At 49.9% G+C, this 185876-nt stretch carries 163 protein-coding genes, 2 tRNA genes, 5 pseudogenes and 1 riboswitch (1 of these 171 cut by a window edge); of the genes and pseudogenes, 104 read left to right on the top strand and 66 right to left on the bottom strand.

Going from position 1 to position 185876, the window contains the following annotated elements:
- Positions 1–32 precede the first annotated feature (32 nt).
- Both BZG23_RS05230 and BZG23_RS16580 read right to left on the bottom strand, forming a co-directional pair.
- Positions 33–1241 carry an IS256 family transposase gene (locus BZG23_RS05230; protein WP_069586691.1) on the bottom strand — a complete coding sequence of 403 codons (1209 nt, stop codon included), beginning with the start codon at positions 1239–1241 and terminating at the stop codon, positions 33–35.
- A 62-nt stretch (positions 1242–1303) separates the two neighbouring features.
- Positions 1304–1438: pseudogene (locus BZG23_RS16580) on the bottom strand (IS256 family transposase); the annotation flags it as partial.
- Between the two features lie 329 nt (positions 1439–1767).
- Here BZG23_RS16580 and BZG23_RS05225 point away from each other — a divergent pair.
- From BZG23_RS05225 to BZG23_RS16845, 4 genes are all read left to right on the top strand, one after another.
- On the top strand, positions 1768–2538 hold the full coding sequence (locus tag BZG23_RS05225) for an RHS repeat domain-containing protein (RefSeq protein WP_241837183.1): 771 nt from the start codon (positions 1768–1770) through the stop codon (positions 2536–2538).
- Positions 2539–2547: 9 nt separating this feature from the next.
- The gene (locus BZG23_RS05220) at positions 2548–2901 is read left to right on the top strand and encodes a hypothetical protein (RefSeq protein ID WP_077606350.1); all 354 of its coding nucleotides are present in this window, start codon (positions 2548–2550) and stop codon (positions 2899–2901) included.
- 319 nt (positions 2902–3220) lie between these two features.
- The gene (locus tag BZG23_RS16730; protein WP_241837182.1) at positions 3221–3388 is read left to right on the top strand and encodes a hypothetical protein; all 168 of its coding nucleotides are present in this window, start codon (positions 3221–3223) and stop codon (positions 3386–3388) included.
- Positions 3381–3500 carry a hypothetical protein gene (locus BZG23_RS16845; RefSeq protein ID WP_338013042.1) on the top strand — a complete coding sequence of 40 codons (120 nt, stop codon included), beginning with the start codon at positions 3381–3383 and terminating at the stop codon, positions 3498–3500. Before BZG23_RS16730 ends, BZG23_RS16845 begins: the two co-directional genes overlap by 8 nt.
- 72 nt (positions 3501–3572) lie before the next feature.
- Here BZG23_RS16845 and BZG23_RS05210 read toward each other — a convergent pair whose 3' ends face one another.
- Complete coding sequence (locus BZG23_RS05210; protein WP_077606349.1) at positions 3573–4496, bottom strand: hypothetical protein; 924 nt, start codon at positions 4494–4496, stop codon at positions 3573–3575.
- 519 nt (positions 4497–5015) lie between these two features.
- Between BZG23_RS05210 and BZG23_RS05205 the strand changes: the two genes are divergently transcribed.
- The 7 genes from BZG23_RS05205 (at position 5016) to BZG23_RS05175 (ending at position 12977) form a co-directional block, all read left to right on the top strand.
- A complete protein-coding gene (locus tag BZG23_RS05205) occupies positions 5016–6140 on the top strand; it encodes a hypothetical protein (RefSeq protein ID WP_077606348.1) in 1125 nt (374 codons plus the stop codon).
- A 12-nt stretch (positions 6141–6152) separates the two neighbouring features.
- Entirely contained in the window at positions 6153–7229 is a 1077-nt protein-coding gene (locus BZG23_RS05200; protein WP_077606347.1) for an HBL/NHE enterotoxin family protein, read from the top strand.
- Positions 7230–7279: 50 nt separating this feature from the next.
- Positions 7280–8098 carry a hypothetical protein gene (locus BZG23_RS05195; protein ID WP_077606346.1) on the top strand — a complete coding sequence of 273 codons (819 nt, stop codon included), beginning with the start codon at positions 7280–7282 and terminating at the stop codon, positions 8096–8098.
- A gap of 16 nt (positions 8099–8114) precedes the next feature.
- Complete coding sequence (locus BZG23_RS05190) at positions 8115–8342, top strand: hypothetical protein (protein WP_077606345.1); 228 nt, start codon at positions 8115–8117, stop codon at positions 8340–8342.
- 353 nt (positions 8343–8695) lie between these two features.
- Positions 8696–9673 carry a 23S rRNA pseudouridine(2605) synthase RluB gene (rluB, locus tag BZG23_RS05185; protein ID WP_077606344.1) on the top strand — a complete coding sequence of 326 codons (978 nt, stop codon included), beginning with the start codon at positions 8696–8698 and terminating at the stop codon, positions 9671–9673.
- A 200-nt stretch (positions 9674–9873) separates the two neighbouring features.
- A complete protein-coding gene (locus BZG23_RS05180) occupies positions 9874–10773 on the top strand; it encodes an AraC family transcriptional regulator (protein ID WP_077606343.1) in 900 nt (299 codons plus the stop codon).
- Between the two features lie 77 nt (positions 10774–10850).
- The gene (locus BZG23_RS05175; RefSeq protein ID WP_241837181.1) at positions 10851–12977 is read left to right on the top strand and encodes a TonB-dependent siderophore receptor; all 2127 of its coding nucleotides are present in this window, start codon (positions 10851–10853) and stop codon (positions 12975–12977) included.
- Between the two features lie 44 nt (positions 12978–13021).
- On the opposite strand, the gene BZG23_RS05170 is transcribed toward BZG23_RS05175, so the two are convergent.
- On the bottom strand, positions 13022–13765 hold the full coding sequence (locus BZG23_RS05170; protein WP_077606342.1) for a YciK family oxidoreductase: 744 nt from the start codon (positions 13763–13765) through the stop codon (positions 13022–13024).
- A 125-nt stretch (positions 13766–13890) separates the two neighbouring features.
- On the opposite strand from BZG23_RS05170, the gene sohB reads away from it, so the two are divergent.
- From sohB to BZG23_RS05155, 4 genes are all read left to right on the top strand, one after another.
- Entirely contained in the window at positions 13891–14943 is a 1053-nt protein-coding gene (gene sohB / locus BZG23_RS05165; protein WP_077606341.1) for a protease SohB, read from the top strand.
- Positions 14944–15042: 99 nt separating this feature from the next.
- The gene (locus BZG23_RS16840) at positions 15043–15168 is read left to right on the top strand and encodes a hypothetical protein (RefSeq protein WP_268794217.1); all 126 of its coding nucleotides are present in this window, start codon (positions 15043–15045) and stop codon (positions 15166–15168) included.
- 162 nt (positions 15169–15330) lie between these two features.
- Positions 15331–17961 (top strand): type I DNA topoisomerase, encoded by a 2631-nt coding sequence (topA, locus tag BZG23_RS05160; RefSeq protein ID WP_077606340.1) that lies wholly within the window; start codon positions 15331–15333, stop codon positions 17959–17961.
- Between the two features lie 142 nt (positions 17962–18103).
- Positions 18104–19027: a TIGR01212 family radical SAM protein gene (locus tag BZG23_RS05155; RefSeq protein WP_077606339.1), complete on the top strand. Its 924-nt coding sequence runs from the start codon at positions 18104–18106 to the stop codon at positions 19025–19027.
- Here the strand turns inward: BZG23_RS05155 and BZG23_RS05150 are convergent.
- Entirely contained in the window at positions 19014–22142 is a 3129-nt protein-coding gene (locus BZG23_RS05150) for an efflux RND transporter permease subunit (protein WP_077606338.1), read from the bottom strand. The genes BZG23_RS05155 and BZG23_RS05150 overlap by 14 nt on opposite strands.
- Positions 22135–23280: an efflux RND transporter periplasmic adaptor subunit gene (locus BZG23_RS05145; RefSeq protein WP_077606337.1), complete on the bottom strand. Its 1146-nt coding sequence runs from the start codon at positions 23278–23280 to the stop codon at positions 22135–22137. Before BZG23_RS05145 ends, BZG23_RS05150 begins: the two co-directional genes overlap by 8 nt.
- Before the next feature lie 803 nt (positions 23281–24083).
- Between BZG23_RS05145 and BZG23_RS05140 the strand changes: the two genes are divergently transcribed.
- Positions 24084–25097, top strand: coding sequence for a porin (locus BZG23_RS05140; RefSeq protein WP_046073421.1), 1014 nt, complete (start codon positions 24084–24086; stop codon positions 25095–25097).
- A gap of 76 nt (positions 25098–25173) precedes the next feature.
- A complete protein-coding gene (locus BZG23_RS05135) occupies positions 25174–25992 on the top strand; it encodes a DUF2057 family protein (RefSeq protein ID WP_077606336.1) in 819 nt (272 codons plus the stop codon).
- On the opposite strand, the gene BZG23_RS05130 is transcribed toward BZG23_RS05135, so the two are convergent.
- Positions 25989–27413 (bottom strand): aminotransferase-like domain-containing protein, encoded by a 1425-nt coding sequence (locus tag BZG23_RS05130; RefSeq protein WP_077606335.1) that lies wholly within the window; start codon positions 27411–27413, stop codon positions 25989–25991. The two genes, BZG23_RS05135 and BZG23_RS05130, sit on opposite strands and share 4 nt — an antisense overlap.
- A gap of 150 nt (positions 27414–27563) precedes the next feature.
- On the opposite strand from BZG23_RS05130, the gene BZG23_RS05125 reads away from it, so the two are divergent.
- The 12 genes from BZG23_RS05125 to BZG23_RS05070 all read left to right on the top strand — a co-directional run bounded on the left by BZG23_RS05125 (position 27564) and on the right by BZG23_RS05070 (position 41524).
- Complete coding sequence (locus BZG23_RS05125; RefSeq protein ID WP_077606334.1) at positions 27564–28928, top strand: cytochrome ubiquinol oxidase subunit I; 1365 nt, start codon at positions 27564–27566, stop codon at positions 28926–28928.
- Between the two features lie 9 nt (positions 28929–28937).
- Entirely contained in the window at positions 28938–29939 is a 1002-nt protein-coding gene (gene cydB, locus BZG23_RS05120; protein ID WP_077606333.1) for a cytochrome d ubiquinol oxidase subunit II, read from the top strand.
- Between the two features lie 8 nt (positions 29940–29947).
- The gene (locus BZG23_RS05115; protein WP_241837180.1) at positions 29948–30073 is read left to right on the top strand and encodes a DUF2474 domain-containing protein; all 126 of its coding nucleotides are present in this window, start codon (positions 29948–29950) and stop codon (positions 30071–30073) included.
- Positions 30074–30227: 154 nt separating this feature from the next.
- A complete protein-coding gene (locus BZG23_RS05110) occupies positions 30228–30581 on the top strand; it encodes a DUF805 domain-containing protein (RefSeq protein ID WP_046073416.1) in 354 nt (117 codons plus the stop codon).
- 122 nt (positions 30582–30703) lie between these two features.
- Positions 30704–31228 carry a GrpB family protein gene (locus BZG23_RS05105; protein WP_046073415.1) on the top strand — a complete coding sequence of 175 codons (525 nt, stop codon included), beginning with the start codon at positions 30704–30706 and terminating at the stop codon, positions 31226–31228.
- A gap of 172 nt (positions 31229–31400) precedes the next feature.
- Positions 31401–32606: an EAL domain-containing response regulator gene (locus tag BZG23_RS05100; RefSeq protein WP_241837179.1), complete on the top strand. Its 1206-nt coding sequence runs from the start codon at positions 31401–31403 to the stop codon at positions 32604–32606.
- Positions 32603–37387: a PAS domain S-box protein gene (locus tag BZG23_RS05095; RefSeq protein ID WP_077606331.1), complete on the top strand. Its 4785-nt coding sequence runs from the start codon at positions 32603–32605 to the stop codon at positions 37385–37387. Before BZG23_RS05100 ends, BZG23_RS05095 begins: the two co-directional genes overlap by 4 nt.
- A gap of 16 nt (positions 37388–37403) precedes the next feature.
- Positions 37404–38333 (top strand): sensor domain-containing diguanylate cyclase, encoded by a 930-nt coding sequence (locus BZG23_RS05090; RefSeq protein ID WP_077606330.1) that lies wholly within the window; start codon positions 37404–37406, stop codon positions 38331–38333.
- 153 nt (positions 38334–38486) lie between these two features.
- The gene (locus BZG23_RS05085; RefSeq protein WP_197075723.1) at positions 38487–39125 is read left to right on the top strand and encodes an HD domain-containing protein; all 639 of its coding nucleotides are present in this window, start codon (positions 38487–38489) and stop codon (positions 39123–39125) included.
- A gap of 160 nt (positions 39126–39285) precedes the next feature.
- Positions 39286–39372, top strand: a tRNA-Leu gene (locus BZG23_RS05080).
- A gap of 209 nt (positions 39373–39581) precedes the next feature.
- Positions 39582–40460 carry a LysR family transcriptional regulator gene (locus BZG23_RS05075; RefSeq protein ID WP_077606329.1) on the top strand — a complete coding sequence of 293 codons (879 nt, stop codon included), beginning with the start codon at positions 39582–39584 and terminating at the stop codon, positions 40458–40460.
- A gap of 137 nt (positions 40461–40597) precedes the next feature.
- Positions 40598–41524: a YeiH family protein gene (locus tag BZG23_RS05070; protein ID WP_077606328.1), complete on the top strand. Its 927-nt coding sequence runs from the start codon at positions 40598–40600 to the stop codon at positions 41522–41524.
- 20 nt (positions 41525–41544) lie between these two features.
- Here the strand turns inward: BZG23_RS05070 and BZG23_RS16575 are convergent, their stop codons facing one another.
- On the bottom strand, positions 41545–41691 hold the full coding sequence (locus tag BZG23_RS16575; protein ID WP_157891195.1) for a hypothetical protein: 147 nt from the start codon (positions 41689–41691) through the stop codon (positions 41545–41547).
- 269 nt (positions 41692–41960) lie between these two features.
- Here BZG23_RS16575 and BZG23_RS05065 point away from each other — a divergent pair.
- Positions 41961–42593, top strand: a pseudogene (locus tag BZG23_RS05065) (cation transporter); the annotation flags it as partial.
- Between the two features lie 324 nt (positions 42594–42917).
- Positions 42918–43364 carry a GNAT family N-acetyltransferase gene (locus tag BZG23_RS05060; protein WP_046073410.1) on the top strand — a complete coding sequence of 149 codons (447 nt, stop codon included), beginning with the start codon at positions 42918–42920 and terminating at the stop codon, positions 43362–43364.
- Positions 43365–43468: 104 nt separating this feature from the next.
- Here the strand turns inward: BZG23_RS05060 and BZG23_RS05055 are convergent, their stop codons facing one another.
- A complete protein-coding gene (locus tag BZG23_RS05055) occupies positions 43469–44107 on the bottom strand; it encodes an NAD(P)-dependent oxidoreductase (RefSeq protein ID WP_077606326.1) in 639 nt (212 codons plus the stop codon).
- Between the two features lie 107 nt (positions 44108–44214).
- Here BZG23_RS05055 and BZG23_RS05050 point away from each other — a divergent pair, with 107 nt between their 5' ends.
- On the top strand, positions 44215–45123 hold the full coding sequence (locus BZG23_RS05050) for a LysR family transcriptional regulator (RefSeq protein WP_077606325.1): 909 nt from the start codon (positions 44215–44217) through the stop codon (positions 45121–45123).
- A gap of 12 nt (positions 45124–45135) precedes the next feature.
- Here BZG23_RS05050 and ubiT read toward each other — a convergent pair whose 3' ends face one another.
- On the bottom strand, positions 45136–45642 hold the full coding sequence (gene ubiT, locus BZG23_RS05045; protein ID WP_158011359.1) for a ubiquinone anaerobic biosynthesis accessory factor UbiT: 507 nt from the start codon (positions 45640–45642) through the stop codon (positions 45136–45138).
- 219 nt (positions 45643–45861) lie between these two features.
- Here ubiT and ubiU point away from each other — a divergent pair, with 219 nt between their 5' ends.
- Genes ubiU through BZG23_RS05020 form a run of 5 tightly spaced genes read left to right on the top strand, consistent with a single transcriptional unit; the run spans position 45862 to position 50032 of the window.
- Positions 45862–46857 (top strand): ubiquinone anaerobic biosynthesis protein UbiU, encoded by a 996-nt coding sequence (ubiU, locus tag BZG23_RS05040; RefSeq protein ID WP_077606323.1) that lies wholly within the window; start codon positions 45862–45864, stop codon positions 46855–46857.
- Positions 46858–46866: 9 nt separating this feature from the next.
- A complete protein-coding gene (locus tag BZG23_RS05035; RefSeq protein WP_077606322.1) occupies positions 46867–47742 on the top strand; it encodes a U32 family peptidase in 876 nt (291 codons plus the stop codon).
- Between the two features lie 46 nt (positions 47743–47788).
- The gene (locus BZG23_RS05030) at positions 47789–49117 is read left to right on the top strand and encodes an anaerobic C4-dicarboxylate transporter (RefSeq protein ID WP_077606321.1); all 1329 of its coding nucleotides are present in this window, start codon (positions 47789–47791) and stop codon (positions 49115–49117) included.
- Between the two features lie 28 nt (positions 49118–49145).
- Positions 49146–49637 (top strand): GNAT family N-acetyltransferase, encoded by a 492-nt coding sequence (locus tag BZG23_RS05025; RefSeq protein ID WP_077606320.1) that lies wholly within the window; start codon positions 49146–49148, stop codon positions 49635–49637.
- A complete protein-coding gene (locus tag BZG23_RS05020; protein ID WP_077606319.1) occupies positions 49634–50032 on the top strand; it encodes a VOC family protein in 399 nt (132 codons plus the stop codon). Before BZG23_RS05025 ends, BZG23_RS05020 begins: the two co-directional genes overlap by 4 nt.
- An 83-nt stretch (positions 50033–50115) precedes the next feature.
- On the opposite strand, the gene BZG23_RS05015 is transcribed toward BZG23_RS05020, so the two are convergent.
- Complete coding sequence (locus BZG23_RS05015; RefSeq protein WP_077606318.1) at positions 50116–51033, bottom strand: hypothetical protein; 918 nt, start codon at positions 51031–51033, stop codon at positions 50116–50118.
- 487 nt (positions 51034–51520) lie between these two features.
- Between BZG23_RS05015 and katG the strand changes: the two genes are divergently transcribed.
- The 3 genes from katG to yqfB all read left to right on the top strand — a co-directional run bounded on the left by katG (position 51521) and on the right by yqfB (position 55655).
- Entirely contained in the window at positions 51521–53698 is a 2178-nt protein-coding gene (katG, locus tag BZG23_RS05010) for a catalase/peroxidase HPI (RefSeq protein ID WP_077606317.1), read from the top strand.
- A gap of 181 nt (positions 53699–53879) precedes the next feature.
- Complete coding sequence (gene dcuC / locus BZG23_RS05005; protein ID WP_077606316.1) at positions 53880–55247, top strand: anaerobic C4-dicarboxylate transporter DcuC; 1368 nt, start codon at positions 53880–53882, stop codon at positions 55245–55247.
- Positions 55248–55340: 93 nt separating this feature from the next.
- A complete protein-coding gene (gene yqfB, locus BZG23_RS05000; RefSeq protein WP_077606315.1) occupies positions 55341–55655 on the top strand; it encodes a N(4)-acetylcytidine aminohydrolase in 315 nt (104 codons plus the stop codon).
- A 107-nt stretch (positions 55656–55762) separates the two neighbouring features.
- Here yqfB and BZG23_RS04995 read toward each other — a convergent pair whose 3' ends face one another.
- Genes BZG23_RS04995 through budA form a run of 3 tightly spaced genes read right to left on the bottom strand, consistent with a single transcriptional unit; the run spans position 55763 to position 59049 of the window.
- Positions 55763–56521 (bottom strand): SDR family NAD(P)-dependent oxidoreductase, encoded by a 759-nt coding sequence (locus tag BZG23_RS04995; protein WP_077606314.1) that lies wholly within the window; start codon positions 56519–56521, stop codon positions 55763–55765.
- A 27-nt stretch (positions 56522–56548) separates the two neighbouring features.
- Positions 56549–58231, bottom strand: a complete 1683-nt coding sequence (alsS, locus tag BZG23_RS04990) for an acetolactate synthase AlsS (RefSeq protein ID WP_077606313.1) — start codon at positions 58229–58231, stop codon at positions 56549–56551.
- Between the two features lie 41 nt (positions 58232–58272).
- Complete coding sequence (gene budA / locus BZG23_RS04985) at positions 58273–59049, bottom strand: acetolactate decarboxylase (RefSeq protein ID WP_077606312.1); 777 nt, start codon at positions 59047–59049, stop codon at positions 58273–58275.
- Between the two features lie 194 nt (positions 59050–59243).
- Here budA and BZG23_RS04980 point away from each other — a divergent pair, with 194 nt between their 5' ends.
- On the top strand, positions 59244–60161 hold the full coding sequence (locus tag BZG23_RS04980; protein WP_077606311.1) for a LysR family transcriptional regulator: 918 nt from the start codon (positions 59244–59246) through the stop codon (positions 60159–60161).
- Here BZG23_RS04980 and BZG23_RS04975 read toward each other — a convergent pair.
- Together BZG23_RS04975 and BZG23_RS04970 are read right to left on the bottom strand one after the other, a co-directional pair.
- Positions 60158–61216, bottom strand: coding sequence for a hypothetical protein (locus tag BZG23_RS04975; RefSeq protein WP_077606310.1), 1059 nt, complete (start codon positions 61214–61216; stop codon positions 60158–60160). The two genes, BZG23_RS04980 and BZG23_RS04975, sit on opposite strands and share 4 nt — an antisense overlap.
- A 124-nt stretch (positions 61217–61340) precedes the next feature.
- Positions 61341–62390, bottom strand: a complete 1050-nt coding sequence (locus BZG23_RS04970) for a hypothetical protein (RefSeq protein ID WP_046073393.1) — start codon at positions 62388–62390, stop codon at positions 61341–61343.
- A gap of 331 nt (positions 62391–62721) precedes the next feature.
- Here BZG23_RS04970 and BZG23_RS04965 point away from each other — a divergent pair, with 331 nt between their 5' ends.
- The 3 genes from BZG23_RS04965 to BZG23_RS04955 all read left to right on the top strand — a co-directional run bounded on the left by BZG23_RS04965 (position 62722) and on the right by BZG23_RS04955 (position 66407).
- Entirely contained in the window at positions 62722–63501 is a 780-nt protein-coding gene (locus BZG23_RS04965; protein WP_077606309.1) for a transcriptional regulator, read from the top strand.
- 308 nt (positions 63502–63809) lie between these two features.
- Positions 63810–65297 carry an aerolysin family beta-barrel pore-forming toxin gene (locus tag BZG23_RS04960; protein WP_077606308.1) on the top strand — a complete coding sequence of 496 codons (1488 nt, stop codon included), beginning with the start codon at positions 63810–63812 and terminating at the stop codon, positions 65295–65297.
- Positions 65298–65435: 138 nt separating this feature from the next.
- Complete coding sequence (locus tag BZG23_RS04955) at positions 65436–66407, top strand: ABC transporter substrate-binding protein (protein WP_046073390.1); 972 nt, start codon at positions 65436–65438, stop codon at positions 66405–66407.
- A 10-nt stretch (positions 66408–66417) separates the two neighbouring features.
- On the opposite strand, the gene BZG23_RS04950 is transcribed toward BZG23_RS04955, so the two are convergent.
- From BZG23_RS04950 to BZG23_RS04935, 4 genes are all read right to left on the bottom strand, one after another.
- Positions 66418–66972, bottom strand: a complete 555-nt coding sequence (locus BZG23_RS04950) for a sugar O-acetyltransferase (RefSeq protein ID WP_077606307.1) — start codon at positions 66970–66972, stop codon at positions 66418–66420.
- Between the two features lie 203 nt (positions 66973–67175).
- Positions 67176–69611, bottom strand: coding sequence for a M9 family metallopeptidase (locus tag BZG23_RS04945; RefSeq protein ID WP_077606306.1), 2436 nt, complete (start codon positions 69609–69611; stop codon positions 67176–67178).
- Between the two features lie 121 nt (positions 69612–69732).
- A complete protein-coding gene (locus BZG23_RS04940) occupies positions 69733–71535 on the bottom strand; it encodes a Na/Pi cotransporter family protein (RefSeq protein ID WP_241837178.1) in 1803 nt (600 codons plus the stop codon).
- A gap of 192 nt (positions 71536–71727) precedes the next feature.
- Complete coding sequence (locus tag BZG23_RS04935; protein WP_077606305.1) at positions 71728–73734, bottom strand: M4 family metallopeptidase; 2007 nt, start codon at positions 73732–73734, stop codon at positions 71728–71730.
- A gap of 249 nt (positions 73735–73983) precedes the next feature.
- On the opposite strand from BZG23_RS04935, the gene BZG23_RS04930 reads away from it, so the two are divergent.
- The 5 genes from BZG23_RS04930 to udp all read left to right on the top strand — a co-directional run bounded on the left by BZG23_RS04930 (position 73984) and on the right by udp (position 80505).
- Entirely contained in the window at positions 73984–74778 is a 795-nt protein-coding gene (locus BZG23_RS04930; RefSeq protein WP_158011358.1) for a DUF2927 domain-containing protein, read from the top strand.
- Between the two features lie 138 nt (positions 74779–74916).
- On the top strand, positions 74917–75333 hold the full coding sequence (locus tag BZG23_RS04925) for a CBS domain-containing protein (RefSeq protein ID WP_046073384.1): 417 nt from the start codon (positions 74917–74919) through the stop codon (positions 75331–75333).
- A gap of 475 nt (positions 75334–75808) precedes the next feature.
- Entirely contained in the window at positions 75809–77035 is a 1227-nt protein-coding gene (gene gltS / locus BZG23_RS04920) for a sodium/glutamate symporter (protein WP_077606303.1), read from the top strand.
- 167 nt (positions 77036–77202) lie between these two features.
- Positions 77203–79518 carry a zinc/cadmium/mercury/lead-transporting ATPase gene (locus BZG23_RS04915; RefSeq protein ID WP_077606302.1) on the top strand — a complete coding sequence of 772 codons (2316 nt, stop codon included), beginning with the start codon at positions 77203–77205 and terminating at the stop codon, positions 79516–79518.
- 222 nt (positions 79519–79740) lie between these two features.
- The gene (udp, locus tag BZG23_RS04910; protein WP_046073381.1) at positions 79741–80505 is read left to right on the top strand and encodes a uridine phosphorylase; all 765 of its coding nucleotides are present in this window, start codon (positions 79741–79743) and stop codon (positions 80503–80505) included.
- Between the two features lie 100 nt (positions 80506–80605).
- Here udp and BZG23_RS04905 read toward each other — a convergent pair whose 3' ends face one another.
- Positions 80606–81775, bottom strand: a complete 1170-nt coding sequence (locus BZG23_RS04905) for a Card1-like endonuclease domain-containing protein (RefSeq protein WP_077606301.1) — start codon at positions 81773–81775, stop codon at positions 80606–80608.
- Positions 81776–82016: 241 nt separating this feature from the next.
- Positions 82017–84275 carry a YccS family putative transporter gene (gene yccS, locus BZG23_RS04900; RefSeq protein ID WP_077606300.1) on the bottom strand — a complete coding sequence of 753 codons (2259 nt, stop codon included), beginning with the start codon at positions 84273–84275 and terminating at the stop codon, positions 82017–82019.
- A gap of 244 nt (positions 84276–84519) precedes the next feature.
- Between yccS and helD the strand changes: the two genes are divergently transcribed.
- Positions 84520–86595, top strand: coding sequence for a DNA helicase IV (gene helD / locus BZG23_RS04895; protein ID WP_077606299.1), 2076 nt, complete (start codon positions 84520–84522; stop codon positions 86593–86595).
- Between the two features lie 51 nt (positions 86596–86646).
- On the opposite strand, the gene BZG23_RS04890 is transcribed toward helD, so the two are convergent.
- A complete protein-coding gene (locus BZG23_RS04890; protein ID WP_046073377.1) occupies positions 86647–87102 on the bottom strand; it encodes a methylglyoxal synthase in 456 nt (151 codons plus the stop codon).
- A gap of 317 nt (positions 87103–87419) precedes the next feature.
- Between BZG23_RS04890 and BZG23_RS04885 the strand changes: the two genes are divergently transcribed.
- Both BZG23_RS04885 and BZG23_RS04880 read left to right on the top strand, forming a co-directional pair.
- Positions 87420–87905 (top strand): hypothetical protein, encoded by a 486-nt coding sequence (locus tag BZG23_RS04885; protein ID WP_077606298.1) that lies wholly within the window; start codon positions 87420–87422, stop codon positions 87903–87905.
- Between the two features lie 29 nt (positions 87906–87934).
- Entirely contained in the window at positions 87935–89050 is a 1116-nt protein-coding gene (locus BZG23_RS04880; protein WP_077606297.1) for an endonuclease/exonuclease/phosphatase family protein, read from the top strand.
- On the opposite strand, the gene BZG23_RS04875 is transcribed toward BZG23_RS04880, so the two are convergent.
- Positions 89047–89919 (bottom strand): ferric iron reductase, encoded by an 873-nt coding sequence (locus tag BZG23_RS04875; protein WP_077606296.1) that lies wholly within the window; start codon positions 89917–89919, stop codon positions 89047–89049. The genes BZG23_RS04880 and BZG23_RS04875 overlap by 4 nt on opposite strands.
- A gap of 180 nt (positions 89920–90099) precedes the next feature.
- Positions 90100–90711: a YitT family protein gene (locus BZG23_RS04870; protein ID WP_046073373.1), complete on the bottom strand. Its 612-nt coding sequence runs from the start codon at positions 90709–90711 to the stop codon at positions 90100–90102.
- Positions 90712–90940: 229 nt separating this feature from the next.
- Between BZG23_RS04870 and BZG23_RS04865 the strand changes: the two genes are divergently transcribed.
- The 5 genes from BZG23_RS04865 to BZG23_RS04845 all read left to right on the top strand — a co-directional run bounded on the left by BZG23_RS04865 (position 90941) and on the right by BZG23_RS04845 (position 97274).
- Positions 90941–91654 carry a GntR family transcriptional regulator gene (locus BZG23_RS04865; protein WP_077606295.1) on the top strand — a complete coding sequence of 238 codons (714 nt, stop codon included), beginning with the start codon at positions 90941–90943 and terminating at the stop codon, positions 91652–91654.
- 37 nt (positions 91655–91691) lie between these two features.
- Positions 91692–92561, top strand: coding sequence for a methylisocitrate lyase (gene prpB / locus BZG23_RS04860; RefSeq protein WP_046073371.1), 870 nt, complete (start codon positions 91692–91694; stop codon positions 92559–92561).
- Between the two features lie 116 nt (positions 92562–92677).
- Positions 92678–93829: a bifunctional 2-methylcitrate synthase/citrate synthase gene (gene prpC, locus BZG23_RS04855; RefSeq protein ID WP_077606294.1), complete on the top strand. Its 1152-nt coding sequence runs from the start codon at positions 92678–92680 to the stop codon at positions 93827–93829.
- Between the two features lie 43 nt (positions 93830–93872).
- Positions 93873–95324 carry a bifunctional 2-methylcitrate dehydratase/aconitate hydratase gene (locus BZG23_RS04850; protein ID WP_077606293.1) on the top strand — a complete coding sequence of 484 codons (1452 nt, stop codon included), beginning with the start codon at positions 93873–93875 and terminating at the stop codon, positions 95322–95324.
- A 66-nt stretch (positions 95325–95390) separates the two neighbouring features.
- Positions 95391–97274, top strand: coding sequence for a propionyl-CoA synthetase (locus tag BZG23_RS04845; protein WP_077606292.1), 1884 nt, complete (start codon positions 95391–95393; stop codon positions 97272–97274).
- Between the two features lie 81 nt (positions 97275–97355).
- Here the strand turns inward: BZG23_RS04845 and BZG23_RS04840 are convergent, their stop codons facing one another.
- The 3 genes from BZG23_RS04840 to BZG23_RS04830 form a co-directional block, all read right to left on the bottom strand.
- Positions 97356–98336: a sensor domain-containing diguanylate cyclase gene (locus BZG23_RS04840; RefSeq protein WP_077606291.1), complete on the bottom strand. Its 981-nt coding sequence runs from the start codon at positions 98334–98336 to the stop codon at positions 97356–97358.
- 130 nt (positions 98337–98466) lie between these two features.
- On the bottom strand, positions 98467–99654 hold the full coding sequence (locus tag BZG23_RS04835; RefSeq protein ID WP_077606290.1) for a class I SAM-dependent methyltransferase: 1188 nt from the start codon (positions 99652–99654) through the stop codon (positions 98467–98469).
- A 127-nt stretch (positions 99655–99781) separates the two neighbouring features.
- Complete coding sequence (locus tag BZG23_RS04830; RefSeq protein WP_077606289.1) at positions 99782–101155, bottom strand: methyl-accepting chemotaxis protein; 1374 nt, start codon at positions 101153–101155, stop codon at positions 99782–99784.
- Positions 101156–101236: 81 nt separating this feature from the next.
- Between BZG23_RS04830 and yccX the strand changes: the two genes are divergently transcribed.
- Positions 101237–101509, top strand: a complete 273-nt coding sequence (gene yccX / locus BZG23_RS04825; protein ID WP_077606288.1) for an acylphosphatase — start codon at positions 101237–101239, stop codon at positions 101507–101509.
- Positions 101510–101604: 95 nt separating this feature from the next.
- Here the strand turns inward: yccX and BZG23_RS04820 are convergent, their stop codons facing one another.
- The 3 genes from BZG23_RS04820 to BZG23_RS04810 all read right to left on the bottom strand — a co-directional run bounded on the left by BZG23_RS04820 (position 101605) and on the right by BZG23_RS04810 (position 104314).
- Complete coding sequence (locus tag BZG23_RS04820; protein ID WP_025672953.1) at positions 101605–101934, bottom strand: TusE/DsrC/DsvC family sulfur relay protein; 330 nt, start codon at positions 101932–101934, stop codon at positions 101605–101607.
- A gap of 226 nt (positions 101935–102160) precedes the next feature.
- On the bottom strand, positions 102161–102829 hold the full coding sequence (locus BZG23_RS04815; RefSeq protein ID WP_046073363.1) for a Bax inhibitor-1/YccA family protein: 669 nt from the start codon (positions 102827–102829) through the stop codon (positions 102161–102163).
- 207 nt (positions 102830–103036) lie between these two features.
- Positions 103037–104314 (bottom strand): NRAMP family divalent metal transporter, encoded by a 1278-nt coding sequence (locus tag BZG23_RS04810; protein ID WP_077459433.1) that lies wholly within the window; start codon positions 104312–104314, stop codon positions 103037–103039.
- Positions 104315–104893: 579 nt separating this feature from the next.
- Between BZG23_RS04810 and BZG23_RS04805 the strand changes: the two genes are divergently transcribed.
- Together BZG23_RS04805 and BZG23_RS04800 are read left to right on the top strand one after the other, a co-directional pair.
- The gene (locus BZG23_RS04805) at positions 104894–106102 is read left to right on the top strand and encodes a NupC/NupG family nucleoside CNT transporter (RefSeq protein ID WP_077606287.1); all 1209 of its coding nucleotides are present in this window, start codon (positions 104894–104896) and stop codon (positions 106100–106102) included.
- Positions 106103–106283: 181 nt separating this feature from the next.
- Positions 106284–106374: transfer RNA gene (locus BZG23_RS04800), tRNA-Ser, on the top strand.
- A 238-nt stretch (positions 106375–106612) separates the two neighbouring features.
- Here BZG23_RS04800 and BZG23_RS04795 read toward each other — a convergent pair.
- Positions 106613–107191, bottom strand: a complete 579-nt coding sequence (locus tag BZG23_RS04795) for a transposase (protein WP_077606286.1) — start codon at positions 107189–107191, stop codon at positions 106613–106615.
- Positions 107192–107459: 268 nt separating this feature from the next.
- Between BZG23_RS04795 and BZG23_RS04790 the strand changes: the two genes are divergently transcribed.
- The 4 genes and pseudogenes from BZG23_RS04790 to BZG23_RS04775 all read left to right on the top strand — a co-directional run bounded on the left by BZG23_RS04790 (position 107460) and on the right by BZG23_RS04775 (position 110364).
- Positions 107460–108587, top strand: a complete 1128-nt coding sequence (locus BZG23_RS04790; RefSeq protein WP_077606285.1) for an ISAs1 family transposase — start codon at positions 107460–107462, stop codon at positions 108585–108587.
- A gap of 170 nt (positions 108588–108757) precedes the next feature.
- Positions 108758–108925: pseudogene (locus tag BZG23_RS04785) on the top strand (ISAs1 family transposase); the annotation flags it as partial.
- A gap of 29 nt (positions 108926–108954) precedes the next feature.
- A pseudogene (locus BZG23_RS04780) lies at positions 108955–109776 on the top strand (IS30 family transposase); the annotation flags it as partial.
- Between the two features lie 78 nt (positions 109777–109854).
- Positions 109855–110364: a GNAT family N-acetyltransferase gene (locus tag BZG23_RS04775; RefSeq protein ID WP_077606282.1), complete on the top strand. Its 510-nt coding sequence runs from the start codon at positions 109855–109857 to the stop codon at positions 110362–110364.
- Between the two features lie 13 nt (positions 110365–110377).
- Here the strand turns inward: BZG23_RS04775 and BZG23_RS04770 are convergent.
- Both BZG23_RS04770 and BZG23_RS04765 read right to left on the bottom strand, forming a co-directional pair.
- Positions 110378–111205: pseudogene (locus BZG23_RS04770) on the bottom strand (TauD/TfdA dioxygenase family protein).
- The gene (locus tag BZG23_RS04765; RefSeq protein WP_077606281.1) at positions 111202–111453 is read right to left on the bottom strand and encodes a hypothetical protein; all 252 of its coding nucleotides are present in this window, start codon (positions 111451–111453) and stop codon (positions 111202–111204) included. Before BZG23_RS04765 ends, BZG23_RS04770 begins: the two are co-directional and overlap by 4 nt.
- A gap of 122 nt (positions 111454–111575) precedes the next feature.
- Here BZG23_RS04765 and BZG23_RS16910 point away from each other — a divergent pair, with 122 nt between their 5' ends.
- Together BZG23_RS16910 and BZG23_RS04755 are read left to right on the top strand one after the other, a co-directional pair.
- Positions 111576–111854, top strand: coding sequence for a type II toxin-antitoxin system RelE/ParE family toxin (locus tag BZG23_RS16910; protein WP_077606280.1), 279 nt, complete (start codon positions 111576–111578; stop codon positions 111852–111854).
- A 10-nt stretch (positions 111855–111864) separates the two neighbouring features.
- Positions 111865–112185, top strand: coding sequence for a HigA family addiction module antitoxin (locus BZG23_RS04755; RefSeq protein WP_077606279.1), 321 nt, complete (start codon positions 111865–111867; stop codon positions 112183–112185).
- 58 nt (positions 112186–112243) lie between these two features.
- On the opposite strand, the gene BZG23_RS04750 is transcribed toward BZG23_RS04755, so the two are convergent.
- Positions 112244–112480 carry an RNA recognition motif domain-containing protein gene (locus BZG23_RS04750; RefSeq protein WP_077606278.1) on the bottom strand — a complete coding sequence of 79 codons (237 nt, stop codon included), beginning with the start codon at positions 112478–112480 and terminating at the stop codon, positions 112244–112246.
- 117 nt (positions 112481–112597) lie between these two features.
- The gene (locus BZG23_RS04745; protein ID WP_074212823.1) at positions 112598–113041 is read right to left on the bottom strand and encodes a MarR family winged helix-turn-helix transcriptional regulator; all 444 of its coding nucleotides are present in this window, start codon (positions 113039–113041) and stop codon (positions 112598–112600) included.
- Between the two features lie 181 nt (positions 113042–113222).
- Between BZG23_RS04745 and BZG23_RS04740 the strand changes: the two genes are divergently transcribed.
- Together BZG23_RS04740 and BZG23_RS04735 are read left to right on the top strand one after the other, a co-directional pair.
- Positions 113223–113651, top strand: a complete 429-nt coding sequence (locus BZG23_RS04740; protein ID WP_069361329.1) for an organic hydroperoxide resistance protein — start codon at positions 113223–113225, stop codon at positions 113649–113651.
- A 204-nt stretch (positions 113652–113855) separates the two neighbouring features.
- Positions 113856–114350, top strand: coding sequence for a GNAT family N-acetyltransferase (locus BZG23_RS04735; RefSeq protein WP_108743703.1), 495 nt, complete (start codon positions 113856–113858; stop codon positions 114348–114350).
- A gap of 28 nt (positions 114351–114378) precedes the next feature.
- Here BZG23_RS04735 and BZG23_RS04730 read toward each other — a convergent pair whose 3' ends face one another.
- Positions 114379–116523: a sensor histidine kinase gene (locus BZG23_RS04730; RefSeq protein ID WP_077606276.1), complete on the bottom strand. Its 2145-nt coding sequence runs from the start codon at positions 116521–116523 to the stop codon at positions 114379–114381.
- Positions 116524–116667: 144 nt separating this feature from the next.
- On the opposite strand from BZG23_RS04730, the gene BZG23_RS04725 reads away from it, so the two are divergent.
- From BZG23_RS04725 to lhgO, 4 genes are all read left to right on the top strand, one after another.
- Positions 116668–118017 (top strand): sigma-54-dependent transcriptional regulator, encoded by a 1350-nt coding sequence (locus BZG23_RS04725; protein WP_077606275.1) that lies wholly within the window; start codon positions 116668–116670, stop codon positions 118015–118017.
- A gap of 294 nt (positions 118018–118311) precedes the next feature.
- Positions 118312–119322 (top strand): TAXI family TRAP transporter solute-binding subunit, encoded by a 1011-nt coding sequence (locus tag BZG23_RS04720; protein WP_077606274.1) that lies wholly within the window; start codon positions 118312–118314, stop codon positions 119320–119322.
- Positions 119323–119405: 83 nt separating this feature from the next.
- Positions 119406–121559, top strand: coding sequence for a TRAP transporter permease (locus BZG23_RS04715; RefSeq protein WP_077606273.1), 2154 nt, complete (start codon positions 119406–119408; stop codon positions 121557–121559).
- Positions 121560–121566: 7 nt separating this feature from the next.
- On the top strand, positions 121567–122802 hold the full coding sequence (gene lhgO, locus BZG23_RS04710; protein WP_077606272.1) for an L-2-hydroxyglutarate oxidase: 1236 nt from the start codon (positions 121567–121569) through the stop codon (positions 122800–122802).
- Positions 122803–122861: 59 nt separating this feature from the next.
- Here lhgO and BZG23_RS04705 read toward each other — a convergent pair whose 3' ends face one another.
- Positions 122862–123506: an NAD(P)-dependent oxidoreductase gene (locus tag BZG23_RS04705; protein WP_077606358.1), complete on the bottom strand. Its 645-nt coding sequence runs from the start codon at positions 123504–123506 to the stop codon at positions 122862–122864.
- Between the two features lie 211 nt (positions 123507–123717).
- Here BZG23_RS04705 and BZG23_RS04700 point away from each other — a divergent pair, with 211 nt between their 5' ends.
- From BZG23_RS04700 to BZG23_RS04665, 8 genes are all read left to right on the top strand, one after another.
- On the top strand, positions 123718–124305 hold the full coding sequence (locus BZG23_RS04700; RefSeq protein ID WP_077606271.1) for a GNAT family N-acetyltransferase: 588 nt from the start codon (positions 123718–123720) through the stop codon (positions 124303–124305).
- A 19-nt stretch (positions 124306–124324) separates the two neighbouring features.
- Entirely contained in the window at positions 124325–124864 is a 540-nt protein-coding gene (locus BZG23_RS04695) for a GNAT family N-acetyltransferase (protein WP_077606270.1), read from the top strand.
- Positions 124861–125409, top strand: coding sequence for a hypothetical protein (locus tag BZG23_RS04690; RefSeq protein ID WP_077577978.1), 549 nt, complete (start codon positions 124861–124863; stop codon positions 125407–125409). Before BZG23_RS04695 ends, BZG23_RS04690 begins: the two co-directional genes overlap by 4 nt.
- A 140-nt stretch (positions 125410–125549) precedes the next feature.
- Positions 125550–126071 (top strand): GNAT family N-acetyltransferase, encoded by a 522-nt coding sequence (locus BZG23_RS04685; protein WP_077606269.1) that lies wholly within the window; start codon positions 125550–125552, stop codon positions 126069–126071.
- Positions 126064–126621 carry a GNAT family N-acetyltransferase gene (locus tag BZG23_RS04680; RefSeq protein ID WP_235606018.1) on the top strand — a complete coding sequence of 186 codons (558 nt, stop codon included), beginning with the start codon at positions 126064–126066 and terminating at the stop codon, positions 126619–126621. Before BZG23_RS04685 ends, BZG23_RS04680 begins: the two co-directional genes overlap by 8 nt.
- Positions 126622–126641: 20 nt before the next feature.
- Positions 126642–127250, top strand: a complete 609-nt coding sequence (locus tag BZG23_RS04675; RefSeq protein WP_077606268.1) for a GNAT family N-acetyltransferase — start codon at positions 126642–126644, stop codon at positions 127248–127250.
- Positions 127251–127326: 76 nt separating this feature from the next.
- On the top strand, positions 127327–127542 hold the full coding sequence (locus BZG23_RS04670; protein ID WP_046073336.1) for a VF530 family DNA-binding protein: 216 nt from the start codon (positions 127327–127329) through the stop codon (positions 127540–127542).
- 148 nt (positions 127543–127690) lie between these two features.
- On the top strand, positions 127691–128164 hold the full coding sequence (locus BZG23_RS04665; RefSeq protein ID WP_046073335.1) for a 2TM domain-containing protein: 474 nt from the start codon (positions 127691–127693) through the stop codon (positions 128162–128164).
- A gap of 67 nt (positions 128165–128231) precedes the next feature.
- Here the strand turns inward: BZG23_RS04665 and BZG23_RS04660 are convergent, their stop codons facing one another.
- The 4 genes from BZG23_RS04660 to BZG23_RS04645 all read right to left on the bottom strand — a co-directional run bounded on the left by BZG23_RS04660 (position 128232) and on the right by BZG23_RS04645 (position 133241).
- The gene (locus BZG23_RS04660) at positions 128232–128930 is read right to left on the bottom strand and encodes a gamma-glutamyl-gamma-aminobutyrate hydrolase family protein (RefSeq protein WP_077606356.1); all 699 of its coding nucleotides are present in this window, start codon (positions 128928–128930) and stop codon (positions 128232–128234) included.
- Complete coding sequence (locus tag BZG23_RS04655) at positions 128906–129913, bottom strand: amidoligase family protein (protein ID WP_077606267.1); 1008 nt, start codon at positions 129911–129913, stop codon at positions 128906–128908. Before BZG23_RS04655 ends, BZG23_RS04660 begins: the two co-directional genes overlap by 25 nt.
- A 129-nt stretch (positions 129914–130042) precedes the next feature.
- Entirely contained in the window at positions 130043–132022 is a 1980-nt protein-coding gene (locus BZG23_RS04650; protein WP_077606266.1) for a hypothetical protein, read from the bottom strand.
- Positions 132015–133241, bottom strand: coding sequence for an ATP-grasp domain-containing protein (locus BZG23_RS04645; protein WP_077606265.1), 1227 nt, complete (start codon positions 133239–133241; stop codon positions 132015–132017). The genes BZG23_RS04650 and BZG23_RS04645 overlap by 8 nt, the downstream gene beginning before the upstream one ends.
- A gap of 325 nt (positions 133242–133566) precedes the next feature.
- Here BZG23_RS04645 and BZG23_RS04640 point away from each other — a divergent pair, with 325 nt between their 5' ends.
- The gene (locus BZG23_RS04640) at positions 133567–134814 is read left to right on the top strand and encodes an NAD(P)/FAD-dependent oxidoreductase (RefSeq protein WP_077606264.1); all 1248 of its coding nucleotides are present in this window, start codon (positions 133567–133569) and stop codon (positions 134812–134814) included.
- A gap of 87 nt (positions 134815–134901) precedes the next feature.
- Here BZG23_RS04640 and BZG23_RS04635 read toward each other — a convergent pair whose 3' ends face one another.
- Entirely contained in the window at positions 134902–135831 is a 930-nt protein-coding gene (locus BZG23_RS04635) for a DMT family transporter (protein WP_077606263.1), read from the bottom strand.
- Positions 135832–135921: 90 nt separating this feature from the next.
- Here BZG23_RS04635 and BZG23_RS04630 point away from each other — a divergent pair, with 90 nt between their 5' ends.
- Positions 135922–136815, top strand: coding sequence for a LysR family transcriptional regulator (locus BZG23_RS04630; protein WP_077606262.1), 894 nt, complete (start codon positions 135922–135924; stop codon positions 136813–136815).
- 81 nt (positions 136816–136896) lie between these two features.
- Here the strand turns inward: BZG23_RS04630 and BZG23_RS04625 are convergent, their stop codons facing one another.
- Together BZG23_RS04625 and BZG23_RS04620 are read right to left on the bottom strand one after the other, a co-directional pair.
- Positions 136897–139989 carry an efflux RND transporter permease subunit gene (locus tag BZG23_RS04625; RefSeq protein ID WP_077606261.1) on the bottom strand — a complete coding sequence of 1031 codons (3093 nt, stop codon included), beginning with the start codon at positions 139987–139989 and terminating at the stop codon, positions 136897–136899.
- Between the two features lie 10 nt (positions 139990–139999).
- A complete protein-coding gene (locus BZG23_RS04620; RefSeq protein ID WP_077606260.1) occupies positions 140000–141121 on the bottom strand; it encodes an efflux RND transporter periplasmic adaptor subunit in 1122 nt (373 codons plus the stop codon).
- Positions 141122–141326: 205 nt separating this feature from the next.
- Here BZG23_RS04620 and BZG23_RS04615 point away from each other — a divergent pair, with 205 nt between their 5' ends.
- Complete coding sequence (locus BZG23_RS04615; RefSeq protein WP_077606259.1) at positions 141327–141902, top strand: nucleoside deaminase; 576 nt, start codon at positions 141327–141329, stop codon at positions 141900–141902.
- A 43-nt stretch (positions 141903–141945) separates the two neighbouring features.
- Here the strand turns inward: BZG23_RS04615 and BZG23_RS04610 are convergent, their stop codons facing one another.
- Positions 141946–143961: a BCCT family transporter gene (locus BZG23_RS04610; RefSeq protein WP_077606258.1), complete on the bottom strand. Its 2016-nt coding sequence runs from the start codon at positions 143959–143961 to the stop codon at positions 141946–141948.
- Between the two features lie 259 nt (positions 143962–144220).
- Here BZG23_RS04610 and BZG23_RS04605 point away from each other — a divergent pair, with 259 nt between their 5' ends.
- From BZG23_RS04605 to BZG23_RS04590, 4 genes are all read left to right on the top strand, one after another.
- The gene (locus tag BZG23_RS04605) at positions 144221–145123 is read left to right on the top strand and encodes a LysR substrate-binding domain-containing protein (protein WP_197075722.1); all 903 of its coding nucleotides are present in this window, start codon (positions 144221–144223) and stop codon (positions 145121–145123) included.
- 125 nt (positions 145124–145248) lie between these two features.
- Positions 145249–146034, top strand: coding sequence for a substrate-binding periplasmic protein (locus BZG23_RS04600; protein ID WP_077606257.1), 786 nt, complete (start codon positions 145249–145251; stop codon positions 146032–146034).
- Positions 146031–146543, top strand: coding sequence for a prolyl-tRNA synthetase associated domain-containing protein (locus BZG23_RS04595; protein ID WP_077606256.1), 513 nt, complete (start codon positions 146031–146033; stop codon positions 146541–146543). Before BZG23_RS04600 ends, BZG23_RS04595 begins: the two co-directional genes overlap by 4 nt.
- A 119-nt stretch (positions 146544–146662) precedes the next feature.
- Positions 146663–148297 (top strand): acyl-CoA synthetase, encoded by a 1635-nt coding sequence (locus BZG23_RS04590; protein WP_077606255.1) that lies wholly within the window; start codon positions 146663–146665, stop codon positions 148295–148297.
- A 42-nt stretch (positions 148298–148339) separates the two neighbouring features.
- On the opposite strand, the gene BZG23_RS04585 is transcribed toward BZG23_RS04590, so the two are convergent.
- Positions 148340–148813: a peroxiredoxin gene (locus tag BZG23_RS04585; protein ID WP_077606254.1), complete on the bottom strand. Its 474-nt coding sequence runs from the start codon at positions 148811–148813 to the stop codon at positions 148340–148342.
- 292 nt (positions 148814–149105) lie between these two features.
- Here BZG23_RS04585 and BZG23_RS04580 point away from each other — a divergent pair, with 292 nt between their 5' ends.
- The 4 genes from BZG23_RS04580 to BZG23_RS04565 all read left to right on the top strand — a co-directional run bounded on the left by BZG23_RS04580 (position 149106) and on the right by BZG23_RS04565 (position 153657).
- Positions 149106–150347: an outer membrane protein transport protein gene (locus BZG23_RS04580; protein ID WP_077606253.1), complete on the top strand. Its 1242-nt coding sequence runs from the start codon at positions 149106–149108 to the stop codon at positions 150345–150347.
- 15 nt (positions 150348–150362) lie between these two features.
- Positions 150363–152786, top strand: coding sequence for a VolA/Pla-1 family phospholipase (locus BZG23_RS04575; protein WP_077606252.1), 2424 nt, complete (start codon positions 150363–150365; stop codon positions 152784–152786).
- Between the two features lie 185 nt (positions 152787–152971).
- On the top strand, positions 152972–153334 hold the full coding sequence (locus BZG23_RS04570) for a DOPA 4,5-dioxygenase family protein (protein WP_077606251.1): 363 nt from the start codon (positions 152972–152974) through the stop codon (positions 153332–153334).
- Positions 153331–153657: a DUF4144 family protein gene (locus tag BZG23_RS04565; protein WP_077606250.1), complete on the top strand. Its 327-nt coding sequence runs from the start codon at positions 153331–153333 to the stop codon at positions 153655–153657. The genes BZG23_RS04570 and BZG23_RS04565 overlap by 4 nt, the downstream gene beginning before the upstream one ends.
- On the opposite strand, the gene BZG23_RS04560 is transcribed toward BZG23_RS04565, so the two are convergent.
- A complete protein-coding gene (locus BZG23_RS04560) occupies positions 153654–154433 on the bottom strand; it encodes a TerC family protein (RefSeq protein ID WP_077606249.1) in 780 nt (259 codons plus the stop codon). The two genes, BZG23_RS04565 and BZG23_RS04560, sit on opposite strands and share 4 nt — an antisense overlap.
- Positions 154434–154675: 242 nt before the next feature.
- Between BZG23_RS04560 and BZG23_RS04555 the strand changes: the two genes are divergently transcribed.
- The 5 genes from BZG23_RS04555 to BZG23_RS04535 all read left to right on the top strand — a co-directional run bounded on the left by BZG23_RS04555 (position 154676) and on the right by BZG23_RS04535 (position 158480).
- On the top strand, positions 154676–155209 hold the full coding sequence (locus BZG23_RS04555; RefSeq protein WP_443216273.1) for a lipocalin family protein: 534 nt from the start codon (positions 154676–154678) through the stop codon (positions 155207–155209).
- Between the two features lie 12 nt (positions 155210–155221).
- On the top strand, positions 155222–155515 hold the full coding sequence (locus BZG23_RS04550; RefSeq protein ID WP_077606248.1) for a hypothetical protein: 294 nt from the start codon (positions 155222–155224) through the stop codon (positions 155513–155515).
- A 72-nt stretch (positions 155516–155587) separates the two neighbouring features.
- Positions 155588–156298 (top strand): DUF4336 domain-containing protein, encoded by a 711-nt coding sequence (locus tag BZG23_RS04545; protein WP_077606247.1) that lies wholly within the window; start codon positions 155588–155590, stop codon positions 156296–156298.
- Positions 156299–156314: 16 nt separating this feature from the next.
- Positions 156315–156743 (top strand): VOC family protein, encoded by a 429-nt coding sequence (locus BZG23_RS04540; protein ID WP_046073317.1) that lies wholly within the window; start codon positions 156315–156317, stop codon positions 156741–156743.
- Between the two features lie 75 nt (positions 156744–156818).
- Positions 156819–158480 carry an acyl-CoA dehydrogenase family protein gene (locus tag BZG23_RS04535; protein ID WP_077606246.1) on the top strand — a complete coding sequence of 554 codons (1662 nt, stop codon included), beginning with the start codon at positions 156819–156821 and terminating at the stop codon, positions 158478–158480.
- Between the two features lie 60 nt (positions 158481–158540).
- On the opposite strand, the gene punC is transcribed toward BZG23_RS04535, so the two are convergent.
- The gene (gene punC / locus BZG23_RS04530; RefSeq protein WP_046073315.1) at positions 158541–159746 is read right to left on the bottom strand and encodes a purine nucleoside transporter PunC; all 1206 of its coding nucleotides are present in this window, start codon (positions 159744–159746) and stop codon (positions 158541–158543) included.
- Between the two features lie 106 nt (positions 159747–159852).
- On the opposite strand from punC, the gene punR reads away from it, so the two are divergent.
- Positions 159853–160752, top strand: coding sequence for a DNA-binding transcriptional activator PunR (punR, locus tag BZG23_RS04525; RefSeq protein WP_046073314.1), 900 nt, complete (start codon positions 159853–159855; stop codon positions 160750–160752).
- Between the two features lies 1 nt (position 160753).
- On the opposite strand, the gene BZG23_RS04520 is transcribed toward punR, so the two are convergent.
- The 10 genes from BZG23_RS04520 to BZG23_RS04475 form a co-directional block, all read right to left on the bottom strand.
- A complete protein-coding gene (locus BZG23_RS04520; protein ID WP_077606245.1) occupies positions 160754–161170 on the bottom strand; it encodes a CDP-alcohol phosphatidyltransferase family protein in 417 nt (138 codons plus the stop codon).
- On the bottom strand, positions 161163–161834 hold the full coding sequence (locus tag BZG23_RS04515; protein ID WP_046073312.1) for an ATP-binding cassette domain-containing protein: 672 nt from the start codon (positions 161832–161834) through the stop codon (positions 161163–161165). Before BZG23_RS04515 ends, BZG23_RS04520 begins: the two co-directional genes overlap by 8 nt.
- Complete coding sequence (locus BZG23_RS04510) at positions 161794–163503, bottom strand: ABC transporter permease (protein WP_077606244.1); 1710 nt, start codon at positions 163501–163503, stop codon at positions 161794–161796. The genes BZG23_RS04515 and BZG23_RS04510 overlap by 41 nt, the downstream gene beginning before the upstream one ends.
- Positions 163504–163515: 12 nt before the next feature.
- Positions 163516–164670: an ABC transporter substrate-binding protein gene (locus BZG23_RS04505; RefSeq protein ID WP_077606243.1), complete on the bottom strand. Its 1155-nt coding sequence runs from the start codon at positions 164668–164670 to the stop codon at positions 163516–163518.
- 12 nt (positions 164671–164682) lie between these two features.
- Positions 164683–166818 carry a dihydrolipoyl dehydrogenase gene (gene lpdA / locus BZG23_RS04500; protein ID WP_077577853.1) on the bottom strand — a complete coding sequence of 712 codons (2136 nt, stop codon included), beginning with the start codon at positions 166816–166818 and terminating at the stop codon, positions 164683–164685.
- A 282-nt stretch (positions 166819–167100) separates the two neighbouring features.
- The gene (locus BZG23_RS04495) at positions 167101–167694 is read right to left on the bottom strand and encodes a TfoX/Sxy family DNA transformation protein (protein WP_077577852.1); all 594 of its coding nucleotides are present in this window, start codon (positions 167692–167694) and stop codon (positions 167101–167103) included.
- 146 nt (positions 167695–167840) lie between these two features.
- A riboswitch (cyclic di-GMP riboswitch) is annotated at positions 167841–167943 on the bottom strand.
- Positions 167944–168120: 177 nt separating this feature from the next.
- On the bottom strand, positions 168121–169125 hold the full coding sequence (locus BZG23_RS04490) for a substrate-binding domain-containing protein (protein WP_077577851.1): 1005 nt from the start codon (positions 169123–169125) through the stop codon (positions 168121–168123).
- Between the two features lie 293 nt (positions 169126–169418).
- The gene (locus BZG23_RS04485) at positions 169419–170195 is read right to left on the bottom strand and encodes a heme ABC transporter ATP-binding protein (RefSeq protein ID WP_077606242.1); all 777 of its coding nucleotides are present in this window, start codon (positions 170193–170195) and stop codon (positions 169419–169421) included.
- On the bottom strand, positions 170195–171229 hold the full coding sequence (locus BZG23_RS04480) for a FecCD family ABC transporter permease (protein WP_077606241.1): 1035 nt from the start codon (positions 171227–171229) through the stop codon (positions 170195–170197). The genes BZG23_RS04485 and BZG23_RS04480 overlap by 1 nt, the downstream gene beginning before the upstream one ends.
- Complete coding sequence (locus tag BZG23_RS04475; RefSeq protein ID WP_046073304.1) at positions 171229–172071, bottom strand: heme/hemin ABC transporter substrate-binding protein; 843 nt, start codon at positions 172069–172071, stop codon at positions 171229–171231. The genes BZG23_RS04480 and BZG23_RS04475 overlap by 1 nt, the downstream gene beginning before the upstream one ends.
- A gap of 200 nt (positions 172072–172271) precedes the next feature.
- Between BZG23_RS04475 and BZG23_RS04470 the strand changes: the two genes are divergently transcribed.
- The 5 genes from BZG23_RS04470 (at position 172272) to BZG23_RS04450 (ending at position 176708) form a co-directional block, all read left to right on the top strand.
- Positions 172272–174329, top strand: a complete 2058-nt coding sequence (locus tag BZG23_RS04470; protein WP_077606240.1) for a TonB-dependent hemoglobin/transferrin/lactoferrin family receptor — start codon at positions 172272–172274, stop codon at positions 174327–174329.
- A 76-nt stretch (positions 174330–174405) separates the two neighbouring features.
- The gene (hutX, locus tag BZG23_RS04465; protein WP_046073303.1) at positions 174406–174939 is read left to right on the top strand and encodes a heme utilization cystosolic carrier protein HutX; all 534 of its coding nucleotides are present in this window, start codon (positions 174406–174408) and stop codon (positions 174937–174939) included.
- Between the two features lie 2 nt (positions 174940–174941).
- Positions 174942–175511, top strand: coding sequence for a heme utilization protein HutZ (gene hutZ, locus BZG23_RS04460; RefSeq protein WP_046073302.1), 570 nt, complete (start codon positions 174942–174944; stop codon positions 175509–175511).
- 137 nt (positions 175512–175648) lie between these two features.
- A complete protein-coding gene (locus tag BZG23_RS04455; protein ID WP_046073301.1) occupies positions 175649–176119 on the top strand; it encodes a DUF2947 domain-containing protein in 471 nt (156 codons plus the stop codon).
- A 145-nt stretch (positions 176120–176264) separates the two neighbouring features.
- The gene (locus tag BZG23_RS04450) at positions 176265–176708 is read left to right on the top strand and encodes a hypothetical protein (protein WP_046073300.1); all 444 of its coding nucleotides are present in this window, start codon (positions 176265–176267) and stop codon (positions 176706–176708) included.
- Positions 176709–176799: 91 nt separating this feature from the next.
- On the opposite strand, the gene panP is transcribed toward BZG23_RS04450, so the two are convergent.
- The 7 genes from panP to ugpB form a co-directional block, all read right to left on the bottom strand.
- The gene (gene panP / locus BZG23_RS04445) at positions 176800–178446 is read right to left on the bottom strand and encodes a pyridoxal-dependent aspartate 1-decarboxylase PanP (protein WP_077606239.1); all 1647 of its coding nucleotides are present in this window, start codon (positions 178444–178446) and stop codon (positions 176800–176802) included.
- Positions 178447–178662: 216 nt separating this feature from the next.
- On the bottom strand, positions 178663–179184 hold the full coding sequence (locus tag BZG23_RS04440; RefSeq protein WP_046073298.1) for a hypothetical protein: 522 nt from the start codon (positions 179182–179184) through the stop codon (positions 178663–178665).
- A 212-nt stretch (positions 179185–179396) separates the two neighbouring features.
- Positions 179397–180200, bottom strand: a complete 804-nt coding sequence (locus BZG23_RS04435) for an HAD family hydrolase (protein WP_077606238.1) — start codon at positions 180198–180200, stop codon at positions 179397–179399.
- A 21-nt stretch (positions 180201–180221) separates the two neighbouring features.
- Positions 180222–181325, bottom strand: a complete 1104-nt coding sequence (locus BZG23_RS04430; RefSeq protein WP_077606237.1) for a sn-glycerol-3-phosphate import ATP-binding protein UgpC — start codon at positions 181323–181325, stop codon at positions 180222–180224.
- Positions 181326–182174, bottom strand: a complete 849-nt coding sequence (gene ugpE, locus BZG23_RS04425) for a sn-glycerol-3-phosphate ABC transporter permease UgpE (RefSeq protein ID WP_046073296.1) — start codon at positions 182172–182174, stop codon at positions 181326–181328. It abuts the gene before it with no gap.
- Positions 182174–183055 (bottom strand): sn-glycerol-3-phosphate ABC transporter permease UgpA, encoded by an 882-nt coding sequence (gene ugpA, locus BZG23_RS04420; protein WP_046073295.1) that lies wholly within the window; start codon positions 183053–183055, stop codon positions 182174–182176. The genes ugpE and ugpA overlap by 1 nt, the downstream gene beginning before the upstream one ends.
- Positions 183056–183134: 79 nt before the next feature.
- Positions 183135–184439 carry a sn-glycerol-3-phosphate ABC transporter substrate-binding protein UgpB gene (gene ugpB, locus BZG23_RS04415; RefSeq protein ID WP_077606236.1) on the bottom strand — a complete coding sequence of 435 codons (1305 nt, stop codon included), beginning with the start codon at positions 184437–184439 and terminating at the stop codon, positions 183135–183137.
- Between the two features lie 279 nt (positions 184440–184718).
- Here ugpB and BZG23_RS04410 point away from each other — a divergent pair, with 279 nt between their 5' ends.
- Both BZG23_RS04410 and BZG23_RS04405 read left to right on the top strand, forming a co-directional pair.
- On the top strand, positions 184719–185453 hold the full coding sequence (locus BZG23_RS04410; RefSeq protein ID WP_077606235.1) for a glycerophosphodiester phosphodiesterase family protein: 735 nt from the start codon (positions 184719–184721) through the stop codon (positions 185451–185453).
- Positions 185454–185513: 60 nt separating this feature from the next.
- Positions 185514–185876, top strand: partial view of a DeoR/GlpR family DNA-binding transcription regulator gene (locus BZG23_RS04405; RefSeq protein WP_077606234.1) — the start only. Its footprint extends 441 nt past the window's final position; only the first 363 of its 804 coding nucleotides appear in the window; it begins with the start codon at positions 185514–185516; its stop codon lies off the right edge, out of view.

The following is a 185876-nucleotide window of genomic DNA, read 5'->3' as shown; positions in this document are numbered from 1 at the left end:
GAGGGTGTTCATAGTTCTGTGTCACCCAACGTTTAAAGATCTACGTAGTCGTCGAGCCGCCCTTCGAAGTGGATGCTCAGTTGGGACAATGTCAGGTTCCAATTCTGCACCGGATGCGTCCACTTCTCTGACGCCTTCAACATACCTGCATACAGCAACTTGAGCAATGCGTTCTCGTTGGCAAAGCCACCCTTGGTCTTCGTCAGTTTGCGGAATTGGCGATGAACAGCCTCAACGGCATTGGTCGTGTAAATCGCTTTGCGGACCTGTTCTGGGTACTTGAAGTACACCGATAGATTTTCCCATTTGCTGCGCCACGACTTTATAACCAGTGGATATTGAGTACCCCATTTACTTTCCAGTTCATCTAACGCTTGCTCTGCGGCGTTTTGGGTCGTCGCGCGGTAAACACACTTCAGATCGGACATAAAGGCTTTCTGATTTTTGCTGGCCACGTACTTCACGCTGTTGCGGATCTGATGGATGATGCAAAGTTGAACCTCCGTCTTGGGATAGACGGTTTCGATGGCTTCAGGGAAGCCCTTTAATCCATCGACCGAGGCAATAAGGATGTCTTTAACGCCACGGTTTTGTAGGTCTGTCAGTACATTTAACCAGTAACGGGCACCTTCACTTTCTGAGAGATAAAGGCCAAGTAGTTCCTTTTTGCCCTCGATATTCAGCCCTAAGATTGTGTATAGGGCTTTAGAGACAAAGCGGCCATTTTCTTTGATTTTGTAATGGATAGCATCTAACCAGACGAAGGGGTAAACCGCCTCCAATTCGCGTTCTTGCCAGGCGCGTAGCTCAGGCACCAAACGGTCTGTAATGGCGTTTATCGTGCCATTGGACACTTCAGTCCCATACATCTCAAGAAGGTACTCACGAATGCTTTTGTAGCTATTCCCAAGTGCAAATAATGAGATGATATTACGCTCCATCTCATCGGTTAACCGAGTCTGATACTTCTTAACGGTCTGCGGCTCGAAAGAGCCGTTGCGATCACGGGGCGTGTCTAGTTCAAACGAGCCTGAAGCGGTTTTGATGGTTTTCTGAGAGACACCGTTTTTGCGGTTAGGCTGACCCTCTTTGGTCAGGTGCTCATCCATCTCAGCAGCCAAAGCAGCTTCGGTGATCTGTTTAATCAACGGCGTTAGCAGTCCATCTTTCCCGTTGAGGTCTTGTCCAGATTGCAGTGCCTTAGCAAAAGCTTGAATATCAATTTCGTATTTGTCGGACATTGATGTATCACTCCCTGTTGAGGGTTAACTATAGGAGTGACACAGACTTTTGAACACTACCTCATCTCAGCAGCCAAAGCAGCTTCGGTGATCTGTTTAATCAACGGCGTTAGCAGTCCATCTTTCCCGTTGAGGTCTTGTCCAGATTGCAGTGCCTTAGCAAAAGCTTGAATATCAATTTCGTATTTGTCGGACATTGATGTATCACTCCCTGTTGAGGGTTAACTATAGGAGTGACACAGACTTTTGAACACTACCCTTCGAAGTGAATGGTCAGCTGCGATTTCATCACGTTATAGTTCTATACCTGAGGTATCCACTTTTCCGGCACCTTTCACACGAGCGCTTACCGCGCCAAAGCGCTGCTATGACCGCGCAGGGCGTGTACTAGAAACCCTTAACCCACATTGAACTGCCCAACGGCACGCGGTATCGCTACCGCTACGACCCCTTTGGGTGACGCATCGCCAAAGAATGTGCGCAAAGCCAAACACAGACTTACTACCTGTGGGACGGCGCGCATAGTGTGCAGCAACAACAGGCCACGGCTGACGGGCAGGTGCTGCAACAAACCGAATACCTCTACGAGCCCGGCAGCTTCCGCCCGATGGCGCAAGTGACTCACCATAATCAAGGTAGCGAACTGTATTACATCGTGACCGACCACGCGGGCACACCCCAAGAGCTGTGTAATGAGCAAGGTGATATTGTCTGGCGGGGCGAGCAAGCGCTATGGGGCCATTACCATGGGCAATCACAACGCCACTGGCAACGACGCGAAGAAGCGGCTAACGACAGTATACAGTGTGATCTTCGCTACCAAGGACAACTCGAAGACCCAGAATCGGGCCTTTACTATAACGTAAACCGTTATTACGATGCAGACAGTGGCCAGTATCTTAGCCCCGACCCAATAGGATTTGCAGGTGGATTAAGGCCACAGGCGTATGTTGCCAACCCACTGGAGTGGGTGGATCCGTTGGGTCTGGCGGGGTGTAGCAGTAGTGGTAAGGCATTAGACGATCCACTCCCAAACCCTGCTCAACAGAAAAATATAAAACGTTTCAAGAAAAAGATTCCAGCGAATGCGAAAGAAAACATTCAATTTCATCAACTTCCAGATGATGGTATTGCGGTACAAGCTACATCTCCAGGAAGAGTACCCGGTTCTAAAGCTGTGTACGAAAAACAGATAAATTCTGCTGGTGATACAATTCAATATTCCAAGACAACATATGACCCTAAAGGAAATATTGTTCATATGAAAGATAAGTTGAATGCTGGTGTGTTTCCATAAGGATGAGTAATGAATAAGCGTTTAGAAACTGTAAAACATCTGGTGTCGCTCTCAAAGCCTCTAGATGAGTTATCCGAATATCTCTCTGAATTTTCATGGGACTATGAAGGAAAGCCTTTGATAGTAAAATCAATTGATATTATAAATGTATTGAATAGATATATATGTGGAGATATTAATGCTGACTCAGTTGAACAATGGGCTAATATGCTTGAGTGTAGGGAAGATATTGAGTTTGAAGAAGAAAAGATTGAGTGCGTTGTTTATAGCCTAGCTAACCCAGAGCTGGAAGGCCCAAATAGTATCGACTATTCTAAGACTCTTATAAATAAGCTTTCTCGGAACGATTTGACGGATAGCTAAGAAGAGGGGAGTTTGAAAAAGAAGGTGTTCATAATTTTGTCTCACCCATCACCCACCGAAGCCTCACCCCGCTCTTCGAGGTTGCTGACTAGCTGCGATAGCGTCACGTTCCAGTATTGCATTGGAGGTGTCCACTTTCTGATGCCTCCAACATACTAGTGCGCAGCGCCAAAAACGCCGCCATGACCGCGCAGAGCGTGTACTAGAGACTGGTCGTTTTCGTTTTCGTTACCGCTACGACCCGTTTGGGCGACGTATCGCCAAAGAATGTGCGCACAGCGACACACAGACTCACTACCTGTGGGACGGCGGGCACATTGTGCAGCAACAACAGGCCACGGCTGATGGGCAAGTCCTACAGCAAACCGAATACCTCTACGAGCCCGGTAGCTTCCGCCCGATGGCGCAAGTGACCCACCATGAGCAAGGCAGCGAGCTGCATTACATCGTGAACCGACCACGCGGGCACACCGCAAGAGCTGTGTAATGAACAAGGTGATATCGTCTGGCGGGGCGAGCAAGCGCTATGGGGCCATTACCACGGGCAATCACAACGGCACTGGCTCAGTCCTGTCAGATGTACTGCTGTGGAATATTGACTTCAGCGAGGCCAAATAAGGCCTCGCTGGTTAATATACTTCCGGAAAAGTGAAGATAAACCGATAATTGCATTATTGAGTTTTCTGACACATTGGCTGCCCACTGGAGTGATAAGTTTCGCACTGCCAGCTCTGCTTTCCATCAGAAATGGTCGTTCCGTTCACTTTCACTGTTTTCGCCGAAATACCCTTAAATGAGTAAGGTTCAATACCGGCAAACCAGACATAATGACCATCCGAAACAAAATTACCTTCAAGCACTTTAAGCGCTTTCATGTCAACGTCAGCAGGAAATTCCAGACTCCGCTTCCCTGCAATCAGAAACCCTTTTTTATCTGCGGCAGCATTAAAACTCAGGCATTTAAAACTAGATGCATCCACATCATTGCGTAGCTCGCCGGAGTAATAGCTTTTCCCATCAATCGTAGCCCAACCTCGACAGTCTTCAGAAATTTTCACCTGATGTTGATAGGGTATTTTGACCGTTTTTTCCGCTACATAGAAATAATTTTTTGCATCATATCCGTGCCCGTAGGCACTCTTAAATGTTTTACCGTCTGCGCCTTTCAGTACCTTGCCGCTAATCAGTAAAATTGTATTTCCATTTCGGTAAAACGGATGACTCAGAGCCTGAAAATGCTCCAGGTCGATATCTACAGTTTGCTTACACAAAGCGAATGATCCTACATTTGTTACAAGGAAACTGCCTATGATACGTGCAGAGTCCGTATCCAGCCCGGTAGGTAACTGCTCTGCATTACAATAATAATTTCCGGAGGAGTAGCCGACAGCAATGTCCTGCCCTTTATACAACAACTGAAAATCTGCGGCTTTGGCATTTGCTAACGGTTGTGCCGGACGATTACTGAATCGTTGATAGATGACATTTTTTTCAGCTGTTTTATACGGATAAATCGACTCTGCGTGAGCACTGAATCCACTGGTTGCTACTAACACAGCGACAACAGGCAATGACTTGAAAGTACGGTAATACATTGAAACCTTCAGATTGTTTATGGGGTCTAAGTCATTCAATCATTACATATAACAGCGCAATTGGTTTCTCATTTTTTACTGTTTTTGGGGCTTCTCCTAAAAACTGACAGGTACAAGGAGAAATTTTTGCTGAACAGACCATCACAAAATCCTCAATTCAAAACATAAGTGCATTACTGATAGATATCTTTGGTGCACTTGCGCGTATTACTCACCATATCCTTTGTTTTTTTCTTTGAGCCTCTATGCGTTTACTCTCTGCCGAACCATGATTTGTTGAGCTCGCTAAATAGAATTGTGAAACAAGTCGCTTAGCTACACGCTTAAAGTGCCGTGGTTGACACATTATCAGAATAAATGCCCAGTAAAGTGGGCAATCCGCTCTATGCTTCCATCTTAACTCTCCTGTGTTCTCGCGGTAGAACCATACAGTAGGAGAGTAGGGTGTGTTAGTGCTGTTTAAGCCAGAGTGCCTATGTGATTAACAGACTGTTTTTATTCCAGTTAGAGGGAAAAATAATGACGGGTGTGAATACTATCGATACGGGAGATGCCGGTTTGTTAGCAGCCTACTTGAGCGCTGCAAACCGTGGGTTGATAACACAAAAAAATGCTAACTTGCTTCTTAGCCAACAAAACTTGGCAAGCTTTGAGCTTAGCTCAGATTTGGCCGTGAAATCGAGCGCATTTCAAGAGGAGCTGAGGCAGCAAGCCAATCAATATCTACAGCTCGTGCTACCTGCTGTTATCACTACTTTTTCTAATGGATCGAATTTCTCTGCGTTAGTTGCGGCTGCACAGCGTGCTCTTCCCAGCAGCAACAGCGCATTACTTGCTCAAGCTGATCAGATTGTTCATACCTTAAGTGCTTTAACCACTCAGGCGCGTCTGTACGCTACTCATGCCGCAGGCTTATATGCTCAGGCCGGAGTGATGAATCAAGAGCTCTCCTATTCCAACAAGCAATATGACTTGGTTATCGCTCAGATAGAGCAGTCCGTCTCAGCTGACATTAAGCAGCAAACAGAAGCAATTGAAACGCTGAATCAAAAGATTGCGCAAAACATTCAAGGGATCGTCGACGGTGGCACCAAAGCGGGTGAGGGTGTAAATAAAATTGGTCAAACAATACTGGCCAGTATCGATGTGACAGATAAGAAGCAAGATCAAGACAAGGAAAAAGATAAAAAAAACGAAGATGAAAATAAATCGAAAGTCGACATGCAATATCTGATTGCAGGCTTGAATGGCATCTCTCAGGGAGCCAGTGAGTCTAGTCAATCAGTGAGAGGGCTTCGTACCAACAACGAAAAACTGGGTGTTTTGTACACACAGCTCGCCAAAAGCAACAGTTTGCTGTCTGTTGTTAAGTCAATTCAAGCTCAAAATAACCTGTTTGTGAAGGCATTTTCCCGCACTTATCAGGCATTGAGCGGGCTAGAAGAAAACTGGCAGAACGTTGAAAAGCAGTTTTCTAATAGCGCTGAAGTTGTTGCAACGGCTACCAACGAACAACAGGTTCAAGTGATTCGCGAGGCTTTGGAGGTAGGTGTAGCGCAGTGGAGCCTGCTTTCGGATCAAATGGACAGTATCAAAGCAATTTATGCCGGTATCCCCATGGTACATGGCATCACTCACGCGTAAGAGGACGAAAACATGACAGATACAGCAACTGGCGTTAATCAAGGAATGGCGCATCAAAGTTCACAAGCACTCCAAATTCAAAACTTTTGTAACAGTGTGCTGCAGCAGGTACCCGTTGATTTTTCTCAGTTCCCAAATTTGAAAGACAATGAAACGCAAATTAATCATGGACTAGATACGGCAAAAAAACATGCTAATTCTTATCTATCAGATATCCAGCCGCAAATAATTACCAATATTTCAAATATCTCCAATTACTATCAGCTTCATAATGCGATTCCAGCGGTACTTCCTAAGGGATCAACAAAACAAGAGTGGCTTAAGCAGTTGCAGGCACTTCGAGATCAAGCGCTGGCCTATCAAGAAACGTCCAAAGGGACAAAGTTAATCATTGTTGATCTAAATAATAATCTGATTACTGACTCGAAGAACTTTCAAGCCATTGTCGTTGATCTCAATTCAAAGGTGGAAGGGGATAATGGTGTTCTTAGTCAGTTGGACGGTGAAATCGACAAAATCAATGCCGCTATTGATGGCGCGATTGCGGGGATTGTTGCTGGTGGTTTATTGGTGATTGGCGGTGCGTTTGTCACTGCTATTGGGGCTGTGACTGACTTTGTCACCGCAGGTACATCTACTCCAGTTGTCATCGGCGGTGTTGCCATGATGGTTGCCGGGGCTGCAGGCATTACAGCTGGCTCGATTGTGTTGCATAACTCTCTTAATGCCCGTCAGGATTTGTACCAAAAGAAATCCAACCTGAAAGCTGAGGTTAACTTGGCTAGCCAAATTGGTAGTGGTTATCGAGGCTTGCAAGTTCAGGCACAAAATTCGGTAAACGCAGCCACTCAAATGGCTAACGCTTGGGATGCGCTAACTTCAGACTTAGGCACAATGATCGCTGATCTAGACAAAGGTATCACCAGCACAGATTCACTGCGCGAACTATGGCTGACGGCTGCCGATGGCACGGTTAAAACGGTGCTGACCGATGTGAACACGATCAAAGCACAAATGGCGGGTGTCAGCGAGCTTTCTGTCCCTAAAAATACCACCATTGCAGACTTCGTCGGTAATCTGGCTGCGTAAATCATGGCAAAGTCGGGAAACCGGCTTTTACCATCGAAAAGGAGACTCTCATGACAACGTCAACCAATGGCATTTTGTCTCAGGCGATTGCCAATATGCAGGCATCGGAGAAAATCATTCGTCAGTTTAGCGGGCTACCCAGTAATGCCATCGCCATTCAACAGAGTGTCGAGAACACCGTTACTGATATCCTGCCTCAAATTCAACAAATGCAGACGCAAGTCCTTTCGTTTGCTGAGTCACTTTCAGACGAGCTGAAAAAACAAATTGAATTAGTGGATACGGAATCGGCGGCGGCACTTCAAGCCTTTGTCAATGACATTCAGCAACAGGCTAAACCGACGCAACAGCTGGTTCAGGAGAGCTTGCAACAAACTCGCAATGCCAACGCCAGTATCACACAAAACATTCAGGCGCTGGAAAAAATCAGTGTGCAATTAAAGGCGAACATTGCTGGCTTGCAGTCTAATTTGCAGGGTGAGCAACAGGAGCTAGATGCGTTAAATAAGAAAAAATACTATCTTCTTGGGTTGGGTGTTTTTGGTGCGCCTGGACTGATTGCGTTGGGCGTATTGATATCTAAAGCGCAAGATAAGGTGCATGGGCTCGAATCGCAGATAAAAAACTGCCAGACACAGATCAATCAACAGCAATCGTTTTTGATGCAGACCCAGCATTTTAACCAAGACTTCAGCGACCTTACAGATAAGGTGAGTAAGGTGGGCAATGCGTTGAGTTTTGTCATTGGCGACGTAAACAATATTGCTGGAGACATCGAACACGACGGCATCACTGATCGTAGTCAAATTAAGCTGTATTTCACTGCGGCTTCTCAGGAGCTAAAAAGCCTCGTTAACGACGCTTCTTAATAGGGAGGAGACAAGCATGGCAAATTATATGGTACAAAGTATGAGTTCTGATAAAACCATACCCATTACTTACTACCGTAAGCAGAGTCAACCGCACGTTACCCACCAGGAGTCCGAAGCCTTTACTCGCGACGCAATTGATAACTATGCGGAGTTTAATCATTTAGAATTAAATCAGGTGGTTGCAGGGCATTATCGTAGCTCTCAAGGTGTGCCGACCAGTGGCAAGGTTTACGAAATATAGAGGATTTGCGCTTCTCAACGCATTTTCAGGCCGGTCAGGTTGGTCACGATGCCAAATGACCGGCTCTATCAGGATGAGTGATGCTTTAGGTCAGTGTTTGATGGCGCATCAGGTTTCTTACGAGGTGTATTTTAGTTACCAGCGAGAGCATATCTTTTCTTCTCCTCCTCGTGACTCTGCTTTATAATCCTTGCTGATTACAAAAGTGGCTACATTTATGGCTACAAAACGGGATATAGACCTACTAGAGTACGTTATTCTGACAAAGTGGGGTTTGTAGCTGCTTGCTTTTATTAGGTTGTGAGCTGCTAAATTTGATTGACGCCTGTGAAGGCGACAGTAAGGTAAAAAACATGAGCGAAAAATTACAGAAGGTGCTAGCGCGTGCTGGCGTAGGTTCACGCCGCGAAATGGAAGGATACATTCAAGCCGGCCGGGTGAGTGTTAATGGTGCCGTCGCCAAACTGGGTGACCGCCTTGATGATCCCAGTGCATTGGTGCGTGTTGATGGTCATGCGGTGCAGCTTAATGCGCCTTCTGAGTCTGTGTGTCGCGTTCTTGCATACAACAAGCCAGAGGGTGAACTGTGTACGCGAAGCGACCCAGAGGGGCGTCGTACGGTATTCGATCGCTTGCCCAAATTGAAAGATGCGCGCTGGGTAGCGGTTGGCCGTTTGGATGCCAATACCTCAGGCTTAATGCTGTTCACTACCGACGGTGAACTAGCGAATCGTTTGATGCACCCAAGCCGCCAAGTGCAACGTGAGTACATGGTGCGTGTGTTTGGTGACGTGAACGAAGATATGGTGAAAAACCTTGTTCACGGCGTAGAACTAGACGATGGCGTGGCGCGCTTTGAAGATGTCGTTTATGCGGGCGGCGAGGGGATGAATCACACTTTCTATGTGGTGATTACCGAAGGGCGCAACCGTGAAGTGCGTCGTTTGTGGGAAACCCAAGGTGTGACCGTAAGCCGTTTGAAGCGTGTACGTTACGGCGATATCTATCTTGAAAAAGATCTGCCGCGTGGTGGTTGGCGTGAGATGGATCTGAAAGAAGTGAATTATCTGCGCGAAATGGTAGAGATGAAGCCAGAGTCGCAAACGGTTATCACGCCAGATGATCAAAAGCGTAAAAAGTCGCGCCAGAAGATCCGTCGTGCAGTACGCCGTTACGAAGAGCGCATCGATAGCAATGATAAGCCGAAGAAAACACGTCAGGCTCGTCGGGGTAACGCACCTGCGGCAGGGCCGAAAGGCGGAAGCCCGAAAAAGGGCAATCAGCGCTCGGGCGCGCCGCGTAGTAAAGGCAAACCAAGAACGCGTAAGTAAGTCTGCGTGATGTTCGCTAAAGCCCGGCCATGTGCCGGGCTTTCTATTTCTGTGTGACGCTCTAACTCGTCGCGCTCACTATAACAGTTGCAGCCTTATTATCCGTCGTATCGGTTGGCCTCTTTCATTTCAGTTATGATAATGATTATTGTTTGTGTTATCTTGGAGTTTATTTACAATTTTGTCGATAAAAGGATGTGATGACAACGGCATTAGCACCAGAGCAAACCGCACGCTTTGATCGTATCGAGCGGGTTCTAGACTTTATCCACGCAAACCTTGACCAACCGCTTTCTGTCAGTGAATTGGCCGCTCACAGCTGCTGGTCTCGCTGGCAATTGCAGCGCGTGTTCTCGGAACAAACGGGCGTGAGTGTGGCGCATTATGTGCGTGAACTCAGACTTAGCTATGCCGCCAAACAGTTGCTCTCTCGGTCCGATAGAGTGATTGATATCGCGCTGTCGTTTGGGTTTACCTCAGAGRCGAATTTTTCCCGCGCATTTCGTCAGCAGTTCGGGGTGAGTCCTCGTACGTATCGCCAGCGGGGGGTGATGGATGGTATTCGAACACCACTGCATATTACGACACTGGCGACTCCCAATCCGTCTTGGCTGTCGGTGCACATTCAAACGCGATCATCGATCACGCTGGTAGGGCAGACGTCGCCTATATTAGGCTTGTTTGCACCTGAGCCCGATTTTACTGACGTGGTGCCTAAGCTGTGGCGTGATGCGCACGAGGCTGGGTTGATTGATGTTGGTCAGCCAAGCATTGGTGCGATTGATGTGGCCAGCGCTGATACACTTCAAACCCCGTTACCCTACCTCGCCGGTCAGCAGCAAGACGCGCTGCCAATCCCATCTTTAGCCACGTGGACGGTGCCAGAGGCGACCTATGCGGTGATTACGCATTTGGGACCCGTGAGTGAACTGCCTAAGACCTTGCATACCTTTATCTATCATTGGTTGCCTGCCTCAGGGTACCGATGCACGGATGGTATCGAGCTTGAAGTCTATCCGCCTGGATATCAACCAGAAGCCGATGACGCGGTAATGACGTACTGGATCCCGCTGGATTGTCATCATCATGCACCAAAATGAACAGTATTCACCATGCACACCTTTAAAATGCGAATGATTCCGTTTTACGTTTAATTTGCATTAAGAGGAAAATCATCATGGATATGGGTTGTGCACGCGTGCAGCAGGTTGCCAGATGGCGACTGTCCCCGTTAGCGATGGCGGTCATGGGGAGCTTGATGCTGCCATCAGCTTATGCCGACTCGCAACACGCCGAGATGGAAACTATACAAGTCTTAGGCGACACCTACCGCAATACGGCCACTAAAACAGTACTGGCACCAGAAGAAACGCCTCAAGCGGTCACTGTCATCGACCGAGAGGCCATCGAACAGCGTCAAGCCAGTTCACTAAGCGAAGTGGTGCGTTACACACCGGGTGTAAATACTGAACTGCGGGGTGGGGCCGTCACGCGACTCGATCTCTTTAATATTCGTGGTTTTATCAACTATCAGAACTTTTTTGATGGTCTCGCGGTACCTTACAACACCTGGAATTTACAGCCACAAATCGATCCGATTGCGATTGAACAAGTGGAGGTGTTTAAAGGGCCGACGTCGGTGTTATACGGGAATATTCCACCGGGTGGGATGGTGAATATGATCGCCAAGACGCCTAAACAAGAGGCGGCGCACCGTGTGACGATGAGCACCGACTCTGATGCACTGCGTGAAGTGTCTGTTGACAGTACTGGTGCGATTTCTGACACTCCATTGGCGTACCGGATGGTGGCGCTGGCACGACAAAAAGATGGCCAAGCGGGCGATTCAGAAGAAGAGCGTTATGTCGTCGCCCCATCGCTAGATTGGCGGGTGTCGCCAGATACGTTGGTGAACGTTAATCTTTATTACCAAGCGGATCCAGCGGCGGGCATTTATACCTCATTGCCGGCCAACGGCTCGGTATTGCATAGTGACCAAGGCAGCCTTTCTAGCGATAGCTTTTCCGGTGACAACAACTGGAATACTTATGATCGTGAGTTTCTGATGCTGGGTTACAAGGTGCAGCACCAGCTCTCATCAAACTGGTCGTTACTGCACTCGGCACGCTACACAGATGCTGATTTGCTACAAAAAAACATGTATCACCAAAAAAGCGATGACGGCCGCCACTATCCGCGAAACGCTTACTTAACCGATGAAACAATGGCGGCTTGGGTGGTCGATACACAGCTTTCTGGTGATTTGAACTGGGGGTCGGCACAGCACTACACCTTGTTCGGTATTGATTATCAAGATATGTCTTCCGACGTTGACTATGACGATACGTTGGCGAATGTGGTGCCGGATATTGATATTTTCGATCCCGATAATAACCAGGTTAACCCCGACTCACTCAGTTTTGCTTACCAAGAAGACCATGATATTGAAGTGACACAGACTGGCCTCTATGCCCAAGATCAGATCTTGTGGAACCAATGGGTGTTGCTCGCTGGGGCACGTTACGACGAGTACGAGTTAAAAGATGACAAGCAAACCTTAAGTAGTGCCTCAGAGAAAAACATTCGTCACTATAATCTGGCATTCCGTGCCGGTGCGATGTACCAGTTTGACAACGGCATTTCCCCTTATCTGAGTTACTCAGAAAGCTTTGAACCAACCGATATGGATAATCGGGGTAATGTGTTTGACCCTTCCACGGGTAAACAATGGGAAACCGGCCTCAAGTACTTGTCGCTAGACGGTAGTACGGGCGTCAACGTGGCGTTGTTCGAGCTTAAAAAGCAAGATGCGCTGGTGAACGATCCCAATGACTCGTATGCAAAAATCCAAACCGGTGAAATTCGCTCTCGTGGCATAGAGGTCGAATTTAATCATGCACTTAGTGTAGAGACGGATGTGGCCTTAACTTATGGCTATATTGACATGGAGATCACGGATGACCCTAACCTAGAGGGCAAGACCCCAGTTTGGGTGCCAGAGCAAACCGCCAGTGCCTGGTTGAATCATCAAGTCAGTGCGGGGACACGCGTGAGTGTGGGCGCACGTTATGTGGGTGAGTCACAGGGTAACGCAACCAATACCTTTACAGTGCCCGACTATACCGTGTTTGATACAGCGGTGAGTTACGATCTCTCGCAAGCATCATCGTCGCTATCAGGTGCAAAAGTGTCCCTATCTGCGACAAACTTATTCGATAAAACCACTTACAGCTGTTTTGATGAGTTGAACTGTTGGTATGGTGATGAGCGAAATGTCAAGGCAACACTCAGCGTTGACTTTTAACCCACCATCTAGCAAAGCGCCCCCAGTGCTGGGGGCGCTTTTGCTTAACGTTTTGGCTGCGCATCAATGCACTGACCATGCTCCTTAATGCCCTCTGGCGCCATGAGGTACAGATAGAGCGGCATAATATCCAATGGTGTTTTCAGTGTTTCTGGATCTTCCCCTGGGAAAGCGCTCGCACGCATACTGGTGCGGGTACCACCTGGGTTGATCGCGTTGACACGTACTTTGGTATCAGACATTTCATCTGCCAGCACTTGCATCATGCCCTCGGTCGCGAATTTAGAAATCGCATAGCTGCCCCAGTAAGCACGCCCTTGGTGGCCGACGGTGGAGGTGGTAAACACCACGCGGGCATCATCAGACTTTTTCAACAATGGCAACAGGGCTTGCGTCATCAGCATGGTGGCTTTGACATTCACTTGCATCACATCGTCATGTGACTTTTCGTCAATTTGATCGAAAGGGCTGAGCACACCGAGAAGACCGGCGTTGTGCAGCACGCCGTCCAAGCGTCCAAATTGCTGCTCAATCGTATCTGCCATATCCAAATAATGCTGACGCGTGGCACCCAGCATATCTAATGGGATAATCGCAGGTTGCGGTGCGTCCATTGCTTCAATTTCATCGTATACTGCTTCAAGTTTTTTCACGGTGCGGCCGAGAAGGATGACGGTGGCGCCTTTCTCTGCATAGCTAAGTGCGGCTTGGCGGCCAATGCCAGCGCCCGCACCGGTCACCAAAATCACACGCCCGTCAAGCGCGTTTGAGCTTACTTGGTAGTCCACGATATAAATCCTTATTTATTGTTAAACGTAGATTATTGTAAGGTTGCGGGTAAGGTGTGACAACCAAGTGCGTGATGTACGGTTAACGRCATTGCCAACATAGCGACAAAAAAGAGGATACAACATTGGATTTCATTGCGGATTATGGGCTTTTTCTGGCAAAAGTCGTCACTTTCTTATTAGCGGCATTTGTATTGGTCGCTTTAGTGCGCGCCGCGAGCGACAAAGGGGGGCAAAAAGGTAGCCTAAAGCTCACTGACTTAACTGAGCGGTTTAAGCATTATCGTCAATCGCTAGAGCAGCACTTGTACAATGAATCGTCGTTAAAAGCGCGAGAGAAAGACGAGAAAAAAGCCAAGAAGAAAGAAGAAAAGGCGCAAAAAGCCGCAGCCAAAAAGCAAAACGAGCGATCGGCTCAACGGGATCCACAATTGTTTGTGATCCACTTTAAAGGCAGCATCGATGCCCGCGAAGTGGAGGCGTTGCGAGAAGAAGTCACAGCGATTTTGTCGGTAGCAACCGAACAGGACGAAGTCTTGGTCAACGTCGAGAGTGGCGGCGGTATGGTGCATGGCTACGGCCTCGCGGCGTCTCAGCTGGCACGCTTCCGTCAAGCAGGCGTGCCCTTAACCGTGGCGGTCGATAAAGTGGCGGCAAGCGGCGGGTATATGATGGCATGCGTCGCGGATAAGTTGATTGCAGCGCCGTTTGCGATCATTGGCTCGATTGGGGTGATTGCCCAGCTACCCAACTTTAACAAGTTGCTTAAGAAGAACGATATTGAATTTGAGCAGCTGACCGCCGGTGAATTTAAGCGCACGCTAACCATGTTTGGTGAAAACACTGACAAAGCGCGCGAGAAGTTCAAAACGGAACTGGAAGAAACCCATGGCCTGTTCAAGGCGTTTATCAGCGAATACCGCCCGTCTCTTAATGTCGATAAGGTTGCCACCGGTGAACACTGGTTTGGTAACCAAGCATTGGATCTGGGATTGATTGATGAGGTCTGTACCAGCGACGAGTATTTGTTCCAGGCGGCGAATAACGAGCGAAAAGTGCTGTCGGTGTCTTACCATCAGCGTAAAAACATTGCTGAAAAGCTTGCTGGCGCATCCGCGGAGGTGGCAGATCGTGTGCTGCTAAAATGGATTAGTCGTGGTCAGCGTCCGTTGGTTTAACTCACTCCCCGAGTGCTGCCTGTTAGCGTTGGGCGATAAACAACGGAAGGAAAATAGGGGTAACAGGCGCACGATAATGAGCGAAATAGCCATAATAATGTGAGCCAAGCCAAAGATTACCGCATCCATTTAGCTATTTTGCGTGCGGCAATGGTAATGATTAGCGCGTTTTTGCCGGAAACCGGCATGAAGAACAATCGGGATATTACCATCACAATTGCTTAACAATTGTGGAAGGGACGAGCAATCAGCGTGTTTTGCTGCGAATTTAGTTGATATTCGGCTAGACTCGCTCAATATTGTAAACAGATAGCGGCACTCCGGCATGGAAGTGCAACGCAACGAATTTTCGACAGTTTTAGCGCAAAGGGCGTCAATTAGGTCATTATGGGCAAATCTCTCGTCATCGTGGAGTCCCCAGCAAAGGCGAAAACGATCAATAAATATCTCGGCAAAGACTTCGTGGTGAAGTCGAGTGTCGGACATGTTCGTGACTTGCCAACTGGAGCGWCGCAAGGCGGTAAAAAGGCCGCACCTGTGTCCACGAAAGGGCTCAGCGCCGAAGAAAAAGCGCGCATTAAAAAAGAAAAAGAACAGAAGGCRCTCATCAACAAGATGGGCGTTGATCCTTACAATGGCTGGCAAGCAAAATACCAAGTGTTGCCCGGTAAGGAAAAAGTCGTCGCCGAGCTTAAGTCACTGGCTGAGAAAGCCGACAACGTTTATCTCGCAACGGATTTGGACCGCGAAGGGGAGGCCATTGCTTGGCACCTGCGCGAACTCATCGGTGGTGATAACGACCGCTTCAAACGCGTGGTCTTTAATGAGATCACCAAAAATGCGATCACACAGGCGTTTGACGCACCGGGTGACGTCAATATCGACGGTGTCAACGCACAGCAAGCGCGGCGTTTCCTCGACCGTGTGGTGGGCTTTATGGTCTCGCCGTTGCTATGGAAAAAAGTGGCGCGAGGCTTGTCGGCCGGTCGTGTGCAGTCGGTCGCGGTAAAGCTGCTTGTTGAACGTGAGCATCAGATAAAAGCTTTTATTCCCGAAGAATTTTGGGATGTGCACGCCGACACGCTCACACCGAAAGAGCAGGCGTTGCGACTGCTCGTGGCGCAACAAAATGGCAAAGCCTTTAAGCCGAAAAATAAAGATGAGGCAATGGCGGCGGTGTCGGCGCTTGAGCACGCCAGCTTTGTGGTGCGTGATCGCGAAGATCGCCCCTCAACGAGTAAGCCCTCGGCGCCTTATATCACCTCAACATTGCAGCAGGCGGCAAGCACGCGTCTCGGCTTTGGGGTGAAGAAAACCATGATGTTGGCGCAACGCTTGTATGAAGCCGGCTATATCACTTACATGCGTACCGACTCGACCAACCTCAGCAAAGAAGCGGTCGAAGCGGCTCGTGGCCATATTGCCAGCGAATACGGTGAGAAGTACTTACCAGCGTCGGCGAACGTGTATGGTGCCAAAGCCAATGCCCAAGAAGCGCACGAGGCCATCCGGCCTTCTGATGTGGGTGTCAATGCCAGTGATTTAAAGGGGATGGACCCTGATGCGCATCGTCTGTACGACTTGATTTGGCGCCAGTTTGTGGCCTGTCAAATGGTACCGGCAAAATATGACTCGACGACCTTGACGGTCGATGCGAGCGATTACACCTTGAAAGCAAAAGGACGCACACTGCGCTTTGACGGTTGGACTCGGGTACAGCGTCCTTCTGGTAAAAACGAAGATCAAACCTTGCCAGCGGTTGAGGTGGGTGAATCACTGACACTCGACAAGCTTGATCCGAAACAACACTTTACTAAGCCACCCGCCCGTTATACCGAAGCGGCCTTGGTCAAAGAGTTAGAAAAAGCGGGCATTGGTCGTCCATCGACGTACGCGTCTATTATTTCCACGATACAAGACCGCGGTTATGTGCGAGTTGAAAACCGTCGCTTCTATGCTGAGAAAATGGGCGAGATTGTCACTGATCGTCTCAACCAAAGCTTTGCCGATTTGATGGACTATGACTTTACCGCTCGTATGGAAGCGTCGCTCGATAAAATCGCTGAAGGTCAAGCTGACTGGAAAGCGGTGCTTGACGATTTCTTTGCTGACTTTACCGCTGAGCTAGAGCAAGCGGAGCAGGATGAAGACGAAGGCGGAATGAAGCCCAACTACATGGTAATGACAGATATCGACTGTCCAACCTGTGGACGTAAAATGGGGATTCGTACCGCATCGACTGGGGTGTTCCTCGGGTGTTCGGGCTACGCATTACCACCGAAAGAGCGATGCAAAACCACCATCAATTTGATGGATGAAGATGGCATCGTCAATGTCCTCGAAGAGGACGTTGAAACCGCTGATCTACGGGCGATGAAGCGTTGCCCGATTTGTGAAACGGCAATGGACTCTTACCTCATTGATCAGCATCGCAAGCTGCATGTGTGTGGTAATAACCCGAGCTGTGAAGGTTATGTAGTTGAAAAAGGTGAGTTTAAGCCGAAAGGCTATGATGGGCCTGTGGTGGAGTGCGACAAATGTGGTAACGATATGGTGCTGAAAAATGGCCGGTTCGGGAAATACATGGGTTGCACTAACGAGGAATGTAAAAACACGCGTAAGATCCTCAAAAATGGTGACGTAGCGCCACCGAAAGAGGATCCGGTGCACTTCCCAGAGCTGCCATGTGAAAACTCGGACGCCTACTTTGTGCTGCGAGATGGTGCTTCTGGCCTGTTCATGGCCGCGAGTAATTTCCCGAAATCTCGCGAAACGCGTGCACCGCTGGTGGAAGAGCTTCACCGCTTTAAAGACCGCATTTCGGACAAGTTTAAATACCTTGCCGATGCCCCGCAGGAAGATCCCGATGGACGTCCTACAGTGGTTCGTTTTGCACGTAAAACAAAAGAGAATTACGTGCGCAGCGAGGAAGACGGTAAACCAACAGGCTGGTCAGCCTTCTTTGTTGACGGTCAGTGGGAAGTCACTGATAAGCGCAAGAAGAAAGCCAAAGCCTAATCGGTATACCCGCCAACGACTAAACCCGCCACCAAGGCGGGTTTGTTGTTTTAGGACAAGCTCGCTCTTGCTTGATCCGCACCAATATCTCCTCAACAACAGTTGTTAGAATCTCGCCTTTGTCTTTTATCGCTGAGGCGTCATGGAGCTGCACCAACTCGTCAATACACTTGGCCAAGATTTAAAACACCGCTATGGCGAACGCGTCCATAAACTCACTTTGCATGGTGGCTTTAACTGTCCAAACCGCGATGGCACGCTCGGGCGAGGAGGCTGTACCTTTTGCAATGTCGCGTCGTTTTCCGATGAAACCGCGCAGCACCAATCCGTTAGTGATCAATTGCGCCTACGCGCCAAAGAAGTAGACCGAGCACGTCGTTATCTGGCGTATTTTCAAGCCTACACCAGTACATATGATGAAGTAGAGCGATTAAAGGCCCTGTACGAGCAAGCATTAGCGCGTGAAAACATGGTCGGACTGTGTGTCGGTACACGGCCAGATTGTGTGCCTGACCAGGTGTTAACGCTGCTGGCGGACTATCGTCAACAAGGGTTTGAAGTCTGGCTGGAGCTTGGTTTGCAAACGGGGCATGATAAGACGTTGAAGCGCATTAATCGCGGCCATGATGTGGCGGTGTACGAGCGAATCACCCGACAAGCACGTGCGCTCGGCATCAAAGTATGCACGCATTTGATTGTTGGCTTGCCTGGTGAGGATATCACCGACCATCAAACAACGATTGACCGTGTCGTGAGCACAGGCACCGATGGCATCAAATTGCACCCTTTGCATATTGTAGAGGGCAGTACCATGGCGAAAGCGTGGCGGGCGGGACGTCAAAGCGACATCACGTTAGACGCCTACGTTGACAGTGCCACGATGATGATCCAGAGAACGCCCCCTGACGTGGTGTATCATCGCGTGTCTGCGAGCGCGCGCCCACCTACGTTACTGGCCCCTTCATGGTGCGAAAACCGCTGGCTAGCGATGACGGCCATTGCTCACCAGCTGGACAAACATGGCGCACAAGGCGCTGCGCTCGGAACTGCTTTTATTGCGCGTTAGGCTCTGACGGTGATGAGGAAAGGCCGGGAGTAAGTCGGCGCAGCAGTTGTCCAATATCTTGCAACATCAGATATAAACAGGGCACCAGAAACAGCGTCAGCAAGGTGGCAAACATCACCGCAAAGCCAAGTGCAACGGCCATTGGGATCACAAACCGCGCTTGCAGGCTGGTTTCAAACATGATGGGTAGTACCCCAGCAAAGGTGGTGATAGACGTCAGTGTGATCGCCCGAAAGCGGGCACAGCCTGCGTCGATCACTGCTTTTTTGATCGCAACTCCCGCATTGCGCGCTCGATTAATATAATCCGTCATCACCAGTGCATCGTTGACCACCACCCCCGCGGCGGCAATCAAACCAAAGGTCGACATCATACTTAAATCGATATCAAACCAATAATGTCCCCAAATGGCCCCCGTCAAGCTAAAAGGGATCACCGACATAATAATCAGCGGTTGCGTGTAGCTTTTTAAAGGCACGGCTAATAACGCATAGACCACAATCATGCCGGCGACAAAGAACAGCATTTGTTCATCTTGCTGTGCCTGCTGCTCTTCAATTGAGCCACTGAGTTCACTGGTAACAGCCGGATAATCGGCTAAAACTTCAGGGATCACCGATTGTTGAATCGTCTCAACCACTTGATTGGGTTCGACTAACTCTTCATCAATTGCCCCATAGACATAAACCGTTCTAAATCCTGCTTCGCGGCGCAGGCTACTCACACCGGGTTGTTGCTCCAGTTTCACCACATCGCCCAACATGACTTGTTGACCGGCTGGGGTGGTGATCACGGCATATCGCAGTGATGAAAATGCTTCCCGCGTTAATTTGGGGTAACGCACCATGACTTTTATTTCTTCACCGTCACGGATTAGGCGTTGGGCTTCCCCGCCATAGAAACTCCCTCCTACCTGTTGAGCAATGGTGGTGAGATCCAGCCCCAGATCATGAGCCACGGGCGTGAGGGAAATGAGCACTTCCTGACTGCCTGAATCGATGGATGAGGACACATCGAAAAGACCCGCTTGCTGGTTAAGGCGCGACATTAAAGCACGTCCGGCCGCATTGAGTGTGTCGATGTTGGGCCCAAAGAGGAGAAAGCCAAACTCATCACCTTGCTCTCCACCATTCACGTCATCTTGAATGGTGAGTTTTTTAACTCCTGGGATCTCCGGCATCGCCTCACGCCAGCGCCGCGACAGTTCGAAGGTGGTAAAGGGGCGCAATGTATCATCGACTAAAGGGATCACCAGTTGTCCCGAGGTTCGCCCTTCATTAAATACGAGCGTGTCTTGCACCATGGCTTGGCCCGTCTCGGCTTCTGTGGCGTTATCGACGCGGTAGACCATGCCTTCAATGGCTTTGAGTGCGGCAATGGTTTGCTCACTCGAGGCGTTATTGTTCATCTCAAGGCGAATATTGGGAAAATCATGCGGGACTTTGGGCGTCGGCACCATACGCACGTGGCTGGCAACCACCAACGAAATACTGATAGCTAATAAGGCAACAAACAATGCGAAAGCCGACCAGCGCCAATGTACCGCGAAGGTGACGGCGCGGCGGTATGGTCCATTGACAAAGCGATGGAATTGCCGATTAAAACGCGAGCGGAAGCTATTTGATTTTGGCGTGGAAAAGTGGGTGTGCGCCAAGTGAGCGGGCAAAATAAGCTTCGACTCTACCAAGCTAAAGATGAGACACAAGATGACGATTGACGCGATGCCAAAGAAAAAGGCGCGTTCAGGGCCGCTCGACATGATAAAAGGTGCAAAAACGGCAATGGTGGTGAGCACGCCAAACGTGGCAGGGGTGGCAACACGCTGCGCCCCGGCGACAACGTTTTGAATCCCACCGCCTTTGTGTTCCACTTCGGTATAGACACTTTCACCGATGACGATCGCGTCATCGACGACGATCCCCAGCACCATAATAAACGCAAACAGCGAGACGATGTTGATGCTGACGCCAATCACTGGCATTAACATGACCGCACCAAGAAAACACACAGGCAAACCGATAAGCACCCAGAGAGCAAGTTTAAAGCGCAAGAATAATGTGAGTAGCAAAGCGACCAGTACAGCACCTTGTAATAAGTTTTTCAGCATCATATCAAGGCGTGCATTGAGGTAGTGTGTCATGTCGACCACCGATTTGAGCGCGAGCCCGGCGGGCAATGCTGCGTTTTTATCTTGTATGTAACCTTTGACTGCATCAGCGACAGTGACCATGTTTTCGCTCGCTGTGGCGTTCACCGAGAGAAAAATTGCGTTCTGTCCCGAGTACTTAAAATAGCGTTCGCCCTCTGTAAAGCCATCTTTAATCGTGGCAATATCCTGCAGCAATAACTGACTGCCATTCGGGCCGATTTTGATTGGGATCTGGCGAAATTCGTCACCGCGATAACGCTGGTTCTCGACGCGAATTGCAATCATGCCGCTGTCGGTGCGCACTTCACCGGCAGAGAAATTGGCAGAATAGCGGGCAATGGCATCACTCACCTGATTGAGCGTGAGGTTATACTTGCGCAGAATACGTGGCGCGACTTCGATGGCAATTTCGTAGGTGGGGGCACTAAGCTCTACCAAGGTGACGTCTTTAAGCTGGAGGAGTTCGTCCTCAATATCCTGTGCCGCGCGCTTAAGTTCAGTCAGTGGCTTATTGCCCACCACTGCCATACGAATGACTGTTTGGCGAAACTCCACTTGCGCAACGTTAAGTGGCTCCATCGACGCAGGAAGATTAGACAGAGCGTCGACTTCTTGTTTGACCCTATCAAGTACTTGGTTAAGATCTTCGCCAACATCCACTTCGATTTCTACTTGGCCAAAGCCACGCCGCGCGGTTGAAACCACTGATTCAATGCCAGTGACATCTTTAATGGCCTCTTCGACTTTAACCAGAATACTTTCTTCGACCTCTTGTGGAGATGCCCCCGGATAGTCCGCTGTAATATGGATATAGTTGATCTCGATGTTAGGGAACATCTGGCGTTGAATGAAAAAATAACTGGCCACCCCCATAACCAGAACAAACACCATGATCAGGTTCGCAGCGACAGGGTTGTGGGCGAAGTAGGCAATGATCCCGCGCGAGTGTGCGTCAGTGTTACTCATCGTCGCCCTCCGTTGATATCTCGGATGCCAGCCGTACTGTCATGCCTGGCTCTGGGAACTCTGGCGGTGTCGTAACGACTTGGTCATTCGGTGTCAGTCCCTGATCGGCGTAGATATATTGACCTTCGGTTCTTACGACACGCAGAGTGCGAGGGGAGAGTTCTCCGGCTTGATCAACCACCCACACTTGACGGTTATTGATTATAGACTGGGGCAGTTTGAATACGCGCTCTAACGTCTTTCCTTTGAAGGTTGCTTCGACATAGCTGCCAAAAGGAAGAGCTGGCTGAGCCGATTGAATGCCATATGGGTCGTCAAGGCGCACTACCACTCGCATCATTCGCGTACTTTGCTCGACGATGCCTAGATCGCGCACAAGCTTTGCCTGGCGTTGAATCGGTTCGCTGCCGTTGCGAACTAAGTACACATCAGTACCTGGCAATGGCTTGGGGAGAAAAAGGCTATCGAAGCCAGCAATTGGCAGATGGATCTCCGCAGCTTCAACGCTGTTAAGCGTGCCTACATGCGTCCCGGCGCTGATGTATTGGCCGGTACCGATGTCGCGTGACACCACGAGAGCATCGTAGGGGGCCGTCACTTGGCAGTTGTCTAAATCGCGTTGTGCACGCCTTAATGCTGCTTGTGCGGATTTTACCCGGGCTTTTGCACTGAGTACTTGTGGCTTGCGTAAGTAGAGATCGGTGACTTGTGAGGGAGGAAGGCTTTTTGCCTGACGTTTTGCCACTGCCGCTTGGGCTTGTTCTTCAATTAGCGCTGCTTTGGCGCTGGCCAGATCGGCCTCGGCAGTTAACACTGCGGCTTGATAGTTATCTGACTCAATGGAAAGCAGCACCTCGCCACGCTTAACAATGCCACCGGCAACGAAGTTTGGATGCCAAGTAACCACTTCACCCGACACTTGGGCAGAAAGCTGCGTGGTTTCTAACGGGGTAACTTCGCCGTGGGCCCGCAAGAGCACTTGGTGTTGTGTGGGCTGCACAACGCGTGTTTCAACAATCGGCGGTGGCGGTGCCGCGTCACCTTGTTGGGGGGCGGACTCTGTGGCCGCGATGGCGGTATAGCCGAGATAGCCAAGACCGAGAATTATAAGGGGTAAAAACCAACGTAGTCCTTTCATTAATGCCGGGATCCTTTTTCGCCATGGCGTGGTGATATGTTGCGCTATAGGGTGAGCTTAACGCTTCATTGACTAATTTATCATGCGAATTTGCGGATTGAGTGACAGGTCAACCTAACTTTTGATGCGCATCAGTTTTTCTATAACGGCGAGTACGGCTCAATATGCAACAGCGATCGTTGTGCGGTGATGCAAAAAGCCCTCAATCGCGAGACAAGGCTTTGTCGCGGGGGAATACCGATGACGAAAACATAGTTTAAGTCGTAGTTATTTTTCATAACAAAATTACATAACTCCTAAATTTCATGCGTTTTTTTGCCGTTTTTGACGATAAAAAAACCTTTTTTATGTAAAAAAAGACCTTTCCTTATCCATTTCCTTCTCGTTAATTTCGTAATAAAAATAAGTTGTATGGTTTTTGTCGTTTTTGACGTGATTTTCTATCCATATTTTATGATATTCATTTCATATTATTTGCATGAAAGTACTTGCCTGTGGGTGCTGTGACTTTGGGGTTTTTATTTAACGTATTGTTTTTAAAGGTTTTTGTTTTTTTGGCGGATAAGATCTATGTCATAAAACGGTCAAAAACATGCTCTAGTTCATATTATTCGCATTAAAAATTAAGTCGTGATTGATATTTTTCTTTGCGTAATTAGTCTGAAGGTGTGGTTACACGAAATGTGTAAGCAGCGGGGGAAAGCTGAAATACGTTTCTCAGCTTTCAAATCGGTTTTGCACTCGATAAAACTTAATAAATCAACGAGGCAAAGCCCGTATCTTGCAGATAGCAGGAGTCTTTCATGAATAAGATTTTTAAGCGTTCGCTTATTAGTGCAGTGGTTGCATTAGGATCAACTGGCGCAATGGCCGCCGACCACGAAGGTGTGGTTGGTGTTTTAACTGACTACAATGTTGACCTTTATGGTGTTGCGGCTATTTCAGCCTTCAACCAAGAAGATGGTAACGGTTACGACTATGAAAATGAGTCTCGCGTCGGGGTTCGAGCCGGTAAGGCGTTTAATGACGACGTTTATATCTTCATGCAAATTGAGTCAGGGTATGTCGGTGAAGATGGAACAGGCGCGACATTGGGTAATCGTGATACTTTCATTGGTATGAAAGGAGACTGGGGCCAAGTGCGTTTTGGTCGTATGTTGACACCAATGTATGAAGTGGTCGATTGGCCCTATTCTAACCCAGGGTTAGGCCGCGTTTTTGACTGGGGGGCGGACACGAAGTCGCATTATGATCGTAAAGGCGATATTGCGCGTTATGACTCACCAGATTTCAGTGGCTTTAGTTTTGACGTGTCAGTGGGACGTGGCGATAAAGATGTCAAAGGCTCAAATCACTTTGGGGCCGCGGCACACTATACGTTAGCGGATGCATTTACCCTCCATGGTGGGTACGAATATAACTCTAATTATGAGGGTGACATTGATACCAAGGCGTATTTAGCTGGGGTTGAAATTCCACTTCCAGGTGGCTTTAAGGTGTCTGCCGCTTACAAATATAATGATGGCGTGTACAACACCGCGGGAGCTAACAAGGGGACTGAGGCAGAGCAAGATCAAATCTCAGTGGTTGGTGAGTACTGGAATGGTCCGTGGGGTTACCGCTTAGGTTATGCTGCAAATGGCGATTCTGATTTAGACAACAATGCCGATGTCGATGATAGTGATTCAGTGATTGCCGGCCAGCTAATGTACTCGAAGAATGGTTTCTTGCCTTATCTTCGTATTGGCCAGCACGATGCGGGCAATCTAGAGGACAAAAAAGCGTTTGCCCGTCTAGGTATCGAATATAACTTTTAACAGTAACACTTTGCCTTTCTATTCTTTTTTGCCGGCCAGGATGGCCGGTTTTTTTAACTTCCTGTAAGGGGGCTGTATGAAAGCAACTTTCCGTCTTGTGACCGCATCGAGTTGTCTACTTATTGTCGGTTGTACTAGCTTTGATTCGTCGAGTCAGTTTGATGATGTTGCGAGTTCAGTGAAAGAGCGTCGCCACTATGTGCAGGTGGTGACGAAATCGATCACGCCAGACATTCAGGTCTTGTCTGGGGCGAATGTCGTTAAAGCAAGTGCGAATTATGTGGCGAATTATCCCGTTGATAAGTCAGCAGGCCCCGACGTGGCTCCTTCCAAATTGATGACTGAAATCTCGTATTTTAAGAATTATCAAGAGTATGAAACCGTCACCATCAATGGTGAGACGCTGCCGCTTGAAAATACTCAAGTAACGTCAGAAACGTGCACGGAGCACTGTGTGACGACGCAATATGTATCATTTCCGTTCTCCCCAGACATTGCCAACAATTGGTCTGAACCACAGGTTACGTATACCTTCAATAGTGCTGGGGGCGGAAATCGGGTGCAATTGTCGATTCCCAACGCTTACTTTATGGCGGCCAATGATGAGGCGTCGCGTGTTTTAGGGCAACAAAGCCAGTCCGCTGTATCCGCGAGTCAGCCAATCTCAGTGAAAGACACAAAAGAGAAACCAGAAGAAATGGTGGACTACTGGTATCAGCAAGCGACTGACTCTGAACGCAGCGCTTTTGCGGATTGGGCGTTTGCGCATCGTGACGGAAGCGGTGTACTGCCGACCACTCAAAGTCAGGCTTTGCAGATGATGGGTTATTGGTATCAGCAGGCGACCCCTACCTCGCGGAAAGCCATCCTTACTTGGTTACTCAACCAATCTTAGTGCCTTACCAAGGCTTGAATGTGCTGTGCAATCAAATCACATAAGGTGGCCAGCGCATTTTGGTGAGCATGATCGAGTGGGTAAGAGGCATTGAGTCGAAAGCAATGGGCAAACTGTGCGTGTGTCGCAAACATGTTCCCTGGTGCGATACTGATATGATGTTTGAGCGCAAGGTGGTATAGGGCAGTAGTATCACTGCCTTTGGGCAAGATTATCCATAAAAAGTATCCGCCTGGGCTGTTAACGACTTCCACAGCTTGGGGCAAGTGATCGACAAGGAACTGACACGTCGCTCGCTTTCGCTCGGCAAGCGTGTGGCGAAGCTGCTTTAAGTGATGTTCATAGTTTCGGTTATGCAGGTAGTGGGCTACAGCAAGTTGAATGGGGACGCTGGTGGTCACCGTGCTCATTAGCTGCAGCTTTTGTAGTTTCTGGGCTTGATCGCCAGCGGCTACCCAACCGAGGCGAAACGCATCGGCCAAGGTTTTTGAAAAAGACGAGCAGTGCAAAACATGGCCGCTGTTATCAAACGCTTYAATGGGCTTCGGTTTGTGTTCCCCATCATAGAGTTCGCCATAGACATCGTCCTCGATTAAGTACACCTGATAGCGCTTGACGAGTTCGGCAAGACGCGCCTTCTTTTCATCTGACAGTGAGTACCCCAACGGATTTTGATGATTGCTCATCAACCAGCAAGCGCGAATTGGGTGTGTTTGCAAGGCGCGTTCAAGTGCATCGATGTCAATCCCCTCTGTAGGATGTGTTCGGATTGCCATCGCTTTGAGTCCGCGATTTTCAAGGGCTTGCAACGCGCCGTAAAACGCGGGGCTTTCGACTGTGACCCAATCGCCAGGTTGCGTGACCGCACGCAAGCTAAGATTTAACGCATCCAATCCGCCTGCTGTGATTACTATCTCATCGGGTGAGATTTGCATGCCCTGCGCTGCATAGCGTTGGGCAATCAGGTGTCTCAGTTGCGCATTACCCGGCGGGAGATTATCGACCACGCTATGAATCGACATAAAGCGCACGGCAGTGGTGAGCGAGCGATTTACTTGATGGCGAGGGGCGAGCAGGGGATCGACATAGGCATGCCCATAGCTTGCCATGCCGGGAGAGCGACTGGCTTGCAGGACATCGAAAATATAGTCATTAATATCGACCGATTCAGCAGGATGGAGGGCTGTATCCGTTCGGTTTTGGCTAAGTGCGGCATGAGGAGCGACACGATAGCCTGAACGGGGCTGTGAAACTATCCACCCTTGGCTTTCTAGCTGTTGATAGGCTTGGAGCACTGTCATTATGCTCAGACCTGAATAGGCGGCCTGTTTTCTCAGTGAGGGAAGCTTTTCTCCCACGTGCCAAATGCCAGCTTGAATCTGCTGTTTAATCTGTTCACTAAGCTTCTGATATTTAGACACCTTTACCCCCTTCAGTCTATTGGGCCGCTCAGACTATAACACGGTAGTCAGCAGGCTGTTATAGGTTAATCTGAACCGTCTGTATATGGGCACATTAATAATGGGCTTCTACCATGCGCGTTGGTCTAATTACTAAAGTGGACTTCACGTATGTTTGGTCTTGATGCCTTTATGTTGGCCCGTATTCAATTCGCGTTTACGGTTTCTTTTCACATTATCTTTCCTGCGATTACGATCGGCCTTGCCTGCTACCTTGCGGTGCTTGAGGGGCTATGGCTTAAAACTCGCGAGCAGGAGTACAAAACCCTTTATCTTTTCTGGTCGAAAATTTTTGCGGTCAACTTTGGGATGGGCGTGGTGTCTGGGTTGGTGATGGCATACCAATTTGGCACCAACTGGAGTGGCTTTTCCGAGTTTGCGGGCAGTATCACTGGCCCCCTTCTGACTTATGAGGTACTCACCGCTTTCTTTTTAGAAGCCGGCTTTCTCGGCGTCATGCTGTTTGGTTGGCAACGTGTCGGTGATCGCTTGCACTTTTTCGCCACGTCTATGGTCGCGCTGGGGACGGTGATCTCTGCCTTCTGGATTTTGGCCTCCAACAGTTGGATGCATACGCCACAAGGGCATGAAGTGGTTAATGGTCAAGTGGTGCCTGTGGATTGGTTCGCGGTGGTCTTTAATCCCTCTTTCCCTTATCGCTTGGCGCATATGGTCGTCGCGGCGTTTTTATCCAGTGCCTTATTTGTTGGTGCATCGGCGGCGTGGCACCTGCTTAAAGGGCTGCGCAGCCCAGCGGTGAAGCGGATGTTTTCGATGTCGATGTGGATGCTGTTATTCACCGCGCCTATTCAGGCTTTTATTGGTGATTTGCATGGCTTGAACACCTTGGAGTATCAACCTGCCAAAATAGCAGCGATGGAAGGGCATTGGGATAACAGCCACGGCGAGCCCACACCGCTCATTTTGTTTGGCTTACCAGATATGGAGGCGGAAACCACTCACTATAAAGTAGAAATTCCCTATTTGGGTAGCCTGATCTTAAAACACAGTTTGACCGAGCAAATCCCTGCGCTAAACGAATTTCCTGCTGAGGATCGACCTAATTCGCCCGTGGTTTTCTGGGCGTTTCGCCTGATGGTGGGCTTAGGACTATTGATGATCACACTTGGGCTAGTGGGAGCGTGGCAGCGTTATAAAGGTCGCCTTTATGAACATCAAGGTTTGCTTCGTTTTGCTTTCTATATGGGACCCGCAGGTTTGGTCGCGATTCTTGCAGGCTGGGTAACCACTGAGGTAGGGCGTCAGCCTTGGGTGGTGCATGGCCTTTTACGCACCCAAGATGCGGTGTCTGCCCACGGTGACTTGCACATGAGTATTAGCTTGATCAGTTTCTTTGTGGTGTACGGCTTGGTCTTTGGGTTGGGGTACATCTATATGATCCATCAAATTAAATTAGGACCGGATCAGCACGATAACACGCCGCATGAACCGTTAACTGTCTCTGGTCGTGTGTAAGGGGGAAACATGGATTTAGCAATGATTTGGTTTGGCATCATCGTGTTTGCCACCTTAATGTATATCGTGATGGACGGATTTGATTTAGGGATCGGTATTCTGATGCCGTTTGTCACTCAACGCGAAGAGCGCGACTTGATGGTTAACAGTGTCGCTCCAGTCTGGGATGGCAATGAAACCTGGTTAGTCCTTGGTGGGGCGGCACTATTTGGTGCTTTTCCTTTGGCGTATGCCGTGATTGTCGATGCGTTAACGATCCCTCTCACCCTAATGTTGGTAGCGCTTATTTTTCGCGGCGTGGCGTTTGAGTTCCGGTTCAAGGCGTTACCCGGCCATCATGGCTTTTGGGATACCGCTTTTATGGCGGGGTCGATTTTTGCCACCTTTTTCCAAGGGGTGACTGTAGGCGCGGTGATTGAAGGCTTTCCTGTCGAGGGACGCGCTTTTGCCGGCGGTGGACTCGATTGGTTGGCACCGTTTCCTATCTTCTGCGGGATAGGCTTGATCATTGCGTACGGTTTACTGGGTGCTACTTGGCTGATCATGAAAACCGAGCATGCGTTGCAAATGCGTATGTACCACCTTAGTCGTCGACTCGTCGTGTTGATGGCGGTAAGTATCGCGATAGTCAGTGTTTGGACACCACTCGCCTATCCGGGGATTGCGGAGCGTTGGTTTAGTTTGCCAAATTTGCTAATGCTCTCCCCGGTTCCTTTATTGACGGTTTTTTGTTTGCTACGCCTTTGGCGTACCCGTCCTGATCACGCTCATCACCGTCCATTTATCATGGCGCTGTGTGTCACTTTGCTCGGATTTATTGGCCTCGGCATCAGCATTTGGCCGCATATCATTCCACCCAAGATCACGATTTGGCAGGCTGCCTCACCACAACAAAGCTTGCAATTTATGCTGGTTGGCGCGGTGTTTATCATTCCAGTTATTTTGATGTACACCTATTGGAGCTACCGCGTCTTTAGTGGCAAGGTAAATCCGGATGAGGCTTATCACTGATGGTTGGCATGACAAAACCTGCTTGGCAGCGCTGGCTCTGGTTAATCGTGATCTGGATAGCCAGTGTGGCGGCACTGGGGGTTATTTCTTGGCTATTTAAGCTTTTGATGCATGCCGCGGGTTTGCAAAGCTAGCTGCCGTTAACTTTCTATTACGTGGCGAATCAGTGATAAGCTTCTCAAGCTGATGATAAAGCGGTCGGATGTCTTATCACTGAAATAGTACTGACTCGATAGTCCGTTCTATGATACGTGCGAACACTTCTTTCAACTAAAAATAGGGTTACGTATGGAATGGTATTTAAAAGTGCTGCGCAATTATGTCACTTTTTCAGGGCGCGCCCATCGTCGAGAGTATTGGATGTTCTTTCTGGTTAACTTTTGCATCTCCTTGGCGCTAAATATTGTCGCTGAAGCGACGGGGCTGGTGTTGCTGAGCATTGTGTACTCATTGGCGGTACTACTGCCAACCTTAGCCGTTACATCAAGGCGCTTGCATGACACGGGACGTTCTGCATGGTGGCTGCTGATTTCATTCATTCCTATTATCGGGATGATTGCGCTGCTGGTGCTTTGTGCATTGGAAGGGGATCAAAATAACAATCAATACGGTTCTAACCCTAAGCTTGCGGAAGGCGTCTAGTAAGGTGGTGTGATTTGTTTGCATGGGAACTGCTGGTACGATAGCCAACTAACTTGAGTCAATGTGTCGCTCATGCCGACTCACTCGTGTTTACCAGCATTCTTTTTTACCTTAGGTGCCACATGATCACACTCGAGCCCTACCAATTAGTTGACGCCAGTTTCTCTCCTTGGCGTCCTATTTACTTAGACGTTGCCCAAGCCTTGTCTGACCATATCTCGACACCTCGTATTGAGGTACTGCATTTTGGTTCAACATCAGCCAAAGTCGGTGGCAAAGGGATCATTGATTTATCTATTCTTTATTTCTCAGGAGAGCGAGAAAACGCAATTACCCATCTTTACGCGCTAGGCTTTCAAGATCAGCACAGTAAGCAGCCGTTTCCCGAACACCGCCCTCGTAAAGACGCCTCCGTAACCTATCAAGGTGAGCGGTTTTTGATTCATGCTCACGTGATTGAAAAAGACAGTGATGAACATCATCGTCAAATTGCATACAAACAGTATTTGCTCGATAACCCTGATGTGCGCGCCGAGTACGAAGAAAAAAAGCGCAACATTTTAAAAGCAGGCGTTCACGAACAAGACAGCTACGTAAAACATAAAGCACCGTTCGTGAAAGCGGTTCTCAACGACATCGGCGAGTGAATATACGCTCAACGTCCTTCTCTTACCCTTTTTCACACGTCACTAGACTTTAGTCGTATAGGTCGATTGTCACTCAAGTGCACCCGTTATGGTTGGTCTATAGTACTAAAGTAGGCACGAGGTGGTAAACCTTGAGGCGTTTGCTTTTCTAAAGGGCGAAGAGGGGCCGTGAGTGAGTGACTTCCAACAGGGAATATTAGTTGTTGATGATCAGCAAGTGGTTCGGCACACACTGGCGCTATGTCTTCAAAACCTTGGTTTCACTAGAATTTATCAGGCCGAAAATGGTCGGGAAGCGAGAAAGATCCTGAGCTCACATTCGATCCGGTGCGTGTTCTGCGATCTCAATATGCCGGTCGAAGATGGGTTTGAGGTACTCAAGTTTTTGGATGCGCAAGCCTACCCAGGCGCCATAATATTAATGAGTGGCGAGGAGGAGGAAGTGCTGGCCTCAACCGCCAATTTGGCGCGCCTTTATCAACTGAATATCATCGAATGTGTCGCCAAACCGCTTTCATTTGCAACAGTCAAACGACTGCTGAGCGCCAGTGAGCGTGAACTAGACACAGAGGCTAACCACGCGCCGCACTCACTAACGCCGCTCACTGCCAAGTTACTCAAAGGATACATAGATAAAGGAGGGCTAAGCGCGTTTTTCCAGCCGCAAATTTCCTTGTCCTCTGGTCGCCTTAAGGGGTTTGAGGTCTTGGCTCGCCTATTTAAACCTGATGACAGCATGGTTTTTCCCGACCAGTTTATCCCCACCGCAGAAAAACATCTTGAGAGCATCACTGACCTCACCAAACGCGTGATTGAGTGTGCTTACAGCGATATCAATCAGTATGGAAAAGATATCGGCAATTTATCATTTGCCTTCAATATATCCGCCAAAGTGTTGGAGTCGGCAAACTTTCCACAGTGGTTACAAGCAACAACCGCCAAGTATCAATTGCGTCCAGAGCAAGTGATCTGCGAGCTAACAGAGACGGCTTTTACCACTGATCAGGCGACCATTGACACCCAAATGCTGCGCTTAAAAATGATGAAGTTTAAATTATCCATCGATGATTTTGGCACGGGTTATTCGTCCATTGCCCAACTGCATTCGATTCCTTTTGATGAGCTCAAAGTGGACAAGCGCTTTGTGCTTGATTGTTTATCGAATACAAAATCTGCGGCTGTGGTTGAACAAAGTATTCAACTCGCAAAAGCAATCGGGGTAAACGTGGTGGCGGAGGGGATTGAGAATCAAGAGGTGTGTGACTTTGTTAAAGCACTGGGATGTGACATTGGGCAAGGCTACTTTTACGCCAAACCAGAGCCACTGAGTGTATTTGATTGGCGTTCAGCCAGTATTCAGGGTGGGAATCGTGAATGAAGTTTTCTGTGAAGCTACCTATTATTTTGCTGATGCTGGGCGGTTTAATGTTGGCATCTGTTACTGTGGTCTCTTGGAAAGGCCGCGAACTGCTTCAAGAAAGCACATTAACTAACATAGAGCGAGAAGCAGCACTACTGATTCGATTGATTGAAAGGAATCTTTTTGAAAGGTATCACGATGCACGCGCGTTTCCTTTGTCTTTAGGAAGTATTGAATCAGATAGTCTGAGTAACCGCCAAGTAAATGACAATACGGTAAGAAACCTTAACGAGTTAATCGCTAATTACAAAGTCTACCGTCGCATTGCGATAGTAAGTATGGAGGGCGAATTACTGGCGATAAATAATCAAAATAAGCATGGTAAATCGCTCGCGCCTCTTGACCTTTCCAAAGCACAAATTATGAACAGTGTTTGGTTTAATGAGATCCTTAACGGCCAAACCCTCGCCCCCGAACAACCGAATAGTACGTATGTAACCGGGCCAGAGCGTTTTATTTTCGGATCCAATGCTTCCTCTTACGACATGATTTTTGCGTCTGTGATCCGTAATACCGCGAATCGGCCTGTCGGTATATGGGTCAATGTGGTCGATTTTTCTACGGTCGAATCCATTGTGGCCGAAAGCTACGACTTACTCGCCAAACGCGGGCTCGTTAGTGCGGAATTAACCCTCTTAGACCGCCAGGGCCGTATTATCGTTGATTATGATCCTGTAGGACAAAATGAATCAACGTATCAAAGGGACTTTCAAGTTCTGGGTAAATTAAACTTGGCGACGAATGGTGTCGAAGGGGCGAGATTAGCCGTCGCTGGATTAACGGGGTCAAACATCTCAACACACTATCGAAAACAAGTGGATCAGGTCACGGGGTTTGCTCATACCGAAGGTGCGTATGATTATCCAGGACTGGGTTGGTCAGCGATGATCCGCGTCGAAGTTGGAGAAGCGCTGCTTGCGCCCAATAATCTGTATAAAAATTCGTTTATCATGACTGCCACGCTGCTGTCGTTGATTGTACTGCTGGCCTTTTATGTATCACGACAAGTTTTCAAACCTTTAGGGCAGCTGAGTACCGCGGTGCGAAAATTGGCGCGGGGCGAGCATAACTTTTCCCTACCGCAGCGAGACCGAGGCGATGAAGTTGGGGTCATGGCCAGTGAACTGCTCAAACTGCGTGATATGGTGAGCGAGCGAGAAAGCTTAATCAGAGAAACCGAAGAGCAGCGCTTCCAGTTGGATATTCAAAGTCGCGCTATCGAAGCGACGGCAACAGGCATCATTGTCTCTGATGTTAGGCTTGCAGATTACCCCATTATTTATGCCAATAAAGCGTTTGAGACCTTAACAGGGTATAGCTCGAAAGAAGTGGTGGGCAAAAACTGTCGTTTTTTGCAGGCCGATGATCGTGATCAGCCAGAGTTTGATCGCCTCCGCTATGCCCTTAAAAATGCCTTATCTTGCTCCGTCGTCGTGCGCAATTATAAAAAAGACGGCACGCTTTTTTATAATAATCTACGCCTCGATCCCATCTTTGATGAAGTGGGCTCGTTAACCCATTATATTGGGATGCAGTCGGACATTACCGACCTCAAACAGGCAGAAGATGAGGCGAAACTTAAACTCGAACAAGAAATACAGCGCCGAACGCAAGACTTACAAGAATCCGAAGGGCGTTTGAGGACGGTGTTTGACACTGCACTTGATGGCATGGTGGTGATCGATACGCGGGGTAATATCCTTGAAGTTAACCGCTCATTGGAGCTTATATTTGGACGAATCCGTGAAGAGCTGGTGGGAGAAAATGTCTCTATTTTGATGCCAGATAAGTATAAAGCTGACCATGATGGATTTATAAGTCAGTACCAGTTAACAGGGAGTAAAAAGCTGATTGGCACACCACGAAAACTACAGGGTTTGCATAAATCCGGGCGTGAATTCCCCATTGAGGTATCCGTTGGCGAAACTTGGTTTGGCGATACCCAGGGGTTTGTCGGTGTGATTAAAGATATCACCGTAGAGGAGGACGTTAAGCAGCGAGAGCAACGTCTTCAAGATGCGCTAAAAGAAAGAGAAGTCATCTATAGAACTGCTTTTGATCAGGCGGCAGTGGGTATATGTCGTGTTGACCTAGAGGGAAACTTTATTGAGGTCAATGACAGAATGAGTGAATTGCTCGGATATAACCAAGAAGCGCTGTTGCAATTAAGCTATCAAGACATCACTCATCCAGACCACTTATCAGCAAGTATCAAACACGTCACTCAACTTGCCTCGGGCGAGAGCCGATCGTTTTCGATGGATAAACAATATATTAAGCAAGACGGAGAGGTGCTGTGGGCCACGGTATCGGTCGCGACAGTGCTCGATGAAAATGGTGCGACCAAGTACTTCATTGCTGCGCTGGAAGATATTAGTCAGCGCAAAGCGATAGAAGGCGAGCTGCTCTCAGCAAAAAGGGCGCGAGATGAGTTGCTTCGCGGTATGCAGCTAGCATCTGATGCAGGCGGGATTTGCAATTGGTCAATGGATGTTACCACGGGGGAGCTTAAGTGGGACGCTAACATGTATCGCCTATATGGGATTGCACCTGAAGCGCCAGTGAATTACGAGGTCTGGCAGGCATGCCTTCATCCCGATGATCGTCAACATGCGATCAAAGAAGTAGAAACAGCACTAAACGATAGCAATGTCTTTAATGCCGAGTTTCGCGTGATCCACCCTCAGACTCAGAGGGTCAGTTGGATTAAAGCCGCGGGCAATGTGGTGAAAGATGAGCAGTCGGGACGAGAAATGCTCTTTGGCATCAATTTAGACATTACACATGAGCGACAGACACAAGCCAAGCTAGAGAAAGAATCGGTCATGGCGAGAAAAGCCAACGAGGCAAAATCTCGCTTTTTAGCCACTATGAGCCATGAAATTAGAACGCCCATGAATGGTGTGATTGGCATGGTGGACTTATTAAAAGAAACGCCTCTGGAGCCAGAGCAATCCAAAATGGTGTCGACGATTCGAGATTCTTCGTTCTCTTTACTTGAAATAATCAACGATATTCTCGACTTTTCCAAAATCGAATCAGGACAGATGGAGCTCGATCCGACCGATGTTAACGTGCTCGACCTAATTGAGAAAACCTTAGACGCACTATGGATTAGTGCTGACCAAAAGGGCGTCGAGCTCTTTTTCTCACATGACTACGCTACCCCTGACTTTATCTTGGTTGACCCGGTGCGAGTACGCCAAATTCTTCTTAACTTACTGGGGAACGCCATTAAGTTCACCAGCAAAGAAAAAGAGGGAGGCCATGTCTTTGTCAAAACAGCATATTGTCATGACAGTCAGATGCTTACATTGAGCATCCAAGATACTGGCGTCGGCATGACGCACGAGCAGATGGATAAACTGTTCAAACCCTTTACACAAGCGGATAGTTCCACCACTCGGCGATACGGCGGAACGGGCCTAGGATTGAGTATTTCCAAGTCATTTGTCGATATGATGGGTGGCGATATTGCGGTTGAGAGTGAGTTTGGTAAAGGCAGTGAGTTTATAGTGCGAGTACCTGCGCCTAGCAGCGTCAAAACTCATGAAACCAGCCGGCGTTATCCGTTTTCCGCGTTTTCTTTCGTCGTATTTATCGACCATGAGCCGCTCAAAAATACCTGTTTAGCATTACTTGAAAGCTTATGTCCTGGCGAGATTCTGGATGCTAAGGCGACGGTGCCGGCCAACTGGAATCCGGATACTATGATTGCGGTGACAACAGATGCAAGTATTTTGCAAAGACATCAAGGTATGCGGTGCCTGTTGTTGGGGAATGATTTTGGTGGAAACGATGCTTATCGGCATCCAGGGCCGTATCGGTTAAACCGGTACCCCCTTAAACCCAGTGAGTTTGTGCTCGGCGCTGCAGTGATGTGCGGGCTTGAAAGCCCGGATGTTGATTGGAATGAAGCGGTATATAGCAATGCCTTTGCCTATAGCAGTCAGTTAGATGCACAGGTGTGTGGCACCATTTTATGTGCAGAAGATCAGCCAACTAACCAGCTTGTCCTCGCTAAGCAGCTAAAACAGCTTGGTTATTCATTTGAAATGACATCAGACGGCAAAGAAGCACTTGAGAAATGGCATCAAGGGGAGTACGCGATGCTCTTAACAGACTGTCATATGCCTGAAATGGATGGTTTTGAATTAGCGGCTGAGATAAGGCGGCTAGAGGCAGAAGATAATCGCGAGCGTACCTTAATTATTGCCATCACCGCGAATGCACTTGTGGGAGAAGCGGATCACTGCCTGCAAGCGGGGATGGATGATTATATTTCCAAACCTGTTGAGCTTGAGACACTCAAGCGCGTGTTGGCATTACGTCTGAGAGGAAGAGCGTTAAGAGAGGGCGAGCCCACGCTGACTCAGACCAGCGAAGAAGCCTCTCATACCGAAGCACTCATCGATGACCGTCAGCTCGAGAAAGTCATTGGCAGCTCAGATCAGGAAATGAAGCGCGCTATATTGTCTATGTTTTGGGACGGCGTGTCGGCGGATGTCAATGCGCTTGAGCAGGCCATTGTCGGGGCCGACGATGAAAGAATAAGAGCCATTGCACATGGGGCAAAAGGTGCATCTGCATCAAGTGGGGCGATGCGTTTGAGCGAGTTATTCCGAGTTATCGAAAAAAGCAGTCACGATCTCGAACAAGTAAAAGCCGTGTTTACCGAAATAAGTGCAATGATGACCGCAATCGAAACCGATCTGCGGGAAGAAAAAATCATTCAATGAATGTAAGAGGCGCGATGTGATACATATCAACACGCAAGACCAAATTCCTTTTGAGCACTTTGAAAAAGCGAGTCGCGATACACTCAAGTATTTGAATAAAAAGTTTGGCTACGGTACGTGGATGATGACCCGTAAGCATGAAGATCAATGGGTCATCTTACAGGTAGAAGGGAGCAAATACGGTATCGATGAATTGACCACACTCACGTGGAGCGATTCAATGTGCAGTCGTATGGTGCAGGGTGAAGGACCGCGCTGGGCGCCTGACGTTGACAGTGTCCCCGCGTATGTGAACGCGCCAATCTATCAAGCGGAGAATATTAAGTCGTATATTGGGATCCCTGTTTGCTATTCGGATGGTAACTTATTTGGCACCTTGTGCGCGATAGACACCGAACCGGTCGATCGCATCCCGCCTGACGGGTTGGAAACCATCGAGCTTGTCTCTAAATTACTTTCAACGCTATTACAGCTTGAGCTGCAAAACATCGACTTGTCGCGAAAACAAATGAGTTTTTTACCCTCACAATTAAAAGATCATGAAACCGGTTTTCTTAATCGATTAGGTTGGTCTTTATATTTAGAAAAAGAAGGAAGCAATATCCGTTCGGTGGGTACGCCCGTGCATGTGGTGGCTATTGATGTTTCTCAGAGCAACCAGTCAACGCATTTGAAAGATACCGCAATGACCACTCTGTTTGTGTCCATTCTCAAGGGTGTTTTACATGACGATGGCTATATCGCTCGATTAGGGGAAGATATCTACACCATGCTCTGTGCCAATAAAACCGAAGAGCAAATGGCGGTGATGGTTGAACGTCTTGCGAAAGAATTGAGTGAGGCTCAGATCCCTGTCGCCATTGGCTTCAAAAAACACGACTATGGTGATAACTTGGATGCAACTGTGATTGCTGCCATCAAAAGTGTCAGGCAATCATTAACATAGTGTGTTCATGCCAGTGCCGTTGGTCGAGCAGGAACACCCACTAGCACAGGAAACGTCATGTCACGTAAGCTAACACGCACTAAGCCTCGACCCTCCAAGCCTTGTATGGTGTGCCAATTTGTCAAAAGTGATATGAGCCGAGCAGTGCAGAGAGTGAAGCGGACCATTACGCGTACTGCCGTGCCATATGTTTCACCGGCACATTATACTGTCCCCGATAGCCAAGCCTGTCAGCAGGCGTTAGCACTGGTTAAACAATTTAGCCCTGAATTTTTAGTCAACCACTCCTTACGTAGCTACGCGTTTGGTCTGGCGATGAACCATAAAATAAAACAAGGTGTTGATAAAGAAGTCTTTTTTGTTGGCGCAATCTTACATGATATTGGCTTGACCGACTATGTTGCCCAACAAGACACCTTCGAAGTCGAAGGCGCCATTGCTGCACAAGCGTTTGCATTGGAACAAGGATTGTCGGCGGAGCAGGCCGATCTGATTCATGAAATGGTCGCATTGCATAATTCGGTAGGTGTAGCGCATCAATGCGATCCAGAAATCGCATTGCTGCACTTTGGTGCGGGAGCCGATGTGGCGGGGCTTTGGATCGAAGACATCCATAAAAAGACGCTGCATGAGGTGCTTGAGACCTATCACGATCAAGGGTGTCAGGCCGGAATGATTCAGCTTATCCAAGATCAGGTCACGCGCAAGCCGCATAGCTACATGTCGACCATGGTGGACTTAGGGTTCCTCAAAAAGGTGGCGAAACACCAATTTGCCCATAACCCGACATAAGCTGTTATATGCGACGTCAGGTTGTTGAGTCTGTCTGCTTTTCAACCATCTGAATCAAAAAGAATAAAAGGGCTATTGACCTCGGGTTAAATTTCATTAAAGTACACCCACGTTCGCAGCGCAGTCTGCGGACTATGGTGCTACCACGCATAACTGCGTTGCCCTGGTGGTGGAATTGGTAGACACAAGGGATTTAAAATCCCTCGGCGTTCGCGCTGTGCCGGTTCAAGTCCGGCCCGGGGCACCATAGCACTTTCGTTATCCCTATCTATCTTCTATCACAAATAAACGATTCTTATTTTGTCTAGCCTCAAGCACAGAGAGCTTAGCGTCTTCTGATATGCAATAAGTCGCTAATAATAATGCATAATCGCTGAACGTCAAAGAGCGCTGACAAGTGGTAATAGCGCTTTGTGTCTTTGCCGCGCTCCGGTAGGATAGCGTGAGGAGGGTGGCATGAATCTAACCCAAATTGATGCGTTTTGTGCAGTCGCAGAGACTGGCTCGGTGTCTGAAGCTGCACGTCAGCTGGATGTGAATCGTTCACGGTTGAGCATGGCGATTAAAGCGCTAGAACAATCACTCAACGCCGAATTGTTCGATCGCACCGGTAACCGTCTAACACTGTCGGAAATCGGCAAAGCTGTGTACAAAGATTTCGAGAGTATATCGGTCACCGCGGCCCGCATTCGTCGTACGTGCGAGCAAGCGAACGCGGGCTTTAATGCCGAAGTGTGGATCGCGCGTGATGATGCGATCCCCGATCAGCTTTGGCAGGACTGGGCGCATCAGCTCAATAAGCGCTTTACGGCGACGTCCTTCAACCTAGTCTTGGCCTCGAGCGGTGATTTGGCCAATTTGGTTGAAACCCAACAAGTCGACTTTGCGTTTGGAGTGGACTACGAGCGCATTGACGATCCGCGCATCAACTATCAGCCGTTGGGTAAAATTCGCATGWTGTCGGTGTGCAACAGCGAGCACCCGTTGAGTCGACTGCGTCGGGTCAGTGATGATCAACTGCGTAATGCCATGCAAGCGGTAATGGTCTATCTCAATGAAAAAGACAATCCCGAGCTGCAGCCTTTCTCACGCCGTTATATTGGCTTTTCGAGCTTTGAATATATGCTCAATACCATCTTACAAGAAGAAGCGTGGGGCGTGTTGCCTGAGCCGCTGATCCGGCAATACTTACGAGAACAGCGCTTAGCGGTGATCAAACACACCTATGGCTTAACCCAAGAAGACTACTGCCTATTCACCGCCTCAGGGATGGCCGAGCATCCTGGGATCCAATGGCTGAGTGATAGCATTACCAATTACTTGTTTGATTTCTAAATGTGCGCCTCGATGATTGTTTTTCAATGCCTTGCAATACATATTAAGCAAAACTTAACCCAGGTTAAAAAGTTTAAGATTTTCTGAACAATCACTGAGCGCTACAATGCCGTCACTGAATTTCACCGAGCATCATTATGACCGCATACACGCGTTATCTTCCTTTTTCATTGGCTGTGTTAGCCTGTTTAACCCCTTGGGTGAGCTCGCCGATTGCATTGGTATTGGGTTTTTTGCTGACCTCCCTAGGCTGGGTGCCAAGTGCAATTCCGCTCACGAAAATCACCAAAAAGTTACTGGCTTATTCGATTGTGGGTCTGGGGTTTGGTATCCCGCTGCAAGAGGCGCTCGCCGTGACAGGCGATGGGATAGGGCTGATTATTGCCACCATTGCAGGCACGCTGATTTTTGGCACATTACTGGGCAAACTTATGGGGCTGGATAAAAAGACTGGTCACCTGATTGCCTCAGGCACTGCGATTTGTGGCGGCAGTGCAATCGCAGCTGTTTCGCCCGCTATCAATGCGGATGATAAACAAATTGGTCTCGCGTTAGGCACGGTGTTTGTGTTGAATTCATTGGCGCTGTTTGTGTTTCCCATGGTAGGACATGCACTGGGCTTAGATCAGCACACGTTTGGAACCTGGGCGGCGATCGCGATTCATGATACATCATCAGTGGTGGGTGCGGCGTCCGCTTATGGTGAGCAAGCACTAACCACTGCGACCACCCTCAAACTTGCGCGCGCATTATGGATTGTGCCTGTGGCGTTTGTTAGCGCACTCATGTTTCGCAGCCACGCTAAAAAAATCACGATTCCTTACTTTATCGTTTTTTATTGTCTAGCGATTGGTATCAGTGATGTTTTTGTCCAAGCGCAACCCATCTATGAAGTGATTTTCGCCATCTCAAAGCAAGTATTAGTGGTGTGTTTATTCTTAATCGGCTGCAGTATTTCTGTCACCCAGCTACGCGCGGCAGGCTCCAAACCCTTATTGTTTGGTGTCGCACTGTGGGTGATTATCTCCTGTACATCGCTTGCTTGGCTGCTGCTAGCTGCCTAGTCTCCGTCGTTGCCTCAGGTTCACTCATGCGGCGTGTCCTGAGGCAAACGTAATACCGCGACCAACAGAAACGCACTGAGTGCCGCACCAAACTGCCACCATCCTGTGCTGGTCATCGCGAGGAAAAGCTGCAAGCTAATTGCCGCGAGTAACACGCCTTTTCTCATCTTTTAGTCCATAAAGAATCTAAATTTAGATTTAGTATGCGTAAAAGTTATATGCAAGCAAAATGCGATTTAGCGCTATCTCATAACTAAAATTTGTTTAGAACACTCACTGTCAGAAATGTTGACAGTGATTTTTACGCATAAACCATTGAAATAAAACGACTTTAATTTTTCCCTTAGCAGGGTGGTGAAAATGTCAGCAAGTTCGTGTTTGTAAAGCGGCGCAGTCGCACCAAGAATATGTGCGTGTTTTCTACTTTTGGTGTTTTATGTCTTTTCAAAACGTGATCAATGAAAAGTCAGTATTAGTGTTTTCGGCCCTTCTTGCATTGGGGTTTGCCATCGCCGGCCTTGCCGTTGGATGGATTGCTGGCTCTTTAGTGATTATGTTCGACGGTATCTACTCGTTGATTAGTCTAGTGTTAACTTTGTTGTCACTGGGCGCGTCGTGGTATATCCACTCGCGTTACGCACGGCCGATCACACGTGCGCTGCTGACACCGCTCGTTGTCGCCATTAAAGGCGCCGTGATTTTGCTGCTGGTAAGTTATTCTCTGTATGAAGCAGTCTCGTCCTTAGTCGAGGGTGGGCGTGCGGTTAACCCGTCATTGGCGGTGCTGTTTGGTATTGTCAACGTAGTGGGTTGTGGTTACGGATGGTGGATGATTGCACGCAAAAACCAAACAGGGCAAAGCCAGTTGGTGGAGGCGGAATCGCGCCAGTGGCAAATGGACACCTTATTAAGTCTGGCGGTCACCTTGGGCTTTCTAGGTGCTTGGTTAGTGGCGCATTCACCTTGGTCGGATTATGCGGTTTATGCAGATCCTATGATGATGGTGTTGATGTCGTTCTACTTCATCAAAGTGCCATTTGTCATGGTGCGTAACGCGTTAAAAGAGCTCGCGCCTGTTACAGTAAAGTGGTATCGCACCCGCTCAATAGCGTAATCAGAACACGACGCAACACGGACCTAGCCAAACGATTCTTCTATATCCTTGCAGGGGTCGGCATATACTGAGGCGGCGTTTAGCCGCCTTATTTATCGCACTTTATGCACTATAACTTTTTATGTTGGTGTTCATATCAACCCAGATACTGTGGGCGATTTCAACGTAGTGTGAAGAAATATATTTTGCTCTCTATGCTCGTCTGTTGAGGTGTTGGCAGCAGAACGTCGTGATGGCGCTTACACTGAAAAGTAACCATAGCGCTGCGGTAGAGAAAGAATGTTGCATATAGCGAAAGCGGAGTTAAATGATCTAGATGCCCTCACCGTGTTATTTGACCAATATCAGCGCTGGCTTGCGATTCGTCCGCCGCTCAGTCAAACAAGGGCGTATACTGAGCAGCGGTTGCGTGAGCAAGATACGTGTATACTGATCGCTTCTCGCCAATCATCCTTGGTGGGATTTATCCACCTAACGCCTTTATATTCGCTAGCGAGGGCACGCCGTGGCTTAATTATTAACGATTTGTACGTGCAGCCGGATTCACGGCGACAAGGTATCGCACGGGCATTAATCTCGCACGCTCTCAAGGAGGCTCGTGCCCGCCAAGCCGCTTGCTTATTGCTACAAACCCATCAAAGCAACCATGCCGCTCATCATCTTTTTGAATCTTTTGGTTTTATTTGCGACGTTAGCCAGTATTATTTTCTGGACGTGACCGATTAACGGGTGACGAAAGGCGTAGCGAATGGCGTACGATTTTAATGCCCAGACGGTCTCACTCACGCAACCTTGGTTGGCGGGTGAGCACGCTGGGCAATGAGCTTGGATTAGTAAGCCACACCGATACGTTGGCGACGGTGGGCGCCACTTTCCAGTTCGTCGATCATCGCGATAGCATAGTCAGCAACGCTGATTTTGCTGTCACCATGGTCATCGGTAAGCAAGGTATCCGCGCCAACGCGATAGCGGCCTATTTTGTCGCCCGGGAAAATCTCCGCAGCAGGGCTGACGAACGTCCAATCTAGGGTATGGGCGTGCTCACGGAATACCTTCAAAGCGTCGCCTTGAGCGAGCGCTTCTGCTTTATAAGCGTCAGGGAAGTCGGGCAGGCTGACCAGCTCGACTCCCGGTGCAACTTCTAGCGAGCCAGCACCTCCGACCCAAAGTAAACGTTTGACGTTAGCCGCGGGTAATTCGTCAATTAAGCGCTTAGCGCTGGTTGCCACCATCTCATGGTTGCCTGCAGCGCGCCCGCCCACGGCGGCAATGACTGCATCAGCGTCAGCAACGGCCTGTTGTACAGAGTGATGATTATCCAGCAAGTCGAATTGACGTACTTCGACATCGTCGCGGGTCACTTTTTCTGGCTGACGGACAAGAGCAATAACCTCATGCCCACGATGACGCGCTTCTTCGACGATTTGGCTACCGATCCAACCTGTTGCACCAATAATTGCGATTTTCATATTGTCTTCCTCATGCTGTGATTGCTTGGATGGACGTAGCTTATTAGCTTTCATTTATTGGATAAATAATCATAATAGATACAGTTTGTATCAATTATAGAGACAATATGGATAGGCTAACGGCAATACGTAGTTTTGTAGAGGTGGCCAATTGCAAAAGCTTTACGCGGGCGGCCGAACAACTCGGGCTAACGCGTTTGCAGGTTTCAAGGCATGTGCAAGAAGTCGAGCAATGGCTTTCGCAGCGTCTGTTGCATCGGACAACGCGTAAAGTCAGCTTAACGTATGCCGGTGAGCAAGCCTATGGTCATTGCCAGCGTATTTTGGACGAAGCGGCGGCGTTAACGTTGACGACTGGACGATTACAGGGCGCCTTAACCGGTCGTATTCGAGTTGCTGCGCCAATCGGGTTAGCGCAAGGGATCCTTGTTGCGCCAGTAACGCAATTTACCGATGCGCATCCAGAGGTCGTCATTGAAGTGATTGCCTCCGACCAATTTACGCCCTTAGTGGATGAGCGGGTCGATATTGCGCTGCGCTTCACACCTCAGCCGGATGAACATTTAATTGCCCGCAAACTCATAGCCATCGATTCTATAGTGTGTGCATCACCGGCATATATAGCCAGCGCGTCGCAGCCTAATCACCCGAGCGATCTCAGTGATCACCCGTGCTTAATTCATGTCAGCGGTGATCATTGGCAGTTTATTAAAGACAATCGCCGAGAAGAGGTAAGAGTGAGTGGGCCGATTCACGCCAACGACTTAGGCACCTTGGTCAATGCGGCGCGAATGGGAAAAGGGATTGTCCGTGTGCCATGTGATTTAGCCAATCCCTATGTGAAGCAAGGGGAATTGATACCCTTGCTGACTGATTATCGCTTACCGCCCAGCGCACTGTGGGCGGTCTATTTATCGCGTAGTTATCAACAGCCTGTCGTACGCCACTTTATCGATCACTTAGCAAGCTGCTGGCAGCATGATATTCAAGCTCCCATTGATGGGTCAGATACTTGAAAAGCGTGACAACTACAACGCGAGTTTAGTGAGGTAGTGATGGCTTAACGTCAGTGAGCGTGCCAGTGGTTTGGGTAGGGTGTCGATTTCGAGGCTATCAAGTAAGTTTTTCACATGCAGTCCGAGTTCGGTATCACCACTGATACTGAGTTGGCGCTGGAAAAACAGCGTATCCGGATCGCAATAGTGAGTCGCCATTTTCAAAAACGCTAACCAATCTCCCTCGATACTGGCGTCTTCTTCCCCCGATAAACGTACCAATAATTGGTTGTCTTCGTTCAGTGATACGAACCAATTGGCGTTGAGATCGCGCAAGCCAATGCGAATGGTACGGCCAGCAAGAAAATCGAACTCGTCCTCTGCCAGAGGCACCGCAAAAGCGGTATTCATGACTTTGGTCAGCATCTGAGCTTGCAGCCCATATGGTAACTGAGTGATGGCTTTTAGCCCTGGTGTAATCAGAGCTGGCTGAGGCAGTGGCAGGGCAAGGGGTTGTTGGGTGATTGGGTTAACGAGCATTTGGCTTTCCTTTGGTGCCAATGGTTGAATGCCACTAGAGTAGCGAGGTTGAATGCTCCGCCATTGGATCCGAGTCAAAAATAAGAGGAGTTTTTGTGCCAACAGCGTCATTTATCGCGATTTTTATCATCATGGAGAAGTGAGCTTGATACACATCAACCCCCCACATTGGCAACGCCCTTATCTTAGCCGGACAATCATAAAATGGAATGCAATGTTATGGAGCTCCTTTGTCCGGCGGGCAATATTCCGGCGGTTAAAAAAGCGATCGAACATGGCGCCGATGCGGTGTATGTCGGCTTAAAAGACGATACCAATGCGCGCCATTTTGCGGGGCTGAACTTCACCGACAGCAAATTGCAGCGTGCCAGTCAGTATGTACATGACCACGGCAAAGACTTGCACGTTGCCATTAATACCTTTGCCCATCCTGATGGTTGGCGCCGTTGGCAATATGCGATTGATAGCGCCGCCGGAAATGGCGCTGATGCGCTGATCCTCGCTGACATGGCCTGTTTAGATTACGCCGCTAACACCTATCCCAATTTGGATATACACCTTTCTGTTCAAGCATCCGCCACCAACGCTGGGGCGATCCGTTTCTATCAGCAGCAATATGGCGTTAAACGGGTGGTATTGCCGCGGGTGCTGTCTATTCATCAGGTTAAACAACTGGCACGCGATACCGGCGTCGATTTAGAGGTATTTGCCTTCGGCAGCCTGTGCATTATGGCCGAAGGGCGCTGCTATTTATCGTCTTATCTTACTGGCCAATCGCCCAATACCGTGGGCGCTTGCTCGCCGGCGGCATTCGTGCGCTGGCAAGATACTGAGCAAGGGCTGGAGTCGCGCTTAAATGGCGTCTTGATTGATCGGTACCAAGCCGATGAAAAAGCGGGATATCCCACCCTGTGCAAAGGTCGTTTCTGTGTTGACGGCAACCGCTATCACGCACTGGAAGAGCCCACCAGTTTGAACACCTTAAGTGTCCTGCCTGAGCTTTATCGCGCCGGGATCAAGTCGGTCAAAATCGAAGGTCGTCAGCGCAGTCCTGCGTATGTGGAGCAAGTTGCACGGGTATGGCGTCAAGCGATTGATCGCTGTGTCGCAAACCCTGATGCGTTTGATATTGCACCGGATTGGGCGCACTCGCTCGATAGTCTTTCTGAAGGGGTGCAAACCAGTTTGGGTGCTTACCATCGCAAGTGGCAATAAGGAATTATGATGCAATTTTCTCTCGGGCCGATCCTGTATTACTGGCCCAAGGCTGAGGTTGAAGCCTTTTATCAAGCGGCAGCAGACAGCCAAGCCGATGTGATTTATCTCGGTGAAACCGTCTGTGCCAAGCGGCGAGAGCTGAAAACCAAAGACTGGATCGGGCTCGCGCGTGAGCTGGCTGAGTCTGGTAAACAAGTGGTGCTCTCGACCATGGCACTGATTGAAGCGCCCTCAGAGCTGAGCATGCTAAAACGCTACTGTGACAATGATGATATTCGCATTGAAGCGAATGACGTGAGCGCGGTGCAGTTTTTAAGTGAGCGTCGACAGCCCTTTGTGGTGGGGGCCGCCATCAATTGCTATAACCCGCAAACATTAAAGCAATTTGTCGACTTAGGCATGACACGCTGGGTGATGCCGGTGGAGCTTTCGCGCGATTGGTTGGTGAATATGTTGAACGGCTGCGATGCACTGGGTATTCGCGATCAGTTTGAGGTGGAGGTCACTGGCTATGGTTACTTACCACTGGCTTATTCGGCACGCTGTTTTACTGCGCGCTCAGAAAACCGCGCCAAAGATGACTGCGAGCTGTGCTGCCTCAACTATCCCAATGGACGGTTAACGGAATCCCAAGAGGGTCAAGCGGTATTTGTGCTGAACGGCATTCAAACTCAGTCTGGGCAGTGCGCGAATCTCATTAACGATTTACCGTCGATGCAAGGGCTGGTGGATGTGGTGCGGTTAAGTCCACTGTCGCTTGACACCTTGCACTGGGTAGACAAATTCCGTGCTAACCAAGCAGGCAATAACCCGCAACCGCTCAACCACGATTGCAACGGCTATTGGCACCACTTGGCAGGCATGACACAAGTTCTAGGCTAAACGCATAACAAAAACAGCCTGCGTAGTCGGGTAGAGAGGTGAGGGTATGTTGTATTTAGAGTTCTTGTTCTTACTGCTAATGCTGTACATCGRCTCCCGATACGGGGGCATTGGGCTGGGCGTGGTCTCAGGGATTGGCTTGGTCATCGAAGTGTTTATCTTCCAGATGCCGCCAACGTCACCGCCCGTGACCGTGATGCTGATTATTCTTGCGGTCGTCACCTGCGCCTCTATCTTGGAAGCGGCAGGTGGCCTTAAGTATATGCTGCAAGTGGCCGAGCGATTATTGCGTAAAAATCCAAAACGCGTCACCTTGATAGCACCGTTTGTCACCTATGCCATGACCTTTATGCTTGGTACCGGTCACGCGGTGTATTCAATTATGCCGATTATCGGTGATGTCGCGCTAAAAAATGGTATTCGTCCGGAGCGCCCAATGGCGGCGGCGTCGGTTGCCTCTCAAATTGCGATTACGGCCTCGCCGATTTCTGCTGCGGTAGTGTATTACCTTGCACAGCTTGCCGATATTCAACATGACATTACGTTAGTCTCGATTTTGTTGGTGACTGTCCCCGCCACCTTGTTTGGTACATTGCTGATGTCTCTGTACAGCTTGCGCCGCGGCAAAGAGCTGGATGACGATCCGGATTACCAAGCGCGTTTACAAGACACAGAATGGCGCGAACGTATCGAAAATACCACCGCGACCTCGTTAGATGAGGTATTACCCCGTTCCGCGCGCAATGCGGTGTTACTGTTCATCAGTGCCATCGTTACCATTGTGATTATCGCGATGGGGCCAGAAATTCGCACAGTAGCAGGGGCAAGTAAGGCCATCAGCATGTCGGTGGTTATTCAAATGATGATGCTCTGCTTTGGCGGGATCATCTTACTGGCGACTAAAACGGATCCGCGCAATGTGCCGAATGGCGTGGTATTTAAATCTGGGATGGTAGCGGCCATTGCTATCTTTGGGATTGCTTGGATGTCAGACACTTACTTCCAATACGCGATGCCGCAATTTAAGTCGGGAATTGTGGAGATGGTCACTCAATATCCGTGGTCTTTTGCACTTGCCTTGTTTATCGTGTCAGTAGTTGTTAACTCGCAAGCCGCGACCGCACGGATGATGTTGCCGGTGGGTCTTGGGTTAGGGCTCGAACCTGCGCTGCTTATCGGTATTATGCCGGCCGTGTATGGGTACTTCTTTATTCCCAACTATCCTTCAGATATTGCGACCGTGAATTTTGATGCATCCGGTACCACCAAAATTGGTAAATGGTATTTCAACCATTCATTTATGGCGGTCGGCTTAATTGGCGTGGTGAGCGCTTGTGCGCTCGGTTATGTATTAGGGCAGATTTTTATCGCCTAACACACAAAAGGATTTAAAGGACACAAGGATGCAAGTGAGACGTGCCTCGGTTGAGGACTTGGATGCCATCTTCGCTCTAAATGTACAAATTGGTGACATGCACCATCAACATGCGCCGCATCTGTTTGCAACGCCTGGCCCAAGCGGTCGGGCGTTTTTGCAGCAAGCGCTGCAAGAAGAGGATAAGTACTTTTGGGTGGCAGAGCATCAAWACAAAGTGATTGGCTTTTTGTCGGCAAGGCTGGAGTCGTTTGTACACATTCCTCATCTGGTCGATGATCCCATGTGTCATGTGAATACCATTGTGGTTGACCGTGATGCGCGTGGAACCGGCGCGGGCAAAGCGTTAATGGCTGCGTGTACCCAATGGGCGAAAGATAATCATGCCACTGTGATTAAACTAGAAGTGATGACGTTTAATCAGGATGCGCAGGCGTTTTACCATGCGCTGGGGTTTACCCCAGACTCTATCACCATGATGCAAACATTGAATTGCGAGCCGGAGGAGCCAGCACAATGATTGATAAAGACACCGTGATGCGGGTGGCACGACCCACTGACAATTTAGCCGACATTACTAACATGTATTGTGATGGGCTGGGGTTTGAGCTATTGGCGACGTTTTCTGGGCATAATGATTTTGATGGTGCCGTTATTGGTCACCCACATCACAACTATCACCTTGAATTTACCCATCATCGCGGCACCCATGTCGGTCCAGCACCGTCACAGGAAAACCTGTTGGTCTTTTACTTGCCGGATCACGCTGCGTGGCAGACTGCGTGTCAACAAATTGAAGCCGCTGGGTTTAAACCTGTGCAGAGTTACAATAGCTACTGGGATAAAGACGGGCGTACTTTTGAAGATCTAGACGGTTATCGAGTGGTACTACAAAACCGTAAGTGGGCGTATTAAACACGGCAAGCCAACAATCGACTTGTCGTGTTACCTACAGATGAGCCAATACTCCCGCTTTGAATAAAGGAAGCAGAGGGTGATTACTTGATCGCGTCCGCTTCTTGTTTTTGACGTGCGCGATGTGTCGGACCAAAGCAGAACTGAATTTGGTCCGCGCTCGGTGAAGCGGGTGTTGTGGTGCCATCCAGCCAGTCATCCCAGCTTTTCACAAATTTATCGGCGAGCTTCTCCGCGGCACTTTCATTCCACAGTCCACCTTTAAAGGTCAGTTCCATGACATTCACAGTGATCTCAGTTTTGTACTGATCTTTAGGCGCACCTTTACCTGAGCTGTGACTGCGCTCCATCATCATAAAGGTTTGCTGAATACCGACGATAATGTCCGTCCCAGTCGCGTTCATGGTGTTTTGGACAAACAAGGTTTTGGTGTTTTGGGTATTCACTCGGCTAGTACACGCCTTGGCAAGGTTCACAATACTGTTTTTAATCAGCGGAACATCTTGCTCGGTGATCCCATCATAGAGGCCAACGACTTTATCAATCAGAGAGTTGTAGTTCTCTTCTTCGTAATGCACCGTGGTGCGCTCTGATTGGGTGACATTAAAAAAGGGCACTTTAAGAATGGAGCTCACAAACTCCTGAAACCCTTCGGCATTCTTGTCATTATCTGGGTCTAGCGGATTCCAGCCGGTGCGGCTTTGAGCTAAGCCTAAAATGCTCGACACCGCGTTACCGGTAGACTCGGTGAGCAAGCGAACAATTTCACTGTGATTGCCAGCGCTAATAGCATCATCCAATTTCTTACCTTGCGCCGATTCTGTTTGCGCATTTTTACCGGCACCGATGGTGTTTTGACCTGATACTGTGCTGTCGCCATCGCGTGGCACCGCAAAGAGCGCGCTGTGCTGCAGTTGCTGTTGGTTAGAAACCAAATGTTGGTGGTTATTCAGCCAAGTATCAAATTGGGATGTCAGGTTTTGTGCATCTGAAGCGTTCATAATTGTGTTCCTAATTGCGACAATGTGAATCGTGATTGAATGAGCTTCAATCGCTTAGGGCAACAACAAAATCCTGCCTGCAAAATTAGGCTGGTCTGCTTTATTTTATTTTCCATCAGGTGACGAAGATAATATTCTTTGGGGGATGAGAGTCTATCGTTAAAGACTGAAATATAATGCCTTTTTCTTTACGTTGATTTGACGCAGTCATGCTGCCGTTGTGTTTTGATGACAACACAAGGCGTTAGGAAATGGTGTGTCTATTTATCAATGCATTAGCAGTGTGGCATTAAGCGTATGCTGACTGGTAACTGTGGTGTCAGCAATCACAGTAATTGGCAAAACAGATTAGCGCAGATGTCTCATGCCTATTAACGTTGTATTAGTCGGGACAATCATGCACTTCGCCTGATTGCCTATTAACGCAATGCGCAAGCTGATTCGCTGTGAAGAAAGCTTGTCGAACAATAAGAGCAAGGAGAAAGCAATGTCTCAACAACGCTCAACGTCAGGTGGCCAGTGCCCTGTCATGCACGGCAGCAAAACCTCGGAAGCGATGGCACACAAAACCTGGTGGCCAAACGCGCTAAACCTCGACATTCTTCATCAACATGACAGTAAAACCTCGCCCTTTGATGATGATTTCGATTATCAAGCCGCGCTTAAAATCCTCGATATCGATGCATTAAAAAAGGACGTGAAAGCGTTACTGACCGAGAGTCAGTCTTGGTGGCCCGCCGATTGGGGGCATTATGGTGGCTTGATGATCCGCATGGCATGGCACTCCGCGGGGAGCTATCGCATTGCTGACGGTCGCGGTGGCGGTGCCACCGGTAATCAGCGTTTTGCGCCTTTAAACTCATGGCCAGATAACGCCAACCTCGATAAGGCCCGCCGCCTGTTGTGGCCGATTAAGAAAAAATATGGCAACAAAATAAGCTGGGCAGATTTGATCTTGCTGGCGGGGACGATGGCGTATGAATCGATGGGCTTAAAACCCTATGGGTTTGCATTTGGCCGCGAGGATATTTGGCACCCTGAGAAAGATACCTATTGGGGCGCAGAGAAAGAATGGCTGGCGCCAAGTGATGCTGAGAACAGCCGCTACTCTGGTGAACGCGATCTGGAAAATCCATTGGCGGCGGTGATGATGGGGCTGATTTATGTCAACCCAGAAGGGGTGGATGGCAATCCGGATCCGCTTAAAACCGCGCAAGATATGCGTGTCACCTTCGAACGTATGGCGATGAACGATGAAGAAACGGTCGCACTTACCGCCGGTGGCCATACTGTCGGTAAGTGTCACGGCAATGGCGATGCGGAACAGCTCGGCCCCGAGCCGGAAGGCGCAGCGATTGAAGAGCAAGGCTTAGGTTGGAACAACCATCAAGCGCGTGGCATTGGTCGCGATACGGTCACCAGTGGCATTGAAGGGGCATGGACCACCTATCCTACGCAATGGGATAACGGCTACTTCTATCTGCTGTTTAACTACGAGTGGGAATTGAAGAAAAGCCCAGCAGGTGCGTGGCAGTGGGAGCCCATCGACATCAAAGAAGAAGATAAACCTGTCGATGTGGAAGACCCTTCCATTCGTCGTAATCCCATCATGACGGATGCCGACATGGCACTCAAGATGGACCCAACCTATCGCAGCATTGCGGAGCGTTTCTATCAACACCCCGAGCAGTTAGCGGATGCCTTTGCTAAAGCTTGGTTTAAACTCACGCACCGCGACATGGGGCCTAAATCGCGCTATATCGGCCCAGATGTGCCAAGTGAAGACTTGATTTGGCAAGATCCTGTACCGGCAGGACGCACCGACTATGACGTCGCGGCGGTAAAAGCGGATATTGCCAACAGTGACCTGACTCTGGCAGAGAAAGTGACGACCGCATGGGATAGTGCGCGAACTTATCGGCAATCCGATAAACGGGGTGGGGCGAACGGCGCGCGGATCCGCCTAGCGCCGCAAAAAGATTGGCAAGGGAACGAGCCGGAGCGTCTAGCGAAGGTGGTTAACGTGCTGAGCAATATAGCCCAGAAGCACCAGATTAGTTTGGCCGACACCATCGTGCTGGCGGGCAACCAAGGCATTGAAGAAGCGGTGAAAACGGCTGGCTTCCCCGTCGACGTTCCCTTTGCACCCGGTCGTGGTGATGCCACGCTTGAACAAACCGATGTGGCGTCGTTTGAGGTGTTAGAACCGGTTGCAGATGGATTCCGCAACTGGCTGAAAAAAGACTACACCGTCCAGCCTGAAGAGTTACTGCTCGACCGAGCCCAATTGATGGGACTCACGGCCCCTGAAATGACGGTGCTACTGGGAGGTATGCGCGTACTGGGTACCAATTATGGCGCTGCGCCGGAAGGTGTGCTGACTGACCGAGTGGGCCAGCTAAGTCATGACTTTTTTGTCAACCTGACAGACATGGCGTATCAATGGAAACCCGTCGGCCGCAACCGCTATGAAATCATTGCACGCGACTCGGGCGCGGTGAAGTGGACGGCAAGTCGCGTTGATTTAGTGTTCGGTTCAAACTCTATTTTACGCGCTTATGCCGAGTTTTACGCGCAAGATGATAACCAAGCCAAGTTCGTACACGATTTCGTGGCGGCGTGGGTGAAAGTGATGAATGCTGACCGTTTTGATCTCCACCACTAGCCGATGACTTAACCAAGACAAACTGTGATCGCCAAGCCGCCTTTTATCGAGAGGCGGCTTTTTATTTGTCTTAAATCAAGTCAGAGCTTGGTTTTTGTCGTGCTACAGACAGGGTTTTAGTACAGTGAGCTGAGTAAATTCCATCCAATTCTTTTATCTTTACCATCTGGCGGAGTGAATTATGCTAGAACTTCTCATTGGGCTAGTGGTAACCGTGGCTGTGGGCTACTTCATTGTCAAAGGTTATCGTGCTGCAAGCACCTTGCTAACCGCAGGGATTTTATTACTGATTATCACCGGGTTAATCGGGCACAGTGTGCTGCCGGCTAAATTGACGTCAACGGGGAATCTGTTTACCGACTCGCTGGAATACGTGAAATACATGTTGCAATACCGCGGTGGCGGCCTCGGGATGCAAATTATGTTGTTGTGTGGCTTTGCGGCCTATATGTCGCACATTGGTGCCAACAACGTCGTGGTGAAGCAGTTCTCTAGGCCGCTATCGGTGATCAAGTCACCCTATGTGCTGCTTGTAGCGGCTTACATCGTGGCATGTTTAATGTCGCTGGCGGTCAGCTCTGCAACTGGCTTGGGTGTCCTTCTGATGGCCACCTTGTTCCCGATGATGACTGCGATGGGCATTTCTCGTCCTGCCGCCACCGCGGTGTGTGCATCTCCCGCTGCCATTATCTTGTCACCCACGTCGGGCGATGTGGTGATTGCGGCGGAAAAATCCGGGTTGCCTCTCCATGTGTTTGCGGTCGAAACCGTATTGCCGGTCTCTATTTGTGCGATCATCGTGATGGCCGCCGCGGCTTACTTTTGGAATAAATATCTGGATAACAAAGAAAACACGCCGATGGAGCGTGTTGATGTCTCTGAGATAGAAACGCACGCGCCTGCTTATTACGCAGTGTTGCCGTTTTTACCTATTATTGGGGTGTTCCTCTTCAATGGGAAAACCATCGAGGGGCTGTATCTTGATATTTATACCATCGTGGTCTTGTCGATCTTTTTGGGGGCATTGGTGGACTTTGCGACCAAGAAATTTGATGGTAGAAGAACGCTAGAAGATCTCGATGCCTGCTATGAAGGCATGGCAGACGCCTTCAAAGGCGTCGTGATGCTGTTGGTGGCTGCCGGTGTATTTGCCCAAGGCTTGATGTCGATTGGTGCGATAGACAACTTATTGGGCTTGGCGGAAAGCGCTGGCGCAGGCGGTATCGCGCTGATGATGTTGCTAACCCTGCTCACTGTAGCGGCAGCGATTGCGACCGGGTCGGGCAATGCGCCTTTCTATGCGTTTGTTGAACTCGCGCCCTCGTTAGCCGCGAAGATGGGGCTTAACCCAGCCTTTTTGATTATCCCCATGTTGCAAGCGTCTAATTTAGGCCGCACGGTTTCGCCTGTATCGGGAGTGATCGTAGCGACATCTGGGATGGCAAAACTCAGCCCGTTTGAGGTGGTTAAACGCACCTCGGTGCCAGTTCTCTGTGGGTTAATCACCGTGATTATTGGCACGCTTGTATTGGTGCCGATGATGGCGTAACGTCACAAGGCATGGAAAGCCCGCGTGCAAGTGCTCGCGGGCTTTTTTAATCGTATCGCACTATAGGCCAACACAGTTTTGGAAGAGAACAACATGACTGCCCCGACCAAAATCACCTTTTTCTCCACCTTAACGCCCATGGTGGCCGCCGGTGTTAAAACCATCACCATTCGCGATGAATCCGAAAGTCACTATCAACCTGGTTCGCGCGTCGCGGTGCATCAGCTAGAAACCGATGATTATGTGTGTGACATTGTGATCGACAGCGTTGCGCCGTTAGCGATCGAGGACATTAATGCCCGCCATGCTGAACAAGAAGGAATGTCGCTGACTGAGCTGAAAGCGCTGATTTTGCAAATCTACCCAGAGCGCCCGCCGTTGTTTGTGATTAATTTTCATCTGGCTTAACAGCTCGCACGTTCGCAGCGTGTGCTTGCTCATATCGTGTCTCATTGCAGTGCGCCACTAAAAAAGCGCCCGGGAAAAACGGACGCTTGGTGACGTTTGGTGGGTTATCAGACGATTTTAGGTTGGCCATCTGAGGCGGTGGCGCCGCCATCAACGGGGAGGTTAACACCGGAGATAAATGACGCATCGTCACTGACAAGAAATGCTACCGCAGAAGCCACTTCTTCAGGCTCTGCCGGACGGCCAAGCGCGATACGTTCATTAAATTTTTCTCGCACCGATTCAGGCCAGCCATTGGTCATGTTGGTTTTCACTAAGCTCGGACAAACGGCATTGATGCGCACGCCTTGAAGGCCGTGATCGAGTGCCATGGCACGCGTTAGGTTCGCAACCGCCCCTTTTGCGGCACAGTAAAAAGCTGCGCCCCAATCACCACCTAGGCCTGATACTGATGCCGTGTTTACCATTGAGCCCTTGGTTTTAATTAACTCAGGCATGGCGTATTTGGCGCAAAAAACCACACCATCAATATCTACTCCTGATACTTTCTCCCAGTCCGCCAGAGTGCCGTCAATGACCGAACCAGGCGTATGCACCCCTGCGTTATTGATCAGCATATCTAGCCGCCCAAAGTGGGATACCACTTCTTGAATCATCGCTTCTACCGCTTTTGGGTCTGATACGTCGACAGAGAGCTTTAAGACCCGGTCAGCATCGTATTTTGCGGCTGTGTCATTTAATGCCGCTTGGTTCCAGTCCGCAATGGCCACTTTGGCGCCTTCTTGATAGAGGCGGTCGGTAATGGCTGCGCCAATACCGTTAGCTGCGCCAGTAATCAATGCCACTTTTTGATTAATACCTTTCATCGTTTTCTCCATCGTTTAGTGTTTCAATTAAGCAAATACCGGATCCATACTGCCGGCCTTACGAGGGGCCATTAGCTTGTCGTTGTCACTGTAATCAACAGGAATCGCGATCACTGCGGGTCCTTCGGTGTCCATGGCTTGTTTCAATTGGCAGGCGAGCTCTTCTTGGCGAGTGACCGCAAAGCCTTTAGCGCCAAACGCTTCGGCGTAGGCCTTAAAGTCAATCGGGCCGAATTTCACACCGGAAAAGCGCTGATATTTTTTGACCTCTTGCATCTCTACCATGTTGTAGGCGTTGTCTACCCAAATAATGTGTAGCAAGTTGCATTTGAGGCGTACGGCGGTCTCAAGCTCCATGCTCGATTGCATAAACCCACCGTCACCGGAAACGGACACCACTTTGCGATCGGGGTTGAGCAAGCTGGCACCGATCCCCCAAGGAAGCGCAACGCCCATGGTTTGTTGACCGTTCGAGACCAACAATTGACGCGAACGGAAGCAGTTGAGGTAACGGGCAATCCAAATGTGGAAACTACCCATGTCCAAGCACAAGGTTGTGTCTGGGGTGATCACATCCTGCATCACTTTGATTAGGTGTAACGGATGCAAAGCAAACTCTTGGTGTGACTGGCTATAAGCCCGAATCGCTTGACGTTGGTGGGCGACTTCTTCGAGCACATCGACGGTGGTAGACGGCATCAGCCAGTGGTGATCGAGCTGCTCGGTGAGAGCGTTCAGGGTAGGCTCAATTTGGCCCACGAGCTCAACGCTGGGGCGATAGTAGTGCTCGATTTCCGCAGGCTCGACATCAATATGAACGATGTCTGTGTGCTGGGTATTCCAAAGTTCAGGGTCGTATTCAATCGGGCTAAAGCCAATGGTGATGATAAGATCTGCATCTGCAAGCAACAGATCACCAGGCTGGTTGTTGAACAAACCCACGCGACCCGCAAAGCGCTGGTAGTAGCTAATATCAACGGTACCTGCCGCCTGATAGGTGCCGAGAACGGGTAATTGGGTGCGATTAAGCAGAGTACGAATAGCGGCGGCATTCTCGGGGCGACTGGCTTGTAAGCCTAGGAGGAACACCGGATTTTTCGCCGCTTTGATTTTACTGGCTGCCTCGCTGATGGCCCGCGTATCTGCCATGCCGGGCTGGGCGGGGAAGGTTGGCGCGAGAATATCGCTTTCCACGGGTTCGTTGAGAATGTCCATGGGCAGACTGACAAAGGCAGCGCCGGGGCGGCCGCTTTCTGCTGAGCGGAAGGCATTGGCAAGGATCTCAGACGCAGCAGTGCTGGCTTGAACCTCGGCGCTGTATTTGGTGACGGAGCGGAATACGCTCACGGTATCAAGGCTTTGGTGGGTTTGTTTCTGTTGATCGGCCCGTTTCACTGCACCCCCTAATGCGACCAAGGGATCGCCTTCTGAGGTTGCGGTTGCCAGACCGGTAACCAAGTTGGCACAGCCAGGGCCAGAGGTCACCATGGTCACACCCGCCTTGCCGGTTAGACGGCCGACGACGCCTGCCATAAAGGCACCATTCGCCTCGTGACGAACGGGGATCATCTTAATGTTGGTGTCTTCAACCGCGTCAAAGAGACGGTCGATTTTGGCGCCAGGAATACCAAAAATGTATTCCACGCCTTGGCGTTCTAGGTGATTTGCGATCAGTTGTGCGCCATTGTCCCACTGTGTTTTTTTAGTCATGTTGGGCTCCTCGTGAGGTTGCCTCCCGATGGGAGGTGATATTATTTTTCTGCTTGTTCGATAGCGGCGTGTATGTTTTCCGGCGTTAAGTTCGCGCCGAGGAAGCTGGCATTGGTCGGAAGATCAATCACCAGTTTAGAAACCCGTCCAATTTGCAAGGTGCCACACGCCAATTCGTAGTCTTGGACATGGCCACCGCCTTGGCGTGTGTCAGTGATAAAGTGCTCGTGATAGCCAGCGACATTGATCCCTTGGGTATATTGTGGGCTGCGGAAGCCAGCAATCACGCCATTAACATGGTCAAAGCGAAACTCAGGTTGTGCAGCGATGGCCTCAAGCATGGGTTTGTACGGTGGGGTTTGTTTGGGCACAGTGCGAGTGCGTACATGCTCAAAGGCACCATCGATACGAACCGCACAAAAAATGTTGTCGCTTGGCACCAAGCTATCGATGACATCATGCAGCTCTTGGCGCGACATGGGGTGATCAAAAGATTGGCTGATCTCTGGCTTGAAGAAGGTCATGACCGCAAAGGGGGTCTTTTGATCCGGGTCGGCATGACGCGCCGAGCCATCACCGCGCAGCTGAAATATGGTTTTATCAAAGGCGATGAGTTCACCGTCGAGTTGGTTAAATGTGCCGAGGCCGAAGTCGCCATGTTTGAGGAGATCGGCCATGGTGGTGTCGCCTTCGTAGACGCCATCAATCAAGGCACTCATCAGGGAGGTTTGATAGATTTCACCCTCTCCAGTGTGTTGGTGATGCTCAACGTAGGCGGCCGCAATGTGCTCGGCACAGTGGCAGGTTTGGGTGCTCATAAAGCGTCCTCGTTAACCGTGTTTAACGACCGTTCTGATAACCAAACGGTTTGTTGTATGAAATCTAAAGATATGATGCGAGCTGACGTTGATAGCATCCAATACAAAAAAGGTTGGCTTTGATATCGAAAAGATATGGCACATAAAAAACGTGGTAAAATACTGAATATCAGCGACTTCTCAGAGGTAGAGTCATGGAGCTAAGGTATTTACGGTATTTTGTAACGGTGGCAGAGTGCCGACACTTCACCCGCGCAGCCGAAAAATTGGGCATTGCGCAACCACCACTGAGTCAACAAATTAAGAAGCTAGAGCAAGAGGTGGGTGTGCCTTTATTTGAACGCTTATCCCGCGGGGTGGCGTTAACACCCGCTGGTCAGGTGCTTTATGATGATGCGGTGAAAATCTTGGCGCAGTTGGATCACGCCGTGCAGCGGGTCAAACAAGTGGCGCGAGGAGAGCGGAATCAACTACGGCTTGGGTTTGCCAGCTCGACAGTGGTGAGCCAAGCCGTGTTAGAACTTGTTCGGCGATTACAGCAAGCCCATCCAGAGATTGATTTTCAACCAATAGAGCTGCCCATGCCTTCTTTGGTGGAAACCTTGCGCCAGCAGGATGTCGATCTCGCCTTTCTTCGCCTGCCGTGTTATGCCAGTGAACACGTGGCGCACACGCCGCTGTTTCCTGACCCATTTAAGCTAGTGGTGCCCGCTAATCATACCTTTGCTAAGCAGCAAAGCGTGACGTTGTCACATTTGGGAGATGATCCGATTATTCTGTTTCCGCGTGATATTGGTCCGGGATTACATGATGCTTTGGTGGACGCATTAAAAGGAGCAGGACTGGCACCATCAAATGCTTCGCTAGCGCCGCAATTGCATTCGGCAACAGCGATGGTGTCAGCGGGGTTTGGGATTGCCCTAGTGCCTGAATCATTGACCACACAGCTGAGCGATCATGTCGCAGTRGTCGCGGTTGAAGATATGCCGTTAGTCAGCCACGTCGTACTCGCGTGGCAGCGCACCAATACCGCTCAGGGTGTGCGTCGGTGTATTCATACCGCACGTGAACAAAGTGAACGGTTAGCGTCAGAGGCCTTCATGGGCGACTAAGATTGCTGAGCTGCACGTTGCAGAAATTCCAACTGCATTCGCTCTTGCTCACTCATTTGATAGGGCTCGTCGGATAACTGTCCGGTGTCAAAAACACCGAGTGAATAATGATCCTGTGGGCTGATGCCAAATTGTGCCCGCTCACCGGGATAGCCCGACATACGCTCAATCACCACGTCTTTCAGTTGCCATTCATCGCCATAGCCACGCATCGAGGCTCGAAAAGCGCGTAGCTCTAGCGTTTGCTCGCCCTCACTGAGGCGTGTCTTATTGGTTAATACCGCAACGGGTTGATCGTCAGCAGTAAATAGATTAGCACGTACCCGATAAATACCGCCTTTGTCGATATCCAAAACGAGCGGGATAACCATATCCGGCCCGCGGCCGAAAACTGGCTTCACCCCTTTCACTTCCGCAATGGGCTGATAAAGACGAAAGTCGGCGGTGAGCACATCGTCGCCCCCATCAAAACTGAGGGCTGCTTTAAGGCGAAGCTCGACAGGCCAATCGGCTTCGGGCTCAATGCTCCACTGTGTATCTGTGACATCGAGGTGGGTCAATTCCCGATTAGCCTCGACATCGATGACCGACAAAGTCGCGTGATTAAAAGAGGCAGGGGTGACCAGTGAGGCTTGGATATTTTCTGGATAAAAGTAGCGGTATTGGTTGAGCTTTAGTGCCGCTTTCACTGAGCCATCGAGAATTGGTATTGGGGTCGAGATATGTTGATTCCAGTGTAAATACGGGCTTTGTTTTGATGGAATGGGGATCGAGTAGCTGGGGTGCTGGATTTGTTCTGCATAATCGGCGGCAATGTAGCTCAGTGTCGGCGCCATCGAGGTTTTCATCACATCGGGCTCGGCAGGTTGAGCTTGTGCTTTGTGGCGCGTGGTATCAGAAAGGGAGGAGGCGGCTTCACGCATATTCGGGGGCGAAGGTGTGTGGCCACGTTCGGTCGTCGTTTGATGTGTCAGCGTGTCTGGTGCATCTAGCCATAAATACGCTGTCGTTCCCATTGATACGACCAAGGTTACTGCGAGCAGCAGTCTAGTCATAGTAATCCCTAATTAATGTGTTACAGCCACGGTACCACAGGAAAGAAAAGCGAATAAATCCAACCTGCTGCCCTTATCTCGATGAAAGGGCAGCTTTGTTAATCACGTCACAGCCTGTCCGAAATCATTGTGGGAGAGCATGAACCAGCTCCGACAAGGTGTCACGGTCTGAATCACGGACATAACGGTACTTCTTACCAAACCAGCCATCTTCGTCAATGGTCTCGACAGCGATACGAGACTGATCGCCGAGCTTAAGCTCAGGATCGGTGGCTGTTACTTTGCCTTTATGCCAAGGATTAAAGATAGTCAGATGGCTATACTTATCGCCCATCAATAGCGGGTAGTGTGAGGGCATAAAGCGTCGAACCCCTTTGTGGACATAATCTAATTGGCCATCAAACTCAATGGCGGTTGAACAACTATCAAATGCATCGACATCGGCGGCACCACAGGCCGAGTGGGCGGCGACCACGCCATCGTCGCTGCCTGGTATAAAGGGTGATGTCGCCCCTAAGAAGTCAGAGCCATTGCCCACGAAACGAATACGCGGTACACGGTTATCAGGCCACATGGCGAGTTGGCGCGCGTTTGCCACTTTCAAGTCGTTCAGTACGCCGATATTGTCTTTGCTGGGGAGTTGTCCCATCCACAGTGACACGGCTTTTTTCATCGCATGATTTAGCCAACCACCACCTTCAGCAACATTCACCGCGATGTTGGCCAGTTCAACGCCGCCGCCTGCGCCTGCAAAGTCAAAGGTGCCGACAATGTTGAGTGGCTCGAGCCCTGCGTTATTCAGCCAGTTTGCTTGGTTGTCTAACAGGTAGCGTGCCACCAAGTCGCCGGTAGAGTGGGTCACTAAAATGCAGCCGGACAGACAGGTTTTTTGCTCGGAAAGCGTTTTTAATGCAGGCCATAGATAGTCTGATGCAATCTTTCCTTCGATCCGCTCGTGAGCGGGCCAATCGACACGGGCATCAGCATGCTGTAACCAGTAGTTTTGCCAGTAGTCTGAACCATCTACGGCTACTTGATCACGATCTGGTCGGCTTTGTAGTTGATCGGGTTGAAAGCCATGGATTAAAACGACTTTGTAGGGTCCTATGGCTGCAAAACTTGCAGCAGAGAACAATGCAGAGAGGATGAAGAGTGTTTTATAAATATATTTCATTATTGTTGCCAACCTGTTTTGAGTAAACACTCAGTATTTATAGCTGATTATAAACTCATTGCCATAGTAATAAATGGGTCAGCAAAAGAAAATTTAAACGAAAAAAAGAAGAAAGCACCCTATCCATACCCTTGTTTTGTATAGTAAATGACCGTATTTTGTGTGAAGAGACATCAGCTGAACCCAGTATTAACCATATATTCTAAGGGGTTAATATTTTTATGAATAAACGGGTTAATCACATCATTTCTTGAAATGTGATCTTGTTTCTAAATAAAACGATGTTTATCGCACTAAATAACTGATTGTTTTATTATTAAAAGAAAAAACTATGATTTATTTCGACAATGTCGCAAGGAAACTCCACAACGATCACAAGTCAACTCGAATTGGATTTCGCGAGACGCTTGTCCTTGAGTGCCTTCTGCAGCACGCACCGCAAGCCGTCAGTAAGCAGACGCTGATCTGTTATAGCTGGGGGAGTGAGTACATTGGTCAGACGTCGCTGGCTAAATCAGTCAGTGCTTTGCGGCGCGCCTTGATCGCAATAGGTGCAGACGCTTCATTAGTGGTCACGGTCCCTAAGTATGGCTACCGATTAACACAAGGCATGATCGCTCATCATACCGCTGAGCCCGCATGTAGTGAGGTGGATGACGTTACGCCATTACCTCAACCTTCCCTCCCTCAAACAGGGCGATCCTCACACCCTCAGCCATCAAGTCCGGCTCAGCGTAAAGTGCCTCTCTACCGGCAGTGTTTGTTGATTGCGATAACACTATTGCTGTGCGTGGCAACAAGCGTGTTTGTGGTTGGAAAAATGAATGGATGGCGGTGGAGTGATTGGGTTCAGCGAGGAGGGTTAAATCAAAAGCGTGTTGGGGCGCTTTACGTGTTTTACCCGCCCGGTAGTGAGCTCGGCTTTTCTATAGAGCAATTTTTAACTCATAGCCAGTGTAACTGCCTTGTTTATATTGAAAAAAAACACAAGTACTCCACCTTTCTTTTTGTTTCAAAGCAGACCCATCGGAGCACTTTTATTCGATACTCTCCGCTCAATATTATTCATGCGACACAAAAAATAGATGAATTTCTTCAGCAGGAAAAATAATACGCTAGATTCATAAGCAACAACTAAATTTATTCTCATGCCTAAACATGATGTTCTTGATAGGCCAAAAAATAGAGCCTTAACTCTATTTTCATCGCCGGCTTCCTCCTTTCTATTATTGAATGAAAATCACATTGAATATTTGGTGTTTTTTTGAATGCCTAGCGGTAACTTTATGAAGTTTAGGAGGAATTAATTTCAACGCTTTTCATTATTTTTTATTGAACCGTTATGAAAGGGTAAGGGCTGCGACGACCATGACAGTCGCACTATGACTCTTATTTAAGGTTCAATAAGGAATACGTCAAATGGCTAATACAATACGTGTAACGGCGCTCACTGTGTCCAGCCTATCAGTACTGGTTTATGCTGGGCTCGCGCAGGCAAATATTTATCCTGATCAAATTGTGCTCGATAACTTAGGTGATGACCAATGCCGCGCGAATTACCGCCCCCTTACTGCCGATGAAGCAAGCACACATCGTCATTTTCTGATGGATCGCATGGGACAGTGGCAGATTTCCGGCCTAGCAGGTGATTGGGCCATTATGGGCAGTGGATACAACGGTGAAATCAAGCAATACGGCCAGACGGCCGATACTTGGTGTTATCCAGAAAACGATGAGGGCGAAATTCCTCATTATGCTGCCAAAAGCATCCCTGAGGGCACAGAACTTGATATCCAGTATGCACTCGTGAATAACCGCAGTGAGTTTGTTAAACCACTGAGCTATCTCGCGCATTATCTCGGTTATGCATGGGTAGGTGGCAACCACAGTGACTATGTCGGTGAAGATATGGACGTCTGGCGCTCAGGTGATAARTGGCATATTCGCGGTAATAATGACGGGGGCTGTGATGGCTATCGTTGTAGTGATAAGACCACTATCACGGTCGATAATTTTGCTTATACCCTCAATGATAGCGATTTCCGGCACGGTGATGTGGTCGAGTCTGATCGCCAGTTAGTTAAAACTGTTTCCGCGGTAGCACGGAATAATACCGATATTGATCAACAGGTTGTGGTCGATCTTAAAGTCGATGAATCCACCAGTTGGGAAAAAACCAACACCTATGGCTTTTCACAAAAAGTGGAAACTGAAAACAGTTTTGATTGGCCGCTGGTGGGTGAGACCAAGTTAACCATTTCTTTTGAGGCAAACCAAAGTTTTGCCAGCAGCAATGGCGGCGCGAGCAGCGAGCAAGTGACCTTGCAAGCACGTCCTTTCGTCCCAGCACACTCAGAGATCCCTATCCGTGTTGAGTTATATCGCTCAAGCATTTCGTATCCTTATCGCTTCGGCGCAGACATCAGTTATGACGTTAACTTTAACGGTTTCTTGCGCTGGGGCGGCAATGCATGGCACTCCCATCCAGACAATCGCCCTACACATGACCATACCTTCACCATGGGCCGCAGTAGCCAGCCGTCTGCCGATATTGCCTATCAGTGGCATCATCGTTATATCCCAGGTGAAGTAAAATGGTGGGACTGGAGTTGGGCCATTGAGAAATACGGCCTACAGAGTATGCAATGGGCAACAGGCAAAAGCTTACGTCCTTTCTACTCCCACGTATCTGGCGATTTCTATGCAGAGTCACAATACGCGGGCACCATCGAAGTCGGACAAGCGAAGTCGCAAACCTCTCGTCAAACGCGCAGTAAGCGGTCTGCGACGCCCATGGCAAGTCATGATAGCGCAAATGGGGTGGAGCTCATTTCCAACTTTGATTCGGATGAGTTGGCCGCACTCKGATTTGAAAATGCTGAACTGACGATTAAACCCGCTCAGTAAGCCGAAAAAGCAGGCAATCAGCAAACGTGCCGCACCCAAGAGGTGCGGCTTTTTTTCATGTGGCGGGTGGGGGAACGTCTCACTTCAAAATCTTGTTCTACAGTTGTAGAAGGTTGAACTCGGCGTCAAGGAGCCATAATGAAACTCTATTTACAAATCCTGGCCTTCTATTTGATGAGCGTTGCACCCACTTGGGCTGCCGATGTACTGCTGGTTCAGAGTTATCATAAAGAATACGGCTGGGATGAAAGCTATATCCGTGGGCTTGAAAGTACGCTTGGCGATGATGTGACGCTACATACTTTTGAAATGGATACTAAGCGCTTACCCAGGTCTCAGTTTGACGCGCAAGCAGATAAAGCGTTGGCGCTTTATCAAAAGATTAGCCCCGAGGTCGTTGTTCTTGGAGATGATAATGCGTTGAGCCATATGCTGCCGAGACTGAGAAACGAAGATATCGATATAGTGTTTTTAGGTATTAACTCCAATCCACGTCGATTAATGGCGAAATACGCCGGTACGGCGCGAGTCACTGGTGTGTTGGAGCGTCCCTTGTTTGCTCGCAGTATGAAAGAGATGAGCGAATTATTAGGGAAAGATCAAATGAAGGTAAAAATCCTCTTTGATGCGGGCACCACGGCGACGATTGCAACCGATCACATCGCCAACCAATATGAAGATTTGAAACAACAGCTGGGTATCGATGTGACCATCGAAAATCACCGCTTGTTTTCGTCTTGGAAAAACTCAGTAGAGCAATCCGATGATTACGACGCGATTGTGGTTGGTTTATACCAAATTATCCGCAATGAGTCGGACAAAGTGGTTGATGCCAATAAAGTGCTCTCATGGACTAATGAAAACAGTGAGACACCTTTGTTTGGCTTTTGGGACTTTTCGGTCGGGAAAGGCCAAACTGCTGGCGGGGTCGTGCTATTTGGCGAATCCCAAGGTATACAAGCGGGCAAATACGTCAACCGCGTGTTGGCGGGTGAAGAAGCCTCGGAAATTTCGGTTATTCATGGCAAAAAAGGGAGAGCCATTTATAGCGCCACAGAATTTGAGCGCTGGGGGCTGACTCCTCCGACACATTGGCGAAATATCGACTAGTTTGTCTGTCTCACTTGCCATTGAGCGTTTTTATATAGTGAGCGGGTGTGCCACCGTAAAGACTGTCAGGTGGCACGTCTTGTTTCACCACGGCGTTTGCTGCAATGACACTGCGTGCGCCGATCGTCACGCCTTGGCAGATCACCACATTGCCGCCAATCCACACATCGTCTTCCACCACGATGGGTTTGCACCAGGTCTCCCACGAGCGGCGGCTTTGATAATCGAGAGAGTGGGTGGGAGTGTAAAACTGGGTATTGGGGCCAATCAGCACATGGTCACCGATAGTGATCGGGGCGCCATCGAGCATAGTGACATTCATGTTGATTAAGCTATTGCTGCCAACCTGTATGGTTTCGCCAAATTCACAATAGAATGGCGGTTGGATCACCGAACCTTCGCCGATAGCACTTAATAACTCGCGCAGCAGTTGCTGCCTTGTCGTCGTCTCTATTGTTTGATTGAATGCCAGTAAGGTTCGTGTGGCATGGTCTCGCCTGATATCAATGGATCCATCACTGTCATCGAAGACAAGTCCTTGGCACATTTTTTCCCATTCGGTCATGGTTTCTCCTTATTATTCGTGAACAGTGATACAAGACCAGTCATGACGGCATTATCTCAGTTTGTGGGAGCGTGAAAACAGAAATCATTCCTTAAGCGTTTTTCCTCTTTCTATTATTTTCCTCCTCCTATGGAAATCGAACAAAAAAGCGCCACTCGGCAGTGGCGCTTGGTAGCATTTTTTTAGTGCTTAGTGCTTAGCGATCAGCGAAAGTAAACACGCACATCGGTTTGGCTTCGGCTTCCATCACCCGTGAGCAGCAGGTGCAGACGTTGCTGATCACGTAAATCGACCTCGATATACTGGTTGCTGCCCGGCACGTTTGAAACGGCTTGATTTTGTGCTTGCGTTGGCCAGTAATCCTCGGCGGCGAATACGCTCAGATCGCCCGCGTCACCATCCGCCATGACCCACACTTGTGCTTTGGTTGCGCCTTCAGGCACATCGGCATACAGGTAACGACGTTGATAAACGCTGATGCTATTGGGGCTCGCGACGTTAAGCTGAGCCGGGCGCAAGTCATCGGTGCCAGCCGGTGTTTCAGGCTGTGGCTCTGGCGTTGGCTCGGGATCGACTTGGCCTTCCGCATTTACCGCGACGGTGACATCGGTAAAGTCTCCACGTCCGGTGACACTTAAGGTATAGCGGCCTGGTTCTACATCATTAAGCGTCACGGTTTCATGACTGGTTTGGTTCCACTCGGTGGCATCAAAATCGTAATAGTGTGCTTGACGACCTTTCGCCACGTAGAGATCCGCGTTTCCTTGTCCGGCAATGCTAAATGTAAGCGCATTGGCAGGCTGGGCAATATCAATCTGATACAGGTGCTCATTGTACGCTTGTCCACTAATGGTGACCGTTTGTCCCAATGATAGCGTTGTTACCTTTGGCTGCTCTGGCTCGGGATCAGGGTCTGGACGTGGTGGTTCACCGCCACCGGTATTATCCAAAGTGTTCAGCCACTGCGCAAAGGCCTGGTCATAACGATGGCCATAGTCTTTGACTAAATTTGCCCACTGCTCGAATTTCCCGGTGCGCCCGGCTTCAACCAAGGTTTCTACAGCATCTGGATGCTGTTCAAACAAGAAGCGTACCGCCAAATAGCCCCAGCGATACACACGATTAACATCATCTTGGTAAGTGGTGGCAAAGACTTCACTGAGTGAATAGCCGCCTTCTTTACCCAAGCGTATGGCGTCGGCATAATCATCGCCATGGGCCATATACTCCGCAAAGCCTTCAAGCCACCACACCGTATGACCGTGGCGAAGTACGTCGTTGAAATCGCCGTACATATTAAAGCGCCCATCCAGATAGTGAACGTACTCGTGCTCAAGGTTCCAAATGGAAAGCGATTGGCCATTATCATTACGGTACGCGATAAAACGAGCTTGGTTATCTGGATCGGCAGGGTTACCTTCTAAGTATTGGCCGCCATTGTCCGTCGAGTTACCAAACAAAAATGAGGAATAGGTTTTGTAGTCGGACGGGTTATCAAATACCACGACTTCAACACTGTCGTTTAGATCATCGGCGACGGCCTGATAGCCTGAGTTCACGGTTTGATGGAAGGCGACTTCTTTTTGATGCAGGCTTTCGCATGCTTGTTGCGATTGGGCTTGTGTCATGCTTTGTGAGCGAATGATCGCCGGGCCTTCACATTGGTGGCGGTAAGGTACTACTTTGGCTTCCAGTGTCGCTTTGGCGTCAGACAGACCTAATTCGGTCATTTTATCGGGGGCGTAAGCATCCACCATTTCTACCATGCCTACCCAAACCGCGTCGTTTTTGCCGCCCAGTGGGAAACGTGGTAACAGGTCGCGATAATGACTCATCACACGATCTCGCACGCTGGCTTGTGGCGCCATCAATAGCCGCCCCATTTCACGGACGGTATTCGACACCAATAGTGCACCGTGCTCGCTGTTGGACAGTTGTGGGTTATCCAACACGAATTGATAGAGACGGTCAATCAATGAGAGATCGGCAGCAAGCTCGTCATAAAAGGCCTGACGTGATTGGTGGCCTGCCATGGCACGGAAAAGGTTATTCAGTGCATCCACGTAACGGCGTTCATGTAGGCGATCTTGCCTGAGATTTTCAAGCAGTTGAATTTGTAGATCCAAAGTTTGCGGTAAACGCTTGATGCTATCGGCCATCAGCGTTAAGCCATGCAAGGCATCGGTTTGGGCGCTACCTTTTGCCGTTGCGTAGGGCGAGCGCAAAAATGTGTTGATGGCATCAGCAAGGCGGTCGTCTAGTGCGTCCGAAAAGTCGGCGTTCGCTTTATCACTATAAAAGCGAACATAGTAGGCGGCGCGCACATACTCGGCTAAGTTAGCAATTTGGCGGGCTTGGCTGTCATCCCCTTGATAATTGGCAATGGTCTGCGCGAGGCGCTGCGTCACTTTGTTTACAAAGGTTTCTTGGTAGACGTTGTGATATCGAATAGACGTGGTGTCGTACCAGCTGGTAAAGCAACTGCGTTCAGCGCTCATAATGGCTTGGAGCGGTGTGTTACTGGCCGCTAAATCGGCAATATCACATTGAGCATCAGCCCATGCACTGGTGCTACTAAAGGCGGCAAGCGCAATGAGTGCCGATAGAGTTTTGGGTCGGGAAGGAAATAGTGTATACATTTCAAGCTCCTAGATATGATTAGGCGGAGCCGTTATAACGATTTTCCCGACACTATTGGTTTAATAAGCCTAAAAATTAGGGCTTGGTTCCGTTTTCTTTTTAAAGTCTGCTAGTGACGTATCACTGCGGGTCTTTTTCTCGCAGGTGTAGTTTGGCGATCCGTTTCGTCACTGTATACACGCGCTTTAGCGATTCGGTCCACTCCATCTCGATACTAAAAAGTTGCAAGCGGTTGGTGTCATGCTCTACCAAGCGCTCGGCTTGATGGGCAAGCACTTTATCCAATAGCGCGTTAAGCGCACGTTTGGTATGCAGTACTTGTTTCGCGCGTTTATTATCACCACGTCGAATGGCATTCACGCTATCTAGCAGCGCATGTGTGACTTTTTCTTGAATATTATCAAGGATTTCACGCATCTCATCACTGATATCGATCTCAGCATGCAGTGATTTATCCATGATGGGCACCAAGGTGTCTTCAATCAGATCAGCAATGCTCTCAAGCTGATCGGTCATGCTAATTAGGGTGATCTGTCGGTCACTCTGTGCTTGTGTGAGAGGCTCTTTACGCAATCGRCCGAGATAAAAAAGCACATGTCCGTGCAAAATATCGACTTGATGCTCAAGCTCATCGATTTTCTCTAACGCATGAGTGGCCGCTTCTCGCTCTTGCTGGGAAGCTAATTTTGAAGTGAGAGGCGGGAGTGCATTCATCATATTGCAAACTCGGCGTCCGATGCGTCCAATCTCGAGCTGGGCTTGATCCATGGCAATATCGGGTGTCATCAGCAGTTCTTTGGAGAGATATTTCGGCGAAACAATAGGTTGTTCACTTGGTGCAGGCTTACGAGTTTTAGGGATGATCTTCTTTGCAAGCCAAACAAACCCGCCGATAAACGGCAACATGACAAGTGTATTGACGACGTTGAATAGGGTGTTGGCATTGGCAATTTGACGAGGAAGTTCAGCCCCTAAGCGTTCAACGCCCGTGAGATCAGGATGGCTCGGCGACAGTGCGACGCTCCAATCACTCAAAACACTAATCAATGGAAGCCATATCAACACCCCGATAATATTAAACAGAATATGCACACTGGCGGTTTGTTTGGCCTCCCGCGATTTACCGATAGCGGCGAGGAGGGCGGTCACACAGGTGCCGACGTTGGCGCCCATTGCGAGTGCGATCCCGCTTTCAAGCGAGATAAAGCCTTGCCCCGCGAGGACGATGACAATCCCGGTTGTCGCAGATGAAGACTGCACTAATGCGGTAAACAAGGCCGCAAGTAAAATGGCAAAAAAAGGATTGTGCATTTTCGCCATGGCATCAATAAATGGCTGATAATCGCGCAGAGGCGACATTGCCTCACTCATCACATTCATCCCTGTGAAGATCAACCCCAACCCGAATAGCATTTTACCGTATTGCTTGGTTTTATCGGCTTTGGCTGTAAATTCAATTAAAAAGCCGATAGCGACCATCAGATAGGCGGCTTGAGTGATTTTAAAGGCCACAATCTGAGCGGTAATGGTGGTCCCGATATTGGCCCCCATGATCACCCCAGTTGCTTGCGCGAGCGACATTAACCCTGCGGAAATGAAACCGATGAGCAATACGGTGGTGACAGAAGAGGATTGAATGGTGGCTGTGACTCCCGCGCCCGTTAAAACACCGGCGACACGGTTGGTGGTGAGTTTGGCGAGTAAGGATTTGAGTCGGCTTCCAGCGGCGTTTTTCAGCGCATTAGACATTTTTTCCATGCCATATAAGAACAGCGCTAAGCCACCGAGCAGCCCCATCAACATGGTGAGGGTGTGGAGCGAAGACGCGTCCGTGTTCGCTGCCCATGTAAGGGTGGGGAGTAGAAATAAGACGGTGGCCAAACAGCGCCATTGCCATGTATTACTCAACGCGGTTAGTCGCATTTATCGCCTCTACATTGCTAGATTATCACCAGTAATCATTAACATAGATGCAATAAAACCGTAATGCGAGCGGCGCGATGACGTTGCGCGAAGCATTGACAGGAATAATCGCTAGGGGATCACACTCTTGGCGTAACGTGAGGAGGTGTTAACTCAAAWAAAGCGGCCGAGAGAAAGTCGGCCGCAGAGAAGTTAGCCTTGGCAGCTGCCTTGATACTGCCAAACCCATTGGTTAGTGAAAGGGTCTATGCCCCAGTTGTCTTGCGTGGCCTGGAATAGATGCCCTTGATACTGAACGGTGACGCCTGCTGGATAATAGTTGTATCCACCCCAAGTCGGCATATTGGTACAGCGGTTGGTATCTACCCCGCGATCGTCAAGGCGTGCTAACACGTTGGTCGCATAATCACGCGCCCCCACGACAGTGACGTACAGATCCATGCCCTGAATTTGGCTAAAGCCACAGTACTCTTCGTTGCCCGCATTCGTTGAGGCGCAGTCGTTATCATTGACGGTTGCAGGGCGACCTACCGCGGCATATAAATCTACTTCGCCGTGACCACGATAGGTTTGCAGCCAAACAGTGCCGCGAGGCGCATTGTGTACCACGAACTGGTAACCAGTGCCCGCGGGCCCTTGGATTTGCACGGGCTGATCGAGTGTCAGTGGCAAGATTTCTGGATCAGGTTGTGGCTCTGGGTCTGGCGTAGGGTTGCCTCCCGTTCCTTGGCAACCTTGGGTTTGRATGCCCACTTCTGCAAAGGCTTGGCTTACTGCTCCGGCTGGGTAGTTTAATGCTTTGGCCGCTTCGCAAATGCCTTCCGCGCCTTGCTGGAAGCTGGAGTTTGGGCGCCAATAAAGCTGGTTTGCTGTCGCAAATGCCTTAAAGGCCTTTTTGATATTCCATTGATCGCTGGTGGCGAGATGATAGAAAGCTTTGTTAAAGATGCCAGAGCTAAAGTGCACATCGATGCCAGAGTAATAGCGGTTCACATGACCAATTGAGCGTCCATCTTGGCTTGGGTTGATGAAATAACGCATAGCTTCGCTATGTTTCATCACGTCTTCACCCATTTTCCAGTTAAACTCACCAAATACGTACTGTCCCAAAGCCGCTGCGGCGACATCCGAGAAAGACTCATTCATCCCACCGGACATGCCTCGGTACTCAAGCCCTGAGTTTTGCTCGGTAAAACCATGGCTCACTTCGTGAGCAATGACATCCCAAGTGGTTAGGGGATACATGCTGCGATTACCGTCGCCAAAGGTCATTTGCCTGCCATCCCAAAAAGCATTGCCATAACCTTGGCCGTAGTGGACGCGCATGGTGAGCTTTTGTCGAATCGGACGTATACCGAGCCAGTCTTGGTACATATCAAATACTTTCTGGCCAAAAAACTGCGCATCATTCATCGGCGCATACGCACCGTTGACTTGACGGTAGGTGTTTTGTGGGCAATTGAACTGATGGACTTCTCCGCCCCATTCGCGGTTGTTCATGTTTAATGTCACCACATTCGGGCTATCCATTTGGCAGTCGCGGTTGACTTGAAAGCTACCTAGTTCGGTATTGGGACCAAAGTTAAATCGACCGCTCTTTTGGTTACCGCCGGGCCCTCCCGCTTCTAGGTGCGCGATGCCCTCCCAGCTATCGAGGATCTCGCCAGACTTAGCATCAACAATTTTCATCGGACGCGAAGGGTGACCGTTGTCGCTGGCAAGGTAGTCAACTTTGTAGACTAGGCGCGCTGTTTGTTGTTTATCCAGCCAGACCAAGAGTTCTGTGTTCGCATCGGCTTGGTGAAAATGCCGATTGCCTTGGCTTGTTTGACCTTGTGCAATTGCAATGGCCTGCTGCTGATTAATCATCGGTAGCGTACCACCGATATCTTGCTCGATATCAGTGACAACGTCACCTTTTACGCTGGGCGCGAAGCCGCGTGCGGTGGTGTTTTCGACCACCGAATAACCGTAAACGGGAACGCCATGATGCAGCTGCTGCTTGCGCACCAAGGCTTTATTACCCACTTGTAGGCGTGATTTTTCACGAAAGCTTAGTGCTGGCGATGATGCCGTCATTGCGCGTGACTGATCATGGTTTAATGCCGCGCTCAAATCTAAGCTTGAGGCATCGACCACATTGGCAGCCTGAGCAGGTATCGCTAATGGAAGGGTTAAAGCGAGTAGCGTTTTACGCATAGTTTCCTCTTCATACTACAACGAGTTAAAAATCGTTGGTTACTATCCATAGTGTGCGTCTAGTGGGGTTTTTTAGCGGTGAGAATGAGGATTTGGTTCAAAAAATGTCTAGAAAAATGGAACTGATATTAGGTTTTTACGTTTTATGCACAAAATAAAAGACAGCGCTAGGGATTGTTAAAAAAATGATTCAAGCGTTGCACTTTCGCGACTATGCTAGCTAAGGGATTCGATATCGGGAGTAATACTGTGAGTCACTCATATTGGCGGCTTTTTCAGCGGATGGTGTTATTGGCCTTGTGCTTAATGGTGACGCCTGTAATGGCCAACCAACGGGCTTGGCAGTCGCCCGATTATATTGTCGACGCGTTTTATCGTATTGCGTTTAAAAGTGAGTATGTGCAAGGTGAGCAAGGCGTCCGCAAGTGGGAAGGCCCGATCCGTTATCATGTGGCGCACCCAATCAACGAGAGCCAGCTGCATGATGATCTTGTCACATATCACGTTTCACACCTCGAAACGCTAACTGGCATCGACTTTATCCCCACCGACATTCCGCAGCGCGCCAACCTCACCATCATGTTTACTAATCACGACCGCTTTTTAGATGATGCGCGCAAGCAATTTGCCAATGCGGATGTCTCCCCGTTACAAGATGCCGTTTGTGCTGCCAATTTTAGAGTCAATAAGCATGGTGCGATTCGTTATGCAGCGGTCGTTATTCCCGTTGATTTGGCGCGATCCAAGGGGAAGCTCGTGGCCTGTGTGGTGGAAGAGTTGACCCAAGTGATGGGACTGCCTAATGACGATGACCGGGTTTTTSCATCGATTTTTAATGACCGCACGCCACAGCAGCTTTTGACTGGGCTGGATGGCTTACTGCTAAGATTGTTGTATCTCGACGAGATAGAAGCAGGGCAAGATTGGCAAACGGCGCAAGCTATCATTCGGCCTGTCGTTGAAAAGTGGGCTCGTGATGGCACCATCGAGAATGCACACCGAAGTGTAAAAACCGGTGAGCTTTATCGTTTACTCGGCTGGTAGCCCACCTATAGAGCGAGCTATTTATCCATTGGTTTGCTCAATAACACAAATTGTTTAAAGTGATTTAGACATTTCGCCAACTTCGACAACACTTAAAGTACTGGACAACAGATTGTCATGACGATTAAGGGAGGCGACATGGAGTCGATCACCGTTAAAGATTATATGAATAAACGCCCGGTAACCTTTTCACCGGATATGCCGCTTTCCAGTGCACTGGAAAAACTGCTCCGCAGTCAGCAGACCGGTGGACCTGTGGTGGATGCTAATAAGCGTTTGGTTGGTTTTATTTCTGAGCAAGATATGTTGCAACAGCTATTGCGCGACAGCTATCACTGTCAAGATTCACACGCCGTGGCTGATTGCATGACCAGTAATGCCTTAGCGGTTGAATCTGAGGATAGCATTATCAAATTGGCTGAAATGATGGCGCCGACCAAACCTAAACTGTACCCCGTGGTCGACGAGGGCAAGTTGGTGGGTATTATCACCCGGCGGGATGTCTTGAGAGCCATCAGTATGCAAATGGGTGAATGTCTTACCCATCCTGTTTGAGGTTTGTTAATTGCGCACCTTACAATCGGGGTAAGGTGCGCCCATTTTAGTATTGATACCCGCGTCGCTTCTCTTGCTCTCTCCTCCTACCTTACGACTATCTCGCCGCGCTTTATCGCTGCCCAAGTACAAAAACCGAACGAATTGTGGTTGTTTTTCATTCAGTCTTATGTGCTGGTAAGTCAATTTTAATCCTGCCTATTTAAGTAGTTACTTGCTATATGACGATATATAGTTCGATTGTTGGTGCTTGTTTTGCGTTTTTCTGCTATTGTGCCGCCCGTTGGTAGCGGGCAGTTATCGCGAGGTTGAGGCGTAAAAGAGCCCAAGCGCGGCAGCAAAACGATAAGCAGGATGCTGGAGTATCGTGAAGTGTGGCTAACCCGTATTGACGTTAATGTGAACGTAAATGAGGTAAAACAAAGGTCAAATTAAACAATCAGGGAGGATGAGGTGAGAGAAACAAAGAGGTTATATGTATCAACTCAATTCAATTGGTGCGCTAGAATCATTCCTGATTGCCATCGGTGTCCTTTTTTTAGGCCATTTTGTTAATTCAAAAATTCCCGCATTGCGCAAGTTTAATATCCCAGAACCGATTGTGGGCGGGTTAATTATTGCGTGTGTTATATCTGTATTACATTACAACGGTATCGATTTTAAGTTTAGTCTGCCACTAAAAGATACGTTCATGTTGATGTTTTTTGCTACCGTTGGTCTGGCAGCAAATTATAAACAATTGGTAAAAGGTGGTTTAAAGGTATTTTGGTTTCTTGCCATCGCATCTGTGTACATCATTATACAAAACGCCATTGGTGTCAGTTTTGCGTCGATGCTTGGCTTGGATCCTCTGATGGGGTTGGTAGCTGGCTCTATTACCCTGTCCGGCGGGCATGGTACTGGCGCGGCTTGGGCACAGATATTAACCGATGAGTATGGTATTCAAAGTACCCTCGAAATTGCCATGGCGTCGGCAACACTCGGCCTCGTGATTGGCGGTATCATTGGTAGTCCAGTTGCTCAGCGTTTGATTAATAAACATCAGCTTGAGTCTGAATATGGGCGTGGCACCACAACACACGAAAAATATCCCGAGCTTGTGACTTACAATGAAAATGAAGAAGATAAAGTGACAGCGAAGAAAGTCATTGAAGTCTTATTTATTTTACTACTTTGTATTACGGGGGCTCGCCATTTATCTGAGTGGGTAAACGGGTTTAATATTGAATGGCTCATGGTGCCTGACTTTGTTTATGCTTTATTCTTGGGTGTGATTGTTACGAATACGCTAGAGGTCTTTAAACTTAGAAAGCTAGAGTCAGAAACCGTGGATATGGTAGGGACCGTCTCTCTATCTTTATTTTTAGCGAWGGCGCTGATGACGCTCAAGCTGTGGAACATTCTCGACTTAGCGGTGCCATTTTTAATTATTTTGGCGATTCAATCGGTGGTTATCGGTTTATTCAGTTATTACGTCACGTTCAAGCTGATGGGGAGCAATTATACAGGGGCCGTTATTGCTGGCGGGCATTGTGGTTTTGGCCTTGGCGCCACCCCGACCGCGGTAATGAATATGGGCTCAATTGTGAATCGCTTCGGCCCCGCGCCCCAAGCCTTTATGGTGGTGCCGATTGTGGGGGCTTTCTTTATCGATATTGTTAACCTCCTAATATTACAGGGCTATATTTTTATTATCCAATAGGCGCATTGCGCTCAGCCATCATGGCTGGGCGCATCTTTTTCCTGCTGTTGTGCGGCGTTTGGCAAAACAAATGAGAGTTGTTTCGATAAGCGCTTGACTCTGGAGTGGGCTCCAACCCTTATACTGACCACAAGATAATGACACAACGACCAAAGAAGGAGTCGATTATGTGTAAACATTGTGGACATCACCACTGTCATCRGCCACATCACCAAACGGTTTCTCAGTCTGCGCAGACGGTAACGAATAGCTGCCAAGCGTCGAGCTGCTGTGCAAGTCACCAAGACGGAGAGGGCAGTGCGGGCGATGACGATCCCGACAGGCCTCACACCTCGTGTAACGATACCTGCGAGAATGCATCTTCGGCGTCATCCCCGTCATGGTCCTCTGTAACCCATGAGTGGGGGGTGACTGGTATGGATTGTCCAAGCTGTGCTGGCAAACTTGAAAAGGCGATTCATGCCACGCCGGGTGTAGAGAGTGCACAAGTGCTGTTTGCGACTGAAAAGCTACGCGTCGCTTTGACTCACGAAGCGCCAACAACCGATACTCGCTCTGCGATTCAGCAAGCCGCGAAAAAAGCCGGCTTTCCGCTGGTTCCCTTGAATCAAACCGCCACTACGCCTTCTGGCTGGCTGAAATGGCGTGATGATGCTCTGCTGTTTGGCCTAATGGCCATTATGTTGGTGGCTTGGGGACTAGATTATTGGTCCGCTTCTTTATCCGATTGGTTGTTTACTGCTGCGACTGTAGTCGGACTGGCACCCATTGTGCTTAAAGCGGCTCGGCTTGCCCGCCAAGGATCGCCATTTTCGATAGAAACCTTAATGAGCATTGCAGCCATCGGGGCCCTGTATCTGGGAGAAACCACGGAAGCGGYGATGGTACTTGTGCTGTTTCTTATTGGCGAGCGGTTAGAAGGGTATGCCTCTACACGTGCCCGTGATGGTATCCAGTCACTCATGGCGTTAGTGCCAGAAACCGTGACGCGGATTGATCGTCATGGTTCGCGTGAGACAGTCGCGGCCAGTGATCTAGAGCCGGGTGATCGGATTGAAATCAGTGCCGGTGAGCGGCTCCCTGCGGATGGACAACTGATGGAAGGTGCCGCCAGTTTCGACCAAAGTGCGCTGACAGGTGAACCTATTCCCGTCGATATCGACGCGGGCGATACCGTGATGGCGGGCAGCTTGGCAACTGATAAAACCGTACAGCTGACCGTGACATCCGCACAGGGCGAAAATGCCATTGACCGTATTTTGCGTCTCATCGAGCAGGCCGAGTCGAAAAAAGCGCCGATTGAGCGATTTATTGACAAGTTCAGTCGCTGGTACACGCCGGCAATGATAGGGCTCGCCGCGCTGGTTGTGGTGATTCCACCCCTGTTCTTTGCCGCCAGCTGGCAAGAATGGTTATACCGAGGGTTAGCGCTATTGTTGATCGCTTGCCCATGTGCGCTCGTGATTTCGACACCTGCGGCGATTACTTCGGGGCTTGCCACCGCGGCACGCCGTGGCGCTTTGATCAAAGGTGGAGCAGCGTTAGAGACACTCGCCAGTATCAATGCCGTCTCATTGGATAAGACAGGTACCTTGACCGAAGGTAAACCCATGGTGACCGATGTGCGCGCATGGCACGGTGATAAGAGCGCTCTGCTTCAAGCGGCGACGGCGATAGAGCGTGGCAGCCACCACCCCTTGGCGAAATCCTTGGTGTTGTATAGCGCCGAGCGTGGTCTATCGGTACCGGATGCCTCGCATATTCAAGCGAATGCTGGTCGCGGCGTGCAAGGCATGGTCGAAGGACAGTTAGTCAGGTTGGTTGCATTGGATAAAGTGGCAGAGTCGACGTTAAACCACGCACAATATCAAGAGGCCCAATCGGTGGCCGAGCGCGGGGTGACGGTTGCGGTTGTGTTCATTGACGAGCAACCACAAGGGATGATCGGCTGGCGAGATACACTGCGACATGATGCGCGAGAAGCCATCGAGCAATTGCGCGCTATGGGTATCCAGCCTGTGATGTTGACCGGCGATAACCCGACCTCAGCCGCTGAAATTGCCCGCGAACTGGATATTGATTACCGCGCGGGGCTACTGCCGGAGAACAAGGTTGAGGCGGTAGAAGCGCTGGCGGAGCAATATCGTATCGCCATGGTTGGCGATGGCATTAATGACGCACCGGCCATGAAAGCGTCTCACGTGGGTGTTGCGATGGGAAGTGGTACCGATGTGGCGTTAGAAACGGCTGAGGCGGCATTGAGTCATAACCGGCTGGTCGAGTTACCAAGAGTACTGCAACTGGCGCGAGCGACCCAAGCAAATGTACGGCAAAACATTACGATCGCATTAGGGCTTAAAGGGGTGTTTTTGGTGACGAGTGTACTCGGTATCACAGGACTTTGGGTCGCGGTGCTGGCTGATAGCGGGGCCACGGCGTTAGTCACGCTGAATGCGCTACGCTTACTTCGTGACCCGCGCTAAAAACCAGGGCAAAGGCTGTCTGCTTTTGCCTTTATAAAGTGATAACGATCTCTAAATTCTGAAATCTGTAATATTCAATATGGTAATAGGTCGATGGTGGTCACACAAAAGGCGTAAAATTTGGGTATCCTAACCACATAACCAATAACGCGTTGATGCCTGCTCACGTAGGCATCACATTGATTCTAATGCGGATGATACCATCCAGCGAGGAGACGAATGATGTCTGATACCCCTGTATTTCACCTTGGCGTAACAAAAGCGGATCTTCAAGGCGCAACCACGGCGATTATTCCTGGCGACCCTGCGCGCGTAGAAAAAATTGCTAACTTGATGGAAAAACCCACGTTTCTCGCCTCACAGCGTGAGTATACCTTGTACCTCGGTTGGCTTGATGGCAAACCTGTGGTGGTTTGCTCAACGGGTATCGGTGGCCCATCGACCTCTATTGCGGTTGAGGAGTTGGCACAACTTGGCGTTGGCACCTTCTTGCGTGTGGGCACGACGGGGGCGATTCAGCCTGACATTAATGTCGGTGACATGATTGTGACCACCGGCTCTGTACGCCTTGACGGTGCGAGCACGCACTTTGCACCAATGGAGTTTCCTGCGGTGGCCGATTTTGACGTCGCCACGGCCATGAAGGCCGCCGTTGATGAAGATGGTGCGACGGTTCACACTGGCGTGACGGCATCCAGTGATACCTTCTACCCAGGTCAAGAGCGTTACGATACCTTTAGCGGCCGTGTTGTGCGTCGTTTCCAAGGTTCAATGCAAGAATGGCAGGACATGGGTGTGCTGAACTTTGAGATGGAATCAGCCACATTGCTGACCATGTGTGCGAGCTCCGGCCTGCGAGCGGGTTGTGTGGCGGGCGTGATTATCAACCGCACACAAAAAGAGACCCCAGATCATGCAACCTTGAAAGAGACGGAAGCGCGCTCGATTAAAGTCGTGGTAGAGGCTGCACGTAAGCTTCTGTCATAAGCGAGACTTCGTTATCCTACCCAAACGCGGTGCCCTCGGGCACCGCGTTTTTTTATTGCCGACCGTTTAGCGAACCTGTCCTATTGCTTCGCGCAAGCGATTAGCTCGTTCTTACCTCAATCGTCCCGCCCGCTGCGATAAACCAGTCATAAAGATGAGTACGCAGGTTGGCCAGTTGATCCGGGCCAATCAAGGCTAAGCCTAAATCGGTGGCACGGGTAATATCGTGATGCCTTAATGGACGGAAGCTCACCAACATCGCGCGCGCCTGCAGCCCTCCGAGCAAATCACGCAAGGACTCCAGCTTGTATAGGGTATCGTCGCCGTCGCTCGACATGCCTTTGGTTTTGCATTCAATAATATGCAGCTTGTTATTCACCACCATGGCGACATCTAATTCATTGCGCACCTCGCGCTCACCAATTTGGCGATATACCTGTAAAGAGAGGGCACTGTCTTGGATGGTGGGAAGCTCCTGTTGGATGGACGTGACAGTGTGGTGCACGTAGCTTTCTAGCCACTCCCCGTTGGCAAAACGTCGCGCTTCTTCACAGCTAAATGTCAGCACCCCTTGCTCATAACTGGCTAAGCCGGCATCCGAGAGGTCATCGAGAAGAATACCAAGCTCGCGATAACCTTGCTGCTTTTCACTAAGCGCGACGTCTAAACGTTGCTCTTTACGACACGTGGTTGCGAGGTAGTTCAAAGTGGCTAGGCCTGGACCGAGCTCATAGGCATTGCTGGCCCACTTTTCTCCTAACCGGTAAATGTCATTGGTTAAACAACCTGTGACTTGGTCATCTTGGTGCTCACAGCGTGCGCCGAAAATCGTTAAATACTCAGTGAGACTAATATGGTCTTCCACTTGTTGCTGGGGGAGGCCGTCAGGGTACAGCCAACAAAGCTCGTCGCTATAGGGCTCAATTACATAGCTGGGCCACTGATAGGTACGAAATACTTCATAAGCGGAGAGTAATTGGTGGCGCAGGCCACAGCTCGCATTAAAAAGGATGTCTTCAGAAGCGCTGCTGAGCTGTTCTGCCAGTTGTTTCACTTGGCTTTTTACTTCACGAATATTGATGTCGTCCGAGATTTCAAAAAACTCGGTTTCAATCCCCTTGGGTGCCAGCACACGTGTTAAACGCTCAAACTCCAGATCTTGCTCCAGTGTGCCAATGAGTATCAGCTTACTCACAGGCAATTGCTGATGTAAAACAGGGGTGACGAGACGGACGGGGTCAGAGTCGATGATTCCTACATGAATAGCCATAATTGCTCCAGGCGGGCTACGAGGCGGCATTAGGCCGCTTAATTATCAGTATAGTTGCCAGCCTCAACAGGTGGCGTAACTATTAATATCCGGCCTCACGGTCAGGCTTTCAACCATTCGCTGCGTAAATAAGTGTAATTTTACACAGCGCTGACGTGATAACCGTCCTGTTAACTCAGCAATAACCGCGCCTTTTACGTGACAGTGCCGAGCTAACCCTGTGTAACCGCTTTTCTTCCTTTTAGGCGCGACTTTGCTTAAGTGCTTGCTGGCGCAGTGTTTCTGTCAAACTATTGAGCTCAGGCAACATGCGTCGAATTAAGTGTAGCTGTTGCAGCACCATGCTTAGCGGCGCGTTATCAACAGGCGCATACGAAGGTGATTGCGATGCGGTAGCGTCATTGGCGTGGTGCTCATCAATGCTCACAGGCTCGCCTGCGGGTGTCTTGGTGCCAGTGGATGGTACTTGGGTGGGTAACTCTGCTGGCAATGCTTGACCCAAACGCTCAGTCAGTGTGTTAAGTGATTGATGAATCTCACGATGGAGTTGCGCCATTTTTTGGTGATTAACTTCATCATCCATGCGACTACGGTGCGCGCCGAGGGCCGAAATATAGCTCAACATTGCGTTGTTTAAACACAAGAACCGGAAGGTCTCTTCGATATTGGTGCGATAGCGTCCAGGCTCCACCAGCATGTTACTGATAGCGGTGGTGAGCTCGGCATCGGCATTGTGGGCGTGACGTCGAGCGATACGATAAGCCAGGTTGTCGCGCTTACCGACGCGGTATTGCGCAATCACATGAGCAAGATAGTCTCGATTGGCTTGCAAGGCTTCGGTCATGATCCCGCGCAAACGGTGTGCTTGCCAGTCGGGTAACACGTAACGGACGGCCGCGACGGCAATCAAGCTACCAATGACGGTATCGCCAAGGCGGGGAAGAATAACAGCGAAGCCTTGGCCGAATTGGCTAAAGCACATTAATACCAACAGCGTAATAAACAAGGTTGCGAGGGTGTATTGCACGGTGCGAAATGCGAAAAAGAGCACACCGGTGATCACCATCAACGCCAGTTGACTGCTGGGATCTGGAAAGAGATAGAGCGCCGGTACGCCCAAGAGTAGACCGGCGACGGTGCCCAATACTCTCTCTTTAAGCTTACTGCGGGTGGCTGAATAGTTGGTTTGGCACACGAACTGAATGGTCATCAAAATCCAAAAACCGTGCTCTAGCGAAAGCCCTTGGATCAGGGCGTAGCCGGTCAATAACGATAAAGATAGGCGAACAGCATGACGAAACCGCAATGATTTGACCGTGAGCTGTCGACGAATGCGGTAAGCCATTTCCCCCAACGAGTGTGCATCAGGGTCGGCCAGTTCACTTTCTTGCAGATTGTCCGTGCTGGCTAAGTGGCTCAAGCTGGCGAGTTGTTGTTCTACTGTTTCCAAGTTTTTGTAGAGAAAATCGAGTTGCTGCAGCAGTGCGAGGCGAGTGCTGTCTTGTTCCTCTTGTGCGGATAAATAGGCCATCGATTGTTTGATTGCCATGAGGGCTTGCTGGCCTGTTTTCGGATGCCGGTAGTGTGTACCGATTGACATGGCTTGAGCGACATCCCGGCAGGCTTGAGCTTGCGCGTTTAATAAGGCTTCAAAGCGAAAGAGGATATCGGAATGGAAAAAATGCGCCGCCAGATCTTGGTAACGATAATGGGATGAACTGACACGCTCGTGAATATCTTGGGCAATGAAATAGGTTTGTAGCAAGGTTTGATGCCGCTGTGTGAGTCGGCCACGGCGCGCGCGTGTCAGCAATGACGCTTTTGCTTGGTTTAGCGCCGCCACCACTTGGGCATTTTGGTTAGCGGCGGCGATACGCGTCGGCTGCGGAACCAATTCAGCCACCGGATGAAATAAACGGGATTTGGTTTCCATGTACGTCGCCGTTTGACGAAAAACCGCCGCGAGCCGGTGCTGCACAGGGCGGTGAGGCCAAATGAGGATCCATACTAGCGATAGCAGCCCATACCAGAGTGCGCCTGACAGCAGCATCATAGGTTGCAACCACATATCACTGCCTTGCTCCATTCCCAGCATGGTATAAACCGCGAGAAGCAAAGAGGCAAAGGCAATGGTGCCATAGCGCTCACCGATCGCACCCAGCATGATAAAACCGAAACTCGATAGTGTGAGACCAATGGCAAATAACCAAGGCGTGTCGTAAAGCAGTTCGACAGAAAAGGCGGCGACCGTGAAGCAAACGAGTGTGACGCCAAGTGCTCGTATCCGCCCCCAAAAGTGGTCATCCACTTCTGCCAACGCCGAGGCAATCACGCCCAACACCAGCGGTGTGACAATATCCGTACGGTCTGCATACCCCGCATAAAGCGCTACCCCCATTAGGGCGATAAGGACGCGAATGCTGTCATTAATACGATGGTTCGCCCAATACTCACGCACGGCGAGCGGCAGGAAAGGTAAACGTGGCAGAGAAAGAGACATAAATAACGGTGATCGGCCAACAATGCTGGCAAGATAGCAGAAACGGGACCAGAAACTAAGCCTCAATCGGGTATTTTGTCATGGATTAAGAAAATGGTTGCGGCAGGTCAATTTCGCGTTGTCAGCGCAGTGCGTAGGCAGTGGCATCTCGCTAGTGAATTGATTTATCAAGCCTTGAGAAGTAGCATGCCAAGCATCTTTTTAGGGCACAACGCGTGCGCTATTCGCTGAATAACGTTGAGATATGAAACTTACAGCCAATCGCTGGGCACAATGGCTTGTTTACGGCGATCATTATAGCTTGCAGCTTGAAGATGATGGCTTACTGCTCGAATCTCGTCATCATCGACAATACATTCCTTTCTCGGCATGGGATGGGCAGCTAACGGTATCGCGTGGGTTGCTGTGGGGGACGATTTCCCTGACCGGTTATACCGATGAGGGCGACCCACTGCCATTCGAGGTCTTTGGCTTGCCATGGGATCACGCCCAACAGGCGGGACAAACTATCTATCGCCACTATCAAGCCTATATCGCCCGTTATCAAAAACGGCTGGCAATGATACGCCCCAGTTTACTGGCTGAGCTTGATGCACTGGTGAATGCGCCCGGTTATGCACGTGTCACACAATTACGCACCGCGCAGCAAACAGTATTGAATAAGCTGGAAGGCGAGGGGATACCCGTCTCATTCTTAGCCAATTTGGACGAAAGCCTTGCCACCACGTTAGCGCCTGTGTTGCAGGCCGATTCAAGCTGGCTGAAAGCCCGCAATCAACAGTGGCAAGCGGCGATGCTTAATCAGTGGCAAACCTGGTTTGATCAGGTTGAGTCGTCGCCTTTGAATGCGGGACAGCGCGAGGCCGTGCTGACTGATGAATCTCATACCTTGGTGGTGGCTGGGCCCGGAAGCGGTAAAACCAGCGTGTTGGTAGCACGCGCCGCCTACTTGATTGAAAGCGGTCAAGCCAAGCCTGAGCAGCTTTTGTTGCTTGCCTTTGGTCGAGATGCCGCCACCGAGCTCAAAACTCGGATTAAGACCAAAACGGGCCATGAAGTGAATGTAACCACCTTCCATGGTTTTGCCCGCCAGCAACTTGCTGAACACCAAGGACAGGCGCCGATTATTTCTCCACTCGCCAGTGATGAGACGGCGAAATCGGCATGGCTGACCCAAACACTCGCCGAACACTGGCAACAGTCCTCTACCCGTAAAGCATGGGACAAATTACATCAGCAGCACGCACTACCACTTGATGATAATGCTGAGCTCAGCGCCTGTGCCCATGAAAACCGGTTGCACACCTGGATTTGGTCGCGTCTTTCTCGAGTGATCCAAGCCAATACCACCAAGCGCGCCCTGACCGATAGATTGGCGAGCTTTGATGAGCAGAGTGCGTTAAAAAATGAACTGGCGGTGATTTGGCCGTTGTACCAAGCCTACAAACAGGCGCTAAAAGCGGAGAGCGCTGTTGACTTTGACGGCTTGATCGCAAAAGCCACCAAGTTGTTTCAGCAGCGAAAATTCGTCACGCCTATTCAGTTTGTGATGGTCGATGAATACCAAGACATCTCCCCGGCACGGTTGGCGATGCTCGAGGCACTGTGTCACGGTAAAACGGACAGTGAAACCCAATCACCACGCGCCTCCTTGTATACCGTGGGGGATGATTGGCAAGCCATTTATCGCTTTGCCGGTGCCGATGTTAGTTTAACCACCGAGTTTGCACAGCGTTTCGGTGACAGTGAAATTTGCTGGCTGACCACCTGTTATCGCTACCCGTCTACCTTGGGAGATGTGGCACAACAATTCATTGGCCAAAACCCTAAACAGCTCAGCAAACAATTAGATTACGCGCGAGACAAGGCATCGACGAAAACACCCAAAGCGATCAAGGTGATCACTGACGATAAGCTAGAAAAGACACTGGCAAGCTTAGAGAAAAAGCATGCTAAGGCGGCGCAAGCTGTGAGTGTGATGATGATTGGTCGCACGCATGCCATCCGTCCTGACGCACTAGAAAGCTGGCAGAATGCGTATCCTTCATTGGCGCTTCGCTATACCACCGCACACGCCAGCAAGGGCCAAGAAGCCCACTATGTGTTTATCCTCGGCATGGATGATGGCGTATTTCCCGCCAAACCACGCTCGCTTTCACTCGATGAGGCGTTACTGGGAAAAAATGAAGAGCCGATTGAGCACGCGGAAGAACGACGACTGTTTTATGTCGCCCTGACACGCGCACAAAAACAAGTGTGGCTAGTACACCAAAAAGGCCATGCCTCATCATTTGTTGAGGAGCTCAAAGGGTATCTCTAGAAGGTGTATAACCCACACTGTCAGCGAACGACTCACAGCGTGGGGCAAGCACTACAAACGCTCGTCTAAATAGGCTTGATAATCGGGGATTTGAACATCCACCTCTTGCCCGAACAGCGGGGAGGTAATCAGAAAGCGGGCGGTTGAGCGATTGGTGGCAACGGGAATGTTCCAAACCGTGCTGACACGCAGTAGTGCTTTGACATCTGGGTCGTGTGGCACGGCATTGAGCGGATCCCAAAAGAAAATCATCGCATCAATTTTTTGTTCAGAAATCATCGCACCGAGTTGCTGATCGCCACCCATTGGGCCGCTGATAAGCGGAGTGATTTTTAATCCGGTTTCTCGCGCAAGAATATGCCCCGTGGTGCCAGTAGCATAAAGCTCATGCTGACTCAGTATCTCTTTATTTTCTTGTACCCACTCGCTCAAGGCGTTTTTGTAGTGATCGTGCGCCACTAACGCCACGTGTTTACGCGCAAGCATGGTGCGAGACGTTTGCTTCATACCTATCATCCCTCGTTAACAAGGTGGTTGCTATCAAACTGCGTGATGCAGCATTTACCGAAGCCTAAATCAATCCGGCGATGAAATATATCGTACAACGGTCAAACTCCGACGGTCACTTGTCAGAATTATCACATTACCAATAAAAAAATAGCCAAGCAGATGAAATAACATCTATTTTTTCACCCACTTGTTAATCAAGCACGCAAAAGTAGCGCGACAACCCGTCCAAGTAGCAACAAAAAGGCTACAGTTAGGTAATCAGGCAATGGAAGTGCCTAGTCATGCAGGAGTGTTTATGAGCAAGGAGTACGCGTATGTGGGTGACACTGGATTTTGAAGCATCCGGTTTGTCGTTAGTGTCTTACCCGATAGAGGTCGGGTACGTGTTACCAAATGGCGACAGTGATAGTTTTTTGATTGACCCTTCCACCGCCAGTGGCCATTGGAACCACTGGGACAAAGAAGCCGAAACCCGAATTCATGGGATCTCCCGCGAGCGCCTTTTTAGTGAAGGGATGAGTGTGTTAGAAGTATGCCAGCACCTTAACCAAACCCTTGCCCCCTTTGAACATGTATTGTGCGACAGCCAGTGGGATCTGTTTTGGATGGGGCGGCTTTACAAAGCCTGCTACATGCGTCCTTCATTCACCCTAATGGAGGTGAATCAATGGCTAAAAAAGCACAGCGATCTCGATCGGCGCGATTTTAGTCGCGAAATGGAGGCTTTGGGGCCGACACCGCATCGAGCAGAAGAAGATGCGCGGCAAATTCGTCGCGCCCTCGATAGCTTGTTAAAATAGGGGTTCTTTCAGCACATTATCGGGATGTCATGACAGCACCTTCAAGCCTTAGGTTGGCACAATTCAACCTGTCTCTAGCCGGACGTCAGGCCGGTGACATTAAAGCACAGATGTTAGCGCCCACCCCCAGCCGACAAATTAGAAATCTCGCCGCGACCCTACAACGAGTGCGTCCTGATGTGGCGGTGCTTTGCGAGTTTGAWCATCCGGGCAGCGGTGGCGACGATGGTGCGCTCGCCGCATTTTGTGAGCGGCATTTGGCTCAATCGCAACACGGTGAAACGCCGATTGATTATCCGTATCGCTATTTGCCGGCCACCAATACAGGCTTAAAATTAACGGTGCCGGTCAGTGAGCACCAACGCTTAAATCGTGCCCAGCAATGCCATGGCTTTGGCGACTATCATGGTCAATTTGGCTATGTGATTTTATCGCGTTATCCTATCGAAGATGCCGCAATTCGCACTTGGCAGCACTTTGCGTGGCATCAATTGCCTCGCCATCAGCTTCCTGCGAAGTATTACACCGAACAAGCACAACAGGCGCTGCGTCTCGCCTCAAAAAACTTGGTGTCAGTGCCGATACGGGTTGGCGAACATCGAATACAAGTGGTGGCCTGTCATCCCACACCGCCCGTGTTTGATGGACCGGAAAAGCGTAACTGGCGGCGCAACAGTGATGAAATTCACCAACTGATTGGCCTTTTAGACAACGCCGATTGGCTGGTGGACGACAAGGGCGTCCACGGCGGGCTTGCTTCCGAGACGCCGTTTGTGGTGATTGGCGATTTAAATGCGGATCCGAGCTATGGCGATGGGGATAAGCAAGCCATTGGCGCTTTGCTCAATCATCCGCGTGTGCATCCTGAGGTCGCTGTCGGCGCACAGGTGCCAAAAAGTGAGGCGGCACTGTCTCACGCCTTTCGCTTTATCGATGGGAAAGGGCGGGCAATCGCCACCCACAACGGCGGGCTGCGCCTTGATTATGTCCTACCTTCGCGAGAGCTCGCGGTGCAAGCCTCCGGCGTATTTTGGCCTGCGCCTGATGATGCCGACTACCCACTGATTTGTGATAAAAACGGCCAAGAAAATGCGCGTGCTCACTCCGATCATCGTCTTGTTTGGGTCGATGTGGCGCTGAGTTAGCGAGGCTGCGTGTCCAGCGCCACGCCTTCACGCTGACACGCGACTTCCGCGAGACGCTTAGCTTGTTCGTCAGGCTTTAAAAAGCAGCAGGTTGAGCAATAACTGTGATCATCGACGGTAAAGATCCGGCAGCAGCCGCCGCGTAGACGGAAGCTATGGGTTTGCAGCACGGTTTGGGTGTCATTCGGGTCGTAGACGGTGACATCGTGAAAGCCACTGCGCTTACTATAAAGTGGGGTGCCGCGTTGATGGACGATCGACAGCGCCGCGTCACGCGCGGCTTGCTCACAATTACGATGTTTACCCACCATCAAAAAGGCAATACAGATTGAATCGGCAACCACTTTCCAAAGTGGTCCTTCACGCATGCCACTTTGCTCCGCCACCGCGTCGACGATGGGCGAAAAATGCCGTAACAAGGCACCATGTAAAATAGCCTGCCAATCCTTTGCCGCAGGCTGTTCCCAACCAATCAAGGCATTGAGATAAAAATGCGGCTTGTGATAAACGAGCTCTTCGCCGTTCGGTTTAGTGACACGGGTAGGCTCGTATTTAACTTGCCAGTTATCTAAGTCCAGCGAGGGAAGCTGTCCAGCCTGTAGCCAGCTTGCCAGCACCGGAAGCAAAAATTCATAGGCATAGGCGCCAATAAAAAGTGTGCCCTGGGCGCGGTTATCTGCATCGCCATAGGTGGCGTTGACGGCGGAAAAACACTGCGTCAATCCGTGCTCAGTCGTGAGCTGTTCTTGAAGTGATGTGCCCACTACATCATCTGGGATCACAGACAAGCCTAAAGCAGCGGGGAAAGGGGACAGTGCAACCGTGGCGGGCAGTGGTAACACATCAACGCTAGGATCGGCCGCGTTCATCAACACTCCTTTATGATAGGCGCCAAAAAAGCGAAATTTAGCATGTACGGCAATCAATTGTAAGAGTGATTCGTATTTAGGTATGCGAGTGGCGACGATGGCACGAATAACACGCCAGACGTAAGCGGATGGAGCCTGAGGGAAGAGAGGCGAAAACTCGCCTCTCAACACTCACCGCCATTATGCGGTTGAAGGAGGCTGGACTTGATAGCGTCCAGGCTTGTGGTTCATGGCCAGCACGAGATTGGTGGTAATCGCCGCGGCGACAGATAAGGCTATCAGCCATGGGTCAACGATCATCAGCGACAACACCACAATCGAGCAATCCAACGCCATTTGTACTTTCCCAGCGCGAATACCAAATCGTTGCTGTAAGAACAACGCCAAGGTGTTAAATCCGCCCAAGCTGCATTGATGGCGGAACATCACCAGCATGCCCATGCCAATTAAGCCGCCGCCAAACAGCGCCGCATACACAGGATGAATGCTGTTGATAGTTAATACGGCGCTTAGATGATCCGCACCGAATGAAACGATGCTGACCGCAACCAAGGTACTGATGGTGAAGCGTTTGCCCATTTGGGTGTAGGCGAGCCAATAAAAAGGCAGGTTGATCACGAAGAAAAGCTCACCAAAGCTGAAATCGGTGATCCGTTGTAAAAAGAGTGCTAGCCCAGCGGTACCGCCGGTCAGTAACCCCACTTGATTGAAAAAGAAGATGCCGAGTGACACCAAACTACTGCCAATCAGTAGCGCTAATGCGTTTTCACGCTTGGAATGATTTCTATCCATATTTGCGTTCTATCCCTATTAAAACGACCGCTACACCATACGCCGTTGTTCGGATAGGTCGAGTCAAACGCTCGTTTGATAACAAGTGAATAACAACTCAATGCGTACATTATCATTTACGTTGTGGCTTTGATCACGATAAAAGTCGGTGTCTACAGACCAAAGTCTAATCCACATTGTCTACAATATTGTTCTATTCTGGCTTTATTGAAGTTTTTAGGCGGTTTTTATGTCTTTATTGTCGACAAATGATCAATTTCTCGAGCAGAGCGTGCAAGCGGCGCAGCTTGAGTCACGAGAGCCCACCAAGTCAGCCAGTCTGACCGAGCAACTTATCGAGGCGATTGTCACCGGCACTTATCCAGCGGGCACCAAGGTATCGGAAGCGGGGTTGGCTGCTGCATTTGGCGTCAGCCGAGGGCCACTGCGTGAAGCCATGATGCGGGTCGAAGCCCTGGGATTGGTAGAGCGTGTGCCACATGTGGGGGCAAGGGTAGTGACTCTCACGCATCGTCAACTGGCTGAGATTTATGCGGTGCGAGAAGCGTTAGAAGGTATGGCCGCAAGACTGGCTTGCGCGCACATCACTGATGAGGAAATTGAGCAGTTAAGTGCAGTGCTCGACACCCACCATGCCTATATCGAACGGGTGGAGGGGGCGGCCTACTTTCACCAACAAGGCGATTTTGATTTTCATTATTGCATCATCAAAGCCAGTCATAACCAGAAACTGATCAACCTGTTGTGCGGTGAGTTGTACCACTTGCTGCGGATGTACCGCTTTCAATCGCCCCGGGCACATTCTCGCCCCCAGCAAGCATTGCAAGAGCACATGCAGATTTTGGCGGCAATTCGAGAGCGCGATGCCGAGTTGGCCGAAATGCTGATGCGTCGTCATATTCAGCGCAGTCGCCAACTGATTGAACAGCAAATTACCGATTAACTAATCTGCTAAGCCATGAGTTCACAAGGAGAATACTATGAGTGCAGGTGCACGTTTTCGCCAAGCGGTGCGCAACAATATTCCGCTGCAAGTCGTCGGCACAATCAACCCCTATTGCGCCATGATGGCAGAGCGAGTGGGGCATCAAGCCATTTACCTCTCTGGAGGTGGAATTGCCAATGCCTCTTATGGCTTACCGGATTTGGGGATCACGACTCTCAACGACGTTTTGGAAGATGTCCGCCGGATCACCGCAGCAACCGACGTGCCCTTACTAGTGGATATTGATACCGGCTTTGGCGGCGCGCTCAATATTGCTCGCACCATTCGCGAAATGGAGCGAGCCGGTGCAGGCGCGGTGCATATGGAAGATCAAGTGGCGCAAAAGCGCTGCGGTCATCGCCCTAACAAAGAAATTGTCAGCCAAGCCGAAATGGTCGACCGCATTAAAGCCGCGGTGGATGCGCGCACCGATCCTGAGTTTGTGATCATGGCGCGCACCGACGCCTTGGCGGTGGAAGGTATGGACAGTGCTGTCGCCCGCGCCAGAGCGTACGTAGAAGCAGGGGCGGACATGATTTTCCCCGAAGCCATGCAAACACTCGAGCAGTACCAAGCCTTTGTCGAGCAAGTAAAGGTGCCGGTGCTGGCGAATATCACCGAGTTTGGTCAAACCCCACTGTTTACCAGTCAAGAGCTGGCGGGCGTCGGGGTCAGCATGGTGCTGTATCCGCTCTCTGCGTTTCGTGCCATGAACCAAGCCGCCCTCAATGTGTATCAACACTTGCTGGATGATGGCCACCAGAAAAACGTGGTCGACACCATGCAAACCCGTGATGCGCTCTATGACTTCTTGGGGTATCACGCCTACGAACAACAATTGGATCGCTTATTTGGAAAAGAGTGATCACGGACGCACACCCTCGGTGTGAAAACGTCGGTTAAGCCACACTGGAATTATCGCCACGTTCACGGATTCATGCAGCGGTTGAATCTGATGGCATCAAAGGAAAGGAGCCAATCATGACAAATGTCGCCGTCGCACCCAAAGACAAAGCCATCTCCGGCGCGGGCCTTCGTGGTCAAAGTGCCGGCACCACCGCCTTGTGTACGGTGGGACAAACCGGTACTGGATTAACCTATCGCGGTTACGACATTACCGATTTAGCCAATCACGCCCAATTTGAGGAAGTCGCTTACCTGCTACTCAAAGGCCAACTTCCCAATCGCCAAGCGCTCGCCGATTACACAGAAACCTTGGTCGGCAAGCGGGGATTGCCTAACGCCTTAAAGGCCGTGCTGGAGCGAATTCCTGCCAATGCGCACCCCATGGATGTGATGCGTACTGGTTGCTCGATGCTGGGTAACTTGGATCAAGAAACCGACTTTAGTGAGCAAGCGGATAAAACCGATACGCTGTTGGCGATGTTACCGGCCATTATCTGCTATTGGTACCGCTATTCGCATGATGGTGTACGAGTCGATACCTATCAGCCGGAGGTGAAAAGCATTGGCGGTTACTTCCTCAAAATGCTCACTGATGAAACGCCGTCGCCACTGCATGAATCCGTGATGCATTGCTCGCTGGTGCTGTATGCCGAGCATGAGTTCAATGCTTCGACCTTTACCGCGCGTGTGTGTGCGTCCACTTTGTCCGATTTGCACTCTTGCATTACCGCCGCCATCGGCAGCTTGCGCGGCCCATTGCATGGCGGCGCCAATGAAGCGGCGATGGCGATGCTCGAGCAGTGGCGCACGCCTGACGAAGCTGAAGCCGGGCTAATGCAAATGCTCGCCAACAAAGACAAAGTGATGGGCTTTGGCCATGCGATTTACCGTGAATCAGACCCCCGCAATGCGCTTATTAAGCATTGGTCGAAACAGCTTGCCGAAAACGCACCGGACGCTTGGCTTTATGACGTGTCTGAGCGGGTTGAGCAGGTGATGAAGCGCGAAAAAGGCTTGTTCCCCAATGCCGATTTTTATCACGCATCGGCCTACCACTTTATGGGGATCCCGACCAAATTGTTTACCCCGATTTTTGTTATGAGCCGAGTGACGGGCTGGGCGGCGCATGTGTTTGAGCAGCGCGCTAATAACCGCATTATTCGCCCCAGTGCCGATTACGACGGCCCTGAGCACCAAGATTGGCTACCAATCGATCAGCGCCCCTAATCAGCGCGCATTCACCCGATTGAAATCACAGAAGGAATTGACCATGAGCAACAACGTAGAACTGAACCAGCGCCCCGACCCCGATGCCTTATTGGTGCAAATTGCTGATTATGTCGATAGCACGCCGATTGCCTCGGCAGAAGCCTACAACACCGCGCGTAACTGTTTGATGGATACCCTTGGCTGCGGCTTGCTGGCGCTACGTTTCCCTGAATGTACCAAACACCTGGGTCCACTGGTGCCGGGGACGACTGTGCGCCATGGCGCGCGTGTGCCGGGCACCTCCCACGAGCTTGATCCGGTCACTGCCGCGTTTAACATCGGCTGTATTATTCGCTGGCTCGATTTTAACGATACTTGGCTCGCCGCGGAGTGGGGCCATCCGTCCGATAACCTAGGTGGAATTTTGGCCACCGCCGATTACTTAAGCCGCGTGGCCGTGGCCGAAGGCAAACCGCCGCTTACCATGCGCGATGTATTGACCGCGATGATCAAAGCCCATGAGATCCAAGGCGTGCTTGCCCTTGAGAATAGCTTTAACCGCGTCGGGCTCGATCACGTTTTATTGGTGCGCGTGGCATCAACGGCTGTGGTCACCAAAATGCTGGGCGGTAATCGGGAGCAGATTATTGATGCCGTCTCTCAAGCTTGGGTAGATGGTTGTGCGCTGCGCACTTATCGCCATGCGCCGAACGCCGGTTCACGCAAATCGTGGGCGGCGGGCGATGCCACCTCCCGCGCGGTGCGGTTGGCGATGATCACCATGAAAGGTGAAATGGGCTTGCCGTCGGTACTCAGCGCACCCAAGTGGGGCTATTACGATGTGCTGTTTAACGGTAATCCCTTTAGTATCAAACAAGACTTTGCCAGCTACGTGATGGAAAACGTGTTGTTTAAGATTTCCTTCCCAGCAGAGTTTCATGCCCAAACGGCGGTGGAAGCGGCGGTCACCCTGCATTCACAGGTGAAAGACCGTGTGGATGAGATTGAACGTATTGAAATCACCACCCATGAATCGGCCATTCGCATCATTTCTAAAGAAGGGGAGTTGGCTAACCCGGCTGACCGTGACCACTGCCTGCAATACATGGTGGCAGTGCCACTGCTATACGGCAATCTAGTGGCCGAGCATTACGAAGACGCCTTCCATCACGCCGACCCGCGTATTGATGCGCTACGGCAAAAAATGGTGATCAAAGAAGACCCACGCTACAGCGCGGAATACCTTGAAGCCGACAAGCGCTCGATTGCTAATGCGATCCAAATCTTCTTTACCGATGGCAGCAGTACTGAACAAGTCGCGGTGGAATACCCAATTGGTCACCGCCGCCGTCGCGAAGAAGGGATCCCTGTGCTGGAGCAAAAATTCCGCGCTAACTTGGCGACCCGGTTCCCGCAAGCACAGAGCGAAAAAATCGCTGCCTTGTGTAGCGACCAGGCCGCGCTGGAGAAAACCCCAGTGCACACGTTTATGTCTCTGTTTGTGATTAACTAAGCACGTTATTAAACACGTTGCTTGCTAACTCATCGCTCGCTCATGGCGGGCGATAAGGAGCCGCTTATGCAAGAAGCCAGTTATCAACACCATGCGGATTGGGCTAGCCGCGATCCCGAGGGTTTTTGGCAGGCGCAGGCCAAACAGCTCGATTGGTTTACCTTTCCACAAACCATTCTTAGCAAAGATGACAATGGCATTGAGCGCTGGTTTGCCGATGGCACTATGAACACCGCGTATATGGCGCTTGATGCTCATGTCGAGCAAGGTCGAGGCGAACAAACTGCACTTATTTACGACTCCCCGGTCACCGACAAAAAAACCACCTACACCTATGCCGCGCTGCGTGACTACGTGGCGAAAGTTGCGGGCATGCTGGCAGGGCTAGGGGTTGAAAAGGGGGATCGCGTGGTGATTTATATGCCCATGATCCCAGAAGCGACCGTGGCCATGCTCGCTTGCGCACGGCTTGGGGCGATCCACTCGGTGGTGTTTGGTGGCTTTGCCCCGAACGAGCTGGCGGTAAGGATTGAAGACGCGGAGCCTAAGGTGGTACTTACCGCCTCATGCGGCATTGAGGGCGCGAAAACCTTGGCCTATAAGCCGATGGTTGATCAAGCCATCATGGACAGTCGCTACAAACCCGACCATGTGGTGGTCTATCAACGTGCGATGTGTCGTTCTAATTTAGACAATCCGCGTGATGCTGATTGGGCGGCGCTATTGGCTGAAGCTACTCCTGCGGCGCCGGTGCCCGTTAATGCTACGGATCCTTTGTATATCCTTTATACCTCCGGCACCACGGGCAAACCCAAAGGCGTAGTGCGTGACAATGGCGGCCATGCGGTAGCGATGAAGTACAGCATGAGCGCGATTTACAACGTCAAACCCGGTGAAGTGTTTTGGGCCGCTTCGGATGTCGGCTGGGTAGTGGGGCACTCGTATATTGTCTATGCCCCTTTGCTACACGGCTGCACCACGGTGATGTTTGAAGGCAAACCCGTCGGCACACCGGATGCGGGGGCGTTTTGGCGTGTGTGTGATGAGTATAACGTCAGCATCTTGTTCTCGGCGCCTACCGCCTTTCGGGCGATTAAAAAGCAAGATCCAAACGGTGAGCACCTGGCGCGTTATCCGATGACATCGTTACGCACGGTGTTTATGGCCGGCGAGCGGCTTGACCCACCGACATTGGAATGGGTAGAAGAAAAGACCCAGCGACCCGTGGTGGATCACTGGTGGCAAACTGAAACCGGCTGGGCGATTGCAGGCAATCCATTAGGGTTAACCTGTTTTGCGACCAAGCCTGGCTCGGCAACCATGCCAAGCCCGGGGTATCAGGTGTGTATTCTCGATGAAATGGGCGATCCTGCGGCGCCAAACCAGCAAGGATATATTGCCGTGAAGCGTCCCCTGCCGCCCAGCTGCCTGCCCACGGTGTGGCGCAACCACGATCGCTTTGAAGCCGGCTATCTCAGCCAGTTCCCCGGTTACTATGTCTCTGGTGATGGGGGCTACATGGACGAAGATGGCTATGTGTTTGTGATGGGACGGATAGATGATGTGATTAACGTCGCGGGCCACCGCTTATCGACCGGAGAAATGGAAGAAGTACTGGGTAGCCATGAAGCGGTCGCCGAATGTGCAGTGGTGGGCATGCACGATGAGCTCAAAGGCCAATTGCCGCTCGGCTTGGTGGTACTGAAAGATGGTTTTGTCTCTGTGAGTGGCGAGATCGAACAGGAGTTAGTTCAGCGTGTGCGGGATCAAATTGGCGCGATCGCTTGCTTTAAAAAAGCGGTTATCGTCGATAAGTTGCCCAAAACACGGTCAGGGAAAATATTACGTCGCATTATTCGCCAAATGGCGGATGGCGAGGCTTATCACGTGCCCTCGACGATTGATGATCCGAGTAGTTTGGAGACCATCGCCTCGGCGCTTTCACACTAGATGCAAAGGCTGTGAGTACTATCGACAACGCGTGGCACCTTTGTGTGCCACGTTTTTTATTCGTTTACACGTCTACACCGCTTAGGACTCATCACCGTTGTGGGCTTTTTGACGCATTTTTTGTTGATACATCTTGGTATCCGCTTCATCCAACAAGTCATCTAAACCGCGGTGCGAGGTGGCTGAGCTGGTCGCAATGCCTTGGCTAAATGAGAGAGGATACGTGTGCCGGTTGATTTGATTAAATCGTTCAACCACCCCAGCAAAACGCTCGAGGGCATTCTCCGCTTCTTGACGACCCGCACCATAGAGAAACACCACAAACTCGTCCCCACCAAAGCGGGCGAACACATCCGATTCGCGCATATTGGCGCGCAGCAAGTTGGCTAAGTGAGATAACGCGATATCCCCTTCAGCATGGCCGTAGGTATCATTAATCGCTTTAAAGTTATTTAAGTCCAAAAAAGCTAATGAATAGGGAGCATTAATTGACTGGCAATGCTGTACCGCTCGGCTCGCCAGTTGCATAAAACCGCGTCGATTAGAAATGCCTGTAATGTCGTCAGTGTAAGCGGTATGTGCCGATGACAACTCACTTTCCGCGAGTAGCGCCAGATCTTTTAAAAAGCGCACGTCCTCTTGGCTAAAACGTCTTGGCTGGGTATCAATAACACAGAGTGTGCCGATATTGGTGCCATCACTAAGAGAAAGCGGGTGCCCGGCATAAAAGCGGATATGCGGGTCACCAGTCACCAAAGGGTTATCGGCAAAACGTGGATCGGCACTGGCGTCTTGAACCACAAACGGCTGATTGCCCAAAATGGCATGGCCGCAAAAAGAAATATCGCGGGAAGTTTCGCGCACAGTCAGGCCAAAGCAGGATTTAAACCACTGACGATCGTTGTCGATTAAGCTAACGAGGGCGATCGGGACGTTGAATAAACGTTTTGCTAAGCGAGTGATACGGTCAAAGCGCTCTTCGTCTTCGGTATCTAGCAGGCCCGTTTCTTCTAGTTTTTTTAAACGCTGATCTTCATCTTGTGGCTTAATGGGACTGAGCATTCATACACTCCTGTTGCTGGCTCTCTAAACGCTGACTCTCTAAATACAGTAGAGGCGCTAGACAGAAGTGTCTAGGTCAGAAGACGACATAGGTCGCCTGCTGACACAAAAGTGCGATACTGCTTGCGACTTATTGCACCAAGCAGGCAAACCCTTTCAGGTAAAAGCCTTCAGGATAAGCACTGTGAGTGGGATGATCCGCCGCTTGCGCAAAGCGTTCGATAAACTGCACGTTCTTACCGGCATCTAACGCCGCGTCCGCGAGGATCTTTTGGAACAGGCCCGCATCCATCAAACCCGAGCAAGAATAGCTGAGCAGTACACCACCCGGATTAAGAAGCTGCATGGCGAGCATATTGATATCTTTATAGCCGCGACATGCGCCGGTCAGTTGGGATTTCGACTCGGCAAACTTAGGTGGGTCCATCACAATCACGTCAAAGCGCTCGCCTTGTTCGCGATAAGTGCGCAGCAGCTTGAACACATCGGCATTGACAAATTCCGCGCGGGTGAGGTCAAAGCCGTTTCGGGCGGCATTGGCTTTCGCTTTGTCGAGCGCAGGCTGTGACACATCAACATTAGTGACATGTTTGGCATTGCCTTTTTGCGCATACAAGCCAAAGCCGCCCGTATAACAAAAGCAGTTTAAGACCCGTTTGCCATCCATGTATTTCACCGCTTGTTCGCGACTATCACGCTGGTCGAGATAAAAACCGGTTTTGTGGCCGTTGGTAATATCAACCTCAATTGCCACGCCATTTTCTTCGATGATGACAGAGGCAGGCGGCTCCTCACCGTGTAAAACGCCAGTGCGCGGTTTAAGGCCTTCTTTTTTACGAATGGCCACATCGGAGCGCTCATAGATATGGCACTCTGGAAACTCGGTGCGTAGGGCGGTGACCAGATTATCACGCTGGGCATCCGCGCCGGCGCTGAGCAATTGGCACACCAAGTAGTTATCGTATTTATCCACGGTAATACCGGGGACACCGTCTGACTCGGCGGCTAAGAGACGATAACCGGTTAAGCCATCACGCTCGGCGAGCATGGTACGTAGCGGTTTTGCCGCACGAATACGGGCAAGGAAAAAGTCACTGTCGATGGGGGTTTTTTCAAAGCACCACATGCGTACCCGAATTTGCGATTGTGGCGAGAACGCGCCAAGGCCTAAAAACTCGCCTTGATGATCGCAGACAGTGACAGTGTCACCTAAACCTGGCTTTCCTTCAATACGGGCAATACCGCGCGAGAAAATCCAGGGGTGGCGGCGTTTGATAGATTTATCGCGGCCTTTGGCGAGATACACAGTGGCAGTCATGATGGTGTCCTAACGAGGCAAAGCAAAAAAGGGCGGGTATTGTCGAGCAAGGTCAGGGGGATTGCAATAAAAACGCGCCCAGAGAAGGGCGCGTGATTACAAGCGTGAGGGGGGTAGACTCAGGCGTTTAGGTACGAAGCCCTGCCACTAAGGTTTTCAGCTGATGAGCTTGTGCGCCCAGCTCGCTGACTTCGGTGGCAGAATCACGCAGCATTTGTGCCACTTGTGTGGACTGACTGCGTACCTGTTCGACGTCTTGTGAAATTGTGCCCGCGACATTGCCTTGCTGTTCGGCAGCGGCCGCAATCTCGGTGCTGCGATCGGCGATAGTGCCACTGCGCTCAGCGATTTGGCTGATTTCGGTATCAATTTCTTGCACCGCCGCCTCGCTGGCTGACGCATTTTCAACCGTGCCTTCCATCACGCGGCGCAGATCCGCGGTATGCGCTTGCAGTGATTCAATCATAGACTGAATATCAACCGTTGACTCTTGGGTGCGACTGGCCAGTGTACGTACTTCATCGGCCACCACCGCAAAGCCGCGGCCTTGTTCACCGGCACGTGCCGCTTCAATCGCCGCATTCAGCGCCAACAAGTTGGTTTGTTCACTGATGCCATTGATGGTGGTCACCACGGTGCCAATTTGCTCGGCGTTTTTGCTCAGCTCGCTGACTTTATCCGCCGCTTGGGCAATTTCGCTGGCAAGGCCGTTAATCGCGGCCATGGTTTGCTGGACTTGCTGACGTCCTTGGTTCGCCGCTTCGGTGGCCTCTTGCGTTTGGGTTGAGGTGTCCGTGGCATGGCTGGCCACTTCGCGAATCGAGCCTGCCATTTCTTCGGTGGCACTGGCCAGTGAATCAAGATACTGGCGCTGACTCTCACCCAAGGCTTCACTCTCATCGCTACGCTGCTGCAAGCTTGCTGACAAGCCATCCATCATTTCAGCGCTTTGTTGAATCGCCTTCACCAAGTTTTGCTCGCGCTCAAGCACTTTATCGATAGTGACGGCAATTTGGCTAAACTCATCACGAACAGGAATAAAGTTCATTCGGTAGCTCAGCTCACCATCTGCTAGCTTTAATAAGGCTTGGTTCATGGTGTACATCGCACCGCCAATAAAGGTCATGATGTAGTAAATCAGTACTGCAATCACCAGAACCATACCGATCAGTAGGCTCCAGTCGGTGGCGCTCATATGGCTAAACAGTGAGCCGTCAAGTTGATAGACAAGCTCATTACCATTGAACGTAAAACCGGTTTGCTGGTTATTGAGCAGGGTTTGTACCTCGCCTTTCGGGAGGTCGTATTTATCAACCATGGCTTGAATGGCTTGGCCTTCCGCTTCCATCTTGTGTGCCACACGGGTATCCGAGGCGGCATCCAAGGTAAGCGCAATCACAACCATTGCGAGCAAGGGGAGGAAAAAGATAAGGTAAAATTTTTCTTGTAGCCGAAGGTGGATAAAATATTTATCAATCCATCGAAACGCAACTTCTTTCATGACGCCATCCTGTCAAACGACTTGTCTCATGTAGCGTTATACAGGTGTCGTTTTGCAATGGGAATATAGGAGAGGTGACAGATGTCTCAAAAATGTGTCAAAGCCTATGTCACAGGTCACGTTCAGGGGGTTGGCTTTCGTTATCACACCGCCCATGAGGCGTTGAAGCTCTCATTAACCGGATACGCGAAGAACCTGCCGGATGGTCGCGTTGAGGTATTGGCTTGTGGACGCGAAGAGTCAGTGGATTCGTTAATGGCGTGGTTAGATAAAGGGCCACCGACGGCGGGCGTCGATCAGGTTGATCAAGAGGACGCGGAATGGCGCGCCGTTGATGGCTTTGCCATCTTGTAGCGCCTTAATAACAGGTCTCAATAGAAGAGAGCCTAGAGCCAATCGTTACATGCGCCGCGAAGGTGTGGCGGCGCTTGAGCTATCGGCCTCGGTGACTAGAGGCATTTCGCGGGCTTGGGTAAGCCTGCCAGCTTGGTGGCCTGTTTTGCCGGGCCTTTAGGGAACAGCTTAAACAAGTATTTGCTGTTACCTTTCTCTGGGCCGTATTCTTTTTCCATCGATTTAACCAACAAACGCACCGCCGGTGAGGTGTTGTACTCTTGATAGAAATGGCGGACGAAGTGAATCACTTCCCAATGGGCTTCGGTCAGCGCAATGTTTTCTTGTTCGGCAAGCAGCGGTACCAGGGCTTCGTGCCAATCATCCACATTTTTTAAATACCCTTGCGCATCCGTCGCAATGGTTTCACCTTCATACACCAGCATACTTTTACCTTTGTTCGTCATCTGACCGGACGTTATCGCTTTGATTGAGGCTGCAAAGCATAGCGAGCAGGGCGGGCGAGTGCAACTGGCGTTCACTGTGCCTGATGTGGCGCGCTTCACTGAGTGGGTGCGCCATTCAATCACACGCTTTTAGGGCTAAAAAAGCAGCCATAAAAAAAGCCGGCGCATGCCGGCTCTTTGTGACTTACGGTTTAAAGCACGAGGCTTAGTCGTCGTTCATAAAGCCAAGAATGCTCAGCATATGAACGAAGATGTTGAAGATGTTCAAGTACAGCGACACGGTGGCGCGAATGTAGTTAGTCTCGCCGCCATTAATGATGTTGCTGGTGTCATACAGAATGAAGGCTGAGAAAATCAGTACCGCGATGGTGCTGATTGCCAAGCTCAGCGCTGGGATCTGCAAGAAGATGTTCGCGACCATCGCCACCAGTAGAGCAATCACACCCGCGACCAAGAAACCACCCATGAAAGAGAAGTCTTTCTTAGAGGTAATGGCATACGCCGATAGGCCTAAGAACACCATACCTGTGGTCGCCAACGCCTGCATGACAATCCCTGGGCCGCTAGACAGGCTCAGGTAGTAGGTCAAGGTTGGACCGAGTGAGGCACCCAGTAAGCCGGTGAACACGAAGGTCCATACAATACCGGCGGAGGAGTTCATGGTGCGTGGTAGCACAAAGAACACGATCGCCAACGCACCTAGGGTCATACCTAGCGACATCATTGGGCCGATGCCGACAGCGATAGCGATAAAGGCCGCGATAGCACTGGTGATCAGTGTCATCGATAGCAGTGCATACGTATTACGTAGCACTTTGTTTGTAGATAACGCACTCTGCTGTGACTGGCTGTGCGAAACGATACGATCGTTCATAACGTTCTCCCGGTTGGGTTAACAATCCATTTTTATATACGACAGTTATGTGGGCAGTCGTTCACTTTTTCAAGCCACCCACGTCCTTAACCTAAACCACGACTGGCTTTTATAAGGTCAATAATACCTTATCCGCGCTCAACACCGATGGTGAAGTTGTAAAAGGATGTTAACCCAGCCCTTTAAGCGCGAACAAGGTAAACTTTGTTACATCAACCACTTCCACCAGACGAACACCGCCAAAAAGCCGAATAAATACACTAATCCAGTAATGGCTAGCGCACGCATCGCTTTGCTCATGGTCACTTCAGGCGGCAAGCGGTGCTTGGTCACCAAAATATAGTTCAACAGAGCGAAAAAGGGCGTGGTGACAAATGCCGCCACCATGGCGAAATCAAGCATGGTCAGCAGTGCGCCGGTCCAAAACGCCACAATCGCCAGTGCCAACACCGAGATCAGCATCATCCAACCTTGTGCGATGCCCGGGTGCGCCTCGGCTTCTGTTTGTTCACGCAACAAGCGTTGTGATTCTGATACGACCCGCGCATAGCCATCAATCACGGTAATGGTGCTGCCGAAAATACAGAAAAAGGCGACCACGGCAATCAAATAGCGCGACCATTCACCAATGGTGGCGGCGTACAGGCCCACTAACTGATGCGAAAAGCCGATACCCGATTGCTTTAACTCCACCCCGCTGCCGTGCAGAAGCAAGGCACCGAGTGATAAGAACACAATCGCCAACAGCGCGGTACCGATGTAACCGACGTTAAAATCAAACAGCGCCGCTTTGGCGTTAATCGGCTCAGATTGCGCTTTACGCTTGAGCCACACCGAGGTGATGCTAGATATTTCAATCGGAGCGGGCATCCAACCCATGGTCACCACGATAAAGCCGATGGCGGCGACAGACCAAATCGAGGGCGCATTGAAGTTGGGTTCAACCGCGACAGGATTCCCCACGGCAATCGTCACCGCCACTAAGGTGGCGCATGTCAGCGTCGCCATGATCACTTTTGATAAGGTATCCAGCGCTTTGTAATGCCCCGCAATCAAGATGACTAAGCAGGTGGCCACAATAATGCTCGAGAGCACCGTCAGTGAGAGATCAAACGGCACAAAATAGCTGAGCAAGCTGGCACTAAATAAGGTCAAGGCCGCGGTGTTAATCACCCCAGAGACCGCACTTAACGCGACAAACAGCCACAAATAAGGCCGACCTAAACGCGCATAGCCTTCGACCAAGGTTTCACCGGTTCCCGCGGTGTATTGTACGCCTGCTCGAAAAAAGGGGTATTTAAACAAGTTAACGAGCAGGATCAATGCCGCGAGTTGCCAGCCATAAATGGCTCCGGCTTTGGTCGAGGCAACAAGGTGAGAGCCGCCTACAGCTGCCGCGGCCATCATGATACCTGGCCCCAATGCGCGTAGACGTTGCATCACCGACAAGCTAGATCCTGCCTGATGCGAAGAGACGGTTTGCATGTGTGTTTCCTTTATTGTGGTTGCGTTGTTGTGTTTGCTTTGTTTTATGTTTTTTAGCGCTATTGCTTTTGTTTTTCCATTGAGGCTTATTTTTATCGCTTTACCTTCAATGATTTTGTCAATAGCCACCCATGAATATCATATGAGCCAAACGTGTCAACCAATCTTGCCAAATTTGTTAAGCGCAGGCGTGATGCAGGGTGTGAATGATAGACACCACCAAGGTGACACAAAAAGAGAGGGATAAACATCCGACCATTGTCTGAGAGACAAGACACAGCCAAAAAGACAGTTTGCAACCCTCTATAACCACTCAATAAGTGTGATCGAGCGTCAAATTCTGCTGGAAATGAGAGTTTAATCACACTAGAATGCTCGCCCAACATGTGCTCTTTGCGCAGCGATAGCCAAAGAGTGACTGTGTCGCGATTTGCGGCTGAAGAAAAAGCGTCCAAGGTCGGGCCCACCTTCACCGAACCCGCGGTACGATGTAACGCATGATGGAACCTCTTGCCACCCCGGCAGCGTGTCGTACTCATCCGTACCGCAAGTGCAACACAACGGCAAGGTAATCTATTTATGCAACTCCTCTATAGTGCGGCAGGTCTGGTCGCTCTGTTTCTATGCGCGTGCGCATTTTCCTCCAACCGCAAAGCGATCAACTGGCGAACAGTGCTAGGCGCGTTTGGCCTGCAAGCTGGGTTTGCTGCCCTGGTGCTCTATATTCCCTTTGGTCAAGCCATGCTAGGGGCAATGAGTAATGGCGCGGCGAAGCTGCTCTCCTTTGCCAACGAAGGCATCGAGTTTGTGTTTGGACCTCTGGCGAACGATGGATTTATTTTCGCTGTTAAAGTACTGCCGTTAATCATTTTTATCAGTGCGCTGATTTCTCTCCTTTATCATCTCGGCATTATGCAGTGGGTTATCAAACTCCTCGGCGGCGGCATACAGCGATTACTCGGCACCAGCCGCGCAGAGTCTCTGGTGGCAACCAGCAACATCTTTCTTTCTCAGGGCGAATCTCCTTTGGTAGTTCGCCCTTTTCTTAGCAAAATGACTCGCTCTGAACTCTTCGCCGTAATGGTCGGCGGCATGGCCTCAGTGGCCGGCAGTGTACTTGGTGGATATGCCGCCATGGGCGTGGATTTGAAATACCTGATTGCCGCGAGCTTTATGGCCGCGCCCGGTGGATTATTAATGGCCAAAATCATCGTCCCTGAGACGGAAACACCGGCTGAGCAAAACCAGGTGGAGATCAGCGATAGCGACCAAGCGAACGCGATTGATGCCTTGGCCAGTGGCGCGATGAACGGCATGAAAGTCGCGGTGGCCGTGGGTACTATGCTGGTGGCCTTTATCAGTGTGATTGCGATGCTAAACGCCGGGCTCGGGAGCATTGGCGAGCTGCTTGATTTAGAAGGCTTAAGCCTAGAAAGCCTGTTCGGCTATTTATTCTCACCCTTGGCATTGCTTACTGGGGTGCCGGTGCATGAAGTGTTTGCCGTCGGCAACCTATTAGGGCAGAAAATCGCACTCAATGAGTTTGTCGCCTTCTTATCCTTTGCCGATATCAAAGCGAACTTGTCTGTGCAAAGCCAGGTGATTGTGACCTTTGCCTTGTGTGGCTTCGCCAACATTGGCTCAATTGCCATTCAACTTGGCTCGATTGGTGCCATGGTGCCCGAACGCCGCAAAGATGTAGCAAGCCTTGGCGTACGCGCAGTGATTGCCGCCACCTTTGCCAACCTAATGAGTGCGGCACTGGCGGGTATTTTTATCGCGCTATAAACACTGCGCAGCAAAGAGACTCAGCTAACGTGTCTCAGTTAAAAGCAGGGCGATTGGCGGTAAGCTAATCGCTTTTTGCTAGCATGTTCGCCAAGCTGATCATTGATTGAGCGAGCAGACAAAAAGCGGCAAATAAAGGGTTTACAAGCCACAACGAACCCAATAATATACGCCGCGTTCCGGAGAGATGGCTGAGTGGTTGAAAGCACCGGTCTTGAAAACCGGCAAGGGTTAATAGCCCTTCTAGGGTTCAAATCCCTATCTCTCCGCCACATACCGAAAAGCCGCTGCTCAGTCAGCGGCTTTTTTGCGTTTAACCCCCCTACAAATCCCCAACCCTGACCGCGCCAACATTTTAGACCCCTTTGCCTAAACACATTACCCAGCGTCTGATAATCTAGCCCACGAAAAACTGCCCTATAAGGCCTTTTGGACGCCGCCAACCAATGGCGGTAGCGTGGGTGTTAAAGCGCATTCCTTTAACTGCAAAAGCTGTATATTTACGGCTCTTCATCGTTCATGGTGGAAAGTCATATCAAGCCCCCCAAAATAGAACAGTATCGCTGTCTTGAACCGTTGTTTGTTTCTAAACCCTTTGGCTCTAAGCTTCATGTACTGGATTTTGGCATTTATAGCTTCCGCCAGGCCATTCGATGCCTTCAGCCGCATTGCATTAAGGATTACTGGTAAGTGCTTTTTCACTGTCGCCGCTGCTGTCATCAATGGTTTAATTCCACTTGCCTTAACTAAAGCAAGCCACTCTAGCCATTGATTCCTTGCGCTTCTGATCGAACCTCCGTACCAGATTAGTCTTGCTTGCTCTTTGAGCAACCAGCTAAGGCTTGTATCTATCATGAGCTTGGCCAATTTGTTTATACGCTCCCTCAGGCGACCTGTGAGGTTTCTATTTCTCTTGAGCCAGCCATAACGCGTTCTGTAGCACTCTCGTTTAAGGTATGGCGGTAGACGGTTAACCTCTTGCTTGCGAACATCGTCAACAGCTTTGGTGAGCACTTTTGCCACGTGGAAATGATCAACTGCAATCAGGCGTTTAGAGCGTGAGCCAAAGAAGGACCAGGGAAAACGCATGAAGATCCGCGCTACGCCTGGGCTAGCAATTTAATGATTAAGTTGTCACTTATGGCTTAAAATCGTGCGTTATGCCATATTTATCAGGGAAAACGCATGAAGATCCGCGCTACGCCTGGGCTAGCAATTTAATGATTAAGTTGTCACTTATGGCTTAAAATCGTGCGTTATGCCATATTTATTAATTAAAATAAGTGAAAATAAAGGATCAATTTGTTGATCATTTTCAGTACGATTTAATGGTCTCCTAATGTTTAGGAGATTAAAAATGACAGAAGATAAAAGTCCATTTATGCATTTCGTTTCCATTAGAGACATTCGCCAAGAAGGTAAAGTTGAACATACGTTATCAGATATTATTTTGATAACGATTTGTGCGGTTTTGTCTGGTCATGATACCTGGAAAGGCATTAGTGATTATGGGCGAAAGCAGCGTGATTTTTTATTACGTTTTGGCTTCTCGGGTAAAGCATCACCATCTGCAGATACTATTGCAAGAGTGATGGGAACTATCAGCACAAAAGCATTACAAAACGCTTTCATAGAATGGATGAAGGCGTGTCATGAATTAACGGATGGTGAAGTCATTGCCATTGATGGAAAAACACTGAAAGGATCGTATAACAGAGCAACAGACCAAGCTGCTATTCATATGGTTAATGCGTTCGCAACCGCAAATGGAGTGTGCCTCGGACAGTCGAAAGTAGACAGTAAGACAAATGAGATTACTGCCATCCCTAAGCTGCTAGAATTGCTAGATATTTCAGGTTGTTTGATTACCATAGATGCTATGGGTTGTCAGCACAAAATCGCACAGAAAATCATTGATAAAAGTGCTGATTATTTGCTTGCCGTTAAAGCGAATCAAGGTAAATTAGATGAAGCGTTTGATAATTACTATCGCCCCTCAATGCTTCAACACTTTGATGGTGATAGCTACGCATCACAAGAAAAATCGCATGGGCGTTTGGAAACACGATGTGCACTGATTAATACCGATTTAAGTGTATTAGGTGATTTGGCTTATGATTGGCCTGAATTAAAAACGATGGGAATTATGGTGAGTGTTCGTCAAGAAGGCAAACATGCTGAAGAGTCAGATATTTCAGTGCGCTATTATATAAGCTCAAAAGCACTGACAGCGAAAGAGCTTCATGATGCTACGCGCTCACACTGGTTAATTGAATCGATGCATTGGCAACTTGATGTTGGATTAAAAGAAGATGTTTGCCGAATAAGAGTCGATGACCGAGCGGAAGTTTTTGCACGAATAAGGCAAATGGTTTTGAATTTATTAAAGCAAGAGAAGAGTTTCAAAGCTGGCATTCAACGCAAGCGAATGATGTGCGCGATGGACCAAGAGTACTTGGCGACCGTGTTAGGAAGCCTTTCTTGACGCGGATGTTCATGCGTTTTCCGTGCCGTTACGAGCCTGCTCAAGCTCAGCAGCTAGCGACAAGTCGACGTATACATTCCACCAAAAGGCGCATACCTTCGATGACAATCGACTTTGTTAAACTCTGCCTGAACGTTGATTGGAGCCCAGAGCAGATCAGTAATNATGTTTGCCGAATAAGAGTCGATGACCGAGCGGAAGTTTTTGCACGAATAAGGCAAATGGTTTTGAATTTATTAAAGCAAGAGAAGAGTTTCAAAGCTGGCATTCAACGCAAGCGAATGATGTGCGCGATGGACCAAGAGTACTTGGCGACCGTGTTAGGAAGCCTTTCTTGACGCGGATGTTCATGCGTTTTCCGTGCCGTTACGAGCCTGCTCAAGCTCAGCAGCTAGCGACAAGTCGACGTATACATTCCACCAAAAGGCGCATACCTTCGATGACAATCGACTTTGTTAAACTCTGCCTGAACGTTGATTGGAGCCCAGAGCAGATTAGTAATGTGAGCACGAGGTTGGGCATGTCTGTCAGACATGAATGGATTTACCAATATGTGGCAACGGATAAAGCGGCTGGCGGCAAACTATATAAATCATTGCGCCAAGGGCACAAACACTATCGTAAGGGCAAAATAAGCAAGCGCTGTGTGATACCAGACCCCGTCTCTATCGATGAGCGGCCAGCCATTGTTGATACTCGTGAGCGTTTTGGTGACTGGGAAATCGATACTGTTTTGGGCAAACACGGCACAGGCGCGCTTGTCACTATTGCTGAACGAACCAGTCGCTTTTACTTGGAAAAAAAGTTGAGCAGCAAAAACGCTGATGTCGTCCGTGATGCCACCATTGAGCTACTTCGACCGTACGCCGCGTATGTGCACTCAATCACAGCAGATAATGGTTCAGAATTTGTCGGACACAAGGCAATAGCCGAGGCATTAGAGACAGACATTTACTTTGCTCACCCTTATTCATCTTGGGAGCGAGGTTTAAACGAAAACAGTAACGGGCTGCTCAGGCAGTATATTCCCAAGGGCACTGACCTGCGTGAAATCACTGAAGAAGAGGTGATGCAAGCAGTGGCCCGTTTGAATGCTCGACCAAGAAAATGTCTTGGTTTTAGGCAGCCTAGCGTTATCTTTAACAAGTTATGTCAGGCTGCAAATGAGAGTGTTGCACTTCGCGGTTGAATCCGCGCCGGCGTAGATACTTATTCGCGCCAATATGCGATTATGGCGCGATAGAATGTTTCAGTAGGCGAGTGGTTTATGACACTGATATGCCAGTCAAAAAGGCTCAATGTGCGACAGTTTACACTCGACGATGCGCCGTTTATTGTTGAGCTGCTTAATGATGCGTCGTTTATACGCTATATCGCGGATAAAAAGGTGCGTACTGAGCAAGACGCGATCGAGTATCTCCATCACGGGCCGCTCGCGAGTTATCAAGCACATGGCTTCGGTTTAAATCTGGCGGAACGGCGGGAAGATGGTGAGCCCATCGGCATGTGCGGTGTGCTCAAGCGCGATGAGTTGGCATATCCAGATTTAGGCTACGCGTTTTTATCGCGTTATACCGGGCAAGGATACGCCACAGAAGCCGCCGAGGCGGTGCTTGAAGCAACCCTGTTAGCGAGCGGACTAAGTACTGTTCAGGCCGTTACCTTACCGGACAATCAACCCTCAAACCGCTTGCTTGAAAAGCTAGGGTTTCGGCTACAAAGCCAAATCATGCTTTATGGGCATCGCAACAATCTGTATCAATATACCCGCGTCTGAGCGTCATCAGGCGTTATTGAGCACTGTCACCCTGAACGGTGACACGGTGTAATCGTCTGGGCGCGTCACCATAATCGGTTACCGCGTAGTGCTGGGTGGCGCGATTATCCCAGATAGCCACCGAGTGTTTTTGCCAGCGAAAGCGAACGTGATATTTCGATTGGCGTGCTTGACTAAACAGTGTCGCAAGCCGTTGTTGGCTAGCTGCTTCTGGCCAATCGGCAATCGCGCGAGTAAATTGCTCGTTAATAAATAGCACGTCTTGGCCGGTTTCAGGGTGGGTTTGCACCATGGCACGGCGAATCGGTGGGTAGTCTTGAGCGCGTTTCGTCACCACACTCTGGCCGTCGGCGTCTTGATGATCGTAACGGCTGCCTTCAAAGGCGTGTAGCGCGTGAATGGTGTCGAGCTGGCGTAGCTCGGTTTTTTCTTCGTCGGTTAGATCGGCCCACACTGCCGCCATGTCACACCAAATCGTATCCCCGCCATGTTCTGGCACATATTGCGCGTGTAAAATCGAGCATTTGGGCGGCACCGCTTGCCATGTCATGTCGGTATGCCAATAACTTTGGCTGGGTGGATTGCCGCGGCTGGTTTCAATTACGACCACTTAGTCGTTGTCGGACAGATGTGGGAAAAACGGGTGAGGTGGCTCAAGCTCGCCGAAGCGTTTTGCCAGTGCGACATGGTCATCGGTCGAGAGGGGCTGATCGCGAAAGAAAAGCACTTTGTAGCGTAAAAATGCTTGGTACAGCGCCGCAAACTCAGCCTCGGAAAGCTGGGATAGGTCGATATTATCGACTTGCGCCCCTAACGTATCGCCTAAAGGGGTTATCTTCATTTGAACCATACCTTACCGCCAATGAATTTATAGGCTGGTGTGCCTCGCACCAGGGTGTCACGCGCAAAGGGCTGTTCGCACTGAGGGCAGTGACACGGCGTGGTGGTGGCATCCTCAACAATCCTTTCTTTAAAGCACTTCACCAATGCACCTTTGCCGCCTTTGCGGTATTTAAACAGCGGCGCATTACAGCGTTTACAGAAAATATCGATGGTTTTGGTGGGGCATTTTTTATTCGGTTTTGCCATTGTTACTGCTCGAGTGTCACTACATGCCGAAAGCTTGATAGTGACGAGTCGGGCGTAGGCTGTCAATCAGCTATCGTTTGATGACGCTTTACGTTATTAACGCAATGCGTTACTATTGAAGGATGATTCGATCGTTTACGTGCAAAGATACTGAAAAGCTAGCACAGGGAAAGCGGGTAAAGCGCTTTGTCAATTTTGAGCGAGTCGCGCTTAGAAAATTGCGCCAGCTACAAATCTCAAGCGATTTAGATGATCTCAAAATACCGCCTGGCAACAAACTAGAGCCGCTAAAGGGTGGTCGTAAAGGGCAATTTAGCATTCGAATCAATAATCAGTTCCGCATTTGTTTTCGCTGGGTTCAAGGTGGTGCGGAAGATGTCGAAATCGTTGATTATCACTAGGAGGTCGCTCATGCGTACTGTAGAAGCTGTCACACCGGGCGAGTTGCTAAAAGAGGAATTCCTGACTCCCATGGGGATTTCGCAATATCGTTTGGCTAAAGAAATCGGAGTGCCTGCACAGCGTATTGGTCAAATTATTGCTGGTAAACGGGCTATAACGGCTGATACAGACCTGCGTTTATGCCGTTTTTTTGGATTATCGAAGGGCTATTGGCTGCGTGCTCAAATCGCCTATGATACTGAAATTACTGAACATGAGCTCGAAGATCAGCTGAATAGTATTCGCCCATGGACAGAAGTCTCGACCATAAACAAAAGCCAGCACGTATGATCATGTTGGCTTATCGTTCCCGCCCCATAGCCGATGTAAGTGCAAGGGGGCTTTTTGCTTAGTTCGCGATTTTCACGCGGATTTTGCTTTTCGCAACACTGGTGAGGTTTAAGGCAGCCATTGCGGCTTTAGCCTGTGTATCATCAGGCATGGTCACAAAAGCAAAGCCTTTGGATTCGCCGGTCTCTTGGTCCAGCACCAGAGTGCATTCGGTGACATCGCCGTGTTCAGAAAACAGCTGACGGAGTTGGTGTTCGGTGGTGGTGCGTGCAAGGTTGCGAGCTAAAAGTTTCATTGTTGTCCGTTTATATCGAGGTAACAGCGCCGATTGTGTCAGTAAAGAGGGTCACGACCAAGCAATAGTTTGCCTTTGTTGCCGATGCGTATTGCGCAGGTGCCGTTTTCCGGACGGTTATGCGTCACTTTCTCCTAAGTCGTGATTAATCATATCCAGCAGCGCAATCAGGTGCTGGGCTTGCTCATCATCAATGCTGGGAAACTTGCAGCGGATTTTCTCCGGGATAGCAGCGGCTTGGTGCTGCAGCTCAATGCCTTTGCCCGTGAGGGTGACCCATCGCTTTCGCTTATCGTCTTCGTCTTTCACGATAGTGAGCAAGCCTTTATCGCTCATCTTTTTCAAAATCTGCGTCATCGCACCACCATCAATGCCGGTTTTCTCGACTAACGTGGCGATCGATAGTTGATTTTCTTCCCACAGCGCCATCATCACCACATATTGCGGATAGGTGAGATCAAGCTCGCTCAACCAGGTTCGGTAGGCGCGCGAAATCCCATTAGAGGCTTTATACAAGCGGTGGCAAATTTGGCTATTGAGCTGTAATTGGGGATAGGTCATGGCTTGTCATTGTCTGTGTGTCTAATGAGTATTTTATTTTGTGCGCAAAGTATTTGCAATGCTGGGTCATGCGATCTAAAATTTTGCATGCAAAATAAATAAACCTGATGCAAGCGGCTTCACCGCACCTGCTGGGTGCGAAGCAGTGAGCCGCAAGCGGACGGGAACACAGGAGAGTGAAATGAAAGAGCTACAAAGTGTTGCCTATACAGCAAAAGCGACCGCTACGGGAGGCCGTGAAGGGTCTGCAAAATCCGATGATGGGCGTTTAGATGTTGCGCTTTCAACCCCCAAAGGGCTCGGCGGGAACGATGGTGAAGGCACCAACCCTGAGCAGCTCTTTGCTGCCGGCTATGCGGCCTGTTTTATTGGCGCGCTTCGTCTAGTGGCGGGTAAAGCAGGCGTCACCTTGCCGGAAGACACGCATATCAACTCAGAAGTGTCGATTGGTCCCATTGATGGCGGTTTTGGCATTGCGGTGAAATTGGCGGTATCGGTTGGCGATCTGGATAAAGAGACCGCGCAGTCACTGGTGGAACAAGCACACCAAGTATGTCCGTATTCCAATGCCACGCGTGGCAATATTAAGGTTGAATTGTCAGTGATTTAACCTAACTGGCACGCTATGATAGGGAGCGCTGGGTAGCAGGGCTCCCTTTTTTATGCCCGCTTTTTATGGAAGCAGCGCGTTTTTCGGTGCTCCCTAACCTCGAGTGCTCAGCATTGACCGCAAAGGCTATTGACCACGAAGACTATTGACCACGAAGACTAACGCGCAAGCCCTATACCAATAACAAGGATGATGAAAGCTAACATGCCAGACGCCACCAGTAAGCTTACCGATATAAGTGTCGCCCCGCTAACTAATGAAGACACAGAGGGGGTTCGCCAGGTATCGTTACCTGACCAACAAGTAAAGTTTGCGGGGACTGCAGACGAATTTCTTGCCGAGGACAGTGAGACCATTCACCGCCATGTGATCAAGCGAGCGGGCAAGACGGTAGGCTTTTTTAAACTCGATATCGACTATGCGTCTCAGTATGACTTTTGCCCGCCAAAGGTGCTGGGTCTGCGCATGTTTGTGGTGGATGCGCGGTATCAAGGGCAGGGATTAGGTACCGGTGCGGTTAAAGCCTTGCTGGCGTATTTACCCGTTGCTTATGGTGATTTCAATTGGGTGTATCTGACCGTTAACTGTCGAAACCCGGCCGCTAAAGCCTGTTACCAAAAAGGTGGCTTTACCGATACAGGCGAGCTGTATTGGGGCGGTGCGGCTGGCCCTCAGCATGTTATGTTTGCCGCACTGTAATTGCACGCTGAGGGGAGCGGTGCGCGGTTTAGTGACCAGGGATGACTGACTGAAAAGTAAGTGTGAAGGTCAGTCCACTCTGGGCATTAGGGGCGACGCTTATTTGTCCATTTATATCTCGCACATTGTTGGCGGTAATCGCGAGCCCCAAACCCAGTCCGTCGCCGATTTTTTTAGAAGTGACAAACGGCTCGAACATGGTCTCCAGAACGTCTTTTGAGGCACCGCAGCCGTTGTCACTGACCATCAGCTCGACTGTCCTTTCGGCAGGCGTGACCACAAACACCAAGGTCGGCGCCGCGGTATTTGCCATCGCATCGCACGCGTTAGACACCAAGTTCCCCAATATTTGTAATAGTCGTTGTCCTTCACCCTCAATCAGGGGCGTGTCGTGAGGCATCCGCACTCGCACATCAATGTCTGCCAACTGAGCTTGATACACACGCAAGGTCTCATTGAGGGCATCAGCCAGCGACACGGGATGGAGATGCTGTGGTTTGCTGTAGGCAAAGGTTTTTAATTGGCTAGTCATATTGGTCATACGATCAATCAGCTTTTGCACCAGCTGGTTGTTGGCTTTAACTTTTTCTGTCTCGCCGCGTTCAGCAAGCAAGGTGTTGGTGGTGAGTAAGGTACGAAGGCCGGTAAGTGGCTGATTAAGCTCATGAGTAATGGCGCTCGACATTCTCCCTAAAGCGGCCATTTTGCTGGTTTCAATCAGTTGCGCTTGTGCTTGTTGCAGCGCTTGGGTGCGCTCTTCCACGCGTTCGGTAAGTGCTTGGTTCATCTGCTGCAGTGACTGTTCGGCTTTTTTACGTTTGCTAATGTCAATCAACGTCGCCAGGTAGTATTGCTCATCATGCCAAGGAAAGCGGGTGAGCGAGAAAAGCGCTGGAAAGACGCTCCCGTCGCTGCGACGCGCCATGGTTTCAACCGCATTGAGCTCGGCCAGTTCATTGTGCTGATCGAGGTTTTTGAGCAAGGTGAGGGTGGTGGAATGGGGATTGCCGGTATCAAATAATTCCCAAGCAAAAATGCGGTGATGATTGTTTTCTGGCAAGCCAAATAACCGCTTGGCCATCGGGTTGAGATCAAACAGCGCTCCTTGCTGATCAATTAACAGTAACCCGACTTGTGTTTTATCGATCATTTGTTTAAGTCGGCGCTGCGACTCTTGCAATAAGCTTTGAATACGCTGCTGGTGACGGTGTTTTTGCCGGCGTTGTTGACCGATAATCAACAGCAGAATGACCACGAGCAGTGCGGCGGCCACTCCCCATGCGAACAGGCTTGCCGCGCCTTTGATAGGCTTGTAGGGCGTAAGGTAGCTCACTGACCACTTTAGATCGTCCAGTTTTACCGTGTGGCCAAGAAAGGAGGTGGCATTCAGCCGCCACTGACTGATGGCGGTACTGTCGTAGAGATAACGCGTTTCCCTGTTAACCGTCTGTGTCTTATCGTGTTCTGGCGTTTGTGTCGCGTTCAGCTGGGCTGCATTCAGCTGGGCTGCATTCAGCCAGTCTGCGTTGTACTCGCTGCTACTTGAAAGGAAAAAGCGCTGTTGTCGATTTTGCAGCAGAATGATGTCTTGACTGGTAATGGGTTGTTCGGTGAGAAAACTCAGGTCAATCTGCACCACCACGATAGCGGCGATGTTAAGCCCCTCAAAAACCGGGGCGGATAAATAGTAGAGTGGGCCATAGCCTTTGGTTTTATTTACCAATGATACGCCTTCACCTTGGTGCAATACTTGCTCGACGATCGCCAACCGATCGGGGCGGCTAAAGCGTTCATCAATCAAACTCGACGCCAGCACATCGCCTGATGTGGAGAGCAGTGTCCAGCCTTCGGTATTGGCCGCTTTGTCGAGCTGTGTGAGTTTTGCTTGGAAGGCGGCGGGTTCATGCTGCTCGCCCTTTACAATCGCCAGTGTGTCAGGATGGTTGGTCAGCAAATAAGGCAGATGATAGAAGCGTCTTAATGCACGGCGGACCTCACCGATGTAGTCCAAAAGCTTGTTCTGCACCTCAGTATGATGTTGTACGCTTAACCACTGATAAGCCGCTTCACGGCTGATGCCATATGAGAAAATCACCAGTATGCCGACGAATACTAATCGAGCCCATGTCGTCTTGATGCTGGTTTCTTGGTGGCTGTGGTGATCCTGATGCATAACACACTCTCATTCTTATTCTGTTTTAGACTGCGGTGCGCCGAAAAAATGTTAAAGCAGTGTGATGAGAAAGTGAGAGCTAGCTCCTTTTCTGATCGGTGGCTTTTGCTACGGTAATGAAAAACGTATCACGGATGAACCCTCATGATTGCTGACACACCCCCACGCATTGCCTTGATTGAAGATGACGATATTGTTCGCCAGACCACCTGCCAGTGGCTAGAGCTGGCAGGGTTTGAGGTGGCAGCATTTAGTCATGGCAAAGCCGGGTTGGATGCCGTGCTACAGCACCCGTTTGATGCGGTGGTCAGTGACGTCAAACTCCCTGATGTTGATGGATTATCGATCCTGAGTGAGCTTGAGCAGCACCAGGTGGCCACGCCTGTGTTGTTTATTACCGGACACGGTGATGTTGATATGGCCGTGGGGGCGTTGCAAAACGGGGCGTTTGATTTTATCGAAAAACCTTTTGAGCCCGAGCGTTTGTCTCAGCGTGTTACCGAGGCGGTTGATACTTATCGCCAGCAAGCATCGACGCAAGAGCGGCAAGCGTATTTAGCACGCATCAGCGGGTTAGAAAAGGTATTGATTGGGCAAAGTCGTGTGATGCAACAGTTACGTGAGCAAGTGGCAAAACTGGCACGCATTGACACGAATGTGATCATTTATGGGGAAACAGGCTGTGGCAAAGAGCTGGTGGCGACCAGCTTGCATAATGAGAGTGTACGTCGTGGACAACGCTTGGTGCCGATTAACTGCGGCGCGATCCCGGAAAACTTGTTTGAAAGTGAGCTGTTTGGCCATGAAGCGGGGGCGTTTACCGGTGCCAATCAGCGTCGGATTGGTAAGCTCGAATACGCGCACAAAGGCACCTTGTTTTTCGATGAAGTAGAGAGTATGCCGATGAGCATGCAAGTAAAGGTTTTACGCGTGCTTCAGGAGCAAAGGGTTGAGCGAGTGGGAGGGAATCAGTCAATAGCGATCGATACGCGGGTGATTGCGGCAGCGAAAGAAGATCTCAGTGGTCATGAAACCTTTCGGCAAGATTTGTACTACCGCTTAAACGTGGCACAAATTCATATTCCGCCCTTGAGAGAGCGTGACGATGATGCGTTAATCTTGTTTGAACACTTTACCCGTCAGACCAATCCGGAGACACGCTTGGCCAGTGAGGCTGATCGGCACGCCATTTTGTCTTATTCATGGCCGGGTAATATTCGCGAGCTGCGTAACGTAGCAGTGCGGTTTGCCTTGGATGACAGTATTTCAGTGATGGAAATCTTATCGAATCGTCCCTCATCGACTATGGAAACCATCCAGTCGGATGTCCCGCTTCTAATCCAACTGCATAACTTTGAGCGCAAGGTATTGCATGAGTGCTTGGTCGCCCATCGAGGGCGAATTCATGAAGTGATGGTAGCACTTGATTTGCCTCGCCGTACCTTGAACCAAAAAATGAAAAAGTTTGGCTTACACCGTGCTGACTATACCTAAGTGAATCGGCAAAAAATTGCTCAAGGCGAAACGCGCCGCGTTTAAGCGTTGATCACACTTTGGTTACATTTTGTGATGCCTGACTGCCTAGTGAGGCGCTATCATCAGCAAGATTTTGCTTATTAGCCCAGCCATAAATGAGAAAAATCTTGCGGATTATCCATGGCCTCTTCTTATATTTCCTTTTATAACAGGGATATAGGATTTGGCATTCCCTTTGCTATCTATGCTTTGCTGTTAAAAAACCGTTTTATTTGTGTAAACCAATAATACAGCCCTACATGGAGAGTAAAGATGAAGATCAATCAGCTATTTAAAGCACTGACGTTTGCCGCGGCCTCGTTTAGCCTCGCCTCGACCGCTGTCGCAGAAGACCGAAGCTATATCCTCGCAACGGCTTCAACCGGTGGCACCTACTATCCCGTTGGTGTTGCGCTGGCGACGCTGAGTAAGGTCAAGCTTGCCCCTAAGCACCATTTTTCGTTGTCGGCAATCAGCTCCGCTGGCTCCGGCGAGAATGTGAAGCTACTGAACGAAGATGAAGCGCAATTTGCGATCTTGCAGGGCTTATACGGCGCATGGGCCTGGTCCGGCGAGGGGCCATATGCTGAAAGTGGCCGCCAAGATCAACTGCGCTCTGTGTCTATGCTCTGGCAAAACGTTGAGCACTTTATTGTGCGCAGTGAGCTGGCAGAAACGGGCACCGTGAGTGATTTGAGTAACCTTGAAGGTGAAAAATTTTCGATTGGTAAGAAGAATTCAGGTACCGAAAACTCAGGTCGTCAGATTATGAAGGGACTCGGCGTGGATCCGGAATCCTTTAATTTGGCTTACATGGGTTATGGTGGCAGTGCCAGCGCACTACAAAATGGCACCATTGATGGCATGAATACCCCAGCGGGGGTGCCGGTTGGCGCAGTTACCCAAGCGTTCGCCGCACTGGGGAATGATATCTCTATCCTGTCTTTTACTGACGAGCAAATCAAAGCGGCGAACGGTAAATACAACCTTTGGACCAAGTACGAAATTCCTGCTAATACCTATCCTGAGCTGGATAAGCCGGTCACCACCATTGCTCAACCTAACTTCTTGGCCGTGCGTAAAGATCTTTCCGATGAGGATGTGTATCAGCTCACCAAGGCTATTTACGAGAACTTGTCTTTCCTTCAAGGCATTCATAAAGCCACTAAAGCGATGGCGATTGAAAAAGCGATCGCCGGTTTGCCTGTGCCGCTGCATCCAGGTGCAGCACGCTATTACCAAGAAGTGGGTATCGATATCCCGTCTGAACTGGTAATGGAATAAGGCGATAGCGCTCCGGGATAGCTCGGAGCGCCTATCGAGATCAAATATTGCATGGAAACGCGGATACTGCTTGGAGTAAAGGGATGAGCGAGCCAAGAGAGCACGAGCCTGTTGAGCAAGGGCCTGATGAAACAGCGCTGGAGAAATTTGAATTACCCACGCGCGATGATTTTCCGTGGGTGACCACCACCATCACTGTGCTGGGCGTGGTGTTGTCTGTATTGCATATTTGGTTCAATACGTTATCTACACTACCGGAGTTATGGATTTCGGCGACCCACTTTGCGGGGTTTGCGGTGATTTGTGCACTTTGGTATCCGGCACATATCTCTTTGAAGCGGAATAAAATAGCGCTGGCGGTCGATATTTTTATTGCGTTAGGTGCAGTGGCTTGTCTGCTGTATATCCCTTATGCCGAAGATGCGTTATATGCGCGTGGGGTAAAATTTGTCACTGCCGATTGGGTGTTCGCCAGCTTAGCGATCATCATTGTGGTGGAGCTGATTCGTCGTACCATGGGATGGTTCATTCCCATTCTGATTATGGTGTGTTTGAGCTATGTCGTGCTGTGGGGCGAGTGGGCGTCGGGGATTTTTCACTTTCCCGGATTGAGCCTTGAAACCCTGTTATATCGCAGTTACTACTCCTCGGAAGGCATGTTTGGCGCGATTACCCGGATTAGCTGGACGTTCGTGTTTATGTTCATTTTATTTGGCGCCTTTCTTGTCCGCTCTGGGGTTGGAGATTATATCATCAACGTGGCCCGTGCGGCCGCGGGTAAGATTATTGGCGGGCCGGGTTTTATTGCGGTGATTGGCTCTGGGTTAATGGGGTCAGTGTCAGGCTCGAGCGTAGCGAATACCGTATCGACCGGGGTGATCAGTATTCCTTTAATGCAAAAAGCCGGTTTTCCGTCGCGCTTTGCTGCTGGGGTCGAAGCATCGGCTTCAACTGGGGGGCAATTAATGCCGCCCGTAATGGGGGCGGGGGCGTTTATCATGGCCTCGTATACCCAAATTCCTTACGTGGATATTATTGCCGTATCACTGGTTCCTGCGCTGATCTACTTTCTCTCGGTGGGCTTTTTTGTGCGCATTGAAGCAAAGCGCAGTGGCGTGCAAAAGATTGTCACCACCGAAGACTCCTTATTGATGGTGCTTCTCCGCGGTTGGCATAATCTAATCCCGCTTGCGGTGCTTGTCACCTTGCTGATTAAAGGCTTCACGCCCACCTATGCCGCGGGTATTTCGATTATTTCTGTGATTTTCGCTTCCTGGTTTTCTAAAGAGCACCGGATGGGGCCGAAAGCGATCATCGAGGCCTTGGCGCAAGGGGCAAAAAATATGGCCACCACCGCCATCTTGCTCGTGGGCATTGGTTTGGTGGTGAATGTGATCAGCACCACGGGTATCGGCAATACTTTCTCGCTGATGATTGATGGTTGGGCGAACGGTGATCTGTTTATGATGCTGGTGCTAATTGCTATCGCCTCGTTAGTGTTAGGGATGGGATTGCCAGTGACCGCTGCCTATATCGTACTGGGCACCTTGTCGGCACCTGCTCTGTATAAGCTTATCGCTGAAAACCAATTGTTGGAGCTGCTGGTATCAGGCCAGCTTCCTGAGCAAGCCAAGGCGATATTTATGTTGGCTGCCCCAGACAAACTCGATCTTTTAAATGCGCCAATGACCATGGAAACCGCGCAGCAAATGGTTGCCTTAGTGCCGGCTGACTTTATGGAAACCTTGTTAGAGCAAAGCTTAGGGCTGGAGGCCGTCAGTTTGGCCCTGCTCGCTGCCCACTTAATTATTTTTTGGTTATCGCAAGACAGTAACGTGACCCCGCCGTTTTGTTTGACGGCATTTGCCGCGGCCACCATTGCTAAAACCCCACCGATGCGCACGGGGCTGATGGCGTGGAAAATTGCCAAAGGCTTGTATCTCGTGCCTTTGCTCATTGCTTATACCAGTCTAGTCAGCTGGGATATCGTCTCGGTGTTAGAGGTCGGCTTTTTTGCCATTATTGGCACGTATGCCTTAATTGGCGCGATTGAAGGGTATCTTGAAGGCCCGATTAACTGGCTAAGCCGCCTTTGCTTATTAATGATTGGTGCTTTGTTAGTGTGGCACGATATCCCGTTGTGGCTTCGCTTAGTGAGCGTCGTTGGGTTTGTGGGCCTGTTTATATACAGTGGGCGCAAGTATCAGTTGCAACAATCTCAACTGCCAGTGTCATGAGGCGTATATGAAATCTGTTTATGATTATGTGATTGTCGGTGGTGGTATTGTTGGCGCATCCACAGCCTGGCAATTAAAGCAGCGATACCCAGATTGCTCCGTATTGCTGGTGGAAAAAGAGGCAAGCGTTGCCCAGCATCAAACCGGGCATAACAGTGGTGTGATCCACGCGGGTGTCTATTATCCACCAGGCAGTTTAAAAGCCGATTTCTGTAAACGAGGAGCGGCGCTGACCGTTGAATTTTGTGCCAAGCACGATATTGCAGTGGAGAACTGTGGCAAGCTATTGGTCGCCACCAACGAGCAAGAGATGGCTCGGATGCGGGCGCTCTATGAGCGATGCTTAACCAATGATATCGACGTGCGCTGGCTGGATGCGGCGGAGCTTCATTCGCAAGAGCCCAATGTTAAAGGCTTAGGTGCCATTGCGGTGCGCGCGACCAGCATTGTTGACTATCGGCGGGTGACAGAGCAAATGGTGTCTGAGTTTGAAGCGCTCGGTGGTATCACCCAGCTTAATACAGAAGTCGTTGGAGCCAGCGAAGCGGCTGAACAAGTCACTCTCCATTGCCGAGCAAGCGGGGAGCCGCTAACGATTCATTGTCAGTTTGTGGTGACATGCAGTGGGTTGATGGCAGATAGAATGACCAACATGATGGGGATCCCAACTGCGTTTCAAATTATCCCTTACCGCGGGGAATACTATCAACTTGCGAGCCAGTACCAAGGCTTTGTTAATCACCTTATCTATCCGATTCCCGATCCCGATTTACCTTTTTTAGGCGTTCATCTCACGCGGATGATAGACGGCTCCATCACGGTGGGACCTAACGCGGTGCAAGGTTGGAAGCGAGAAGGCTATGGCAAGGTGAATATCAGTCTAAAAGATACCTGGCAAATGCTAACCTTTGCGGGCTTTTGGAAAGTGACCATCAACAACTTAAAGACTGGCTTGGTCGAGCTGAAAAATTCCTGGTGGAAGCCGGGCTACGTCAAACAAGTAAATAAATACTGCCCGACAATAAAAGCTAAGGATTTGAAGCCTTATCCTGCGGGGATCCGAGCTCAAGCCGTGCTAAATGACGGCACCTTGGTACACGACTTTCTGTTTGCCGAAAGTGCGCGGAGTTTACACGTGTGCAATGCGCCATCGCCAGCCGCGACCTCTGCGATGCCGATTGGTGAATACATTTGTGACAAGGTGACGCAAAAACAGCAGTGGCTCAGCAATGATGCTGATTAGCGCTACATATCGGAAAGTGAAAGCCAGCGCCTACACTCGGCCGCTGGCTTTTGCTTTGATTACTGATAACCGACTGTGAATGCTTGTTGCAGATGCTTAGGTGTTTCGGCTTCATCAAGCATAGCGACTGCGAAGTCTTCCATTGAAATGCGAGACTGTCCGTCACTATCTGTCACTAAGGTGTCTGTCCCCAATGTGTACTGACCGGTTCGAGTACCAGGTGCAATCATGGCGGCAGGTGAGAGGTAGCTCCAAATCACATCTTGGCTGGCTAAACATTGCTCATATTGCACTTGGCACGCGCGTGCTATCTCAACGGCTGAGGCGGGGAGAAAGCCCTCTGCGTTTAACACGGTTTCACCGTCAGTGCCGGGAATTATCAGTCGAGCGGCACCGCCAACAATCAGAACGCGCATTTGATGATGTGCTGCGCCTTGGACGACGGCTTGGGTTAACACGGGTAACTGTGCTTCTTCGCCTGTCGGTGGGCGTAACGCCGTAATGGCAAGATCATGATCAGCCATTACCGATGCCACCTTGTCCGCATCGTTCAAATTGACGGCGACAGGCGTTACGCCGTCGGGTAACTTCGCAAAAGCGGCCTCGTTACGTGTGACTGCCGTGACCTTATGCCCGCGTTGCAACGCTTCTGCCACAATTCGACTGCCAATATCGCCCGTGGCGCCAAATACGATTATATTCATTGTGTTAGTTTCCATGTCATGACTCCTGTGTGTCCTTGTGCCGCGCGATAACCAGTAAAAGGATGCGGCTGTCATACGGTTGTGGTTAAACCATGCTGAACTGATTAAGTTATTATTAATTGTTTATCTTGATATAAAGATAAACGCCATTAATCTTTACGTCAAGATAAATGTGTGGCTTTTTTAATCTAGGAAAAAACTGGGGGATCCAATGGATATCGCGATCCAGCAAGGATGGCCGCTTGAGCAAGCACAAAACGTCGCTGAGTTATATGAGCAGGCGTTTGGGATGAAGTTCGCACGGGCAATCCCTAATCAGGCAGCGCGCGTGGCGATGCTGTCCCGATGTTTTGTCCCAAACTTTTCGTTTGCTGCTATGCAAAACGGCAAGGTGGTGGGGTTGGCCGGGTTTCAAACCCAAGCGGGTGCGTTGACACAGGGTATGGGCGCAAAACAACTGATCGATAGCTTGGGGCTCATCAAGGGTACTTGGGCCTGTGCAGTATTGGCGCTGTTTGAGCGTAAAGCGGCACCCAATGAATTGGTGATGGATGGCATTGCTGTTGATAGCGCAGTACGCGGGCAGGGGATTGGCTCCCAATTATTGGATGCCATTATGGATTATGCCCAAGCGCATGGCTTTGAAAGCGTTCGGTTGGATGTGATTGATAGTAACCCCAGAGCCCGCAAGCTTTATCAAGCCAAAGGCTTTGTCGCCACTAAAGAAGAGCGCTTTCCGCACCTAAAATGGTTAGTCGGCTTTTCAGGCGCCACCACCATGGTCAAGGCGCTGAGCTAAAACAACAAGAGAGACAAGGATGTTTATGATTGAAACACGTCGACTAGTGCTGCGTGACATGCAGCCAAGCGATGAAGAGGCGTTTGTTCACTTAACGCAACACCAGAAGTACCAGCGTTTTTATAGCGAAACGGACTGCCAGCCAGAGACATACCGAGACTTACACGCGCGCTTTATCGAACAAGTCAACGCAAATCCACGCGTGGCTTATCAGTTGGCGGTTATCTGCAAGCAATCAGAAAAATGTATTGGCACTGTCGGTTTAAGGCTTGAGGACAACCATCAAGCATCCATCGGGTGCGGCTTAGCTGTGGAGGCGCAAGGCGCGGGGCTAATGAGAGAGGCGGCTGTCGCACTGGCCAACTTCGGTTTTGAGTGTCTGGGCGTGCATCGGTTATACGCTGAGACCATTAACGATAATCTCGCTGCAACCAAGCTTTGTCGTTCACTTGGCATGCGACAAGAGGCCCATTTTCATCAGCATCGTTTCTTTAAAGAACGGTGGTGGGATACGGTGGTTTACGCCATATTACGAGACGAATGGGAGCAAGGATGGTGAAAAAAGCACTGCTTGGCGCACTGATCGTTACACTGCAAGCGTGTACCAGTACGCCCGTTGGTAATGAAACGACCGACGCTGCAGAATGTGTCGGTAGCACGGCGTTGCCAAGCGCATGGGCAGATAAGTTTGTAGCCGTGGACGATCCAGCGCTACTGGCGGCGTCGCTGGGTCAGCCATTGGAAGGGAAGCTTTGCCAAGGCAAGGTATATCAGGCGACTGAAGGGGTAACAGTGTATCGTGCGTGGAATAGCACCAACCCGCATAGTCAGTTTGGTCACTGGTGGGCGTTATCACAACCGTCTGGCTTGGTGGCGGATTATCGCCAAGACTATGAGATTTGTTATCAATGGTCGCCGCTCGATAAATTGGTACAGTGCACCTTGCAACCAGGCGCCAAGATTGTGGTGGGTAATGGTCAAAGCGCGAAATGTTCCGAGTATTTAACCTATCCAACCTCAAGTGCCCAGCAAGTTTATCTGCAAGAGGCGGAGCAAGCGGTTCAACATTGTCAAACGTTTGATGCGGTGATGCGTTGGCAGTGATGCGCGGCAATCAACCATTCAATCACTCCTGTGTGGCGAGCAGGGCGCGCTAAGGCGGCGGATGATAGGCGGCCAATAAGTGTTTATTTTTCAATATCAATGAGATAGCCTAGTTCTATTATAGGACTTGGAACAAGCACATGGAATTAGTCGTCCCCGCACTCAATCACCAAGCAGCCTTTACACGTTTTTATGATGATTTTGTTCAGTTTGACCCCGACAATGCCGATTACTATCGGTCGGGGAAAGACGATTTCCCCACTTACGTGACGCGGTTAACGGATGAGTCATTGGGTAAAAACCTTCGTAAAGGGTATGTGCCGTGTAGTCATTTTTGGCTGCTTGATGCTGAGCAACAAATCATTGGCGCGATTCGGATCCGTCATCACATCAATACGCCATTTCTAACCCAAGAAGCTGGACACATTGGCTACGACATTGCGCCATCATATCGTGGACGCGGATGTGGCAAGCAAATGTTAGCCTTAGCACTGCCCAAGGCGAGAGAGCTGGGGATCACTCGCGCTCTAATTACCGCGAATGAAGACAATATGGCATCGCGCCAAGTAATTGAAGCCAATGGCGGCACGTTGGAAAACATCACCAATGGTGAAGTGTTCAATGAATCATTGGCTCGGTACTGGGTGGATATTAATGGATGATTCCCCGCGCGTAGACCAATTGGACAGTGACCGTCTGTTGCTGGTGGCACCCAATATGACCCATCAGCCTTTCATTTTAGAAGCCGTGTTGGAAAGTCAGCACACCCTTGCGCCTTTTATGGATTGGCTTCCGCACGCGTTGACCGAATCGAGCTCGATTGAAAACACCCAACAAGCGATTGATGACTTCGACATGTTTATCAATGAACTACGCTACTCGATTTTTGAAAAATCGACGGGGCAATTGGTGGGTGTGATCAGCTTAATCATCCGCAACATCGCGATTCCTTATTTTGAAATAGGCTATTGGCTGCGGAGCTCCAAAGAAGGCCTTGGCTATATGAGTGAAGCGGTGCGAACGCTAGAGCAATACGCGTTTAATGACCTTAATGCCAAGCGTGTCGAAATCAAAACTGCCTACGAAAATACACGTAGCCGTGCGGTAGCCGAGCGCTGTGGTTATCATCAAGAAGCGATACTTATCAATGACCGTATCCTGCCGAGCGGTGCGATTTCTAGCACTGTGGTTTATGCAAAAGTGGCGGAATGAAAAATAGTGAGGACTAAATAATGAGCATGGAACGCTTTTTTATTCAAGATGACATCATATTGCACGGTGACACGGTTTCCTTGGTTCCTTTATCTGCCTCGCACGCGGATGCATTAGTTGAAGCCGCTAACGATGGAAAGCTTTGGGAGCTTTGGTATACCTCGGTCCCGAACGCAGAATCGGTGGAAGGCTACATCGCTAGCGCCTTGGACGAAAAAGCGAAAAATAAAGCATTGCCGTTCGCCGTGATTGAGAAAGAATCGGGGCGAGTGATTGGGTCAACACGATTGGCCAATGCGGATGCCGCCAATAAGCGCGTGGAACTTGGTTACACTTGGTACGCCAGCAGTTATCACCGCTCGTCGGTAAACACCGAGTGTAAGCGGTTATTACTCGCTTATGCATTTGAAAGCTTGGGGGTGATTGCCGTTGAGTTTCGCACCCATTGGTTGAATCAGGCATCGCGTGCGGCCATTGCCCGTTTAGGGGCCAAACAAGATGGTGTGTTGCGTAACCACAAGATCGTGAATGGCGTATACCGTGATACCGTTGTGTTCTCGATTATCGAAAGCGAATGGCCGGCGATTAAGCTAAACCTTGATTATAAGCTGGCGCGCTACCGTGGTTAAATTCGCGTTTTGCAATATCGTCACGTAAAGTAGCGCTTTTATTGACGAGCGCGTGCTCGAGTTGCTGAGAACCCTTATGGATACACAACCCAATAACCCGCTGCACGGGTTAACCCTACAAACCATTTTGACCCGTTTGGTTGAACACTATGGTTGGTCAGGCCTCTACCAACATATCAATGTGAACTGTTTTTCTAATGATCCTTCGATGAAATCATCGTTGAAATTTTTGCGTAAAACGCAGTGGGCGCGCGATAAAGTCGAAGCCTTGTATATTGATACCTTTTGCTAAGGGTAAAATACACGGATTGGCTATCGGTCGGTGTTTATTTTTAAGTGATTGATTTTAAGTAACTGTCGTTAAGGTGTCGGGGTGCTGTCGTGGTAATGTCGCCCCCATTTTGCATAGTGTCGCTAGGGAAGAGCACAAAGGAGCAAGGATGAACGTGAAAGCACTCAGAGTTCAAAAAGGGTGGTCGCAAGACCAATTAGCACAATTTAGTGGGTTAAGTGTTCGAACGATTCAACGTATCGAACGCGGCCACAAACCCGGATTGGAGTCGCTGAAATCGTTGGCTGCTGTGTTTGATATCGACATTAGTGATTTGCAAAAGGAGACAGACATGCAGGCAGATACTTCAATGAGTCCAGAAGAAAGAGCGATTGCCAATCGCGTCCGTGCCCTCGGCGGGTTTTATTCTCATTTGACGCGCTATGTGGTCGTGATGGCGATTTTGTTTATTATCAACTGGCAAACTAGCCCCGGCTATTATTGGGCTTGGTGGGCTGCAATGGGATGGGGGATTGCCGTGGTCAGCCACGGCGTCAGTGCTCTGGGCATTGTCGATCTCTTTGGTGATAAGTGGGAAAAACGTCAGATAGAGAAGCGACTGAATGCGCGGTCAAAGCGTTAGTCGCTACCTGATAACGCCGAGTGAATGTGCCTCGGCGTTTTTGTTTTTCACCAACTAACAGACATCTTTACTGAGATGCCGCTTGTCGCTGCTGGAAGCGTGTTGCGTGCTCGACTAGGCCCTTAAACAGCGCACGCTGACAGCGAAGATAAAGCAAGAATTCTGGATGCCACTGTACCCCCAGTGTATAAGGGCGGTTGGGCGACTCAATGGCTTGTATAATGCCATCTAAATCACGTGCGCTTACCGTCAAATCCTCGCCTAACGCGTTAATCGCTTGGTTGTGTAGGCTGTTTATTTTGCGTCTGCCTTGCCCCAACCGTTGCTGTATATGGCCGTTGACATCACGCAATATACACAAGGTTTTCATCGGGAACACTGTCCAGCGATGAGAGGTTTTTTTGCGTTGCTCGCGCAAGCTTTGGTGCAAGGTGCCGCCCAAACAGATGTTGAGAAGTTGCGCACCACGGCAAATGCCCAGCAAGGGCTTTTGGCTCGCCAATGCGCTTTTGATAACTTTGCTCTCTAGCGCATCGCGTTCAGAGTCGTAGTTGGGTTTCACTTCGGGCTCGGCGGCGTACAGCACAGGCTCGACATCGTGCCCGCCAGTAATCACCACGCCTTGATAGGCGTTTGGATCCAGCGCGGTGCCGGGGTGTAACTGTAACGGTTTGCCACCATAAAGTTTGACTGCCGCGGCGACAAAAAAACGTGGCAGCCTTGCGCCTTTGCTCGGGCCGGTTATTGCGATGACGGGTTTATCCATAAATTGTGCACCTTTTCTGCCCAATTATTAACGATACGCGCCAATGGGTCGTTGAGATAGCCCAAATAGGCTTTGCAGCATGTTTCCAGTCGTGCAGGATCGGCGGCGAGTTTTTCGACTTCCACCCAATCGTTCCATGCTTCGTGAATGCCCCAATGGGGTCGGCTGACTTTACTGTCCGGCAACCGATAATGAAACGTTGGCCGCGCTTGTGTGAGCCCATCATCAATCACTTTATTCACTCGCTCAGCATCAAGGTGAGTGAACAAGGGCAGCATATCTAGCGCACGGTTGCGTGTAGGATTATCAATCAGATAGTCGTCGATTAGGGTATTGAGATCCGGCCAATAATCAGCGGCTAGCACGCGTTCAATATATGCTTTCGGGAAAGGATCGACATAGTTGGTTAGACGCCGCGATAAATCAATATCAGCACGCTTTAAAAGCCAGTCATACAAACATAAGAATGCTTTTAAATGAGCACAAATCGTTTTGGCGGTTAAATCAGGCAGCTCTGGGTTGAGCTGCATGCCAAACGCATAAACTGGGCTGTCCTCGGTTCCTTCGGCACCTTGTTGACGCAGATGAGCAATGAGTTGGTCAACCTCTTGCAGGCGGTCAAGTGGCAGAGGCGGGCCGACAATTTCCACGGGGACAAAGGCTTTTGCCGCCCATGCCAATAGATCTTCGGCGGATTGATCCAGTCGATTGGTCACGGTGTTTTCACTACGATCGCTTTGTCCCAAGCGCTTGAGCTTGGCATAGTCGAGTTCCACTACCCAGTCTCCGGCTTTGTCTCCGCTCAAGCGGCGATCATATCGACCCCCTCGCTTGATGTGTAGGGAGAAAAAATCCGCCACTAAACGCGTAATGGTATCCAGCTCTAAGCCACTGAGCTCTATCTCAACGCCTACGCGACGCGTTTTCCCCTCAGCGTTGGTGATCTGAGGCGGTGTTTTCAGTGATGAATCTGGCGCATCCATGGTTTTTAAGCCTCATTTTTTATCAACGATAGATAAGAGGTGGGGATAAACCTTTGACACTTAAAGGCCTGAGGGGATAAATAATAAACACCTGTTCAGTGGTGTCGAGACCACTGAACAGGTTGATGCTTAGCCATTAACAACGGCATCTGTGCTGTTTTCTATGCGTTCTTGTGCCCAGCTTTCAAACGCCATGCGCTTGATTTCATTGAGAGCTTCGCTGGGTAGAGGACTCTTTATACCAACTTGAATCGTGTCATCATGGTACAGATATAGTCGAGATAAAAATTGCTCAAAGGGTAAGGAAGCTTCCCCGTATTGCTCTCCTTTCCCTTGCGTTGACACCACCACATCGTGTCCCCAATCTTGACCACTATCGTTATTGGGGTTGTAAAAATAAACCCGCATCACGCTGTCTTGGTCAAGGGCGATACGTATCAAGGTGATCGCGTGCCAGCCGACAAATCGGCCCTGGCTGCTGGTGACTGCGATCCCAACCGGCTGGGGATGTATAACGGGAATATTGCCGTTATAAAGCGGATGATAACTGCGATAGAAGCGCTCGATAAAACTATCAAACTCTTTCAGTTGTCCTGTTTTAACGTCAACGGCAATCATGAACTCACGCCCCACGTACCAACCATGAAATTCTGGATTGATCCACTTATGGGGGTCTTCCTCTCGGTTGACACAAAGCCGGCCCATTTCGATGTAAAGTTTATCCAAATGCGGCACCAGAACGACTGACACAGGGTCAGTATCGAATGGCAGTGCGGTACTCAGCCCCTGTAAGAGGGTGTGAGAGTCTAACGACTGTCCTTCAAAATGCATGCGTAGGCTCTGATTGCAAGCAATTTGAACGATACAGTTAAGTAAGTAATCAGGGTCATTATACGCCCACATGGATATTGCACGTGCCGATTGGCAAGTCGGGTTGTTGCCTTGAGCCACACCTAGCGGCTGGCCAAGCACTGACATGACACCCGCTAACAGATGAACGCGAGCGGGGAGTTGCTCACCAAAGGCCAAGGTCAGTGTATGGGCGACGTCTGGGTGTAGGTTGAGATGAATCTGACGCCACAGACTCGGGGCGACAGGCGCATCGAACAGAACACCCCTTTCAAGCATCATTGCCAAACCATACACAGCTTGCGCGGTTTGCGGATAAATGGCTTCCTGGATCAGTGTGTGCACCAGCTGACGATAGGTCACTAGGCAGTCTAAGCCAGTATTACTTAAACCTAGCGCGGTGGGGAGTGTGTCGCTTCCCTCATTGTCCAGTAACCATCGTAAAAATATGGCGTGGTAATCAGATGCTAAACCGACATCATGCATCGCACGTGCAAATCCCAACGCCTCTTGTTGTAAAGCATTGCTGTCCATTGCATTCAGACGCTCACAGTACGCGTCCACCCCCGGATCGTCATAGCAGCCCTGGGTTGGGCCGTATAACGCACTGACAAGACGATCGATGCCGAGCTTGGCTTCACCGAGGTTAATCTGCTCCTGCGACACCAAGATAGAGATCTGATTGATCATTGCCTTAATTGGATTGACCTGAATGGGGCGCTGCGCGAGTACACGCCAAACTTCATCAACCAGTTCACTGAGAATGGTTTCATAGCCCAAGTGGCTGAGAATAAAACGATATAAAGCACTAATAGCGGGCGCCGTTGCACCGAGTCGAATACGGCTCGACTCATCGGTAAGACCCATTACGAGTGATAAATTGAGGCTTAATACTCTGGCAAGAAATTGATGTGCTTCTTGTTGGGAAAAAGGCGGGGAAGAGAGCTTCCCCTCGACGATAGCCAGCATTCGAAGCTGGCTGAGACAATCTAGCACCACGGTGGCTTTGTCGGCATGCGCGAGCGTATCTGGCACGAGATTCGGTACGAGATACTCGGGCTGCCCCCAATCTGTTCCCTCAAAAAGGCCTGCCTCAGTGAGAGTGACAATCCGTGAGTACAGTTGATTAATGCCGTCATCCTGTGCCAATACACGCCCACAAATATCAATCACGTGAAATTGGTGGCGTGCCTTGGCGATGGAGCTTACTTGATCAAGTTGTTCAACGGCATGATCAAGCTTATTGAGTAAGCTAGACATAGAAATCAAGGTCTTCCTGTGCTTTTAATAAGTCACGCATAACATGCGGGTCGTCACCATAAAAGTGTAGCAAACCCCAGTGTGTGCCAAATGCACTTCGTTTAGGCACTTTCCCCTCCATAGGCGACTGCAGCTCATGAAACTCAAAGTACTCGTGATTCTCAGTCTCTTCAGGTATGGCCAGCTGGCTTACCACTCGGCGTCTTGGATATACCCCAAAGGTACCGGCGACGCCTTTGGCATCTTTGATAGGTGTTGGGAAGAAAGCGTCGAGTTCCTCGTCAGTTGTTTTAGGATCAAACGCCACCACCATCGCTTGATAGCAGTTAAAGTCATAAACACGTTCAATAATTTCAAAGCCTTGGAAACCGGGTGGGCGGTAGGCTACTTCACCGAAGTACATCTGACCATCGTTGGTAACAAAGTACTCTGGATGGATAAAGCCGAAATCAATATCAAACGCTTCGATCAGCTTCTCGATTTCCTGGGTCACTTTTTCCCGATATTTTTCCAACTCGGGGGAGGCCGGGACGAAAACAGAGTAGCCGAGGGTGACGTACTCGGAGATGTTTAAAAACTGGATTTTGCGGTTTTTAATAAATGCTTCGACAGCAAACTCCCAACCATCGAGGTGGCTTTCCATCAATAGCGGGAACTCTTCATCGGAAACACGATCGAGATCATCAGGCTCACGCACCACCCAGTGGCCTTCGCAGCCTGCTTTGTCAAAGGCTTTGAGGTGGATCGGGTCATTTGGGTCGCCGTCAAGTTTCAGCAAGGCTTGGTTAACCCGGCGCAGGAAACGTACCACGTCGGATTTATCTTGCGCTTCTTCAAAGATCCCAACCCGAATACCGCCGATTTGTGCACGGCGTTTCATTAAGGATTTATCGCGGAACAGAAGAGACTGTCCCATCAGCTTAGGGTTTTTGAGCAGCACGGCGTTAATGGCGCCGGCCCACTCTACGGTTTCTTCGAACAGAGGAATCGCCACATCGACCCCCATTTCTTGTAGGGTGGTGGCAATTTCAAAGGAACGGTCATTGAGGCGCTCAAAGTCCCAAGGAAGGTAGGGGATATCATGCTCTTTGGCATACTCTTCTGCCCATGTTGGGGCAACAACGACATATTTACGATCGAAACGGCTAATCGCATCAATTGCATTGAGGCTCCATCCTAGAATGGCGACGAAGCCTTTGTTTGGATCATAGTCAGCCATATTGCTTCCTTTTACGTCGAATGTGTTTTGTCACTCTCACATAGCTAGGTCTAAATAGTAACCACTTGCCCCTGTTTCTCTGCTGGAAGTGTGCGCTAGCTAGCTGGAATCAGTAAGAACAATGAATTGTTTCATTGACAAAGACTTACTTGCTTGAGCTTGTCTGACAGGGGCGGGGATGGTCGAAAAAGTGTGAGATTGATTGTTAAATACCTCTACCTGCATTGGTTAAAAGCTTGTAACTTATGTGCAAAAAGCACACAACGGCATAATGACAAGCAAAGTACACTAAAAACATAATTTCAAGTTATTCAGGGAGTGAAGTATGGCAAAGCGGGTAGTGGTATTAGGTGCAGGCATGGTAGGTGTCTCTGTGGCATGGCACCTTTTAAAGCGCGGGTATGAGGTCATCGTGGTCGATAGGGTAAGCCCCGGACAAGAAACCTCATTTGGTAATGCCGGGATTATTCAGCGCGAGGCGGTTAGACCCTACGCATTTCCCCGCGACCTTGCCACCTTATTGCGCGTATTGCCGAATCGCTCGGTCGATATTCGTTACCGTCCTACGAGCGTTATCCGAGCCGCCCATCCGTTATTACAATACTGGCATTATTCCAGTGAGAGTAAATACAAACAATTGGTGCCAGAGTACGCGGCATTAATTATGCAGTCGTTAGACACTCATGAGGAAATGATTGCCTCCGCGAACGCAGCGTCCTTGATTCGTAAGGAAGGTTACCTCAAGCTTTTCCGCACGCAAAAAGCCTTAGATGATGAATGCACGCGTGCCGCCGCAGATCGTGCCAACTATGGCGTTGACTATGAGGTGCTAAACGCAGCACAGATCGCGGCGATGGAGCCAAATTTAACGACTTCGCTGGCGGGCGCGATCCACTGGAAACAACCTTGGACAGTCACCGATCCAGGCGCTTTGGTCAAGGCCTATGCTGACGATGTGATTGCTAAAGGCGGCGAGATTAAACGCGCGAACTTGCAGGCATTGAAACAAGCAGGCGAGCAGTGGGTTATCGAAACCGATGACGGTCAGTTACATGCTGACCAAGTCGTAATGGCAATGGGCCCTTGGTCCTCTTACTGGTTGCGTCAACAAGGTCTAGAAGTCCCTTTGTTTACCAAGCGTGGCTATCACATGCATTACCAATGCGATGAGAAAAAGCCGCTTAATCACTGGATTATGGATGCGGAAGTGGGGTATTTGCTGGCACCTATGCGTGCAGGTATCCGCTTGACCACGGGCGCAGAGTTAACCGCCTTGGACGCCCCCACGGATCAAAGCCAGCTGCAAGCAGCAGAGCATGAAGCGAAGGCTTTATATCCTATTGGCGCGCGTATTGATGAAACGCCGTGGAAAGGCGGACGTCCGTGTATGCCGGACATGAAACCGGTGATAGGTGAGGCGCCGCAACGTAAAGGGTTATGGCTTGCCTTTGGTCACGGCCACCAAGGGTTTACGTTAGGGCCGGTCACCGGGAAATTATTAGGGCAAATGATGGATGGGGAGGCCACGGATGTGGATATGCAACCCTATCGTGTCACCCGATTCGGCGGATAACCCTATGATGAGGCATGAGTCGCGCGCGATGAAAACGAGTCACCGCGCGCGACTCATGATGCACTCAGAGGCATAATAGCGACACCGCTAAGCAGAGCGTGCAACGCGCCATTGGCGTGGGTGAGGAAGGCGTGGCAGCAACAGCCCTGCGATTACAATGACAATGCCCATCACCTGAAGTTGGCTCACGGCTTGTCCCATCAAAAACGCGGTGAGTACCGCGAACACGGGCACAAAGTTAAAAAAGAGTGCTGCATTGGCAGAGCCGAGATGGCGCACGCCGTTGAGCCAGAGTAAGTAACCGGCGACGGTACCCAGCACACCGATATAAAGGAGTTCGGAGACGGCTAATGGGGTGGCTGCGAGCACTTCGCCAAACGGATGAACGTTTGGGGTAAGTGCACACATGATGCCAATCACAGTCGCACCACTGAGCATGCCTAAAAACGTGTAGGGGATCACCGGCATCCAGCGGCCAATGCCTTGGCTGAAGAAGGTGTACGCACTCCATGCAAACATGCCAGTGAAAATCATTTGATCACCTTGGTTAAAGTTTAATTGGCTGAGCATCTGCCACTGCCCATTGGTGATCACCACGAGCACGCCCGATAAACTCACCACCAAGCTGAAAACTTGTCCCTTACGCGGCAATGCGCGAATCGCGATACAGGCGATAAGTGAAGTCACCAACGGGCTGAGCGCCATGATTAATGACCCATTGGTCGCTTGGGTATACTCGAGTCCGGTGAACAAACAGAGGTTAAGGCCGCCAATCCCCACAGCGCTGACGGTGGTTGCCCACAGCCACTGCTTGGCGCTGAGTGTGGGAACGCGGCTACGGGTGAGCTTGAGATAAAAGCCTAGACAAATCGCGGCGACGGCAAAGCGCCAAAAGACCAAGGTGAGCGCATTCACTTCATTCAGCGCATCTTTACCAATAGGAAAAGTGCTACCCCAAAAAAAGGCACATAAAATGAGAAGGGCAACGGCTTTCCACAGTGAAGCAGTAGTTGTCATAGCAAGACCTGACTTGTTGAGTGATGGGCGCTAGTGTATAAGTTTCAAAATATGAATAAACCGACAATATCAGAACGGTAAATTCCAAATATGAAACCTAGCTATTCGTTAGACGATTTGCGCTGTTTTTGTACCGTGGCGCAGTTGGGGAGTTTTAAAGCCGCGGCGCAGCAGCTTGCCATGCCGCAATCCACCCTAAGCCGTCGAATTCGCCTGCTTGAGCAGGATCTTGCCCTGCGCTTACTCAATCGCGATGCACATCGTATCTCTCTGACCCAAATTGGCCATCGCTATTTTGAACGTGCCGCAGGGTTGTTCGATGAGTTGCAGACACTGAGCGATGATTTGGTGAGCGAGAAACATCACCCCCAAGGCAAAATTCGTATTAGCGCACCGATCAATGCCGGTAAGCAGTTTTTACGCCGCGTCTTTTTCGACTTTATGCGTGAATACCCCGAGATTCAACTGGATCTTAACTTTTCCAATAGCTTGATAGACATTGAAGCGGAAGGCATGGATGTGGTGTTTCGAGTCGGGAATCCCGTGGTCGAAAATTGGATTGCACGGCCGCTCACCGATATTCACTTCATTTTGTGCGCCGGTCCAGACAGTGACTATCACGATGTGCGCTCTCCTAGTGATCTGAGAGGTAAACCGGTGGTGATTTGTCATCCAATGACAGTTTGGGAGCTCACACACCATCAAACGGGGGAGGCGTTTGATTATCAAGCCACCACCGGCATACGTGCAGAAGTGGATGAAATTCAGATGTTAACCCATGCGGTGGAGGCTGGATTTGGCATCGGCTATATTCCTGATTATTCCGCGCTACCTTTGATAGAAAAGGGTGAATTACAGCGCGTGTTACCGCAATGGTGCAGTCGAGCGCGCACGCTATTTTTACTCTATCGAGACCGAGAACAAGTGCCTTTGCGTGTTCGATTGCTGGTGGAATTTGTTCTCGCGCGTTTTATGTCCTCCTAGTGTGTAACCGGACATAAAAGGGCTGTTTTCCGAGACTAAAGGGGCCACGTTACAGTGGCCCCAATGGGTACGATTTTTCGATTAATCGCTATGATGCGTCTGCGCTGGCGATAACTCGGTGGATGCCGGCGTGATGGTTTTGGCTAAGAACAGATACATGGCAGGCACCACGAACAGGGTGAACAAGGTGCCCAGTGTCATCCCACTGGCAATCACTAGCCCCATGGCAAAACGGGCGCCAGCACCGGCTCCTGAGGCAATCAATAGCGGGATCATGGCGAGCACCGTCGCTGCCGTGGTCATCAAGATAGGGCGTAAACGGATGGCGGTCGCTTCTTCAATCGCCTCACGTTTGGTCCGTCCTTCTTGTTGGAGCTGATTGGCGAACTCGACGATCAATATCCCGTGTTTAGCAATCAGACCAACGAGGGTGAGCAAGCCAACTTGAGTGTAAATGTTCAAGGTAGTAAATCCTAGGCTGATAAATATCAGCGCGCCACAGACACTCATTGGCACGGTGACCAAAATAATGATTGCGTTTTTAAACGACTCAAACTGCGCCGCTAAGATCAAGAAAATCACGATTAAAGCAAAGAAGAAGGTCACGACCAGTTGCTGGCCTTCGCTCATAAACTGGCGTGACTGTCCGGCATAATCGACACTAAAGCCTGCTGGCAATTCTGTCGCCGCAATCTCTTCGAGTACACCCAGCGCTTCCCCCAAGGGAACACCAGGGCGCGGTACACCGGAAATTTTCACCGCATTCAGCTGCTGAAAACCGCGCAATGCTTGGGGCTGCACACTTTCCTCTAAGGTCACTAACGTTGACAGCTGAACCAATTCACCGTCTTGGTTGCGGGTATAAAACTGGCGTAATTGTTCTGGCGTGAGACGTTCATTACGCGCCACTTGGGGGATCACTCGGTAAGAGCGGTTTTCCAGTGAAAAGCGTCCCGCATCCGCCCCGGATAACAATGAGCCCATATCAGCGGCGAGCTGTTGCATATCGACGCCCATCAAAGCGGCCTTTTCACGATCGATCTTGACCGTTTGTTTGGGGCGGTCAATGCTCAGATCGGTATCGACAAAGATAAACCGCCCCGTTTGCATTGCTTTGCCCACGATATTGTTCGCCACTTCATTAATCGCTTCAAAGGGTTGTGTTGAACCGATAATAAATTCAACCGGTGTGCCGCCGCCCGGAGACGGCAGTGAAGGGGGCACCAAGGCAAAGCTGCTTAAGCTCGGTTGGCTGTCCATAAAGGGTTGAATTTCGTTTTCCAAGATCGCTTGGGTACTGCGCTCTCGCTCATCCCACGGCGCGAGTACAATACCCGCGATTGCGTTATTGGTGCCGCCAGAGCCATTGATAATAAAGACGTTGTCGATTTCTGGTACATCGTCAATCAGACGGTTTAATTCATCGGTACTGGCAGACAACGCATCCAGCGTGGTTTGACTGTCAGCTTCGAGTATGGAGAACACGAACCCTTGGTCTTCAGCGGGCTCAAGCTCAGAAGGACTGGTGATAAACAAAAAATAGCAAGACACTAAAACAATCGCGCCAAACGTGAGGATCACCGCATTGGTATTCAACAAGCTATGGAGTGTGCGTTGGTAGCGATGATGCAATCGGTCAAACTGCTTATCCAGCCAGTGCTCAAGGGAGCGCTCTTGGGTCGCTTTGTCCGCCTGATAGGGCTTGAGCACATAGGCACACATCATGGGCGAGAGCGTGAGTGCCACCACGCCGGATAAGATCACCGACGCGGCGAGGGTAAAGGCAAATTCAACAAACAACACCCCGGTTAAGCCACCGACAAAGCCGATGGGCAGGAACACCGCGACCAAGGTAGTCGACATGGTGATAATCGGCCACGCCAGCTCGCGCGCGCCTTCCAGCGCGGCTTGTGTTCGGCTTTTACCTTCTTCGATATGGCGGTGCACGTTTTCAAGCATGATAATCGCATCATCGACCACCACACCAATCGCCAGCACCATGGCAAGCAGTGTCAGTAGGTTGATGGAAAACCCTAACAGCCACATTAAAAAGAAGGTGCCGATCAGCGATACGGGGATCGCGACCGCAGGAATAATTACCGAGCGTAACGACCCCAAAAAGCCATAAATCACAAAGACCACGATGGCTAAGGCGAGAATAATCGATATCACCACTTCATCAATGGCGTTATCAATATACTCGGTTGAATCATAGGCGATATACGCCGACAACCCTTGAGGCAACTGGGTGGTAATGTCGGCATCCCATACCTGATTCACCGCCTCAATCACATCCAGCGCGTTGGCATCTGGCGAGACTTCGATGCCGATAAAGGTGGCATCAAGCCCGTTAAAGTTCACCGACGTTTGGTAACTTTCCGCGCCGAGCTCAACGGTCGCAATGTCACTCAAACGCACAACAGATTGGCCATCACTGCTGATCACCAGATCTTTAAATTGTTTAACCTCATGAATGTCGGTGGCGGCGTTCAAATCAATCGCCACGTCTTGGCCTTTGGTGCGCCCTAGCGTCGCAAGCACATTATTGCTGCGCAGGGCGGCAATCACATCCGTACCGGTGAGATCGTACGCGGCCATTTTGACCGAGTCGAGCCAGATTCGCATGGCAAAACTACTGGCACCCAACACATCAGCACGCTGCACGCCGGGAATCGTCGACAGTTGTGGCTCGACCACCCGGACCAAGTAATCGGTAATTTGATTATCAGTGAGGACGTCAGAATAAAACGCGAGGTACATCGCTGCGACCGTTTCCCCTACCTGCAGGGTGACGACGGGCTCACGGGCATCATCAGGTAGCTCTGAGCGCACCTTATTCACCTGAGCGGCAATTTGCGTGAGTGCTTCATTCGGGTCGTAATCAAGGCGTAAATAGGCCTCGATGGTGCTCACACCGGCAGTTGAAGTCGAGACTAAGTAATCAATCCCTTCTGAGGCAGCGATTTCACGCTCCAGCGGCGTGGTGATAAAGCCTTGAATCAGGTCGGCATCTGCACCGATATAAGTGGTAGAGACACTGACCACTGCATTTTTGATCTCGGGGAATTGCCGCACATTCATGTCGGTGATGGCGCGTAAGCCGAGCAAGATAATGAATAGGCTCACTACGGAGGCCAAGACGGGTTTCTTGATAAAGACGTCGGTAAATCGCATCGAATCGCTCCTATTGATTCACAACGTTGGGATCAAGATCTTCGCTCGGCTGAACACGCTCATTGTCACTGACCTTGATGTTGCTACCGTTACGGAGCTTTAGGAGGCCGGAGGTAACGATACGGTCACCGGGTTGAAGGCCGTCTTTAATCACAATCATGTCACCGCGGCGCGCGCCCGTTTGCACAAAGCGCTGTTGTACCGTCAATGCATCGTCTTGCTCTTGGATCACGAATACCGCGTTGCCATACGGATTAAATTGAATCGCGCTTTGTGGTGCCAGCAAGACATTTTGCGTTTCTTCACCTTGATCAAGACTCACGCGTGCGAACATACCTGACCGCAAAACGGCATCTGGGTTATCAAAGGTGGCTTGAATGTCGACACTGCGACTCGATGGCGTCACAACCGGTGAAATTGCGGTCACTGTGCCGGTAAAGACCTCGTCAGGCTGTGCGCTAATCGTGGCAGAAACGGTTTGACCATTTTTCAACGTGCTGAGTTGCTGTTCCGGCAAGGTAAAGTTGAGGTGAATCGGGGTCACTGACGTGAGTGTCGCAACCGCTGTCCCCGGGGACATTAATTGGCCAAGACTGACTTCTCGGATGCCAATGATGCCGTCGAAAGGCGCGGTTAACGACTTTTGCTCAATGCGCGCTTTTTGGCTGTCGACAGCGGCAATTGCTTGTTTGGCTTCGCTTTCTTTGCGCTTTAGCTCTGACTCGGAGATGTTTTTATCTCTAAATAGCCGCTGATAACGCCGCAGTTCAAGTTGTGCCAGTTCTGCCACGGACTCGAGCCGACGTAATTCTGCCTCATCAACGCTGGCATCTAGCGTGAGGAGCAATTGTCCCTTTTTCACCGATGTCGCGTTATCGAACATAATATCGTTGACAATGCCGCTTGCCTCGGTGGTTAGCTGGGTTTCATTAATGGCCGCAAAACTGCCAATAGTGGTCTGTTGTTCACGCCAAGGGTGGGTTGAGACTGTGGTGGCCGTCACGGTGACCGTGGGGGCAGGCATGTTGTCAAAGAATTGGTTCATAAAATGGTTGCCTACCGCTTTGTAAGCAAAAATTCCCCCAAAAAGGAGACCACATGCGACTAACATAATAATCAAACGTTTTATCATAAAAATCCCTGAACAGAGTTGCTATCACCACCCTTGGCTAACAAGTACAGACGAAGGCGCAAAAGGTCGATTGAACCAATAACAAATATCGAATTGACCAATACAAACCTTATCACTGTTTGGTTCATTAATTGCGAGTAAATTGATGATCTTGTGGTATGACGCAGCTTAACGTTATCTGTCAGATGGAATAAGGAGAGAGCGGATGCTATTAAATGCAAACAGTACGGTGAACGAAGCGGCGCTGCGTGCYATGGCGCATATGCCAACGCGCAGTTTGCCGGTGCTGGTGGATAACAGCTTCAGCCAAAAACTAACGGATGCGGACTTGATGCGCATTGCGGTGCTGCTAGCCCAAAAAAGCGCTGAGGAAGGAGGATGCCCCATCGGCGCGGTGATTATTGACAATGAAACACGTCATATAGTGGGCAAAGGACACAACACCTTGGTGCAAGAAAACCATCCCTACAACCACGGTGAAACGGCCGCGATACGTGATGCCGGGCGAATCGACTTCAGCCAAACAACTTTGTTTACCAGTTTAAGCCCATGCGATGTGTGCGCGGCATTGATCGGCATGCGCGGTTTCTCTCGAGTGGTGGTGGGGGATGTCACCAGTGCGAGCGGTAACGAGACGGTGCTGAAAGAGAAAGGCGTGACGGTTGATGTGCTGGAAGATCCGCAGGGCATTGCGCTGTATCAGCAATTTAGAGCCGAGCACCCCGAACAAGAGTTGGAAGATTGGCAAGGTGTGAGTGCCGTAAACGCTCGACAAGGATGAAGCGCCGCGCAAAGGCGGCGCTAGTTACTCGACAAAATAAGATTTAGCTATTGATCACGTGAAGAAAGTGTAGATGCTTTTCGTAGTGATCCAGCATATCTTCAATCACTTGCGCTTGATTGTAGCCCGCAATATTGTATTGCTGGCCGCCTTCCCGTAAGAATACCTCTGCACGATAATGGTGTGGCGTATCCAATGTCTCATTATCCGCTAAGGTTTTTAGGTTAAACGTGTGGCTGGCATAGGCACGGGCTCGTACTCCGTAAATAAAATCAGGGTCATTGCCGTGGTGAACTCGCAGATAGCAGCGATCGTGTTCGCGGTTGATACTGACATCCAGCGCCTGCTTCTCAAGCTCTTCGGCGACCGCACGCATCGCGGGCTCAATGGTTTTATCCAACATTACAGCGATTTCCTGCCACTCAGGTGAAGCCACCAAGGTTTGTAGGCGATTTTGCCAGTTTTCTGCGTAATGTGGACTATGGCGCGTCACATTGCCCGGTATCGTCGCTAGATGTTGGAGACTATCGCGTTTGAGAGCCTCCATTTTTAACGCTTTAAGCAAACCAAAGCCAACCGCGAGTAAAATGACCGCAAAAGGCAGTGCCGAAGTCAGAGAGGCTGCTTGCAGTGCAGATAGGACATTGCTACCGCCAGCCACGACCAACGCTGAGGCGACTAAACCTTCGGCAAGCGCCCAGAAAATACGCAATTTTACCGGCGACTCGCCATCATCCTTGGACGTTAAGGTATCGATCACTAATGAGCCCGAATCGGATGAGGTGACAAAAAAGGTGATCACCAATAAAGTTGCAATCACGGAGGAGACACCTGCCAACGGGAAACTATCCAAAAAGTGGAATAACGATGTTGAACTGTTGGCAAACACTTGGTCTACCAAGTTTGGCATGGTGTTGGTAAGAATACCGTGTAGCGCGGTATCGCCAAACACAGTTAGCCAAATAAAGGTGACACCGACAGGGACAAAAATGACGCCAAGAATGAACTCGCGGATCGTCCGGCCGCGAGATATCCTTGCGATAAACATCCCTACAAACGGTGACCAAGCGATAAACCACGCCCAGTAAAAGAGTGTCCATCCCCCTAAAAAACCATCTGTACTTTCATCACCCGTATAGGCGTAGGCATTAAATGTCATATCRACCATTGATGACAAATAGGTGCCAATATTTTGCCCCAATGTTTTGAAAATAAAGAGGGTAGGACCCACCGCCACAACAAAGAGCAGTAAGGCAATCGCTAGCCAGAGATTTAAATCAGACAATCGACGGATGCCTCCATCGAGCCCTAGTACGACTGAGATGGTGGCGAGTCCCGTCACACAAGCAATCAGTATTAACTGCACGCTGGTTGTTGTCGGAATATCAAATAAATAGTTCAAGCCTGCGTTTATCTGCATCACGCCCAAGCCCAAAGAAGTAGCAATACCAAACATGGTGCCAAAAACAGCAAATACGTCGACGGTATAACCAATTGGACCATGAATACGTTTACCAATTAGAGGATAAAGCGCTGAGCTAATGCGGAGTGGTAAACGATGGCGAAAACTAAAATAGGCGAGGGCAAGGGCGACAATCGCATAAACGCCCCATGCGTGTAATCCCCAATGGAAAAAGGTCATGCGCATTGCTGCTTTAGCCGCTTCTGCGGTATTGCCTTCGCCAACTACTGGGGTCGCATAGTGAAATACTGGTTCGGCGACCCCGWAAAAAATTAACCCGATCCCCATGCCAGCAGAAAAAAGCATCGCAAACCATGAGTGGTAGCTGAACTCGGGCTCACTGTGATCCGGGCCCAGCTTAAATTGGCCATAGCGGCTCAGTGCAAAAATCAATGCCAGGCCAAGGTATAGCCCCATCGCGAGTAAGTAAAACCAGCCAAAGGTGTCGATGATCCAAGCTTGCGCGCTACCAAATAGCGCGCCGGCGGTATCTGGCACGCTAATGGTAAAAATAACAAAAGCCGCGATTAAAGCGGCGGCAGGATAAAATACCGGCGGGTTAATGCCCGCGCTTATTGATGAGTGTTCGTGACGCATAATGAGTTTATTTGCCTGTGAGTGAGAAATTGTCGGGTTAACGTGTTCTTTTTTTCGAGCGACCGTTAATCCAAGCCATTGGTGGCATCGCAGGCATATACAGTGCGGGAAACGAATCTCGAGATGACTGATATTGAGGCGATTTTTTCTGATTCATCGCGTCTCTCCTTATCTCTGTTTTCAGTGAATGTGTTGGTGTACTTTGGCGAAAACGCTACAATCATGAAAACGAATTTTTATAATAGGGTCATCACAAATCATGATGCGTGAGTCAGGCGCCGTGCGAGAGCTCGATCTCGTGGTTCTTAAAACCTTTGTCGCCGTGGTAGAAAAGGGTAGCTTTACCCGAGCTGGAGAGAGCTTATACCTTGCGCAATCTACCGTGAGTGCACATATGAAACGGCTCGAGGCACTATTTGAAAAACCGTTGTTGCAACGAGGGCAAACTGCTGTACTGCCTACTCCTGCAGGTGAGCGGTTATTGGCGCATGCCAGACAGCTACTTAGGCAAAATGCACTCGCTTGGCAAGAGATGACCGACCAACGGCTAGACGGCGTCGTTCGGTTAGGGATCCCTGATGACTACTTAATCTATCTTCCTGAGGCGCTCTCTATGTTTGAGGCTCGTTACCCAGGGGTAGAGCTTGAGGTGAGCTGTGGTTTGAGTGTCGAACTGGTACAAGAAGTAAAAGCCGGTGCGCTAGATATCGCGATAACGACGCGTCAGCCTAACAGCCCGGGTGGCGAAGTATTGCGCGCCGAGCCGATGACGTGGGTCACGGGTGTGGGGCACGATACGCATCAGCGCCAACCTCTACCTTTGGCGCTGTCTAAGCAAGGGGTGTGTATTTTCCGAGAGCGTGCACTGGCGGCCTTAACATCAGCCGGTATTACCCATCGAATTGCGTATTCGAGTGCAAGTTTGTCAGGGCTTTCGTCAGCCGTTCGTGCAGGGCTGGCGATTACGGTGTTAACGCCATCGATGATGGGGGAAGGGCTTAGAGTACTTGGTGAAGAGGAAGGGTTACCGAAACTCCCCAATACTGAAATTACGTTGCATCAGCGTCAAGGTGACTTATCGGGGGCTGCGATTGCACTCATACAACAGTTGCGTGACAGTGTCATTTTCAAACCACATCAAGATGCGCTCGTCAATAAATAGAAGAGCGTGTCTCGGTTTGATGTTTGAGGGTATGACGTATCGCAAACATGGACGCTTTACTGCGCTGACATGACAATACATTCGGTTATACTGATTACGAAGTAACCAACGTGAAATGCTGCTTAATGACCAACTGGGTACGAAGGCTAACCATCGTTTGGCTGACCATGCTTTCTTTTCAAGTTTGGTCGGCAACCCCTGAGCCGCTCAATGTTTGTGTGGGGGATGGGAGTCCTTGGCCACCTTACACTTATTGGCAGGGTGAGACGCGGCAGCAAAAAGCGGACACCTTGACGGGTTATGCGACCGATCTAGTGCTTTCCGCACTAGAGCGTAACGACATTACTTATCAACTGGTATTTATGCCTTGGGCGCGCGTGCAGCATGAACTGGCAAGAGAGTCTGGCCGTTGTGACCTTACTTGGGATGCGAGTTATAAACCTGAGCGTGCGCAGTACAGTCGACTGACAACGCCCTTGTATTCTATCTCTCTCGGATATCTATACATCGGTGATCCAGCGGCCAATGTGCGGCCAAGATTGCCCGTATCGGACTCAGTGTGTGGTGTGAATGGCTACAACTATGCCGGCTTTGGCGACAACCCTAAGCCGAGGTTTGAAGCCAATACTTTGCAGCAGGCTTTGCGTATGTTGGAAGCGGGGCGGTGCCGCTTTCTTGCCAGTGAAATAGAGCCTGTATTGGGTGGCATTCGCTTGGGGCTTTATCAATTTTCACGCGATCTTGCCTATATCTCTCTACCTAACCCTAAAGCCTTTCATGCTCAGGTCAGCCGCTATGCGCCGCAAGCGAATGACTTAGTGGCGCTAATAAACACGTATATAGCGTCCGCTGCGGAACGCGGCGAGATCGAAAAACTTCGTCAACATTATTTTCAAACAGGAGCGTTATGACGGGTAATCCTCCGCTATCTAGTCAACAGGCTGCGCTGTTTCAAAGCCTCAATGCGCACGGTATTTCAGTAAATATATACCGCCATCAGCCTGTCTATACGTGTGAACAAGCAGACGCGCTCGGTTTGCATACTGATGCGAATCCGACCAAGAATTTGCTGTTGAAAGACAGAAAAGGAAAACAGTTTTTCTTGGTGGTGTTACCGGGCAAAGCCACCGTCAATTTAGCCGGATTGAGTGAAGCCTTGGGCACGTCTCGCCTATCGTTTGCGTCGTCGCAGCAACTTGAAACCTATTTACAGGCACAATCAGGCGCCGTATCGGTATTTGATGTAATGAACGATCCTGAGCATCGCGTCAGTTTGGTGATCGCGAATGCGATATGGCAAGTCCAAGCGGTGGAATGCCAGCCTTTTTGTCACGATCAAACTTGGGTTATTGCCACCCAAGATCTCGCCCGCTGGTTAAGCGCTATAGGCCGAGACTATCAAACGGTGGAGCATCAGTAAGGTGAGCAAGCCTTCCTTTTTGCGTTATTGCCGCCATATCGACTTAAGTTGAATAGTGCAAGCTTGATGACATGCTAGGTTGATCTAGTTATCTAGACAAAGTCAGCAAGGAGTGCGTTATGTCAGCAAGTAACATCTATGAGCTTGGATTGGACAAAAGTCCAGCCAATTATCAAACACTGAGCCCACTCTCTTTCCTCGAGCGAGCCGCTAGCGTCTATCCAGATTATCCGGCTAGCGTTCATGGTCATTTATGTTGGAGTTGGCAGCAAGTGGATCAGCGTTGTCGCCAATTTGCCTCGGCATTAAGCCAAGCCGGGATCGGGCTTGGTGATACAGTATCGGTGATAGCCCCCAATCTGCCCGAAGTCTTTGAGTTGCATTTTAGCGTGCCGATGACAGGTGCCGTTCTCAATACCATTAATACCCGGCTAGAAGCGGAAACCGTCGCATTTATTCTCGAACACGCGGAAAGCAAAGTCTTTATCGTCGACAAGGAGATGACAGCAGTCGCAAAGCGGGCATTAAAAATGATCAAACACCGTCCACTGGTGATTGCGATTGATGATCCGCTCTATCCACATGGCGAATGTATCAGTGAAATTACGTACGAGACTTTTTTAGCACAAGGCGATTGTGATTATCAGTACGCATTGCCAGACGATGAATGGCAAGCTATTTCACTCAATTACACCTCAGGCACGACCGGCAACCCAAAAGGGGTGGTCTATCATCATCGTGGTGCTCATCTGAATGCGGTGAGTAATGTGTTGTCTTGGAATATGGATGCGCACCCTGTGTATCTTTGGACGCTACCGATGTTCCACTGTAATGGTTGGTGTTTCCCATGGACGGTGGCTGCAACGGCGGGGGTGAGTGTCAGCCTACGGCATGTACGGGCAGAGCCTATCTTTGATGCGATAAAAACCCATAAAGTGACCCATTTCTGTGGTGCGCCGATTGTGCTGAACATGATGAATAACGCAGATCCGGCGCTAAAAGCTGAGATTCACCATACGGTTAAAGCAATGACCGCAGGGGCGGCACCACCGGCTTCTGTAATTGAAGGGATGGAAGCGATGGGGATTGAAGTGACCCACGTTTATGGCCTCACTGAAACTTACGGCCCTTGTGTGGTGTGTGACTGGCAACACCACTGGGATCAACTCTCGCAACAAGAAAAAGCACGCATGAAAGCACGCCAAGGTGTTCGGGCCCCAATGCAAGGTGGACTGATGGTTGCCGATCCGGTGACGTTTAAACCAGTGGCAAAAGATGGTGGCACGCTAGGTGAGATTTTTGTTCGCGGTAATATTGTGATGAAAGGCTACCTAAAGAATCCGAGCGCGACGGAAGATGCCATGAGTAACGGCTGGTTTCGCACTGGCGACTTAGCGGTATGGCATGCCGATAATTACATCGAAATTAAGGACAGACTCAAAGACATTATCATTAGTGGCGGGGAGAACATTTCCAGTATCGAAGTGGAAGACGTCCTGTACCGTCACCCTGATATTGAAGAAGTGGCGGTGATTGCGATGCCCGATGAAAAGTGGGGTGAGGTTCCTTGTGCGTTTGTCAAAACGACCGAAGCCTCAGCCGTAACTGAAGCAGACATTATTGCTTTTTGCCGAGAACAAATGGCGCACTTCAAGGCACCGAAAAAGGTGATCTTTACCGCGCTCCCGAAAACATCGACGGGCAAAGTGCAAAAGTATGTACTTCGTCGTAAAGTCACTGAAAAGTCAGTGTAAATAACGAAGCGGTGGCGAGAAGACGCCACCGCCAGCTAACCGCTACAGCAGGGCGAGAACCGCCTCGGCACTGGAGACGTCAAAGCTTTTTGGCGCTTCAACGTTCAAATGCGTGACGATGCCATTGTCAATCACCATCGCATAACGCTGTGAGCGAATACCCCCAAACTTACCTGAGTCCATTTCCAAGCCTAGTGCTTGAGTAAAGCTGCCATCGCCGTCAGCCAGCATATGAATCTGATTGGCGTTTTGTGCTTCGCCCCACGCCTGCATCACAAAGGCATCGTTGACGGAGACGCAAGCAATCATATCGACGCCTTTTGCTTTAATCTCATCCGCCTTCACCACAAAACCCGGTAAGTGGGACTCGGAACAGGTTGGGGTAAAGGCACCCGGCACCGCGAACAGCACAACCTTCTTGTTGGCGAAAAGGGCAGGGATGTCGTGGGTTTGCATGCCATCTGCGGTGAGTTCACTGAGCGTCGCGCTAGGTAAAGGTTGTCCTTGCTGAATCATGATGACTCCTAGGTTATTGTGTTATCGAACGTTGTGCTTTGCCTCTGAGTCTACGCCTATTCAGACCTTAAAAATACCGAAGCTTGATGGGGTTTTAGGCGATATGTGCGTCGATAATGCCCAAGTTAAGCATGCTGGTCTTACCAACGAATAACAACTTTTACTTTGTGACCCGCGCCCTATAATCCTCAGCCTTGTCATTGTTCGATATGATTCAATTATTTGACAATCCATTTACATGTAAATAACATCCAATATCAATAGCAAACAAGAGACCTCGGAGGTCCGACTAGTGAATAAGAAGCAGCTCTCAACAATTGCAGTTGGCATCATCGCCGCGACTCAAGTCCAGGGTGCAGGGTTCCAGGTGGCTGAGCATTCAGCAACTGGCCTAGGACGTGCTTATTCTGGCGAAGCCGCCATTGCTGATAACGCGTCCACTTTAGCCCGAAACCCGGCCAATATGATGTTATTAGAAAAGCGACAAGTGTCGGGTGCGATTCATATTGTTGATCCCCATATTCGAATCAAAGATAAAACCAACAATGAGGAAGCCAAAGACGTTGCACCAGTTAAAGCGGTGCCTGCTTTTTATTTCGTGTCGCCGCAAACTGATAAATGGTCATGGGGTATAGGCCTATATACCACCTATGGTGTCGCAACGGATTATCCAGACGACCTCCAAATAGGTGATATTGCCGGTCATACTGATCTTCTTACCACTAATTTGAATCCAGCTTTGGCCTATCAAGTGAACGACAAATGGAGTGTCGGCGCAGGGTTAAGTTTGGTATACGCCAAAGCGGAACTCACCCGGTATAAAGGCGCATTAGCCGCTGGGTTGGGTGGAGATAAGCGAGATAACTTACTTTCGTTAAAAGGTGATGCAGTTGGTTATGGCTTTAATGTGGGCACCACCTATCACTTTAATGATGACCATCGTATTGGTTTTGGCTATCGCTCTGAGGTGGCACTCGAATTTGAAGACGGCGACCTCAATAGCTATGACACAGGGATTTCTACACCACCGAAAGTCGATGGTGATTTAGAGCTCGACTTACCGGAAATTTATGAAGTATCAGGGTTTCATCAGTTAACTGATGACTTTGCTATGCATTACAGCTGGAAACGCACGGGCTGGCGTTCATTTAAAGAGCTAAAAGCAACGTCTAGTCAGTGTAACAACGGTACACCGAATCAGTGCTTTTATAAAGATGAGCAATATAAAGATAACGTACGCCTTTCACTCGGTGGTACCTATCAGTTTAATGATGCGTGGACAGGTCGCGCAGGGATCGCCTTTGATGAAAAAGCGGGCAAAGCGACCTTGAGTATTCCCGACTCGGACCGTTATTGGTATTCAACCGGCTTTACCTACCAATACAATGCCGATTTAACCATTGATGCGGCGATTACCTGGATTAGAAGCCGTGATGGGAACTTTAAAGAGACCAATGGCTTGGGTCAGGATATTGAAATTTCATCGAAAGGCGATGCGTATTTAAGCGCAGTGCAACTTAATTATACCTTTTAAAATGGGAGCCCATTCATGTTAAAGCATTCTTTTTCGTTATCGATAGTGGCTGCTGCGCTTTTATTGGCAGGCTGTGGGGATGATAAGACCAGCTCGACCAATCCTGATTTTAATGCTGAGATCCAAGCCCTACTTGATCGTGACACCGAAATCGACTTTACCTTACAGGGGAAAAATCAGTCTGTCCCAGTCCCCACCTTTTTATTGATGAACCCTAACGACGGCACCTTAAATTTACCCACTGGCGGTAACAGTACATTAAGTAATCCGCGCACGGCGATGAATACCATGGATGGTTGGTCGACTACCATGCCGTTGGTGTTTAATTTTAAAGGCGCAGGGTTGGCCGATGGCCCTGTCTTTGATGGTGTTTATCTGGTGAAGCTAACTGAGTCGCTTACTGAGGACGATCCGCTTCCAGAAAAGGTGCTAACGCTCGGTAGCGACTTCAATGCTATCACCAGTGCGGCGACGGACACACTGACGATATTACCCACTAGCGACTTAGCACCGAGCAGTGAATACATTGTGGTGATTACCGATGAGATGACGGATATCAATGGCAATCCCGTCGGTACGTCAACGAGCTATGCATCGCTTAAGTCGACCAATAAAGATTATACCGATACTGCGTTAGAAAAACCGGCAACGGTTATTAAAGCTGTTGAACAGCTGGCGCAGGCCGCGGGGGCTAATTCACCCATCGTCTACTCCACCTGGTTCTCCACCCAATCGGTAGGTGACAGCTTAAACTACACCAAGCTAGCGACGGCGAAAGCCTTGACTGCAGGGAACCTTGCTGCTGTATGGAAAGCGGGCGCCAACCCTAATAATGCTGATTTATCGGATGCCTACACCATCGATATTACAGGCACTCAGGATTACGATACGGCATTGGACGCCGATGCCCAGTTTACCAAGTACTTCGATCCCAATGATGCCGATAGTATTAAGGCGACGCTTAAAGCAGCGTTTAACGGCGTCAATGTTAATGTGAGCAAAGGCACCATCAAGCTACCTTACTATCTGGAAACGGATAGCAATTGGAATAGTCAGCCATTTGAGTCAGCCACCCCTAGCTTGGTCAAAGTACTGAATGCGCTGCAAGACCCTGAACAGCAGGCGACCATCAAAGCTCAGTTGACAGGCGCGGGTGTCAACGTCGCTGTGTTAACGGGTAACGATAAATCACAGATCGTCAACGAGCTTTTCAAGTTGGCTGGTGTGACGCTGACCAAAGCTGACGGTAGTCAATTAGACCCTGAGCGGATTATTACCCGTTATAGCCCTGTACCGCAGATTAAATCAGTGCAAGAGGTGCCCTTCTTGCTGTTTACACCCGCAGCGGTTGATAGCAATACCCAACTCACGGTTTATCAGCACGGGATTACCTCGGCAAAAGAAAATGCCTACTTCTTTGCGCCTAACTTTGCCAATGCCAATCAAGCCATTATGGCGATTGATTTGCCGCTTCATGGTCAGCGTAGCTTGGATGCGAAGCGCTCTGCCAACGTGGATGTGACAGCGTACCTGAACCTTAACAACTTGGCCGTGGCGCGTGATAATGTGCGCCAAAGTGAGTTGGATGTAATGGGTTTGCGCGCATCTTTGACCCGCACCCAATTGGCGGGGGGATTCGCGGGGACGCCATTAGCGACGATATCGTCTTTTGTTACTTCGGCACCACGCCTACTAGGTCATTCGCTGGGCGGTATTGTTGGCACCACTGCGTTTGCGGCATCTAATCGTAACAATGCGGCAACAGGTGTTGGCCCATACTATGACTTCTCTGCGCTAAGCGTGGCGAATTCTGGGGGACAAATTGCTAATTTGCTTCTCGGGTCAGACTCGTTTGGTCCTTTGATTAAGCACAGTGTTGCGTTTAAAGGCAGTGTCGCTTATCAGACCTTTGCCGGTGACAATTGTACGCTCGATAATAGCGCAGAAAACAGTGTGATCTGCTACAAGACATTCGAGGCGGTCGGTTCAGCAAGTGCGAAAGCTGAGGCTCAGGGAGTGATTCAACAATTTAGCTATGCGGCCCAAACCTTGCTTGATACTGTCGATCCATATACAAATGTTGCTTACATTGATGCTAATACGACCCCAATTTATATGCAGCAAGTTGAATTTGATGAGACAGTCCCGAACGACGTTGCTTACACGGTTCCGGGCATCGTTGATAATTTCGCTGGCTCTGAGCCATTAGCCGCGAAACTTGGCATCCCAACCATCAATGCCAGCTCGCCCGCTGCGCAAGGTCAGCAGAACTTTGTAGTCTTTGCCGGTGATAACGCCAGCCATAACACCTTTATTTTCCCGCAATCGGCGGAGTTTGCAGAACAAGCCGTGCATGCTGAAATGATCCGTCAAGCGGTTGATTTTGGTGAAGACGCTAGCTTGGATAGTATCGATAACTCAAATGGTGTGTTGAATTAACCGACGCGTTGTCGTAAAGGTTCTTACCAAACAAAAGCGGCCTCGGCCGCTTTTTCTTATTATCGTTTAGTTAGGCAGCGTTGATTAGCGCCATGAGTGAATAGCCACACCGTTGGTCACTATTTCTTTCCCTTGGTTTCACGTAAACTATTCTCAATTCCATCTTTTTGAATTGAATGATGCTTATGTCTTCTTTACATGCTTTTCCCAATGTCCATCAGGCTTACCACGCCCATGTCTACTATGAGGCTGACACCGAAGCGCAGGCGGATATTATCTATCAAGCAGCCGCTGCATCGTCACTGCCTATCGACCTTGGCCGCTTTCATCGCAAATGCGTTGGCCCACATCCAAAGTGGAGTTTTCAGATCGCCTTTGACAACACAGCGTTCGATGAGGTGATGACATGGCTTGAGGCGCACCGGGGCGACTTAACCGTGTTCTTGCATGGCGTGACGGGCGATGACTACATAGATCATACTGACCATGTCGGTTGGATGGGTTCGCCTGTTGAACTCAATCTGGCCATGTTTAAGCCCAAGCAATGAATACGTTTCTTGAGTATCCGGCGCTCCTGATTTGGCATGGCGATGACGAACTCTCGTTTGCATCCGATCTGGCGTCCCTTGAGGCGCTGTGCGAAAACGTGATCACAGAAGACGACCGGCTGGTGGATAGCCAAGGCGTATGCTGGTTGAGCCAAGACGGCGGTCAGCACTGGCAGCCGAGTGGGAAAATCATGCCACTTGAGCAGCTCGTGGCACATGTCCAAGCGCATTATGCGCAATTGGGTCAATGCTGTGTGGGAAAAATTCAATTCAAAGATAGGGCCGCCGCCATCAAGAATGTGGCGACGGTCCCTGAGAATTAACGGCTATCAGCAATGCGACGTGACACTTTTAACGAAAAGTGCGGACCAATACGCTTGATGTTCAAGCGCTGCTTGTGGCGCAATCGAATGTGGCAAAGCTCAAGTATCAAACCAAATGCCATCGCAACATACACGTAGCCTTTGTTGATATGAATGCCAGCACCTTCGGCCATCAGCAGCACGCCGAGTAGCACTAAGAACAGCAAGGCCAAGGTTTTAAACCCAGGATAACGGCTGACCAGATTATTTACGGGTTCTGCCGCGATCATCATAATGATGGCGGCGGTAATAATGGCGGCGACCATCACGGGCACATCTTGGGTAAGACCCACCGCAGTGATCACTGAGTCCATTGAAAATACCGCATCTACCGCAACGATTTGCAGCAAAATCACTGCCATACCGGTGCGCACTTGTGTCGAGTGGGTAATGGGTTCGCCATAGCCCAACCATGCCCACAGCTCTTTGGTACTTTTTAGCAGCAAAAAGCCACCACCAAACAGCATGATAAGGTCTTTACCGGTAACCGGTTCCGTACCAATCGTAAACAGTGGCGCGGTCAACGACATGACCCAAGCGATGGAGAGCAACAAGCCAATCCGGCTGATCACGGCAAGACCAATACCCAAGGTACGCGCGAAGCGGCGTTTCTCTTTGGGGAGACGCTCACACAATACGGAAATAAAGACTAAGTTATCGACACCCAACACCACTTCAAGGGTCAGAAGGGTAAAAAAGACCACCCAAGTTTGGGGTTCCATAAAGAGTGTTAACATACGATTGCCTCCTCATTAAAGGAAGCGGGGGAGGGCATAACACGACATCGGTCGCTGTCCATGGATTTTTGATTACCTCTGTGACTAAAGAGCGCTTATAAAAGCACTCACTTGACACCTTGGCAAGCAGACAAACAGCGAGTTGACCAAAAATTGACAAAGCATGTAAACGATCAAACCTGTTGCTGAGTAAAACTCATCATGTTGGATTTAAAGAGGGAATAACAATGAAAAGAGGCTGGATGATTGGGTTATTGTCCTTAATATTGTCCGGATGCTTAGGCATGCCGAAACAAGTCACTCCCGTCAACGACTTTGAGCTGAACCGCTATTTAGGCACTTGGTATGAAGTCGCGCGACTGGATCACTCTTTTGAGCGGGGTTTATCGGATGTCACCGCAACATACAGCTTACGTGAAGACGGCGGCGTCAAAGTGATTAATCGTGGCTACAGCCGTGAAGAGGGTCAATGGCAAGAGGCAGAAGGCAAGGCGTACTTCGTTGAAAACGATAAGACGGGGTACCTAAAGGTATCGTTCTTTGGTCCTTTCTATGGCTCCTATGTGGTGTTTGATTTGGATGATGATTATCAATATGCCTTTATTTCGGGTCCTGACCACGATTACCTATGGCTGTTATCGCGCACGCCAACTGTCTCGGAGTCCGTGAAGGAGCAGTTTATTGCAGCGGCAAAACAGCGAGGCTTTGCCACCGAAGAGCTGATTTTTGTCGAGCACAGCCGCACGGACCCCAAACACAAGAAAACCCAGCAGTAGAAGAGAAGCATCATGCGAAAAACAGACAAGAAGTATGACAAAGCTATTCGAGAAGCACTGACTGACGTCTGTGAGTTGACAATGGAAAAGGTCGAGGGGTTTGAAWGGCTCACGCATGAGGTGAATTATCAACGCTTTCCACAAAGCTTAACCGTGCGGCTGATGTTTAAAGACAGGCAAACGCTAGCTAGCTTTGAGCAAAGTGATGACTACCAGCGCGCACTGGATGATATGCAATCTCGCCTTGCAGCTGCAGGGGTCACACTGAAAAACATTACGCGCCATGTCCAGTTAGGCACTCTGTAAGGCTGTGATTATTCGCACACTTACCGGTTGGTTGACACGCTACAGTGTAAAGTCGGTCATGAGGAGAGTGCTGTGTATCAACTCGATACGTCAATTTGGATAGCTGATGGAGAGGCTGTTCCCTTTTTCACGCTGCCCTACACCACACGTATGGTGGTGGTGAGGCTTGCCGATCAGTCCCTATGGATTCACAGCCCGATAAAGCTCACTGGCGCACTGCGCAGTGAACTGGCGTCGTTAGGGGTCGTTCGCTATTTAATCGCCCCTAACCAGTTGCACCACCTCTACTTAGCCGAATGGGTTGAGGCCTTTCCCGAGGCGCAACTTATTGGCACCCAACAAGTGGCGAAAAAGCGAAAAGATTTACGATTTGATTATCATTTTGAAGATCTGCTTGAGCCCGCTTGGCAAGATGACATTGCCCAGTGTTTGATTACAGGGTCTCCAGTGATGACAGAATGCGTGTTTTTTCATCGGCAAAGCCAAACGCTGATTGTCACTGATCTTATCGAAAATTTTCGTCCAGAGGCATTTTCACCTTTTAAACGCAAAATTGCCGAGTGGTCAGGTGTGACAGCCCCCAATGGTAAGACACCACTTGATTGGCGATTAAGCTTTTGGTTTCACAAAGACGAATTAGCAACACACATTCGCACCTTGATTCATTGGGCACCACAGCGTCTTGTCATGGCACATGGCGAAATCATTGATGAGGCGGTGCCCCATTTATTGCGCGCTTTTTCATGGTTAGGTAAAGACAAACTGACCGCCCCAACGGATTAAACCAAGGAGCAATGGTATGGAAGCACGAATTAGTATCATCACATTGGGGGTTGCAGATCTCTCTCACTCTTATGATTTCTATCGCCAGTTGGGATTTCCCACGCATAGTCATCCCGAAGAGGGGATTGTGTTTTTTAGTACGGCAGGCACACGCTTGGCGCTGTACCCCATTGATGCCTTGGCTGATGACATTAAACCTGGCACAGCTGTGGCGGAGACGGGTTTTGGTGGCATTACGTTGGCGCATAATACGCGGTCCAAAGAGGAAGTGGATGAGGTGTTGGCGTTGGCAGAGCGATGTGGCGGCCGTATTGTTAAACCCGCACAAGACGTTTTTTGGGGAGGTTACAGCGGCTACTTTGCCGATCCGGATAACTACCTTTGGGAAGTCGCTTATGGCGATTGTTGGCAGTTTGATGATAACGGCAGCCTTGTCTTGGACTAGTGACAATCATAAAGGTGAACGCGTCGCCTACTTACATGATGACTTTCGATAAAGACATGGAGAGCGCAACAAGCTATGGAAAGCAAGAACCGTCAGACGGATACACATGTTGTTTTTAATCAACCTAAGCCATTGGAAAATTATAATGCCTTCACTGCGGACCGTATTTTACAGTATTGGGTCTCGCAATTTGGCGGGCAATGGGGAGAAGACCGTTTAACGTCCTTTGGTGAACGTATTGGCGGCGACCTGTTAGAGGCGGGTATGGATGCGAATCAGTTTCTGCCCACTTTCCGGCCTGTTGACCGCTTTGGCTATCGAATTGATCAGGTTGATTATCATCCTGCGTATCATCAGCTCATGGCACATGCTATCGAGCATGGCCATTGCGCCATGCCTTGGTGTGAAAAAGCCTCGGGGCGTCATGTGGTTCGTGCTGCCATGGCATTTCTTCACACCCATGCGGATCCGGGCTCTGGCTGTCCGCTCACCATGACATTTGCCAGCGTACCCGCATTACAAGCTCAAGCAGATATCGCAGAAAAATGGCTGCCTAAAATCGTGAGTGGTCGCTACGATGGACGTAACATTCCTTGGTTTGAGAAAGCGGGTGTCACTATCGGAATGGCAATGACCGAAAAGCAAGGAGGATCGGATGTGCGGGCTAATACAACCTATGCAACGCCTTGTGAAGCGCCCGGAGGAGGTAAACGTTATTCACTGGTGGGGCATAAATGGTTTTGTTCAGCACCCATGAGTGATGCCTTTCTTGTTCTCGCACAAACTCACCACGGTTTGTCCTGCTTCCTGGTTCCACGTTGGCGAGAAGACGGGAGTAAAAACCCGATTCACGTTCAGCGTCTGAAAGACAAGCTAGGAAACCAATCAAATGCCAGTTCGGAAATTGAGTTTCGTGATGCGCAGGGGTGGCTGTTAGGTGAGCCAGGAAAGGGGATTAAAACCATTATTCAAATGGTGGCATTAACGCGCTATGACTGCATGATAGGCTCTAGCGCTCTTATGGCACAAGCCACCAAAGAGGCCGTTTGGCATACTGCAGGTCGTGAGGTATTTGGTAAACCTTTGCACCATCAGCCATTAATGCAAAATGTTTTGGCTGATCTGGCCTTAGAGTCAGAAGCCGCGCTCGCGATCTCCATGCGATTGGCTCGGGCGCTTGAACAACTGGATAACCCACATGAAGCCGCCTTGGTTAGGATTGGCACGGCTATTGGTAAATATTGGATTTGTAAGCGCGCAGTACAACATACCTATGAAGCGATGGAGTGCTTGGGTGGGGTGGGTTATGTAAACGAAAATGTCGCCAGTCGGCTTTATCGTGAGGCACCTGTTAACGCCATTTGGGAAGGATCGGGTAATGTGCAATGTTTGGATTTACTCCGAGTGCTGACTCGAGAGCCGGATACTGTATCGGTCTTCATTGCAGAATTACGCTGTGCGACAGGGGCGAATGACGCTTTTGATAGAGCGGTAGATCTGCTGGAACGACACCTAGGTAATGCTGAGATGTTAGCTTATCGTGCTCGCCAAGTGATAGAGAAAATGGCGATACTGTGGCAAGCTGCGACACTGTTGCGTTATGGAGAACCAGACATTGCCGAGTCCTTCGTGCAAGCGCGTGTCGAAACGTCAGAATATCATCAATATGGTACGCTCCCTTCGCACATTGATATGACAGCGATCATCTCGCGCGCGATGCCGCAGTCCAGCGGATAAGCAAGAAACCACTTAAAGGCGTCCCGAAAGACGCCTTTTTAGTCTCAAAAATCAGTGGTATTACGCGGCTGCTAGCGTTTGCGCTTGACGGTTTGCATGCCAGACCAAGCCAAAGCCAATAATCACCACCGCACAGGTTGACAGCATCACCGTGGTGACGGCGATCAAGCCGGAGGCTGCAAACGCAGACACCACCGCGCTCGCCACGAAGCAGACCATCATTTGCAAGAAGTTCAATAACCCCGCAGCGGTCGCGCTACAGGATTTGAAATCTTCCAAGGCGCGATTGACGACCAGTGGGTAGATGGCACCGTTCGCCGCTGCAAGGAAACAAAACGGACCTAAAATTGCCCAGATGTTGGTGACGTCGGTGCGCCAGCTGATCAAAAAGATAACCACGACACTGATGACAAACAGCTTAAGCAGCCAAGGCAAGATACTGTGATCTTTAAGCTTGTTGAGGGCATGACGACAGGCATAACCACCGACGACAAAAGCAATGGTTTGTGGAATATAGCTCAGACCAATATCCGCTTCGGTATAACCCATGGCGGACATCACGAACGGTGACCCTGTCAGATAGGCAAAAAATGCTGCGGAACAACCCGCGAAAATGAGCATATTACCGATGAATTTTTTTGATTTAAAAACTTGTTGGTAGTCACTTTTAAGTTTATCAATAATTTTAGTGTCTTGTACTGGCTTAGCTAAGCTTTCTTTTTCACGTAGAGTAAGTGCAACGAAAACAAGTCCTAGTGCAAATAAAACCACAAAAATACTGCGCCAATCAAAATGCTGGAGTAAGTAGGCACCTAATAATGGTGCTAGAGCTGGAGATAAGGCAACTAAAGGCATGATAGTGGCGAACACTTTCTGACCCAGTTTACCCTCATAGCGATCAATGACCACCGCTTGCCAAATCACAATCGCGCTACATGCGCCCAATGCTTGAACAAGACGTGCACCGAGTAGCAGATAAATATTACTCGCGAAAAGGCATACGACAGTCGCGACAATATAAAGAAGCAAGCCGATCAATAGCGCAGGCTTACGGCCAACGCGGTCGGACAGCGGACCATAAACCAGTTGACCGCAAGCCATACCAAGCAAAAATATACTTAAGGTCAACCCAATATTTGCCGACGATGTAGCAAAATCGACTTGCATGGCTTCAAAAGCGGGCAGATACATATCAGTGGCTAAAAAGCCCAGCATACTTAGCCCTGCTAGCCAGAACAGAGTGATAAACGGCACTTGTTTGTTCATTTTTTATCTCTTGATGTAAAGAATAGTGTAACAAGCAGTTTATGACTAACAATCTATGCTGTGAAACGCTATGATTTGAACATTGCTTTCAAAAAAATTGATTTGAATGTTTTCTTACCAAGATTTTCAAGTGATTGACGTGGTCGCACGGCGAGGAAGCTTTTCCGCGGCGGCCGACGAGTTGCACAAAGTGCCGAGTGCGGTGAGCTACACGGTGCGCCAGATTGAAGACAAACTGGCGGTTACCCTGTTTGAGCGGCTTCATCGTCAGGTTCGGTTGACGGCRGCGGGGGAGTTTTTTGTCTCTCAATCGCGTGAGATGATTAAGAACATGGAAACTATTCGCCAGCAAACACAACGTGTGGCCAATGGTTGGACACAAAGTGTCGCGTTAGCGCTGGACAACGTCGTGCGCGAAGATAGCGTCAATACGCTGGTGCGGGATTTCTACGATGCGTTTCCTGATGTCGAGCTGTTACTAACCATGGAAGTGTTTAACGGCGTATGGGATGCGTTGGCGGATGATAGAGCCGATATTGCGATTGGTGCCACGGCTGCCGTGCCAGTGAGCGGCGCGTTTCGCTATCGGGAAATGGGCACCCTGCGTTGGCGGTTTGTGGTGAGCCCCTCGCATCCACTCGTCCAGTGTGCCCAGCCACTGGCTAATGATCAGCTCGCGCCGTATCCGGCGATCTGTTTGGAAGACACCTCGCGCCGCTTACCGCGCCGTACCACTTGGCTATTGGATAATCAGCGCCGCCTCACGGTACCGAATTGGCACAGTGCCATGCAATGTTTTAAGGCAGGGTTAGGCATTGGTGTGATGCCTTCACACATGGCAGAAGATGCGATTGCGAGAGGAGAGCTGGTGGAGCTTGCGCTTGAAGAGCCGCTATTAAGCAGTCCGTGCTGCATTGCATGGCGCTCGGATAAAGAATCACCACCGGTGCGCTGGCTGCTCGATTACTTAGGCGATAAAGAGCAGCTGCAGCACCAGTGGCTATAAGCTAGGAGGAGGGCGTATTGAGCGTACGCAACGTTTGGTACCCCGCCCAGACTCGTGTTGCTGCGGTAATTAAACAGGCTGCGCCAAAGATGGCGTTATTGGCCGGATCGGCCAGCGCAAAGCCAAAAGGAATGGCAGCGTAGAAGATAAAAGCGAGGGTAATATCTAAAAAGCCCCCCGCGTCCGTGAGCCCTTGCTCGCGGGCGAGGGCACCATCAAGGCCATCGAAAAGTCGGTTGATGATAATAAACACAAGCGCCAGCCAATATATTTGTAGCGCGAGAGCGGGCACGGCCAGCAAGCCAATCAAAAAGCCTGAGAGCGTGACGGTATCGGGTTTTACCCTCCATTTTGTAAGCTGCACCGCTGCCTGCTTCAATGGCCAGCGGATTATCGCGATGGCGTAACGATCAAGCATTCTGCATCTCCTCGTGCGGTGCGGGGTCAGTCGGGCGAGCCGGCCAATTTAAACAGCGGCTCTGATCCGCAATATCCTCGGCATCATGCGTCACAATCAACGCAGGAATGTTTCGCTGCGCAATTTGCTCAAACACAAAGGCCCGAAAATCCCGTCGCAGCGGCTTATCCAGCTTACTAAAGGGTTCATCAAGCAAGATGGTATCGGGCGCGGCGAGTAATGCACGCAACACACTGATTCGCGCACGCTGTCCGCCCGAAAGCTGGCTGGGGGCATAATCCGCAAACTCCGCTAAATTGACAGACCCTAATGTTGCGATGGCCTGATCACGTTTTTGCGCTTTGCTCATCGATGAAGGCAGGGCAAAGGCTAAGTTTTGCCAGACGTTGAGATGCGGAAAGAGCAAATCATCTTGAAACAAAATCCCAATACGGCGCTGCTCCGGCGGTAAGTGATCAAAGGGCTCACCATTTAACGTCAGTTGACCGCTGTAATGCATCGGCGGTTGGATGTGCCCCGCCAATACACTCAGCAGACTCGATTTTCCGCAGCCACTGGGTCCCATCACGGTGAGTATTTCTCCCGGAGCGACCGAAAATGACAGCTCACGCACCAAACAGTGATCAGGCGCGTTTATGGTGAGTTGGTTGACACACAGTGTCATGGTGTTCAGCTCCTGAATAAGTTGGTGTTGATTTAGGTAAAAGGCGACGTTCAGCGAGGCGGCTCAGCACAGTGGCTAAGGCGAAAACGACAAGTGGAAGCATCGCTTGCATCAGCCCATACAGGCCACTGATACGGCGATCGAGGCCGCTCGATAAGCTAACCGCCTCTGTGGTCAGGGTATTAATGCGTCCCGCGCCCAGCAATTGTGTGGGGAGGTATTGCGCTAAGCTAACGCTTGCCCCGACCGCCCACGCCAAGATAATGGCGGGCAAAAGGAGTGGCAGTTTCACTCGCCACCATGCAAGCGTGGCGCTGACACCGAGGCTTCTGGCGGTTTGCATAAGACGCATATCAAATTGCTGCCACGGCCCATCGAGTGCGAGGTACACGTAAGGAAACGCGAAAAAAATGTGAGCCCAAAGGGTTGCCGGCACGTGCCACTGGCCGGGAAGGCTATACACCGCCACCTGAATACCGAACAAGATAGAGAGTTGAGGAACCAATAATGGAATAGCGATGACCGCTCTCGGCACTGAGCGTTGCTGATTGACTGACCGTTCCAGACACCCGATGGCAAACAGCAAGGCGACACTGGCGCTGATCACTGCCAGAACGACGCTGTTCCCCGCCAATGACCACACATAGCTAAGCTCTTGCTCCCAAAACCGTAAGCTATATCGGCTGGGTAGCCAATCGGGAAATGACCAGCGCAGCGCGAATGACCACATCAGCAACACAGGCATAATTGCAAGGGGAGTGATAAACACCGGCCACCAGAGTGATTTGCCGGGTAACCATGCGTGGCGGCGCCCCGTGTATTGCCAGCGATTGAGACATTGGCAACCAAGCCACGCCAAAAAGCGAAATAGCAATAAAGCCAAGCCACACAGAGCAAACAACAGCAAGGCACCGGCTGAGGCTCTAGGCAATAGCGCTAAATCAGGGTCATTAAACCACTGCCATACCAATACCGCATAGGTGGGCGGCGTATTCGGCCCAAGGATCATCGCCACATCAACCACTGAAAGGCTGTAGGCGATGACGGCAAAAATCGGGAAACGCATTTTGGTCAGCCAAAGCGGAAGAATGACTTTTAACCAGGTTGCGGTGCGGTTGTACCCGAGGCTGGTTGATACCATCGTCAGCCGAGACACATCAATTTGACGCAGCACCGACAGACTCATCAATAGTAAAAACGGGGTTTCTTTTAGCGTCAGCGCCAAGGTGAGCCCAATAACATAAGGGTCTTGTACCAGCGCCCAAGTCACGGGTTGATCGCCGAGAAGGGGACTTAACAGGCGAAACAGCCAACCCGACGGGGATAGCAGCAAAACCAGACCAATCGCAAACGCGACGTGTGGTAATGCCAGTAACGCAGGCAAGCGTGCACTGATCTTTTGCCAAATAGGCGTGTGCCAAGTAGCCTGTAAAATCATAAAGCTAAGTGCCACCGCGAGCAGGCTACTGCCTAACCCCGAGATGAGCGTTAGCTGAATAGATTGTGATAGCCCCGGCCATGCCATGACAGCTTGCCAGCCGCTAAAGTTAGCCTCCGTCAGCCCTAGTGTGGGTAAGAATGCAAAGGCGGTCGCGAATAAGCCGCCCACCCCTGGCAACAAGGGTAGGCAGCACACCGTTAGGGTAATGGCAAACAGCAAACGTGCCATATCAACCTCTTTCTATTGGCCGTAGCGTTTCAGCCAAGCGCGCTCAAGCGCGGTTTGCCAGCTTGGGTGTGGCTCGGGTTGGGTGTTAAAGCGGCTGACTTCGGCGGTGTCAGGCAGCTTCACCACGGGTGGATCGCCCCATACTTGGGTATCGGCTTTGCGCAGCTGTGCCTTTTCGCTCATTAAGAAGTTGATGGCGACCATGGCGCCGGCTTTGGCATTAGCGTTGTATGGAATCGCCATAAAGTGAATGTTAGACAGCGCGCCTTGGTCAAAGGCAAACGCACGCGCTGATGGGGCAAGTTTTCCAGAGGCCACCGCCGCTTTTGCTGCATTGGGGTTAAACGCTATCGCGACGAGAAGCTCCCCATCGTCCAACAGTTGGATAGTTTCAGCACTACCCGATGGGAACTGCGCGCCTTCGCGCCAAGCGACTTGGTGCAGTTGGTCGAGATAGCGCCACAATGGGGCGGTCACGGTGTCAAAATCCACCTCATCAACCGGCAGGTACAGGGCTTCGGGCGAACCTGTCAGCTCAAGCAGCGCCGCTTTCAGAAAACTGGTGCCGTGGAACTCAGGGGGTTTGGGATAGCTGATACGGCCAGGGAAGGCTTTAGCTAGATCTAGCAGCTCGGCAAATGATCGAGGCGGATTAGCCAAGGTTTTCTGATCATGGATAAACACCAGCTGTCCCACCCCCCAAGGCGCTTCGAGGCCATCTGTTGGTTCAGTGAAGTCTTCTTCAACCGGTAAGCTTTTATCGACAATTTCCCAATTGGGGAGCGTGCTGACAAAAGGGCCGTACAGCAAATCATTTTCCTTCATCGATTTGAAGTTTTCGCCGTTAATCCAAACCATATCGACACTGCCGCCGCTATCCTTACCGGCGGTCTTTTCGGCAAGCAGGCGATTGACGGTTTCAGCGATATCCGCCACTTTGACATGTTTCAGGGTGACACCGTAATCGCGTTGTAACTCGCGGCTTGCCCAGCGCAGGTAAGCATTGATCTCTTGATTGCCGCCCCATGCGTTAAAGTAAACGGTTTGGCCTTTGGCTTGTTGCTCAATACTTTCCCAACTGTTGTTTTCCGCGCTTGCAGAGGCAGTAAAACTGGCAGTACTCGCAATTGCCAATGTTAACGCCGCTATCCAGTGTTTCATTGTCATCTTCCTTTTCAATTAGTGACGCATCCAACGATGATATTTTTCGACCCAGTTAAGCAACTTCTCGGGCGCATGGGCTTGTTTCCACATTCCAGCGGTATACTTCACCGCTTCACTCATGGTGGGATATGGATGGACGGTGCCCAAAATTTTATTTAGTCCTAACCCGTGCCGCATGGCGAGAGTAAACTCCGCGAGCAAGTCGCCCGCATGCTCGCCAACAATAGTCACTCCCAGAATGGTATCTTTTCCTTTCGGTGTCAGCACCTTAATAAAACCGTGATCATTGCCATCAGCAATCGCGCGATCCAGATCATCAATGCCGTAATAGGTCACTTCCACTTCTTGCTGATTGGCTTTGGCTTCTTTTTCATTGATACCTACGCGCGCGACTTCTGGCGAGGTGTAAGTCGCCGCCGGCATCACTGAATAATCGGCTCGGAAGCGTTTGAATTGACCGAATAGTGCATTCACGGCGGCATACCACGCTTGGTGGGCACTGGCGTGGGTGAGCTGAAACGGCCCCGCTACGTCACCCACCGCATAAATATTGGGATAGGCGGTTTGCAGATACTCGTTGACTTGAATAGTGCCACGCTCGGTCACTGGAATATCGAGCTTTTCGAGACCAAATCCTTTGGTGTTGGCACTGCGCCCTAACGCGACCAGCACCGCATCAAATGCGACGGTTTTCTCACCGTCAGGCCCATCGAGTAAGGCGATTTGCTCATTATCACTGTGTTCAAATGCTTTGACTTTGTGCTGTGTTAAAACCGTGACGCCGTCACGTTCTAACGCCTGTTCAACCAATTGGGCGGCATCTTTATCTTCGCGGCTGAGAAGTTGGTCGGCCATTTCCGCGAGCGTCACTTGACTGCCTAAGCATGAAAAGCTTTGCGCCAATTCCGCGCCAATGGGGCCACCGCCTAAAACCAATAACCGTGGTGGCAGCTCAGTCAGAGACCAAATCGTATCCGAGGTGTAATGCGTGACCTCTGCCAAACCAGGAATGGGGGGCAGCATGGGGCGTGCGCCTGTGGCAATCACGATGTTGCGAGTGGTCAGTCGCTCGCCGTTCACCTCAACTTCCCATGGCGAAACGATGTGCGCTTCGCCTTGCACACACTCCACGCCGAGTTTGGTGTAACGCTCGACCGAATCGTGAGGCTCAATGTGGGTAATCACTTGTTTAACTCGTGCCATCACCGCTGAAAAATCAACAGCTGGCGTTTGGGTATGAATGCCAAACGTTTTGGCCTTGCCAATTTCTCGCATGGTTTTTGCCGCGCGGATCAGCGCTTTTGAGGGAACACATCCGGTGTTTAGGCAGTCACCTCCCATCGAACCTTTTTCAACCAGCGTGACTTTTGCTTTTACCACTGCAGCGATATAACTCGATACCAAGCCGCCTGCACCAGCACCGATCACCACCATATTGCGGTCAAACTGTTGAGGCTTGTTCCAACCTTGATAGCGTTTACGACGCGTGATCCAAGCCATGACCCATTTTGCCAGCAGTGGGAAGACACCCAGTAATGCGAGAGAGCCAAGCACCGAGGGAGACACCACATCGCCGAGTGCGTCGATTTGGGCCAGTTGGGTCCCTGCATTCACGTAGACTGCGGTACCCGGCAACATACCGAGCTGACTGACCCAATAGAAGGTGCGGGTTTTGAACGAGGTTAGCCCCATCACCAAGTTAATCAGAAAAAACGGGAAAATAGGGATCAGGCGGAGGGTCAACAAATACAAGCTGCCGTCTTTCTCAATGCCACGATTAATGGTATCGAGCTTATTGCCAAATTTGGCTTGGACCCAGTCACGCAGCATAAAGCGACTCACCAAGAAGGCGAGGGTGGCGCCAATCGAGCTAGCAAAGGAGACCAACACCAATGCCCACCAAAAGCCAAAGAGTGCCGCGCCCAATAGACTGGCTACGGCCGCTCCCGGCAACGACAGGGCGGTCATCACCACATAGCCGGCGAAAAACACCAAGCTCGCGGTGGTCGCATTTTCAATAATGTAATCGTTCAATGCCGCTTGTTGCGCCTTGGCGTTTTCAAGTGTCAGCCATTGGCTGAGATCAAAACTAAACCAGAGGGTAATAAATGCAGCAATCGCAAAGCCAAGTAAGAGCTTTTTTATTGGCATACGGTATCTCGTCAGGTAGCAAATAGGATCCAGTTATAACATTAGGTGCTGTAGATTAATTAACTGGCTGATTTTTCTGTTGCATTAAGAAACTGTGCTCTTAATCGTACCTTGAATCAGACCTGATCGATCGCAGGAGACTTTCACATGGAGTGTAAAAAAAGTGTGGTTGACGCTTTTTTGAGCGAAAAGAGAGAAGCGACACCGCCCTAAGGCGGTGTTGGACGCGAACATTGCTCACAGAAAAAGTAGAGTCAGAGTAGAGAGTGTTATTGTGAGGTGTTATTTCTCTAGATGTTGTAATAACTCTTGGCGGCGTTGGGGTGGGACAACTGACCAGTGTTTGCCAGTAATCGCGCCTTCTAGTGACCATAATAGCTCCAAGCTTAGGTCTTTATCATGTGCAGAGACGAGTGCTTTGTAGGCGTTGACTGCTCCCTGTTGATGAAGGGATTCAGGCGAGTCGATCCCTGCCTTTTTCAGCATTCTTTCGGTGGCGAGTCGAAGGTTTGGGAGATCTTTCAATCGTGACGGACTGGTTTCGGTTTTTAGCGAACGATCGCGAATGGCAACATCGAGTGCACTTTTAGCTTCACTGATGAGTTTTTGGTGATTGTCCCACCAAGTATCAGGAATGGCAAAGTACTTGGTGACCACCGGGAAACCACGTTTCTTGTATACATAGGGAGCGAGGCCCTGTTGTTTAAGTAAAGCTTCGTTTTCTTTGCCGGCGCGTAGATGAAGGGTGTTATTGACGACAAGGGCGAACATGGTGTCTTCGCAAAATAAGCCAAATCCGCCGAACATGGATCGGGATTTGATATTGCCAAAATCGGCAAATAAACGCATCGCGTCTTTTAAAGCTGGTTTATCCATTAATAACAATCTCGATGAATGCAAATGCCTAAAAAATAGTACCGTAGTGTAACAAGGCAAACAGGCAGAATTGTCAGCGAGTTATCAAAATCTCAACGATGATACATCGTAAGTTTTGACGCTATCTTCAGCTTTATAACAATGATGCTGGCAACCCCGCTACCGTAACTAACTGATTGAATTTTATCAGCGTCCATAGGCCGGTGGCTTTGCGTCCCATGCTTTCGCCATGGTTTGCCTTGTTCAAACAGGGATAAGCATATAATAATTAGACAGTGATGTCGCCCTCACTAACCACACAAAGTGTGATTTTGGTTCAAAAAGTTTGTAATTGACAAGTTAGAGTAAAGGCTCTTTTTGGCTCAAGAAAGGGGAAAAAGCCACCATACCCAATGGTATGGCAGCTTAAAAAGTTATTATAAAACACTAAGTTATCGTTTTTACAGATTCCCGACTAATGAGCTCGAGATCCATTTCAAATACTTGCTGTTGCGTATCATTATCGTTAATGCGTGCAAGCAAGAGTTTAACAGCGGTCTTACCGAGTCGCCGCTTAGGTTGGTGGACGGTTGTCAGTGGTGGTGAGTAATACTCGGTCAGATCAATATTGTCATAACCAATCACAGAAATATCTTCAGGTACCTGCAACCCCGCTTGGTTAAAGGTGCTAATTGCGGCGAGCGCCATAATATCGTTGAAGCAAAACACGCCCGTGGGACGATGATTCATATCAATGAACTGTTGCGCAGCGACTTTGGCCTGTTCTGCCTCGAAATCAGCCTCTACGATCCAGTCAGGGTTCGCTGTTATATTGGCTTCATCCAGTGCACGGTAAAATCCTGCTAGTCGTTGTTTACAGGTGTTTTTATCCATTTGACCGGAAATACAGCCTATTTGGGTATGGCCATTGTCAATAAAGTGTTTGGTTGCCAGGTATCCGCCTAACTCGGCATTGTCTTCGATGCGATCGGTGTTGATATGATGACTCCCCCAATCCATTACCACCATCGGGAGATCGCGTTTCTTTTCTAACAGCAGCATGAGATCTTCATTGAGATCCGAGCACACCACAATCAAACCATCGACACGTTTTTCTGACAACATGCGTAAATAGTCACGCTGTTTTTCTAGGTTACCCTCGGTATTACATAAGATCAGGGTATAACCTTGCTCATAGCAATAATCTTCTACACCGTGAACCAGTTCAGCGAAAAAAGGGTTGGTTGATTTGGTCACCAACATACCAAGCGTGCGCGTCGTATTACACTTTAAACTACGCGCAACCGCACTTGGCGCATAATTAAGGTCTTCAACGGCTTGCCAAACCTTCTCGGTTGTTTTCTCTGCGACAAAGCGGGTCTTATTGATAACGTGTGAAACCGTGGTGGTTGAAACGCCCGCGAGACGCGCGACATCTTTAATCGTTGCCATCTTAATTCTTCTATATTGTGAAGCCTTGGGATCGTTACTCGCGACCTTACAGAAAAACGCCGCTGTAACGCAGCGGCGTTGTCTTTCACAATCCCGGCTCATCAGAGGGTTGCGAAGGTAACGAATCCGATTTCATCCATTCTCATAGTTAATCGGTTGCGGTCTCAGTTTACTTAGGTTGCTGCTCAGTCGCAATTGGTCTGATGAGCAAGCCATCACCAACAGGTGGTTTTGTGACCCAGCTATGCTCTTGCAGCGTGATCTCATTTTCTTCACAGTCGGCAAAATTGTCATTACGTCACTATCAGTGGACAAGCATGCGTTGGGTGTGTCATTACTGTCAGTGGGTGTTGATAAATCTCAGTCATCTGGTGGTGCGTAAAGCATTGCCAAGGCGTTCCCGAGAGAACCATTTCGCCTTGTTTCATAAAATAAAGATAATCCGCGTAGCGACTGGCAAGGTTAAGGTCGTGTAGGACGATGATCACTGTCATTCCTTGATCAACCAGTGCCCGGCACTGCATGAGCGTTTGGTGTTGGTGACTAATATCAAGGGCAGATGTCGGCTCATCAAGCATCATCATGGCACGAGTCGGTTCAGTGTGCGCTAATTGCATGGAAATACGCGCCATATGTACACGCTGTTTTTCACCGCCCGACAGAGTGGGGTAGGCACGATGTGCAAGATGAGATACATGCCATTGATGTAGCTGCTCTTCGGCTAACGCTCGGATTTGTTTACGGTTTGCTTTTAATGGTGTGCCGCCCATTTCGACGACGTCTTTAACCGTAAACGCAAAGGTTAACCCGCTGGTTTGCGGCAAAAAGGCAACCTGTCTCGCGAATGTATCACGAGGCCATGTCGCTCTTGACGCTGACCAAAACAATACGTCGCCTTGTTGGTGTTGCTCACTCATCAGCTGTTTGAGCAAGGTACTTTTACCCGCTCCGTTTGGACCGAGTAAGACATGTAACTGTCCACTTTGAAACGCGACATTGATGTCGCGAAGCAGTGGGCGTTGGCCAAGGGTGTAATGAAGGTGTTGAACATGAAGCGCCGTACGAGACATTAGTGCACCATCGTTTGTCGTTGCTGAATAAGAAGCCAGATAAAAAAAGGTGCGCCCATCAAAGCGGTAATAATGCCTACGGGCAACTCCGCAGGTGCGACAATCACTCGAGCAATAATATCGGCAAGCGTGAGTAAAAGTGCCCCCAATACTGCAGATAAAGGGATGAGCATACGGTGGTCGGGCCCAACGATCAGGCGGCCAATATGCGGTACCACTAAGCCAATAAACCCAATCAATCCCGCAGCACTAACGGATACGCCCATCCCGGCAGCGGTTGCAATGATCAGCACACGTTTTAGGCGGTGAATATCGATCCCTAAATACGCGGCTTCGTTTTCACCGAGCAATAAAGCATTCACCTGATGAGCACGACAACAAGCAAACACCGTGAGAGCGACAGCCGCCACCCCAGTTAAAACGATTTGCCCCCAACTGGCACCGGTCAGTGATCCCATAGACCACAATGCGATATCGCGTAGGGTTTGATTGTCGGCCACATAGTTGATCATTCCCAGCGCCGCGCCTGATAGCGCGCTGATAGCAATACCGGCCAATAGCATGACGGTAACGGACGTGCCCATCGCGGTGGTGCCGATTCGGTATACAAATAACGTTGCGAAAAGTGCACCAAAAAAAGCAAATAGAGGCACTGATAAGTGAAACGCCATGTTTATACTGCCAAATGACAACAACAACAGCCCCAGTGCACCGCCTAGAGACGCCCCCCCTGAGACACCAATAATCCCAGGATCCGCGAGAGGGTTACGAAATAGTCCTTGCATTAATGCACCGGAAACGGCGAGTAAAGCGCCCACAAATAAGCAAAGCAGCGTTCGGGGCAGTCTGACTTGCTGCACAATGGCTAATACATGAGGCTCAAGCTGGTCTTGCCAAGGCGTTAGACTTTGTAGACTGACGAGCCAACCTAACTGCCATTGACCGACTGCAATCGAGGTCACCGATACGGCAAGCAACAAAATGATCAGCGCGGGAAAGAGTCGCTGATAAGGATGCTGTATCTGTAATGGCATCACTGGCTAAGCTCTATTAACTGTGATTGCACACGAAGCGCCTCATCTAAGCTTTTCAGGCTCAAACCGCCAACCAACACACTGCCATCGATCGCGAGGATCTTGTTTTGCTGAAAAGCTTGGGTGTTTTCTAGCAAGGGGACGGCATTGGCGAGTCCTGTCAAGCCACCCAATTGGTCCAAAGAACGTTGCATCACCAAAATAAAATCGGGATTAAAACCGAGCAACGCCTCGGGTGAGAGGGGTTTATAGCTGGTAACCGTATTGGCAGCCGGATTAGTCGCGCCGATAAGCTCAATGAGCGTATTGGGTGTCGTGCTCGCGCCGGCAATACTCGCGGGACGACCTTGGTGAACAAGTAAGAAAACCCCCTGCTGTGTCGACGCTAGGGCGCGACGTTTCAGTTGCGTGAGTTTTCCATCGACCGCACGAAGCAGGGGTGCCGCTTTACTTTGCTTGTCTGTGAGGTTGGCAACTTGGGTTATGCGCTGTTTCAGTGCCGCCACCGTCGGTGCACTGGGTAGCGCAACCACCTTAACCCCGGCATTGTCGAGCTTTGTTAATACAGGTTTGGGGCCCATTTCCTCAGAGCCTAACAAAAGCGTGGGTGACAATGAGAGTACCCCCTCTACTGATAACTGACGGTGATAACCGATATTGGGGACATCTTTATTATTAAGCTGGCTCGTGGCATCAATCCCCACAATTTGTTTTTCTGCCCCCAGATCAATCAGTAGGTCAGTAACACTTGCCCCCGCACTCACTATGCGTGGCGATGCGTGAATTGAAAATGAAACGAGTGTCATCATGAGGGCAATCAGTCGAACAGCAGCGGTTGCCATGCTTTATCCTTATTTTTCAGTGTCAGTAGTGTCGAGTGGTTTATATGCTGGTTAGGTCGCCACACCGTGCGACATGAACGCAGACAATATATTACCCAATACAAACAAGATCAATTATCGTTTGCATTCCTGTTCTCGATCAATAGAATCACCTTCAAATGATGATAAGTCGCATTTGCAGTAAGGCATAGAGAACCGTTATGAAAACCAGAAAGGATATTTGGACAGTAAAGCATAGCCACCGTGTCGCCTTGGCAGTCGGGGCCGTGCTAAGTACGATTACTGTTGCGCCTCAGGCCGTCGCTGAGAGCGCGAGTGCCGCCAGCCAGTCTAAAGAGGCTAGCCCTGTAGAGACGCTCTCTGTCTACGGAAGTCGTATGGACACGCAAAAAGCGAACGCTGGCGTGGCGGTGAGTACAGTGTCATTGGAAGAGATAGAGAAACGCCAGGGAAGTAATGTCACGGATTTGATTCGTCATTTACCCAATGTCTCCGTACTCGGAGGAGGGCGTGATGCCGCTCAGTCTGTTAGCATTCGAGGCCTTAGCAGTGACAACGGCCGCGTCATCCAGCTTGTTGATGGTGCCCGTCAGAATTTTTCGGTCGGCCATCGTTCCAGTCTATTCATCGATCCTGAATTGCTCAGTTCAGTCGAAGTGGTCCGTGGCCCTTCCAGTACGCTGTGGGGGTCTGGTGCATTAGGCGGTGTATTCGCACAAAACACCAAATCAGCCAGTGACTTTCTCTCTGGCACAGAAACCTTGGGTGGCTATGTCAAACAAGGCTTCCACAGCAACGACAACGCCTCACGTACAAGCGGTGCGGTGTTTGGTCGCACGGAGACGGTTGATTGGCTAGTACAAAGCTACTATCACGATAGCGACGATAGCCAATTAGGCAATGGCAAGACCTTGTCGTATTCTGCGGATCGAGAAAAAGGCGGGTTTGCTAAACTGGTGTTTACGCCTTCTTTGGATCACCAATGGTCATTCATCGCGCGTCAAGGTAAACGTGACGCCATGGTTCCCTCTAATCCGACGACAGAAGAGCCGTCAACCTCGTCGCCCCTCGTGTATCGCCAAGTCGAAGACCAAAGCCTGTCGCTCACGTACAACTATAACCCTAGCCAGTCATGGGTGGATTTAGACACTCGCCTATATTGGAACGACACCGAGGTCAATGAGCATCGGGTTGATAAAGGTGAGTTTGATAATAATCAGATGCAAACGCTGGGTTTGTCTTTATCGAACCGCTCGACGTTTAAAGCACTAACACTAACCACTGGCCTAGATGCTTATCAAGATCGCTTTGAAACCGTCCGAGATAAAAGCAATACCTCTCGCCCAGACAACCAAGATGCCGAAGCACAAAGCGTCGGCGTATTTTCCCAAGTTGATGTACCGCTGGGACAATCATGGCACTGGCAAGCGGGTGTCCGTTTTGATGCCTATGATGCGAAAGATAAGCGACCCGAATCGACCATTGGTAACCATGATAATACGGCGTGGTCGCCTTCAACTGCATTGACTTGGAATGCGACTGAACAGTTAGCATTGACTGCCAGCTATCGCGAAGCATTTCGAGCCCCGAGTTTAGAAGAAATGTATGCCAGTGGCACACATTTTGGAATGAACCAGTTTGTGCCCAACCCAGATTTGAAACCTGAGGAAAGTGCCAACAAAGAACTCAATATTACTTATACGTTTTCATCGAGTCAGTATATTGATCAAGGTTATATTGATGCTCGAGTCTTTCGCAATGACGTCGATAATTTTATAAATCAATCGGTTAAAGACGGCTCTTGGGGGGCGTATAATGGCACCACGGTGAAGACGAACCTTCCCGAAGCTAAACTTGAAGGCATCGAGATTAGCTTGCATCACCAACTTGGTGGTTTTACCAATAATCTGAGCTACAGCCAAACCGAAGGCAAGAATAAGCATGATGGCAGCTATCTAGATAATATTCCCGCTCATAAATGGGTTGCGGAAACCGACTACGCGCTGGCGACGTTACCAGTGAGTGTTGGTGGTCGCGTCTCTCATTATGCCGATCAAGACGACACGAATAATGCCAACACCTACGACGGCTATACCCTGTGGGATCTGTATGCAAGTTATAGCCCGAATGGCGCCTGGGATGGGGTGAAGTTTGATCTCGCGATCGATAATTTAACCGATGAACAATACACCCAAGCGTGGGCGCAAACCGCGTCACCCGGGCGTGATATTAAGTTTAATGTTCGGTACCAGTTTTAACCCAAAGATAAAGGGCAGGTGAACGCCTGCCCACTCAGAGACGACACACCACAATAAGAATAGGCTGGAGTGATCAATGACAACCACTTTGAACGAGCAGGTAAACGCACTATTGGCAGATAATGCCTCTATATTGCCTGCTGATATAGCGAAAACCCTAGGCGTGAGTGAAGGCGAGGCAGTACGTGCCATGCCGGCTGAGTATCAAACGTGGGTGGACGGGCAGCATGCGGAAACCGTTTTCACCCAGGTGGCCGAATGGGGTGGCCCAGTCACAGCGATTGTGCATTCCGGTGGCTCAATTTTTGAAGTAAAAGCCCCGTTTCCCAAAGGAAAGATCGCTTATGGCTACTACAACTTAATGGGAAAGCCGGGTGAAATGCATGGCCACCTAAAATTAGAGCGCATGACCGGCATTGCCTTCGTCAGCAAGCCTTTTCGCGGTAAAACAACCCACTATATCGGCTTTTTCACCGAACAGGGGGATTCAATCTTTAAGATTTACGTGGGAAGAGACGACAAACGTCAGCTTCTTGAACATCAGGTTGAAGCCTTTAATCAACTAAAAACGCAGTTAGCGACCTCAACACCAACAGACCCGGAGCAATAATCATGGATCAAGCGACAAAACAACAACGCCTACAAAACCGCCTTGGCCCAGAAATCGAAGCCTTTCGTGCTAACTGTCGGACTTTGCAGCTAGCAACCGTCGATGCCCAGGGAAAACCCAACGTGAGTTATGCGCCATTTGCACAGTTGGAAGACGGTTTTTATATTTTAATCAGTGAAATTGCTCGTCATGCTCGGAACCTACAACAAAACCCCCAGGTTTCGCTGATGATGATCGAAGACGAAAGCGGGGCAAAACAGATTTATGCGCGCCAGCGCCTTAGTTTTGATGCCAATGCTGAATTAGTGATGCGTGATACCACTGAGTGGCAAACGGGGATTTCGGCGCTGACCCATCGCTTTGGCGATATTATCGACAGCTTAAGCGGGTTAGCTGACTTCCATTTATTCCGTCTAAAGCCGGAAAATGGTCTGTATGTCAAAGGGTTTGGTCAGGCCTTTCAGGTTGGCAGTGATGATTTTGTCGATATGGTACACCTTGACCAAGGTCATCGAAAACTTGGCGACAGCCAAGATGTTCAATCGACCGATGAGATAGCGGTTAACGACTAACCGAGTTTGCTTTCCTCAAACGGCGATGTGTGAAGCATCGCCACTCTTGTGTCGCTTCAGTCCGGGTTTACTTAGTAACAACCCAGTGGTGATTATGATAAAGTTGTCGGCATCATAGAGCGTATAACCTGATTAGCATGAATTATCTCCCGTTGTCTGAATATAAAAGAAAGTGGATCTTCACCCACCAGTCTTTGCCTATTCCCGAACAGGATCTCGCTGATATTAAACCCATGGCTGAGGCACGCGCGGCGCAGTTATGGCAAGAATTTATCAGTAAAGACAGCCCAACACCGGATCATTTTGGCAAGCAAGATTGGCCGACGCATCAAAGCGTTTGGACCCAGCGACTGGTTTGGCAACAAGCCTGGGACGACGATGATGATCTTCCCGTAGAGTTTCTCGCTAACTTTCCTTGGGAAGACAATATTACGGTCTATTTTTGCTACGACAAACATAATATTGTCGAAACCCAATGGGGCGTGTTTAAACGGTATTGGAAAAACTTTCTATTCTACGATGATAAGCCTATTTTGCTTGGGCGTCGCCGCAAGGAAGTCGCTATGTTTGAGCAATCAGGCGAAGTGGTGATTGGCAAGCGTGACTGACCTCAAGTTATGAGCGGTAGTGCCGTTACCAATGGTAGCCATGCGCTAATGTGACAGCCGGGCGTGGTGACGGCGCGATGCGTCTTGATAAGTGACCAGCCATAGAGAGACGCGTTGTATTCGGTGCACAGTGTAGGAAGAAGTGATGATTAAGATAATGGCCGCAGTGTGCTTGTCGATGTTATTGGTCGGATGCTCACTGCCAAAAATGTCGGACTTATGGCGCAATTACAGCACCATTGGTCTCAATGAAGCACTGCGTGGCGCGCAACAAGATCTTGTCCATTGCCGCTATGACAAAACACTTGATACGGCTCAGCGCTACACCGTGATTGGTACGGCGCGAGAGAAGACACGTGCGTTTGAGCTAATGGGCATTGTCTACAGCGAACAAGAGAACAGTGCAGAGTTTGATCACACGCTGCAGCGGTTTTTGTTTTCAGAACCGGGGCGAACGATGACGGCATCTCAGGTACAGATGCAGTGGCGTCAAGCCCAAATTGATATCGAACATCAACGCGAGGCAGTACTGAGCCAAACACATTGCTTGCAATCAACGACGTCACCAAAAGCAGGGCCGCTGAAGTAGCCCGTTTACTGCGCAGGTCATCATTTTTTAGCGCAATAGGGCAGCCACCACCGTAACGGGGCTGCCTTTTTATTGCTCGAACCGCACCGACTTAGGCTTTGAGAATACTGTCAGCCAGTGTCATCAGGCGTGGGTAGGCAAACTCACTTTCTTTGGCGATTTCACCCTGCTCCGCCAACACTTCTTGCAAAATATCAGCGGTGGTGAGGGGATTGGCCAGCACGACACGGAAAACCGTGGTGGTGCGACGTTGCCATTGCTCAGGCGTGAGACGTGTACGGGAGACAAAGGTTTTGCCCGATTCGCGCTGGCGCTTTTGAATGAACTTGGTTAGGTCGTTAAGCAAATCATGCATCAACTCAATTTGCTCCTCACTTGCCACAGCCCGCGCGGTTTGTACTTTTGCGGGCACAAAGCGATAGGTGAGTAGGCACAACTCGGGTTCCGATATCAGCTCAAAATCTGGATCTGTGGTTATCATGTCGGCAAACGTCGCCGCTTTATCAATACTTTGATCGATCAATAACTCATAACCGCGGCGAGAAATGATGTTCATACAAGCAAACACCAACATTGCCATACCACTGCGAGAGCCTTCGAGTGTGTGACTCCCCAGATCTTTTGCTCCTTTACGCAGGATGTACTCCGCATGATGTTCGATCGACGCCACGAGCGACGGATCTTTAAATAACACCATACCAGCCCCCATAGGGACATAAAGCTGTTTGTGCGCATCAATCGTGACAGAATCGGCACGTTCAATCCCAGCCAGTTTGTGGCGCTGATTATTTGACATCAAGGTCGCGCCGCCCCACGCGGCATCAACGTGGAAGTGAATACCCTCACGTTCCGCAATATCAGCCAGTGCATTGAGAGGATCAATGCTGCCTGTCTCTGTGGTGCCCGCCACCCCCACGATAGCTATCGGTTTAATATTGTCCCGGTTAAGTGTGGCAATGGTCTCTTCGAGTGCATCAATGCAAATACGATTTTGGCTATCTGCAGGAACCGAGATCAGTTGGTCGCGGCCAATGCCGAGTACATCAGCCGCCTTACCCAATGAATAGTGGCCTCGTTCTGACACCAAGATCGCGAGGTCGCGATAGCCATAGTGACGCATCGCGCCAAACAAGCCAGCCTTGTTGATGCCAGGAAACTCTCCGTCAGGTTTGAGCACGTTATTTCGCGCGACCCACAACGCGGTGATATTCGCCACCGTTCCACCTGAGCAGAAGGCCCCTAATGAATGGTTCGCGCTGTGCATCCAACTTTGATAGAAGGCGTCGTCTTGCTGATAAATCAGGTTGTGCAACATGCCAAGCACTTGCCGCTCAAGCGGTGTAAATGCCTTAGATGTTTCAATTTTGACCGTATTTTGGTTGAGGCCAATCATGATTTTAGAGAGCGGCATCAAAAAATAAGGCAGTGCAGAGGTCATGTGGCCGATAAATCGCGGTGAAGCGGTATGTACCGATTGAGCGACGAGCTTATCGAGCAGAAACTGCGTGTGATCAGAGACAAAAGTGGGGTTTTCAGGGATGGCCGGATCGCTAAAATCGCGCTCAATATCAGCGAGCGACCGTTCGGTGGCCGTAATATGGTTTTGTAAAAACCGGTTTAGATTCTGAGAGATCGCTTGCTCAATTTGACTGAGCGTTGAATCTGGGGCTTCGGGGACAGTGAAAATCCGGTGCAAGGTTTCCGGTGTGGCGTCCGCGGCTTTATTTTGTGTTGCCATGACGTTCTTCTTATATCTGCTTGGCTGTCCAAATAGTGACTCTCTCATGCGCATTGGGAGTAGGGTCACGATCACTGACTGAAATTAGGCCTCAACATAGCAAAAAAAAGCGAGAGCATCAGGCTTTTTTTACTGATAGATGACAGCTGAAACAGCACACGCGAAAGAGAGTCGATAAAAGAGCCAGCGGTTGCCGGCTCTCAAACAGCGGCCTGTTTACTGACACTGACGTTGGTTAATGCTGTTCATTTGGTCATTGTACTGGTTAAGTGCCTTATCAATCTCTTTTGGATGACTTAGCAGATCGGCAAGTGCACTGCGAAGGGCGTAGTTCCCGTCCATGGCTTCGCCTTGGCGGAAGTTAAACACTTTTTCGGCCAGCGCAGAGGGGGGCAACGAGCTTTGTGCGAGTGTTTTTACGTCTTCTTGGCCTAGTTTTAACCAAGATTCCACTGGCGCTTCCAAATTGAGCTTGGCGCTGTCATTTTCTAAATAATAATCAAACGCTTTTGCATTGAGGTTAAAGTGATTTTTACGGCCTTGCAAAAACCACTGTGCAACCTCATCGAGCGATGCGTCTTTTTTCACCGTCATATCGACCAACGCTTGGTACCAATTGATCGATGCATCTACATAATCATGATACTTGGCCGAATAGCAGTCTGCATTTTTGACAGGCGCAGCGTTTGACATTATCGGCAATAGTGCCGCGACCAGTGCAAGGGCATAGCGTTTCATAACATTATCCTAATCGTTATCGTGTTTGCGCTTTATGATTATACGCACCAACCATGTGCGGGGCGCAAACGTTGAGGTTTGGGCATCTTTGTGAATGATAAAACGAGGATATTGTAGAACGAGCCAGCGACAAAGTTAAATAACACATTGATATAAAAAGCCCTGTAGCAGAAAAGCTGTGACGCCACACTCAGTTAGCGCGTTGACATAGCTTATGGGTTCGACAGTACCGACAGCCAGTGGTGGGTAAATTCGGCAAAACCAAACCCTCCCGGCGCATCCGTGATCCAAGTTGGTACGGTGGCCAATGTTGGAAGGTGAGAGGAGATATTCGCGACGCCGACGCTCAGAGGAAAGTGGGCAAACATTTCGCTGTCGTTCGGTGAATCGCCAATAAACGCTGCGCGTTGCTGAGTTTGCTTTCCTGTGACACTGTAACGATCTAACCATTCTTGCGCCGCGTATCTTTTACTGTGGTTACCTAACCAGGCGTTAATATGAATCGAACTGGCCGTTGCATTGACGCCCTGCCCATGAAGCTCGTCGAGTAATGCATTGATCTCGTCTGCGGATGCGCGTGGCGTATGCTGGCCAATATCAATCGCCACTTCACAGAGACGATAAGACTGATCGGCAGCAAGTGCGCGAGCTGGATAGCGCTGAAGTAAGCGGTTTACCCAGTCAAGTAGCGCAGCTTGCTGTTGATGGGCGGCGTGATTGATTTTCGTGAAGCGCTGACCGTTTTCTTGCCATAGGATCACGCCACCGTTTTCGCTTATCACCGTATCGACAGGCCAGGCGTTAATCATATGGTCGCCCCAGCCAGCGCACGCGCCAGTAACAGGGACAACGTGAATGCCAGCTTCACGGAGATCGGCCATTGCCTTCAGTGTTTGCCAAGGGAGCTCACCTTTCCATGTCAAGGTGTCATCGACGTCGGTAAACAGCCATTGCACGTTACGCCAGCGTATGGCGTGGTCATGCATTGACGATATGGGCAAACACTGATTCGGCATAGGTATTGCGATCCTCACTAATTAAATAGCTGCCACATGGCGATGATTCATTTGACGCAGAGTGAGCGCCAGCCGTTTTCCCTGCTCATGGTCAAACACGTGGAGGTTCTCAGGAGCAATCGCCAAGGGTAGGTTATCTCCTTCTACGACCTTACTGTGCCCCTCTAAACGCAGTGTGATGAAGCTGTCAGTATCGCTTATATGCCCATAGACCAGCAAATCAGCTCCCAAAGACTCGGTTAAGGTAACTGACAGTGTGAAACAGGCCTGATCGGCCGGTACCACTTTTAAGTGCTCGGGACGTAATCCGACGGACACGGATTGTGTGTCACTGCCCTGACACTCAGCCAATAGGTGTTGACCTATCGAGAGGGCGTCATTGTCGATACGACCTTCAACGATATTCATCGCTGGTGAGCCGATAAAAGTGGCCACAAACAAGCTAGCCGGGGCATCGTAGACGTCTAAAGGCGTACCAATTTGTTCAACGTTACCACCATTTAATACCACGAGGCGATTCGCGAGGGTCATTGCTTCAACTTGGTCGTGGGTGACATACACAGCAGTGGTATTCAGCTTTCTCTGCAAACTTTTGATTTCCAGGCGCATTTGTACACGCAGTTTGGCATCAAGGTTGGATAACGGCTCATCGAAGAGAAACACCTTGGGACGACGCACAATCGCACGGCCCATTGCCACCCGTTGCCGCTGTCCGCCGGACAATTGATTGGGCCGTCTGTCGAGTAGGTGCTCTAGCTCGAGCATGGTCGCGACCTCGGTGACAAGCTGTTGAATGGTCGCTTTTGGTGTCCCGCGATTTTTAAGGCCATAGGCCATGTTGTCGAATACACTCATGTGTGGGTAAAGCGCATAGTTTTGAAATACCATGGCAATATCGCGCTCGCCAGGCTCAAGATCATTCACTTTTTTATCGTCAATGACTAATTGTCCGCTGGAAATCGCCTCTAGGCCGGCAATCATGCGCAGTAAGGTTGATTTGCCACAACCACTGGGGCCCACCAATACAATCATTTCGCCATCTTTCACTGATAAGTCGACGCCGTGAATGGCTTTGAACCCATTAGGGTAGGTCTTTGCCATCTGTTCTAGGGTTACCGTTGCCATTTACTTCTCCGTTTCCACTAAGCCTTTTACAAAGAGTTTTTGCATGCCGAGCACCACGATCACCGGGGGTAGCATCGCCATTAGAGTTGTTGCCATTACGCGGTTCCATTGCACCTCACCATCACCAACAGAGAGCATGCGCTGAATACTCATCACAATGGTGTAGTACTCATCATCGGTGGTGATCAGAATCGGCCAAAGGTACTGGTTCCAACCATATATAAAGGTGATCACAAACAGTGCGGCAATATTGGTGCGCGAAAGAGGCAGCAGAATGTCTTTGAAAAACTTGAACGGGCCCGCGCCATCAATTCGCGCGGCTTCAAGCATTTCACCTGGGACCGTCATAAAAAACTGACGGAATAGAAAGGTCGCGGTAGCGCTGGCGATGAGTGGAATGGTCAATCCCGACATCGAGTTGAGCATGTTCAGGTCGGCAATGACCTGGAATGTTGGCATGATGCGCACCTCCACCGGTAGCATTAGGGTCATGAAAATCACCCAAAATGCCAACATTCGACCGGGAAAGCGAAAATACACCACGGCATAGGCTGAAAGAATGGAAATCGCGAGCTTGCCAATGGCGATGCCCATTGCCATTAAAAATGAATTCCACAGCATGCCGGCCACGGAAATGTTTAACTCGCGTGATGTGCCTTCGGTTAATACCTCCTCGAACACAGATAATCCTTTGTCACCAAACCATAACGGCGTGACACCACTTACAAAGGCGCTGCTGTCATGGGTGGCGGCGGTCAACGCAAGCCACACAGGGAGCGCCACCGAGGCGACGCCTAAAATCAACACCAAATGCGAGAACACAGTAAGCCAAGGGCGACGTTCAACCATTAGTAAGCCACCTTCTTTTCAACATATTTAAACTGAATCACGGTTAATGCGCCCACGAGGATCATCAACACGACGGATTGCGCGGCGGACGATCCCATATTGAGGCCGACAAAACCGTCTGCATACACTTTATAAACCAGCGTTGTGGTGGATTGACCGGGCCCACCTTGCGTCATGGCATGAATCACCCCAAAGGTTTCGAAAAAGGCGTAGACCAAGTTCACAACCAGCAGGAAAAAAGAGGTCGGAGAGAGCAGTGGAAAAATGATGGTCAAAAAGCGTTTTACTGGGCCTGCGCCGTCAATAGCTGCCGCTTCAACCAATGAACGTGGGATAGATTGCAGCCCGGCGAGGAAGAACAGAAAATTGTAGCTAATCTGCTTCCATGTAGCGGCAATGATCACCATGGTCATGGCATCTCCAGAATGGATAAACGGATTCCAGTCTAAACCAATGGCTTTTAGCGCGTGGGCTAATACACCGACAGTGGGATTGAACATGAATAACCACAACACCCCTGCCACAGCGGGAGCGACCGCGTAGGGCCACACCAAGAGTGTTTTATAGCCTGTCGCCCCTTTAATGACACGGTCAGCCATCACCGCGAGCACAAGCGCCGATAGAAGCGCGATGCCTGCAACAGAAAAACTAAAGAATAAGGTGGTCAAAAAAGAGCGATAATAGCTGGTGTCTCCCAATAACTCGGTGAAGTTTTCGCCACCGACAAACTCGGTACTAAGACCGAAAGGGTCTTCCAACAAGGTGGATTGCCATACAGCCTGCGCCGCTGGCCAGATAAAAAAGATAAAGGTGATCAGCAATTGAGGCGCGAGCAATAAAATGGGAAACGCACAATGATTAAATGTGGGTTTATTGGACATAGGCTTTCTCAAAAAGTGGAGCGGCAGTCTATACCGCTCCGTCATACAACAAGGTTTTTACTGAATGGAACTAAACCGCTTATTGATTGGCTTTAGCAAACTTTGAAAGCAAGCCATTGGCGCGCTCAACTGCTTCATCCAGCGCTTCTTGAGCCGATTGATCGCCGGACCATACGGTCTCAAGCTCTTCGTTAATCACATCACGGATTTGAACGAAATTACCTAAGCGGATCCCTTTAGAGGTAGGCGTTGGCTCGACCTCGGTCATTTGTTTAATCGCGACGTCTGTGCCTGGGTTTTGAGCATAAAAGCCTTGCTTCTTGCTTAGCTCATAGGCTTCGTGGGTAATGGGCAAGTAACCGGTGAACTGGTGCCAGTCCGCTTGGATTTCAGGTTGAGACAAGAAGGAGAAGAACTGGGCGACGCCCTTGTATTCTTCTGACTCGTGGCCTTGTAGAACCCAAAGCGTGGCCCCGCCGATGATGGTATTTCTTGGCTGCTCAACGGCTTTATCCCAGTAAGGCAGCTTGGCAACGCCAAACTCGAAATCTTTTACGCTTTCGCGCACACCAGCGTAAGACGCTGAAGAGTTCATGTACATGGCACATTCACCACTGTAAAACAGCGGCGCACTGTCAGAGCGGCGGCCTCCATATTCAAAAATGCCAGCCTGTTGCCAATCCGCCATTTTGGCAATGTGATCCACAAATGGAGACTGGTTAATTAGCATCTTGTTATCGACACTGCCAAAGCCATTGTCATTGGTGGCAATGGGCGCATTGTGGCGAGCACCGAGGTTTTCAATTTGTACCCAAGACTGCCAGCCAGTCGTGAAGCCGCACTGAGCGCCATTGGCAAGCAGTTTCTCAGACACTTGCTCAACTTCTTCCCAGGTTTTGGGAGGGTTAACGCCAGCTTTAGCAAACAGATCTTTGTTGTAATACAGCACGGGCGTTGAGCTATTAAATGGCATCGACAGCATATTCCCGTCTTCGTCTGAATAATAACCCGTCACAGAAGAGAGGTAGTCAGATTGGTCAAACGGGACGTTCGCGTTTTCCATTAGCTCATAAACCGGGTATACCGCCCCTTTTGCTGACATCATTGTCGCGGTGCCTACTTCAAACACCTGGACGATATGAGGTTGCTTGTTGGCGCGGAATGCCGACACAGCGCCTGTCATGGTTTCGGTGTAGTTACCCTTGTAGACGGGTTTGACGGAATAGTCATCCTGACTGGCATTAAACTTCTCAGCAATTTCATTCACTTTTTCGCCAAGGTTTCCGCCCATTGCGTGCCACCATTCAATTTCGGTTGTCGCGTTGGCAGAAAAAGAGGCAAGCAACAGGGCCGAAGAAAGCGCGGTTAAGCGTTGGGTTTTCATGCGTCACTCCTTTTGAGGATGGGGTAATGTTCATTCGGCAACTTAATGAACAAAAATGAACATAATATGAACCCAAACGAAAAGGGAGATGACAATTGTATGACTTTTGACCGCGGTCGCATGGCATGTGAAAAAATTGTTAATTAGAGCGTGTTTTGATGATGAAAATCCTGCAAGCGCAAAGATTTACTCGTAAACACTCTGTCATATTTACACGAGACAATGCGGCTCGCGCTGTCCTACAATACCCAAATAACTGATTGAGATGAGACTGTTCAAATGAAAATCGCGCCACAGCAATTATGTGGGCATCGAGGTGTCGCTGCTCATGCTCCAGAGAACACGTTAACGTCTATTGCAAAGGTGCGAGAGATGGGGTTAAGTTGGGTCGAGGTCGATGTGCAACTGACCCAAGACGGTGTTCCCGTGGTGTTTCATGACCATAGCTTACAACGGTGCACCAATGGTGTAGGGGCGTTAAAAGACACCGCCTTGGCCGATTTACAGCAGCTCGATGCAGGTGGGCACTTTTCGCCAAAGTTTGGGTATGAAAGGGTACCCACGCTCATGGCCGTTTTAGCCCAAGCGCACCGCGATGCGCTTCATATCAACCTTGAGATCAAAACTTACCCGGATAGCGATATACCTGCCTTGTGCCGCGCGATATTTGCTTGCTTGTCGGCAAGCCCTATCAGCACCGAGAAGGTATTAGTCTCATCTTTTTCTCTTGAGGCACTCGCGATTGTTCGTGATGAAATGCCTGAGTTAGCGCGGGCGATTTTATGGGAAACGATCCCTGATAATTGGCGTGATTTCCGGGACTTAGCCACGTTTAGCATTCACTGCAACTATCGCCACCTCACCCAAGAGAAAGCCAAAGCCGTTAAAGATTCAGGTTTAGCGCTTAAGTGTTATACCCCTAATAAGCCTGTTGAGGTCGAAGCCTTGTGGGGTTGGGGCGTAGACATGATGATCACCGACGACCCAAGTAAATACTTAGCACACCCTTACTGACACGGACTCAACCGAATCGTTAGGTGAGCGGTCGATAATGTCATACAACAAGGAGCTTATGTGTCACAAGAGGCAGAGTTAAATTGGCGCCAGCGCGAAATATTAGCGCAATTAGCAAAAACAGAGCACCTAGAAACGGATGATTTGGCCACGCAGTTTTCGGTCACGACGCAGACTATTCGTCGTGATATTAATCAGCTCTGTGCGCTTGGCTTAGCTCGGCGTCACCATGGCGGCATTAATATGCCCTCTGCGCATGTCAATAGCGATTACCAACGTCGTTTGCAAAGGCACAGTGGCGTTAAAACGGCGATTGCACGCGCGGTGGCCGAGCACATTCCTGAGGGGGCGACCGTGATGCTCGGGATAGGGACCACGGTTTCTGCGATTGCTGAGCAGCTATTAACAAGACGCGACCTTCGC

The sequence above is a fragment of the Salinivibrio sp. ML290 genome (genome assembly GCF_001995695.1).
Taxonomy (GTDB): domain Bacteria; phylum Pseudomonadota; class Gammaproteobacteria; order Enterobacterales; family Vibrionaceae; genus Salinivibrio; species Salinivibrio siamensis.
This window is presented reverse-complemented; position numbering and strand designations above follow the sequence as displayed.

Coding starts and splice junctions, on each gene's coding strand:
- BZG23_RS05105 (WP_046073415.1), top strand. CDS start 30,704: ATGATCACACTCGAGCCCTACCAATTAGTTGACGCCAGTTTCTCTCCT.
- hutX (WP_046073303.1), top strand. CDS start 174,406: ATGACAACCACTTTGAACGAGCAGGTAAACGCACTATTGGCAGATAAT.
- BZG23_RS04725 (WP_077606275.1), top strand. CDS start 116,668: ATGATTGCTGACACACCCCCACGCATTGCCTTGATTGAAGATGACGAT.
- udp (WP_046073381.1), top strand. CDS start 79,741: ATGTCTGATACCCCTGTATTTCACCTTGGCGTAACAAAAGCGGATCTT.
- cydB (WP_077606333.1), top strand. CDS start 28,938: ATGGATTTAGCAATGATTTGGTTTGGCATCATCGTGTTTGCCACCTTA.
- BZG23_RS04685 (WP_077606269.1), top strand. CDS start 125,550: ATGGAATTAGTCGTCCCCGCACTCAATCACCAAGCAGCCTTTACACGT.
- punC (WP_046073315.1), bottom strand. CDS start 159,746: ATGAACAAACAAGTGCCGTTTATCACTCTGTTCTGGCTAGCAGGGCTA.
- BZG23_RS05015 (WP_077606318.1), bottom strand. CDS start 51,033: ATGAACGCTTCAGATGCACAAAACCTGACATCCCAATTTGATACTTGG.
- panP (WP_077606239.1), bottom strand. CDS start 178,446: ATGGCAACACAAAATAAAGCCGCGGACGCCACACCGGAAACCTTGCAC.
- BZG23_RS05200 (WP_077606347.1), top strand. CDS start 6,153: ATGACAGATACAGCAACTGGCGTTAATCAAGGAATGGCGCATCAAAGT.
- BZG23_RS04640 (WP_077606264.1), top strand. CDS start 133,567: ATGGCAAAGCGGGTAGTGGTATTAGGTGCAGGCATGGTAGGTGTCTCT.
- BZG23_RS04705 (WP_077606358.1), bottom strand. CDS start 123,506: ATGAATATAATCGTATTTGGCGCCACGGGCGATATTGGCAGTCGAATT.
- BZG23_RS05195 (WP_077606346.1), top strand. CDS start 7,280: ATGACAACGTCAACCAATGGCATTTTGTCTCAGGCGATTGCCAATATG.
- BZG23_RS04775 (WP_077606282.1), top strand. CDS start 109,855: ATGACACTGATATGCCAGTCAAAAAGGCTCAATGTGCGACAGTTTACA.
- BZG23_RS04495 (WP_077577852.1), bottom strand. CDS start 167,694: ATGGATAAACCAGCTTTAAAAGACGCGATGCGTTTATTTGCCGATTTT.
- BZG23_RS05115 (WP_241837180.1), top strand. CDS start 29,948: ATGACAAAACCTGCTTGGCAGCGCTGGCTCTGGTTAATCGTGATCTGG.
- BZG23_RS04625 (WP_077606261.1), bottom strand. CDS start 139,989: ATGCGATTTACCGACGTCTTTATCAAGAAACCCGTCTTGGCCTCCGTA.
- BZG23_RS04435 (WP_077606238.1), bottom strand. CDS start 180,200: ATGCCGAATCAGTGTTTGCCCATATCGTCAATGCATGACCACGCCATA.
- BZG23_RS04595 (WP_077606256.1), top strand. CDS start 146,031: ATGACGGGTAATCCTCCGCTATCTAGTCAACAGGCTGCGCTGTTTCAA.
- BZG23_RS04555 (WP_443216273.1), top strand. CDS start 154,676: ATGATTGGGTTATTGTCCTTAATATTGTCCGGATGCTTAGGCATGCCG.
- BZG23_RS04735 (WP_108743703.1), top strand. CDS start 113,856: ATGCCAGACGCCACCAGTAAGCTTACCGATATAAGTGTCGCCCCGCTA.
- BZG23_RS04470 (WP_077606240.1), top strand. CDS start 172,272: ATGAAAACCAGAAAGGATATTTGGACAGTAAAGCATAGCCACCGTGTC.
- BZG23_RS04815 (WP_046073363.1), bottom strand. CDS start 102,829: ATGAACGATCGTATCGTTTCGCACAGCCAGTCACAGCAGAGTGCGTTA.
- katG (WP_077606317.1), top strand. CDS start 51,521: ATGTCTCAACAACGCTCAACGTCAGGTGGCCAGTGCCCTGTCATGCAC.
- BZG23_RS04730 (WP_077606276.1), bottom strand. CDS start 116,523: ATGCATCAGGATCACCACAGCCACCAAGAAACCAGCATCAAGACGACA.
- BZG23_RS04670 (WP_046073336.1), top strand. CDS start 127,327: ATGGATACACAACCCAATAACCCGCTGCACGGGTTAACCCTACAAACC.
- BZG23_RS04565 (WP_077606250.1), top strand. CDS start 153,331: ATGAATACGTTTCTTGAGTATCCGGCGCTCCTGATTTGGCATGGCGAT.
- BZG23_RS04845 (WP_077606292.1), top strand. CDS start 95,391: ATGCAAGAAGCCAGTTATCAACACCATGCGGATTGGGCTAGCCGCGAT.
- BZG23_RS04840 (WP_077606291.1), bottom strand. CDS start 98,336: ATGCTCAGTCCCATTAAGCCACAAGATGAAGATCAGCGTTTAAAAAAA.
- BZG23_RS04605 (WP_197075722.1), top strand. CDS start 144,221: ATGATGCGTGAGTCAGGCGCCGTGCGAGAGCTCGATCTCGTGGTTCTT.
- BZG23_RS04820 (WP_025672953.1), bottom strand. CDS start 101,934: ATGCTGGTGTATGAAGGTGAAACCATTGCGACGGATGCGCAAGGGTAT.
- BZG23_RS05110 (WP_046073416.1), top strand. CDS start 30,228: ATGGAATGGTATTTAAAAGTGCTGCGCAATTATGTCACTTTTTCAGGG.
- BZG23_RS04455 (WP_046073301.1), top strand. CDS start 175,649: ATGAATTATCTCCCGTTGTCTGAATATAAAAGAAAGTGGATCTTCACC.
- BZG23_RS04570 (WP_077606251.1), top strand. CDS start 152,972: ATGTCTTCTTTACATGCTTTTCCCAATGTCCATCAGGCTTACCACGCC.
- lpdA (WP_077577853.1), bottom strand. CDS start 166,818: ATGCCAATAAAAAAGCTCTTACTTGGCTTTGCGATTGCTGCATTTATT.
- BZG23_RS04875 (WP_077606296.1), bottom strand. CDS start 89,919: ATGAACGCGGCCGATCCTAGCGTTGATGTGTTACCACTGCCCGCCACG.
- BZG23_RS04750 (WP_077606278.1), bottom strand. CDS start 112,480: ATGAAACTTTTAGCTCGCAACCTTGCACGCACCACCACCGAACACCAA.
- BZG23_RS04835 (WP_077606290.1), bottom strand. CDS start 99,654: ATGACTGCCACTGTGTATCTCGCCAAAGGCCGCGATAAATCTATCAAA.
- BZG23_RS04630 (WP_077606262.1), top strand. CDS start 135,922: ATGAAACCTAGCTATTCGTTAGACGATTTGCGCTGTTTTTGTACCGTG.
- BZG23_RS05125 (WP_077606334.1), top strand. CDS start 27,564: ATGTTTGGTCTTGATGCCTTTATGTTGGCCCGTATTCAATTCGCGTTT.
- BZG23_RS04870 (WP_046073373.1), bottom strand. CDS start 90,711: ATGGATAGAAATCATTCCAAGCGTGAAAACGCATTAGCGCTACTGATT.
- BZG23_RS05060 (WP_046073410.1), top strand. CDS start 42,918: ATGTTGCATATAGCGAAAGCGGAGTTAAATGATCTAGATGCCCTCACC.
- BZG23_RS05220 (WP_077606350.1), top strand. CDS start 2,548: ATGAATAAGCGTTTAGAAACTGTAAAACATCTGGTGTCGCTCTCAAAG.
- BZG23_RS04590 (WP_077606255.1), top strand. CDS start 146,663: ATGTCAGCAAGTAACATCTATGAGCTTGGATTGGACAAAAGTCCAGCC.
- dcuC (WP_077606316.1), top strand. CDS start 53,880: ATGCTAGAACTTCTCATTGGGCTAGTGGTAACCGTGGCTGTGGGCTAC.
- BZG23_RS04450 (WP_046073300.1), top strand. CDS start 176,265: ATGATTAAGATAATGGCCGCAGTGTGCTTGTCGATGTTATTGGTCGGA.
- BZG23_RS04790 (WP_077606285.1), top strand. CDS start 107,460: ATGACAGAAGATAAAAGTCCATTTATGCATTTCGTTTCCATTAGAGAC.
- BZG23_RS16910 (WP_077606280.1), top strand. CDS start 111,576: ATGATTCGATCGTTTACGTGCAAAGATACTGAAAAGCTAGCACAGGGA.
- BZG23_RS04865 (WP_077606295.1), top strand. CDS start 90,941: ATGTCTTTATTGTCGACAAATGATCAATTTCTCGAGCAGAGCGTGCAA.
- ubiU (WP_077606323.1), top strand. CDS start 45,862: ATGGAGCTCCTTTGTCCGGCGGGCAATATTCCGGCGGTTAAAAAAGCG.
- BZG23_RS04810 (WP_077459433.1), bottom strand. CDS start 104,314: ATGCAAACCGTCTCTTCGCATCAGGCAGGATCTAGCTTGTCGGTGATG.
- BZG23_RS04850 (WP_077606293.1), top strand. CDS start 93,873: ATGAGCAACAACGTAGAACTGAACCAGCGCCCCGACCCCGATGCCTTA.
- BZG23_RS04830 (WP_077606289.1), bottom strand. CDS start 101,155: ATGAAAGAAGTTGCGTTTCGATGGATTGATAAATATTTTATCCACCTT.
- BZG23_RS05035 (WP_077606322.1), top strand. CDS start 46,867: ATGCAATTTTCTCTCGGGCCGATCCTGTATTACTGGCCCAAGGCTGAG.
- BZG23_RS04440 (WP_046073298.1), bottom strand. CDS start 179,184: ATGAAACGCTATGCCCTTGCACTGGTCGCGGCACTATTGCCGATAATG.
- helD (WP_077606299.1), top strand. CDS start 84,520: ATGAAACTTACAGCCAATCGCTGGGCACAATGGCTTGTTTACGGCGAT.
- BZG23_RS04485 (WP_077606242.1), bottom strand. CDS start 170,195: ATGTCTCGTACGGCGCTTCATGTTCAACACCTTCATTACACCCTTGGC.
- BZG23_RS04430 (WP_077606237.1), bottom strand. CDS start 181,325: ATGGCAACGGTAACCCTAGAACAGATGGCAAAGACCTACCCTAATGGG.
- lhgO (WP_077606272.1), top strand. CDS start 121,567: ATGAAATCTGTTTATGATTATGTGATTGTCGGTGGTGGTATTGTTGGC.
- BZG23_RS04535 (WP_077606246.1), top strand. CDS start 156,819: ATGGAAAGCAAGAACCGTCAGACGGATACACATGTTGTTTTTAATCAA.
- BZG23_RS05095 (WP_077606331.1), top strand. CDS start 32,603: ATGAAGTTTTCTGTGAAGCTACCTATTATTTTGCTGATGCTGGGCGGT.
- BZG23_RS04505 (WP_077606243.1), bottom strand. CDS start 164,670: ATGACAATGAAACACTGGATAGCGGCGTTAACATTGGCAATTGCGAGT.
- ugpE (WP_046073296.1), bottom strand. CDS start 182,174: ATGGTTGAACGTCGCCCTTGGCTTACTGTGTTCTCGCATTTGGTGTTG.
- BZG23_RS04635 (WP_077606263.1), bottom strand. CDS start 135,831: ATGACAACTACTGCTTCACTGTGGAAAGCCGTTGCCCTTCTCATTTTA.
- BZG23_RS04620 (WP_077606260.1), bottom strand. CDS start 141,121: ATGATAAAACGTTTGATTATTATGTTAGTCGCATGTGGTCTCCTTTTT.
- BZG23_RS04695 (WP_077606270.1), top strand. CDS start 124,325: ATGTTTATGATTGAAACACGTCGACTAGTGCTGCGTGACATGCAGCCA.
- BZG23_RS05135 (WP_077606336.1), top strand. CDS start 25,174: ATGAAAGCAACTTTCCGTCTTGTGACCGCATCGAGTTGTCTACTTATT.
- yccS (WP_077606300.1), bottom strand. CDS start 84,275: ATGTCTCTTTCTCTGCCACGTTTACCTTTCCTGCCGCTCGCCGTGCGT.
- rluB (WP_077606344.1), top strand. CDS start 8,696: ATGAGCGAAAAATTACAGAAGGTGCTAGCGCGTGCTGGCGTAGGTTCA.
- BZG23_RS04515 (WP_046073312.1), bottom strand. CDS start 161,834: ATGACACTGTGTGTCAACCAACTCACCATAAACGCGCCTGATCACTGT.
- BZG23_RS04975 (WP_077606310.1), bottom strand. CDS start 61,216: ATGACTAGACTGCTGCTCGCAGTAACCTTGGTCGTATCAATGGGAACG.
- BZG23_RS04950 (WP_077606307.1), bottom strand. CDS start 66,972: ATGACCGAATGGGAAAAAATGTGCCAAGGACTTGTCTTCGATGACAGT.
- BZG23_RS04885 (WP_077606298.1), top strand. CDS start 87,420: ATGTGGGTGACACTGGATTTTGAAGCATCCGGTTTGTCGTTAGTGTCT.
- BZG23_RS05175 (WP_241837181.1), top strand. CDS start 10,851: ATGGATATGGGTTGTGCACGCGTGCAGCAGGTTGCCAGATGGCGACTG.
- BZG23_RS04700 (WP_077606271.1), top strand. CDS start 123,718: ATGGATATCGCGATCCAGCAAGGATGGCCGCTTGAGCAAGCACAAAAC.
- BZG23_RS04955 (WP_046073390.1), top strand. CDS start 65,436: ATGAAACTCTATTTACAAATCCTGGCCTTCTATTTGATGAGCGTTGCA.
- BZG23_RS04585 (WP_077606254.1), bottom strand. CDS start 148,813: ATGATTCAGCAAGGACAACCTTTACCTAGCGCGACGCTCAGTGAACTC.
- prpB (WP_046073371.1), top strand. CDS start 91,692: ATGAGTGCAGGTGCACGTTTTCGCCAAGCGGTGCGCAACAATATTCCG.
- BZG23_RS04965 (WP_077606309.1), top strand. CDS start 62,722: ATGATTTATTTCGACAATGTCGCAAGGAAACTCCACAACGATCACAAG.
- BZG23_RS04995 (WP_077606314.1), bottom strand. CDS start 56,521: ATGAAAGGTATTAATCAAAAAGTGGCATTGATTACTGGCGCAGCTAAC.
- BZG23_RS05020 (WP_077606319.1), top strand. CDS start 49,634: ATGATTGATAAAGACACCGTGATGCGGGTGGCACGACCCACTGACAAT.
- BZG23_RS04540 (WP_046073317.1), top strand. CDS start 156,315: ATGGAAGCACGAATTAGTATCATCACATTGGGGGTTGCAGATCTCTCT.
- ugpA (WP_046073295.1), bottom strand. CDS start 183,055: ATGTCCAATAAACCCACATTTAATCATTGTGCGTTTCCCATTTTATTG.
- BZG23_RS05230 (WP_069586691.1), bottom strand. CDS start 1,241: ATGTCCGACAAATACGAAATTGATATTCAAGCTTTTGCTAAGGCACTG.
- BZG23_RS04715 (WP_077606273.1), top strand. CDS start 119,406: ATGAGCGAGCCAAGAGAGCACGAGCCTGTTGAGCAAGGGCCTGATGAA.
- BZG23_RS04945 (WP_077606306.1), bottom strand. CDS start 69,611: ATGTATACACTATTTCCTTCCCGACCCAAAACTCTATCGGCACTCATT.
- BZG23_RS05070 (WP_077606328.1), top strand. CDS start 40,598: ATGACCGCATACACGCGTTATCTTCCTTTTTCATTGGCTGTGTTAGCC.
- BZG23_RS04645 (WP_077606265.1), bottom strand. CDS start 133,241: ATGGCTGACTATGATCCAAACAAAGGCTTCGTCGCCATTCTAGGATGG.
- BZG23_RS04410 (WP_077606235.1), top strand. CDS start 184,719: ATGAAAATCGCGCCACAGCAATTATGTGGGCATCGAGGTGTCGCTGCT.
- BZG23_RS04660 (WP_077606356.1), bottom strand. CDS start 128,930: ATGGATAAACCCGTCATCGCAATAACCGGCCCGAGCAAAGGCGCAAGG.
- ubiT (WP_158011359.1), bottom strand. CDS start 45,642: ATGCTCGTTAACCCAATCACCCAACAACCCCTTGCCCTGCCACTGCCT.
- BZG23_RS05140 (WP_046073421.1), top strand. CDS start 24,084: ATGAATAAGATTTTTAAGCGTTCGCTTATTAGTGCAGTGGTTGCATTA.
- BZG23_RS05145 (WP_077606337.1), bottom strand. CDS start 23,280: ATGAAAGGACTACGTTGGTTTTTACCCCTTATAATTCTCGGTCTTGGC.
- alsS (WP_077606313.1), bottom strand. CDS start 58,231: ATGACTAAAAAAACACAGTGGGACAATGGCGCACAACTGATCGCAAAT.
- BZG23_RS04520 (WP_077606245.1), bottom strand. CDS start 161,170: ATGCTTGATCGTTACGCCATCGCGATAATCCGCTGGCCATTGAAGCAG.
- BZG23_RS04480 (WP_077606241.1), bottom strand. CDS start 171,229: ATGCCATTACAGATACAGCATCCTTATCAGCGACTCTTTCCCGCGCTG.
- BZG23_RS04510 (WP_077606244.1), bottom strand. CDS start 163,503: ATGGCACGTTTGCTGTTTGCCATTACCCTAACGGTGTGCTGCCTACCC.
- BZG23_RS04475 (WP_046073304.1), bottom strand. CDS start 172,071: ATGGCAACCGCTGCTGTTCGACTGATTGCCCTCATGATGACACTCGTT.
- BZG23_RS04745 (WP_074212823.1), bottom strand. CDS start 113,041: ATGACCTATCCCCAATTACAGCTCAATAGCCAAATTTGCCACCGCTTG.
- BZG23_RS04575 (WP_077606252.1), top strand. CDS start 150,363: ATGTTAAAGCATTCTTTTTCGTTATCGATAGTGGCTGCTGCGCTTTTA.
- BZG23_RS05055 (WP_077606326.1), bottom strand. CDS start 44,107: ATGAAAATCGCAATTATTGGTGCAACAGGTTGGATCGGTAGCCAAATC.
- BZG23_RS04970 (WP_046073393.1), bottom strand. CDS start 62,390: ATGAAATATATTTATAAAACACTCTTCATCCTCTCTGCATTGTTCTCT.
- BZG23_RS04925 (WP_046073384.1), top strand. CDS start 74,917: ATGGAGTCGATCACCGTTAAAGATTATATGAATAAACGCCCGGTAACC.
- BZG23_RS04490 (WP_077577851.1), bottom strand. CDS start 169,125: ATGGCAACGATTAAAGATGTCGCGCGTCTCGCGGGCGTTTCAACCACC.
- yqfB (WP_077606315.1), top strand. CDS start 55,341: ATGACTGCCCCGACCAAAATCACCTTTTTCTCCACCTTAACGCCCATG.
- BZG23_RS05190 (WP_077606345.1), top strand. CDS start 8,115: ATGGCAAATTATATGGTACAAAGTATGAGTTCTGATAAAACCATACCC.
- BZG23_RS04655 (WP_077606267.1), bottom strand. CDS start 129,913: ATGGATGCGCCAGATTCATCACTGAAAACACCGCCTCAGATCACCAAC.
- BZG23_RS04795 (WP_077606286.1), bottom strand. CDS start 107,191: ATGCGTTTTCCCTGGTCCTTCTTTGGCTCACGCTCTAAACGCCTGATT.
- ugpB (WP_077606236.1), bottom strand. CDS start 184,439: ATGAAAACCCAACGCTTAACCGCGCTTTCTTCGGCCCTGTTGCTTGCC.
- BZG23_RS16575 (WP_157891195.1), bottom strand. CDS start 41,691: ATGAGAAAAGGCGTGTTACTCGCGGCAATTAGCTTGCAGCTTTTCCTC.
- BZG23_RS04720 (WP_077606274.1), top strand. CDS start 118,312: ATGAAGATCAATCAGCTATTTAAAGCACTGACGTTTGCCGCGGCCTCG.
- BZG23_RS05205 (WP_077606348.1), top strand. CDS start 5,016: ATGACGGGTGTGAATACTATCGATACGGGAGATGCCGGTTTGTTAGCA.
- yccX (WP_077606288.1), top strand. CDS start 101,237: ATGTCTCAAAAATGTGTCAAAGCCTATGTCACAGGTCACGTTCAGGGG.
- BZG23_RS04650 (WP_077606266.1), bottom strand. CDS start 132,022: ATGTCTAGCTTACTCAATAAGCTTGATCATGCCGTTGAACAACTTGAT.
- BZG23_RS05155 (WP_077606339.1), top strand. CDS start 18,104: ATGGAGCTGCACCAACTCGTCAATACACTTGGCCAAGATTTAAAACAC.
- budA (WP_077606312.1), bottom strand. CDS start 59,049: ATGAGCACCCAAACCTGCCACTGTGCCGAGCACATTGCGGCCGCCTAC.
- BZG23_RS04905 (WP_077606301.1), bottom strand. CDS start 81,775: ATGGCTATTCATGTAGGAATCATCGACTCTGACCCCGTCCGTCTCGTC.
- hutZ (WP_046073302.1), top strand. CDS start 174,942: ATGGATCAAGCGACAAAACAACAACGCCTACAAAACCGCCTTGGCCCA.
- BZG23_RS04805 (WP_077606287.1), top strand. CDS start 104,894: ATGCAACTCCTCTATAGTGCGGCAGGTCTGGTCGCTCTGTTTCTATGC.
- BZG23_RS04600 (WP_077606257.1), top strand. CDS start 145,249: ATGACCAACTGGGTACGAAGGCTAACCATCGTTTGGCTGACCATGCTT.
- BZG23_RS05150 (WP_077606338.1), bottom strand. CDS start 22,142: ATGAGTAACACTGACGCACACTCGCGCGGGATCATTGCCTACTTCGCC.
- BZG23_RS04665 (WP_046073335.1), top strand. CDS start 127,691: ATGAACGTGAAAGCACTCAGAGTTCAAAAAGGGTGGTCGCAAGACCAA.
- BZG23_RS04675 (WP_077606268.1), top strand. CDS start 126,642: ATGAGCATGGAACGCTTTTTTATTCAAGATGACATCATATTGCACGGT.
- BZG23_RS05050 (WP_077606325.1), top strand. CDS start 44,215: ATGGATAGGCTAACGGCAATACGTAGTTTTGTAGAGGTGGCCAATTGC.
- prpC (WP_077606294.1), top strand. CDS start 92,678: ATGACAAATGTCGCCGTCGCACCCAAAGACAAAGCCATCTCCGGCGCG.
- BZG23_RS04560 (WP_077606249.1), bottom strand. CDS start 154,433: ATGTTAACACTCTTTATGGAACCCCAAACTTGGGTGGTCTTTTTTACC.
- BZG23_RS04740 (WP_069361329.1), top strand. CDS start 113,223: ATGAAAGAGCTACAAAGTGTTGCCTATACAGCAAAAGCGACCGCTACG.
- BZG23_RS05210 (WP_077606349.1), bottom strand. CDS start 4,496: ATGTATTACCGTACTTTCAAGTCATTGCCTGTTGTCGCTGTGTTAGTA.
- BZG23_RS04680 (WP_235606018.1), top strand. CDS start 126,064: ATGGATGATTCCCCGCGCGTAGACCAATTGGACAGTGACCGTCTGTTG.
- BZG23_RS04890 (WP_046073377.1), bottom strand. CDS start 87,102: ATGAAGCAAACGTCTCGCACCATGCTTGCGCGTAAACACGTGGCGTTA.
- BZG23_RS04765 (WP_077606281.1), bottom strand. CDS start 111,453: ATGGCAAAACCGAATAAAAAATGCCCCACCAAAACCATCGATATTTTC.
- BZG23_RS04755 (WP_077606279.1), top strand. CDS start 111,865: ATGCGTACTGTAGAAGCTGTCACACCGGGCGAGTTGCTAAAAGAGGAA.